The sequence below is a fragment of the Mesorhizobium sp. M1365 genome, assembly GCF_040317865.1.
In the GTDB taxonomy this organism is placed as follows: domain Bacteria; phylum Pseudomonadota; class Alphaproteobacteria; order Rhizobiales; family Rhizobiaceae; genus Mesorhizobium.
Window position 1 is genome coordinate 283,965 of record NZ_JAMYLG010000001.1, and the last position, 185,055, is coordinate 469,019.

Annotated in this window: 153 protein-coding genes, 1 tRNA gene and 1 pseudogene (1 of these 155 cut by a window edge); 76 read left to right on the forward strand and 79 right to left on the reverse strand. The window is 63.2% G+C overall.

The window, feature by feature from the left end:
• On the reverse strand, nucleotides 1-1,625 hold the 5' portion of the coding sequence (locus NKH04_RS01305) for a GcvT family protein (RefSeq protein WP_353012108.1). The gene continues 829 nt to the left of window position 1, outside the view; only the first 1,625 of its 2,454 coding nucleotides appear in the window; its start codon is at nucleotides 1,623-1,625; its stop codon lies off the left edge, out of view.
• The gene (locus tag NKH04_RS01310; RefSeq protein ID WP_352995569.1) at nucleotides 1,622-2,506 is read right to left on the reverse strand and encodes a phosphotransferase; all 885 of its coding nucleotides are present in this window, start codon (nucleotides 2,504-2,506) and stop codon (nucleotides 1,622-1,624) included. The genes NKH04_RS01305 and NKH04_RS01310 overlap by 4 nt, the downstream gene beginning before the upstream one ends.
• Before the next feature lie 434 nt (nucleotides 2,507-2,940).
• On the opposite strand from NKH04_RS01310, the gene NKH04_RS01315 reads away from it, so the two are divergent.
• From NKH04_RS01315 to NKH04_RS01345, 7 genes are all read left to right on the forward strand, one after another.
• On the forward strand, nucleotides 2,941-3,717 hold the full coding sequence (locus NKH04_RS01315; protein WP_352767217.1) for a DeoR/GlpR family DNA-binding transcription regulator: 777 nt from the start codon (nucleotides 2,941-2,943) through the stop codon (nucleotides 3,715-3,717).
• A gap of 78 nt (nucleotides 3,718-3,795) precedes the next feature.
• On the forward strand, nucleotides 3,796-4,722 hold the full coding sequence (locus NKH04_RS01320; RefSeq protein WP_023676350.1) for a LysR family transcriptional regulator: 927 nt from the start codon (nucleotides 3,796-3,798) through the stop codon (nucleotides 4,720-4,722).
• Nucleotides 4,723-5,029: 307 nt separating this feature from the next.
• Nucleotides 5,030-6,184: an ABC transporter substrate-binding protein gene (locus NKH04_RS01325; protein WP_352506953.1), complete on the forward strand. Its 1,155-nt coding sequence runs from the start codon at nucleotides 5,030-5,032 to the stop codon at nucleotides 6,182-6,184.
• Between the two features lie 190 nt (nucleotides 6,185-6,374).
• Entirely contained in the window at nucleotides 6,375-7,370 is a 996-nt protein-coding gene (locus NKH04_RS01330; RefSeq protein ID WP_353043959.1) for an ABC transporter ATP-binding protein, read from the forward strand.
• Nucleotides 7,371-7,384: 14 nt separating this feature from the next.
• Nucleotides 7,385-8,335 (forward strand): ABC transporter permease, encoded by a 951-nt coding sequence (locus NKH04_RS01335; protein ID WP_352540499.1) that lies wholly within the window; start codon nucleotides 7,385-7,387, stop codon nucleotides 8,333-8,335.
• Nucleotides 8,325-9,140: an ABC transporter permease gene (locus tag NKH04_RS01340; RefSeq protein ID WP_352469946.1), complete on the forward strand. Its 816-nt coding sequence runs from the start codon at nucleotides 8,325-8,327 to the stop codon at nucleotides 9,138-9,140. The genes NKH04_RS01335 and NKH04_RS01340 overlap by 11 nt, the downstream gene beginning before the upstream one ends.
• Before the next feature lie 25 nt (nucleotides 9,141-9,165).
• The gene (locus tag NKH04_RS01345; protein WP_353043960.1) at nucleotides 9,166-10,593 is read left to right on the forward strand and encodes a gamma-aminobutyraldehyde dehydrogenase; all 1,428 of its coding nucleotides are present in this window, start codon (nucleotides 9,166-9,168) and stop codon (nucleotides 10,591-10,593) included.
• 40 nt (nucleotides 10,594-10,633) lie between these two features.
• On the opposite strand, the gene nhaA is transcribed toward NKH04_RS01345, so the two are convergent.
• The 5 genes from nhaA to NKH04_RS01370 form a co-directional block, all read right to left on the reverse strand.
• Complete coding sequence (nhaA, locus tag NKH04_RS01350) at nucleotides 10,634-11,827, reverse strand: Na+/H+ antiporter NhaA (RefSeq protein WP_353043961.1); 1,194 nt, start codon at nucleotides 11,825-11,827, stop codon at nucleotides 10,634-10,636.
• A 91-nt stretch (nucleotides 11,828-11,918) separates the two neighbouring features.
• A complete protein-coding gene (locus NKH04_RS01355) occupies nucleotides 11,919-12,482 on the reverse strand; it encodes an ActR/PrrA/RegA family redox response regulator transcription factor (RefSeq protein ID WP_023676342.1) in 564 nt (187 codons plus the stop codon).
• A 63-nt stretch (nucleotides 12,483-12,545) separates the two neighbouring features.
• Entirely contained in the window at nucleotides 12,546-13,871 is a 1,326-nt protein-coding gene (locus tag NKH04_RS01360) for an ActS/PrrB/RegB family redox-sensitive histidine kinase (RefSeq protein ID WP_353043962.1), read from the reverse strand.
• 89 nt (nucleotides 13,872-13,960) lie between these two features.
• Entirely contained in the window at nucleotides 13,961-16,579 is a 2,619-nt protein-coding gene (hrpB, locus tag NKH04_RS01365) for an ATP-dependent helicase HrpB (protein ID WP_353043963.1), read from the reverse strand.
• Between the two features lie 75 nt (nucleotides 16,580-16,654).
• Nucleotides 16,655-17,545: a DMT family transporter gene (locus tag NKH04_RS01370; protein ID WP_352448474.1), complete on the reverse strand. Its 891-nt coding sequence runs from the start codon at nucleotides 17,543-17,545 to the stop codon at nucleotides 16,655-16,657.
• 27 nt (nucleotides 17,546-17,572) lie between these two features.
• Between NKH04_RS01370 and NKH04_RS01375 the strand changes: the two genes are divergently transcribed.
• From NKH04_RS01375 to dhaK, 14 genes are all read left to right on the forward strand, one after another.
• The gene (locus tag NKH04_RS01375; RefSeq protein WP_352919293.1) at nucleotides 17,573-18,262 is read left to right on the forward strand and encodes a PIG-L deacetylase family protein; all 690 of its coding nucleotides are present in this window, start codon (nucleotides 17,573-17,575) and stop codon (nucleotides 18,260-18,262) included.
• Nucleotides 18,263-18,474: 212 nt separating this feature from the next.
• Nucleotides 18,475-19,806: an ABC transporter substrate-binding protein gene (locus NKH04_RS01380; protein ID WP_352454682.1), complete on the forward strand. Its 1,332-nt coding sequence runs from the start codon at nucleotides 18,475-18,477 to the stop codon at nucleotides 19,804-19,806.
• Nucleotides 19,807-19,932: 126 nt separating this feature from the next.
• Nucleotides 19,933-20,880, forward strand: coding sequence for a carbohydrate ABC transporter permease (locus NKH04_RS01385; protein WP_031211681.1), 948 nt, complete (start codon nucleotides 19,933-19,935; stop codon nucleotides 20,878-20,880).
• Complete coding sequence (locus NKH04_RS01390; RefSeq protein WP_352448471.1) at nucleotides 20,877-21,827, forward strand: carbohydrate ABC transporter permease; 951 nt, start codon at nucleotides 20,877-20,879, stop codon at nucleotides 21,825-21,827. Before NKH04_RS01385 ends, NKH04_RS01390 begins: the two co-directional genes overlap by 4 nt.
• Nucleotides 21,824-22,024 (forward strand): hypothetical protein, encoded by a 201-nt coding sequence (locus NKH04_RS01395; protein ID WP_023676334.1) that lies wholly within the window; start codon nucleotides 21,824-21,826, stop codon nucleotides 22,022-22,024. Before NKH04_RS01390 ends, NKH04_RS01395 begins: the two co-directional genes overlap by 4 nt.
• 3 nt (nucleotides 22,025-22,027) lie before the next feature.
• Nucleotides 22,028-23,140, forward strand: a complete 1,113-nt coding sequence (locus NKH04_RS01400; protein ID WP_023676333.1) for an ABC transporter ATP-binding protein — start codon at nucleotides 22,028-22,030, stop codon at nucleotides 23,138-23,140.
• Entirely contained in the window at nucleotides 23,133-24,146 is a 1,014-nt protein-coding gene (locus tag NKH04_RS01405) for an ABC transporter ATP-binding protein (RefSeq protein WP_352925174.1), read from the forward strand. Before NKH04_RS01400 ends, NKH04_RS01405 begins: the two co-directional genes overlap by 8 nt.
• A gap of 67 nt (nucleotides 24,147-24,213) precedes the next feature.
• Entirely contained in the window at nucleotides 24,214-25,857 is a 1,644-nt protein-coding gene (locus NKH04_RS01410; RefSeq protein ID WP_352469939.1) for a dihydroxyacetone kinase subunit DhaK, read from the forward strand.
• Between the two features lie 81 nt (nucleotides 25,858-25,938).
• Entirely contained in the window at nucleotides 25,939-26,541 is a 603-nt protein-coding gene (dhaL, locus tag NKH04_RS01415; RefSeq protein ID WP_352469938.1) for a dihydroxyacetone kinase subunit DhaL, read from the forward strand.
• A complete protein-coding gene (gene dhaM / locus NKH04_RS01420; protein ID WP_352469937.1) occupies nucleotides 26,538-26,927 on the forward strand; it encodes a dihydroxyacetone kinase phosphoryl donor subunit DhaM in 390 nt (129 codons plus the stop codon). Before dhaL ends, dhaM begins: the two co-directional genes overlap by 4 nt.
• Before the next feature lie 22 nt (nucleotides 26,928-26,949).
• Nucleotides 26,950-27,252: an HPr family phosphocarrier protein gene (locus NKH04_RS01425; RefSeq protein WP_023676329.1), complete on the forward strand. Its 303-nt coding sequence runs from the start codon at nucleotides 26,950-26,952 to the stop codon at nucleotides 27,250-27,252.
• Entirely contained in the window at nucleotides 27,236-28,852 is a 1,617-nt protein-coding gene (gene ptsP, locus NKH04_RS01430; RefSeq protein ID WP_353043964.1) for a phosphoenolpyruvate--protein phosphotransferase, read from the forward strand. Before NKH04_RS01425 ends, ptsP begins: the two co-directional genes overlap by 17 nt.
• Before the next feature lie 8 nt (nucleotides 28,853-28,860).
• Nucleotides 28,861-29,283 carry a hypothetical protein gene (locus NKH04_RS01435; RefSeq protein ID WP_023676327.1) on the forward strand — a complete coding sequence of 141 codons (423 nt, stop codon included), beginning with the start codon at nucleotides 28,861-28,863 and terminating at the stop codon, nucleotides 29,281-29,283.
• Between the two features lie 26 nt (nucleotides 29,284-29,309).
• Nucleotides 29,310-30,296 carry a dihydroxyacetone kinase subunit DhaK gene (gene dhaK / locus NKH04_RS01440; protein ID WP_352454687.1) on the forward strand — a complete coding sequence of 329 codons (987 nt, stop codon included), beginning with the start codon at nucleotides 29,310-29,312 and terminating at the stop codon, nucleotides 30,294-30,296.
• Nucleotides 30,297-30,581: 285 nt separating this feature from the next.
• Here dhaK and NKH04_RS01445 read toward each other — a convergent pair whose 3' ends face one another.
• Nucleotides 30,582-31,373 carry a DUF2259 domain-containing protein gene (locus tag NKH04_RS01445; RefSeq protein ID WP_352454688.1) on the reverse strand — a complete coding sequence of 264 codons (792 nt, stop codon included), beginning with the start codon at nucleotides 31,371-31,373 and terminating at the stop codon, nucleotides 30,582-30,584.
• Between the two features lie 170 nt (nucleotides 31,374-31,543).
• Here NKH04_RS01445 and NKH04_RS01450 point away from each other — a divergent pair, with 170 nt between their 5' ends.
• Nucleotides 31,544-33,451 (forward strand): propionyl-CoA synthetase, encoded by a 1,908-nt coding sequence (locus NKH04_RS01450; RefSeq protein WP_352681427.1) that lies wholly within the window; start codon nucleotides 31,544-31,546, stop codon nucleotides 33,449-33,451.
• A gap of 193 nt (nucleotides 33,452-33,644) precedes the next feature.
• Entirely contained in the window at nucleotides 33,645-34,346 is a 702-nt protein-coding gene (locus NKH04_RS01455; protein ID WP_353043965.1) for a metallophosphoesterase family protein, read from the forward strand.
• A 15-nt stretch (nucleotides 34,347-34,361) separates the two neighbouring features.
• Here NKH04_RS01455 and NKH04_RS01460 read toward each other — a convergent pair whose 3' ends face one another.
• The 6 genes from NKH04_RS01460 to NKH04_RS01485 form a co-directional block, all read right to left on the reverse strand.
• Nucleotides 34,362-36,782 carry a polysaccharide biosynthesis tyrosine autokinase gene (locus NKH04_RS01460; protein ID WP_352469932.1) on the reverse strand — a complete coding sequence of 807 codons (2,421 nt, stop codon included), beginning with the start codon at nucleotides 36,780-36,782 and terminating at the stop codon, nucleotides 34,362-34,364.
• A 151-nt stretch (nucleotides 36,783-36,933) separates the two neighbouring features.
• Nucleotides 36,934-37,830, reverse strand: a complete 897-nt coding sequence (locus tag NKH04_RS01465; RefSeq protein ID WP_352681429.1) for a UTP--glucose-1-phosphate uridylyltransferase — start codon at nucleotides 37,828-37,830, stop codon at nucleotides 36,934-36,936.
• A 75-nt stretch (nucleotides 37,831-37,905) separates the two neighbouring features.
• On the reverse strand, nucleotides 37,906-38,856 hold the full coding sequence (locus tag NKH04_RS01470; RefSeq protein WP_352681431.1) for a glycosyltransferase family 2 protein: 951 nt from the start codon (nucleotides 38,854-38,856) through the stop codon (nucleotides 37,906-37,908).
• Entirely contained in the window at nucleotides 38,846-39,796 is a 951-nt protein-coding gene (locus NKH04_RS01475; protein WP_353043966.1) for a glycosyltransferase family 2 protein, read from the reverse strand. The genes NKH04_RS01470 and NKH04_RS01475 overlap by 11 nt, the downstream gene beginning before the upstream one ends.
• Entirely contained in the window at nucleotides 39,796-40,788 is a 993-nt protein-coding gene (locus NKH04_RS01480; RefSeq protein ID WP_353043967.1) for a glycosyltransferase family 2 protein, read from the reverse strand. Before NKH04_RS01480 ends, NKH04_RS01475 begins: the two co-directional genes overlap by 1 nt.
• Nucleotides 40,789-40,799: 11 nt before the next feature.
• Nucleotides 40,800-41,972: a glycosyltransferase family protein gene (locus NKH04_RS01485; RefSeq protein ID WP_352540408.1), complete on the reverse strand. Its 1,173-nt coding sequence runs from the start codon at nucleotides 41,970-41,972 to the stop codon at nucleotides 40,800-40,802.
• A gap of 302 nt (nucleotides 41,973-42,274) precedes the next feature.
• On the opposite strand from NKH04_RS01485, the pseudogene NKH04_RS01490 reads away from it, so the two are divergent.
• Nucleotides 42,275-43,327: pseudogene (locus NKH04_RS01490) on the forward strand (polysaccharide pyruvyl transferase family protein); the annotation flags it as partial.
• A 222-nt stretch (nucleotides 43,328-43,549) separates the two neighbouring features.
• Here the strand turns inward: NKH04_RS01490 and NKH04_RS01495 are convergent.
• From NKH04_RS01495 to NKH04_RS01530, 8 genes are all read right to left on the reverse strand, one after another.
• The gene (locus NKH04_RS01495; protein WP_352469926.1) at nucleotides 43,550-45,013 is read right to left on the reverse strand and encodes a lipopolysaccharide biosynthesis protein; all 1,464 of its coding nucleotides are present in this window, start codon (nucleotides 45,011-45,013) and stop codon (nucleotides 43,550-43,552) included.
• On the reverse strand, nucleotides 45,010-46,179 hold the full coding sequence (locus NKH04_RS01500; protein ID WP_353043968.1) for a glycosyltransferase: 1,170 nt from the start codon (nucleotides 46,177-46,179) through the stop codon (nucleotides 45,010-45,012). The genes NKH04_RS01495 and NKH04_RS01500 overlap by 4 nt, the downstream gene beginning before the upstream one ends.
• A gap of 187 nt (nucleotides 46,180-46,366) precedes the next feature.
• Nucleotides 46,367-47,446: a glycosyltransferase gene (locus NKH04_RS01505; RefSeq protein ID WP_353012141.1), complete on the reverse strand. Its 1,080-nt coding sequence runs from the start codon at nucleotides 47,444-47,446 to the stop codon at nucleotides 46,367-46,369.
• Nucleotides 47,447-47,477: 31 nt separating this feature from the next.
• Nucleotides 47,478-48,809, reverse strand: coding sequence for a UDP-glucose dehydrogenase family protein (locus NKH04_RS01510; protein ID WP_352469923.1), 1,332 nt, complete (start codon nucleotides 48,807-48,809; stop codon nucleotides 47,478-47,480).
• An 85-nt stretch (nucleotides 48,810-48,894) separates the two neighbouring features.
• Nucleotides 48,895-49,761: an endo-1,3-1,4-beta-glycanase ExoK gene (gene exoK, locus NKH04_RS01515; protein WP_352767249.1), complete on the reverse strand. Its 867-nt coding sequence runs from the start codon at nucleotides 49,759-49,761 to the stop codon at nucleotides 48,895-48,897.
• 131 nt (nucleotides 49,762-49,892) lie between these two features.
• Nucleotides 49,893-50,294 carry a hypothetical protein gene (locus NKH04_RS01520; protein WP_352469921.1) on the reverse strand — a complete coding sequence of 134 codons (402 nt, stop codon included), beginning with the start codon at nucleotides 50,292-50,294 and terminating at the stop codon, nucleotides 49,893-49,895.
• 268 nt (nucleotides 50,295-50,562) lie between these two features.
• Nucleotides 50,563-51,585 carry a glycosyltransferase family 2 protein gene (locus NKH04_RS01525; protein ID WP_352469920.1) on the reverse strand — a complete coding sequence of 341 codons (1,023 nt, stop codon included), beginning with the start codon at nucleotides 51,583-51,585 and terminating at the stop codon, nucleotides 50,563-50,565.
• A gap of 456 nt (nucleotides 51,586-52,041) precedes the next feature.
• Nucleotides 52,042-52,362 (reverse strand): exopolysaccharide production repressor protein, encoded by a 321-nt coding sequence (locus tag NKH04_RS01530; protein WP_352469919.1) that lies wholly within the window; start codon nucleotides 52,360-52,362, stop codon nucleotides 52,042-52,044.
• A gap of 558 nt (nucleotides 52,363-52,920) precedes the next feature.
• On the opposite strand from NKH04_RS01530, the gene NKH04_RS01535 reads away from it, so the two are divergent.
• Both NKH04_RS01535 and NKH04_RS01540 read left to right on the forward strand, forming a co-directional pair.
• On the forward strand, nucleotides 52,921-53,598 hold the full coding sequence (locus NKH04_RS01535) for a sugar transferase (RefSeq protein ID WP_023676307.1): 678 nt from the start codon (nucleotides 52,921-52,923) through the stop codon (nucleotides 53,596-53,598).
• 207 nt (nucleotides 53,599-53,805) lie between these two features.
• Nucleotides 53,806-55,017: a polysaccharide biosynthesis/export family protein gene (locus NKH04_RS01540; protein ID WP_352540403.1), complete on the forward strand. Its 1,212-nt coding sequence runs from the start codon at nucleotides 53,806-53,808 to the stop codon at nucleotides 55,015-55,017.
• Nucleotides 55,018-55,142: 125 nt separating this feature from the next.
• Here NKH04_RS01540 and NKH04_RS01545 read toward each other — a convergent pair whose 3' ends face one another.
• Nucleotides 55,143-56,414 (reverse strand): O-antigen ligase family protein, encoded by a 1,272-nt coding sequence (locus tag NKH04_RS01545; protein WP_353043969.1) that lies wholly within the window; start codon nucleotides 56,412-56,414, stop codon nucleotides 55,143-55,145.
• Between the two features lie 328 nt (nucleotides 56,415-56,742).
• Between NKH04_RS01545 and NKH04_RS01550 the strand changes: the two genes are divergently transcribed.
• Nucleotides 56,743-57,495, forward strand: a complete 753-nt coding sequence (locus tag NKH04_RS01550) for an SDR family NAD(P)-dependent oxidoreductase (RefSeq protein WP_352448445.1) — start codon at nucleotides 56,743-56,745, stop codon at nucleotides 57,493-57,495.
• 40 nt (nucleotides 57,496-57,535) lie between these two features.
• Here NKH04_RS01550 and NKH04_RS01555 read toward each other — a convergent pair whose 3' ends face one another.
• Nucleotides 57,536-58,117, reverse strand: a complete 582-nt coding sequence (locus NKH04_RS01555; protein WP_352540401.1) for a DUF1349 domain-containing protein — start codon at nucleotides 58,115-58,117, stop codon at nucleotides 57,536-57,538.
• A 37-nt stretch (nucleotides 58,118-58,154) separates the two neighbouring features.
• Nucleotides 58,155-59,591, reverse strand: a complete 1,437-nt coding sequence (locus tag NKH04_RS01560; protein ID WP_353044003.1) for an aldehyde dehydrogenase family protein — start codon at nucleotides 59,589-59,591, stop codon at nucleotides 58,155-58,157.
• 175 nt (nucleotides 59,592-59,766) lie between these two features.
• Between NKH04_RS01560 and NKH04_RS01565 the strand changes: the two genes are divergently transcribed.
• On the forward strand, nucleotides 59,767-60,798 hold the full coding sequence (locus NKH04_RS01565) for a hydroxyacid dehydrogenase (RefSeq protein WP_353043970.1): 1,032 nt from the start codon (nucleotides 59,767-59,769) through the stop codon (nucleotides 60,796-60,798).
• A gap of 27 nt (nucleotides 60,799-60,825) precedes the next feature.
• Here NKH04_RS01565 and NKH04_RS01570 read toward each other — a convergent pair whose 3' ends face one another.
• The 17 genes from NKH04_RS01570 to NKH04_RS01650 all read right to left on the reverse strand — a co-directional run bounded on the left by NKH04_RS01570 (nucleotide 60,826) and on the right by NKH04_RS01650 (nucleotide 89,089).
• Nucleotides 60,826-61,311: a hypothetical protein gene (locus NKH04_RS01570; protein ID WP_353043971.1), complete on the reverse strand. Its 486-nt coding sequence runs from the start codon at nucleotides 61,309-61,311 to the stop codon at nucleotides 60,826-60,828.
• A 104-nt stretch (nucleotides 61,312-61,415) separates the two neighbouring features.
• Nucleotides 61,416-64,247 (reverse strand): nitrate reductase, encoded by a 2,832-nt coding sequence (locus NKH04_RS01575; RefSeq protein ID WP_352813842.1) that lies wholly within the window; start codon nucleotides 64,245-64,247, stop codon nucleotides 61,416-61,418.
• A 3-nt stretch (nucleotides 64,248-64,250) separates the two neighbouring features.
• Entirely contained in the window at nucleotides 64,251-64,580 is a 330-nt protein-coding gene (gene nirD / locus NKH04_RS01580) for a nitrite reductase small subunit NirD (RefSeq protein ID WP_023676297.1), read from the reverse strand.
• 66 nt (nucleotides 64,581-64,646) lie between these two features.
• The gene (nirB, locus tag NKH04_RS01585; RefSeq protein ID WP_023676296.1) at nucleotides 64,647-67,097 is read right to left on the reverse strand and encodes a nitrite reductase large subunit NirB; all 2,451 of its coding nucleotides are present in this window, start codon (nucleotides 67,095-67,097) and stop codon (nucleotides 64,647-64,649) included.
• Between the two features lie 19 nt (nucleotides 67,098-67,116).
• Entirely contained in the window at nucleotides 67,117-68,418 is a 1,302-nt protein-coding gene (locus NKH04_RS01590) for an MFS transporter (protein WP_352448438.1), read from the reverse strand.
• A gap of 58 nt (nucleotides 68,419-68,476) precedes the next feature.
• Nucleotides 68,477-68,674 (reverse strand): twin-arginine translocation signal domain-containing protein, encoded by a 198-nt coding sequence (locus NKH04_RS01595; protein WP_353043972.1) that lies wholly within the window; start codon nucleotides 68,672-68,674, stop codon nucleotides 68,477-68,479.
• Nucleotides 68,675-69,065: 391 nt separating this feature from the next.
• Nucleotides 69,066-69,863, reverse strand: coding sequence for an ABC transporter ATP-binding protein (locus tag NKH04_RS01600; protein WP_352469908.1), 798 nt, complete (start codon nucleotides 69,861-69,863; stop codon nucleotides 69,066-69,068).
• An 11-nt stretch (nucleotides 69,864-69,874) separates the two neighbouring features.
• A complete protein-coding gene (gene ntrB, locus NKH04_RS01605) occupies nucleotides 69,875-70,771 on the reverse strand; it encodes a nitrate ABC transporter permease (protein WP_352919265.1) in 897 nt (298 codons plus the stop codon).
• A gap of 74 nt (nucleotides 70,772-70,845) precedes the next feature.
• A complete protein-coding gene (locus NKH04_RS01610; protein ID WP_352919262.1) occupies nucleotides 70,846-72,162 on the reverse strand; it encodes a CmpA/NrtA family ABC transporter substrate-binding protein in 1,317 nt (438 codons plus the stop codon).
• Nucleotides 72,163-72,521: 359 nt separating this feature from the next.
• Complete coding sequence (locus NKH04_RS01615) at nucleotides 72,522-73,760, reverse strand: CmpA/NrtA family ABC transporter substrate-binding protein (protein WP_353043973.1); 1,239 nt, start codon at nucleotides 73,758-73,760, stop codon at nucleotides 72,522-72,524.
• 2 nt (nucleotides 73,761-73,762) lie between these two features.
• A complete protein-coding gene (locus tag NKH04_RS01620; protein WP_023676288.1) occupies nucleotides 73,763-74,362 on the reverse strand; it encodes an ANTAR domain-containing response regulator in 600 nt (199 codons plus the stop codon).
• Nucleotides 74,359-74,562 carry a hypothetical protein gene (locus tag NKH04_RS01625; protein ID WP_352540392.1) on the reverse strand — a complete coding sequence of 68 codons (204 nt, stop codon included), beginning with the start codon at nucleotides 74,560-74,562 and terminating at the stop codon, nucleotides 74,359-74,361. The genes NKH04_RS01620 and NKH04_RS01625 overlap by 4 nt, the downstream gene beginning before the upstream one ends.
• A gap of 244 nt (nucleotides 74,563-74,806) precedes the next feature.
• The gene (locus NKH04_RS01630; protein ID WP_353043974.1) at nucleotides 74,807-78,010 is read right to left on the reverse strand and encodes an efflux RND transporter permease subunit; all 3,204 of its coding nucleotides are present in this window, start codon (nucleotides 78,008-78,010) and stop codon (nucleotides 74,807-74,809) included.
• Complete coding sequence (locus NKH04_RS01635; protein ID WP_352470181.1) at nucleotides 78,007-79,113, reverse strand: efflux RND transporter periplasmic adaptor subunit; 1,107 nt, start codon at nucleotides 79,111-79,113, stop codon at nucleotides 78,007-78,009. Before NKH04_RS01635 ends, NKH04_RS01630 begins: the two co-directional genes overlap by 4 nt.
• Nucleotides 79,114-79,608: 495 nt before the next feature.
• The gene (locus tag NKH04_RS01640) at nucleotides 79,609-81,108 is read right to left on the reverse strand and encodes a helicase HerA domain-containing protein (RefSeq protein WP_352813848.1); all 1,500 of its coding nucleotides are present in this window, start codon (nucleotides 81,106-81,108) and stop codon (nucleotides 79,609-79,611) included.
• A 150-nt stretch (nucleotides 81,109-81,258) separates the two neighbouring features.
• Nucleotides 81,259-83,325 (reverse strand): PAS domain-containing hybrid sensor histidine kinase/response regulator, encoded by a 2,067-nt coding sequence (locus NKH04_RS01645; RefSeq protein ID WP_352813849.1) that lies wholly within the window; start codon nucleotides 83,323-83,325, stop codon nucleotides 81,259-81,261.
• 52 nt (nucleotides 83,326-83,377) lie between these two features.
• Nucleotides 83,378-89,089: a HAMP domain-containing protein gene (locus NKH04_RS01650; RefSeq protein ID WP_353044004.1), complete on the reverse strand. Its 5,712-nt coding sequence runs from the start codon at nucleotides 89,087-89,089 to the stop codon at nucleotides 83,378-83,380.
• A 44-nt stretch (nucleotides 89,090-89,133) separates the two neighbouring features.
• Between NKH04_RS01650 and NKH04_RS01655 the strand changes: the two genes are divergently transcribed.
• Nucleotides 89,134-89,682: a hypothetical protein gene (locus NKH04_RS01655; RefSeq protein WP_352469899.1), complete on the forward strand. Its 549-nt coding sequence runs from the start codon at nucleotides 89,134-89,136 to the stop codon at nucleotides 89,680-89,682.
• A gap of 228 nt (nucleotides 89,683-89,910) precedes the next feature.
• Here NKH04_RS01655 and NKH04_RS01660 read toward each other — a convergent pair.
• A tRNA-Ala gene (locus tag NKH04_RS01660) sits at nucleotides 89,911-89,986 on the reverse strand.
• 163 nt (nucleotides 89,987-90,149) lie between these two features.
• Nucleotides 90,150-90,539 (reverse strand): TIGR02300 family protein, encoded by a 390-nt coding sequence (locus NKH04_RS01665; protein ID WP_023676282.1) that lies wholly within the window; start codon nucleotides 90,537-90,539, stop codon nucleotides 90,150-90,152.
• Nucleotides 90,540-90,733: 194 nt separating this feature from the next.
• Here NKH04_RS01665 and aroA point away from each other — a divergent pair, with 194 nt between their 5' ends.
• From aroA to rpsA, 3 genes are all read left to right on the forward strand, one after another.
• A complete protein-coding gene (aroA, locus tag NKH04_RS01670) occupies nucleotides 90,734-92,092 on the forward strand; it encodes a 3-phosphoshikimate 1-carboxyvinyltransferase (protein ID WP_353043975.1) in 1,359 nt (452 codons plus the stop codon).
• Between the two features lie 273 nt (nucleotides 92,093-92,365).
• Complete coding sequence (gene cmk / locus NKH04_RS01675) at nucleotides 92,366-93,016, forward strand: (d)CMP kinase (RefSeq protein WP_353043976.1); 651 nt, start codon at nucleotides 92,366-92,368, stop codon at nucleotides 93,014-93,016.
• Between the two features lie 204 nt (nucleotides 93,017-93,220).
• Nucleotides 93,221-94,918 carry a 30S ribosomal protein S1 gene (gene rpsA / locus NKH04_RS01680; RefSeq protein ID WP_023676278.1) on the forward strand — a complete coding sequence of 566 codons (1,698 nt, stop codon included), beginning with the start codon at nucleotides 93,221-93,223 and terminating at the stop codon, nucleotides 94,916-94,918.
• 107 nt (nucleotides 94,919-95,025) lie between these two features.
• Here rpsA and NKH04_RS01685 read toward each other — a convergent pair whose 3' ends face one another.
• From NKH04_RS01685 to NKH04_RS01695, 3 genes are read right to left on the reverse strand one after another with little or no spacing between them, the layout of a single operon-like run.
• The gene (locus NKH04_RS01685) at nucleotides 95,026-95,733 is read right to left on the reverse strand and encodes an SDR family NAD(P)-dependent oxidoreductase (RefSeq protein ID WP_023676277.1); all 708 of its coding nucleotides are present in this window, start codon (nucleotides 95,731-95,733) and stop codon (nucleotides 95,026-95,028) included.
• 57 nt (nucleotides 95,734-95,790) lie between these two features.
• Nucleotides 95,791-97,371: a 5-guanidino-2-oxopentanoate decarboxylase gene (locus NKH04_RS01690; RefSeq protein WP_353043977.1), complete on the reverse strand. Its 1,581-nt coding sequence runs from the start codon at nucleotides 97,369-97,371 to the stop codon at nucleotides 95,791-95,793.
• The gene (locus NKH04_RS01695; protein ID WP_353044005.1) at nucleotides 97,368-98,216 is read right to left on the reverse strand and encodes a dimethylarginine dimethylaminohydrolase family protein; all 849 of its coding nucleotides are present in this window, start codon (nucleotides 98,214-98,216) and stop codon (nucleotides 97,368-97,370) included. Before NKH04_RS01695 ends, NKH04_RS01690 begins: the two co-directional genes overlap by 4 nt.
• A gap of 217 nt (nucleotides 98,217-98,433) precedes the next feature.
• Between NKH04_RS01695 and NKH04_RS01700 the strand changes: the two genes are divergently transcribed.
• The 5 genes from NKH04_RS01700 to NKH04_RS01720 all read left to right on the forward strand — a co-directional run bounded on the left by NKH04_RS01700 (nucleotide 98,434) and on the right by NKH04_RS01720 (nucleotide 102,881).
• Nucleotides 98,434-99,243 (forward strand): ABC transporter ATP-binding protein, encoded by an 810-nt coding sequence (locus NKH04_RS01700; RefSeq protein ID WP_023676274.1) that lies wholly within the window; start codon nucleotides 98,434-98,436, stop codon nucleotides 99,241-99,243.
• Between the two features lie 50 nt (nucleotides 99,244-99,293).
• Nucleotides 99,294-100,088 carry a transporter substrate-binding domain-containing protein gene (locus NKH04_RS01705; protein WP_352540383.1) on the forward strand — a complete coding sequence of 265 codons (795 nt, stop codon included), beginning with the start codon at nucleotides 99,294-99,296 and terminating at the stop codon, nucleotides 100,086-100,088.
• A 212-nt stretch (nucleotides 100,089-100,300) separates the two neighbouring features.
• Nucleotides 100,301-100,966 carry an ABC transporter permease gene (locus NKH04_RS01710; protein ID WP_352470177.1) on the forward strand — a complete coding sequence of 222 codons (666 nt, stop codon included), beginning with the start codon at nucleotides 100,301-100,303 and terminating at the stop codon, nucleotides 100,964-100,966.
• Between the two features lie 14 nt (nucleotides 100,967-100,980).
• Nucleotides 100,981-101,787, forward strand: coding sequence for an ABC transporter permease (locus NKH04_RS01715; RefSeq protein ID WP_352470176.1), 807 nt, complete (start codon nucleotides 100,981-100,983; stop codon nucleotides 101,785-101,787).
• Between the two features lie 92 nt (nucleotides 101,788-101,879).
• Nucleotides 101,880-102,881 carry an Ldh family oxidoreductase gene (locus tag NKH04_RS01720; RefSeq protein ID WP_352540382.1) on the forward strand — a complete coding sequence of 334 codons (1,002 nt, stop codon included), beginning with the start codon at nucleotides 101,880-101,882 and terminating at the stop codon, nucleotides 102,879-102,881.
• Nucleotides 102,882-102,938: 57 nt separating this feature from the next.
• On the opposite strand, the gene NKH04_RS01725 is transcribed toward NKH04_RS01720, so the two are convergent.
• Entirely contained in the window at nucleotides 102,939-103,211 is a 273-nt protein-coding gene (locus NKH04_RS01725) for a hypothetical protein (RefSeq protein WP_352540381.1), read from the reverse strand.
• 242 nt (nucleotides 103,212-103,453) lie between these two features.
• Between NKH04_RS01725 and NKH04_RS01730 the strand changes: the two genes are divergently transcribed.
• Nucleotides 103,454-104,428: a complex I NDUFA9 subunit family protein gene (locus NKH04_RS01730; RefSeq protein WP_352501121.1), complete on the forward strand. Its 975-nt coding sequence runs from the start codon at nucleotides 103,454-103,456 to the stop codon at nucleotides 104,426-104,428.
• Here the strand turns inward: NKH04_RS01730 and NKH04_RS01735 are convergent.
• Nucleotides 104,386-105,822, reverse strand: a complete 1,437-nt coding sequence (locus tag NKH04_RS01735; RefSeq protein WP_353043978.1) for a cytochrome P450 — start codon at nucleotides 105,820-105,822, stop codon at nucleotides 104,386-104,388. The genes NKH04_RS01730 and NKH04_RS01735 overlap by 43 nt on opposite strands.
• A 184-nt stretch (nucleotides 105,823-106,006) precedes the next feature.
• Here NKH04_RS01735 and NKH04_RS01740 point away from each other — a divergent pair, with 184 nt between their 5' ends.
• The 4 genes from NKH04_RS01740 (at nucleotide 106,007) to NKH04_RS01755 (ending at nucleotide 113,082) form a co-directional block, all read left to right on the forward strand.
• Nucleotides 106,007-106,576 (forward strand): NADPH-dependent FMN reductase, encoded by a 570-nt coding sequence (locus NKH04_RS01740; protein WP_352469892.1) that lies wholly within the window; start codon nucleotides 106,007-106,009, stop codon nucleotides 106,574-106,576.
• Nucleotides 106,577-106,634: 58 nt separating this feature from the next.
• Entirely contained in the window at nucleotides 106,635-109,301 is a 2,667-nt protein-coding gene (locus NKH04_RS01745; protein WP_353043979.1) for a caspase family protein, read from the forward strand.
• 146 nt (nucleotides 109,302-109,447) lie between these two features.
• Nucleotides 109,448-111,919 (forward strand): DNA topoisomerase (ATP-hydrolyzing) subunit B, encoded by a 2,472-nt coding sequence (gyrB, locus tag NKH04_RS01750; protein WP_352453677.1) that lies wholly within the window; start codon nucleotides 109,448-109,450, stop codon nucleotides 111,917-111,919.
• A 245-nt stretch (nucleotides 111,920-112,164) separates the two neighbouring features.
• Nucleotides 112,165-113,082, forward strand: a complete 918-nt coding sequence (locus NKH04_RS01755) for a hypothetical protein (protein ID WP_352454725.1) — start codon at nucleotides 112,165-112,167, stop codon at nucleotides 113,080-113,082.
• Between the two features lie 88 nt (nucleotides 113,083-113,170).
• Here NKH04_RS01755 and NKH04_RS01760 read toward each other — a convergent pair whose 3' ends face one another.
• The 11 genes from NKH04_RS01760 to NKH04_RS01810 form a co-directional block, all read right to left on the reverse strand.
• Nucleotides 113,171-114,691, reverse strand: coding sequence for a hypothetical protein (locus tag NKH04_RS01760; RefSeq protein WP_353043980.1), 1,521 nt, complete (start codon nucleotides 114,689-114,691; stop codon nucleotides 113,171-113,173).
• Between the two features lie 92 nt (nucleotides 114,692-114,783).
• On the reverse strand, nucleotides 114,784-116,181 hold the full coding sequence (locus NKH04_RS01765) for an NAD(P)(+) transhydrogenase (Re/Si-specific) subunit beta (RefSeq protein ID WP_352919238.1): 1,398 nt from the start codon (nucleotides 116,179-116,181) through the stop codon (nucleotides 114,784-114,786).
• A gap of 6 nt (nucleotides 116,182-116,187) precedes the next feature.
• Nucleotides 116,188-116,610 carry an NAD(P) transhydrogenase subunit alpha part 2 gene (locus NKH04_RS01770; RefSeq protein ID WP_502893749.1) on the reverse strand — a complete coding sequence of 141 codons (423 nt, stop codon included), beginning with the start codon at nucleotides 116,608-116,610 and terminating at the stop codon, nucleotides 116,188-116,190.
• Complete coding sequence (locus NKH04_RS01775; protein WP_353043981.1) at nucleotides 116,610-117,884, reverse strand: Re/Si-specific NAD(P)(+) transhydrogenase subunit alpha; 1,275 nt, start codon at nucleotides 117,882-117,884, stop codon at nucleotides 116,610-116,612. The genes NKH04_RS01770 and NKH04_RS01775 overlap by 1 nt, the downstream gene beginning before the upstream one ends.
• A gap of 81 nt (nucleotides 117,885-117,965) precedes the next feature.
• A complete protein-coding gene (locus tag NKH04_RS01780; protein ID WP_023676259.1) occupies nucleotides 117,966-118,190 on the reverse strand; it encodes an aa3-type cytochrome c oxidase subunit IV in 225 nt (74 codons plus the stop codon).
• A gap of 173 nt (nucleotides 118,191-118,363) precedes the next feature.
• Nucleotides 118,364-118,513, reverse strand: a complete 150-nt coding sequence (locus NKH04_RS01785) for a DUF3096 domain-containing protein (protein ID WP_013528205.1) — start codon at nucleotides 118,511-118,513, stop codon at nucleotides 118,364-118,366.
• Between the two features lie 119 nt (nucleotides 118,514-118,632).
• The gene (locus tag NKH04_RS01790; RefSeq protein WP_352469883.1) at nucleotides 118,633-119,415 is read right to left on the reverse strand and encodes an N-acyl amino acid synthase FeeM domain-containing protein; all 783 of its coding nucleotides are present in this window, start codon (nucleotides 119,413-119,415) and stop codon (nucleotides 118,633-118,635) included.
• 150 nt (nucleotides 119,416-119,565) lie between these two features.
• Nucleotides 119,566-121,887 (reverse strand): putative bifunctional diguanylate cyclase/phosphodiesterase, encoded by a 2,322-nt coding sequence (locus tag NKH04_RS01795; RefSeq protein ID WP_353043982.1) that lies wholly within the window; start codon nucleotides 121,885-121,887, stop codon nucleotides 119,566-119,568.
• 152 nt (nucleotides 121,888-122,039) lie between these two features.
• Entirely contained in the window at nucleotides 122,040-125,519 is a 3,480-nt protein-coding gene (locus NKH04_RS01800; protein ID WP_353043983.1) for an indolepyruvate ferredoxin oxidoreductase family protein, read from the reverse strand.
• 227 nt (nucleotides 125,520-125,746) lie between these two features.
• On the reverse strand, nucleotides 125,747-126,277 hold the full coding sequence (locus tag NKH04_RS01805) for a hypothetical protein (protein WP_352452209.1): 531 nt from the start codon (nucleotides 126,275-126,277) through the stop codon (nucleotides 125,747-125,749).
• Nucleotides 126,270-126,878 (reverse strand): CGNR zinc finger domain-containing protein, encoded by a 609-nt coding sequence (locus NKH04_RS01810; RefSeq protein ID WP_352469881.1) that lies wholly within the window; start codon nucleotides 126,876-126,878, stop codon nucleotides 126,270-126,272. Before NKH04_RS01810 ends, NKH04_RS01805 begins: the two co-directional genes overlap by 8 nt.
• Nucleotides 126,879-127,018: 140 nt before the next feature.
• Between NKH04_RS01810 and NKH04_RS01815 the strand changes: the two genes are divergently transcribed.
• The 4 genes from NKH04_RS01815 to NKH04_RS01830 all read left to right on the forward strand — a co-directional run bounded on the left by NKH04_RS01815 (nucleotide 127,019) and on the right by NKH04_RS01830 (nucleotide 131,530).
• Nucleotides 127,019-127,924, forward strand: a complete 906-nt coding sequence (locus NKH04_RS01815) for a branched-chain amino acid ABC transporter permease (RefSeq protein WP_353043984.1) — start codon at nucleotides 127,019-127,021, stop codon at nucleotides 127,922-127,924.
• A gap of 204 nt (nucleotides 127,925-128,128) precedes the next feature.
• Nucleotides 128,129-128,713: a TRAP transporter small permease subunit gene (locus NKH04_RS01820; protein ID WP_023676252.1), complete on the forward strand. Its 585-nt coding sequence runs from the start codon at nucleotides 128,129-128,131 to the stop codon at nucleotides 128,711-128,713.
• On the forward strand, nucleotides 128,713-130,491 hold the full coding sequence (locus NKH04_RS01825; protein WP_353044006.1) for a TRAP transporter large permease: 1,779 nt from the start codon (nucleotides 128,713-128,715) through the stop codon (nucleotides 130,489-130,491). Before NKH04_RS01820 ends, NKH04_RS01825 begins: the two co-directional genes overlap by 1 nt.
• Nucleotides 130,492-130,507: 16 nt before the next feature.
• A complete protein-coding gene (locus NKH04_RS01830) occupies nucleotides 130,508-131,530 on the forward strand; it encodes a zinc-dependent alcohol dehydrogenase family protein (protein ID WP_352540377.1) in 1,023 nt (340 codons plus the stop codon).
• A gap of 65 nt (nucleotides 131,531-131,595) precedes the next feature.
• Here NKH04_RS01830 and NKH04_RS01835 read toward each other — a convergent pair whose 3' ends face one another.
• A complete protein-coding gene (locus NKH04_RS01835) occupies nucleotides 131,596-132,705 on the reverse strand; it encodes a TRAP transporter substrate-binding protein (protein ID WP_352540376.1) in 1,110 nt (369 codons plus the stop codon).
• Between the two features lie 284 nt (nucleotides 132,706-132,989).
• Between NKH04_RS01835 and NKH04_RS01840 the strand changes: the two genes are divergently transcribed.
• Nucleotides 132,990-133,763 (forward strand): gamma-glutamyl-gamma-aminobutyrate hydrolase family protein, encoded by a 774-nt coding sequence (locus NKH04_RS01840; RefSeq protein WP_352540375.1) that lies wholly within the window; start codon nucleotides 132,990-132,992, stop codon nucleotides 133,761-133,763.
• Between the two features lie 14 nt (nucleotides 133,764-133,777).
• Here the strand turns inward: NKH04_RS01840 and NKH04_RS01845 are convergent, their stop codons facing one another.
• The 5 genes from NKH04_RS01845 to NKH04_RS01865 all read right to left on the reverse strand — a co-directional run bounded on the left by NKH04_RS01845 (nucleotide 133,778) and on the right by NKH04_RS01865 (nucleotide 137,885).
• Nucleotides 133,778-134,173 carry a hypothetical protein gene (locus tag NKH04_RS01845; protein ID WP_352469876.1) on the reverse strand — a complete coding sequence of 132 codons (396 nt, stop codon included), beginning with the start codon at nucleotides 134,171-134,173 and terminating at the stop codon, nucleotides 133,778-133,780.
• Nucleotides 134,174-134,327: 154 nt separating this feature from the next.
• Nucleotides 134,328-135,308 (reverse strand): 2-hydroxyacid dehydrogenase, encoded by a 981-nt coding sequence (locus NKH04_RS01850; RefSeq protein WP_352540374.1) that lies wholly within the window; start codon nucleotides 135,306-135,308, stop codon nucleotides 134,328-134,330.
• Nucleotides 135,305-136,327 (reverse strand): LacI family DNA-binding transcriptional regulator, encoded by a 1,023-nt coding sequence (locus NKH04_RS01855; RefSeq protein WP_352540495.1) that lies wholly within the window; start codon nucleotides 136,325-136,327, stop codon nucleotides 135,305-135,307. Before NKH04_RS01855 ends, NKH04_RS01850 begins: the two co-directional genes overlap by 4 nt.
• A gap of 68 nt (nucleotides 136,328-136,395) precedes the next feature.
• On the reverse strand, nucleotides 136,396-137,280 hold the full coding sequence (locus NKH04_RS01860) for a DMT family transporter (protein WP_352540373.1): 885 nt from the start codon (nucleotides 137,278-137,280) through the stop codon (nucleotides 136,396-136,398).
• A 197-nt stretch (nucleotides 137,281-137,477) separates the two neighbouring features.
• On the reverse strand, nucleotides 137,478-137,885 hold the full coding sequence (locus NKH04_RS01865) for a DUF2000 family protein (RefSeq protein WP_352540372.1): 408 nt from the start codon (nucleotides 137,883-137,885) through the stop codon (nucleotides 137,478-137,480).
• Between the two features lie 52 nt (nucleotides 137,886-137,937).
• Here NKH04_RS01865 and NKH04_RS01870 point away from each other — a divergent pair, with 52 nt between their 5' ends.
• Nucleotides 137,938-138,810: an AraC family transcriptional regulator gene (locus NKH04_RS01870; RefSeq protein WP_352540371.1), complete on the forward strand. Its 873-nt coding sequence runs from the start codon at nucleotides 137,938-137,940 to the stop codon at nucleotides 138,808-138,810.
• Between the two features lies 1 nt (nucleotide 138,811).
• Here the strand turns inward: NKH04_RS01870 and NKH04_RS01875 are convergent, their stop codons facing one another.
• Entirely contained in the window at nucleotides 138,812-139,294 is a 483-nt protein-coding gene (locus NKH04_RS01875) for a MarR family winged helix-turn-helix transcriptional regulator (RefSeq protein WP_254816029.1), read from the reverse strand.
• Nucleotides 139,295-139,497: 203 nt separating this feature from the next.
• Nucleotides 139,498-140,220 carry an intradiol ring-cleavage dioxygenase gene (locus NKH04_RS01880; RefSeq protein ID WP_353043985.1) on the reverse strand — a complete coding sequence of 241 codons (723 nt, stop codon included), beginning with the start codon at nucleotides 140,218-140,220 and terminating at the stop codon, nucleotides 139,498-139,500.
• 198 nt (nucleotides 140,221-140,418) lie between these two features.
• Here NKH04_RS01880 and NKH04_RS01885 point away from each other — a divergent pair, with 198 nt between their 5' ends.
• The gene (locus tag NKH04_RS01885; protein WP_352767327.1) at nucleotides 140,419-141,486 is read left to right on the forward strand and encodes a CobW family GTP-binding protein; all 1,068 of its coding nucleotides are present in this window, start codon (nucleotides 140,419-140,421) and stop codon (nucleotides 141,484-141,486) included.
• A 250-nt stretch (nucleotides 141,487-141,736) separates the two neighbouring features.
• A complete protein-coding gene (locus NKH04_RS01890) occupies nucleotides 141,737-142,711 on the forward strand; it encodes a WD40 repeat domain-containing protein (RefSeq protein WP_353043986.1) in 975 nt (324 codons plus the stop codon).
• A gap of 8 nt (nucleotides 142,712-142,719) precedes the next feature.
• Here NKH04_RS01890 and NKH04_RS01895 read toward each other — a convergent pair whose 3' ends face one another.
• The gene (locus tag NKH04_RS01895; RefSeq protein WP_352818675.1) at nucleotides 142,720-143,175 is read right to left on the reverse strand and encodes a hypothetical protein; all 456 of its coding nucleotides are present in this window, start codon (nucleotides 143,173-143,175) and stop codon (nucleotides 142,720-142,722) included.
• 157 nt (nucleotides 143,176-143,332) lie between these two features.
• On the opposite strand from NKH04_RS01895, the gene NKH04_RS01900 reads away from it, so the two are divergent.
• The 3 genes from NKH04_RS01900 to NKH04_RS01910 all read left to right on the forward strand — a co-directional run bounded on the left by NKH04_RS01900 (nucleotide 143,333) and on the right by NKH04_RS01910 (nucleotide 146,960).
• Nucleotides 143,333-144,715: an aspartate aminotransferase family protein gene (locus tag NKH04_RS01900; RefSeq protein ID WP_353043987.1), complete on the forward strand. Its 1,383-nt coding sequence runs from the start codon at nucleotides 143,333-143,335 to the stop codon at nucleotides 144,713-144,715.
• Nucleotides 144,716-144,729: 14 nt separating this feature from the next.
• Complete coding sequence (locus tag NKH04_RS01905; protein WP_352540365.1) at nucleotides 144,730-146,151, forward strand: glutamine synthetase family protein; 1,422 nt, start codon at nucleotides 144,730-144,732, stop codon at nucleotides 146,149-146,151.
• A gap of 86 nt (nucleotides 146,152-146,237) precedes the next feature.
• Entirely contained in the window at nucleotides 146,238-146,960 is a 723-nt protein-coding gene (locus NKH04_RS01910) for a UdgX family uracil-DNA binding protein (protein WP_352470171.1), read from the forward strand.
• 1 nt (nucleotide 146,961) lies between these two features.
• Here the strand turns inward: NKH04_RS01910 and NKH04_RS01915 are convergent, their stop codons facing one another.
• The 4 genes from NKH04_RS01915 to NKH04_RS01930 form a co-directional block, all read right to left on the reverse strand.
• Entirely contained in the window at nucleotides 146,962-148,227 is a 1,266-nt protein-coding gene (locus NKH04_RS01915; RefSeq protein WP_352469865.1) for a glycerate kinase type-2 family protein, read from the reverse strand.
• Between the two features lie 175 nt (nucleotides 148,228-148,402).
• A complete protein-coding gene (locus NKH04_RS01920; RefSeq protein ID WP_352697149.1) occupies nucleotides 148,403-148,909 on the reverse strand; it encodes a heme-degrading domain-containing protein in 507 nt (168 codons plus the stop codon).
• Between the two features lie 74 nt (nucleotides 148,910-148,983).
• Entirely contained in the window at nucleotides 148,984-150,297 is a 1,314-nt protein-coding gene (gene guaD / locus NKH04_RS01925; protein WP_353043988.1) for a guanine deaminase, read from the reverse strand.
• A 1-nt stretch (nucleotide 150,298) separates the two neighbouring features.
• The gene (locus NKH04_RS01930) at nucleotides 150,299-151,516 is read right to left on the reverse strand and encodes a urate hydroxylase PuuD (RefSeq protein WP_352469862.1); all 1,218 of its coding nucleotides are present in this window, start codon (nucleotides 151,514-151,516) and stop codon (nucleotides 150,299-150,301) included.
• A 140-nt stretch (nucleotides 151,517-151,656) separates the two neighbouring features.
• On the opposite strand from NKH04_RS01930, the gene NKH04_RS01935 reads away from it, so the two are divergent.
• The 4 genes from NKH04_RS01935 to dps all read left to right on the forward strand — a co-directional run bounded on the left by NKH04_RS01935 (nucleotide 151,657) and on the right by dps (nucleotide 155,544).
• Nucleotides 151,657-152,577 (forward strand): LysR family transcriptional regulator, encoded by a 921-nt coding sequence (locus NKH04_RS01935; RefSeq protein WP_352452229.1) that lies wholly within the window; start codon nucleotides 151,657-151,659, stop codon nucleotides 152,575-152,577.
• A 75-nt stretch (nucleotides 152,578-152,652) separates the two neighbouring features.
• Entirely contained in the window at nucleotides 152,653-153,681 is a 1,029-nt protein-coding gene (locus tag NKH04_RS01940) for an LLM class flavin-dependent oxidoreductase (RefSeq protein WP_353043989.1), read from the forward strand.
• Complete coding sequence (locus NKH04_RS01945; RefSeq protein ID WP_353043990.1) at nucleotides 153,657-154,910, forward strand: LLM class flavin-dependent oxidoreductase; 1,254 nt, start codon at nucleotides 153,657-153,659, stop codon at nucleotides 154,908-154,910. The genes NKH04_RS01940 and NKH04_RS01945 overlap by 25 nt, the downstream gene beginning before the upstream one ends.
• A 145-nt stretch (nucleotides 154,911-155,055) precedes the next feature.
• Nucleotides 155,056-155,544 carry a DNA starvation/stationary phase protection protein Dps gene (gene dps, locus NKH04_RS01950; protein ID WP_353043991.1) on the forward strand — a complete coding sequence of 163 codons (489 nt, stop codon included), beginning with the start codon at nucleotides 155,056-155,058 and terminating at the stop codon, nucleotides 155,542-155,544.
• An 8-nt stretch (nucleotides 155,545-155,552) separates the two neighbouring features.
• Here the strand turns inward: dps and xdhC are convergent, their stop codons facing one another.
• The 4 genes from xdhC to uraH all read right to left on the reverse strand — a co-directional run bounded on the left by xdhC (nucleotide 155,553) and on the right by uraH (nucleotide 160,813).
• The gene (gene xdhC, locus NKH04_RS01955; protein ID WP_353044007.1) at nucleotides 155,553-156,542 is read right to left on the reverse strand and encodes a xanthine dehydrogenase accessory protein XdhC; all 990 of its coding nucleotides are present in this window, start codon (nucleotides 156,540-156,542) and stop codon (nucleotides 155,553-155,555) included.
• Between the two features lie 62 nt (nucleotides 156,543-156,604).
• Nucleotides 156,605-158,956 carry a xanthine dehydrogenase molybdopterin binding subunit gene (gene xdhB / locus NKH04_RS01960; RefSeq protein ID WP_352540493.1) on the reverse strand — a complete coding sequence of 784 codons (2,352 nt, stop codon included), beginning with the start codon at nucleotides 158,954-158,956 and terminating at the stop codon, nucleotides 156,605-156,607.
• Nucleotides 158,956-160,437, reverse strand: a complete 1,482-nt coding sequence (gene xdhA / locus NKH04_RS01965; protein WP_352469858.1) for a xanthine dehydrogenase small subunit — start codon at nucleotides 160,435-160,437, stop codon at nucleotides 158,956-158,958. The genes xdhB and xdhA overlap by 1 nt, the downstream gene beginning before the upstream one ends.
• A 1-nt stretch (nucleotide 160,438) precedes the next feature.
• Nucleotides 160,439-160,813 carry a hydroxyisourate hydrolase gene (gene uraH, locus NKH04_RS01970; RefSeq protein ID WP_352469857.1) on the reverse strand — a complete coding sequence of 125 codons (375 nt, stop codon included), beginning with the start codon at nucleotides 160,811-160,813 and terminating at the stop codon, nucleotides 160,439-160,441.
• A 173-nt stretch (nucleotides 160,814-160,986) separates the two neighbouring features.
• On the opposite strand from uraH, the gene puuE reads away from it, so the two are divergent.
• From puuE to NKH04_RS02035, 13 genes are all read left to right on the forward strand, one after another.
• Nucleotides 160,987-162,420, forward strand: coding sequence for an allantoinase PuuE (gene puuE, locus NKH04_RS01975; protein ID WP_353043992.1), 1,434 nt, complete (start codon nucleotides 160,987-160,989; stop codon nucleotides 162,418-162,420).
• A gap of 63 nt (nucleotides 162,421-162,483) precedes the next feature.
• Entirely contained in the window at nucleotides 162,484-163,332 is an 849-nt protein-coding gene (locus NKH04_RS01980) for a bifunctional allantoicase/(S)-ureidoglycine aminohydrolase (RefSeq protein WP_502898520.1), read from the forward strand.
• Nucleotides 163,329-163,832, forward strand: a complete 504-nt coding sequence (locus NKH04_RS01985; protein ID WP_352767343.1) for an ureidoglycolate lyase — start codon at nucleotides 163,329-163,331, stop codon at nucleotides 163,830-163,832. The genes NKH04_RS01980 and NKH04_RS01985 overlap by 4 nt, the downstream gene beginning before the upstream one ends.
• The gene (locus NKH04_RS01990; RefSeq protein ID WP_352540356.1) at nucleotides 163,832-164,425 is read left to right on the forward strand and encodes a nucleoside deaminase; all 594 of its coding nucleotides are present in this window, start codon (nucleotides 163,832-163,834) and stop codon (nucleotides 164,423-164,425) included. The genes NKH04_RS01985 and NKH04_RS01990 overlap by 1 nt, the downstream gene beginning before the upstream one ends.
• An 85-nt stretch (nucleotides 164,426-164,510) precedes the next feature.
• Complete coding sequence (locus NKH04_RS01995; RefSeq protein ID WP_353043993.1) at nucleotides 164,511-166,493, forward strand: CocE/NonD family hydrolase; 1,983 nt, start codon at nucleotides 164,511-164,513, stop codon at nucleotides 166,491-166,493.
• 154 nt (nucleotides 166,494-166,647) lie between these two features.
• A complete protein-coding gene (locus NKH04_RS02000; protein ID WP_353043994.1) occupies nucleotides 166,648-168,234 on the forward strand; it encodes an ABC transporter substrate-binding protein in 1,587 nt (528 codons plus the stop codon).
• Nucleotides 168,235-168,250: 16 nt separating this feature from the next.
• Nucleotides 168,251-169,210, forward strand: a complete 960-nt coding sequence (locus NKH04_RS02005; protein ID WP_352469849.1) for an ABC transporter permease — start codon at nucleotides 168,251-168,253, stop codon at nucleotides 169,208-169,210.
• Between the two features lie 11 nt (nucleotides 169,211-169,221).
• Complete coding sequence (locus NKH04_RS02010) at nucleotides 169,222-170,049, forward strand: ABC transporter permease (RefSeq protein ID WP_352469848.1); 828 nt, start codon at nucleotides 169,222-169,224, stop codon at nucleotides 170,047-170,049.
• On the forward strand, nucleotides 170,049-171,734 hold the full coding sequence (locus NKH04_RS02015; protein WP_353043995.1) for an ABC transporter ATP-binding protein: 1,686 nt from the start codon (nucleotides 170,049-170,051) through the stop codon (nucleotides 171,732-171,734). Before NKH04_RS02010 ends, NKH04_RS02015 begins: the two co-directional genes overlap by 1 nt.
• A 93-nt stretch (nucleotides 171,735-171,827) precedes the next feature.
• A complete protein-coding gene (locus tag NKH04_RS02020; RefSeq protein WP_352818712.1) occupies nucleotides 171,828-172,667 on the forward strand; it encodes an alkaline phosphatase family protein in 840 nt (279 codons plus the stop codon).
• A 133-nt stretch (nucleotides 172,668-172,800) separates the two neighbouring features.
• Nucleotides 172,801-173,364 (forward strand): sigma-70 family RNA polymerase sigma factor, encoded by a 564-nt coding sequence (locus NKH04_RS02025; RefSeq protein WP_353043996.1) that lies wholly within the window; start codon nucleotides 172,801-172,803, stop codon nucleotides 173,362-173,364.
• Complete coding sequence (locus tag NKH04_RS02030; RefSeq protein ID WP_352469844.1) at nucleotides 173,361-174,029, forward strand: anti-sigma factor; 669 nt, start codon at nucleotides 173,361-173,363, stop codon at nucleotides 174,027-174,029. The genes NKH04_RS02025 and NKH04_RS02030 overlap by 4 nt, the downstream gene beginning before the upstream one ends.
• Entirely contained in the window at nucleotides 174,019-175,458 is a 1,440-nt protein-coding gene (locus NKH04_RS02035; RefSeq protein ID WP_353043997.1) for a S8 family serine peptidase, read from the forward strand. The genes NKH04_RS02030 and NKH04_RS02035 overlap by 11 nt, the downstream gene beginning before the upstream one ends.
• 5 nt (nucleotides 175,459-175,463) lie before the next feature.
• Here the strand turns inward: NKH04_RS02035 and NKH04_RS02040 are convergent, their stop codons facing one another.
• A complete protein-coding gene (locus tag NKH04_RS02040; RefSeq protein ID WP_352919373.1) occupies nucleotides 175,464-175,958 on the reverse strand; it encodes a DUF8737 domain-containing protein in 495 nt (164 codons plus the stop codon).
• An 81-nt stretch (nucleotides 175,959-176,039) separates the two neighbouring features.
• Between NKH04_RS02040 and NKH04_RS02045 the strand changes: the two genes are divergently transcribed.
• A complete protein-coding gene (locus NKH04_RS02045; RefSeq protein WP_353043998.1) occupies nucleotides 176,040-176,948 on the forward strand; it encodes a LysR family transcriptional regulator in 909 nt (302 codons plus the stop codon).
• Nucleotides 176,949-177,020: 72 nt separating this feature from the next.
• Here NKH04_RS02045 and NKH04_RS02050 read toward each other — a convergent pair whose 3' ends face one another.
• Nucleotides 177,021-178,043: a substrate-binding domain-containing protein gene (locus NKH04_RS02050; RefSeq protein WP_352681548.1), complete on the reverse strand. Its 1,023-nt coding sequence runs from the start codon at nucleotides 178,041-178,043 to the stop codon at nucleotides 177,021-177,023.
• A 360-nt stretch (nucleotides 178,044-178,403) separates the two neighbouring features.
• On the opposite strand from NKH04_RS02050, the gene NKH04_RS02055 reads away from it, so the two are divergent.
• The 5 genes from NKH04_RS02055 to NKH04_RS02075 all read left to right on the forward strand — a co-directional run bounded on the left by NKH04_RS02055 (nucleotide 178,404) and on the right by NKH04_RS02075 (nucleotide 184,963).
• The gene (locus NKH04_RS02055; protein WP_352522473.1) at nucleotides 178,404-179,759 is read left to right on the forward strand and encodes an ABC transporter substrate-binding protein; all 1,356 of its coding nucleotides are present in this window, start codon (nucleotides 178,404-178,406) and stop codon (nucleotides 179,757-179,759) included.
• Between the two features lie 227 nt (nucleotides 179,760-179,986).
• Nucleotides 179,987-181,000: a carbohydrate ABC transporter permease gene (locus NKH04_RS02060; protein WP_352540346.1), complete on the forward strand. Its 1,014-nt coding sequence runs from the start codon at nucleotides 179,987-179,989 to the stop codon at nucleotides 180,998-181,000.
• Nucleotide 181,001: 1 nt separating this feature from the next.
• Complete coding sequence (locus NKH04_RS02065; protein ID WP_353043999.1) at nucleotides 181,002-182,156, forward strand: carbohydrate ABC transporter permease; 1,155 nt, start codon at nucleotides 181,002-181,004, stop codon at nucleotides 182,154-182,156.
• A gap of 4 nt (nucleotides 182,157-182,160) precedes the next feature.
• Entirely contained in the window at nucleotides 182,161-183,825 is a 1,665-nt protein-coding gene (bglA, locus tag NKH04_RS02070) for a beta-galactosidase BglA (RefSeq protein ID WP_353044000.1), read from the forward strand.
• Nucleotides 183,826-183,850: 25 nt separating this feature from the next.
• Nucleotides 183,851-184,963: an ABC transporter ATP-binding protein gene (locus NKH04_RS02075; RefSeq protein WP_353044001.1), complete on the forward strand. Its 1,113-nt coding sequence runs from the start codon at nucleotides 183,851-183,853 to the stop codon at nucleotides 184,961-184,963.
• Nucleotides 184,964-185,055: the final 92 nt, after the last annotated feature.

The following is a 185,055-nucleotide window of genomic DNA, read 5'->3' on the forward strand; positions in this document are numbered from 1 at the left end:
AGCCTCGCCACGGTCAAATCGGCCTCGATGCCGCCGCGCGTGTTGAGAAGCTGCGTGTAGGTCAGCCGGCCGACCGGCTTGGCGACGTCGTTGGCGCAGATCCAGTCCAGCGCCTTCAGCGCGTCGGCTCCGGTCATTTCGTATTTGGCGAAAGACGACTGGTCGAAAATACCGATCTTTTCGCGCACGTGGCGGTGCTCGTCGCCAACCGCCGGGAACCAGTTCTGCCGGCCCATCGAATAGACGTCCTTCGGCTCGATGCCTTCCGGCGCGAACCAGTTCGGCCGCTCCCAGCCAAGTTTCGAGCCGAACACGGCGCGATGTTTTTGCAGCCGCTCGTACAAAGGCGAGACGATGCGCGGTCGGCCGCTGACATATTCCTCATGCGGGAAGCCGATCGTGTAGTGCTTGCCATAGGCTTCCAGCGTGCGGTCGCGGACCCATTGCCGGTCGCGGTGGAGATCGGAGAAGCGGCGGATGTCGACCACCCACAGATCGAGCGGCGCCTCGCCGTCGACGACCCATTGCGCCAGCACCCAGCCGGCGCCGCCGCCGGACGCGATGCCAAAGGCATTGAAGCCGGCGCCGACGAACATATTGGCGCATTCCGGCGCCACACCGAGGATGAAATTGCCATCCGGCGTAAAGCTCTCCGGCCCGTTGATCATCTGCTTGACGCCGGCATTGGCGAGCGCCGGGACACGCTCGATCGCCTGGCTCATATGCTGCTCGAAATGATCGTAATCATCGTCGAACAGCCGGAACTCCCAATCGTCCGGCACATCGCCGCCCGGCAGACCGGTCGTCCACGCCTGCGGGTTCGGCTCGTAGCCGCCCATCACCAACCCGCCGACCTCCTCCTTGAAATAGGTGCGGCGATCGGGGTCGCGAATTGTCGGCGCGTCGGTCGGCAGGCCATCAATCTTTTCGGTGATGATGTACTGGTGCTTCACCGGCTGCAGCGGCACGTTTATCCCGGCCAGCGCACCCACCTGCCGCGCCCATTGCCCGGCGCAGTTCACCACCTTGTCGCAGGCGATATCGCCTTTGCTGGTCTTTACCGCGGTGATGCGGCCGTCTCTCATTTCGAAGCCGGTGACTCGCACCTCCTCGAACAATTTTGCGCCATGCATGCGCGCACCCTTGGCCAGCGACTGGGTGATGTCGGAAGGGCTTGCCTGACCGTCGGTCGGCAGCCAGGACGCGCCGACGAGGTCGCCGGTTTCCAGCAGCGGCCACATTTCCTTGACCTCGGCCGGCGACAGCAGATGCATGTCCATGCCGAAGCTCTTAGCCGTCGTTGCCAGCCGCTTATACTCGACCCAGCGGTCGCCATTGGTGGCGAGGCGCAGGCAGCCAGTCATCTTCCAACCGGTGGCGAGGCCGGTTTCGGCTTCCAGCCCCTTGTAGAGATCGACCGAATATTTGAGCACGCGCGTGATCGACGCCGACGAGCGTAGCTGGCCGACCAGCCCGGCAGCATGCCAGGTCGAACCCGAGGTCAGTTTGCCCTGTTCGAGCAGCACGATTTCGGCCTTGTGGTCGCGCGCCAGATGATAGGCCGTCGAACAGCCGATGATGCCACCGCCGATGACGACGATCCCGGCCTGGGCGGGCAAGGTCATGTCCGCGTCCCGTATTTTGTCCTGTAGTTTTCCAGGGCGGCTTCGAGCCGCGCCAGGTTTTCGTCGGCGTAGGCGGCGTAGTCGACACCGGGCGCGTCGAGGTAAAGCTCGGAAACCATGCCCCACATCGCCTCACGCAGCAGCGACGCGCATTGCATGGCGGCGTGCGAGCGCCGTATCGCCGGGTCCGGCTCCTTCATGAAATAGGCGGTCAGGAAGGCGAAGGACTCCTCGTCGCTCATGCCTGCATTCGACGCTGCGCCGGCAAGGTCGAACATCGCGGTGTTGAAGCCTGCATATTCGAAATCGATGAGCCACAGCCTGTGACCGTCGTCGATTATGTTAGCCGGCAAGAGGTCATTATGGCCGAATACGATCGGCAGCAGCTTTTGCGCGCGCTCGAGCTCGTTCGCCAGCGTCAGCAGGCGCGGCAGGTCGCCCAGCTTGCGGCTGCGGCCTTCCTCCAGCGTGCGCGCATAGTCGCGAATGACATGGAATACCCAGAACATGAAGCCGGCGCCGGAGACATGACCGGGCATCTCCCGGTGGAAACCGCGCAGCAATGCGGCAACGCGGCCGAGATCGGCGCGCACGTCCTGCGCGACATAGGCCTTGGCGCCGAGATACTCCGTCACCATGACGCCGGGTCCAGTGTAGTGGACGGCCGGAGCGAAGCCTGCCGCGTGCGCTGCCCGCGCCGTCATCATCTCGCGCTCGCGAAAGACATGGTGGAACGGATAGTCCTGGCCGAGCCGCACGACGTGCCGCCCGGCCGCGTCCTTGACCAGATAATTGGCATTGCTCAGCCCGCCCGGCAGCGGCGCGATGTCGATGCTGCCGGTCCAGCAAGGCAGCGCACGGATGCGGTCTTCGACAGTCACGATCTCGTCCAACATTGGGTCAATTTTCCACGCATGTCACGGCTGGCCAGCGATGACAATCGGACGGAGGAATGGAGGCAACGCGAAGATCTCGTCGGTGCAGATCTCGGGATCGGTATCCCGCACCGCACCGACGAGCCCCTTTGTGCCGGGTTCTTCGACGCCGGCATCCGCCCCCGCGGATCCTGAATTTCGGCACCCTTGCACCCGACGATCTCCCGGGCGTTCGGGCAGCGATTTTTCGTGCGGCTCAGCCGTCGTCCTCCGTTCCGAGCCTGTCACAGCGATAATGTCGCGCCACGCTGGAGGCGTTGTCAACGCGAAATTGTGGTATTTTCTGGTTTTTTGCCCGAATTTTGCTAAATTCCTTGGAGTTAGTGGCATTTATGCCGTAGAAGCGGTCAGCGGTGCAACAATCCGACCGGATGGAACCGATGGTCCACTCGAAGCGGCATGGCGAAATCCTGCGCCTCCTCAAGGAGGAAGGCACGGTGACCATTGCGAGCCTGGCCGACCGGCTGGGCGTCTCGCTGGAGACAGTACGCCGCGACGTCAAGCCACTGACCAGCGACGGTTCCATCCTCAAGATGCACGGCGCCGTCGGCCTGCCGTCGATTGCCGGCGAAGCGCCGTTCGAGCGGCGCATGCGCGAGAACGCCGATGCCAAGCGGGCAATAGCGCGCATGGTCGCCGCCACCATCCGCGACGGCGAATCGATCATGCTCGACACCGGCACCACCACCTCTTTCCTGGCCCGGGAACTGCTCGGCCACCGGCGGCTGACGGTCGTCACCAACTCCTCCGACATCGCCCGCACACTGGCCACCGTCAACGGCAATAAGGTCTACATGGCCGGCGGCGAGCTGCGCAGCGATTCCGGTGCTGCCTTCGGCGTCTCGGCCATCGAATTCGTCAGCCGCTTTTCCGTCAGCCATGCAGTGATATCGACCGGTGCGGTCGATGCCATAACCGGCGTCATGGACTATGATCTGGAAGAGGCCGAATTCGCCCGCATGGTACTGTCGCGCGGCCAGCGTTCGCTTGTCGTCACCGACCATAGCAAATTCGGCCGCCAGGGCCTTGTTCAGGTCTGCGGCTTCGGCGGCTTTTCCGAACTCGCGACCGACCGTCCGCCGCCGCACGACATCGGCGCCGCCCTCGCCCAGGCCGGCGCACGGCTCAGCATTGCCGATGGCGGAAGCGAGGGCTGAGCTCTATCGTGAGCTCTGTCGGGAGATCTGCTCCAGCACCCACTTCCCAGCGCCGCGTCTGCCGTGTTTAGTCCGGCCATGGCTTTCACCATCCGCCAATTGCAGTTCTTCATCGCCGTCGCCGAGCAGGGCACGGTGTCGGGCGCCGCCCAGAACCTGTCGATCTCGCAATCGTCGGTCACCGAGGCGATCAAGGAGCTGGAGCACGATCTCGGCGTCGAGCTGTTCGAGCGCCACCCGCGCGGCTTGAACATCACCCACAAAGGCCACCAGTTCCTGCGCCATGCGAGAAAGATCCTGGCCGACGTTTCCGATGCGCGCCGCGCCTTCTTCGGCGAACAGGCCGCGGCAAGCGGGCGGCTGCAACTTGGCGTCACCTCGCTGGTCGCCGGCTATGTGCTTTCCGATCTTCTTGCCCGCTACCGCCGCGCCTATCCGGGTGTCGAGGTCTCGGCGATCGAGGACAATGGCGACTATCTCGAGCACCTGTTAATTGGCGGCAAGCTCGACATTGCCGTCATGGTCACCTCGAACCTGCGCGACCGCACGGCACTGCAGTCCGAAATCCTCGAAGTCTCGGCCTACCGGCTGTGGCTGCCGCTCGGCCACCCCTTGGCCGGTGCCGACATCATCGGCATCGGCGACATCGCCTCGGAACCGCTGATCATGCTGACCGTCGACGAGATCGAGGAGAATACCGGAAAGCTGCTGACGGCAATCGGCGCCAAGCCGCATGTCGCCTTCCGCACCCGCTCGGTCGAAGCGGTGCGCAGCCTCGTCGCTACCGGCGCCGGCGTGGCGCTGCTGCCCGACCTCGTCTACCGGCCATGGTCGCTGGAAGGCGACCGCATCGAATCGCGCGATATTTCGGGATCGTTGCCGGTCGTCCAGGTCGGCATGGTCTGGCGGCGCGGCTCCGGTCTGCCGCAGGCGGCGCGCGACTTCATCGGACTTGCCCAGTCGCAGCGCATGGTGCGCCAACGGCCCGAGAAGATTGGCCGCTGACGTATCGGAAAAATCGATATCGGCTTTCTGATAAATGAATTTGCGAAACCGGAAATTTCGCAGCACTTTTCGGTCAGGGAACAAAGCTGCCGTTAGAGCGCGACGTGCGTCCAATTGGACGCACATAGTACGCTCTAAGACTTTTAGTTTTCGCATCGGGCCTTCCGAAAATCGATTTCCGATTTTCGGGCCGATGCGAGGAGCACGGCCCTTCAGGGCCGCGCATCCAACGTTTTTGAACGGGCGCATGACCTTCTTCCGAAACCCGAAACCGGTTTCGAGGTCATGCAAAAATGGGAGATCGACGATGAATTCATTGCTGAAATCATGCACTGCCTTGACAGTCGCGCTGAGCTTCTCCGGCCAGGCCATCGCCCAGGTGAAGGAGCTCGGCAAAGGCGAAGGCGAGGTCAATATCGTCGCCTGGCCGGGCTATATCGAGCGCGGCGAAACCGACAAGGCCTATGATTGGGTCACTTCGTTCGAGAAGGAAACCGGCTGCAAGGTCAACGTCAAGACCGCCAACACCTCCGATGAGATGGTCTCGCTGATGAACGAGGGCGGCTTCGATCTCGTCACCGCCTCGGGCGACGCTTCGCTGCGCCTTGTCGCCGGCAAGCGCGTCCAGCCGATCAACACCGACCTCATACCGAGCTGGAAGACGGTCGACGACCGGCTGAAGGATGCGCCCTGGTTCACCGTCGGCGGAGTCCATTACGGCGTCCCCTATCAGTGGGGGCCTAACGTGCTGATGTACAACACCGAAGTGTTCAAGGAGGCGCCGAAGAGCTGGAACGTGGTCTTCGAGGAAATGAAGCTTCCCGACGGCAAGTCGAACAAGGGCCGCGTCCAGGCCTATGACGGGCCGATCCACATCGCCGACGCTGCCAATTACCTGATGGCTCACAAGCCGGAGCTCGGCATCAAGGATCCGTACGAACTGACCGAGGATCAGTACAAGGCGGCGCTCGACCTGCTGCGGGTCCAGCGTACGCTGGTCGGACGCTATTGGCACGACGCCGCCATCCAGGTCGACGATTTCCAGAACGAAGGCGTCGTCGCCTCCGGTTCTTGGCCCTACCAGGTAAACACGCTGATCGCGGCCAAGAAGCCGGTCGCCTCGACTATCCCCGAGGAGGGCGTCACCGGCTGGGCCGATACCACGATGATGGAGGCCGATGCTGCCCACCCAAACTGCGCCTACATGTGGATGGAGCATTCGCTGTCGCCAAAAGTGCAGGGCGACGTCTCCGCCTGGTTCGGCTCGCTGCCGGTGGTGCCCGCCGCCTGCAAGGGCAACGAACTGCTCGGCGAGGAAGGCTGCAAGACCAACGGTTACGACAATTTCGACAAGATCAAGTTCTGGAAGACGCCGGTCTCGAAATGCGCCACCCAGAACGACCAGTGCGTGCCCTATTACCGCTGGGTGTCGGACTATATCGGCGTCATCGGCGGGCGGTGAGTTCGCCTCACCTACGAAGCTCGGCGCTGCCCCTCACCCTTACCCTCTCCCGGTGAAGAACCGGGGGGTCGCCAGCGTTGGAGCGCCTCCCTTCTCCCCGTCCACTATACGAGGAGAAGGTGCCGGCAGGCGGATAAGAGGCAGCGCTACCGCCTGAAATTTGATGAGCCTGACAGATCAGGACAGCCCCATGACCTCCGCCGTTTCCTTCCAAAACGTCTCTCGCCATTTCGGCAGCGTGCGTGCCGTTGACGCGGTCGATCTCGACATCGTGCCGGGCGAGTTCTTTGCCATGCTCGGGCCTTCCGGCTCGGGCAAGACGACGTGCCTGCGCCTCATCGCCGGTTTCGAGCAGCCGACGGCGGGCTCGATCTCGATCTTCGGCGAACGCGCCGAGGGCGTGCCGCCCTATCGCCGCAACGTCAACACCGTGTTCCAGGATTATGCGCTGTTCCCGCATTTCAACGTGCTCGACAACGTCGCCTATGGGCTGATGGTCAAGGGCGTCGGCAGACCGGAGCGGCAACAGGCGGCGGAAGAAGCGCTGGCGCTGGTGCGGCTTCCCGGCTACGGCGCCCGTCGCCCTGGCCAGCTTTCCGGCGGCCAGCGCCAGCGCGTCGCGCTCGCCCGTGCGCTGGTCAACCAGCCCAAGGTGCTGTTGCTCGACGAGCCGCTCGGCGCCCTCGACCTCAAGCTTCGCGAAAACATGCAGGAGGAGTTGAAATCGCTGCAGAAGGCGCTCGGCATCACCTTCGTGTTCGTCACCCACGACCAGGGCGAAGCGCTGTCGATGGCCGACCGCGTGGCCGTCTTCAATGACGGCAAGATCATGCAGATCGGCACGCCGGAAGACATCTACCAGCGCCCCAAGACCCGCTTCGTCGCCGATTTCGTCGGCTCGTCCAACGTGCTGCCGCCGGATTTCGTCCAGCGCTATGCCGGCCAGTATCGCTGGGGCAGCCTGCGGCCCGAATCCATCCGTATTGGCCGGGCCAACGGCGAAGGGGTTGCCGCCCGCCTGGTCTCGACCAACTATCTCGGCGCCACGACAAGACTGGCGCTCGATGCAGAGGGCTTGCGACTGCATGCCATCGTGCCGGCGGGTGCTGTGCTGCCGGGGGAAGGCGAGGCGGTGGTGCTCACCTTCAAGCGCGAGCATTTGCATTTGATGGACGAGTTCGGATGAGCCTCGACACCGTCATGCCGCGCGCCACGCCGCCCGCCATCCTGCCGCGAAGCGGCGGCCTGCGTGGCGCGGTGTCGGATATTTTTTGGCGACAGCCGAAGCTGCTGTTGCTCCTCATGCTGCTGCCGCCGGTTTTGTGGCTCGGCATCGTCTATATCGGCTCGCTCTTCGCATTGCTTTTGCAGAGCTTCTTTTCGATCGACGAGTTCTCCGGCCTGATCAACCGGCAATTCACGCTGAAGACCTATGGCGACCTGCTGCAGGCCGCCAATCTCGACATTATCCTGCGCACGGTGACAATGGCGGCGCTGGTGACGCTGGCGGCGGCGGTCATCGCCTTTCCCATCGCCTATTATGCGGCGCGCTATGCGCGCGGCCGTTGGAAGGCGCTGTTTTATCTCGGCGTCATGCTGCCGCTGTGGTCGAGCTACCTGGTCAAGATCTATGCCTGGAAGCTGATTCTCGCCAAGGAAGGCATCCTGACCTGGCTGCTGGCCAAATTGCATCTTCTGTGGCTGCTTGATGCCTGGCTGTCGCTGCCGGTCGTCGGCGGCAACTCGCTGTCGGTCTCCTCAACCGGTACCTTCATCGTCTTCGTCTATGTCTGGCTGCCGTTCATGATCCTGCCGGTGCAGGCCGCACTCGAGCGCGTGCCGGGCAATTTGGTCGAGGCTTCGTCCGATCTCGGCGCCTCGCCGGGGCAGACCTTCGGCAACGTGCTGTTCCCGCTGGCGCTGCCCGGCATCGTCGCCGGCTCGATCTTCACCTTCTCGCTGACGCTCGGCGACTACATCATCCCACAGATCATCGGCACCTCGCGGCTGTTCATCGGCCAGGCCGTCTATTCGCAGCAAGGCACCGCCGGCAATATCCCGCTCGCCGCCGCCTTCACCGTGGTGCCCATCGTCATCATGGGCTTCTACCTCTGGGGCGCCAAGCGCATGGGGGCTTTCGATGCGCTCTGACCGTGGCCCATCCGCGCCGATCGGCCTGAAGCTCGCTGCCACCGGCGGCCTGCTTTTCCTGCATTTGCCGATCCTGCTGATCTTCGTCTATGCCTTCACCACCGAGGAGAAGAGCTTCGTCTGGCCGCCGCCGGGCCTGACCACGCAATGGTTCGCCGTCACCTGGAACCGCCCCGACGTCTGGCAGGCGCTGTCATTGTCTGTGCGGGTCGCGGCGATCTCGACTACCATCGCGCTGGTCCTGGGCACGCTGTGCGCCGCTGCCGTGTCCCGCACAAAATTCTTCGGCCGCGAAACCATCTCGCTGCTGGTCATCCTGCCGATCGCGCTGCCCGGCATCATCACCGGCATCGCGCTGCGCTCGGCCTTCGCGCTGGCCGAAATCCCGTTCTCGTTCTGGACGATCGTGCTCGGCCACGCCACTTTCTGCGTGGTCGTCGTCTACAACAATGCGGTCGCCCGCTTCCGCCGCACGTCCGGCTCGATGATCGAGGCGTCGATGGATCTCGGCGCCGATGGTTTCCAGACCTTTCGGCATGTCGTGCTGCCCAACATCGCAACCGCGCTGCTGGCCGGCGGCATGCTTGCCTTTGCGCTGTCCTTCGACGAGGTCATCGTCACCACCTTCACCGCCGGCCAGCAGCAGACGGTGCCGATCTGGATGCTCGAAGAATTGATCCGTCCGCGCCAGCGTCCGGTCACCAATGTCGTGGCGATGGTGGTAGTGCTGGTGACGCTGCTCCCCATCCTCGCTGCCTATTACCTGACCCGCGACGGCGACCAGATCGCCGGTTCGGGCAAATGATCTCGTTCACAAGGGAGAGACTTCCATGGACACGCAGATGCTGATCGGCTCTAAATTCGAAAAAGGCACCGAGACCGAGGAGCCGATCCTCAACCCGAAGACCGGGGCGACCATCCTCAATCTGCCCGAGGCCAGCCCAGCGCAGATCGAGGCGGCCGTGCTTACTGCCGAAAAAGCCTTCGTCACCTGGTCCCGCACAACACCGGCGCAGCGCGCCGGCTATCTCCTGAAGATCGCCGATCGCATCGAGGCTGCTGCACAGGATTTCGCGGCGCTCGAGGCGCTGAACTGTGGCAAGCCGATCAATGCCGTGCTCAATGACGAGATCCCGGCGATCGTCGACTGCTACCGCTTCTTTGCCGGCGCGGTCCGCTCGATGCCCGGCCAGGTCGCCGGCGAATACATTCCCGGCCACACCTCGATGGTCCGCCGCGACGCCATCGGCGTTGTCGCGTCGATCGCGCCGTGGAACTATCCGCTGATGATGATGGCCTGGAAGCTGGCGCCGGCGATTGCCGGCGGCAACACCGTCGTCTTCAAGCCGTCGGAACAGACGCCACTGACCGCGCTGAAGCTGGCGAAAATCCTTGCCGAGATCCTGCCGGAAGGCGTCGTCAACGTCGTGCTCGGTCGCGGCGACAGCGTCGGCAACACGCTGATCAACCACCCGAAAGTCAACATGATCTCGATCACCGGCGACGTCGCCACCGGCAAGAAGGTGCTGCAGGCTGCCGCCAAATCGGTCAAGCGCACGCATCTCGAACTCGGCGGCAAGGCGCCGGTCATCGTCTTCGACGACGCCGATCTCGGCGCGGTGGTCAACGGCCTGCGCGCCTTCGGCTATTACAATGCCGGCCAGGACTGCACCGCCGCCTGCCGCATCTACGCCGGCAAGAAGATCTACGACAAGCTCGTCGCCGACCTCTCCGCTGCCGTCTCGACCATCAAGTATGATCGTCCTGACGATACCGAAAACGAGATCGGCCCGCTGATCTCGCGTCGCCAGCGCGACCGCGTCTCGAGCTTCGTCGAGCGCGCCTCTGAGCTCAAGCACATCGAGATCACCACGGGCGGCAAGCCGGGCGAGGGCTCCGGCTTCTTCTATCAGCCGACAGTCGTCGCCGGCGCGCTGCAGGAGGACGAGATCGTGCGCCGCGAAGTGTTCGGTCCGGTGGTCTCGGTCACCCGCTTTTCCGAAGTCGACGAAGCGGTGAACTGGGCCAATGATTCTGACTACGGCCTAGCGTCGTCGGTGTGGACCAAGGACGTTTCGCGGGCCATGGCGACAGCGGCCCGGCTGCAATATGGCTGCACCTGGATCAACACCCATTTCATGCTGACCAATGAGATGCCGCATGGCGGGTTGAAACAATCCGGCTACGGCAAGGACATGTCGCTCTACGCGCTGGAGGACTATACCGCCGTCCGCCACGTCATGGTCGCGCACGGGTAGCGCGACACGGTGGCCTGAAAGGCCGAAAGAGACGGCGCGACTATTCTTCCGCCTCCTGCGCCCCGTCCGCAGCCGGCGCCACCAGCAGCACGGCGGCGCCGAGGAGCGCGGCAATGAAGGAGCCAGCGAGGATGCCGACCTTGACCGCGTCCTGCAGGGCGCCGTCGCCGGCGAAGGCGAGCAGGCCGATGAACAGGCTCATGGTGAAGCCGATGCCGCAGAGCAGCGAAATGCCGACCATGTGCAGCCAGCCGGCATTGACCGGCAGATCGGCGAAGCCAAGCCGGATGGCAAGCGCGGAAGACCCGAACACCCCGACCAGCTTGCCGGCGACGAGGCCGGCGGCGACGCCGAGCGTCAGCGGCTCGGCCAGGGCGGCAGCGCTGAGACCGGCGAGCGAGACGCCGGCGTTGGCAAAGCCGAAAATCGGGATGACAAAAAAGGCGACGACTTTGTGCAGGCCGTGTTCGAGCCGGTGCAGCGGCGAATGGTCGAGATCATGGCCGCTGCCCGGCGATATCTTCAGCGGTATGGTGAGGGCCAGCGCGACGCCGGCGAGCGTCGCATGGACGCCCGATTTGAGCACCAAAACCCACAGAATGATGCCGAGCAAGATGTACGGCAGCAGCGTCAGCACCCGCATGCGGTTGAGCACCACCAACAGCGCGATCACGGCGAAGGCGGCGCCGAGATAGGCGAGCGAGAGGCCGCTGGTATAGAACACCGCGATGATGAGCACCGCGCCGAGATCGTCGATGATGGCAAGCGCCGTGAGGAATATCTTCAGCGAACCCGGGACGCGGCTGCCGAGCAGCGACAGCACGCCGAGCGCAAAGGCGATATCGGTGGCGGTTGGGATCGCCCAGCCGGACAGAGCGGCTGGATTGTTGCGGTTGATGGCGACGTAGACCAGTGCCGGCGCTGCCATGCCGCCGGCGGCGGCGATGCCGGGCAGCACGCGGCGCGGCCAGGTCGACAGCTGGCCGTCAAGCATTTCGCGCTTGATCTCGAGACCGACCAGCAGGAAGAACACCGCCATCAGGCCGTCATTGATCCAGTGCGAGACGCTGAGCGGTCCGAGATAGGCATGGAGGGCGGAGAAATAAGCCTCGCCCAGCGGCGAATTGGCGACGATCAGGGCCAAGGCCGCCGCAGCCATCAGGATGAGGCCGCCGGCCGCCTCACTGTCGAGGAATTCGCGCAGCATGGAGACCAGCCGCTTTTCGTCCTGCATGTCGCCTCCGTCGTATCAGCGGCAAGGTCCGACACCGCCAAGCGATGATGCGCAAACAGCGCTGGCCGGGCAAGCCTGTAATGAGAGCCCTTTAGCGCGGCGCGCGCTTGGCGAGGATGCGTTGCAGCGTGCGGCGATGCATGTTCAGGCGGCGTGCGGTTTCCGAGACGTTGCGGTCGCACATTTCGTAGACGCGCTGGATGTGTTCCCAGCGCACGCGATCGGCCGACATTGGATTTTCTGGCGGCGCTGCGCGTTCGCCCGCGGTGCGGGTCAGGGCGGCAAAAATATCGTCGGCATCGGCCGGCTTCGACAGATAGTCGATGGCGCCGAGCTTTACCGCTGTCACCGCAGTGGCGATGTTGCCGTAGCCGGTGAGGATGATGGCGCGGGCGTCGTCGCGCTTCTCGCGAATCGCGGCGACGACGTCGAGGCCGTTGCCGTCGGCCAGCCGCATGTCGACCACCGCATAGGCCGGCGGATTGGCGCGCGCCTTGGCAACCGCCTCCTCGACGCTCTCCGCCGTCTCGACCACGAAACCCCTGGTTTCCATGGCGCGGGCAAGCCGCGTCAGGAACGGCTTGTCGTCGTCCACGATCAGCAGCGAGGTGTCCTCGCCTTCGACCATTGCGCCAATCGTTTCGTCAGTACTCATCGTGCTGAAAATCCTGCTGCCTGATTTTTACGCAAATATAGTTTCGCAACGCTATTGTCCAATTTAGGCCGTGTCGAACATGGTGGCCGAAGCCTGCTCGGGATTGAGGAAGACGCTGCGCGGCCACGATATCTGCACGATGGCGCCCTCGCCGGGCTCGCTTGAATTGCGGAAATCGAGCGTCGCGCCGGAGCGTTCGAGCAAGGTTTTGGCGATGAATAGGCCGAGGCCGAGGCCGCCGCCAGCTTCGGTGCCTTGTCGCGTCGACATATAGGGTTCGCCGATTCGGTCGATGATCTCCGGTGGAAAGCCCGGCCCGTCGTCGATGATCGAGAAGCTGACGGCGGCCTCATTCCAGTTCCAGCGCACTGTCACGCTGTTGCGGGCGAAGTCGACCGCGTTCTCGACCAGATTGCCGAGGCCATAAATGACGCCGGGATTGCGCCGGCCCACCGGTTCCGGGCCGATGCGCTCGCCCGGCCGAAGCTTGATCGAAATGCCGAAATCGCGGTGCGGCGCCGTCACCTCCTCGACCAGCGAGGTCAGCGGCAGGCGCGAGAGGTGCACCTCGCTCTCGGAGGACAGGCTGGTCAGGCGCTTCAGGATTTCGCGGCAGCGCTCGCTCTGCGAACGCAGCAGCTTCACGTCCTCGCCGTATTTCGGATCTTCGCCAAGCGCCTTCTCCATTTCCTTGGCGACAAGTGTGATGGTGGCGAGCGGCGTGCCGAGTTCGTGCGCGGCGGCCGCGGCGAGGCCGTCGAGGGCAGAGAGATGCTGCTCTCGCTGCAACACCAATTCCGTGGCGGCAAGCGCGTTGGCAAGCAGCCGCGCCTCCTCGGCCACCCGGAAGGCATAGATCGCGGTAAAGGCGATGGAGCAGAACACCGCCATCCACATGCCGGCGACATAGATGAACGGCATCGCCAATGGCGCCCTCTCATGCCAGGGCAGCGGCAGGTGGTAAAAGACCAGCAGCGTCGCCGCCACGATCACCAGCGCGCCGAGCATGGCGGTCAGCCGCAGCGGCAGCGACGTCGCCGAGACGACGACGGGTACCGTCATCAGCAGCGAAAACGGATTGGTAAGGCCGCCGGTCATGTAGAGCAGGCCGGCAAGCTGCAGGCTGTCGAAGGTAAGGATGGCGAAGGCCGAGAACGGGGTAAGCCGATGCGCCGCCGGATAGCGGAAAGTCAGCAAAAGGTTCATCCAGGCCGAACAGGCGATCAGCGCAAAACACATGCCGACCGGTAGCGGAAATTTCAGCCCGTAAGCGACCACAAGCACGGTCAGGCTCTGGCCGACGATGGCAAGCCAGCGCAACCTGATCAGCGTGTTGAGGCGCAGCCGCTGGCTTTGCTGGAAGTCGGGTGCGTGCAGGATGTTTATCATGGCCAGTGATTATAGAGGGGAAACAGCCGGAGGTCTTTTCCGAAAACCGTCGAAGCTGGGCCTCGGTTCGGGATGACAGTCTGGAAGCATCAGGTACCGCGCGGCTTGGCGCGGCTGGTGGCGGCGGCGAGAAGCGGGTTCTCCGGCCAGACATGCCTGGGATAGCGGCCGCGCATCTCTGCCCGCACATCGGCCCAGGAGCCGCGCCAGAAGCCGGGCAGGTCGCGCGTCGTCTGGATCGGCCGGTGCGCCGGCGACAGCAATTCGAGCGTCAGCGGCACAGTGCCGTTGGCGATCGCCGGATGCCGGTCGAGGCCGAACAGTTCCTGCACGCGGATCGCCAGCACCGGCCATTCGCCGTCATAGCGGATCGGCAGCCGGCTGCCCGACGGCGCGTCGAAATGGGTCGGCGCCAATGTGTCGATCTTGCGCTGCAATTCGTGCGGCACCAGCGTCATCAGGCCTTGCGAAAGCACGCTGGGATCGATTGCCGCAAAGGATGCCGCGCCGGAAAGGAACGGCAGCAGCCAGTCGTCGAGGCGCTCGAGGAGCGCGGCATCGGAGACATCGGGCCATGGCACGCCGAGGCCGCGATGCAGCCAGCCGAGCCGCTGCCGCAACGTCTCCGCCTCCCTGTTCCACGGCAACAGGGACAGGCCGTGTTCGCGCAAGGCGTCGAGGATGGCGCGATCCGCGTCGGCACCGGTCGGCGCCGGCAGCATGCGTTCGGACAGCGTGATGGCGCCGAGGCGAACCGTTTCGCGCACCCGCACCGCGCGCCTGTCGCGGTCGAAGCTCACCTCGCGGCGGGTCTCGATCTTTTCCGCCAGCGCAGTGCGGATGTCGGCCTCATCGATGGCTGCCGCTGCGGTGATGCGGGCGTTCTGCGCCTTGCCCTGCAGGTCGGCGACGACGAGCCAGGTCTCGCCGGCCAGCGGATCGGAGGCGTCGAGCATGGCGCCCGAGCCGTTGGCAAGCACGAAGCGGCCACGCTCGCCGCGCGCTTTGGCGACCCGATCCGCCCAGGCGTGGATGAGGAGAGCGCCGGCTGTGCTGCCCTCCCCCTTGAGGCGGTCGGAAGGACGGGCGAGACCCGTGGCTCGCCCCGGCGCGTCGATCCGCGTAGCGGATAGGGGTGGGGCCGCTTCGGGCACGCCATCGACGACCCCGCCCCGTCTCGCTCGTCTCGCTGCGCTCGGCTCGCTCGCCGACCCTCCCCTGGAGGGGAAGGGTGAAGCCTGCTTTGCCAGCCTCTCAGCCAGCTGCCGGGCGGCGGTGGCGCGCGGCGATCTTTCGGCGCGAAAGCGCAGCAGCCGCCTTTCGAGATCGGCACCATCGCCGCCAAGGCCACGCTCGGTCAATAATACGGCGAGCATCGCCGCCTCGAGCGCCTCTCCGGTCCTTGCCGCCTCGGCGACCATATGGGCGAGCCGCACCGGTAGCGCCAGCCTACGCATCGCGGCACCGGCATCCGTCAGGCGTCCTGCCGCATCGACAGCATCGAGCGCACGTAGCAGTACCCTCGCCTCGGTGAGCGCCGGAGCCGGCAGGGGGTCGAGGAAGGATAGACTGGTCGGATCGGCGACGCCGAACGCTGCGCTATCGAGCAACAGGCCGGAAAGATCGGCCTCGAGGATTTCCGGCGGCGTGAAGGCCGGCAGGGCCGCTGTCTGCTCGGCCCGCCACAACCGGATGGCGACGCCCGGCTGCGTGCGTCCGGCACGGCCGGCGCGCTGGTCGGCGGAAGCGCGGGAAGCACGCACCGTCTCCAGCCGCGTCAGGCCGCTCGCCGGTTCATAGCGCGGCAGCCGCGACAGGCCGGAATCGATGACGACGCGGACGCCGTCGATGGTGATGGAGGTTTCGGCGATCGACGTCGCCAGCACGACCTTGCGGCGGCCGAGCGGCGCCGGCTTGATCGCCGCGTCCTGCGCCTTGTTGTCGAGCATACCATAGAGCGGCACGATGTCGGTATCGGCGCCGACCTTGCCCGCCAGCCGCTCGGCGGTGCGCTCGATCTCGCGCTGGCCGGGCAGGAAAGCGAGCACGCTGCCCTCCTCCCCGGCAAGCGCCGAGCGGATCGCCTTGGCCATGGCGTCCTCGATCGTGACGCCGGCCGGCCGCTCGTCATAGCGGATGTCGACCGGGAAGGCGCGGCCCGCGCTCTCGATCACCGGCGCGCCGGACAGCAATTTTGCGACACGCGCGCCGTCGAGCGTTGCCGACATCACCAGCAATCTGAGTTCGGGCCTCAGCGCACCCTGCACGTCAAGCGCCAGCGCCAGCCCGAAATCGCCGTCGAGCGAGCGTTCGTGGAACTCGTCGAATAGCACCGCCGCGACACCAGGCAGTTCCGGGTCGTCGAGGATCATGCGGGACAGCACACCTTCGGTGACGACGAGAACCCTGGTCTTTGCGGAACTGCGGTTTTCCATGCGCATGGCATAGCCGACGGTTTCGCCGGGCTCTTGGCCGAGCAATTCGGCCATGCGGCGGGCGGCAGCGCGGGCGGCGAGGCGGCGCGGCTCGAGCAGGATGATCTTTCCGGCGCCGAGCCATTCAGCGTCGAGCAGCGCCAGTGGAACCAGTGTCGTCTTGCCGGCACCGGGCGGCGCCACCAGCACGGCGCTGTTACCATGGCTCAGCGTTTCATTGAGCGCCGGCAAGACAACGGAGACCGGCAGGTCCGGCAAGGGTTTTGTCGTCATTGTGCTATGCTGTGCAGCCAGTTGGCAGCAACCGCATATCAGCGGTGGCGGTCGCGGCGCAACCTCGGCGCCGACTCAAAGCCTGGTCCGCGAAAACGGGTTCCAGCGCACCGTGCCGAGCCGCACCTCCTCGCGCACCATGGTCAGCAGGCCGGAACCGCCGACCACGGCCAATCCGACTAGCGACAGAAAATCCGGATATTCCCTGAAAAACAGCGCACCCAGAACCACCGCCCAGACGATCTGCGAGTAATGCGTCGGCGCGATGCGGTTGGCCGGTGCGTATTTGACCGCCAGCAGATGCAACAGCTGGCCGCCGGCGGTAAAGGCGCCGGCCAGCACCAGCCAGGCCCATTGCCTGCCATCCGGCAGCGAGAACGAGGTAGCCGCCGCACCGGCGCCGTTGAAGAGCAGGCCGTAGCCGATCAGCACGCCGAGCATCGTCGTGCGCTTTTCCTGCGCGGCGAGCGAACGCATCAGGATCACATTGGTGGCGGCCAGGAAGGCGATGATGAACGCCGCCAGATGACCAAGATGCAATTCGCGAAACCCCGGCCTGACGACCAGCATGACCCCGGCAAAGCCGGCGACCACCGCCAGCCACCGCCACGGGCCGACCTTCTCCTTGAGGACCAGCGTGGCCAGGATGGTGACGAACAGCGGCGCCAGAAAGATGAGCGCATAGACTTCCGCCAGCGGGATGGTGGTGAAGGCATAGACGCTGAGCACGCCCGAGGCGATGCCGGCCCAGGCCCGGGCCTGTACCGCCCAGGGCCGGTTGGTGCGCCAGAAATCGAGCCAGCGCTCGCCTGCCGGCCTGGCAAAGAGCAGAAAGCAGCCGGCAAACAATGTCGAGAAGAAGCCGATCTCGAAGACGTTGAACTGCCCGCCCAGGCTTTTGACAACGGCGTCGCTGCACGAATAGCTTGCATAGGCGATGAGTGCGAGCAGAATTCCGTTGGGCACGTTTTTCCATTTCCGGGAGAGATGAGAGTGAAGATATTGGCGCTTGGCGCGCATTCGGACGACATCGAAATCTTCATGTTCGGTACGATGGCGGCCTATGCCGCGCAAGGCGCAGAACTCTTTTTTGCCATAGCCACGGATGGCACCAGGGGCGGCTACGGCGATCCGTCAGCGCTGGCCCGCACGCGCCGCAAGGAGGCGACGGCGGCGGCCGGCCTGCTTGGCGTGACGCCGCGCTTCCTCGACTTTCCCGATGGCGGGCTGGTCGCGGATGCCACGCTGATCGGGGCGCTCAAAGCACTGATCGGCGAGATAGGGCCGGATCTGGTGATAACGCATGCGCCGAACGACTATCATGGCGACCACCGCGCGCTGTCGGATGGCGTGCGCATCGCAGCGTCATTCTCGGTGCCGGTGCTACATGCCGACACGTTCGGCGGCACCGGGTTTGCGCCAACGCACTACGTCGACACCTCCAGGCATTTCGATCTCAAGGCGGAGGCGATCCGGGCGCACCAGTCGCAGGATCCCGAGCGTTTCGTCGACGCGGCGCGCACGCAGAACGCCTTTCGCGCCGGCCAGTGCAACGGCCCGGCCGGATCGTTTGCCGAGGCGTTCCGCTTCGAGCCAGTCTTCCCCTTCGCCGATATCCGCGCGCTTTTGCCGCCGGCCCCAGTGATCCGTCCGGTGGCCGTCAGCAACAAGACGGTGACCTAGACAGGTCGCCGCAACTTCTCACGTTGCTTTCCTGTCCAGTATGCTGCGGTGCAGCAACGAATTCGCTTGCCTTGTTTAGTAAAAATTGCATCACTAAACAAATTACTAAACATCCGGTGCGCCGCCGCGTCGTTGTGTTTGGGCCCCCGAGGAGGGGTTTAGCGGGCTCTTGAAACCGTCATCCGGACGCGTTTCGCAAATGGGAGGAAGGCATGAAATCGACCTTGAAATTGGCGTTGGGACTGGCATCGACACTCTTTGCGTCGACAGCCGTTTCGAATGTCGCGCAGGCAGAAGATCTGACGCTTTGCTGGGCAGCCTGGGACCCGGCCAACGCGCTTGTGGAATTGTCCAAGGACTTCACCAAGGAAACCGGCATCGGCATGAAATTCGAATTCGTGCCGTGGACCAACTATGCCGATCGCTTTCTCAACGAGCTGAATTCGCACGGCAAGCTGTGCGACCTCATCATCGGCGACAGCCAGTGGATCGGCGGTGCCGCCGAGAACGGCCATTACGTCAAGCTGAACGACTTCTTCGACAAGGAGAAGATCAGCATGGACGATTTCGTGCCGGCGACCGTCGTCGGCTATTCGGAATGGCCGAAGAACTCGCCGAATTACTGGGCGCTGCCGGCCATGGGTGACGTGGTCGGTTGGACTTACCGCAAGGACTGGTTCTCCAAGCCGGAGCTGCAGAAGGAATTCAAGGAAAAGTACGGCTGGGATCTCGGCCCGCCGACGACCTTCGACCAATTGAAGCAGATCGCCGAATTCTTCCAGAAGCGCGACATCGACGGCAAGACCGTCTATGGCGCGTCGATCTACACCGAGCGCGGCTCGGAAGGCATCACCATGGGCGCCATGGACGTGCTTTACAGCTTCGGCTTCCAGTACGAAAACCCGAAAAAGCCCTACGAGATGGAAGGCTTCGTCAACTCCGATAAATCGGTGAAGGGCCTGGAGTTCTACAAAGCCCTCTACGATTGCTGCACCCCTCCCGGCGCCTCGAACAGCTACATGGGCGAAGGCGTCGATGCCTTCAAATCCGGCCAGGTGGCGATGCACATGAACTTCGCCTTCACCTGGCCAGGCCTGCAGAAGGACGAGAATGTCGGCGGCGACAAGATCGGCTATTTCGTCAATCCCAAAGGTCCGGACGGGGACCAGTTCGCCCAACTCGGCGGCCAGGGCATCTCGGTGGTCTCCTATTCCGACAAGCAGGAAGCCGCGCTCAAATACATCAAATGGTTCGCCAATAAGGACGTGCAGTCCAAATGGTGGTCGCTCGGCGGCTATTCCTGCCTCAACGCGGTCGTCAAGGACCCGGCCTTCCCGGCCAGCCAGCCCTATGCGCAGACCTTCCTCGACTCGATGGCCATCGTGAAGGACTTCTGGGCCGAGCCGAGCTATGCCCCGCTGTTGCAGGCATCGCAGAAGCGCTTCCACGACTATGTCGTTGCCGGGCAAGGCTCCGCCAAGGATGCGCTTGACGGCCTCGTCAAGGACTGGACCGAGGTCTTCCAGGACGATGGCAAGATGTAGCCGGGGCAAGATGTAAACGGCTCCTCCCGAGCCCGTGACCGAACCGTCCCGTGCCACTTGGCACGGGACACAGTTCAGATAAATTCCATTGTCGAGACGAGCCAAGTGACCGAAGCAGGACTGACCATGCTCAATCGGACGGCGGACAGCGTTGCCCGGGCTACGCCCGAGCCGTTGGCCCGCAAGGTCCGGGGCATCAGCGACAAGGGCCTCGCCTGGCTGTTCATCTCGCCGACGATCCTGTTGCTGTTAGCTATCAACATCTTTCCGCTGTTCTGGGCAATCTATCTGTCCTTCACCAATTTTCGCGCCAATCGGCCCAACGAGGTTGTGAAGAACCTCGGGCTGGCCAACTACAAGCGCATCCTCGCCGACCAGGACATCTGGATCGCCATGCAGACGACGGCGCATTTCGTCTTCTGGACCATCCTGCTGCAGACGCTGATCGGCTTCACTCTGGCCTGGCTGATCGACCGCAAGTTCCGCGGCCACGCCTTCTGGACGACCATCATCCTGGTGCCGATGATGCTATCGCCGGCGGTGGTCGGCAATTTCTGGCGCTTTCTCTACGAGCCGCAGATCGGGCTGTTCGCCTACGCCGTTTCGTTCGTCACCGGCATTCCGGCAACCGAGATCAGCATGCTCTCCAACGTGTCACTGGCGCCATGGTCGATCATCATCGTCGACACCTGGATGTGGACGCCTTACGTGATGCTGATCTGCCTCGCCGGCCTGCGCTCGATCCCCGAATACATCTACGAAGCGGCCGAGGTCGACCGCGCCTCCAACTGGCGGCAGTTCTGGTCGATCACGCTGCCGATGGCGCTGCCCTTCATCATGCTGGCGGTGCTGTTTCGCGGCATCGAGAACTTCAAGATGTTCGACATGGTCAATCTGCTCACCGGCGGCGGGCCGGGATCGACCACCGAAGTGGCCTCGATCACGCTGAAGCGGCAGGCCTTCGAAAGCTGGCGGACGGGCTATTCCTCGGCTTTCGCCATCATCCTGTTCGTCGCAGTGTTTGGCCTCGCAAACATCTACGTCAAGGCGCTCAACAAGGTGAAGCAGAGATGAGCCTGACGTCAGCCCATTCCGTTGTCGCGCCGTCGGCCACGTCGAAGCGCGTCGCCGGCGCCATCATCGTCGCCTACGCGCTGATCTCGATCGTGCCGCTGCTGTGGATCTTCGCCACCAGCTTCAAGACGCCGCCGGATTCGATCGCCTATCCGCCGAAGATCCTGTTCCAGCCCAGCCTCGAGGGCTACTGCAATTTGTTCTCGACCCGGACTCGGCAAACACCGGAATACATCAACTCGCTGGGACCGGCGACGGGCCTGTGCGACGAGACGGTGCGCAAGCGCAATATGGTGATCGCCGGCCCGTCCAACTTCATGCCGCGCTTCGTCAATTCGCTGATTATCGCGTTCGGCTCGACGTTTTGCGCGGTTTTCCTCGGCACGCTGTCGGCCTATGGTTTTTCGCGCTTCAAGGTGCCGCTGGCCGACGACCTTCTGTTCTTCATCCTGTCGACGCGGATGATGCCGCCGATCGCGGTCGCCATCCCGATCTACCTGATGTACCGGGAGCTTGGCCTGTCGGACACGGCTCTCGGCATGATCCTGCTTTATACGGCGGTCAACGTGTCCTTGGCGGTGTGGCTGCTGAAAGGCTTCATCGACGAGATCCCGCGCGAATATGAAGAAGCGGCGATGATCGACGGCTACACCAGGCTGCAGGCGTTCTGGCGCACGGTGCTGCCGCAGGCGACCACCGGTATTGCCGCAACCGCCATCTTCTGCCTGATCTTTGCCTGGAACGAATATGCCTTCGCTGCGCTGCTGACCTCGGGCACGGCGCAGACCGCGCCGCCCTTCATTCCGACCATCATCGGCGAAGGCGGTCAGGACTGGCCGGCGGTCGCGGCCGGCACGACGATCTTTCTGGTGCCGATCCTGGTCTTCACCATCCTGCTTCGCAAGCAATTGCTGCGCGGCATCACCTTTGGCGCGGTGCGTAAATGAGCATGACCGCAAAACGCAAATCGCGCTGGCCCGTCTGGGCCAGGCGCGGGCTGATGGAAAACGTCGCCACCGCGATCATCGCCATCGGCTTCCTGATGCTGTTCCAGCCCTTCGCACTGGTGCTCTACACCTATTCCTTCATCACCATGCTTGCGGGCACGGCGATGTTCATCATCGTCTCGAAATTTCCGGAGTAGACGATGGCCGAGATCAGGGTCGAACATCTGAGGAAGGCATTCGGCGATTTCGTCGCCGTGCAGGATTCCAACTTCGTCGTCGAGGACGGCGAATTCTTCGTCATGCTGGGGCCGTCCGGCTGCGGCAAGACGACGACGTTGCGCATGATCGCTGGGCTCGAACTGCCGACCGGCGGCAAGATCCTGCTTGGCGGCGAGGACGTCACCATGCGACGTGCCCGCGAGCGCGACATCGCCTTCGTCTTCCAGCTGTTCGCGCTCTATCCGCACATGAATGTGCGGAAGAACATCGGCTTTCCACTGCTGGCGCAAGGCATGCCAGGCGCTGAAATCCGGAGCCGAGTGGAGGAGACGGCGAAGCTTTTGCGGATCGACCATCTGCTCAACAAATCGGTCTCCGGGCTTGCCGGCGGCGATCGCCAGCGCGTGGCGCTCGGCCGCGCCATCGTACGGCGGCCAAAATGTTTCCTGATGGATGAGCCGCTCGGCACGCTCGACACCGAATTCCGCGACCTGATGGTCCATGAATTGCGAGAACTGCACAACCGCATCCACGCCACCACCGTCTATGTCACGCATGACCAGATGGAAGCGATGTCGATGGCCGACAAGATCGCGGTGATGAACCACGGCGTCATCGAGCAGTTCGGCACGCCGCGCGAGATCTACGACCGGCCGGCGACGATGTTCGTCGCCGACTTCATCGGCTCGCCGCCGATGAATTTCCTCGGCTTCGGCGGCGGGCTTTCAAAGGGCGCCAGGGAAATTGTTGTGCAAGGCGCGAAGGTGGCCGTGCCGGAGATCCGCGAGGACGTCGCGCCGGCCGAGATGGCGCTTGGCATCCGACCGGAGCACATCCGCTTCGACGACGCTTCGAAGCTGCGCGGTGCTATTTACGGCACGGAATATCTCGGCACCACTCAGATCGTCGCGGTGGAGACAGCGGACGGCATCATCAAGGCCAGGGTGCCGGCCGAAATCCGGCTCAATCCGGGCGATCATGTGGGCCTGGCGCTGAGCAGCGCGCGGCTGTCGCTGTTCGCAAAAGGATCCGGCCGTGCGGTGCGCACCGAAATCCATGACTCGGCCTCCCAGGGGAGAGCACATCATGGCTGACGTTCACATCAAAAGCGTGACCAAGGCTTTTGGCGAGCATGTCGCCGTCGACAATCTCGACCTGCATATCGCCGACGGGGAATTCGTCGTGCTGCTCGGGCCGACCGGCGCCGGCAAGACGACGACGCTCAGGCTGATCGCCGGGCTGGAGCGTCCGGAAGCGGGCTCGATCCATATTGCCGGCCACGACACGACGACGCTGTCGCCGGCCGAGCGCGACACCGCTTTCGTATTCCAGCAATATTCGCTCTATCCGCATCTGTCGGTTTACGACAACCTCGCCTTTCCGCTGCGCTCGCCAGCACGGAAAATGCCGGAGGATCAGATCCGCCGCCGCGTCGAGGACGTGGCCAAGATGGTGCGCATCCACCACAAGCTGAATAATCGCTCGACCAAACTCTCTGGCGGCGAGATGCAGCGCGTCGCCATCGGCCGCGCCTTGGTGCGCAAGCCGTCGATCTACCTGATGGACGAGCCGCTGTCGTCGCTCGACGCCAAGCTGCGCGCCGATCTCAGGCTAGAGCTGAAGCGCATCCAGGCGGAACTCGGCGCCACAATGCTCTACGTCACGCACGACCAGATCGAAGCGATGACCATGGCCGACCGCATCGGCATTCTCGCCGACGGCGTGCTGGTGCAGATCGGTTCCCCGCGCATGATCTATTCTGAGCCGGCAAACCTTCACGTCGCCGCAAGGCTCGGCCAACCGGCAATCAATTTGTTGCCGGTCGGACTGCTGCCGGATGGCGGCGCGCCGGCGGGAACAAAGACGATCGGTGCTCGTACCGAACATCTTTCGATCGAGAAGGTGGCGAACGGCCATGCCGACGGCGTCGTCGATTGGGTCGAGCATCTCGGCGACCAGAACCATCTGCATGTGACGGTGGGGGCCAGGAAGCTGGTGACGCTAACCGACCCCGACACCGACCTGGCGCAGGGCGACAGGATCATGATCCGCTATCGCTCGCCGCTGTATTTCGGCGCCGATGGGCGACGGCTGATGTGAGCGCTGCGCGAGTGTTTTCCTGGCACCTTTCAACCGGCAATTTCGGGCACCGGACTGGACCAATTCGATGAAGCATTTTTTCAATCGCAGGGATACGATCGTAACTGAGGCCCTGGACGGCTTCCTCGATACTACCGGCGCCGGCGATCTCGCTCGCCTCGACGGCTATCCCGAGATCAAGGTCATTCTCCGCGCGGACTGGGATAAGACCAAGGTTGCGGTCATTTCCGGCGGCGGGGCCGGGCACGAACCTGCCCATGCCGGCTTTGTTGGCATTGGCATGCTGACGGCGGCGGTTTCGGGCGAGATCTTTGCTTCGCCGAGCGTGGAAGCGGTATTGGCCGCCATCCGCGCGGTGACCGGTCCCGCCGGGTGTCTGCTGATCGTCAAGAACTATACCGGCGATCGCCTCAACTTCGGCCTGGCAGCCGAGAAGGCGCGCGCCGAAGGCTTCCGGGTCGAGATGGTGATTGTCGCCGACGATATCGCCCTGCCGGACATTGCCCAGCCGCGTGGCCTGGCCGGCACCTTGTTCGTGCACAAGATCGCCGGCCACCAGTCGGAAGCCGGCATTGACCTGGCGGCGATTGCCGGGGCGGCGCGGGCAGTGGCGGCGGATATCGTTTCGCTCGGCATATCGCTGTCATCCTGCTCGATCCCCGGCCAGAGCCATGAAGAAAGATTCGGGGCGGACGATGCCGAACTCGGCCTCGGCATCCATGGCGAACCGGGCGTTGAGCGGATTGCGGTGCAAAGTGCCGAAAGGCTGGTTGCGATCATGTCGGAGCGCCTTGCCGCGCGGCTTGATCCGGTCAGCCACTACGCCTTGCTGATCAATAATCTCGGTTCGGTGCCACCGCTGGAAATGTTGCTTGTCGCCAATGCGGTACTGGCTTCACCGCTGGCGCAAAAGGTGACGCTGACAATCGGGCCCGGGCAGCTTATGACCGCGCTCAACATGAACGGCTTTTCCCTGTCGCTGATCCGGCTCGATGCGTCGCGCGAAGCGGCGTTGCGGGCGCCGGTAGGCCCCCACGCCTGGCTGCCGGCAAGAGCCGTTCGCCAAGCCAGCGTCGTGCCGATGGCCAAAGCCGCCGGCCCGAACAACGCGTCGAAAGCCAGCCAGGACGCACGCACCGACCGGTTGGTTGTCGCGGTCTGCGAACGGCTGATCTCGCTTGAAGGCTCGTTGAACGGACTGGATGCCAAGGCGGGAGACGGTGACACCGGATCGACAGTGGCGGCCGGTGCGCGCAGTGTGCTTGGCCGCATTGCAACACTGCCGCTCGCTGACCCTGCCGCAACGCTCGCCGTCGTCGGCGACATCCTGAGCGCCAGCATGGGCGGCTCTAGCGGCGTGCTGTTGTCGATCTTCTTCACCGCCGCCGCGCAGGCGCTGGAGTCTGGCGAAACGCTTCCCAAGGCGCTTCTCGCCGGCCTCGATCGGATGTCCTTCTATGGTGGAGCGAGGGTCGGCGATCGCACGATGATCGATGCCCTGGAACCCGCCTTGAGGGCGCTGGATAGGGGGAGTCTGGAAGATGCGGCGGTCGCGGCGCAACGCGGCGCCGAGGCCACCGCTGCCATGCGCAAGGCCAAGGCCGGGCGGTCCGCTTATATTGGCAGCCAGCTCGACGGCGTGGTCGACCCCGGCGCCTTTGCCGTCGCCGAGGTCTTCACTGCCCTCGCTGCGTTGCTCGAACCCGCTTGACTGGGGAAAAGAATGCTTCAATTGCCGGATATGCAATTTTCTCGTACTGCCGGCAGCGCAGGGGCCAGGAGCATGGGTGATATGGCGGCAGCGGATATTTCCAGGCTGATCGAGGCGGCGGCAAACACGATCGCCGCACATGCCGACGAGCTGACCAGTCTCGACCAGGCCATCGGCGACGGCGACCATGGGCTCAACATGAGACGCGGCTTCGAGGCAGTGCGGGCCGAGGCCGGCGCGTTTGCGACAAAGCCGTTGCCCGAGGCGCTGAAGGCGATCGGCACCAAACTGGTGATGACCGTCGGCGGAGCCTCCGGTCCGTTGTTCGGCACGCTGTTCATGGCGCTCGGCAAGGAGATTTCCGCCGCGCCGGGTCGCGCCGACCTGGCGGCGGCCTTCGGCAAGGCGATCGAAGCGGTTGCCGCCAGAGGCAAGTCGCAGGCCGGGCAAAAAACCATGTTAGATGTGCTGCAGCCGGTGCATGAGGCCCTGCTGCAGGGAAAGACGGCAGCGGACATCGTCGAGATCGCCGACAACGCGGCCGACGCGACCGTGCCGATGAAGGCGCTGCGTGGGCGCGCCTCGTTCCTTGGCGACCGTTCGATCGGTCATATGGATGCCGGCGCACGCTCGACTGCGCTTCTGGTGCGGGCCGTAGCCGAGGCAATCGAGAGGCGCGCATGAGCAATGTCGGCATCGTCATCGTATCGCATTCGCCGCTGGTCGCCGAAGGCACCGCCGACATGGTGCGGCAGATGGTCGGCAACGAAGTGCCGCTTGCATGGTGCGGGGGAAACGGCCATGGCGGGCTGGGAACCAATGTCGAGGCGATCATGGACGCCATCGACAAGGCCTGGTCGGAGGCGGGGGTCGCGATCCTCGTCGATCTCGGCGGTGCCGAGACCAATAGCGAGATGGCGGTCGAGATGATCGGCGAACCACGCGCCCAGAAGATCATTGTCTGCAATGCGCCGATCGTCGAAGGCGCGGTGATGGCGGCGACCGAGGCTTCCGGCGGCGCCTCGCTCAGGGAAGTGGTGGCGACGGCGCACGAATTGTCGCCGTCGTGAACGAACGGGAATTTTGACAAGCATGTCCGCAGCAGCCGAAGCCAGCGTCCTGATCACCCATGAGGTGGGACTGCATGCGCGTCCTTCGGTGAAGTTCACCAAGCTTGCCAAGACGTTTTCGGCCGACGTCGAGATTGCGCTCGCCGCCAACGGGCCATGGTTCGACGCCAAGAGCATCGTCAAGGTGATGGCGGCGAAAGCGCCGAAAGGCACTGTCCTGCATATCAGAGCCAAAGGGGACGGCGCCGGCGAGGCGGTCGGCGCACTGGTCGAGCTGGTGCGGCGCGATTTCGACGAAGGCAAGGACCATGCCCGAACCGCTTAGGCTGCAGGGCATTTCGGCATCGGCCGGCTATGCCGAGGGGCCGCTGTTCAATCTGGACCAGGCTGCTGTGCGTTATGTCCGCAAGGCGACTGCCGGGGACGAGAAGGCGGCGCTTGAGGCCGCCATTTCCATTGCCGCAGGCCGGCTCGCGACATTGATCGAAACCAGCGACAGCGAGGCGGCCGGGATCCTCGAATTCCAGCTCGCCATGCTGGAGGACGACGCGCTGACCGGCCCGGCCTTTGCGCGAATTGCCGAGGGCATGGCTGCTGATGTGGCCTGGCGAAAAGCGCTCGACGCCGAGATAGCCGGCTATGAAACATCCGAGCAGGACTATTTCCGGGCGCGCGCGGCCGACATGCGCGACATACGCGACCAGGTGCTACGCGCGCTTGCCGGGGGCGGCGACATTGCCGCGCCGGCAGGTGCGATCTTCTACGGCGAGGATATCGCACCGACGCGCTTCCTCGAAACCGACTGGAGTGCCGGCGGCGGCATAGCACTTACGGCCGGAAGTGCCGCAAGTCATGTCGCAATGCTGGCACGCTCACGCGGTGTGCCAATGGTGGTGGGGTTGGGGCTCGTAGCGCGTGGGGTAGCCGGGCCCGGTGCTTCGCCGGCTCACCTTGCCGGAATCGCACTGCTCGATGCCGAACATGGCGGCATCGTGTTGGCGCCTTCGAAAGCGGAGATCGATGCATTCCGGCGATCGTCATCGTCTTTCGCGGCGCATCGCGACAAAGCGGCAGCCTATTTGACAAGGCCGGCAGCAACGAAGACCGGCATATCGGTCCACGTGCAGGTGAATATTGCCGATCCGTCCGATGTCGACCGCATCGATGCTGCGGCGTGCGACGGTGTCGGGCTGATGCGGACCGAATTCCTGTTCGGCAAGACGCTGCCGGACGAGGAGACGCAATATCGCGCCTACCGTAGAGTGCTGGAATGGGCAGGCGACAGGCCGGTGACGATCCGTACTGTCGATGCGGGCGGCGATAAACCTGTGCCGGGCCTGACCGTCGAGGAAGGTAACCCATTCCTTGGCCTGCGCGGGATCAGGCTGTCGCTGATGCGTCCGGAGGTCTTTCGCGTGCAGATCCGCGCCTTGCTACGTGCCGCCATGCGCGGCAATCTGAAGGTAATGTTCCCGATGATCGCCGTTCCGGAAGAGTATGAACGCGCCACCGCGCTGTTCGCTGAGGAGCAGGCTGACCTTTTGGCGCGCGGCATCGCGCACAAAATGCCGCCGCTTGGCATCATGGTCGAGGTGCCGTCGGTGGCCATCGCACCGGAGGCATTCGCCAAGGCCGCCTTCTTCTCGATCGGTTCGAATGATTTGACCCAATACGTGATGGCCGCCGCGCGCGACAATGCGTCGGTCGCACATCTGAATTCCGTCAGGCACCCGGCCGTGCTCCGGCTGATCGCCTCGGTTGCCGCCTTCGGCCGCGAGCATAATATCCCGGTCAGCCTGTGTGGCGATGCCGGCGGCGACCCCGCCTCGATCCCGGCGCTGCTCGAAACCGGCCTGCGTGACCTCTCCGTCGCTCCCGCCCAACTCGCGATGGCCAAGGCGGCCATCGCGGACGTTTCGATCTAGGCCCCGGTATGGCAGACAAGGCGTCGCAATCCGGCCCCGAAGAGGCGATCCGCGCCTACAAGACGATCCTGTCGCAGGTGATCGACCAGCGCCCGTCCGGCATGCGCCAGCGCCTCGCTGATGCGCTGGGCAAGCATCGCAGCTTCGTCACGCAGATTTCCAGCCCGGCCTATTCGACGCCGATCCCGTCGAAGCATTTGCCGGCTATCTTCTCCGTCTGCCATTTCAGCCCGGCCGAACGCGATCATTTCCTTGAGGCCTACCATCGGGCGCATCCGGGAAAGATGTCGCTGGCCGCAGGCTTGCGCAAGACACGCCATGTCTCGCTGATCGTTCCCGATTTCGGCGACGACAAGCAGAACGCGGCGCTCGACCGGGCGGTCAACGATTTCATCCAGAAGATCACCAGCATCGCCGGCAAGGGCAGCTGACGCTGGGCTATTTCGGGAGGACGGCCATGAAGAAATTTTTGAATTCGGTCGATACGGTGCTGACCGAGAGCCTCGACGGCTTCGTTGCCGCGCATGCCGATATCCTGGCGCTTGGCGAGGAACACAAATTTGTCCGCCGCAAGCTGCTCACACCGGGCAAGGTGGCGCTGATCTCCGGCGGTGGCTCGGGTCACGAGCCGCTACATGGCGGGTTCGTCGGGCACGGCATGCTGGATGCGGCCTGCCCCGGCCAGGTATTCACCTCGCCAACGCCTGACCAGATGATGGCGGCGGCCGAAGTCGTCAATACGGGCGCCGGCTGCCTGTTCATCGTCAAGAACTACGAGGGCGACGTGATGAATTTCGACATGGCCGCTGAAATGTCGGAAGGCGTGATGCAAATCGTGACCAATGACGACGTTGCGGTCGAAAACTCGTCCTACACCACCGGCCGGCGCGGCGTCGCCGGCACGCTGGTGGTCGAGAAAATCGTCGGCGCGGCGGCCGAACAAGGCATGGCACTGGAGCCGTTGAAGGCGCTCGGCGAGCGCGTCAACGGCGCGACGCGCTCGATGGGCGTGGCGCTGACCAGTTGCACCGTGCCGGCGGCGGGCAAGCCGACCTTCGATATCGGCGACGGCGAGATGGAGTTCGGGGTCGGCATCCACGGCGAGCCTGGGAGGCGGCGCGACACATTGAAAAGCGCCGATGCTATCGCCGAGGAGATCTGTACCGCAATCCTGGGTGACCTGGGCGACGGTGCCAGAGGCCAGGCGCTGCTCTTCGTCAACGGCTTTGGCGGCACGCCGTTGATGGAGCTTTATCTGATGTACAACAGCGCCCGCAAAATCTTCGAGAAGCACGGCGTGACGGTGATCCGGTCGCTGGTCGGGTCCTATGTGACCTCGCTCGATATGGCCGGCTGTTCGATCACGCTGAGCATGCTCGACGACGAGGCGGCTGTTTGGTGGGATGCACCGGTACATACGGCCGCGCTGCGCTGGGGCATGTAGCGGCGGAGAATGCCCCAGAAATAGTCGGTGACAAGACCGGTATCGGCAACGCCGCGCATCGCCAGACAGGTTGCCCTCCTCACCCTGCGTAAGATAAAGAATCTGCGGGTTTGGGGAGTTCGAGCATGCGTTACAATTGGGATCGGGCGCCGACGGGTTTCGAGCGCCATGGAAAGGTGCTGGCAGCCGCCTTGCTGATCGTCGGCGGGGTCGGACTTATGCTCGCTGCCCTCCCGCTTTAGGGACAACAAACTCGGGTAGCGGACTACGTCTCAGCGCGTTGCCTCAGTGCGCCTGGCCAGTCACGGCGATGAAACGGCGGTCGCGCCCTTCAAATCCCTGGCTGAAGCGCTGCACGAGCACCGCAAGCACGCCCGGTTTTCCATCCGGGGTGAATGCGTAAGATTCCGACAGGCTGTAGGAAGTCGGGCAATTCCTCGAACCGGGCACCGCCTTGTCCTCATGCAGCAGCTTGATCGGCTTGCCGTCCTGACCCTGCAGCGTCAGGCGAAAGCCGAGCGCCTTGCCGGTCGTTTCGCCTTGCAGCGTCGCGTCGAAACTCGCTGAACAATCCGCCGTGCTGTCGGCACGGATCTGCTCGAGCTGGATGGTGCCAAGCTCGTCATAGGCCGGCGAAAGCCATTTTTGCGAAACCTGCTCGAGGCGCGCAATGTCATTGTAGGCGACCATGTCGTCGGGAAAGGTGAACCTGTCCAAGGCAGTCCGCTCGCCGCGCGGCGCGATGGCATATTTGGCCAGCAAGGGCGCCGCCAGTTCGGCGGCCTGTGCCCTCGCCTGCGCAAGCGTCAATGTCGAATCCTCCGTCTCGTCGGCGATGACGATCGGCTTGCCGCCGACGAACTCATCGGTCCGCGTGTCGATGATGTCGATCTCCGACCAGCCCGAATCCGAAGCACCGGCATCGAGCGTGCCGTACTGTTCGAAGGCGAAGTAGTTGCCGTCTGGCGAAAAGCCGATGACGCGCCGAGCCGCCGCGTCGCCTGCCTGAGCAGCTGAAGCGAGCACCACCGCCAGCGTCGCAACCGCGGCAAACCCAAGCTCATATCGCAATTTCATCGCGCCCTGCCCCTAATGCCGAAAATTCGAACGATACCGGCCCCCAGACCACCATGACCCGCACTTGCGGCCAAGTTAGAACGACGGCAAACGAAACGCACAAATATATGGTTACACAAACCAGCATACGCTATTTCAAGGACAGCAAACATTCCTGGGGAGGAAGCTGGATGGCGTCACGCTACCACGAGGTCTATGACGACTGGAAACGCGACTCGGAAAAATTCTGGGCCGATGCCGCGGGCGAAATCGACTGGTTCTCGCCCTTTGAGACGGTGTTCGACGCCAATGCCGGCGTCTATGGCAGGTGGTTCATTGGCGCCTCGTGCAACACCTGCTTCAATGCCGTCGATCGTCATGTGGCGGGCGGCCGTGCCGACCAGATCGCGTTGATCCATGACAGCGCGATTTCCGGCACAATCAGGAAGTTCACCTATACCGAGTTGAAGCGCGAGGTGATCGCGCTGACCTCGGTGCTCAAGAATCGTGGCATCCAAAAAGGCGATCGCGTCATCATCTACATGCCGATGGTGCCGGAAGCAGCCTTCGCCATGCTTGCCTGTGCGCGGATCGGCGCCGTGCATTCGGTGGTCTTCGGCGGCTTTGCCTCGCATGAGCTCGCCACCCGCATCGACGACGCCAAGCCGAAGCTGATCATCTCCGCTTCCTGCGGCCTGGAGCCAGGGCGCGTGGTTGCCTATAAGCCGCTGCTCGACAAGGCGATCGAGATGTCGCGGCACAAGCCGGAAAGCTGCCTTATCCTGCAGCGCGACCAACTGCGCTGCGAACTCAGGGAAAACCACGATATCGACTATGCCGACGCCGTGGCGCGGGAGCGGGCCGCGGGTGCCAATGTCGACTGTGTTCCGGTGCTTGCCACCGATCCGCTCTACATCATCTACACGTCGGGCACGACCGGCCAGCCGAAGGGAATCGTGCGTGACAATGGCGGCCATATGGTCGCGCTGAAATGGTCGATGGAAAACGAGTTCGGCGTCAAACCGGGCGAAGTGTTCTGGGCGGCTTCCGATGTCGGCTGGGTGGTCGGCCATTCCTATATCGTCTACGGCCCGCTGCTGCATGGCTGCACAACGATCCTGTTCGAGGGCAAGCCGGTCGGCACGCCCGATGCCGGCACCTATTGGCGTGTGATCGCCGAGCATGGCGTCGTCGCGCTGTTCACCGCGCCAACCGCCTTTCGCGCCATCAAAGGACAGGACCCGAAGGGCGAATTCGTCCCGAAATACGACCTGTCCAAATTCCGGACGCTGTTCCTCGCCGGCGAGCGCGCCGATCCCGAAACCATCAAATGGGCGGAGCAGAAATTGACCTTGCCGGTGATCGACCATTGGTGGCAGACCGAGACCGGCTCGCCGATGACCATCAACCCCGCCGGACTGGGCCTGCTGCCGGTCAAATACGGCTCGCCCGGCGTGCCGATGCCCGGTTATGACATCCGCGTGCTCGACGATGCCGGGCATGAGGTCAAGCGTGGTACGCTTGGCAATGTCGTGGTGAGATTGCCGTTGCCCCCCGGCTGCCTGCCGACGCTGTGGAATGCCGACGAGCGGTTTCGCCAAGCCTATCTCGACGAGTTCCCCGGCTTCTACAAAACCGCGGATGCCGGCATGATGGACGAGGACGGCTATCTCTATGTCATGGCTCGCACCGACGACATCATCAATGTCGCCGGCCACCGGCTATCGACCGGCGCCATGGAGGAGATTCTGGCCGCGCATCCCGACGTCGCCGAATGCGCCGTCGTCGGTATTGCCGATGCTATGAAAGGCCAGGTTCCACTCGGCTTCGTCGTGCTGAATGCCGGCGTCGACCGCGACGCCGGCATCATCGAAAACGAGGTTGTCACCCTAGTGCGCGAACGGATCGGCCCGGTCGCTGCCTTCAAGACGGTGGTGACGATCAAGCGCCTGCCGAAGACGCGCTCCGGCAAGATCCTGCGCGGCACCATGCAGAAGATCGCCGACAAGGAGGAATGGGCCATGCCGGCAACGATCGACGACCCGGCCATCCTCGACGAGATCACCGCCGCGCTGAACCGCCGCGGCATCGGCCTGTAATGGGCGCCGAAGCCGAGTTGCGTCCGAAGCTCCGGTATGGAACGACCGGCGCCGGACGTGGTATCCACGCGCGGTGTCGTCATGTTGTTTCGGAATCGAGACGCACCCACAGCCATGCGAGACGCCATACGTGACCCTGTTCCAGCGATCGAGAAAGCCCCAGGCCGCGGCACGCCAGCGGCTGGAGATCGATATGCGGGGCGCAGTCGTCTATGCGATCGGCGACGTGCATGGCTGCTACAAGGAACTCCGCGCCCTGGAGCAGAAGATCGTGCTCGATTCGGCGCCCTTCGAAGGGCGCAAGCTCATAATCATGCTTGGCGACTTTGTCGATCGTGGACCCCAGTCGGCGCGTGTGCTCGATCATCTGCTGGCGCCACCGCTCCGTGATTTCCAGCGCATCTGCCTTGCCGGCAACCACGAAGTCGTGATGCTGAACTACGTCGACGGGATCATTTCGAGAGAGTCGTGGCTGGCGATAGGCGGCCTGCAAACGCTGTTTTCCTACGGCGTCGACCCGTCGCGCATGGCCGATCTCTATGGGTCAAGCGAGGAGGTCGACAAGCGCATTCGGGAAGTCATTCCAGCCGACCACATTAGCTTCATGCGCGCGCTGCCGGTCATGGTCTGTTCGGCGAAATTCGTGTTCGTCCATGCCGGCATCAGGCCCGGCATCGACCTCGCCGCGCAGGACGAGGACGACCTGCTGAATATCCGTTCGGACTTCTTCGACGCTGCGCATCTTCTCGACCGCTATGTCGTGCACGGACATACGCCGGTCGACACTCCGAAGCTCGAGGGACGCCGGCTTGGCATAGACACCGGCGCCTTCCAAACCGGCCAGCTGACCGCCCTCAGGATCGTCGACAACCGCGCCAGGTTGATATTTTCCTGAGCGCGATGTCGTCGCTCAGGCGGCTGCCTTGGTGCGCGCTTCCGATTTTTCCAGATAGTAGCTCGAATATTTGTCGAAGAATTTTTCCGAGCCGCCGATCGCGCCATATTTGGCCAGCTTCTTCAGTTCGACCTTGTTCAGCACCGCGCCAATGATCTTCTTGGCGATGTAGGGCTCCGAGCTGAGCATGGATTGCACCATCGCACGCGGCGTGCGTCCCCATTCGGTGACCAGCACGAAGCCGTCGACAAGCGGAGCGAAGGCCTTGGCGTCGACGACAGGCCCGAGCGGCGGCAGATCGACGATGATGTATTCGAAGGTTTCCTTGGCGTTATCGATGAAACGCCGCATGCCGGCTGAAGACAGAAGCTCGCTGGTATGCGAAAACTGGCCACGCAGGACGGCCGGGATGATAGCCAGCTTGGTCTGCCGGTCGATCTTGCCGACCGACTGCCATGTCTGCCCGCTCACCACAGCTTCCATCAGGCCCTGCTCGGCCTCCATACCGAGGCTGCGGCTGAGGCCGGGATTGCGCAGGTCGCCGTCGATCAGCAGCGTTTTCGATCCGTTGACGGCAAGCAGCCCGGCAAGATTGGCCGCCACCGTCGACTTGCCCTCGCCGGGAAGCACCGAGACCACGCCGATGACCCGGCTGCCCTGGCCTTCCATGACGACATCGAAGGCGATCTTGGCGTTGCGCAGCGTCTCGGAGAACATCGATGCCGGGGCATCAACGGTTACCCGCATCCGCGCACGTTTTTCGGCTGCCGACAATGTTTTGGAGGGCTGGGACTTGGAGGACTTGGCGGTCTTGGATTCAACGACTTTGACGTCAGGCTGACCGCCATTGCGCTGGTCATCCTTGCCAGCCTTGCCGATGACCGGCAGGTAGCCGAGGAATTTGAGGCCGACCCGGTCGCGCACATCCTCGCCGGTCCTGAAGAAGCGTTCCCTGAATTCATTCAGGCCACCAACCCCTGCCCCCAGCATCATGCCAAGCGCCAGCGAAAGCCCCAGCACGATGGCTGTGCGGGGGGTTGCGGCCGACTGCGGCATCGTCGCGTCCGAGATGACCCGGATCTTGCCGACCGGGAAGGATTGCTGCTGGGCGGCCTCCTCATAGCGGTTCAGGAACGTCTGGTAGAGCGTCGACAGCGCCGTCGCCTTTTGGTCCAGCTCACGCAGCTTGACCTGCGACTGGTTGTCGATGGAGCTCTTGCCAGCCGCCAAGGCGACATTTGCGCGGAGCGCGGTTTCGCGCGCCAGAGCGACCTCGTATTCGTTGCGGTAGCTTTCGGTCAGTTGCTTCAGCTCGCCGAAAATCTGCGCCGATATGTCGGCCTTCTCCTTGGCGAGCGCGACGGCCTGCGGATGTTGCGGGCCGAAATTGGCTTCGACATCCTGCTGTCGCTTGGATACGGTGAGATAGCGGTTCTTCAGCGTCGTGATGACCGAGCTGCTCGGCTGGTCGTTCGATATCGCAGCGTCCTTGAACGCGTTGTCCGAGCCGCTTTCGACGATCGACTTGTACTGCTGATAGCGGGCGCCGGCACGTGCTGTATCGGCCTGCGCGACGATCAACTGGGTGTTGAGATCGGACAATTGCTTGTCGCTGATCAGCTGGCCGTCATTGACGGCCAATCCGTGTTCGGCCCTGAACTTTTCGACCGCCAGTGCAGCCGCCTGGGAGCTCTCACGAAGCTCGGTCAGCCTGCCTTGCAGCCAGACCGCCGCCCGCTCGGTCGCGTCGAAGCTGGCATCGAGTTGATCGGCTAGATAGGCATCGGCATAGGCCTTGGTGATGGCGGTCGCAAGCGCCGGATCCGTCGCCTGGAAGGAGATGCTGATGACAAAGCTCCGGCCGATCCGCTCGGCATCGAGTTGGGTCTGCAGTTTGAAGATTGCGTAGTCACGGGGCGATGAGGATGCGGTGATCGCGTCACGCGTCGCAGCATCAAGCTGAGTGACATCGGTTGTGCTAGCGGCGCGCTTGGGGCGGACAGACTGGACGATACCGCGCACAAAGCCAGCAACCTTCGACAGGGCCGACGTCGGAGGGTTCATGAAAGCGTCGTTCTGATCGAGCTTCAGCTTGTCGACGACCACCCCAGCCAGCCTGGCCGACTGTAGTATTTCGATCTGGCTCAGAACGGCGGAGTCGGTCTGCATGCTGACCGACGCCGCCGAAATGTCGTCGACGACCTTGTTCAATCCTTCGTCGATCAGCACGCTGCTCGTCGCCACATAGGTAGGAGGCGTCGTCTGCAAATAGAGCACGCCGAGAAAGAGACCGATGACGGCGCAGGCGGCAACCACTTTCGCCTGCCGCGCGGCCATGCCAAGCAGGCGCTCGATGTCGATGAAGTCTTCGGCGTTTGCCGCATTAGAAGCCGGCAATGGCGTCCTCTTGTCGACAGGAAAATTGGCATAGTTCATCTTCGGTCCAATTCTAGTTTGCAGGCGCTACCGCCTCGAAGGTCGGGACATAGGGTGCAAACCTTGCGCCGGACACAGTGCGCGTTACGCGCGGCGCAACGGCCTGTCCTGCGTCATCAGCCGCACCCACAATGCCTCGAAAAAATGGACATTATGCGGCTTCTTCCCGACGCTGATGCGACCGGACGAATTCCTGCAGCATCTCGAAGATCGGGCCCTTCATGTCCTCCCGCGCCAGCGCGAAAGCGATATTGGCCTGGATGAAACCCTCCTTCGAACCGCAGTCGAACATGCGGCCGTCGAAAGGCTGGGCGAAGAAGGCCTGGGTCTGTGCGAGACGCACCATTGCGTCGGTCAGCTGGATCTCGTTTCCGGCGCCGCGTTGCTGGCTGGCAAGCAACGAGAATATCTCGGGCTGCAGGATGTAGCGGCCGTTGATGTAGAAGTTCGACGGCGCGTTGGCAGGAGCCGGCTTTTCGACCATGGCCGTCACCTCGAAGCCCGTGCCGACATCCGCGCCGCGCCCGACAATGCCGTATTTGCTGGTCTCGGTCGGATCGCAACGCTCGACGGCAATAACGTTTGCGCCAGTCTGCGCATAAAGATCGGCGACTTCGGCGAGACAGCCGCGCCCGCCAAAGGATACCATGTCCGGCAACAGCAACGCGAAGGGCTCGTCACCGATGACTTCGCGCGCGCACCAGACGGCATGGCCGAGGCCTTGCGGCGACTGCTGGCGGATGAAGCTCGTCGCGCCGGCGACGGGAAGCAGGCTTTCAAGCGATTCGAGTTGCGCCTTCTTGCCGCTCTGCTCCAGGGTTCCGATCAGTTCAGGATGCAGGTCGAAATAGTCCTCGATCACCGCCTTGTTGCGGCCGGTGACGAAGACGATGTGCTCGATGCCGGCCTCGAACGCCTCGTCAACCGCATATTGCACGACAGGCCTGTCGACCACCGGCAGCATTTCCTTCGGCATGGACTTGGTCGCCGGCAGGAACCGCGTTCCGAGCCCCGCCACCGGTATGACTGCCTTCCTGACTTTTTTCATTGCATGTTCCTTCTGAGGAGATCGATTTCAACCCTGTCGCAGGCGGCGAAACTGTCTTCATTCACCTGCAGCCCTTCACCTCCCCGCCACCACGGCAAACTGTGCCGCTACCCTTCGCAGCCGGACGGCGATCGGCATGCTCATATGCCGAACCGCCGCCGGATCGCTGAGCGCCGTCCATATCGCCTTGAGCGGGGACCGCGCCTTGATGTGCTGGACCAGCGACAGGAATGATGCCGCCCGGCGCAGGCTGCGAGCGCGCCTGGCGAACGCCGCCTCGGCCGCAGCATCCATGGAATGGGTCGCGGCGAAGGTGGCATCGGCCCTGCGCATCGCCTCGACGTGATGAAGTTCGAGCACCCGGGAGATGGAACCGGTGCGAATGTGGTAGATATAGCCCGTCGTCGGCTCGACGACGCATTTGCCGCCTTTAGCCAGAGCACTGGCCAGGAGGATATAGTCTTCGCCAATGATCAGGCTTTCATCGTAACGAAGCCCGTTCTCGTTCAGGAACCGGCGCTGGAAGATCGGCTTGAGGTAGCCGAGATTGAACCTCGATTCGAAGAGGACGTTACCGCCGATGAAATCCGCCAGCGAGATTGAACCGAGGCCTTCCAGATAGTCGGCCGGGAACATCGTCTCTTCGGCAACGCCATCCTCGCGAACGACCTGCAGATTATCGACCGCGATCTCGGCGCCCGCTTTCTCCGCGCGCTCGATCATGGTGCAGATTCGCCCGGGATAGACCGCGTCGTCCGAATCTAGGACCGCGACCCACCTGCCGCGGGCAAGCTCAAGGCCGGCATTCCTGGCGCCGCCGGGGCCACGGTTTTGCTCAAGCGCGACAACGCGTACGATGTCTTCGGGGTAGGATCTCGCCAGGTCGAGCGTCCGGTCGCGCGACTTGTCGTCGACGACGATGACCTCGACGCTGATATTGCGCTGGGCGACGGCGCTGGCAATCGCCCGATCGATGGTCGCCTCGGCATTGTAGGCGGCAATCACGAAGCTCACGTCAGGCTGCACGCTTGCCCCCTTGCTGCGGCGAAGACAGGCCGTATTGGCGGATTTCACGAACCCCGACGAGGCCGCTGACGACGCCGACATGCATAATGCCGCGAAGCACGCTGCGGTTCCGACGTACGGGGTCGATGGCGACCGGAATTGCCGACAGGAAACTGTAGGCGGCCTTTGCCGCGGCAATGCCGACCTGCTTGAGCCGGGCAAGGCCGTGTGCGTTGCGCCCCAGAAGATGACCATGCGTCTGCCCAACGCGGAACCGGCGGCGGCCGAGCCAGTCGAATGCCGCCCTGGCAGGTGGCACCGCTTCGTCGACCCAAGCCTCCGGCGAAAAGGCGATGCGGCCGCCGGCCTTGACCATCTGGTCGAAGAATTCCGTATCTTCGCCGCCGGTCTGGCCACGTGCCAGGCTGAAGCGCCGGCCGCGCAGGCTCTCAGCGCCAATCCTGAGCAGGACGTTGCAGGTGTAGCCGGTGCGGATTTCGCCGCTCACCCAGACCGGCAAGGTCGAGTGGAAATCGCCTTTGCGCATCCAGGCGGGCGCATCCGGCAGGTAACGGGCTTGCACCGGCCCAAGCACCGTCGCAGCACCTGTTGCTTCCGCCGTCGCCACCAGTTCGGCAAGCCAGCCAGCGGTGGCCGTCTCGTCATCGTCGATAAAGGCGACGAAATCCGCCGCACTGGCATCGAGGCAAGCGTTGCGCGCTATCGAGATGTTGCGGGCCGGGGCGTGCCGGTAGGTCATTGGCAGCTTCAACTCCGCAGCCAGCGTCGTCACCATCTGTTCGGCCATCGGCGTATCGTCGTTGTCCGCGATGATAACACCGACGTCGAATCCCGCGGGCATATCCATGGCCGCTATGGAGCGAAGCGTGTCGGCAAGCTCCGGCCGGCGAAATGTGCAGACGCAGATATCGATGCTTCGATTTTTCCTGACCGGGTCCATCACGCTACCCCGCGCTGCGGTCGCGGTGCGAGCAGTTGCAGCCAGAAACCGACCGACCAGCCGAAATGCATGACCATTGCCGAGACGCCGGCAAGGGCAATGTCGGCTTTGCGCTGGCTGAGAGCGGTCCAAAAGCCGTAGCCGAGGCAGACCGACGCCCATAGCAAAAGCGGCACGGCCGCCAGCCAGTGGACGAAGGAAAAGGCGGCGAGAAGAACCACGGGGAACACTAGAAGCGGCACCATCTGCCGGATCTTCGGGATCATGCGGTGCTTGAGAACGTTCTTCGCCCGGCCACGGCCATAGCCGAGATATTGAAAATAGAGGCCCTTCAGCGAGGAGCGCGGGTAGTAGACCATTTGCGTCTTGCCGGTCATCCAGATGCGGTAGCCGGCCTGGCGGAGCCGATAGTCGAGTTCGGCATCCTCATTGTGGCTGAAGGTTTCGTCATAGCCGCCGACCGCGGTGAACGCCGATATCCGTATCAGTGCGTGGTGGCCATGATCGACCCATTCCCCCGCCGAAAGATGCCGGTGCTTGGAACCGCCGGTGCCGAGCCTGGAGTTCTGCGCCGCTGCCGCTGCTTTCTGAACCATGCCGCTGCCACTGGTCAGCATCGAGACGACGACCGAATCCGCACCGGTGACCTGCGCTTCTTCGACCAGCCGGTCGCAATAATCCGCGGGATAGCCGCCATGCGCGTCGATGCGAATGAGATAGTCGACGCCTTCCCCGAACCTGGCGACGGCGAGATTGATTGCCGCGCTCTGCAAGCGCTTTTCATTGTGCAGCAGGATCACCCGCTGATCTTTTGCGGCGATGTCCGCGACGATCGTCCTGGTGCCGTCCGTGCTGCCGCCATCGGCAACGATGATCACGGCGCCCAGCCTCTCGGCCGCAGGGCGGAGCTCTCGAAGCAACGCGCCGATATGGGCCGCCTCGTTCAGGCACGGAACCACGATCGTGCAGGATGGAATTTCGGTTTGCGTCATCGGCAGTCCTTCTATGCCAATGCTTCGGCAGCATATGGACCGGGAGCCGCAGTCAGCCCGCGGAGCTTTTCGACGAGCGCCCGACAATCGGCGCGGTCGTAGCTCCAGGTGCGCGGATTGCGGGCGAGAACACGCGCCCTCAATGTCCCGAACCGATGCTGCTCCATCGTGCCGACGGCGACTTCGAGCGCCTCGGGCGTGGCTTCTGGCAAAAGAACCCCTATGCCTTGCCGGTCGAGGAACCGGCCGGTTTCGGTGGCTCCCATCGAAATCGGCACGGCTCCGAAGCGGCAGCCCTCATAGAGCCGGTTGGGCAGCAGCCATTCGGAGTTCAGGCCCTGCTCAAAAAAGTCGATGGCCCAGGAAAAGTGGACCTCGCGGTAGATCGCCGCCATATCCTCGGGATTGCGGTAGGGCCCGCCAAACGAGAGCCAGGGTTCCGATTCGACGAAACCGTGGAAATCGGGAAATTCGGACAGCGCCGGGCGGCCCCTGAGGACGATTTCAAAGCGGCCGTCGAGGCGGCGCGAAAATTCGGCCAGAAGCTCCAGGGAACGGCGGCAGCGGAGCGCCCCGAACCAGCCGATCCGCCAAGGCGGCGCTACGGGGTTCTCCGGCGCCGCGCGGTCATCCAGCGAGGCCGCGGCTGGCTCGAAATACTTGTTTTCGAGCAGTTCGACTGGGGCGGCAATCTGCCCGAACGGCTTGAAATAGTTGGCGATGAAGGCCGGAGAGCTGGTCACCAGAAGCTTCACATCCCTAGCCAGGAAGCGTTCTGCGCCGCGCATCGCCCATCCCAGCGGATCGTCGCGAAGCAGCAGGCGATGGATATCCAGGCACTCGTAGACGATCGGCACCGTTGCCTGGAAAGCCGATCTGGCGCGGCGGGCAAGCGCCAGCATTTCCAGATTGCGCGCGACAATGAGGTCGGGCCGTGGCATTGAGCCCAGCTTCGAGCCGGTCGAGACAACTGCCTTCATGATCGCGGCCAGACGTTGGGCGAATCGGCCATCACGAGTCGGGCCGAGATCGATCGGCTGCAAGCCCTCGACATCAGCAACTGCGCTTGCCGTACGACGAAAGCCCGCCAGCGTAACCTGGGCGCCGCCTGCCTTGAGCATTATGATCCGCCGGCGCACTGCCGGGTCGGAGACGTCGTGTACCAAGTACAAGACATGCAGCATGAAAACTCGACCGCTGTTGGCCCGCCCGCGACAATGCTAGTACAGCTCTTGCTGCATCGCAACATTTTTGGTTGCAGCGTAGCAAAGATCCCCGTTTTTTGTTGCACTGCAAAATCGATGGGTTAATCTCGCTCTGCTTGGGCCACATGGACCGCGCGTTGGCCTGCCATCGGGCTGCGCGCCAATAATCACGACGCGAGGACCATCCTTGGCGTGCAGCATTTTCGGCCAACCCGCCTGCAATCCGCCCCTTCGCACCCGTCGATGGAAGCACGGGACTACTCACGAAATGAGGTCATTCCATGAAGATCGCGGTTGAAAACACCGTCTGCCTGAATACCGGGGATGCAGCGATTCTCCTGGCGATCCGCCATGTTTTCAAGACGATCGTGCAAGACGATATCCAGTTCTATGTCTTCGACAGCCAGCCGGAGGTGGCGGCGAGGCTCTACACGAAGAAAGAGTATCCTGATCTCGAATTCCACAAGCTGCTGTCGGAATCGCTGTTCCGCTACAAATACGGCAGCGGGCTGAAGAACCTGTTCAAGCCGATCTACAATCGGCTCATCCTCAATGCCCTGCGGCGGTTCGGCATCCGCGGCGTTCTCGGGCGTTTGTTCAACTCAAGCAATCGCCGTGGTCTCGAGATCTACAAAGACGCCGACCTCGTGGTCACGACAGGCGGAACCTATCTTGTCGAGACTTACAATCTGGAACGGCGACTCAATCAATTCCGGATCGACGCGATTCTGGGGAAGGACCCCGTCTTCTTCACGCAATCGCTCGGCCCGTTCAACAAAAGTTACAATCGCCAGGAGTTGAGCCCAATCTTCGATCGGAGCCCGCTCATCCTGCTGCGCGACGAACGTTCGCGAGGTCACATTGTGGACATGGTGAAAGACCCCGGCAAATGCCACGTCGTGGCCGACGCCGTCTTTGCCTTGGCCGACACCGACAGGATCGGAAAAATTCTGGCCTCCGGCCAGTCGGCGACCGTCACCGGCCGCGTCGCCATTTCCGTCCGTCACTGGAACTATGTCAGCGACGGCGAGGGCGGCATGCGCCGCTACATCGACTCGATCCGCGCGATCGCGACCATCCTGGTCAGGGACCACGCCAAGGAGGTCACCTTCGTCTCCACCTGCCAGGGCGTGCCGGAATACGCCCATGACGATTCCAAGACGGCGCGGGCTATCGTTGCCGAACTCGATCCGGAGATCGCCAAGCATGTCAGCGTGGACGCTTCGTTCCACACGCCGGAGCAACTGATGGCACTGGTGAAAGGCTTCGACTTCGTTGTCGCAACGCGCATGCACATGATGATCATGTCGCTCTGCGTCGGCACGCCGGTGCTGCCGATCGCGTATGAATTCAAGACCAAGGAACTTGCCAAGCGGATCGGCGTCGCCGACCTGCTGCTCGACATCGACACGGTGACGCCCGAGGAAGCGAGCGAGAAGCTCGGCAGACTTACCGCCAATCTCGACCTCTATCGCAGGACGAGCCTTCAGGCAGTGCTTGAGGAGCATGCGTCGGCGATGTCGGCAGGTGAGCTTTTGAGGCCGGTGATTGCCGGCCTAGCGGGCGTTGCGCATGGCGCTGGAAAGCGTGGTGAACAGGGCGCTGCGCGACTGGCGAAGGGCGAGCATGAGGACCAGGCCGATCGAATAATTGAGGGCACCCGCCAGGACCACCGCGAGCAGGTCTGACTGGCTGGTCAGCGATGCCGGCAACTCCCGGTACACGGACCAGGCAAGCAGCGATGACGCGATGAAAAGCCCCTGCATGACCAGGAAGTCGGCTGCGGTCACCGGGCCGACCCGGTGGACAAGAACGGCAAGCACCGGGACGCGCAGCACATAGCCGCTGATCGCGTAGGCCGCCGCGACACCGACGGCGCCCCAGTGCAGGCCGATGATGAAGGCGGCGACCGTCGTCAGCGACGAGTAGATGCCCCAGTGGAACATGGTCTTGGTCTTGCCCTGGCAGATGAAGATCCAGCCGGTGGTGCTCGAGACGGACTGGATCAGGCTGGCGATGCCCAGCCAGGCGAAGATCGGCGCCACCGCTGTCCAGCGCTCGCCGAAGAGAAGCCCGACGACCTGGTCCGACGTCAGCGTCAGCGCCGCGATGCCGGGCATAGTGATGGCCGCCAGCATCCAATTGGTTCGCACATAGATGTCGCGAAACCGCGCCTTGTCCTCATGGATGCGGCTCAGCAGCGGCACCATCACGCGTGTCAGCGGCTGGTTGATGTTCTGCAGCGGAAACAGCAGGAGCTTGTAGGCGCGGTCATAATAGCCGAGCTCGATCGCGCCCGAATATTTTCCGATCAGGATGTTGTCGAGATTGCGCGAGAAGAAGTTGGCCAGATTGAAGCCGGTCAGATTGGCGCCGAAAGACAATATGTCGGTATCGACCTTCAGGTCCGGCCGCGACGGCGTCCAGCGCGCCACCTGCCATGCCGCGGCCAGCGCGACAACAGCCGATACCGCAGGGCCGATGACCAGCGACCAGTAGCCCAGCCCCGCATAGGCGGCGATTGCGGTAGTCGCAAGTCCGGCAGCAGCGGTTATCACGTCGTTCAGCGCGAGTTGGCCAAAGCGCAAGTGACGGTTCATCAGCGCCAGCGGCACCGCGGCGAGGCTGCCAAGCAGCAGCGGCAAGGCAGAGCCGATGGTGATCCCGACCATGCGTTGATCGCCATAGAAGGCAGCGATGGCGGGCGCCAGGCATGCAACCACCACGGCACTGCCCATCCCCACCAGCGCGCTGATCCAGAATACCTGGTTGAGCTGCTCGGTGCTGATATCCTTGCGCTGGACCACGGCCTGCTGCAGGCCAAGGTTTTGAAGCAGCCCGACAAAGGCCACGATCGGCCCGACGGAAGCCACCAGGCCGAAATCCTCGGGCACGAGCAGACGGGCAAGCACGATGACCGAGAGAAACTGGATCGCCATCTTGAAGCCTTGCGCGCCGATCGTCACCATGCCGCCGCGCAGGGCGACGCGACCGAACTGGGGGGGCGGGTTGGCGTTCATGCCGGCTGCCTGGCTTCGGCCAGTTGAGCAACGATCTGCGCAAAACGTTCGTTGAGTACGTCCGCGTTGAAATCCTGCTCGATCTTGCGGCGCGCCGCATATGCGATGCGCTCGCATTTGTCCGGGTTCTCTGCCACCCAGACAAGCTTGCGGGCCAACGCCGCAACGTCTCGCTCCGGTGCGAGGAAGCCTGTCTCCTGATCCTCGATCAGTTCGGGGATGCCCGAGTGATAGGTGCTGACGACGATCAGCCCGGCGGCCATAGCTTCCATCAGCGCCACCGGAATACCCTCGAGATCGCCGTCTCGCGCGGCTACGCTAGGCAGCAGGAATACGTGGGCATTGCGCAGGCGCTGCTTGACCTCGGCATGCGGACGCGGCCCGAGGAAAGTCACCCGGTCGGCAATGCCGAGATTTGCGGCGAGCTTCTTCAACTCTTCCAGCAATTCGCCGCCGCCAATCACCGAATAGACCCAGTCGCGCCGCGGCAGGCTGGCGAGCGCCCGAAGGGCGAATTCGATGCCCTTCTTTTCGGTCAGCCGGCAGACCGAGATGAAGGACAGCGTGTCCCGGTCCCAGGAACGCCAATGGTAGCCGATCTCACCGGGCCGCACGCCCATATGGTGAACCATGACTTGCGCCGGGGGTGCGCCGACGCCGATCAGGGCGTCCCGGAAAAACGCGTTCACCGGGAGCTGGAGAACGCCCTTGTCGAAGACAACCTTGTAGCGCGTGAGCGTGTTGTCATGCAGCGGTTCGCCGACATCGCGGCCGTGGAATATGGTCACCAGCGGAGCGGAAATCCGGCCTCGTTTCATGGCGCGGGCGACGCGCATGCCGTTATTGCCGAAATGCGCGACGATCACATCGGCGTTCTGCAACTTGCGCGCAAAAGCGATGTCGACAGCGGTCGAGAGCTTATCCCAGAACCTGCCCGACCATCTCCTGAGCGTCGGGCGAAAGCGCCCCAGCCCGCCCCACCAGCAGACGACCTTGCCAGGAAGACCCTGCCAGCGGCGATCGTCGATGTTGCTGTCCTTGCCGAAGGACGTCTCGTTGCAGACGACGCCGACTTGCATGCCGCGCTCGAGGCACCCTTCTATCTGGTCGAGGACGAAGGTCTCCGACAAAGAGGGGAACTTATCAACTACGAAGCAAATCTTCATCGAATGGACGATCTTTCGAGGCCGGTCGGCGATCTGCTCGCGCGGATGAGGGATGACGCCCGTCGCCGCCGTGCAAGGCGCCTCAAGCGTCTGGGGTTGTGCGTGTCGTTGTCCCAAAGCAGCTCCCACCCTGGTCAGGCGCGAGAGCCGGCTTTTAGGCGACATGCATGGCGTTGGACGAAATACATCAGGCGGCACGCTCCAGCGCGCCTTGCCTGGCGCGGTCGAGAACGCCGAGAAAAGTCGCGAACTGGCTGTCGGGGTTCATTTGCGGCCGCTCCGAAAACAGCTGCGCCGCCGCCGACAGACGGTCGTACTCGGCCTTGTCGCTCCATAGTCGCCTGACCGCGGCGACCCAGTCGTCGAGCGGTGCGTCATAGTCGAGCACCACGCCGCCGGCGCCAATCGCTTCCGGCAGGCCGCCGCGACGGGACCCGACGACTGGAATGCCGCTGCAATGGGCCTCGGATGCCACCCGCCCCCAGGCCTCTTCCCATTTGCTGGGCGCCAGCAGGATCTTGGTGCGGCCATAGACGGTCTTCATGTCGCTGGTGCGGCTTTCCAGCCTGACGTTGCGCAGCGGGGCGATGATCTGTTCGATCTGCGCCCGATGGTCGTCGTCGAGCTTCCAGCTTTCGACGAACAGGAACGGAATTTCGGGGCATTGGCCGGCGATGCGCACGGCGAGTTCGAACCCTTTTTCGTTGTAAGGATTGATCAGCGTGACGAATTCACCGGTGGTCGGCGTGCTGTAGAGCCCGGGATTGATGGTCGGCGGGATCACGGTCGAGTCGATGCCGAACCTTTCCTTATAGGTGCGCGCGGTGAATTCGGAATTGGCGATATAAAGCGCCGAATGCAATTCGCGCAGGTCGCCGGCCAGTTCGTGGAATTCGACGTTCCGCAGATAGACCACCAGCGGTAGTCCGAGCGCCTGCAGCGCCTTTCCGATCGGCACCGATTTGTGGCACTGCACGACGGCGACATCGGGATCGAGCCGTTCGACCGCGAAGCGCGCCGCCTCCCAGGGAAACCATGCCCGCACGACCGGATAGCCGGGATAGCTGTCGATGACCGCTCGCTGGCGAAGCAGCTTCATCTTGGCGCGCGCCTTGAAGCCGAACATGCCGTCACCGAACAGCGCCGCCAAAACCGAGGCGTCATGACCGTGCTCGCGCAGCTGCTCGACCAGATGATGCGTGCTCGACTGAACGCCACCGCTGAACTGCGGCGTGTAGCCGTTACCGCCCGCAAACAGAACTTTCATGGACCTGGCTCCTTGCTGGACCGCCCTAGCGTCACGCCGCCATTCTGCCGATGCTGTGGTATTCGATGCCGTGGCGGGCGATGACCTTGGGGTCGTAGAGATTGCGTCCGTCGAAGATAACGGGCGTGGTCAGCGCGTTCTTCAGCGCATCGAAAGACGGCGCGCTGAAGCTTTTCCACTCGGTCACGATCAAGAGCGCATCGGCGCCTCGCAGCGCGGCCTCCTTGGTGCCGCACAGTTGCAGGTCATCGCGGAGCCCGTAGATCGCCTGGCATTCCTGCATCGCCTCGGGATCGTAGGCCTGGACATTGGCACCGGCGGCCCAGAGCGCTTCCATCAGCGTGCGGGCCGGGGCCTCGCGCATGTCGTCGGTATTGGGTTTGAAGGCCAAGCCCCACAGCGCAAATGTCTTGCCTTTGAGATTGCCCTTGAAATAGCGGTCCACCTTCTCGAACAGGACCGACTTCTGCTGGTTGTTGCGCTCCTCGACGGCACGCAGCAGCTTGGCGTCGAACTTGACGGCCTCGGCGGTCTTGATCAGGGCACGCACATCCTTCGGGAAACACGAGCCGCCATAGCCGAGGCCCGGATAGATGAAGTGGTAGCCGATCCGCGGGTCGCTGCCGATGCCCTTGCGGACTTCCTCGATGTCGGCGCCCAGTTGCTCGGCCAGGTTGGCCATTTCATTCATGAAGCTGATCTTGGTCGCCAGCATGCAATTGGCCGCGTATTTGGTGAACTCGGCACTGCGCACATCCATGACGATCATCTTTTCGTGGTTGCGGTTGAACGGCGCGTAGAGTTCGCGCATCACCGCCTCGGTGTCCTCGTTGCTGGTGCCGACGATGATGCGGTCGGGCTTCATACAGTCGCTCACAGCGGACCCTTCCTTGAGGAATTCCGGATTGGAGGCGACGTCGAAAGCCAGATCCTCGCGCCCGCGCGCCTTCAGCGTTGCGGCGATCCTGGCCTTTATCCTTTCGCAGGTGCCGACGGGCACGGTCGACTTGCCGACGACGATCTTGGGCTCGTCCATCTCACGACCGATGGCCTCGGCGACGGCCAGCACATATTTGAGGTCGGCCGAACCATCCTCGCCCGGCGGCGTGCCGACGGCGATCATCTGGATCTGGCCATGCTTGATCGCCGCGGCGGCGTCGGTGGTGAACTTGATGCGGCCGGCGGCATGGTTCTCCTTGACGATGTTTTCGAGCCCAGGCTCGAAGATCGGGACATGACCCTGGTTGAGCCGCTCGACCTTTTTTGCATCGATGTCGACGCAGACCACCTGATGGCCGACTTCGGCAAGCACCGCCGCCTGTACAAGACCGACATAGCCGATTCCAAAGACAGTCAAATTCATTCGGTTTCATCCCTGTTCAAGGCTTCGGGCCTGTTCGAGCTTCGGTTTTCCGACCACCTTCGGCCCGGCCGGTTCAGATGCGCTTCTAGTTTGTGTTGCATGCCAGCGATTCGGGGAATTGGCAGGGCTGGCCAAGTGCGGTGAATGCAACACGATCCACCTGCATGGTGAGCTTGCGGCCCGGATCCGAGAACGGCCCCATCCAGCCCTTCATCGTATCGCTGCCCCACAGGCTGAAATAGATCCTTTGCGAATGGGTGGGCAGCTTCGCCGGATCGGTGATCTCGTGGACAAGCTTGCCGTTGACGTACCAGCGCAGCCGGTCCTTTTCCCAGACGAAGGCGTAGTCGTTGAAGGCCTTGTCGGTGCCGCCGGCGACGTCGACCAGTTTCTCGTTCTTGCCTTTGCCGGCTATGTAGGCATTGACCTGGACCTTGGACGTGTCCTTGGTCAGCACCTCGAAGTCGATTTCATCATGCGGCTGCTTGTCGGCATCGCCGACGAAGCTGAAGAATGCCGCGTTGACGCCAGAGCCCGTGTCGGTCTTCATCCGCGCCTCGTAGGTGCCGTAGCCGAAGCGCTGCTTGGTCTGGATCTCGGCGCAGGCGAATTCGCGATCCTTCAGCTTGCGCTTCTCGAAACCGAGCGTCAGCATGCCGTCGGAAAGCCCGATCAGGCTTTTGGACCAGGTGCAGTTCTGATGCTTGCCGTTCGTCCAGCCGTCGGAAATGTACCAGCGCGCGCGACTGAGGCTGGTGAAATCATCGACAAAGGACGGCGCGGTTGGGAGATCCTGCGCGCCGGCGGGCACCAGGCCCGCAACCAGACTGCCGAGAACGACCAGCAGAAACGCGCCGTCTGAACGGAGCCGCCGCAGCTTGCCTGGGATCGGGCGCGTGAACGGGGTGCCTCGGGTTGCCGGGGCGGGCGTGCTTTTAAGATCTGCGTTCATATCAAACTCACCTTGTGCTGTGCGCCCCCAAAGCGATCGTTCGAACCGTGACGAAACAACCTGATCTTGACCTCTGTCGCTCCCAAGCTCCGTGTTGTGCCTAAAACCATTGCGCCGACCCGGGTGTTCGCTCAGCCTGTGCCGGAATCGGCGGGCTTCACAAAATCGGTCCTTATGTCGGGACCGTTCTGCCGCTTCTCTTCGAAGATTTCATCCAGCGAATGACGGAGATCCTTCATCTTCTGCATCTGGCGCGACAGCGCTGCGATGCGCCGCTCGCAATTCAGGATCGACCTGGTCAGTTCGCCGACTTCGGAAGACCTGCGAGAGGAGACCGTTCCGTTCTCCATCGCCTCAACCAGAAAGGCGGCATTGGTAGCCGTTGTCCTGTAGCGGTTCTCAAGGCCGCTCTTCTCCGCCTCGACTTCGGCCGAGATCTGGTCCAGCAGCTTTGCCAACCGATCAAGGCGCGAGGTGTCGGTCTGCGTGTCGCGCGCCGGATCTCTCGACCGGAAGCGAAAGATCGAGGCCATGCAGTCAGCGCCCCATCATCGTCGAGCTGGTGAACGGCCTTAGTGCCCGTCCACATTCAAAAGACATTTCTTGCATCGTCCAGCTCCTCCGACAGGGTATGTCTCGGGCCAGTTCGGTTGGCCGTCCAAAATTGCTGCACCGCAACATAGATTGCCATTCCCTGCGCGCATAGGCAACCACCTAGATCGTAACTCATGAATCTCGTTGAAATGGTGCGAGCCGACCGAAGGGTAAGGGAGTGGCTACCGCCATCGCACGTTGACGTGCCTAGCTTTCGTTGGCCGTGCTGGTTCCGGCCATGAGGAAGCGCAGCGGCGGCACATGCTGACGCTTCGCAGCGAGACCAGCGCGGCGAAACAGCGCATCCAGCTTGTCGGAGGCAACGCCGCGGACGACGGCTGTGAGGTTGGACGAGCCGGCCAAGGCGTAGGCCGCGGCCGGTGCCAACCCGCGCTCAGCCTTCACGTCTAAAAACTTCCGCAACCGGTATTTGTCGCGGATGTGCCGCTCGTGCCTTCTCAGCGCAGCCTTCGATGCCTCCGGCAAACTGTCGATCGCAAGCAGTGCCAGGTCGGCATCGGCCAGATGCTTCAGGTCCTGGGTCTTGTGCCGTCCGCTCAGCGAATCGGCGCGCACGATCGCGCCGTAGCCACAGGATTTGATGACCTTGAAGCGCGCGCCAAGGGCAACCGCGCGCGCATAGAGTTCATAGTCTTCACCCAGGCGCAGCTTCTCGTCGTAGCGCAGCCCATGCCGATCGAGGAAGGCGCGGCTGATCACGGGTTTGAGGAACCCCAGTTCCCCTCGTTGCACACGGCGCCTGGAGATGTTGGCGTCGATGAAACCCTCGAAATCGAGGAATTCCGGCTCGGGCGAGAACGGTGGAGCCACGATTTTCGAAACGTCGGTTGCCGCGTCATCCCTGACAAGCATGATGTTGTCTGCGGCGAAATCCCAATCGGTGCTGGCGAACAGTCTGTGAAACCTGCCTTCGAAAAAGAAATCATCAGCGTCCAGAATGCTGATGAACGGCGACCTGGAACCGGCAATCGCGGCGTTGCGTGCAAAGGATGGGCCGCGATTGGCGTCGAAGCGGATGACGGAAAGACGGCCCGTGCCGTCGCCGGCCGCGTGGGCGACTTTCGCGGTATCGTCGGTGGACGCGTCGTCGACGACGACAACCTCCGCAACCTCAGGCTCGCGTAATGCCGATGCAATGGCAGCCGGGATTGTCCGCGCCGCATTGCGGGCGGCGATGATCACGCAGACCTGGAATGATGTCATAGACATGCCTCTCGGTTGCAGAAGCCGTTGCGGATTTCCTCGCCCCGTCCGCTCAATGCCCCACCGCCCATCCTGAAATGCATCGGCCCAAACGCCTATGCTGCAAATGCGAAGCAAGCATCGCCAAAATCATCGGCGCCGTCCAGTTTTTCATTTTGCTGGGTGTCATTGGCCCGGTTGGGTAGGCGGCGAGCCTCAATCGGGATGGCTCCAGAAATGCGCCGCTTGGCAGAGCCGTTCCTACACGCTCCATCAGAGCGCTCAACTGGCAGAAACCAGTTGCTGATCCTCGCCGACCGGACGGCGGCGGGGCGGAGCGAGCGCGTCGAGGCCCGCAGTGTCAAGGAATTGAAAGAACAGGAATGCCGACTGCCCGTGTCGTTGAGGTGAGCAATTCGTCAGGGGACCGGCGAGCTTAACCACAGGTCACATGGACATCGCAGACCGCGGCCAGGCCCGAAATCAGTGAAGGCCTCTCCTGGCGCTGAGTTTCTCGGCTTCGGCCGCTTCGTTCGAACTCAGCTTTCGTTCAGCGTCGCGGATTTTGTCGGCCGGGGTCGGGGCATTTCTGGCAACCATGGCAAAGACCAGCAGAAAATAACCCAGTTGGATGACTATAGCGCAGCCGATGACACGAAACAGCGTCGTACCGAGCGAGGCGCCGCCTAAATAGGACCAGACGATCACGATCGCCAGCGCAAAACACATTCCGATAATGAACTTTGGCAGTGACATACCCGATAGCCCATCAACCGGCTCGGGAAAAAATGTCGACAAGCCCACCCCGAGCACCTCCCTTAAACTCTGCGAGCTTATTTAGGTTGCCCGCTTCTGGCCGGTTGCTTCCGGCCTAGCCCAATCTGTCCATAGTCCGACAGAAACAATTTGCAACTCTATTGAGCCGCGCAATAGGCGGCAAGGGCAGCTGCGCAATAAATTTTAAACGAATCCTCGGGATCGACTCTGCCATGGTGCAACGCACACGTCGGCATCACCACTGATTGCCGGATATCGACTCACTCCAGTAAGATTTATAATATTGAATAGTATTTTAGCATAACATCAGTCATTATCTTGAAATTCTAAATGACGGCAAAGCTCCACAGGAGGGTATAAAGAGCGATTCGCCTAAAATCAGCCCCAAAATAGGACTAGTTTTTCCAAAATTGCCCATAATCTGTCTCTTTTGCGACATAAAGGCGAAATTTTGTGCAGGACGAGTTTATTATTTAGTCAGTTCATGACGCGACTATTACAGCCGTCTGGGAAATTGTGTGTTGCGCTGCAACATTTTTTTGGTATCGTGCGGTAAACCATCCGTTCAACGTATGGAGTTTACGCATGAGGGACGTAGCCAAGCCGGCCGATGCGGATTTTTCGCAGGCCGGCGTCGATTTTCCGCCACCGATTGGCGGCCTGCTCAAACGCAGCTTCGATATTGTCGGTTCGCTGATCGGCCTGGTCGCTCTCAGCCCGCTGTTCGTGATGATAGCGCTGCTTGTCAGGTTTTCCGATGGCGGGCCGATTTTCTATGGTCACAGCCGGATCGGCCGCGGAGGACGGATTTTTCCGTGCCTCAAGTTCCGCACCATGGTTCCAGACGGCGAGCGGGTGCTTGCTGCCTATCTCGCCGCGAATCCGGAGGCCAACGCCGAATGGATAGCGACCCGCAAGTTGAAGAACGACCCGCGGATCACGCGCGTCGGAGCGGTGCTGAGGAAGCTCAGCCTCGATGAGTTGCCGCAGATCATCAACATCCTGCAGGGGGATATGAGCCTGGTCGGGCCTCGTCCCGTGGTGCGCGATGAGCTGGAGATTTATGGCAATTCGGCCGTCTATTATCTTAAATCGCGCCCCGGCCTGACAGGGCTGTGGCAGGTCAGCGGACGCAACGATGTTTCGTATGACAGCCGCGTCGCATTCGACAGGCACTATGTCGAGAACTGGTCGATGTTCGAAGACATCCGCATCATCATCAAGACCGTACCCGCGGTCTGGATGTCGCGAGGCTGCTACTGACGGCCGCTTGCTGGCCGTGCATCGAGGAGCGACTGTCCAGAATTCGGGCCTGGAACTCAGGCCCCTAACTCAGGCATCGGCAGCTCATCGGGCGGGGCAAACCAGATCGGAAACGCTCAGTTGAAAGCAGATACAATCGATATTTTTTGCACCGGTATTCTCTCCAGACGCATGCGGCGAGTACGGCTTTTGACGACTTGCCTTACAATGGCGACCGGCCTGACGCTGTCGCTCGCCTTGCCACAGTTTGCCTTCGCCGACGACTATCGCCTAGGAGCACAGGACAAGCTGACCATTCGCGTGGCGGAATGGCAGACCGTCGAAGGCACGTTCCGTGACTGGTCGGCCATCAATGGAGAATACACGGTCGGGCCCGCTGGAACCTTGTCGGTTCCCTTCGTCGGCGAGATGCCCGCATCCGGCAAGACGACTTCGGAGATCGCCGCATCGCTCGGCGAGGCGCTGCAGCGCAAGCTCGCTCTGGCCGACAAGCCGGAGGCTTCCGTCGAAATGGCACAGTACCGGCCATTCTACATCTCCGGCGAGGTGCAATCGCCCGGCCAGTATCCTTGTGTGCCTGGGTTGTCCGTGCTGAAAGCGATGAGCATTGCCGGCGGAGCCCGGCGGAACCCGGAGAGCGGGCAGCGCTACGACCGCGACCTGATCAATGCGAAGGGCAATTTCGACGTATTACAAGACCAATTGGTCAGGCTGACCGTCAAGCGCGCCCGCATCGAAGCGGAACTGGCGGACAAGCCGGCATTCGCGGTGCCGAAAGAGGTGGCCGACGATCCGAAGCTGCCCAGCATCGTTGCCGATGAGACGGCGATCCTGGCGGCCGACCAGAAGAAACTCAAGCTGCGCTTGCAGGCGCTCGACGATTTGAAGGCGCTGCTGCAGAGCGAGATCGATTCGCTGCAGAAAAAGATCGTCAACCAGCAGAAGCAGGTTGATCTGGCGAAGGAGCAGCTCAACGGCATCGGCTCGCTGGCGCAAAAGGGCCTGGTCGTCAACACGCGGGTTTTGAACTCGCAGCAAACCATCGCCGATCTCGAGGGCCAGATCCTGGATTACGAAACGGCGATTCTCACGGCCAAGCAGTCGATCAGCAAGGCCACCCAGGACGCCATCGATCTCGAGAATACCCAGAACTCCAGCCTCGCGACCGACCGGCAACAGACGGAAGCCGATCTCAACGAGGTGACGCTGAAGCTGAATATGGAAAAGGCCTTGATGTCCGAAGCCTTGTCGGGCAGCCCCATGCCGCAATTCTACGGCAACAACGAACCAGCGGCCTTATCATTTTCCCTGGTGCGGGTGGTCGACGGCAAGACCAGCGAAATCACCGCCGATGAAGACACGCCGGTGCTGCCAGGGGACGTGATCAAGGTCAAACCGGCGCCCCTGGCCATCCAGTAGCTTCTTTCCACCGGAGCAAAGCACCAACCCCGCAGGCAGCGGTCTGCGGGGTTTTTGCGTTTGGGATCTTATGGGTCAGAAAACAAGGCGGCCTTCGGGCAACGAACCGCCTGGATCCGCCCGCTCTAGCCTCGCACGGCGTCCGGTTCCTCAAGATGGTTCACGGCGCTCCACCGGGAAGGAGCGACGGCCGGCACCCTCACCAGCTTGAAGTAGCTGTAGTACAGCAGGAACGATCCCATGATGTAGGGATTGAGGGTCTCGACCTCGACGAAGGATCGGATGAACAGAAGCACCATGACGCCGGCAAGAATCACGGAGTCGGCTTGCCATGTCCTGAATATCAGCGCCGAGACGTGACCCCAGAGCGTGCGCAGGATGATCAGCGAAAGCAGTGTCGCGCCGACGAAGCCGAGTTCCACCAAGGTCTCGATGTAGGTGTTGTGGAAGTGGAAGCCGCTTCGCGCGGCGATATAGAATTCGTTCCACAGCCGCTCGGCCTCGGAGAAGCCCTGCACCCAATAAGCCGCGTAGCCGACGCCGAGGATGGGCGATTGCTGCGCGGCATTCCAGCCCTGTTGCCAGAGGTAGGTTCGTCCGGTGAGCGTCGAATCCTTGCCGAAAAGGCCAAGGACAAAGTCCATCAGCCCGAGATTCAGCGCAATCACGGTGCAGGAGACCAGCCCGCCCGCACCGATTATGAAAATTACCCGGCGATGGCGGAGCGAAAGCAGCTTGCCGATGGAAAGCAGGGCGACCAGAGCGAGAACCGCGGGGGTAGATGCCATCGAAGTGGCGGAATGCGACACCACCAGCAGATAGGCCGATAGAAGGACAATCGGTACGATCAACAAACAGCTTATCCGGCCGCGCCTGAGAAAGGCCAGGTAGACAACGCAGAAATAGATGCCAAGCGATGCGACAAAGCCGATCTGGTTCTTGGAGCTGAACGCGCCGACGAAATTATACGTCCCATCGAGAACATCGTAGGAATAGCTCGCGACCTTGAGCGAGTAGAGCAGGACGACGAAAATCCCGATCAGGGCGCCTATGGTCAAGGTCCGGACGCTGACGGTGCGCGCGGCAATGTAGGCGCAGGCGATATGGGAGCAATATTGGACGGCCGTTCTTGCCGTGGTGCCGGGAGCCGCCGACCAGAACACCGAGAAGCAGACATAGGTTGCAAAGGCCAGCGGAAGCCAGGCGCTGGAGCCGTGCCTTAATATCTTGCGGTAGTCGACCAGGATGAGCGGTAGCCAGACTGCATAGTAGGCCAGGATCATGGCCTGGCCGAAAATGGTCGAGTAGGAAAACGCCCAGATCGAGACGGCAACGGCAAAGCTGCCATAGACCGTGTTCTTGTCCGGATCGATCAACAGAGATTTTGGAATCTTCATCTCGATAGCGGTTTTCCGTCCTTGCAGCTCAATGCCGATTTCATGGGCCGCTCGTGGGCCGATTCGTCGGATCGATGGGAGCCTCGCCGGCAGGCGCTCGCATTGTGCAGTGCAATATAACCCATCCGGCGCCGCCTGTCACCCGGATGCCAACCGGGCGCGTCGTTCCAGCCGTTCTCTCCATACCGGGCGAGACGATTTGGCCAGAAGGCAGTGCCGTACAATTGACCGGTGCTGGCCCATCATAAGCTGTTCTGAGGTTGCAAGTCCGCGCTTGAACTTGTCCGCCGTTGACTTCACATTCGCCGCCAATTGGGAGGAAGACCACATGCCGATGAGTTTCGCGGGACGATTTGCCGGACGATCTGCTGTTATCACCGGCGGCGCCTCAGGCATCGGCCTGGCCGTCGCGCAAAGGATCACTGGCGAAGGCGGGCGTGTTTCGGTCTGGGATCGCGATGCCGCCCAGATCGAGCAGGCCAAGGCCATTGTTCCAGGCCTGCACAGCGTCACCTTAGACGTCGCCGACCCCATAGCGGTCGAAGCCGCCGCCGGAGAGACGATCGAAGCGCTTGGCGCGGTCGATGTCCTTGTCACCAGTGCTGCCATCACCGGGCCGAACATGACGACCTGGGAGTATTCGGTGGAGGATTGGCGCCGGGTCACCGACATCAACATCAACGGCGTCTTCTTCTGCAACAAGGCGCTGGTCCCGCATATGCTCGAACGCAATTACGGCAGGATCATCAACATCGCCTCGATTGCCGGCAAGGAAGGTAACCCGAACGCCTCGGCCTACAGCACCTCCAAGGCGGCGGTGATCGGCATGACCAAATCGCTCGGCAAGGAACTGGCCAAGACCAAAGTAACGGTGAACTGCGTCACGCCGGCGGCCGTGCGCACCGCGATCTTCCAGCAGATGAGCCAGCAACACATCGACTTTATGCTGTCCAAAATACCAATGGCGCGGTTCGGCGAGGTCGAGGAGGTGGCGGCGCTGATTTGCTGGATCGCGTCCGAGGAATGCTCGTTCACAACGGCGGCCGTCTTCGACGTCTCCGGCGGCCGGGCGACCTACTGAGGCAGGCCGGACGCAAACCGCGCGACCGGATCGCGGCGCCTTAGTCGTGAAGTTCTCGCGAGATCGGCGGGCCGATCGAAAAATCGCTGAATGTCACCTCGAAGCCCTCGCGCTGCGGCGAACAGCACATCATGCCGACATCGACCGTTTTCGACGGGGGGAAATAGGCAAGCCGCACCGGTTTCCAGTGCTTGTCGAATGCGTCGCGATACTGGACGCGGACCGTCTCGGCATGGCGGGTCAGGCGGATCCTGACCCCGTCCGGATCGGCCGGTATGCTGGCCAGCGACCAGTCGGAGGCATCGTTGGTGACGACGACGGAAAAATACATCAGCCCGTCAGTGTATTCGATGCCGGCCTTGATCCAGTGCGTCTCGCTCAGGCGGACCATAAGCCCGGCCTGATCGTAAAGCACCTCATAGTGCCCCTTGACCGTGACTTCGGCGCTGAAATCGCCCTCGACCTCACGATAGAGGAAATGGCCATTGTCGCGCCAGAAGCCGTAGAACGTCTCGCGCCAGAAGTCGGTCTCCTCGCCGGTCCGTACATGCACCGTATTGTTGCCGAAGGCGTGGTGCGGCGGCGGATTGAGCCAGGTCAGGTCCGTATTCTCAGATGCCATCGACTTGCTCGCTGCCTGGCTGGTCTGCCGCCTTTTCTTAGCCGGAAAACGTGTAAGCGGTCTTCACCGTGGTGTAGAACTCTGCGGCATAGCGGCCCTGCTCGCGCGGGCCGTAGCTCGATCCCTTGCGCCCGCCGAAAGGCACGTGGAAGTCGACGCCCGCCGTCGGCAGATTGACCATGACCATGCCGGCTTCCGAATTGCGCTTGAAGTGCGTGGCATGCTTGAGGCTCGAGGTGCAGATGCCGGAGGTCAGGCCGAACGGCGTGTCGTTGGCCACCGCCAGCGCCTCGTCATAATCCTTGACGCGGATGACGTTGGCGACCGGTCCGAAAATCTCCTCGCGCGAGATGCGCATGGCGTTGGTGGTTTCGGTGAACAGCGCCGGCTGCAAATAGAAGCCGCGGGTTTCACGATCGAGCCGCTCGCCGCCGAAGGCGAGATCGGCACCTTCCTGACGTCCGATGGCGATATAGTCCTCGTCCTGTTTCAACTGGCTCTGGTCGACAACCGGCCCGATCTGGGTCTTGGCATCGAGAGCGTCGCCGACGACCAACTTGGCCATGCGGTCCTTGAGCGCCTCGACGAAGCGGTCGTGAATGCCGTCCGTCACCACCAGCCGTGACGACGCCGTGCAGCGCTGGCCGGTCGAGAAGTAGGCACCGTTGATGGCGCAGTCGACAGCGACGGCAAGGTCGGCATCGTCGAGCACGACAAGCGGGTTCTTGCCGCCCATTTCGAGCTGGAACTTGCGCATGTGCTCGACGCTGGCGGCGGCGACGCGCTTGCCGGTGCCGACCGATCCGGTGAAGGTGATCGCGTTGAGGTCAGGACTGTCGAGCATGGCCTGGCCGACCACCGAACCTTTGCCCATCACCAGGTTGAGCACACCCTTGGGCAGCCCGGCGCGGTGTAGGATGTCGACAATAGCCCAGGCGCTCTCCGGAACGAGTTCCGCCGGCTTGAAGACGATGGTGTTGCCGTAGGCCAGCGCCGGAGCGATTTTCCAAGCCGGAATGGCGATCGGAAAATTCCACGGCGTGATGATGCCGACGACGCCGACCGCTTCACGGGTGATCTCGACGCCGACGCCGGGCCGCACGCTCGGCACCAGCTCGCCCGACAGGCGCAGCGTCTCGCCGGCGAAGAAGTCGAATATCTGGGCGGCGCGGACAGTCTCGCCGATGCCCTCGACCAGCGTCTTGCCTTCCTCGCGCGCCAACGCCCGGCCGATTTCATCTTTCCGCGCGGTGATCTCGTCCGACGCCTTCCTCAGCACCGCATGGCGGGCCAGCAGGCCCGATCGGGACCACGCGGGAAATGCCGCCTTCGCCGCCGCGATGGCCTGCCGGGCGTGCTCGGCGCCTCCCGATGCATATTCGCCGACCACGTCGTCGAGATTGGACGGGTTGATGTTACGGGAGCCGGCATCGCCTACCCACTCTCCATCGATGAGGTTCTTTCGAAACGGGATCATGTCGCTGTCTTCCTTGTCGTCCTTCGATCGCCGTCTATCTGGACCACCGACCGCTGCACCGCAAGGCCGAAGCCAGGCAAACTTCTCCTCCTCGACAGGCATGTGATAGGTGTCGGGGCGGGGAAGACGATTCTAGTGTGGTGCGACGCGGATCGCACGGGAGGAAATCATCATGTCCGACAGCGCCTTGCCACTGGTGATCAGCGCACCCGAACCGCGCACGCTCGACCTGATCTTCACGCCGGCTGCGCTGGCGAAATTTCGATCGAAATACCGCATCATCGAAATATCGCCCGAAGCGGTGGCGGCGCTGCCGGCCGATATCCTTGCCGAGGCGCGCTACATCGTCGGCCAGCCACCTATCGCGCCGGAGACGCTGGAAAGAATGAAGGCGCTGCGCTGCATCTTCAATGTCGAGAGCAACCTCATCAACAACATGCCCTACGAGACGCTGTTTTCGCGCGGCATCCATGTCGTCACCACCGGGCTGGTGTTTGCCGAACCGGTGGCCGAGCTCGGCCTTGCCATGGCGCTCAACCTCGCCCGCGGCATCGTCGACGCCGATCTCGCCTTTCGTCAGGGCAAGGAGCTGTGGGGCGGCGACGGCAACCGGACGGCACGGCTTCTTTCCGGCGCGGATGTCGGCATTATCGGCTTCGGCGATCTTGGCCGTGCGCTCAACCGGCTGCTGTCAGGCTTTCGCACGCGGACAAAAGTCTTCGACCCGTGGCTGCCGCCGTCGATCCTGATCGAAAACGGCGTCGAGCCCGCCTCTCTCGACGACGTTCTGTCGAACAGCGATTTCGTCTTCGTCGTCGCTTCCGTGACTAGCGAAAACCAGGGCTTCCTCGGCGCCGAGGCGTTTGCCAGGATGCGCAAGGGAGCCGCTTTCATCCTGCTCAGCCGAGCCGGCGTGGTCGATTTCCCGGCGCTGATGGACATCGTCCGCAGCGGCCATATCGTCGCCGCCAGCGATGTTTTTCCTGAGGAGCCGCTTGGCCAGGATCACCCGGTCCGCACATTGCCGGGGTTCCTGCGCTCCGCCCACCGGGCCGGTGCGCTCGACATCGCTTTCAAGCGGATGGGCGACATGGTGCTGGAAGACATGGACCTGGTCGACCGCGGCCTGCCGCCGATGCGTTCGAAGCGGGCCGAGCGTGAGACCGTTTCGCGAATGCGTTCGAAGCCGGTCGACAAGAATTAGGCCGTCTGCCCGACGGGTCGCACATGCTCAGATGGTGAAGGACCAAAACAGGCAGGCCAGTGTCGCTGCGGCGAAGACGACGAAGAACAGGCTTCGCAACAGGATGTTCCGGCGCAGCTCGTTGATGAAGAGATGGCATCCGACGACGGCTGCGACAAACAGGAACCGCCAGTTCAGCAGTGCCGGGAGCACATCGCGCTGACCGAAAGCAAATCTCGCGGCGAGACATCCAACGATGACCGCAAACAACAAGATGACCGTCCAGAAGATCGCATCGGCGGCATGTGTCAGGACGATGCCAGCGAGCCTGATCGGCAGAACCATCATCAGCAGTGCGCTGAAAAAATAGATCGCCGCGAGCGGAATGAACGTCCCCGCATCGGCGATGTCGCTCAAGCGCTTGGCACCGATCGCGCCATAGGGATAGCCATGCCTGGCCACGATCAGGCAGAGCGCCATCAGCAAGGCCGCCAGCGCGGCGGCAAGCGCGAATGAGGTCAGGGCTTTGCTCATGAGGCTCCCGTTCCGAGCGAATCGAAGTCAGAACGTTGGTAGCCCATGGTTTGTAAATTGCTAGTAAGCATCATGCAGCGGCACGGCAGAGTTTCTCGGCGCATTCACTCCGCAGCTTGCAGACGCCGCCCGTCGATAATGGTCTTGATCTCGGCGCGGCAAGAGCCGCAATTGGTGCCGGCGTGAAGGACGGCGCCGATTGCCGCGACGCTGGTACAGCCGCCGCGTACCGCTTCCGCGATCTGGTTGGCACCAACCCCGAAACAGGCGCAGACGATGGCACCGCGGTCGACGCTGTTGCCGCCCGGCCGCCCGGCGACAATCGCCAGCCGCGCCTGCCGATTGGCATGGTCAGCGCCAAGTTGTTCGACTGCCCAGCCGCGCGACACCGCCACCGGGGTTGGCGCAAGATAGAGCGCGCCGACCAGCCTATTGCCTGCGAAACGGGCGAAGCGATGGTGCCCGCCGGCGATGTCGTGATAGGCGAGCGTCTCGCCTTCCATGCCCAATAGCGCGGCGGCAAACCCGGTCCAGTCGCGGCTGTCCTGCAGCGCAATTTCAAGCCGCCAGCCGGCGGGGCCGCGGGCGAGGCTCCAGTAATCGGCGTCGATCGATGCGGGCCGTTCGGCAAGCACGGCGAAGCCGAAGGCTGTGGCGGCGAACCGCTCGATGCGGGCGGCAACATTCTTCGAGGCCGGTTGGCCTGAAATCGCATCGGTCGTCGGCGCGACCAGTGCATCGACGCGCGCGCGGCCGGAGAACTGATCGGTCCAGTGCATCGGAACGAATACAGAGCCTTGGCGTTGGCGCACCGTCACCAGGGCGCGGACCAGCACCTCGCCATGGGCAGTCGAGACGCGGACGATCTCGGCATCGCCGATGCCGAAGTGCTGCGCATCCGACGGGTGGATTTCGACGAACGGTTCGGCCATGTGCTGCGACAAGCGCGGGCTCTTGCCGGTCCGCGTCATGGTGTGCCAATGGTCGCGCACGCGCCCGGTGTTGAGCACCAGCGGGAAGTCCGGGCTGGTGCGGGTTTGTGCGGCTGGGCGGATGGCAATGAAGCGTGCCTTGCCGTCGGGTGTGTAGAAATTGCCGTTGGCGAAGAAGCGGGTGCTTTTGTCCTCCAGCTGGCGCCGCGCGCGCCCCTCTGGCCTGCCGGCCACCTCCCCCTCAAGGGGGGAGATTGACAGTTTTGCCGGCACCGCCTTTTCAGCAATGGCAACGATTGGCGAAACCGGTGGCGACATCCAATCTCCCCCCTTGAGAGGGAGATGGCCGCCAGGCCAGAGGGGGGTTCCCTGGCTCGGCGCTGGCCATTGGAATGGCGCCAACTCCTCATACGTCCCTGCATCGATCCCGGCGTAGGCGCCGATGTCGAAATCGCGTGCCCCGTCATTCTCGAATGTCGACAACGCGGCATGCTCGGCGAAGATGTCGGCCGGCGACACATGCGAAAAAGCCTCGCCGAAGCCCATCCGCTTGGCGACTTCAGCGATGATCCACCAATCTGGCCTTGCCTCACCAGGCGTGGCCAAAAAGGCTCGCTGGCGCGAGATGCGGCGCTCCGAATTGGTGACGGTGCCATCCTTTTCGCCCCATGCGGTGGCCGGCAGCCGGACATGGGCGTGGCGGACCGTGTCGGTCTTGGCCAGCACGTCCGACACCACGACAAACGGGCAGGCCTTGATCGCCGCCTCGACGGCATCGGCGTCCGGCATCGAATCGACGGGGTTGGTGGCCATGATCCACAGCGCCTTGATGCGTCCGTCGGCCACCGCTTGGAACATCTCGACCGCTTTCAGGCCGGGTTTTTCGGCGGCGGTTGGGGCATTCCAGAAGCGCTGCACGCGTTCGCGGTGCTCGGGGTTTTCGATCTCCATGTGGGCGGCCAGCATGTTGGCCATGCCGCCGACCTCACGGCCGCCCATGGCGTTGGGCTGGCCGGTCACCGAGAACGGCCCGGCGCCGGGCTGGCCTATGCGGCCGGTGGCCAGATGGCAGTTGATGATGGCGTTGACCTTGTCGGTGCCCGAAGACGACTGGTTCACGCCTTGGCTGTAGACGGTCACCGTCTTCGCCGTCGCGGCGAACAGGCTGTAGAAGCGGGCCAGTTCGTCCTCACTGAGACCCGTGGCAGCCGCGATGCCGGCAAGATCGAGCGCCGAGGCGGCGAAAAGCGCTTGCCCGAAGCCGGTCGTGTGCGCCGTGATATAGGTGCGGTCCAGCGCGTTGTGCTGGCCGAGATAGGCGAGCAGGCCGGTGAACAAAGCGACGTCACCATCGGGCGCGATCGCCAGATGCATGTCGGCGATGTCTGAGGTCATGGTGCGGCGAGGATCGATCAGCACCACCTTCATCTCGGGCCGCTTTTCCCGGGCGGCGGCAATGCGCTGGTAGAGTACAGGATGGCACCAGGCGAGATTGGAGCCGACCAGCACGATCAGGTCGGCAAGTTCCAGATCCTCGTAATTTCCCGGAACGGTGTCCGAGCCAAAGGCGCGGCGGTGGCCGGCGACCGACGAGGCCATGCACAGGCGCGAATTGGTGTCGATATTGGCCGAGCCGATAAAGCCTTTCATCAGCTTGTTGGCGACGTAATAGTCCTCGGTCAGCAACTGGCCGGAAACATAAAAGGCGACCGAACCAGGGCCGTGTTCGGCAATGGTTTGCGAGAAGGTCGAAGCGACAAGGTCGAGCGCTTCGTCCCAGTCGGTGCGGCGACCGTGGATCTCCGGGTATAGCAACCTGCCGTCGAGATCGATGGTCTCAGCCAGCGCCGAGCCTTTGGAGCAGAGCCGGCCGAAATTCGCCGGGTGGTCCGGGTCGCCGCGAACGGTTATTTCACCGTCCGCGGCGACCTTCGCCAGCACGCCGCAACCCACCCCGCAATAGGGGCAGGTGGTCCTCACCTCGCGCGCTTCATCAATCTGCATGGTTCACGCCGCGCGGCTGGCCAGCGCTTCCAGCGCAATGAACAGCCGCTCGCCGTCGATCCGCACCGCAATGGTGCGCACCGCGCCCTCGTCCGCGCCGAGCGCCTTGCCTGTCTCCAGCGAGATCACCCAATTGTGCAAGGGACAGGTCACCGCCGTGCCATGGACGATGCCCTGGCTGAGCGGCCCACCTTTGTGCGGGCAATGGTCGTCGATGGCAAAGACCTGATCGTCGGCCGTGCGAAAGACGGCGATCTTTCCTTCCGGCGTGGCGACGCAGCGCGCGCCGCGACGCGGAATGTCCGAGAGCGTGCCGATCGATACCCAATTCATGTGGCCATTCCTCTTTTGCGCGTGTTCTTGTCCGAAAACCGCATTCCACTTTTCGGGAACACGCGCCTACTCCGCCGCCTGGGCAAAGCCGACCGAAGCCATCGGCCGGAATTCATGCTTGTCCTTGCCGGAAGCACGTTCCGACCATGGGTCGACCTGGGCGAATTTCTGCGAAAAGACGAAGCGGTCGAAATAGGCTTTGCGCTTCTCGCCATCGTCCATGATCTGACGCTTGATCTCAGCTATGCCGACGCGCTTGGCCCATTTGTAGATACGCTCAAGATAGCGACCCTGCTCGCGATACATCTGCGTCAACGCCACGATATGCTCCAGCGCCTCGTCCTCGGTCTTGACCAGGCCGAGCACTTCGGTGCCCTTGATGTCGAGACCGGCGGCGCCGGCGAAATGGATCTCGTAGCCGCTATCGACGCAGATCACGCCGACATCCTTGCAGGTCGCCTCGGCACAGTTTCGCGGACAGCCCGACACCGCCATCTTGACCTTGGCCGGGGTCCACGAGCCCCACATGAATTTTTCGATACGGATGCCCAAGCCGGTCGAATCCTGCGTGCCGAAGCGGCACCAGTCCGAGCCGACACAGGTCTTCACCGTGCGCAGTCCTTTGGCATAGGCGTGGCCCGAGACGAAGCCGGCCTGACCGAGATCGGCCCATACCGCCGGCAGGTCTTCCTTGCGGATGCCGAGCATGTCAATGCGCTGGCCGCCGGTGACCTTGACCATCGGGATCTCGAACTTGTCGACGACGTCGGCGATGGCGCGCAATTCGGCGGCGTTGGTGACGCCGCCCCACATGCGCGGCACTACCGAATAGGTGCCGTCCTTTTGGATGTTGGCGTGGACGCGCTCGTTGATGAAGCGCGACTGGTAATCGTCGGCGTATTCGTCGGGCCAGTCGCAGACGAGATAATAGTTGAGCGCCGGCCGGCATTTGGCGCAGCCGCAGGAGGTCTTCCACTCCAGTTCCTGCATGACGGCGGGAATGGTCTTCAGGCCCTTGGCCTTGATCAGCCGGCGGACCTCGTCATGGCCAAGCGCGGTGCAGCTGCACATCGGCTGGACCGCCGCGGGGTTGTATTTGTCGCCGATGGTCAGCACCATCAGCTTTTCGACCAGCCCGGTGCAGGAGCCGCAGGAGGCCGACGCCTTGGTGTGGGCGCGCACATCGTCGAGCGAGGTCAAGCCCCTGGCCGTGATCGCGCCGGTGATCTTTCCCTTGCATACGCCGTTGCAACCGCAGATTTCCGCATCATCCGGCAAGGCTGCAACGGCCGCCATAGGGTCCAGGGGGGCGCCTCCCTGGTAGGACTGGCCGAAGATGAGCGTATCGCGCATCTCGGATATGTCGGTCTGCTTCTTCTTGAGGTCGTTGAACCAGGCGCCGTCCGCCGTCTCGCCATAGAGCACAGTGCCGATGATGCGGTCGTCCTTGAGTACGAGGCGCTTGTAGACGCCGGCCGCGGCATCGCGCAGCACGATCTCCTGACGGTCATCGCCCTCGGCGAAGTCGCCGAGAGAGAACAGCTCGATGCCGGTGACCTTGAGCTTAGTCGGCGTGTCCATGTGGACGAAAGCCGCCGCCTCATTGCCGGCCAGATGGCTGGCGGCGACGCGCGCCATCTCGTAGAGCGGCGCGACCAGCCCGTAGACCTGGCCGTTGACCTCGGCGCATTCGCCGATTGCGTAGATATCGGGATCGTTGCTGCGCATGCCGGCGTCGACGACGATGCCGCGATTGACCGCAATGCCGGCTTCCTTCGCCAGCGCCGCATTCGGCCTGATGCCCACCGCCATGACGACGAGCGTTGCGGGAATGACTGTGCCGTCGGCAAGCTCCACCCGCTCGACCTTGCCGTTGCCGGTGATCGCCTGGGTGTTGGCTTTGGTGATGACCTTGATGCCGCGCTGCTCGACGGCGCGCTGCAGGAGATATCCGGCGGCCGGATCGAGCTGACGCTCCATCAGCGTCGGCATGACGTGCAGCACGGTGACGTCCATGCCCTGCGCGTTCAGACCCGCAGCCGCTTCCAGACCGAGCAGGCCGCCGCCGATGACGACAGCCTTGGCCCGCGACTGGGCGGCAAGCATCATCGCCCGGACGTCGTCGAGATCGCGATAGGTGAGCACGCCCGGCAGGTCATGGCCTGGCACCGGAATGATAAACGGCACCGAGCCGGTGGCGATGACGAGCTTGTCGTAGGGCTCGGTCACGCCATGATCGGAGGTGACGGTCTTTGCCTGCCGGTCGATGGCGACGATCTTGTGGCCCTTGTAGAGGGTGATGCCGTGCTTGATGTACCAGCCGTCGCCATGGATGATGATCTCCTCATAGGCCTTTTCGCCCGACAGAACCGGCGACAGCATGATGCGGTCGTAGTTCACGCGCGGCTCGGCGTTGAAGATGGTGACCTGGTAGCGCCCAGGCGCCTTTTCCAGGAGATGCTCCAGCATGCGCCCGGGGGCCATGCCGTTGCCGATGATGACGAGTTTCTCGGTCATGTCCTGATCCACTCCGCTCTCACTCAGCCGCGTAGGAAAGGCCTGAAGCTTCGTCAGACGCCGTGCGCTCCATCCGCCGGATGGAAAAATGCATCCAGGCAAAGCAGGTGGCGACAATGACGAAGAGCAGCATGAAGCAGCTCGACCAGACGCCGGTGAGGTCGTTGAGCACGCCGAAGGCGATTGGCAGGATAAAGCCGCCGAGCCCGCCAATCATGCCGACAACGCCGCCGACCGCGCCGACACTCTGCGGATAGTAAGCCGGGATGTGCTTGTAGACGGCGGCCTTGCCAAGGCTCATGAAGAAGCCGAGCACACAGGCAACGGCTATGAAGGCAAGCGGGCCGATCTCGAAATGGAAGGCGATCGGCCCGCTGATACCGCGCACGACGTAGTCTGCCGAGGGGAGAGACAGAACGAGAGTCGCGACGGCACTGACAGCGAAGGTGCAGTAGAGCACGGTGCGGGCGCCGATCCGGTCGGAAAGCACGCCGCCATAGGCGCGGAAAATACTTGCCGGAATTGAATAGGCCGCGCCAATCATGCCGGCGGTCGCAAGCCCGAAGCCGTAGACGCCGATCAGGTAGCGGGGCAGCCACAGCGAGAGCGCCACGAATGCACCGAAGGCGAAGAAATAATAGAAGGCGAAGCGCCAGACCTGCAGGTTCTTGAGCGGCGCGAATTCCTGCAAGAAGCTTCTCTTGGGCGCTGCCTTGCCGGCGCGGCGCTCGCGGATGACCGGATCGTCGCCAGTCGTGAACCAGAAGACGGCGGCCATGACGACTAGTGCTGCCGCCCAGATCAGCGCGACCGACTGCCAGCCCCAGGAAAGAAGCACGAACGGTGCCAGGAACTTGGTGACCGCGGCGCCGACATTGCCGACACCGAAAATGCCAAGCGCCGTACCCTGCTTGCCGGCCGGGAAGAAGCGCGAGACATAGGCGACACCGACGGCGAAGGAACCGCCGGCGAGCCCAACGCCTAATGCGGCGACCAGCATCTGCCCGTAGGTGTGCGCAAAAGCGAGCAGAAAGGTCGCGACCGCCGCCGCAAGCATGGTCGCGGTGTATACCAGCCGTCCGCCAAAACGGTCGGTCCAGACACCGAGCACCATACGCACGAGCGAGCCGGTGAGGATCGGCGTGCCGACGAGCAGGCCGAACTCCGTCTCGTTCAGCCCCAGCTCTTGCTTTATGCGCACGCCGATGATTGAAAAGATCGTCCACACCGCGAAGCAGACGGTGAAGGCGATGGTGGACATGGCAAGCGCCTGCCGGGGAGCGCTGTCCTGGCTGGGCGCGGCTGGGAGATTTGCGGTCATTTTCTGGCTCCGGTTTGCGGCGTGGGAGGCACCGCCCTTGTCTGTTCGTTCGCGACTGTCAGCGGCGCAGCATCGGCGAACTGGTTGAAACCGACCTTTGCGCGGTCACTTCGAGACCCTTGCAGTCAGTCTTGGCGCCGGCGGGAAAGACGAGGAGCGCGGCGGTGAACAGCGCCGCCGTCAGCGCGCTGGCGGCCAGAAAATCGCGGCGCGTGAAGTCCGCGAGGGACGCGCCAGTTCCGATCCGTTTCGTCATCGTCGTCTCCGGTTGGCGCCGCTTGGGACCAGCGCGTCGATTGCGTCAAAACAAAAAAGCCGCCGGCCAGGTCTTCGCGTCCGGGATTTCGGGAGCGCGTGTGGACCTGAGCGGCAGCTTTGCCTGTGGCGCCCGCCATTGGACGCCGTGTCACTTGGCCCTTGCGGACCCTACATTTTGGAAAGCAGGAAGCGTGCCAATTCGATAGCGCTCTTAATTATAGAATGAAATCAACATGAACCGCAGCCGCGCGACTTTTGACCAAGCTCGGCAGCGGATCAAAGATTAGTCAAAATGCCTTGCACAGCAGCATAATATTTGTGCAATGCGGTAGATTGCCCATTGCCGATGCAGATTTGCCAATGATGATGACGAGTTTCCAATTATGGCCTTACTCCGCCGCTTCGACGAAGCGGTGGCGTTCGTAGAGGAATTTCAGCACCGCCTCGCGGCAGCGCAGGAAGGTGCGGTCGGAGGAAAGCTCAATGCGCCGACGCGGCCGGGCCAGCGGCACGGGAAGAACCTCGCCGATGGTGGCCGCCGGCCCGTTGGTCATCATCACGATGCGGTCGGACAGCAGCACCGCCTCGTCGACATCGTGAGTTATCATGATCGTCGTCGAGCCGAGCCTCGAATGGATATCCATCACCGCGTCCTGAAGATGCGCGCGGGTCAGCGCGTCGAGCGCGCCGAAGGGCTCGTCGAGCAGCAGGATCTTCGGCTCCATGGCCAGCGCCCGGGCGATGCCGACGCGCTGCTTCATGCCGCCCGAAATCTCGGCCGGACGTTTGTCCTTGGCATGCGCCATCTGCACGAGATCGAGATTGCGCATGATCCATTCATGCCGCTCGGCCCGGCTCTTTTTGCCGCCGAAGACCTTGGATACCGCGAGGCTGATGTTTTCGTAGACGGTGAGCCATGGCAGCAGGCTGTGGTTCTGGAACACCACGGCGCGTTCCGGGCCGGGGCTGTCGACCTCCTTGTCTTCGAGCAGGACGGCGCCGGCCGAGACCTTGGTCAGGCCGGCGATCAGGTTGAGCAAGGTCGACTTGCCGCAGCCGGAATGGCCGATGATCGAGACGAATTCGCCCTTGTCGATGGTCAGCCGGATGTCCTTCAGCACGTCGCTGACCTGGCTGCCGCGGGCGAAGGATTTGTCGATGTGGTCGAGTTTCAGATAGGCCGTCATCGTCCCTCTCCTCACTTTGCTGTTGTGCCGCGGGTGACGAAGACGCCGACCGCCGCGACCAGGCGGTCGAGGCAAAAGCCGGTGACGCCGATATAGGCGAGCGCGACAATGATGTCGGGCAGGCGCGACGAGTTCCACGCGTCCCAGATGAAGAAGCCGATGCCGACGCCGCCGGTCAGCATTTCGGCGGCGACGATGGCGAGCCAGGACAGGCCGATGCCGATCCGCAAGCCGGTGAAGATATAGGGCGCGGCCGCCGGCACCATGATCTTCACAAAGAACTCGAACTGGTTGAGCCGGAGGATACGGGCGACGTTGCGGTAGTCCTCGGGGATGTTGCGGACACCGACCGCGGTGTTGATGATTATGGGCCAGATCGAGGTGATGAAGATGACGAAGATCGCCGACGGGCTGGAATCGCGGAACGCCGCCAGCGACAGCGGCAGCCACGCGAGCGGCGGCACCGTGCGCAGGATCTGGAAGACCGGATCGAGACCGCGCATCGCCCAGATCGACTGGCCGACGAGCGCGCCGAGCGCGACGCCGACGATTGCTGCCAGGCCGAAGCCCATGGCGACGCGCTGCAGCGACATCAGCACCCGCCAGGCGAGTCCGATGTCCTGCGGGCCATTGTCGAAGAACGGGTGGGCGATCAGGTCATAGGCCTCGTTCCACACCTGGCTCGGCGGTGGCAGGCTGGCCGTCGGCGACGAACAGGCGACCTGCCAAACGACGAGCATAATGGTGATGACGATGACCGGCGGCACCAGCGTGCTGGCCAGTTTGGCGGCGATCGCGGCCGGGTCGAAGCGGCGCGGCGCCCTGGCGGTCAAGGCGATGATTTCGGCGGGCTTGGCCGGTGCGGGGAACGGCTTCACCTTGCGGTCCTCGATGGCTTGGATAGACATTTCTCGAAAAACTCCTTGGCGGCAGGTGCAAGGCAGGCGGCGGTGCCACCGCCTGCCTTGCACCTATGTCAGGCTCAGGCCGACACCTTGATTCTCAGGCTGTCGAGATAGGCCGACGGGTTCTCCGGATCGAAGATCTTGCCGTCGAAGAAGGTTTCGGCGCCGCGCGACGTAGACGCCGGAATATCGGCCGCGGCGACACCAAGATCCTTGGCCGCCTCGCGCCACAGATCCTCACGGTTTACTTGGCCGACCAGTGCTTTGATGTCGGTGGTCGGCGCGAACTTGCCCCAGCGGATATTTTCGGCGAGGAACCAGCTGTCGTGGCTCTTGAAGGGATAGGACACGCCGCCCTTCCAGAACTTCATATAGAGGTCGGTGCCGTTGGCGACGCGGCCATTGCCGTAGTTGATGTCGCCCTTGAGGCGGCCGATGATGTCGGCAGTCGGCACGTTCATCCACTGCCGCTTGCCGATGATGGCGGCCATCTCGTCCTTGTTTTCTTTTGCCTCGCACCATTGCTGGGCTTCCATGACGGCCATCAGGATCGCCTTGGTGGCGTTCGGGTACTTGTCGATAAAGGCGGCGCGCAGGCCGAGCGCCTTTTCCGGATGGCCCTTCCACAGTTCGCCGGTGGTGGCGGCGGTGAAGCCGACGCCCTGGTGGACGAGTTGCTCGTTCCACGGCTCGCCGACACAGAACACGTCCATGTTGCCGACCTTCATGTTGGCGACCATCTGCGGCGGCGGCACGACGATGGTCGAGACGTCCTTGTCGGGATCGATGCCGCCGGCAGCCAGCCAGTAGCGCAGCCAAAGATCGTGCGTGCCGCCCGGGAAGGTCATGGCGGCCTTCACCTCCTTGCCTGCGGCCTTTTTCGCAGCGAAGGCGTCCTTCAGCTTGGAGGCGTCGAGGCCGACGCCGGTGCCGGCATATTCCTGGGCGACGGAAATGCCCTGGCAGTCGTAGTTGAGCCGCGCCACGATCGCCATCGGCAGTGGCTGCTTGTTTTGCGTCACCTTGCCGGTGTGCATCAGATAAGGCATCGGCGTCAGGATATGGGCGCCGTCAATGCCGTTGGCTTCGCCGCCGAGCACCAGATTATCGCGCGTCGCCCCCCAGGAGGCCTGCTTGAGCACCTCGACATCGGGCATGCCGAATTTCTCGAACAGGCCTTTCTCCTTGGCGATCATCAACGGTGCTGCATCAGTCAATGCGATGAAGCCGAGCTTGGCGCCGGTGACTTCCGGCGCGGCGGGCGCCGCATAGGCGCCGGAGGGCAGCAGCGCACGCGCCGCCGCCAGCGTTGCCGCGGTGGCCGCGCTGATCCTCAGGAAATCCCGGCGGCTGATCGCCGTTTGGGCGGAATGGCTATTGGTGCTTTTCGTCATCGTCATCTCCGGTTGGGCGCGGCTTGGGATCGGCGCCGTCGATTGCGTGTTCGACCAAAACAAAAAAAGCCGCCGGCCAGGCCGCGCGCGTCCGTCCATCCGGGATCGCGTGTCGACCTGAGCGGCAGCTTTGCCTGTAGCGCCCGCCATTGGACGCCTATTCCGTGACCCGAGAAGAGTCTGCCTATTGCAAAGCAGGAACCGTGCCAGTTTCGGAATGGATGACAAACATCAATGAGATCAACGGCATGCCACAATCTTCGGCGCGCCGGCCCGCTGGGCGAGCAAGCCAAGGATTGTTCATTAGCGCAGTCGCACGCACATTTTTTGTGCAGCGCACAAGAATGCCGGGGAAATGATCAGGCTTCAGCGCGCGCCAATTTCTGGCCGGCAATGTAGGCGTCGATCTCGTCGGGATCGAATATCTGGCCATCGAAGAAGCCATCGGGACCGAGCACCAGGCTTGCCCCCGCCGAACCGACCGGAGTCGCGGCCTTCAGCGCGCCCTCGACCTTGGCATTGGCACCGGGAAGCGCCACGCCAAGCGGCTTCAACGCCGAGCGGTAGAGATCGGGGCGGTAGCAGTCGCGGGCAATAGCGAGGTTTTCCGGCGTGTGCGCGACATGCCCCCAGCGCACCATCTGCGTGTAGAACCACAGCGCATGGCTCTTCCACGGGAAGTTCGCCGCCTTGTTGAAGGGCAGAAAGAAGTCGCCGACGGTGAGTTCGGCGCCGCCGCCGAGCGCCAGATGCCCGCTGAGAATCGGCATCTGCAGCGCCGGCGCAAGCCCGAGGAAGGCCGGCTGCGCCATCAGGGCCGCGAGTTCGTCACGGTTTGCCGGATCCTGGCACCAGCGCGCCGCGTGATGAAGCGCACGCAGCAGGGCTGAAAGCGCGTCCGGCTCTCTTTCCGCCCATGCCTTGCGCACGCCAACGACTTTCTCCGGGCTGGTCTTCCAGATGGCCGCCTTGACCGTGGCGATGCGGCCGGTGCCGGCGACGACCGCGGCACTGTTCCAGGGTTCGCCGACGCAGTAGCCGTCGATCCTGCCGGCGGCGAGCGCGTCGGCCATGAAGGGGGGCGGCACGATGACGATCTCGATTTCACGCGACGGGTCGATGCCACAGGCGGCGAGCCAGTAGCGCAATTCGTAATTGTGCCCGGAATGCGGATGGACGACGGCGAAGCGCAGCGGATCGCCGCCGCCATTCGCCCGTTCGCGAATCAGCGCTCGCAATGCCTTGCCGGCCCGCGCCGGATCGAGATCGGGTTGGGCGCCGTGCGCGGCCATGCCGGCCCAGACCGCGTTCGAAACCGTCACGCAATTGCCGCCGAGGCCGAGCGAGAACGGCACGACGGTATCGGAGGCGAGCGGCGTCAGCCCCAGATTGCAGGCGATCGGCATCGGCCCCAGCATGTGCGCCAGATCGAAGTGGCCGATGGCGATGCGGTCGCGGATGTTGGCCCAGGACGTTTCCCGGTTGAGGGTGAGGTCGATGCCTTCGCGCAAAGCAAAGCCGATTTCCTTCGCCGCGACAAGGATGGCGCTGTCGAAGAGCGGCATGAAGCCAGCATTGATCCGGTGCTCGGCCGCCATTCTCAACTCTCCTCGGGATCCAGAAGCCCTGCCGCCGTCACCAGGCTCTGCGCGATTTCGGCGATCTTGCGGTTCTGGTTCATGGCTGTCTTGCGCAGCAGCGTGTAGGCCGCGTCCTCCGACAGGCCGCGCGATTTCATCAGGATGCCCTTGGCGCGATCGATCACCTTGCGGCTCTCCAACTCGCTGCGGGCTTCTTCCAGTTCGCGCGCCATGCGCGAGAAGGCGTTGAAGCGGCTGATCGCCATGTCGAGGATCGGCTTGACCCGCTCCTGGCGCAGGCCGTCGACGACATAGGCCGATACCCCCGCTTCCACCGCAGCTTCGATCGAAGCCTGATCCGAGCGGTCGACGAACATGGCGATCGGCCGCTTCACCACGCGCGAAAGCTGGAACATGTTTTCGAGCATGTCGCGGTTGGGATTTTCGAGATCGATGACGATCACGTCGGGTTCGATCTCGGCGATCCGCCGCGCGATGCCGGCGACGTCGTGGATGACCGTGACCTGCTGATGCCCGGCCTCCCGCAATCCCGCTTCGATTATCGAAGCGCGGATGTGGTTTTCATCGATCACCAGAACAGTGAGGGATTTGCGGATCATGCCGCATTTTGCGCAGGCGAGACGATTGTGCAATGCGGCATGGCGAGATTCACGGAAACAAAGCCGGCGTCCAGGCGCCGCCTGAGGAATTGGACGACGGCCGGCGCGACGAACTTGACGCCGCGGGCGCCGGCACCCGCCTGATCAGTTGCCTGCAGGTCTGTCGGCGCACGGTGATCGCGTCGGGCGGAAGCGGACATCGCAAGCGAGGACTCCGGAGGTCGCGGTTGCGCCCTCAAGCCCCGCCTGGTCGACCAGATAGAAGATCGCATTGGCCTCTCCGCCCGGCATCGTCTCGCTGAACTGGATGCGGCTGTCAGGCTGGATCAGACCGAGCAGGGTCTCCGCGGCACCTCGACGCCGAGGTTGCGCAGATCGTAGCCGTTGCCGCGCCGCGCCGATTTTCTGGAGTGATAACCGCGCTCGCGCGGCGAATTCGTAACCCTACTCGGCGGCCGTCTCCGATGGCGCCTCTGCCGGCCCCGAAGGTTCGGCCTCGGCACGGGGCTTGCGCCGTGAAAACAGCGACCTGAGCGTGACGTAGAACACCGGCGTCAGGAACAGGCCGACGAAGGTGACGCCGAGCATGCCGGAGAATACCGCGGTGCCGAGCGACTGGCGCATTTCTGCGCCCGGTCCCGTTGCGATCATCAGCGGCACGACGCCGAGGATGAACGAGAAGGCGGTCATCAGGATCGGCCGCAGCCTGAGCCGGCAGGCTTCGACGGCAGCCTCGGCGGCCGACAGCTCGCGTTCCTGCGCCTGCCGCGCGAATTCGACGATCAGGATCGCGTTCTTCGCGGCAAGCCCGATCAGCACGATGAGGCCGATCTGCACGAGGATGTTGTTGTCCAGCCCTCGGAAAGACACGCCGAGCAACGCCGCGAGCACGCCGAGCGGCACCACCAGCACAATGGCGAACGGCAGCACCCAGCTTTCATATTGCGCCGCCAGCGCCAGGAACACGAACAGCACCGACAGTCCGAAGATATAGACAGCGGCATTGCCGGTGTTGCGCTCCTGATAGGCGAGCTCGGTCCATTCATAGGAGGTACCGGCCGGCAGCGTCTTTGCCGTGATCCCTTCCATCAATGCCAGCGCGTCGCCCGTGGAAACGCCGGGCGCGGCGTTGCCCTGCAGCGGCACTGAGACGTACATGTTGTAGCGCTGGACCAGCGCCGGGCCGGTGACGTCGCGGATCTCGATCAACGTGCCGAGCGGAACCAGCGCGCCGGTCGCCGAGCGCACCTTCAGTTTCAAGATGTCGGCGCGATCGAGGCGGAACGCCTGGTCGGCCTGCGCCCGCACCTGGTAGACGCGCCCGAACGCGTTGAAGTCGTTGACGTAGGCGGTGCCCAAATTGATCGACAGCGTCTCGAAGATGTTGGGGATCGGCACGTTCAGGATGCGCGCCTTGTCGCGATCGATCGCCAGGAAGAATTGCGGGCTCGACGCGGAGAAGGTGGTGAACACGCCCGTCAGCCCCGGCGTCTTGTTGGCCTTGCCGGCGATTTCGTAGGCAAGCGCCAGGATCTGCCGCATGTCGGCGCTGTTGCGCTCCTGGATCTGCAGCTTGAAGCCGCCGGCATTGCCGACGCCGCGGATCGGCGGCGGTGGCAGTGCGATAATGAAGGCTTCCTTGATGCTTTGCAGGCTGCCGAACAGATTGCCGATGACCTGGGTCGCCGACTGGCCGGCTTTCAGTCGCTCGTCAAACGGCTTGAACCTGGCGAAGATCACGCCCGCGTTGCTGGCGTTGGTGAAGGTCGCGCCGGAGAAGCCGGCGAAGGCGACAGCGTAATCGACGCCTGGCGTTTTCTGGATGATCTGCGACGCCTGCTGGATGACCGAATCGGTCCTCGACAGCGAAGCGCCGTCCGGCAACTGGACGACGACGATCGCATAGCCCTGGTCAAGCGACGGAATGAAACCGCGCGGCACCGCCTGCACCATGTAGACCGTGGCGTAGATGAGGGCCGCGAAAACGGCCAGCATGGCGGCCATCGTTATCCACGAGCCGACCAGCACACGGATAATGCTCGAATACCAATGGGCGACCCTGTCGAAGCCACGATTGAAGCCGTCGGCGAGCGCCCGTCCGAACCGCGCCAGGAAAAAGCGCGGCGGCGCCGCCGCGGCGTGATGCGGCTTGAACAGCAGTGCGGCCAGCGCCGGCGAAAGCGTCAGCGAATTGAATGCCGAGATCGCCGTCGACACCGCGATGGTGATAGCAAACTGCAGATAGAACTGCCCAGAAATGCCGGGGATGAAGGCTGTCGGCACGAACACGGCTATCAGCACCAGCGAGATCGCGATGACGGCCGTTCCGACTTCGTCCATGGTCAGGTGCGACGCCGGACTGGGCGCCAGCCCTCTGGCGATATTGCGCTCGACGTTTTCGACCACGACGATCGCATCGTCGACGACGATGCCGATCGCCAGAACGAGGCCGAACAGCGTCAGCATGTTGAGCGAGAAGCCGGCGGCGTAAAGTACCGCCAGCGTGCCGATCAGCGACACGGGAATCGCCACGATCGGCACGATCGCCATGCGCCACGATTGCAGGAAGACGATGATGACGATGATGACCAGCAGCATCGCCTCGAGGATCGTCTTGTAGACCTCCTGGATCGACTCGGCGACGAACTCGGTCGGATTGTAGACGATGTCGTAGCTCAACCCCTTCGGGAAGTCGCGGGAAAGCTCCTTCATCTTGTCCTGGATCTCCGCGGCTGCGGCGAGCGCATTGGTGCCCGGCCGCTGGAAGATGGCGAGCGCCACCGCCGGTTTGCCGTTGAGATAGGAGTTGGTGACGTAATCCTTGGCGCCGAGCTCGATGCGCGCCACGTCCTGGAGCGAGATCAGGCGGCCGTCGTCGGTCGATTTGACGATCACGTATCGGAAGTCGCGTGCGTCGTTGAAGCGGCCTTGCGTTGTGACCGTGTACTGGAACGCCGTGCCGGTGCTGGTCGGCGGCGCGCCGATCGAGCCGCCCGACACCTGGACATTCTGGTCGCGCAGCGCCTGCACCACATCGCCCGAGGTCATCCCCAGGGCGGACAGTTTTTCCGGATCGAGCCAGATGCGCAGCGAATATTCGCGTTCGCCGAAGATGATGAGGTCGCCGACGCCGTCTAGTCTGAGCAGTATGTCGCGCACCCGCGAGCGGGCGTAGTTCGAGACGTAGAGTTGGTCGTAGGTATTGTCGGGCGACAGCATGTGCACGACCATCATCAGGTCGGGCGAGGTCTTGGTGGTGGTGATGCCGAGGCGGCGGACTTCTTCGGGCAGGCGCGGCTCGGCGACCGACACGCGGTTCTGCACCAGCACCTGCGCCTGGTCGAGATCGGTGCCCAGCTTGAAGGTGATGGTCAGCGCCATCGCCCCGTCGCCCGACGAATAGGACGACATGTAGAGCATGCCCTCGACGCCGTTGATCTCCTGCTCGATCGGCGTTGCCACCGTCGCTGCGACCGTCTCGGCGTCTGCGCCCGGATACTGGGCGCGAACGACGATGGTCGGCGGCGCGATCTCGGGATATTGCGCGACCGGCAGCTGGGTATAAGCAATCCCGCCGAGGATCAGCAGGACGATCGAAACGACCGATGCGAAGATCGGACGGTCGACGAAGAAATGTGCGAACCTCATTGCTGCAACTCGGCGGTCTCGGCCCTGGGCGGCAACGTCACCATCTCGACCTTGACCTTGGTGCCGGGCCTGGCGTGCATCAGCCCGTTGACGATGATCGTCTCATCGCCGGTCAGGCCCTGGCGGATCACCCGGTAGCCGTCGAGAAGCGGGCCGGTGCGCACGGGCTTCGCCGACACCATCCCGGCCTCATCCACCAGGAACACGATGCGGCGATCCTGATCGGCGCCGATCGCCTCGTCGGGCACCAGCACGCCGCTATGCGGCAGCGACCCCGGCACGTTGATGCGTCCGAACATGCCTGGCTGGAGAATGCCGTCGGCGTTGGGAAACCTTGCACGCACCCGCATGGTGCCGGTCGCGTTGTCGATCCGGTTCTCGGCAAAATCGAGCTTGCCTTTGAATACTGCCTCCGCGCGGTCGGCGACGCGAACCACCACCTCGAGCCCGCCGGCGCCTTCCTGCATGCTGCCGCCGCGCTCCTTCGCGTCGCGGGCGTAGCTGAAATACAGGCGCTCATCGACGTCGAAATAGAAGTCGATCGGATCGCGCGTAACGATGGTCGTCAGCAAGGTGGAATCCGGCTGCACGAGGTTGCCGACCGACACCAGCCGGCGGTCGATGCGGCCGGACAAGGGTGCCTTGATCTCGGTGAATTCCATGTTCAGTCTGGCCGTCGTCAGCGCAGCCGTCGCGCCCTGCATCTGCGCCTGCGCCGAAAGGTATTCCCGCCGGCGGTCGTCGACCGTCGCGGTTGAGATATTGCCGGTCTTGGCGAGTTCGTCGGCGCGATCCAGCTGCATCTTGGAGAATTCGAGCAGACTCTTGGCGACGTCCACTTGCGACTTGGCAGCATCATAAGCCGCCTGGTACGGACGCTGATCGATGGTGAAGAGCAGGTCGCCCTTGTTGACCAGTGCGCCGTCCTGGAAGCTGACCTTGTCCAGATAGCCGCTGACGCGCGAACGGATGGCGACCTGGTCGAGGGCTTCGAAGCGCCCGACGAACTCGTCGTCTTCGACGATTTCACGGACCACCGGCTTGGCCGCCGTCACCACGGGTAACTGTTGGTCCTGCGCAAACGCAGTGCTGCTGAAAGCCATGCCGAGCAGGAATGCCGCCAACACGGCGGCGCGGGTAAGCCAGCCGGCCGATCGACAGGGTCGCCCGCCCGCGTCGCGATGCAATTGCCCATTCTCTTGGGTGTCCATTTGCGTCCTCGCTCGCTGGACCCGGAGGTCGGTTGATCCGCTTCTACGCTCAGGCTTTTCGTCGAAATCAGAGCACTACAGTGTGTGCATGGCAACATGATCATTTTCGATGTGGGCTGAAATGTCCACCCTGTGGCTGCCCCGCCACCCGCCACTTGCGATGCAGATCCACCGGGCGGTCCGGGGATGCCATTGAGAGGGGGCGGCTAGACCTGGGAACAGACCTTGGTCCCGTCGGGCTGAACGTCCGCAATCCTTCTTCAAACGTTAAAGCCGCCATTTCGCTATCGGCCCCAAACGCGACGTCTGAGTACTGGTTCGGCGATGAACACTCTGGCGCTTGCTGATGTTGAGCGACGTCAGCTTTCGCCCAAACCGCGTCAGCCCTTACACCACCAACCTCCCCTGCTCCGCGTCCTCTGCATTGGGATCGCCCGGCGCGGTCGCCCAGGCGAGCTCCACCAGCGTCACCGTCCGCCTTCCAACCCCGTCGAGCTGGCAGACGATCAGCCCCTGCTCCTCGATATATATCAGCAGGCGCCGGGCGCGGCGTAGCGAGTGCGAGCCGTAGGCGCGGGCGATCGCCGCGTCGCTCGGGCAGGGCCAGCCCTCCTTGGCGGCGCGGGCGATCATCATGAACACGCCTTGCATGTCCTCGGGGAGCAGCGAGGCGCGCGCCGAGACGTCCTGCCAAGCGTCATCGCCTGCCATGTCGGAGCCGAGGCCGGCGCGGGCGCGGGTCAGCATGCGGCGGAACTCCGGCAGGTCCGGCACGACCGAGGCGAGGCCCTCGATGCGGCAGCGGACAACGAACTCCTGATAAAGCACGCCGATGACCCGGAAGCCGGCATCGGGTTGCGCCAGCACGGCGCGCAGCACCCGGTCGACGCGCTCGCGGCGCTCCGCCAAATCCTCGGCGCTGATCGGCGGCTCCACCGCTTCGGGGCGGATTTCCAGCGCCGCCGATTTCGCCGCCATCAGCTGGTCGAGCAGGTCCGGCGACGACCGGCGCTGCGGCCGGACGGTTTCGGGCGGCGGGGCCGCCAGGATGATCGCGCGCGCGTCCTCCAACGCCGATTCCGGCAGCGGCATCAGGCGCGGGGTCGCGTTGCGCGGACTTGTATCGGTCGGGCCGATCCGCAAGCCCAGCGGACGGCGCGACAGCGCCGGGCCGAGCGCCATGAATTGCCCGCGCTCGAGGTCGCGAAAAGCCTCCGCCTGGCGCCGCTCCATGCCGAGCAGGTCGGCGGCGCGCGCCATGTCGATATCGAGAAAGGTCCGGCCCATGAGGAAATTGGAAGCCTCGGCCGCGACGTTCTTGGCAAGCTTGGCCAGCCGCTGGGTGGCGATGATGCCGGCCAGCCCGCGTTTGCGGCCGCGGCACATCAAATTGGTCATGGCGCCGAGCGAGAGCTTGCGCGCCTCGTCGGAAACCTCGCCGGCGACAGCCGGCGCGAACAGCTGCGCTTCGTCAACCACCACCAGCATCGGGTACCAGTGGTCGCGGGCGACCTCGAAAAGCCCGCCGAGAAAGGCGGCGGCGCGCCGCATCTGGTTCTCGGCGTCGAGCCCCTCGAGATTGAGCACCGTGGAGACGCGGTGGATGCGCGCCCGCTCGCCGGCGCTCTGCAGGCCGCGCTCGGTATGCTCCTCGGCGTCGATCACCAGGTGGCCGAAACGGTCGCCCAGCGTCACGAAGTCGCCTTCGGGGTCGATGATGGTCTGCTGCACCCAGGGCGCGCTCTGCTCCAAGAGCCGGCGCAGCAGGTGGGACTTGCCGGAGCCCGAATTGCCCTGCACCAAAAGGCGGGTCGCCAGCAGCTCCTCGAGATCCAGCGCCGCCGGGGCGCCTGCGCTCGTCTGGCCCATCTCGATCGCAACGGTCATGTCTCGACTCTCCTTGCGGAGAGGGCTTATCAATCGCATCACAGCCCGTCGAGCGCGGCATGGCCGGCGCTCCGTGTTGCGCACAGGCTGGATGTCGCGGACGATCGAGGATACGGAACGTACCGTTTCGATTCGATGAGGCTTGTCTCCTCAGGTCGAAAACCGGTACCCGCCTTTCACCGGCTGGGCCTGCCTGGCTTTCTGCGAGCCGGCGCGCGCGGCCGCTGCAAGAATGCTCTCCACCAGATCCTTATCGCGCAGCGGTTTGCCGAGCAGCGGCACGTCGGGGGGCCGGCCGGCGATCGCGTCGGCATCGGCATATCCGGTTATCATCACCGCCGGCCAATCGGCCCGCAGATTGCGGGCGAACCGAATGACCTCCAGGCCCGAGACGAGCGGCATGGCAAAATCGGTGACGATGACATCGAAATCGTACGGCGCGCGCTCGATCATCGCCAGCGCTTCGGCACCGCCCGCGGCACAGGTAACCGCAAAGCCGTGTTGGCGAAGCGATTGCGCCGTCAGTTCCCGCAGTACGTTGCTGTCGTCGATCAGCAGGACCGATGGATAGTCCTCGCCGGCATTCACGACGCTGTCGTCGGCATCGGATTTCTCGGGGATTTCGACCGGACGCTCGATTGAACGCGGCAGCCAGAGCTGGACGGATGTTCCACTGCCGACGGTGCTTTCAATGCGAAGCGTGCCGCCCGATTGCTTGACGAAACCATGCACCGTGCTCAGACCGAGGCCAGTGCCCTTGCCGACCGGTTTTGTGGTGAAGAACGGTTCGACGACCTTGGCGAGAATGTCAGCCGGTATGCCCGACCCGGTGTCCTTGACGGTGACCACGACATAGTCGCCCGCCGAAATATCCTCGGCTGCACGGCCTAGCGTTCGATTTTGCGCCTCCACGATTATCGTGCCGCCGGACGGCATGGCATCGCGCGCGTTGAAGACCAGGTTCATCAGCGCGAGCTCCAGCTGGCTGGCATCGACATGCGCCGGCCACACAGTGTCGTCGACAAGCCAATCGAAACGGATCAGGCCGCCCAGGACCGGGGCCACCAACCCGTTCATTGTATCGCCGAGCGCGGCGAGGCGCACGGCCTGCGGCCTCAGCGTCTGGCGGCGCGAGAACGCAAGCATGCGGTTGACGAGCTCGGCGCCTTGTTTTGCCGACCGGCGTGTCAGTTCCAGAACCTGCCTGGTCTGTCCATCGAACTCGGCGTGGCGCTCGAGCAATCCCAATCCGCTGAGAATTGCGGCAAGCAGATTGTTGAAATCATGCGCCAGCCCGCCGGTAAGCTTGCCGATCGCGTCGAGGCGCTGCGATTGCAGCAGCTGGTTCTCAAGCTCGCGCCGCTCGGTAACGTCCAGCAACGTGCCGAGGATCTCAGGCTCTTTGCCGTCGGAGCCATTCGACAGGACGCCCTGGTCGAGAAAAATCCGGTAATTGCCGTCGGCGCATTGCCAGCGGAATTCGCAGGTGTAGGAGCCGGCGGCCTTGGCTGCGAGCAGGACCTCCCTCACTCTCGGCAGATCGTCGGGATGAACCCGGCTCAGGCCGAAGCCTGGATCGGATGTCAGGCGTTCGGGAGGAAAGCCGGTCAGGCGTTCGACCCCTTCGGTGACAAAGCTGGCGCCGAACGGCGGCTCCGCCGCCCTTGCGTGGAAGCAGACCGGAAGAGAGCTCAAAATGGCATGCTGCCGCTCCTGGGCGCTGCGCAGGGCTCGCTCGGCCTCGAGCTTTTCCTTCTGCGCCTGCAGTGCCTGGGCCAGCAGCCGTTGCTCGGCAGCCGCCTTTTGCTGGATTTCCAGCGTCTTCTCATGAAGTTCGACGAACACGGCGACCTTGGAACGCAGCATGGCCGGGTCGAAAGGCTTGAACACGTAATCGACCGCGCCGGCGTCGTAGCCGCGCAGCATGTGCGCGTCTTCCTTGTTGATGGCGGTGAGAAAAATTATCGGCGTTCGCCTGGATTGCTCGCGCTGGCGGATCAATCCCGCGGTCTCGTAGCCATCCAGCCGGGGCATCAGCACATCCAGCAGGATGACTGCGAAATCCTCCTTCAGCAGTGCGCGCAACGCCTCTTCGCCCGACTGCACGCAGACGACTTCACCGATAGGGGCCAGAACCTCGCCGATCGCCAGCAGATTGCGCTCGTCGTCATCCACGGCCAGGATGCGCGCCTTTGCCGGCCCTGCTGCCGGCGCCATAACCTCCAGCTTCCTTGCTCCGTTTCTCGACAGTTTCTGCATCGAGCGGCCGTCAGTTCACTGCCATGAGCGTCTTTTCCGGACCATGAACACGGGATCGCGAACGGCCGATCCAGACACGCAGCAATGCCAGCAGCAGATCAAGGTCGACAGGCTTGGCGATGTAGTCGGAGGCGCCGGCGTCGAGGCACTTCTGCCGGTCGCCCTTCATTGCCTTGGCTGTGACCGAGATCAACGGGATATGGGCGATCGCCGGCATGCTGCGGATCTGCCGCATCGTCTCGTAGCCATCCATTTCCGGCATCATGATATCGATCAGTGCCGCATCGATGTCCGGGCTCTGCTCCAGAAGCGCGATACCTTCCCGGCCACGCTCCGCATGCAGCACCTGGATGTCATAGGTCTCGAGAACGCTGGTGAGTGAATAGATGTTGCGGATGTCGTCGTCGACGATGAGGACCTTTGCGCCGGCGAGGTCGAACTTGTCCGGCTGTTCGGCTGCCGCACTATTGTTGTCGTGGCCTCGCCCCGGGAGCGTCGCGGATATCAGGAGAGCCAGCTGCGCGAAATTCTCCGCCCGCGGAACGTCCGCCAATGCCGGATGCAAGGCGAGCGACTGTTGCAGCGCTTCCGGATGAGGCGCAAAGAACAGCAGCCGCGACACCGACTGTCCGAACAGGACGGCAATCTCATCCAGCATCTGGGCGTTGTCCTTGGCCGAGCGGCCAAAGCCGAGCACAACGGCATCATAGTTGGCGATGCCGATATCGTCCGCATTCGCGGCGACGCGGCCGATCGCGGTGACCGAGGTGACGCCGTCGCGGATCGCCTCGATCAGCGAAAGGCGGCGCTCGGGATCGGGATCGGCAATCAGGATGCGGCTCTGGACGCGGAGCTTTCTGGAATGAATATCCTGGAAGACCTTCATCAGTTCGTCCGACGATACGGGCTTGGTTGAAATGCTGGATGCACCCTTGCGGGCAAGCACCTCGATGTCTTCGGCGCCCGAGATGACATGAACGGGAATGTCCTTGGTTTTCGGGTCATGGCGAAGCAGATCGAACAGCACCCAGCCGTCGATATCCGACAGTCCGAGATCGAGCGTAATCGCGTCGGGAACCAGCTTGCGTGCCAAAGCCAGCGTGCCGGAGCCCGCGGTCGACAGGACGCCTTTCAGCCCGGCCGAACGTGCAAGGCCGAGCAGCAAACCGCCGAAGGTCGGGTCGTCCTCGACGATCAGCACGACCCGATCTTCCGACGAGATCGTGTCGCGGTCATCGAGCAATTCGGAGGACGGCGGGCTCGGCTGCGCCGTCGTCGCGGCCACCTCCATCGCCGGCAGCAACGCCGCTTGCGGGGCCAAGGCCATCCGGGGTCCGTCGAATGGAATGACCAGAGTGAACGTCGAACCCTTGCCCGGCGTGCTCTCGACCCGCAATTCGCCGCCGAGCAGCCGGGCAATCTCCCGGCTGATCGAGAGCCCAAGCCCAGTGCCGCCATATTTGCGGCTTGTTGTGCCGTCGGCCTGCTGGAAGGCTTCGAAGATCAGTTTCTGCTTGTCCTGCGGAATACCGATGCCGGTATCGCTGACGACGATCGCGAGCGCCTCCATCGGTTGCGCCGAACCGTTGTGACGGCCCGCCTTTTCGGCCCGGAAATTCAAGCGGACCTCGCCTTGCGAGGTGAACTTGAACGCGTTCGACAAAAGGTTGAGCACGATTTGCTGCAATCGCTTCTCGTCGGTGCGGACGGTCTCCGGAAGCTCGGGATCGACGTTGATGGTGAAGCCAAGTCCCTTGTCGGTCGCCAGTTGCCGGAAGGTTCGCTCCATGTGCTGGCGAAGATGCACCACCGGCATGTCGTTGATGTCGATCGAGACGGTGCCCGATTCGATCTTCGACAGGTCGAGGATGTCGTTGATCAGGCTCAAAAGGTCGGTGCCGGCCGAATTGATGGTGCGCGCGAACTCGACCTGCTTGTCGTTGAGATTGCCCTGCTGGTTGGTTGCGAGCAGGTTTGAAAGGATGAGCAGCGAGTTCAGCGGCGTGCGCAGTTCGTGGCTCATATTGGCGAGGAATTCCGACTTGTATTTCGAGGTAAGCGCCAGCTGCTCGGCCTTCTCCTCCAGCGCCCGCCGCGCCATCTCGATTTCCAGGTTCTTGTTCTCCACCTGCTTCTTTTCGTTCTCGAGCAGCTGCGCCTTTTCCTGCAGCTCCTCGTTGGTGGCGTGCAGCTCCTCCTGCTTCTTGGTCAGTTCGGTCTGACGCGCCTGCAATTCCGAGGTCAGCAGCTGCGACTGCTTGAGCAGGCCTTCGGTGCGCATGGTGGCGGCGATGGTGTTGAGAACGATGCCGACGGATTCCATCAGCTGGTTGAGGAACGACTGGTGCGTGTCGCGGAATTCGCTGAACGAGGCGAGTTCGATGACGGCCTTCACCTCGTCCTCGAACAGAGCCGGAAGAATGATCACGTTCGCCGGCGCGGCATTGCCAAGGCCGGAGGTAACGCGCAGGAAATTCGGCGGCACATTGTCCAGCATGATGGCGCGCTTGTCGGCGGCACTCTGCCCGACAAGCCCTTCACGCAGATCGAGGCGTTGCTTGATTTCCGCCTTGCTTTCGGCGCCATAGGAGGCGGCGAGCTCCAGATAGAATTCATCCTCGTCGCGGTTGGTCACATAGAACACGCCATATTGCGCATTCACCAGCGGGGCGAGTTCGGACATGATGAGGCGCGAGACCGTGGCCAGGTCACGCTCGCCCTGCAGCATGCGCGAGAAGCGGGCGAGATTGGTCTTCAGCCAGTCCTGCTCGGCATTCTTCAGCGTCTGGTCCTTCAGATTGCGGATCATCTCGTTGATGTTGTCTTTCAGCGCCGCCACCTCGCCGGAGGCCTGGACGCTGATCGAGCGGGTCAGATCGCCCTTGGTCACCGCCGTCGACACCTCGGCGATGGCGCGCACCTGGGTGGTCAGGTTGGCCGCGAGCTGATTGACGTTGTCGGTCAGGTCGCGCCAAAGGCCGGCAGCGCCGGGCACCCGGGCCTGGCCGCCGAGCTTGCCTTCGATGCCCACCTCGCGGGCGACGTTGGTCACCTGGTCGGCGAAGGTCGCCAGCGTCTCGATCATGCCGTTGATGGTGTCGGCGAGCGAGGCGATCTCGCCCTTGGCATCGACCGTCAGCTTGCGCTTGAGATTGCCTTGCGCGACCGCCGTCACGACATCGGCGATGCCGCGCACCTGGTTGGTCAGGTTCGTCGCCATCAGATTGACGTTGTCGGTCAGGTCCTTCCAGGTGCCGGCGACGCCCTCGACCCGCGCCTGGCCGCCGAGCTTGCCCTCGGTGCCGACCTCGCGGGCGACACGCGTCACTTCGCCGGCAAAGGAGTTCAGCTGGTCGACCATGGTGTTGATCGTCGATTTCAGCTCCAGGATCTCGCCCTTGACGTCGACGGTGATCTTCTTCGACAGGTCGCCGCGCGCCACAGCGGTGGTCACCTCGGCGATGTTGCGGACCTGGCCGGTCAGGTTCTCGGCCATCGAATTCACATTGTCGGTCAGATCCTTCCAGGTGCCGGCAACGCCGCGCACCTGCGCCTGGCCGCCGAGCTTGCCTTCGGTGCCGACCTCGCGCGCCACGCGCGTCACCTCCGAGGCAAAGGAATTCAGCTGGTCGACCATCGTATTGATGGTGTCCTTCAGCTCGAGGATCTCGCCGCGCACATCGACGGTGATCTTCTTCGACAGGTCGCCCAGCGCCACTGCCGTCGTCACCTCGGCGATGTTGCGCACCTGGCCGGTCAGATTGGCGGCCATCGCATTGACGTTGTCGGTCAGGTCTTTCCAGGTACCGGCAACACCGCGCACCTGCGCCTGGCCGCCGAGCTTGCCGTCCGAACCGACTTCGCGCGCCACGCGCGTCACCTCGGAGGCGAAGGAATTCAGCTGGTCGACCATCGTATTGATGACGTCCTTGATCTGCAGGATCTCGCCCAATGCATCGACGGTGATCTTCTGGGTCAGGTCGCCGGTCGCAATCGCGGTTGCTACCTTGGAGACGTCGCGTAATTGCACGGTCAGATTGCCGGCCATGGCATTGACGTTGTCGGTCAAATCTTTCCAGGTGCCGCCGACGCCCTCGACATGCGCCTGACCGCCGAGCTTGCCCTCCGACCCCACTTCGCGCGCCACACGCGTCACTTCCGAGGCGAAGGAATTGAGCTGATCGACCATCGTGTTGACGGTGTCCTTGAGCTCGAGGATTTCGCCCTTGACGTCGACGGTGATCTTCTTCGACAGGTCGCCGCGGGCAACGGCGGTCGTCACCTCGGCGATGTTGCGGACCTGGCCGGTCAGGTTGGCGGCCATCAGGTTGACGTTATCGGTCAGGTCCTTCCAGGTGCCGCCGACGCCCTTCACCTCGGCCTGGCCGCCGAGCTTGCCTTCGGTTCCGACCTCGCGCGCCACACGCGTCACTTCCGAGGCGAAGGAATTGAGCTGGTCGACCATCGTGTTGATGGTGTCCTTGAGCTCGAGGATTTCGCCCTGCACGGCGACGGTGATCTTCTTCGACAAGTCGCCCGAAGCGACCGCAGTCGTCACCTCGGCGATGTTGCGGACCTGGCCGGTCAGGTTCTCGGCCATCGAATTGACGTTGTCGGTCAAGTCCTTCCAGGTGCCGGCGACGCCGCGCACCTGAGCCTGGCCGCCGAGCTTGCCCTCGGTGCCGACCTCGCGGGCGACACGCGTCACTTCGCCGGCAAATGAGTTCAGCTGGTCGACCATGGTGTTGATGGTCGATTTCAGTTCGAGGATCTCGCCCTTGACGTCGACCGTGATTTTCTTCGACAGGTCGCCAAGCGCCACGGCCGTGGTCACCTCGGCGATATTGCGCACCTGGCCTGTCAGATTTTCGGCCATCAGGTTCACGTTGTCGGTCAGGTCCTTCCAGGTGCCGCCGACACCTTCGACGCGCGCCTGACCGCCGAGCTTGCCTTCTGTACCGACTTCGCGCGCGACGCGCGTCACTTCCGAGGCGAAGGAATTGAGCTGGTCGACCATCGTGTTGATGGTGTTCTTGAGTTCGAGGATTTCGCCTTTCACGTCGACGGTAATCTTCTTCGACAGGTCGCCGGAAGCGACGGCGGTCGTCACCTCGGCGATGTTGCGCACCTGCCCGGTCAGGTTCGTCGCCATGGCGTTGACGTTGTCGGTCAGGTCCTTCCAGGTTCCGGCCACACCTTTCACGCGAGCCTGGCCGCCCAGCTTGCCTTCGGTGCCGACCTCGCGCGCCACGCGCGTCACTTCCGAGGCGAAGGAGGCCAGTTGCCCGACCATGGTGTTGACGATCTTGCCGATGCGCAGAAACTCGCCGCGCAGCTGCCGGCCGTCGATTTCGACCATCATCGTCTGCGACAGGTCACCCTTGGCCACCGCGCCGATGACGCGCGCCACTTCGGCCGTCGGCTGAACCATGTCCTCGATCAGATCGTTGACGGAACGGACGCTCGATTCCCAACTGCCGGTGGCGTTGCGGACACGGCCGCGTTCGCCGATCCGGCCATCCTTGCCGACGACCTTGCTGAGGCGTTCGAACTCGCGCGTGACCTGATCGTTGAGTTCTACGATTTCGTTGAAGGTGTCGGCGATCTCGGAATCAAGGCCGGCGTAGACATTGTCGATACGAACGGAGAAATCACCGCTCCGAAAAGCCTTCAGCGCGTTCAGTATTTGACGACGGTCCAATTGCCTTGTGGATGCAAGCACGCTCACAGCGCCCCTCCCAGCTCACGGATTTCTTGAATGTCCTGGTGAAACTGTCCCCTGCGGCCGACACAACTCCCCGCAAGCGCAAGAACGCGGCATGCTCGATTTGGTTCCAGACGAAATTGCCGCTATGCGGCAGGAATTTCGCAGCCGCATTCACGAAACGACGAGCAACAAAGATCCATAATGATTGTATCGATCAATATTTCTGCCCAACGGAACATCTCGAAAAAACTCTCGTTGGTATAGATCGCGATCCAGCGATGCAACTCGATGGAGACACTAAGATGATGAAAATTCTCTCTGCATCCCTACTTGCTATCGGCCTGGCCACATCTGCCATGGCACAATCCATGGGCTCCGGGACCGGTAGCGCCGATGGCAATACCGGCGTCAACACAGGCACTTCCGGCGGCAACACCGGGACCGGCAGCGCAACTACCCCGAACACAATCGATCCGAACGCAACGAACGCTACCACGCCGCAGACAAACGGTATGGAGGATCGCTGCAAGGATACGGCGGGCAGCGATACCGACAACAACACACCCAGCGGCGCTATGACGTCGGATATGCAGAACTGCAACAAGTAACGGAGTTTTGCGCAGCGGTCATTCAGCCCGCGGCCTGGTCCAGACCGGTGCTCGCGGTTCAAACCACAGCCAGAAATATGCAGAGACCGGGCACGGGCTCATTACTTCTGAATGGATCGGCGAGCCCAAGCCGGGCGGCCGATTAACTAGTCTCAGCTAGGTTCTGCGATAGGCGGCGGCCAGCCCGGCGGGCGGGGCGGCCGTTCTGCTGATTTTCGCGGAGAGAACTGGTGGAGCCAATCGGAATCGAACCGACGACCTCTTGAATGCCATTCAAGCGCTCTCCCAACTGAGCTATGGCCCCACTCCGGCAGTTCACCGGCGCCGTTTCCGGCGAAGAGATCCGGCGCGGGTTCTAGACCGCGCCCTTAGTGAAGGCGGCTTCTAACCCCGCCTTCAGTCAATATCAAGCCTTCAAGAACCGCTTTTTCTAAGCAGCGCCGCGAAAGCCGGCGAATGCGGTTCGCTCAGACTTCGTCGTCGTCTTCGCCGACGCCGATCATGTCGGCAACGTCGTCGTCTTCTTCCTCCTCGTCGGCGAGGAACGTGTCATCCTCGTCATCGCCAAGGTCAACGTCGTCTTCGTCATCGCCGAGATCGGGAAGCTCGTCGGCCTTCGCGTCCTCGTCCGCCTCTTCGAGCGAGACGACCTCGACGCCCTCTTCCTCCTCGGCGTCCACTTCCTTCTCGGCAACTTCCTCTTCCTCCTCGAGGGCGGCGATCTTGCCTTCTTCGAAATAGGAGCGCGGATAGCTCTTGCCCGTGTAAGGCGAGACGATCGGGTCCTTGTTCAAGTCATAGAATTTTCGACCTGTCTCCGGGTCGATGCGTTTGGTGCCAAGTTCGGGTTTTGCCACAGCAAGCCTCGTCGATGAAAGTTTGGTCCCCTTAACCAGAGTTTACGGCGCTGTCAAAGCGAAAAGCCGGCGTCCCAAAAAGCTTGAATTCGAAGGCCTTCATACCAAGGGGATGACCATTTCGGCACGCCATGATAGGAGACCCCGCAAACCAGCAGAAAATGGCCGGCCGCCGGCGTTTCCAGGAAAGAACCATGTCGCACACTGCCGCCCCGAAGCAGGCCACCGCCCGCAAATCATCTGGCCTTTCAGGCGCGGCACGGGTGCCGGGCGACAAGTCGATCTCGCACCGCTCGTTCATGTTCGGTGGCCTGGCCTCCGGCGAAACCCGCATCACCGGGCTGCTGGAAGGCGAGGATGTGATGCGTACTGGCGCTGCCATGAAGGCCATGGGCGCCCATATCGAGAAGCATGGCGCTGAGTGGGTGATCCGCGGTACCGGCAACGGCGCGCTGCTGCAGCCGGAAGGCCCGCTCGATTTCGGCAATGCCGGCACCGGCTCACGCCTCACCATGGGCCTGGTCGGCACCTATGACATGGAAACCACCTTCATCGGCGACGCCTCGCTGTCCGGCCGGCCGATGGGCCGGGTGCTCGAGCCGCTCCGCCAGATGGGCGTGCAGGTGCTGAAGGCGACGCCCGGCGACCGCATGCCGATCACGCTGCACGGGCCCAAGCACGCCGCTCCGATCACCTACCGCGTGCCGATGGCATCGGCACAGGTCAAGTCGGCGGTGCTGCTGGCTGGGCTGAACACGCCGGGCATCACCACCGTCATCGAGCCGGTTATGACGCGCGACCACACCGAAAAGATGCTCAAGGGGTTCGGCGCCAATCTGTCGGTCGAGACCGACGAGCGCGGCGTGCGCCACATTTTCATCGAAGGCCAGGCCAAGCTCACGGGGCAGACGATCGCAGTGCCTGGCGACCCCTCCTCGGCCGGCTTCCCGCTGGTGGCGGCGCTGATCGTGCCCGGCTCGGACATTACAATCGAAAACGTGCTGATGAACCCGACCCGCACCGGACTTCTGTTGACGCTGCAGGAAATGGGCGCGCGCATCGACATAATCGATCCGCGCAACGAAGGCGGCGAGGATGTCGCCGATCTGCGCGTGCGCTATTCCGAGCTGAAGGGCGTCACCGTGCCGCCCGAACGGGCGCCGACCATGATCGACGAGTATCCGGTGCTTGCCGTGGCGGCGAGCTTCGCCGAGGGCGAAACGCTGATGCTCGGGCTGGAAGAGCTGCGCGTGAAGGAATCCGACCGGCTGTCGGCGGTCGCCAACGGGCTGAAGCTCAACGGCGTCGACTGCACCGAGGGCGAGGCCTCGCTTGTCGTGCGCGGAAAACCCGGCGGCAAGGGCCTCGGCCAGCATCCCAACGGACAGGGCACCATCGTCCAGACCCATCTCGACCACCGCATCGCCATGAGCTTTCTGGTGATGGGGCTGGCGACGGAAAAACCGGTGACCATCGACGATCAGGCGATGATCGCAACGAGTTTTCCGGAGTTTATGGGGCTGATGACGGGGCTGGGGGCAGAGATCGAGTAGCTTGATGGCAATCAATAGCCTTGGGGGTTGGGGCCAAACTGGAACGTCGGCGGGACAGCGCCCCCCTCTGTCCTGCCGGACATCTCCCCCACAAGGAGGGAGCTTGGCAGCTTCGGCGCTCCGCTCAATCCTGCGACGTAGACAATTGGCGAAAGCCGCGATGGCCGCCGATCTCCCCCCAAGTGGGGGAGATGTCCGGCAGGACAGAGGGGGGCGCGAAGGATCGCAACGCCTATCTGGATCATTGCGCTTTTCGATTCCGGTGGGCGGCCAATGACCCCGACCTTCACCATAGCCATCGACGGCCCTGCCGGCGCCGGCAAAGGCACCCTCGCCCGGCGGCTGGCTGATCACTACCGGCTGAACCTGCTCGACACCGGTCTTACCTATCGCGCGGTGGCGCATGCGCTGCTCCGGCTCGGCCTGCCACTGGACAATGTCTCGGCGGCTGAAACGGCGGCCCGGCAGGTCGATCTGGCAAAGCTCGACCGGGCGGTCCTGTCGGCGCATGCGGTCGGCGAGGCCGCCTCGAAAGTTGCCGTCATCCCGGCGGTGCGGCGCATCCTGGTCGAGAAACAGCGCGAGTTTGCAAAAACACCGCCTGGCGCGGTGCTCGACGGCCGCGACATCGGCACTGTCGTCTGTCCCGATGCCGACGTAAAACTCTATGTCACGGCCAGCGCCGAGGTGCGGGCAAAGCGGCGGCTGGATGAAATCGAGAGCATCGGCGGCACTGCCAATTTCGATGAAATCCTTGCCGATATCGTGCGCCGCGACGAGCGCGACATGGGCCGCATGGACTCGCCCTTGAAGCCGGCCGCCGATGCGCACTTGCTCGACACGTCGGAAATGGCTATAGAGGCCGCGTTTCTGGCAGCTCAGGCGATCATCGACGACGTCCTGGCTAAGAGAAACGAAGCCTGAGCCGGGTTTTCCTGCCGCCGCCGATTGCCGGCGACAAAAGAATTCCCATATTGGGCGTGAACCAGCCTGCCAGCATTCTTCATGCGCCGGAATTGCCGCTCAAGGGCGGCCAAGGGCTTTTTGCCCGGAACGCCGGCAGGCCAACGCAACGCTAACCCACGGCGCCCGCCCCGCGACAGATTGCGGGGCATTCCAGGAGAAACTATGTCAGTTGCAAATCCCACTCGCGATGATTTCGCGAGCCTGCTCGAAGAATCATTTTCCGCCGGCCATTCCGGCGAAGGCCAGGTCGTCAAGGGCATCATCACCGCCATTGAGAAGGACATGGCCATCATCGACGTCGGCCTCAAGGTCGAAGGCCGCGTGCCGCTGAAGGAATTCGGCGTCAAGGGCAAGGACACGACGCTCAAGGTCGGCGACACGGTCGAGGTCTATGTCGAGCGTATCGAGAACGCGCTTGGCGAAGCCATGCTGTCGCGCGAAAAGGCCCGCCGCGAAGAGAGCTGGGTCCGTCTCGAAGAGAAGTTCACCAAGGGCGAACGCGTCGAAGGCGTCATCTTCAACCAGGTCAAGGGCGGCTTCACCGTCGACCTCGACGGTGCCGTGGCCTTCCTGCCGCGCAGCCAGGTCGATATCCGCCCGATCCGCGACGTCTCGCCGCTGATGCACAACCCGCAGCCCTTCGAGATCCTCAAGATGGATCGCCGCCGCGGCAACATCGTGGTGTCGCGCCGCACCGTGCTCGAGGAGAGCCGCGCCGAACAGCGTTCGGAAATCGTGCAGAATCTCGAAGAAGGCCAGGTGGTCGAAGGCGTCGTCAAGAACATCACCGACTATGGTGCGTTCGTCGACCTCGGCGGCATCGACGGCCTGCTGCACGTCACCGACATGGCCTGGCGCCGCGTCAATCATCCGACCGAAATCCTCAATATCGGCCAGACGGTCAAGGTGCAGATCATCCGCATCAACCAGGAAACCCACCGCATCTCGCTCGGCATGAAGCAGCTCGAGAGCGATCCGTGGTCCGAGATCGGCACCAAGTTCCCGATCGGCAAGAAGATCAAGGGTACCGTCACCAACATCACCGACTACGGCGCGTTCGTCGAGCTGGAGCCGGGCATCGAAGGCCTCATCCACGTTTCGGAAATGTCGTGGACCAAGAAGAACGTGCATCCCGGCAAGATCCTGTCGACGACGCAAGAAGTCGACGTGGTGGTGCTCGAAGTCGATCCGGCCAAGCGCCGCATCTCGCTTGGCCTCAAGCAGACTCTGGAAAACCCGTGGGAGGCCTTCGCGCGCAGCCATCCGGTCGGCAGCCAGGTGGAGGGCGAGGTCAAGAACAAGACCGAGTTCGGCCTGTTCATCGGCCTCGAAGGCGACGTCGACGGCATGGTCCACCTTTCCGACCTCGACTGGACCCGTCCGGGCGAGCAGGTGATCGAGGAGTACAATCGCGGTGACATGGTCAAGGCGCAGGTGCTCGACGTCGACATAGACAAGGAGCGCATCTCGCTCGGCATCAAGCAACTGGCCAAGGACACGGTCGGCGAAGCAGCGACGTCAGGCGAACTGCGCAAGAACGCAGTCGTCACCTGCGAGGTTATCGGCGTGAAGGATGGCGGTCTGGAAGTGCGGCTGGTCGACAGCGGCATCGAGACCTTCATCAAGCGCTCCGACCTCAGCCGTGACCGCGACGAGCAGCGCCCCGAGCGCTTCACCGTCGGCCAGAAAGTCGACGCCCGCGTCATCGCCTTCGACAAGAAGACCCGCAAGCTGCAGGTCTCGATCAAGGCGCTGGAAATCGCCGAAGAGAAGGAAGCGGTCGCTCAGTACGGCTCAACCGATTCCGGCGCTTCGCTGGGCGATATTTTGGGTGCCGCGCTGAAGAAGCAGGGCAGCTAAGCCAACACCGCGCCTCGCGCGGGTTATAAAACGAAACAAAAAGCCCCGCCGGAACGATCCGGCGGGGCTTTTGCTTGTGACCCTTTGCTTGCGAACGGACCGCAGGCTCAGGCCCGGCCGTAGAGTGGCACCAGCGTGCCGCTGATCGCCATGTTGGCCGGCGAGGCAAGGTAGGCAATGGCCTCGGCCGCCGCTTCAAGGCTGACCCATCTGCTGAAATCTGCGTTCGGCATGTCAGCCCGGTTGGCCGGCGTGTCGAGCGTCGAAGGCGCCACGGCGTTGACCAGGATGCCGTTGCCCTTCAGCTCTTCGGCTATCGCCACGGTCATCGCGGCGACTGCCGCCTTGGCGGCGGCGTAGGCCACCTTGCCGGAGCCGCGCCGCGGATCGAGCCCGGCTCGCGCGGTGACATTGACGATGCGGCCCGGCACGGAAGATCCCAGCATCGAGCGTATCGCCGCGCGGCAGCACAGAAAGGTGGTGCGGGCATTGGTGTCCATCATCTCGGCGAAGGAGGCGGGTTCGATCTTCTCGACCGGCGCCGCGGTGAAGCCGCCGGCAAGATGCACCGATGCCCATAAATCTGGAACGCTGGCATAGAAGGCGTCGACCTTGGCAGGGTCGGCAAGGTCGACATTGTGCGCCAGCCTGACGCGGTCATGCGCCGGAAAGGGAAAATGCGCAGGCGCGGCAGCGTGGGCATTGGGCACATGGCAGATCGCGCCCTGCTCCAGCAGTTTTCCTACGACCGCGCCGCCAAGGGCACCGGTGCCGCCGGTCACCACGATATGTCTGCCGTCCAGTGTTTCCGTCATATTCGACCGCTCCGTCATTGCGCGCCGCCGATGCGGAAGGTCGCGCCTTTCGCGCGATCACTCAACCGAAATCTCGATGACGTAAGGTCGTCCAGTCGCCCGCGCGCGCCCAAGCGCGTCCGCCAAGCCGCCGGTGCCGGAAATCCGCTCGGCGGCAATGCCGTACGCTTCGGCCAATTTGCAGAAATCCGGCGGTGCCGGGGAGACGCCGACCGGCTCGACGCCGACGTCGAGCATCGAGGTTTCGATCTCGCGGTAGCCACGATTGTTCCAGACGGCGAAGATCACCGGCGCCGCCGCGTCGAGCGCGGCGCCCAGTTCCGGCAGGGTGAACTGGAAGCCGCCGTCGCCGGTGAGGCAAACGACCGGCGCCTCAGGCCTGGCAAGGACGGCTCCGATCGCCGCCGGCGGGCCATAGCCGAGCGCGCCGAAGCCGGTGGCGGCGTTGAACCAGCCGCCCGGCCGGTCATGATCGTAATAGAGGTTGGCGGCATAGACCGGCTGGGTCGAATCGCCGACGATGATCGCGCCAGGCAGCGCATCGCGGATCGTCTCGACGGCGCGCAGTTGCGCCTGCATAGCCGGGCCGATCTCGGCAAAGGCCGCTTGTCGCGTCGCGGCGGCGCGGGCTGAACCATCATCCAATGGCGTCTCGTGCGTGCCGATTTCGGCAAGCAGCGCCTTGAGCGCCGCTCCGCAATCGGCCTGGATCGAAATCCGCGCAGGCCGGCGGGCAAGCTGGTCGGCGCCGATGTCGATGCGGATCAGGTTGGCGGGCAGGACAAAACCGCCGTCGCCATAGCCATCATAGTCGGTCGGACCGAATTCGGTACCGGCCGCAATGACCAGATCGGCGCCGGCCATCAGCCCACGCACCGCCTTCAGGCTGGGGCTGGCCGGCACGCCAAGCGGATGGCGATAGAGCAGGCCGCGCGCGTTGGCGGTCTGCACGACCGGCGCTCCCAGCCTCTCGGCCAGGTGCTGCAACGGCGCTTCGGCGGCTTTGGCGCCGCCACCGGCGAGGATAAGCGGCCGGCTGGCAGACGCGCACAGCTTTGCCGCCTCTGCAATCGCCGCCACATCCGGCCCGGGCGGCGCTGAATTCCGCAGCAGCGGCACGATGCCGTCGGCCGGCACGGTCATCACATCGGTCGGGATCTCAATATGCACCGGACCCGGACGCGAGGATGAGAACAGTGCAAAGGCGCGGGCGAGCACGCCGGGCAGTTCGCCGGCCTCGGTGACACGGTGCGAAAACAGCGCCACCTTCTCCATCATGCCGCGCTGGTCCGGCAGTTCATGCAGATGGCCAAGGCCTTTGCCCAGCGTCGGCGTGGCGTTGACGCCCGAGATCACCAGCATCGGCACCGAATCGGCGCGCGCCTGACCCATGGCGGTGATGGTGTTGGTCAGCCCCGGCCCGGTGATGACGAAGGCGATGCCCGGCCTGCCGCTGGCGCGCGCATAGCCGTCAGCCATGAAGCCGGCGCCCTGCTCGTGGCGCGGCGTGACGTGACGGATCTTCGATCGCGCAAGCCCGCGATAGAGCTCGACCGTGTGCACGCCGGGGATGCCGAAGACGATGTCGACGCCGTGCGCTTCGAGCAAGGTGATGAGCGCTTCGCCGATGGTCGTCATTGTCTTAGCACCGGGCGTGTGAGGCAGGTCGGGCCGCCCTCGCAGGCAATGCACAGCGCATCGGCCTCGAATGTCGAGACCGTACAGCCAGCGGCCTGCATGGCAGCCGCCGTCTTCGGAAAACCGGCAACGGCGATAACGTGGCGCGGCGCGGTCGGCAGGACATTGAGGCTGAGCCCATTCGAGGCGAAGAATTCGTCGGCATCGCCGTCGACCAGCCGAATGCCACGTTCGCGCAGCATCTGATGGAAGGCGACCGGCAGGAGGGGCGCATAGACCAGCGCCAGATCGTCGGCGAGCGGGCTGATCACCGACATCAGGTGCAGGCAGGCCTCCTCGCCTTGCCAGAGCGGCAGGTCGAAGCCATAGACCTGGATGCCCTTGGGCGAAAGCAGGTTGGAGAGCTGCTGGATGCCGTGCTGATTGGTGCGCACGCCGCGGCCGATGGCCAGCGTGTTTGCATCCACCCACACGCAGTCGCCGCCCTCGACCTGGCCGGGAGCCTCGATTCGGCCGAGGACGGGGATGCCCATGCGCCCATAGGCTGCCTCGTGGAGGCTGGGCTCGGGCCGGCGCAGCGCCTTGCCCATGGCAAGGATGACCGCGCCATGATCGGTCATCAGCGAGGGATCGTGGGTAAAAACCGAATCGGCAAGCCCGTCGTCGGCGTCACTCAGCCATTCGATCTCAGCGCCTGAGGCCGAAATCAGCCTGGCCAGCGCATCATGCTGGACCGCCGCTTTTTGCGAATTGAAGCCGGGGCCATAGTGCCACTCCAGCGCTTCGGCCCGACGCATGGCGCCGGCAGCGGAGCGCATCAGCACGCGCTGCAGCGTCCCGGCCATCGACTGCGACCCGTATGCTTTGCCCACTAAATTCTCCTGAAACGCGCCCCTCCTGCCAATAGCCACTCGGCAGGCGGTGATCAATGGTCCAAAAACTGCGGTTGACGGAGACAAGCGGAACGGTCCATCTTGAGAATCGGAACGCTGTCCAGTGACGGGTAATGGGTAAAAAATTCCAGCAAGGACTGCCTCGGCTGCTCCGCGGGGCACCGCGACGATGACAGCGCCGGCCACCGCCCTGAAGCATACGGCGCAGAACGGCGCTGCCGAAGCCATCCACGTCGAGAACCTGCACAAGAATTTCGGCAAGCTGCATGTATTGAAGGGCGTTTCGCTGTCGGCGCGCGATGGCGAGGTGATCGCCATCATTGGCGGCAGCGGCTCGGGCAAATCGACGCTGCTGCGCTGCATCAACTGCCTGGAGAACCCGACCAGCGGCATTATCCGGGTCAATGGCGAAGAGATAAAGCTGAAGGCCGACAGCTACGGCCACACCGTGCCCGCAGACCGCAAGCAGATCGAACGCATCCGCTCCAAGCTTGGCATGGTCTTCCAGAACTTCAATCTGTGGAGCCACATGACGTTGATCGAGAACGTCATCGAGGTTCCCGTGCATGTGCTCGGCGTCAAGCGCGATGTGGCGATCGGCGAGGCGGAAAAATTGCTCGCCCGCGTTGGCCTGGCCGAAAAACGCGACGTCTATCCTGCCTATCTGTCGGGCGGCCAACAGCAGCGCGCCGCGATCGCCAGGGCGCTGGCCATCAATCCGCGCGTCATGCTGTTCGATGAGCCGACTTCGGCGCTCGACCCGGAACTCGTCGGCGAGGTGCTGAAGGTGATCGGCGACCTGGCGCGCGAAGGCCGCACCATGGTGCTGGTCACCCATGAGATGAAGTTTGCCCGCGAGGTCGCGACGCATGTCGTCTACCTCCACAATGGGCTGGTCGAGGAAGAAGGGCCGCCGGAACAGATCTTCGGCGCACCAAAATCCGAAAGGCTGAAGCAGTTCATCCGCAACATCAGTTAAACCGTGGGCGGACGAAAACCGGGAACAACAACAAACTGGGAGTCATGACGATGAAGATTATTCTCAAGACCTTTGCGGCAGCGCTGCTGCTTGGCGTTGCCGCCGTGGGCGTGGCCAAGGCCGATCCGGTCAAGATCGGTGTCGCTGCCGAGCCCTATCCGCCGTTCACCTCGCCGGATGCTTCCGGCAAATGGGTCGGTTGGGAAATCGAATTTATCGACGCTGTCTGCACCGAAGAGAAGCTCGACTGCGTCATCACGCCGGTCGCCTGGGACGGCATCATCCCGGCGTTGACGACCAAGAAGATCGACGTCATCGCCAGCTCGATGTCGATCACCGACGAACGCAAGAAGACGATCGACTTCTCCGACAAATATTACAACACCCCGACTGCGATCATCGGGCCGAAGGACCAGAAGTTCGGCTCGACACCGGAGGACCTCAAGGGCAAGATCATCGGCGTCCAGGTCTCGACCGTACACGCCGACTACGCCAAGAAGCACTTCGCTGACGCGGCGGAAATCAAGGAATACCAGACCCAGGACGAGGCCAACCAGGATCTTGCCGCCGGCCGGGTCGACGCGGTGCAGGCCGATTCCATCGCCCTCGACGCCTTCCTGAAATCGGACCAGGGCAAGCAATGCTGCGATCTGAAAGGCATGGTCGCGCCGGATCTGGCCATTCTCGGACCCGGCGTCGGCGCCGGCGTCCGCAAGGAAGACACCGAGTTGAAGGAAAAGATCAACGCCGGTATCAAGGCCATCCGCGCCAACGGCAAATATGACGAGATTTCGAAGAAGTACTTCGACTTTGATATTTACGGCTCCGACACGCAGTCGAACTGACGGCCTCATCCATGAGCGATTAACCACGCGGCCCCGATAGAGCCGCGTGGTTGGTCGAAATCCATCGACGCGAGCTTCCGCGGGCGGAAATCGCCGGCGGTTTTAGCGCCAGCAATTCGAGGGCGACGCTGATCGACGCATTTGTTCCGGCTTGGGCCGCCTCTGCCATCGCGCTTCTCTCGCCCGTGCCGCCGGGCTGGGGTGGAACGCTCATCGTCGGGCTGCTCCATACGATCGAGATTGCGGTCGGCGCCACCTGTCTCGGCCTTTTGATCGGCATCGGCGGCGCCTCCGGCAAGCTGTATGGTGGTCCGGTGGTGCGCGATCTCCTGGCAGTCTATACAACCGTCGTGCGCGCCGTGCCGGAGCTGGTGCTGATCCTTCTGCTCTATTACGCCGGCACCGACCTGATCAATCAGATGCTGACGGCAACGGGCTATCAGCGTATGGACATTAGCGGGCTGGCGGCCGGCATTGCCGTGCTCGGCTTCGTCCAGGGCGCCTATTCGACCGAGGTGATCCGCGGCGCGATCCTCGCCATTCCGCAGGGCCAGATCGAAGCCGCGCGCGCCTATGGCATGTCTCCCGGCCTGCTGCTGCGGCGCATCACGCTGCCGGCGATGCTGCCGTTCGCCATACCCGGCCTTGCCAATCTCTGGCTGATCGCCACCAAGGACACAGCCCTGCTGGCGGTCGTCGGCTTTTTCGAGCTGACATTGGCGACACGGCAGGCGGCCGGCGTGACCAAAGCCTATCTGACATTCTTTATCGCCGCCGGCGCGATCTACCTTCTGTTGACGCTGGTTTCGAACCTGATCATCGGCCGCATCGAGACATGGGCCCGCCGCGGCATGCCGTCGCTCAAGGAGGCCCGGTGATGGCTGGCCCGGCGATGACTGGCGAAGCGGCCGTCGAGATAGCCGCACGCGCTTCGCTGTGGCTGAAGCCGCATCGTATCGCGCTGATCCTGATCGCGCTGGGGCTGGTTTTGGCGGCGGCCGTCTTCATGCGCTGGGACTGGCTGCCGAAATATTACGGGATGGGATTGCTCGGCATCTGGCGCGCGCTGTGGATTCTTGCCGTCACCTGCACGCTGGGCTTCCTGCTCGCCATGCCGCTCGGACTGGCACAAGCCGCAGGCTCTTTCTGGTTCGCGGCGCCCGCCAAGGCCTTCTGCACGGTCATCAGGGGAACGCCGCTGCTGCTGCAGCTCTGGTTGCTCTATTACGGGCTGGGCTCGCTGTTTCCACAATATCCATGGATTCGCGAGTCCTGGATGTGGCCCTATCTGAGGCAGGCATGGCCCTATGGCGTGCTCGGGCTGACGCTGTCCTTCGCCGGCTATGAGGGCGAGGTGATGCGAGGCGCTTTTGCCGGCGTACCGAAAGGCCAATTGGAAGCCGCCCGCGCCTTCGGCATGAGCCGCTGGAGGATTTTCCGGCGAATCTGGCTGCCGCAGGCCTTCTACCGCGCGCTGCCGACACTGACGGGCGAAATCGTGCTGCAGCTGAAATCGACGCCGCTGGTGGCGACCATCAGCGTGATCGACATATTCGCCGTCTCTTCAAAGGTGCGTCAGGATACCTACCTCACCTATGAACCCTTGCTGCTCCTGGCGTTGATCTATATGGCCATCACCGGCATCCTCGTCTTCACCCTGGGCAAGATCGAGGCGCGGATTCCGAACAAGATCGGTTAGCGAATAGGGAGTAGTGAATAGCGAATAGTTTTGCTGATTTCCCTACTCGCTACTCCCTATTCGCTACTCGCTGAAATTTCAGGGCAGCTACGATGCAACTCAGTCTCGACCAGGCGACAGGGCTGTGCCGGATGGCCGCACTTGGCGCTGGCGCCAACGAAGAGGCGGCGCAGTCGCTGGCTGCCTCGATCGTCGCGGCCGAGGCGGAAGGACTGTCGACCGTTGGGCTGTCGCACTTCATCGATTATCTCGAAGCGCTGGAAGCCGGCCGCATCGACGGCAACGCCGATCCGGTGATCACCAGGCCGGCGCTCGCGGTCTATCTCTCCGATGCGCGCGGCGGACTGGCGCATACCGGTTTCGACCGCACGATCGATGAACTCGCCAAGGCGGCGCGGCTGTTCGGCGTCGCGATTTTTTCGCAGAAGAATGCCTATACGTGCGGCGCGCTCGGCTATTTCACCGGACGGCTGGCCGCGCAGGGATTGGTGTCGTTCGCCGCCACCAACGGCCCGGCCGTGCTTGCCGGCTCGGGCTCGGTCAAGCCGGTCTACTGCACCAACCCGATGTCCTTTGCGGCACCCGCCGCGGACGGGGCGGCGCTGGTCATCGACCAGTCGTCGAGCGCCACCGCCTTCGTCAACATCCGCAAGGCGGCCGAGGACGGCAAGAAGATCCCCGAAGGCTGGGCACTGGATGCGAGCGGCAATCCGACCACGGACCCGGCAGCTGCAATGAAGGGCGCCATGCTTGCCTTCGGCGGCCAGCGCGGCGCCAACATCGCGCTGATGGTCGAGGTGCTGGCTGCGGGCCTGTCGGGCGCCAACTGGTCGCTCGATGCGCCATGGTTCAGCGGCGGGCCGGACAGTCCGGGGACCGGCCTGTTCGTGCTTGCCGTCGAGCCCAAGCTGCTCGATCCGGACTTCGAAAAGCGGATGAAGGATCAACTCGACCGGCTGCGGCGGCGCTATGGCGTGCATGTGCCGGGGCGTGCCCGGGCCGAGGCCGCGGAGAAGGCGGCGGCGCGCGGCATAAGCGCGCCGAAAGCCGTGGTGCAGCGCATTTCCGAATTCGCCGCCCGCTATTCGTCCTGAAGAAATTCGTTTGTCCGATGAGCGGCTGAGAACGCCGGCCGATCCGGCAGCGCGAGCCTACTTCCCGCAATAATGATCGTTGATGACGTTCGCCGCATTCGCGTCCGGCCCTACCCTGTTGTAGGAGCAGGGTTCGGCGGCCGTCGTGAACAGGTGGTTGTCATAGTAGCGCGGGCCACCGAACAGAATGTCGATGATGTTGCCGTTGGCCGGAACGTAGCGTTCGGGTTGAGCTTGGTGGTGATGCCGGTTTGCCCCGAATGCCGAGGCACCAATGCTGCAGCCTGTTGCGAAAGCCAGAGCGAAGATCGCAACGCGTTTTGTCGTCATCGGCAATATCCTCCATTCGGAATCAAACCATACATCCTAAAATCGCCGGCCGGAACAAAGGTTCCTGTCCCGAATGGAGTTACCTAAAGCCCGGCGTCGGCGGGTTTTCTGCCGTTTCCAACGGATACTGGAAATCATGCTTCAACAATGCCGGGCGACCGATGGTCACCCTTTGCCTTTGGCGCGAAACCGACTATGAAACGGCTTCAACCAAGCCATCTGGATAGCCGCCGGAGCCAGCCATGACCGAAATCCTGCAGACCCCAAAGCTCGTGGTCGTGTTCGGCGGCTCCGGGTTTGTCGGTCGTCATGTCGTGCGGGCGCTGGCCAAGCGCGGCTACCGCATCCGGGTTGCCTGCCGTCGGCCCGATCTCGCCGGCCACCTGCAGCCGCTCGGCAATGTCGGGCAGATCCAGCCGGTGCAGGCCAATGTCCGGGTGCGCTGGTCGGTCGACCGCGCCGTGCAAGGCGCGGACCATGTCGTCAATCTGGTTGCGATCGCGCATGAGGCCGGCCGGCAGAAATTCACTGCCGTCCACGAATTCGGCGCGCGCGCTGTCGCTGAAGCGGCGCGCGCCGTCGGCGCCGGCCTCACCCACATCTCGGCGCTGGGAGCGGATCTCCACGCGCAATCGGACTACGCGCGTACCAAGGCGCTCGGCGAAAAGGCCGTTCTGGAGACGGTCCAAGACGCCGTGATCTTGCGGCCATCGATCAATTTCGGGCCAGAGGACGGTTTCTTCAACCGCTTTGCCAACATGGCCCGCTTTTCCCCGGTGCTGCCGCTGATCGGCGGCGGGCAGACGAAATTCCAGCCGGTCTATGTCGGCGACGTCGCCGAAGCGGTGGCGCATTCGGTCGACGGCAAGGTCCAGGGCGGCCGGATATATGAACTCGGCGGGCCGCAAGTGCTTACCTTCAAGGAATGCATGCAACAGCTGCTTATCATCATCGAACGCAAGCGGTTTTTGCTGCCCGTGCCATGGTGGCTGGCGAACCTCCAGGCATCAATTCTCGGGCTGTTGCCCAATCCGTTGTTGACCAAGGACCAGGTCCTGCTGTTGCGCCAGCACAATGTCGTGTCGGAAGCCGCCGTCAAGGACAACCGGACGCTCGCCGGCCTCGGGATCCAGCCACGGTCGATCGGAACCATCCTGCCCAGCTATCTCTGGCGCTACCGCGCCGCCGGCCAGTTCCAACGCAAGTCCGCCGCATAATACGAACGGACGTCCGGTTGCCTACGAGGCGCGCCGGTGACCTGCATCGGCAGGCCGCCTTGCGGCTGCGTCGTCAGCTTCTGCACCGGCCAGGGGCGGGTTTCCGCGGTGGCGTCGAAACGGTAGCGCGACAGCATGATCGCCAACGCGATGATTGCCTCCTGCATGGCGAAGCTGGCGCCGATGCAGACGCGGGGGCCGGCGCCGAACGGCAAATACTGGAAACGATCGATCTTTTCGCGGTTTCCCGGATGGAAGCGTTCCGGCATGAAAGCGTCCGGCCGGTCCCACAATTTCCGATGGCGGTGGACGACCCACGGCATCACCAGCACCGCAGCACGTCGCGGTATGTAGAGGCCGTTCCAGGTTTCGGGCTCGATCGGTTCGCGGTTGATCGACGGCGCCGGCGGATAGAGCCTGAGCGCCTCGTCGAAGGCGGCGCGGGTGAGCGGCATGGCGTCGAGCCATTTCGTCGGGTCGGGCTCACGCGCCAACACCGCATCGATCTCGTGCTCGATCTTTTCGCGCTCCCACGGCGCTTCGGCAAGGCAGTAGAGCGTCCAGCCGAGCGCCCTGGCCGTAGTCTCGTGGCCGGCACCGATGAAGGTGATGATGTTGTCCTCGACCTCGGCCCGGGTCAGCCCGCCCGGTCCCTCAGCCTTCAACAGCAGCGTGAGAAAATCCTGCGGCACGGTGTCCGGAGCGCGCCTCAGCCGCGCCTCGCGCATCTGCACCGTGTCGGTGACGATCTTGCGGAAGTAGGCCATGGTCTTGCGGCCGCGGATGCGGGTCAGGCGCGGCAGCCAGTCGGGCGCACGCAAAAGGTCGAGCGGATCGACCCGGCCCATCGTCTCGAACAGGCGATCGATCTCCTTGGCGAAGCTACCGGGCTCGCCCGATATCTCGCCCGAAAACAGCGTCTCGGCCAGGATATCGAAGGTGAGCAGCGTCATGTCGTGGGCGATATCCGACGTGCCACCTTGCTCGTAACGGGTGACGAATTCGAGCGTGCGTTTCAGCATCGGCTCGGCGAAGCCGAAGATGTGGCGCGGCGTGAACACCGGCGCCATCGCCTTGCGCGAACGCCGCCACACTTCGCCCTCGGCGGTCAGCAGCCCGTCGCGCAAGATCGGCCGCAGGATCAACTGGCGCACCGTGGCCATCTTGTAGTTCTTGGCGTTGTCGACAAGCACATGGCGGATGAGGCCGGGATCGTTGGCGATGACCAGCGGTCCCCCGACGCCGTTCACCGAAATCCAGGGCTCGTTGTAGGTCGCCTCACCCCACAGTTCGAGCGGATTGCGGTAGACGATGCGGATCATCTCCAGCGTTGAAGGCGGCGCGGTGCGCGGCTTCGGCGCCGGCGGGACGAAGGGGACGGGCTGACTGTCCATGGCTTGCTCCGCTGACACCTCAATGTAGTGGCGGGCAAGGCAGGCGTCCATGTGACTGGACGACAAGGCGAAGCATCCGCTCTCTGGAATGTGACCGGGGCACCGGAAAGTGCCTGCTTGCTGTGTCGGGCTGCGTGTCTTAGGTGGCAGCACCACAGATGCCACTAACCGGCGGGAGCCTGCCTTGAAGCACCAGTTGAACGTCATCATCGGCAGCACGCGGCCGGGCCGCGCCGGGCCGGTTTTCGCAAATTGGCTGGAGAGCTTTGCGCGCGAGCACGGGAAATTCGAGCCGGTGCTCACCGACATCGCCGCCTTCAATTTGCCGGTGCTGGACGAGCCGCATCATCCGAGGCTCGCCAAATACGAAAACAGCCACACGAAAGCGTGGTCGAAGGCAATCGACGCCGCCGACGCATTCGTCTTCGTGGCGCCGGAGTACAATTATTTCACCGCTCCCGCGATCGTCAACGCGGTCGACTACCTGCTCAGGGAATGGCGATACAAGCCGGCCGCCATCCTCAGCTACGGCGGTGTCTCCGGCGGTTTGCGAGCGGCGCAGGCGGTCAAACCGTTGCTGACCGCCGTCGGTGTCATGCCGATTCCGGAAGGCGTGGCGCTGCCGATGTACCAGAAGCTGCTCGACGAGACCGGCGCCTTCCTGCCCAGCGAGCAGGTGCTCGGCGGGGCCAGGACCATGCTGGACGAGCTGTTCCGCTGGAGCGAAGCGCTGAGGCCGATGCGCGCCAGCTAACAACGCGAACGGCCGAACTGGCCGATGCCATAACTTGCTCATGCCATAAAGAGATGGAATGCTCCGGCAAATGACCGGGCCGGGGCGGTTCGATTTGCGTTTTCTGTTTGCCTTGCTGCTGATCCTCTCGACGGCCTCCGCTGCAATGGCGGAGCGGCGCGCTGCGCTGGTCATCGCCGAGAACGACTACCGGCTGATCCGGCCGCTCGCCAATCCCGTCAATGACGGCGAGATCATGGAAACTGTGCTGAGGAAGCTCGGTTTCGAGGTCTTCCTCGAAACCAACCGCGACCTGCGGCGCATGCGCCGGGCGCTTGACGATTTCCGCGAGGATGCCAAAGGCGCCGACGTGGCACTGGTGTTCTTCTCCGGCCACGGCGTCGAGATAGCCGGCGAGAATCGGCTCCTGCCGGTCGATGCAGACGCGTCGTCGCTCGCTACGCTGGAAAGGACCAGCCTGCCGCTGGAGGAGATCCGCGCGACCGTCGCCGCCACCAGCAAGGTCGGACTGATCGTGCTCGATGCCTGCCGCAGCGATCCGTTTGCGGCTACGGGCGGCGAAGGCCGCGGCGCAACGGCGCTGGTAAAAGAGGTCAGCGACAAGGTCCGGCCGGGTCTTGGCCGCATCGGGCGGGCAGAAAACATCCTGTTTGCCTTCTCGGCGGCGCCCGGCGAGACCGCCGCGGATGGGACGGACCAGAATTCGCCGTTTACCGCGGCGCTGACGAAATACCTCGGCACCGAAGGTCTCGAGATCCGCTCCGTGCTGACGCTCGTGCAGCAGGAGGTTTACGACCTCTCGCGCGGCAAGCAATTGCCCTATGTCGAGAGCGGCCTGCCGCAGCTGTTCTTTGCCGCCTCGGCCAAGGAGAAATTGCCGGAACGCGAACGCCTGTTGCTGGCCATGGCCGAGGTGACGCCTCAGATGCGCGGCGAAGTGGAGAAGATCGCCAGCGACGCCGACATGCCGCTGGCACCGCTCTATGGCGCGTTGATCAGTTCCGATGCCGGCCACCTCTCCGCGGACAGTCTGAACGCCAGGCTGCGTGAGGCAGCCGACGCCTTCGTCAAGGTGCGGAGCGAAATGCAGACGCTTGGATCCGACGATCTCAGAGTGTCGGCGTTGCGCCGGCAGGCCGAAGAGCAGCTTTCGCTGGGAGCGTTCGATGCGGCGCGGAAAAAGCTCGCCGAGGCAGCCGAGATCGACAGTGTCTCGCGCAACGCGCTGAAGGCCAATTTCGTCAGCCGCACGCTCTCCGAGGCTGCAACGCGCTATCTGTCCGGCGGGGCCGCGCGCGCCGACCTCGATTACGCCACAGCCATCAGGGACTATGAGTCCGTGCTCGCGCTTTATGACGAAGCCGGACAGGTGGTGCTGTCGCTCGACGACGCCGACCGCTTGATCCGCACGCTGGACGAGCTCGGCAAGCTGTATACCACGGTCGGCAATATCGATGCGGCTGGCCGTGCCTTCGAGGCGCTGCAAGCCGATCTCGAGCGGCGGTCGCATCATGAAACCGATCTCAACGTGAAACGCGACTTCGCCGTCAGCCACGTCAAGCTCGGCAACGTGCGGATGGCGCAAGGCAATCTGCCGTCAGCGCTGCAGAATTATGAGACCGCCAAGACCATTCTGCAGGGCCTGACCGAGGCAGAACCGGACAATCTGGAGTGGTTCGGCGACCTCGCCATGGCCGACGACAAGATCGGCAACGTATTGGCGACGCAAGGCGATCTGGCCGGCGCCGCAGAGGTCTACCAGGAAAGCCTGTCGATCAAGAAACAGCTCGCCGCCGGAGAGCCGGACCGTGCCGAACTGCAGCGCGACCTGACCATCACCTACGATGAGATCGGTCACCTTGCCCATATCGCAGGCCAACTGGACAACGCACAGGCGGCCTATGAAGAGAGCCTGAAGGTGCGGCTGGCGCTGGCGGCGGACAAACCGGGAGACGCCGACCGGCAGCGTGACGTCTCGGTCAGCCACGATACGATAGGCGACCTGCTGCGCGAACGCGGCGACGCCGCCGGGGCGCTGGCGGCCTACAAGGAAGGTCTGGCGATCGTCAAGCAACTGGCGAAACGCGATCCGGACGACACCGAGTTGAAGCGCGACCTGTCGGTCGGCAACGCCAAGATCGGCAATGCGCTGAGCGACCGGCAGAATTGGCCGGCGGCACTTTCGGCTTATCGTGAGGCACTTTCGCAGGCCAGCGTGCTCGCCGCCGGCGACCCGAACAACACCGAATGGCAGCGCGACCTGTCCGTGTGCATCGAGAAAGTCGCCGGCATCCTGGCGATACAGGGCGACCACAAAGGCGCGCTGAAAGCCTATCTGGACAGCTACGCGATTGCGCAGAGGCTGGCCAAGCTCGATCCCGCCAATTCCGACTGGCAGCGGGACTTGTCGATAACGCTGTCCGAAGTCGCCACGCTGCGCCTCAGGCAGCGCGACGTCAGGGGCGCCCGGCAAGCCCTTCAGGACAGCCTGGCCATTCGCGAGAAACTTGCCCGGTCCGATCCGGACAACGCCACCTGGCAGCGCGACCTGGTGGTCGCCTATATCGACTACGCCCAAGTCGCAAAGGACCCGAAGGCTGTGCTTTCCAAGGCGCTCGACATGACGCTCGAGCTCGACCGGAGCGGGCGGTTGGCACCGCGCCACAAGTTCATGATCAAGTTTTTACGTGAGCGGCTGGCCAGGATCGAAGCCAGGCGCCGATAGCCTGCTCACGCGATGGTCATTCCGTTCCGAAATGCCTGCAAACCTTGGAAAAACCGCCTTTTGCGCCTATATCTACGACATTAGAAATGCGCGATTCGAAGCCGATTTTTCGCGCTCTGCACACGGCATCAATCAGACAGGTTTTCATGAGCGACCAGACCGACATCGCCAACGGCGTTGAAGCCGAATATGGCGCCGATTCCATCAAGGTTTTGAAGGGCTTGGATGCCGTTCGCAAGCGGCCGGGCATGTATATCGGCGATACCGACGACGGCTCGGGCCTGCACCACATGGTCTATGAGGTGGTCGACAACGCCATCGACGAAGCACTGGCCGGCCATGCCGACCTGGTGACGGTGACGCTCAATCCGGACGGATCGGTGACGGTCATCGACAATGGCCGCGGCATTCCGACCGATATCCACACCGGCGAAGGCATTTCAGCGGCCGAAGTGATCATGACGCAGCTGCATGCCGGCGGCAAGTTCGACCAGAACTCCTACAAGGTCTCAGGCGGCCTGCACGGCGTCGGCGTGTCGGTCGTCAACGCCCTGTCGGCCTGGCTGAAACTGAAGATCCGCCGCAACGGCCAGATCTACGAGATGAGTTTCACGCATGGCAATGCCGACGCGCCGCTGCGCATCACCGGCAGTTATGAACAAGACAAGGTCCCCGGCACCTATGAAGGGCGCAGCGGCAGCGAAATCACGTTTTTGCCGTCGTCCGAGACTTTCACCATGGTCGAATTCGACTACGGTACGCTGGAGCATCGGCTGCGCGAGCTCGCCTTCCTGAACTCCGGCGTGCGCATCGTTTTGACCGATGCCCGCCATGCCGACATCGTGCGCCATGAACTGCACTACGATGGCGGGCTGGAAGAGTTCGTCCGATATCTCGACCGGACGAAGAAGCCGTTGCTCGACAAGCCGATCTCGATCCGCGCCGAGCGCGACGGCATCACGGTTGAAGTCGCCATGTGGTGGAATGACAGCTACCACGAGAACGTGCTGGCCTTCACCAACAACATCCCGCAACGCGACGGCGGCACGCATCTGGCGGGCTTCCGCGGTGCGCTGACGCGCCAGATAACCGGCTATGGCGACTCCTCGGGCCTGACCAAGAAGGAAAAAGTGGCGCTGATCGGCGATGATTGCCGCGAAGGGCTGACCGCGGTGCTGTCGGTCAAGGTTCCCGACCCGAAATTCTCCTCGCAGACCAAGGACAAGCTGGTGTCGTCCGAGGTCCGCCCGGTGGTCGAAGGGCTTGTCAACGAAGCGCTCGGCACCTGGCTCGAGGAGCACCCGACCGAGGGCAAGGCGGTCATCGAGAAGGTCATCCAGGCCGCTGCCGCGCGCGAAGCCGCGCGCAAGGCACGCGACATCACCCGCAAGAGTTCGCTCGGCGTCACCTCGCTGCCCGGCAAGCTGGCCGATTGCCAGGAGCGCGATCCGGCGAAATCCGAGATCTTTATCGTCGAGGGCGACAGCGCCGGCGGCTCGGCCAAGGGCGGCCGTTCGCGCCAGAACCAGGCCATTCTTCCGCTGCGCGGCAAGATCCTCAATGTCGAGCGCGCCCGCTTCGACCGCATGCTCGGCTCCGACATGATCGGCACGCTGATCACCGCGCTCGGCACCTCGATCGGCAAGGACGAGTTCAACGCCGACAAGCTGCGCTACCACAAGATCATCCTGATGACCGACGCCGATGTCGACGGCGCCCACATCCGCACCTTGCTGCTGACCTTCTTCTTCCGGCAGATGCCGGAACTGATCGAACGCGGGCATCTCTACATCGCGCAGCCGCCGCTCTACAAGGTGACGCGCGGGAAGAGCTCGCAATACATCAAGGACGAAGCCGCCTTCGAGGAATTCCTGATCGGCTCCGGGCTGGAAGAAGCGTCGCTTGCGCTCAGCACAGGCGAGGTGCGGGCTGGACAGGACCTGCGCAGCGCCATCGACGACGCCTTGGCTGTCCGCCAGCTCATCAACGGATTGCACACGCGCTATAACAGAGGCGTGGTCGAGCAGGCAGCGATTGCCGGCGCGCTCAACCCGGAGATCTTCACCGACCTCCGCCGCGCCAACGAAACGGCCGAGCGTGTTGCCCGTCGTCTCGACATTATCGCCGAGGACACCGAGCGCGGCTGGATCGGCCGCATGTCGACCTCGAACGAGGGCATTGGCGGCTATGTCTTCGAGCGAACGGTGCGCAGCGTCAAGGAGTTCGCGCATCTCGACCTGGCATTGATCAATTCCGCCGACGCACGCCAGCTCGACCGCTATGCGCCGCGCCTGGCGGAAATCTACGGCGAGCCGCCGGTGCTGCGCCGCAAGGATGTCTCGGAAACCATTTCGGGGCCGCTGGCACTGCTCAATGCCGTGTTTGCCACCGGCCGCAAGGGCCTGACCATGCAGCGCTACAAGGGCCTTGGCGAAATGAACGCCGAGCAGCTCTGGGAAACGACGCTCGACCCGAATGTGCGCTCGCTGTTACAGGTCAAGGTCAATGACGCGACTGATGCGGACAGCTTGTTTTCACGGCTGATGGGCGACGAGGTCGAGCCAAGGCGCGAATTCATCCAGGAAAACGCGCTGTCGGTTGCCAATCTGGACATCTGAGCCGCCATCCAGATACCCAGCCAGCAGGCATGAAGTGTATTGGTGCGCCTTGGCGCACCAATACGACTGCTGCAACGCAACAAAGATCACCAGGACCGCCGGAACGGAAAGGCTTTCAAGGCATTGTAGTTGATCACAATCGCCGCAGGAGGCATCCATGGGACGTGGCATTTTGCTCTGGCTTCTCGGAGTCCCAATTCCGATCATTATTCTGATCATGCTGTTCGCACGGTAGGGAGGCTTCGATGCAGTCCACCGTAACAGCTGTCGACGTTTCCGCCCCGACGGAATCCGCTTCCACTGCTGTCAGCTGGGGGCCAATCGTCGCCGGCGCCTTTGCTGCGTCAACGCTTACCTTCATCTTGATGCTGCTCGGCTCCGGGCTTGGGCTGAGCATGGTGTCGCCATGGTCCGGCTCGGGTGCGTCAGTCACCACTTTCGCCGTTTCCACCGCCGTCTGGCTGATCGTCGTGCAGTGGCTGTCGTCGGCCCTGGGCGGCTACCTCGCCGGACGCCTGCGCACCAAATGGGTCGGCATCCACACCGATGAAGTCTTCTTCCGCGATACCGCTCACGGCTTCCTGGCCTGGGCGCTGGCGACGCTGCTCGTCGCCGGCGTGCTCGGCACGGCGCTTTCGGCCGCGATAGGTACCGGTGTCCAGGCTGCTTCGACTGTGGCATCGGGCGCGGCAATGGGCGCTTCGGCAGGTGCTGCTGCAAACGCGGGTAGCGCCTCGACCGACAACGCCACATGGTATTTCGTCGATACGCTGTTCCGCCCGGCCGATCCGGCAAGGCTCGCTGCCGCCAACCCGGAGAGCGACGCCGCGGCAACGGCGCAGGCATCGCGCATTCTAGTCGCGAGTGCCGCAGCAGGCGAAATATCGGCCGACGACAAGACCTATCTGTCGCGGCTGGTGGCCGCCCGCACAGGCCTGTCCGAAGCGGATGCCACCGCTCGCGTCGATACGGTAATCGCCAGAGCGCAGGACGCCAAGGTCAAGGCCCAGCAGGCGGCCGACACCGCCAGAAAGGCAGGCGCCACCTTCTCGCTGATTGGCGCGCTGTCGCTGGTCGTCGGGGCCTTCATTGCCAGCGCGGCTGCAGCACTTGGCGGCAGGCAGCGCGACGACGAGGAAGCGATTTTCCTGACCAATCGTTGATCGGTGACTAAGCGAACTCGGTCCGCTTCGGGAAGATTACGCCCGAAGGGGACCTTGCTTTGAACTGCCGCCGCGCATTGCTTGCCGCCTACAGCTCAGCTTCCAGTTTGCGGCCGAGATCGACCGCATCGCGCAGCACGGCAAGGTGCGAGCGCGGCTGTACGCCGGCCAGCGCGTCGACCTCGACGCCGCTCGCCGTCAGCGACCAGTAGAGCCTGTGCGTGAAGACGCGGCCGCCCGAGCCGCGCAGCTCGACCTGGATGTTTTCCACGCCGGGACCAAAATTTTCCGTCATCCGCCCTGAAATCGGGTCGCCGGTCAGCCAGCCATTGCCCCTGTCGAAAATATTGGTCCAGCGTGTCGCGGCAAACACCGCGCCATGATGCACTGCCCGCTGCGGCTTGCCGGAATGGCTGCGCCCTTCCTGGTAGAGCATGGTCCCGCCCGCCGCTCTGTCGGCGATCGGCGGGCATGCTGAAAACAGGCGCTCGGCGATGCCGCGCCTGAATTCGGCGAGGTTGTAGGTCACCAGAAACTCGCTGTGGGTCAGCGGACTGCCGAGCGTGACGAAATCGCTGATCTTCCACGGCAGCGGATGATCGGCGTCGCCGACGCGAAGCTGCCGGTAGAGCTCCCATTGGCTGCGCCGGAATGCGGGGAGGTCATCGAGGCTGTCGGGCCAAGCGGAGGCATCGGCGGCGAGCGTCGCCTTGTCGACGGCGTGGATCGCCTTCAGCCTCGCTTTGTCGCGAATGGCTTCCAACTTTCTAGGCCTGAAATCGGCCCACAATATCTGCAAGAGATCATAGGCGATGATCGACCCGAGGCTGTGCGAGACCAGCACGATGCGGTCATAGGCATCGTCCATCATGAGACGCTTCAGCAGCTTGAGGCCACGCTCGCGGACCAGCGCCCGCTTCTCGACCGTTGCCGCTTCGGCGCGTACATAGGCGGCGACGTCGCCGAAATAAGGCAAGCCAAACTGGTCCACCGACCAGATGACGAACGACGCCAGAACCGTGACAAGCACACCGGTCGTCCAGGAGATGTAGCCTTGCCAGGTCGACGTTGCGAGCGCCAGCGCCGCGCCGAGGACGACGATGGTGGCCAAAAGCGTGACGACATAGAGTTTGAGCACATCGCGCGGAATATCGGCCGGCTTGCGCCAGAGCAGGGTCGTCACCCAGGCAGCAAGGCGGCTTCGGGTCGTGCCCTGGGTGATGTCGGCCCAGTAAAGCTCGTAGAAATCGGTGCGGCGGCCATCGACATCATAGGGCGTGGTGATCCGGCGGAGTTCGTGCGAATTGGTCCGGCTGTCGGGCGTGATCCAGCTCTGGTTGATCTTCGCACCCATCGGGTCGGCCGGATCGGGGACATGGGCATAGAACGGTGCACGGGCCGGATCGTGGCTCCATACGGCCTGGACAAACTCCCTCAATGTGTCCATGGGCCGCTGCTCGCCCATGCCGTGCACGACCACTATCGCCTGGCTGCGCTTGCGTGGCGCCTTCTCTGCTGCGGTCAGATCGGCGGCCGGCGATGCAGCAGAACCAGGGTCGGGCACCAGCACCTCCACGATGACGCCGTTAGCAAGACGACGGGTCGGCATCGTAGCTTCAGAACCGGTAGCAGCCAAGAAAAAGCCCGGTGCGGAGCCGGGCTGTATTCGACGATCGGCAGTGAGTTGGCAGCGACGCCGTTTCAGTGATCCATCGCTTTGACGATCTCCTCGGTCATCTTCTTGGCGTCGCCGAGCAGCATCATGGTGCCGTCCTTGTAGAACAGCGTGTTGTCGATGCCGGCATAGCCGGAGCCGAGCGAGCGCTTGACAAACAGGCAGGTGCGGGCCTTGTCCACATCGAGGATCGGCATGCCGTAGATCGGTGACGACTTGTCGTCACGGGCCGAGGGATTGGTGACGTCGTTGGCGCCGATGACATAGGCGACGTCGGCCTGCGCGAACTCAGAGTTGACGTCCTCCAGTTCGAACACTTCGTCATAAGGCACGTTGGCTTCGGCCAAGAGCACGTTCATGTGGCCGGGCATGCGGCCGGCAACCGGGTGGATGGCGTATTTGACGTCGACGCCGTTGGCCTTGAGCTTGTCGGCCATCTCGCGCAGCGCGTGCTGCGCCTGGGCGACGGCCATGCCGTAGCCCGGCACGATGATGACCTTTTGCGCATTCATCATCAGATAGGCGGCATCCTCGGCCGAGCCCTGCTTGACCGTGCGCTCGATGCCGTCGTTGGCAATGGCTGATGTCTCGCCGCCGAAGCCGCCGAGGATGACCGATATGAAGCTCCGGTTCATGCCTTTGCACATGATGTAAGACAGGATGGCGCCCGACGAGCCGACCAGCGCGCCGGTGATGATCAGCGCCAGATTGCCGAGCGTGAAGCCCAGGGCGGCCGCGGCCCAACCCGAATAGGAATTCAGCATCGACACGACCACCGGCATATCGGCGCCACCGATCGGGATGATGAGAAGCACACCCAGCACCAGCGAGGCGGCAACGATCAGCCAGAACACCACCTTGGACTCGGCGGTGACGAGCAGCACGATCAGCACGATCAGCGCAATGCCTAGGGCCGCGTTGATGAAGTGGCGGCCACCGATCATGATCGGCTTGCCCGACATGCGGCCGTCAAGCTTCAAAAAGGCGATGACCGAGCCGGTGAAGGTGATGGCACCTATGGCAACGCCGAGGCTCATCTCGATCAGTGCCTGGGCATGAATATCGGCGACGGTGCCGATGCCGAAGCTTTCCGGTGCATAGATGGCGGCGGCCGCCACCATGACCGCGGCAAGACCGACCAGCGAGTGGAAGGCGGCGACCAGCTGCGGCATCGAGGTCATGGCAATGCGCCGTGCCGTGACCGCACCGGCCGAGCCGCCTATCAGCAGCCCGAGCACTATGAGGCCGAAGCGCCCGGCCGAAGGGGTCGCCAGCGCCAGCGTCGTGGCGATGGCGATACCCATGCCGATCATGCCGTACATGTTGCCCTGGCGGCTGGTGGTCGGATGCGACAGGCCGCGCAATGCGAGGATGAACAGGATGCCGGAGACCAGATAGAGAAAGGAGGCGAAGTTGGCGTTCATAGCGGCCTACTTTTCCTTCTTCTTGTACATGGCCAGCATGCGCTGGGTGACGAGGAAGCCGCCGAAGATGTTGACCGATACCAGCATCAGCGCAACGAAGCCGAAGCCGGTGGCAAGCCCTGAGGCCGAGATGCCGACGGCCAGCAGCGCGCCGACGACGATGACGGAGGAAATGGCGTTGGTGACCGCCATCAGCGGCGTGTGCAGTGCCGGCGTGACGGACCACACGACGTAGTAGCCGACGAAGATCGCCAGGACAAAGATGGCGAAGCGAAAGACGAAAGGATCGATGGCACCGCCGGACAGCGCGTGAGCGGCGTCACCCACCGCCTCGGTGCCGGGCGCGGCCGCCAGGTTCTGCACCGCGAGCCGCACGGCAGCTGTCGCCTGGTCGAGCTGGTCGAGGGCTTTCTGCAGCGTCTGATCCATCACGCGATCCCTCCGGTGGTCTTAGGCTTCCTCGCAGCGGCCGTTTTCTTCGCAGCCGGCTTCGCCGAAGCCTCGGCAACCATCGTCCTGGCCGGAATGGCCGGTGGTTCGAGATATTGGCCCTTTGGCGGCTCCTGCGCAGCCTTTGCGAAAGCCGGATGCACGATCTTGCCGGCATCGGTCAGCATGGTTGCCTTGACCAGCTCGTCGTTGCGGTTGATGGCCAGCGTCTTCGCCGCCTTGTCGACCAGCGTCTCGAGGAAGGCATAGAGGTTCCTGGCATAGAGAAGCGAGGCCGAGGCGGCGACGCGACCGGGAACGTTGAGATGGCCGACGATCTTTACCCCGTTGGCGGTGGTCACCACCTTGCCGGCTTCGGCGCCCTCGACATTGCCGCCGCGCTCGACCGCGAGGTCGACGATCACAGAGCCGGGTTTCATCGAGGCGACCATTGCTGCCGAGACCAGCTTCGGCGCCGGACGACCGGGGATCAGCGCCGTGGTGATGACGATGTCCTGCTTGGCGATGTGCTCGGCGGTCAGCGCCGCCTGCTTGGCCCGGTACCCCTTCGACATTTCCTTGGCGTAACCGCCGGCCGTCTCGGCGGCCTTGAACTCCTCGTCCTCGATGGCCAGGAATTTTGCGCCGAGCGAGGCGACCTGCTCCTTGGCGGCCGGGCGCACGTCGGTGGCGGTGACCACGGCGCCGAGGCGGCGCGCGGTGGCGATGGCCTGCAGACCGGCGACCCCGACGCCCATGACGAACGCCTTCGCAGCCGGCACCGTGCCCGCCGCCGTCATCATCATCGGCAACGCCCGGTCATATTCGGCAGCCGCATCAATCACCGCCTGGTAGCCGGCGAGGTTGGCCTGGCTGGATAGAACGTCCATCGATTGCGCCCGGGTGATGCGCGGCATGAACTCCATGGAGAAGGCAGTAACACCGGCCCTGGCAAGGGCTGCGACGGCAGCGTCGTTGCCGTAAGGATCCATGATCGCAACGATAGCGGCGCCGGCCTTGTAGCCCTTCAGCTCGGCGTCCGTGGGGCGACGCACCTTCAGCACCACATCAGCCCTGGCTGCATCGCCGGCCTTGCCGATCGCGGCGCCCGCCTTGGCAAACTCCTCGTCGGGAACGCGCGACGCCGTGCCGGCGCCGGTTTCCACGATTACGTCGAAACCCAGTGCTGCCAGCCGCTTCACCGTATCGGGCGAGGCCGCGACGCGAGGCTCGTTTGCGTCGAGCTCACGAGGGATGAAAACCGTCTGTCCCACCGCACGATCCTTTCGGCCGGAACCCTGTTACCGCAAGACATCGACCGACCCCGGCGGCGCCTTCGACAAAGGTTGGAGGAGTTATCGGAGAATAAAGGCGCCGATGGCCAGGATCAGCACGAATAGGATAGTCCCCGAGAAGAAGCCGCCCACAAAGAAGCCGAACGCCATGGCAAGAAGCACGGCGGCGCAAAATAGCGACCCATATTTGGCCAGCATCACAAAGCCGGCATAGGTGCGGTCGTGCTCGGCATAGTCCATCTTCGCGCCTAGTTCGACAGGACCGGTCGGCGTGTGTTCAGCCATTGGAATACCCCTTCGAAGACATCTTTCAGGCACATAGCGAAAAGCCGCGTTAAGGGCAATGGCGCTATTGCCGCATCGCCGCAGCCAACAATCTCAAGCAAAACTTGAAATCGCTGCGCGAAGCGCGGCGATACCAATCACAATGGATGGCAGGTCCGCTATTGCCTATGTCGTTAGCCGGCGAGATGCGGGAACAGACCGAGCAGGCCGACAACGATCAGATAAAGGGCGACGATATAATTGAGCAGCCGCGGCATCACCAGGATCAGCACGCCTGCAATCAGCGAGATAAGCGGGGTAAGGGCGAGCGTGGAAATGGTCATATCGGTTCCTTTGATCGGATCGCTATCGAAGCGATGCTTGGCGGATGCCGGCCATGCCGACCTACCACCAGCACCCTTGCCCAGAACGCCGAAGCGACCGGAAGGCTCCATGGGCTCGTTCAGGCGGCTTCGCGAAAATACTTGGCGGTGGGCAGGATGGTCAGCGGCGCGAGTTCGCCGGCACCGGGCGTATCGAACAACATGCGCTGCTCCATTGGCGTCGAACGGAAGAACGGAAAGCGAGCGTAGGTTTCATTCTTGATCGCCAGGACATCGGCTTGATAAAGCAGCGCGAAACAGTTGATCACGCCGGCATAGGGCCGCGCATCGCCAATCGGTCGCGCCCGATAGATGCGCTTGTAGAAAGCCGCATGGTCCTCGCGGATCATGGATATGCAATAAGGCGCGCCGAAATGGAAGCAAGCCATGCCCGCAAGGCGCAGCGTCACATACGGGATCTGCGGGTAAAGCCGTGACCATTCGGCGTCCACGGCAAAACGGCTCGGGTCGATAAAGACTTCGCCGGCCGCCAGACGCGGCATCAACAAGTCCTTGTAGACGCTGAGCGCTGGTGATGTGGCGTTATCAGCAGACACGTTATGCAGGCGCATTGTGCTGACCAGCCGCCCCTCGATATAGATTCCGAACGTATGGCAATTGGGCAGTTCGTCAAACTCGTCATGGACCTGACGGGACGCATTCTCGGGCACCAGATCGTTCATCCGATAGGAATTGTAGCGCAGCCTGTAAATGTTTTCGAAGTCCTCGCCGCTTTCACAGCGTCGGTACTCCGTCCGGTCAAGCAGCGCATAAACATGTTGCGCGAAGCTGGACATGGTCTCGGACGCATCTTTCCCACCAGCGCCCGCCGCATGGCCGAGCGAACTCAACTGGGCACACATGAACTCTATTCCCCGCGATTACCGCCACCAGCCGACACTACGGACGGGTCATGAGATGTAAAGATGAAAATAAATAGGAGCTCGTTTACCGCCCGTTAAGGTTAACAATTAATAAAATTATACTAAAATACACGGGTTTTCAGCGCGAGGTCAGCGCCGCGGCGCCTTCCTTGCCGTCTGGATGTCCTTGGCAAAGGGCCAGACGGTGCTCGACATCGTCTCGATGCCGGACGCGCTGAGTGCCGACCCGAACAGAAAGCCCTGGACCAGGTCCGGCTTGACCTGCAATGCCAGGATCTTGAGCTGTTCGAAGGTCTCGACACCTTCGACGGTAACCGAAAGTCCCAGCGGCCGTGACAGGTTGACGATGCCCTTGAGCAATTCGAGCGACCGGCTGTTCTGAGTGACATCCATCAGGAACGAGCGGTCGATCTTGATTTTGTCGAGCGGCAGTTTGTGGAGATAGCTGAGGCTCGAATACCCGGTACCGAAATCGTCGAGCGCAATGCGCACGCCGAGCCGCTTCAACTCCTCGATATATTGGCGTGTCAGCGACTTGTCGTCGAGCAGCGCCGTCTCGGTGACCTCAATCTCTAGACGTCCGGCGGAGAGACCGGATTCAGCCAGCGCGTCGCGAACCTTCTGGATGACATCACGGTTGCGGAAATCCTTGGCCGAGAGATTGACCGACACGCTGGTCTGGGCCGGCCATTTGGCGCATTCCGTGCAGGCCGCATGCAGGACGAAGGTGCTGATGTCGGAAATAATCCCCATTTCCTCCGCCAGCGGAATAAAGATACCGGGGGAAATCGGCCCGAGATCGGGATGATCCCAGCGGCACAGCGCTTCGCAACTGGCGATACGCATCGTGCTCATCGCGACGATCGGCTGATAGACCACCCGCAATTCGTTGTTTTCCACGGCGCTGCGCAGGTCCGCCTTCATCAGCTGGCGGCTGCGGAAGGCAGCATCCATGGAGGCCTCGAACAACCGCCAACCGTTCTTGCCAAGCTCCTTGGCCTTGTAGAGTGCAAGGTCGGCTTTGACGATCATGGCGTCAACGTCGGTATCCTTGACCCCCGACAGCACCGCGCCGCCGGAGGCCTGGATGCGTAATCCGTGGCCGGCGACATCGACCTCGCCCTGTAGATTGACAAAGATCTCGTCAACCTGGCCGGTCAGGTGGCTTTCATCCTCAATGCGCTCGAAGAAGATCATGAACTCGTCGCCGCCGAAGCGGCTGACGGTGATGCCTGGCCCAGCGACTGCCGCCAGCCGCTCGGCAACGGCGTAGATCAATCCGTCGCCGACCGGATGGCCGAGCGTGTCGTTGACGCTCTTGAAATCATCGAGATCGAGCACCAACAGCCCACAGAGACGCTCGGGATCCGCTGAGGCCATGGCTTCCACCACCAACTCGTGGAAGTAGGCGCGGTTGGGCAGGCCGGTGAGACTGTCGTAGCGCGCCATGAAGCGGATCTTGTCTTCCGCCTCGACCCGGGCGGTCACATCCTCGAAAGTGACGACGCCCAGTTCCTGGCTGCCTTCGCGCGCCGAAAATTCATAGTGCTGGCCGTTGGTGAGCGAGACCAGGACCTTGCGGTCGCGGCCCTCGCGCAACGCACGCGTCAGCTGGGCTTCGATGTAACGGCAATCTTTCGGCGCCAGCATGCCGCCTGCAGCGCCGCGCATCAGCAGACCGTGGATCGAGCGGCCTAGCAGCGCATCGGCCGATTTGAGCGACATCAGGTGCGCGGCTTCGGCATTGGCCACCGCCACCCGGCCGTCGGGACCAAGCATGACAAGGCCATGCGACATGGTGTTGAGCGCGCGATTGAAACGCTGCGCGATGCGGTTCGCCTTCTTTTCCTCCGACAGGGCGGTAAACAGGACTTCGCGGACGATGTCGGCGAACCGCTTGATCGCAAACAGAAAAGGGGCCGACATCAGACCGAGGATGATGTGGTAGATATCGCCGCGCAGGATAAAGCCAAGCGATATGGGCCATGTGGTGGTTATGATAAAAATCATGACCATGCGCGGCGACCCATAATTGCGGCCGGCAATTGACGTGACCGATGCCAGAGTGACGCAGACAGAGGCTATTTCGGCATAGTTGTCGTGGCTGTCATTTGCCAGATAGATACTGACGAAACAGAACGCGCCAAGCATGAAACCATGCATCGAACCGAAAATTATGTAATCGTTTTCGCGATCATGGGCTTCTTCCCACGTCGTCGGGGAAGGAAGTCTCCCGTATTTTCGGATGTTGCGAAGGCGCAGAGTACCGACAATGATGAGCCCAGCGGCAACTAGAAGATACGCCAAGTCCATGGTCTTCCAATAGACCAGAATGACGAGGAGTGTCTGCGCAACAAGGCCGATCGACAGCGTGAACCCGTCGCGAAACAGCGTTTCCACGAACGGAATGTAAACGTCGACCGGAATCTCGTTTTTTCGTCTCAGATTCACGCCTGGATCCCAACCCTGGGGAACCCAGCAGTGTCACATTGGCCTTAAGAAAGGTTTAGAGCGGCGTTTCGAGCCCTGCCGGCATCCATTGGTGACGCCGCGGAAGCAGGGAAACTACAGTTCAGGTAAACAAGGCGTATCACAGCGCTGAATTATTCGGCGGCTTGAAGTTGCGGCCGCAGCGGCGCCGTCGAGAGGCGGTCGAGCAGACGCTGGCGTTCGCCGGCGGCTTTTTCGGCACTGGCCTGCTTGACGTGGCCAAAGCCGCGGATGAGCGCCGGTACCGAAACAAGCGCGGCAGCAACCTCGATCTTGCCCGGCGCCAGCGCGCCGGCGACAAGTTCCAGGTCGGCTTCATAGAGGGCAAGAAGCTGCCGCTCCATACGCCTCTCGGCGCTGTAGCCGAACAGGTCGAAAGCGGTGCCGCGCAGGCCCTTCATCGCCGCCAGCAGGCGGAACCCGTTCATCATCCACGGGCCAAAGCTCGATTTCTTCGGCTTCCCGTCACTGCCGCGCCTGCCCATGATCGGCGGTGCGAGATGGAATTCAAGCTTGCCGTAGCTCTGGAACTGCTTTGCGAGCTCTGCGGCAAAGGAGCCGTCCGTATAAAGCCGCGCCACCTCGTATTCGTCCTTGATCGCCATCAGCTTGAACAGGTTCTTTGCGGCAGCCTCGGTCACCACGGTCGACCCGGGCACAGCATTGGTTTCGGCCTTGCGCAGCGCCGCCAGTCTGTCGGCATAGCGCTTGCCATAGGCGGCGTTCTGGTAGGCGGTCAGGAAGCCGACGCGGCGAGCAATGATATCGTCCAGCGTCTCGGCAATGGCGGCATGCTGCGTGGCCTTGCCCGGCTGGGCGAGAAGGCTGCGGACGAAATCCGGCTGGTGGGCGGCGCGGCGGCCCCAGCGAAATGCCGCGACATTCATCGCTACCGCCTCGCCGTTGAGCTCGATCGCCTTCTCGACCGCCTCCGCCGACAGCGGCAAGCCGCCATGCTGGAAGGCGAATCCGAGCATGAACATGTTGGCACCAAGCGAGCTGCCGAACAGGGCAGTGGCGGTGCGGGTAGCGTCGAAGAAATGCGTCCTGTCGTCGCCCGCGGCCGTTCTTATCGCCTTCTTCAGCCGCTCGACGGGCAGCGAGAAATCGGCCGAACGGGCGAACTCGCCCGGCATGATCTCGGCAGTGTTGGCGAGGAAGATGGTATGGCCTTCGCGCACCGCGGCCAACACCTTCTTGGCACCTGAAACGACGAGATCGCAGCCGAGCACGAGATCGGCCTTGCCGGCCGATACCCGAATGGCGTGGATGTCGTCCGGCGTGCGGGCGATGCGGACATGGGTGAACACCGAGCCGCCCTTCTGGGCGAGGCCGGCCATGTCGATCATGCCGCAGCCCTTGCCTTCCAGGTGCGCGGCCATGCCCAGCACCGCGCCTATTGTGACGACGCCGGTGCCGCCGACACCGTCGATAATCGCCGCCCAGCCTTGTTCACCGAGCGTAAATTGCGCCGGCGCCGGCACGCCCGCGAGCGGGTCGGCCGCGCCGGCTATACCTTCGGCTTTCCTGATTTTGGCGCCGTGAACGGTGACGAAGGAGGGGCAGAAACCGTTGACGCAAGAGAAGTCCTTGTTGCAACTCGACTGGTCGATCTTGCGCTTGCGGCCGAATTCGGTCTCGACCGGCTGGATCGAGACGCAATTCGACTGCACGCCGCAATCGCCGCAGCCTTCGCAGACCAGCTCGTTGATGAAGATACGCTTGTCGGGATCGGGGAAGGTGCCGCGCTTGCGGCGGCGACGCTTCTCGGCGGCGCAGGTCTGGTCGTAGAGCAGCACCGAGACGCCTTTGACCGAACGCAACTCGCGCTGGACGAGATCGAGGTCGTCGCGGTGATGGATGGTGGCGCCGGCGGGAAATTCCACCTTGCCGGTATATTTGTCCGGCTCGTCGGTGACGATGGCGATGCGCTCCACGCCCTCGGCGCGCACCTGCCTTGCGATCATGTCTACCGTCAGGCCGCCCTCGTGCGGCTGCCCACCGGTCATCGCGACGGCGTCATTGTAGAGGATCTTGTAGGTGATGTTGGCGTCGGTCGACAGCGCGAAACGGATCGCCAGCACACCCGAGTGGTTGTAAGTGCCATCGCCCAGATTCTGGAAGATGTGCTCGCGCTTCGAGAACGGCGCCTGGCCGACCCACTGCGCGCCCTCGCCGCCCATGGCGGTGAAGCCGACGGTGTTGCGGTCCATCCACAGCGCCATGAAATGACAGCCGATTCCGGCGGCGGCGAGCGAGCCGTCCGGAACCTTGGTCGAGGAATTGTGTGGGCAGCCGGAGCAGAAGAACGGCGTGCGCGAGGCGATGTCTGACGTGTCGGCCAGCATCGCCTGGAACTGGCGCAACTTCGCCACCCGCGCGGCGATTTCTTCCGACGGGCCGATCGTTCGCAAAATCCTCTCGCCGAGCTCGATGGCAATATCGTTGGGGTCGAGCGCGCCCTTGGCCGGGAACAGCCAGTCGCCGCGCTCGTCCTTCTTGCCGACGATGACCGGCTGCGTCGCGGTGCCGTAAAGGTTCTCGCGCAGTTGTACCTCGATCAGCGAGCGTTTCTCCTCGACGACGACGATAGTATCGAGGCCGCGAGCAAAGTCGGCGATGTGTTGCAGGTCGAGCGGCCACGGGCAGCCGACCTTGAACAGCCTGATACCGATACGACTGGCGGCCGCTTCGTCGACGCCGATATCCTCCAGCGCCTGGCGAACATCGAGATAACTCTTGCCGATGGTGACGATGCCAAGCTTGGCGCTGGTGCCGCCCGAATAGACGATCCGATTCAGCCCATTGGCGTGGATGAACGCTGAAGCGGCGGCGCGCTTGTATTCATGCAACCGCTCCTCCTGGCCGAGCATGTCGATCTCATTACGGATGTTGAGGCCGCCGGGCGGCATGTCGAAGTCCGGGATGACGATATCTAGCCGGTCGAGCGCGGCATCGACCGAGGCTGTCGATTCGATGTTGTCCTTGACGCATTTGATCGCCGCCCAGGTGCCGGCAAAACGCGACATGGCAAAGCCGTAAAGGCCGTAGTCGATGATCTCCTGGACGCCGGCCGGATTAAGGATCGGCACCATGGTGTCGACGAACAGGAACTCGGTGGCATGCGCGTTGGTCGAGGATTCGGCCATGTGGTCGTCACCCATCAGAGCCAGCACGCCGCCATGTTTCGACGACCCGGCGAGATTGGCGTGGCGGAACACGTCGCCGGAGCGGTCGACGCCCGGACCCTTGCCGTACCAGACCGAAAAAACGCCGTCATGGGTACCCTCGCCCAGCAATTCGGCCTGCTGCGAGCCCCAGCAGGCGGTGGCGGCGAGCTCCTCGTTGAGACCGGGCTGGAAGACGATGTCCGACTGCGCGAGCTGGTTCCTGGCCTTCCACAGCTGCATGTCGAGGCCGCCGAGCGGCGAGCCGCGATAGCCGGAGACGAAACCGGCGGTGTTCAGGCCAGCCCGGCGGTCGCGCTCGCGCTGCATCAGAAGCATGCGGATGACTGCCTGGGCACCCGACAGGAAGATGCGCTCCTTTGCCAGGTCGAACTTGTCGTCGAGCGCGACATTGTGCAGCGTCATCAGGCATTTCCTGTGCGGAGGCCGCGCGCCTGGAGGTGCGCGGCCAACGTCGGAGTCGAGTGCCCACAGTCTTTCTTCCCTTGCCGGGGAGGTCAAACAAAATCGAAGGTGCCAGGCGGTCCGCAACAAACGATCCGTGCGCGGCCGTGTGGCGCCACGAAACGCCTGTCGGGGAGGATGGCCGAGCATGAAAAATTCCGGCGGCGGTCAGTGCCGCTGGTGATGCATCATGCAGCCTTTGGGCAACTGGGCTTCGGTTCACCGGGCAGCTTGCCGTCGACATGGCCGGCCAGGTCCTTGTTGAGCTCGTAGACTGGCCCGACCACCAGAGGCCGGTCGGGCAGGACCGACTGGTCGAGTGAGGACGTCAGAGTGGTCGCGAAACTCTGCAGCAACTTGCCGCTGGAATCCTCGATGCGGATCGACACCGCATAGGGCTTGTCCTTGACAACGCAGGTAAGCGGCGGGCTGGTGAGCGTCACATGCGGCAGCTTCGGCCATATTTTCTGGGTGACGATGATCGGATCACCGCCGGCCGGGTTCTGGAAGGAGACCACAGCGACCTGCCCCTCACCCACCGGCCGCAGCGGATTGAGAGTGATGACATAGGTGGCGATACCCAGCCGGTAGTTGAACTCGAACAGCTTCCCGGAAATGGCGAACAACTGGTCCTTGCCGGAATCACGGCAGGCGCCGAGCGCGGCCGCCGCGAACAACGCCGCGACGACAATCATCGCGCGTGAGAATCTTCTAGACATTGGTGACCTCCCTGGCCGCGGTCCGGCGGCGATAGTGTCGGTTTGCCTTCTGGCGGTTGCCGCACACCGCCATGTCGCACCAGAGGCGGCTGGAATTCCGGCTTTTGTCGACAAACAGCCAGCTGCAGTTCGGACATATCCTCAGCCTGGCAATGGTGTCGCTACGCAGCAGCGACAACGCCGAGACCGCAAGCGCGGCCTCGAAGGCAATCGGCGTCGCCGGATCACCGAACGGTTTTCCAGGCGTGCCGATTTCGGTGCGGCTATGAGCGAGGCCATCGGCGCAGGCTTCCAAGAATTTCGGCATATCGCCAGTCGCGATCGCACCTTTCGATACCGCGCCGCGAAACAGCCGATCGGTCGTCTCCCGGATCGACAGCACCACCGGTGCGATCTTTTCAGGCGCCGGCGCTACGAGCCGCCTGCCACCGAGCTCGGCGGCGCGAAAGGCACTCGCGGCTTCGGCAAAGCGGGCGATCTCGGCCGGATCGTCGAAACGGTCGAAAGTTTTCTCCGGATCGTTCCGCAAAACGACGGTGTTCGCCGTATCGAGCGCCAGCATGCCACCGGTAAAGCGGTGCGGAGTCCAGGATACTGTCATATGGCGAATCTAACTGATAACTCGCGTTTGACAAGTTAGATTCCGGGTGCAACGCTTGTCACTGAGGCGATCGCCGTACTGAGAATATCGTTCGTCCCAAACCTCTGCCCCGATTGCGGGGCATGCATAGAGGGTCTTGCATGCTCTATTTCTTCCAGCAGGTTCTGAACGGGCTGCATTCGGGCGCGCTCTACGCATTGCTTGCATTCGGCTACGTGCTGACCAACGGCATCCTGCACCGTACCAATCTTGCCTATGGCGCGCTGTTCGCCTTTTGCGGGCATACGATGATCCTCACTGCGGCGTTCGGCTATCAGGCGCTGTGGTTAACGCTGTTTGCATCGGGCGCGCTCGGCGTAGCTGCGGCATTCCTTTATGCGGCGCTGCTCAGCCATGTCCTGTCGCGAAGTATCTTCGAACCGCTGGCCGACCGCTCGCCCAACGCCATCGTGGTGACGACGCTCGGCATATTGCTGGTCTTGTCGGAAGCCAGCCGCATCGCCGCCGATACCCATGACCTATGGTTGCCGCCAATGCTGGCCCAGACCATCGTCTTCGCGCAGAATGCCAGCTTCAAGGCGACGTTGACGCTGATCCAATTGCTCGATTGCGCCGCCGTACTGGCGGCCATAGCGCTGGCTGCCTGGGGCTTCGCATATTCGAGCTTCGGCCGGAGCTGGCGCGCCGTATCCGACGATCCCAAGGCGGCTGCGATGTGCGGCGTCGATGTTCGTGCGGTGTTTCGGCACGCGGTGCTTTTCGGCGGCCTTTGCGCGGCACTGGCCGGCGTGCTCGCCGCCTTCTACTACGGTAACATCAGCTTCGGCACAGGGTTGGTCTACGGGTTGAAGATCCTGTTCGTGACCGCAGTGGGCGGCTATCTCTCGCCTTTGCGGGCGGCACTGGGTGCCGCCGCTTTCGGCATGGCCGAATCGCTATGGGCCGGCTATTTCCCGCTCGAATGGCGGGACGGCTGGATGTACCTGTTCCTCGTCGCCATGCTTGTGCTGATCGGCGCCGGCCGCGACCAACAGAAGATCGCCTGAGCCGCACCCGACTTTGCTTGGATGAAAGCGCCGCATGTCCTTGGACATGCAAAGGACGCGGCAGCATTTTGCCGCCCGTCATCTCACAACTGTGTTTATGCGGGCTATCCCGTGTTGACCAGCCGGACCACGCACTGCATACCGTTGGTCCACAGCGACACGACGGACAGGGAACCGCCGCGCTCTGACACAAGGGAGGAATGCATGGCAGGGCTTCTCGCTCTTTCCAGAACCATTGACCGTTTGAACGAATTCATCGGCAAATGGGTTTCGTGGCTGATCCTGCTGGCGATCCTGGTAAGCGCCGCCAACGCCGTCATCCGCAAGGTGTTCGACATGTCCTCGAACGCCTGGCTGGAATTGCAATGGTATCTGTTCGGCGCCGCCTTCATGCTGGCCGCCGCCTACACGCTGAAGCAGAACGACCATATCCGCATCGATATCGTCTACGGCATGTTCTCGCGCCGCGTGCAGCACTGGATCGACCTTTTCGGTCACGTCTTCTTCCTGATGCCGTTCGTGACGTTGATGGTGGTCTATTTCGTTCCCTATGTGTCGCTGTCGTATCGCAGCGGGGAGATGTCGAACAATTCCGGCGGGCTGATCATCTGGCCGGCGAAGGCGATTTTGCTGGTCGGCTTTTTTCTGCTCGCGCTGCAGGGCATTTCCGAAATCATCAAGAAAATCGCCATCATGCGCGGTCAGATGGACGATCCCACTCCGTTCATATCGGTGCATGAGCAGGCCGAGCTCGAAGCCAAGGCGCTCGTCGAAGAGGTGCGCTCGTGATCGAGTTCATCGCCCAGAACATGGCGCCGATCATGTTCGCCTCGCTGGTCGTCTTCCTGCTGATCGGCTATCCCGTCGCCTTCTCGCTCGCCGCCAACGGCCTGATGTTCTTCTTCATCGGCGTGCTTCTGTCGCCCTATTCGGGCGGCTCGATCAATCTCGCCTGGCCGTTGCTGCACGCGTTGCCGGATAATTTCTACGGCAGCCGGGTGATGTCGAACGATACGCTGCTGGCGATCCCGTTCTTCACCTTCATGGGCATCGTGCTCGAACGATCCGGCATGGCCGAAGACCTGCTCGACACGATCGGCCAGTTGTTCGGACCGGTCCGTGGTGGCCTCGCCTATGCCGTGATTTTCGTCGGCGCGCTGCTCGCCGCGACGACCGGCGTGGTGGCGGCCTCCGTCATTGCCATGGGTCTGATTTCGCTGCCGATCATGCTGCGCTACGGCTACGACCGGCGGCTGGCATCCGGCGTCATTGCCGCGTCCGGGACGCTCGCCCAGATCATCCCGCCGTCACTGGTGCTGATCGTCCTGGCCGACCAGCTCGGCCGCTCGGTCGGCGATATGTACAAGGGGGCGCTGATCCCCGGGCTCATTTTGACCGGCATCTACATGCTCTACATCCTGCTCATGTCGATCTTTCGGCCGAAGTCGATGCCGGCACTGCCGCTGGAGGCCCGCACGCTCGGCCACGGTGTGCTGTCGCTGCTGGCGGCGCTGCTGGCGGCGGTGGTTGTTTCCTATGCGGCGTATCGCTACCTCGCACCGAACCATGGCGGCAACGCCGATATCCTCGGCGCCGCTACTGGCGTCATCTTCATCTATGTCGTGGCGATCGTCGACCAGCGCCTGAAGATCAACCTAATGTCCAGACTGGCACAGCAGGTGATCATCGTGCTGATCCCGCCGCTGGCGCTGATCTTCCTGGTGCTGGGCACCATCTTCCTTGGCATCGCCACGCCGACGGAAGGCGGCGCCATGGGCGCCGTCGGCGCGCTGGCAATGGCGGCGATGAAGGGGCGGCTGTCGCTCGAGGTGGTCAAGCAGGCGCTGGCCTCGACGACCAGGCTGTCGTCCTTCGTTCTGTTTATCCTGATCGGCGCGCGGGTGTTCTCGCTGACCTTCTACGGCGTCAATGGCCACATCTGGGTCGAGCACCTGTTGACATCGCTGCCGGGCGGTGAAGTCGGTTTCCTGATTGGCGTCAACATCCTCGTCTTCGTGCTCGCCTTCTTCCTCGACTTTTTCGAGCTTGCCTTCATCATCGTGCCGCTTTTGGCGCCAGCGGCTGACAAACTCGGCATCGACCTGATCTGGTTTGGCGTGCTTTTGGGCGTCAACATGCAGACCTCCTTCATGCATCCGCCCTTCGGCTTCGCGCTGTTTTATCTGCGCTCGGTCGCCGCGCGCGTGCCCTATCTCGACCGACTCACCGGCAAGCAGATCGCGCCCGTCACCACAGGGCAGATCTATTGGGGCGCAGTGCCCTTCGTCTGCATCCAGGTGATCATGATCGGCCTGACCATCGCCTTCCCGCAGATGGTGATGCACTACAAAGGCACTGTCGTCGATCCTGGCACCATCAACTACCAGGTGCCGGAAACGCCTGGCATCGGCTTGTCGCCGCTTGGCACGCCGCCGGCCAACGGCGGCACTGCCCCGGCCTCACCTTCCCCACCGGATTTGTCGCAGCCGCCGAGCTTCGACGAAAAGCCGCCCGCGAAACCGGCGGCGCCGGCAATCGATCTGTCGCAACCACCGAGTTTCAACTGAGGAAGGCCCGGCAGCCATGAAGGCGGTTCGGTTGGAGCGAGTGGGCAGCCTCGCCGTGTGCGAGGTCGAGAAACCGACCGCCGGGCCGAACGATCTGCTGGTGCGCATCGAGGCGTGCGGCGTCTGCGGCACCGACAGGCATCTTTTCCATGGTGAATTCCCGTGCACGCCGCCGGTGACGCTCGGGCATGAATTCTCCGGCATCGTCGAGGCGGTCGGACCTGCCGTATCCGGCTTTTCCGTCGGCGACCGCGTCACCGGCGATCCCAACATTGCCTGTGGCCGATGCGAGCATTGTCAGGCCGGCCGGGTCAATCTCTGCGGCAATCTACGCGCCATCGGCATCCATCGCGATGGCGGCTTTGCCGAATATCTTGTCCTGCCCCAGAAACAGGCCTTCGTCTTGCCAGGCGATCTGAAGCCTACGCATGGTGCTTTCTGCGAGCCGCTCGGCTGCTGCCTGCATGGCGTGGACCTTGCCGCGATCAAACCAGGCTCGTCGGTCGCGGTGCTCGGCGGCGGCGTGATCGGCCTGCTCACCGTTCAACTGGCAAAGCTCGCCGGTGCGACGACCATTATCTTGTCGACCCGTCAGGCCTCGCGGCGGGCTCTTGCCGAGCAATTTGGCGCAACGGCGACGCTCGATCCCAGCGCCTTCGATGTCATCGATGCGATCGTCGGCCGGTCGGGTTTGATGCCGGGCGGCGTCGACGTGGTGTTCGAATGCGCCGGCGTGAAAGACACTGTTGAGCAGGCGATGCGGCTGGCCAAAGCGGGCGGCACCGTCGTCGTCGTCGGCGTGATGCCGCAAGGCATGAAAGTGGCGTTCGAACCGTTCGATCTGCTGTTCCGTGAGTTGAAGGTCCTGGGTTCCTTCCTCAACCCCTTTACCCATCGCCGGGCCGCCAATCTTATCGCCTCGGGGACGATCGAAGTAGATCGGCTGATATCACGACAGGTCAGCCTCGACGAGGCGGTGGCGATCATTGCCAACCCGCCGGCGCCAGGCGAGGTCAAGGTCGTGGTGGTGCCCGACTGATCGCAAATGAATGCGCTACGGCGCCAGTGTTCCGAAAGGAACACTGGCGCCGCGAAGCAACAGGATCAGAGCTTGGCATTGCGCTGCTGGACCATCATGAAGGTGTCATAGTTGTACTCGGCCACCTGCGCCCAGAGATAATGCTCCTTGCGGAACGCCTTGATCGAATCCCAGATCTTCTTGAACGGCGCATTCGAGGCTTCCATCTCGGCATAGACTTCGTTGGCCTTTTCGAAACAGGCGGCCATGATCTCCTGGCTGAACGGGCTCAACTTGGCACCGCCGGCAACCAGCCGCTTAACCGCCGCCGGATTGAGATAGTCGTATTTCTGCAGCATGTTGGCGTCGGCCGCTTGAGCGGCAGTATGCACCAGCGACTTGTAAGCCGGCGAAAGTTCGTCGTATTTCGCCTTGTTGAACATCAGATGGACGGTCGGTCCACCTTCCCACCAGCCGGGATAGTAGTAATAGGGCGCAACCTTATAGAAGCCGAGCTTCTCGTCGTCGTAAGGGCCGACCCATTCGGCGGCGTCGATCGTGCCTTTTTCCAACGCCGGATAAATGTCGCCACCGGCGATCTGCTGCGGAACCACCCCGAGCCTTTGCACCACTTTGCCGGCAAAACCACCGATACGCATCTTGAGGCCGGAAAGGTCGGCGACCGTTTTGATCTCCTTGCGGAACCAGCCACCCATCTGCACGCCGGTATTGCCGCCCGGCAGCCCGAACAGACCTTGCGTCGCCAGGAACTCGTTGAACAGATCGATGCCGCCGCCATGATAGTGCCAGGCGTTGATGCCGCGCGCGTTGAGCGAAAACGGAACCGCCGCTCCCAGCGCCCACGTCGGGTCCTTGCCCCAGTAATAGTATGCCACGGTATGGCAGGCCTCGACCGTGCCGGCTGTGGTGGCATCGGCGGCCTGCAGGCCGGGAACGAGTTCGCCGGAGGCGAAGACCTGGACCTGGAAGTTGCCGTCGGTCGCCTCCGACAGCATCTTGGAAAACACTTCGGCGCCGCCATAGATCGTATCGAGCGACTTCGGGAAGGACGACGCCAGTCGCCAGGTCACTTTCGGATTGGACTGGGCGATGGCCGGCGCAGCAAGTGTCGCGGCAGCGGCCGCAGCGCCGAAACCGGTGGTGCCGGCCTTGCGGATGAACGAACGACGATCCATGAAGTTCCTCCCTTTTGGATCCACTGACCGACATTCGGGACACTTCGGCGCCCGGATCGGCTTCGAGCCGACAATACACAGGCAAGGAGTCGAGTCCAGCACGGCAGCCCGGTTTGAGTGGCGCATTTCCGGGAAATTCACGGCGTTGGGGCAGATCTTGCAACTATAGTCTAAGGTCGATTAACTGGCCTACGCGACACGCCGAAACTTGCCATGGAAATGCGCCTTCGGATCGCCTATTTTGCAGGCAGATAATTCGTTGCACCCGATGGGATCCGGACCAAATGCACCAGCCGCTCGTCGCCGTATCGACCGATGTCCGCCAGTTCGACAATTACACCTGGCATGCCGCGCCACAGCAATATCTCGAAGCGGCGCTTTCGGGTGCAGGCGTGTTCCCGCTGCTGGTACCGTCCTTCGGCGACCGGCTCGACTTCGACGAACTGCTTTCCGCCGTCGACGGGGTCATGGTCACCGGCTCCAAATCGAACGTTCATCCCTCGCTCTATGGCGGTGACGCCAGCGAAGCCAATGGTCCTTACGACTCCGCCCGCGACGCGACGACGTTGCCGCTGATCCGCCGGGCGGTGGAGCGCGGGGTGCCATTGCTCGCCATCTGCCGCGGCATCCAGGAGATGAATGTGGCGCTGGGTGGCACGTTGGCCACCGAAATCCAGGAACGCGCCGGTTCGCTCGATCATCGTGCGCCGGCAAGCGACAATCAGGACGAACGCTTCGCCATCCGCCAGAGCGTGGCGATAAAACCCGGCAGCTGCCTGGCCGGGGTCTTCGGCGCCGGCGATATCATGGTCAATTCGGTGCATCGCCAGGCCATCGACCGGCTTGGCCCAAAGCTGCAGGTCGAAGCGGTCGCCGCCGACGGCACTGTCGAGGCGGTTTCGGTGCGCGATGCACGGGCTTTCGCTGTCGGCGTCCAGTGGCATCCCGAATACTGGGTCAAATCGGACAGTATCTCGGTAAAGATATTTCGCGCATTCGGCGATGCGGTGCGCCTGCATCAGGCGGCGAAATCGGGTGTGCGCGCAGCCGCGGAATAGTCCTGCCGCGCTCGCTAGTTGCCGGCTGACGCCAGCGTCAGCAGCGGCAGCGCCGGCGCGTAGGATTCGTAACCATCACCGTCGGCGACTGAGAACATGACGATCGGATCGGTGCCGTTGGCGCTGAAGGTGACCGTGCCGTCATCCTGCTCTCGCCAGAACTTCGCCTGCTCGACGCCGGGCAACACCCGGCGGCAATTTGCTGCGACCGTCAACAGCGACAGGCCTTGCGAAATCTCGGCGCCGCGGCTGACCGCACAAGACCCCTCGTTGCCATGGGCTACCAGCCTGTAGTTGCCGGATGAAAGCGGTGACTCACTGGCCGCACGGCTTTCACCGCTACCGGCGTAAAACAGCTGGGCGCTGCCGAACAGCACAGCGACTGCCATCAATGCAGGAAGCGTCTTCATCCTGGTTCTCCGCGCATTTCAAGCGCGCCGGTTCGAAGAGATCAGGGAGGCGCGCTTCATCTTGCTGTCATGTCCTGTCAGGCGGACATACACTGCGAGGGGACCAGAATGATTCCGAAGGGTTAAGCTGAAGTTAATAGATATGGCAGCCCGCTTACGGCCTTGCCTTGACATTTGCCGTCTCCGGCACCGGCGTCAGCGCCTTGCGCTGCGAAAACCACGAGACCAGATTGTCGACGCAAAGGTCGGCCATGGCGCGGCGCGTATGCTCGGACGCCGAGCCGACATGCGGCAAAAGCGAGGTGTTGGGCGCGGCAAGCAACGCCGCTGGCACATTCGGCTCGTCGGCAAAGACGTCTAGCCCGGCAGCGGCGATGCTGCCGCTGGCAAGTGCGGCGGCAAGGGCTGGTTCGTCGACCGTGCTGCCCCGGCCGATATTGACGAAGACGCCGTTCGGCCCAAGAGCCGAGAGAATTTCGGCATTGACGGCCTTTTCCGTCGAGGCCCCGCCGGGCGCCACCGAGATCAGCGTGTCGACCGCCTCGGCGAGACCTTTCAGCGTCGGGTGATAGTCATAGGACAGGCCTTCGACGCGGCGCCGGTTGTGATAGGCGATGGGCAGTCCGAAAGCATCGAGCCGCCGGGCAATGGCGAGGCCGATGCGGCCCATGCCGAAGATGCCGACATGGCGACCGCGCAAAGTCAGCCGGCTCAGCGGATAGTTGCCGTTGCTCAGCCAGCTTCCGTCGCGCAGCCAGGCCTCGGCGCGCGGCAGTTCGCGGACGGCATTGATCAACAGGCCGAGCGCCGTATCGGCGACCTCTTCGGTCAGCACATCCGGTGTGTTGGTGACCATGATGCCGCGCCGTGCGGCGTGGCGGATGTCGACCGAATCATAGCCGACGCCGAAATTGGCGATAATCTCGAGCTTTGGCAGCGCGTCCATCAACGCGGCGCTTATGCCGCCAAAGGCGGCTATGCCGCGCACCGTATGACGCATCTCGTCGGTGACCAGCGACGGATCGGCGCGTTCGATCCGGACGCGGCTGAACGCCCCGTCGATGCGGCCGACCGCATGGTCGTTGAACTGGCCCGGCACCAGAATGGTAACAGCTTGCTGTTCGGTTTTTGTCATGCACGTTCCACCGGTTTGCCGGTCGACTGGCGCACATGCAGTTCCGGCTTGATCAGTTCCTGCGACGGCCGCACCGTCTGTCCGTTGAGTTTGTCGAGCAGCGCGCTGGCGGCGCGGCGGCCAACCTCGCGCTGGCCGTTCCACACGGTAGTCAGCGCCGGCGTGGCGATCGCCGCTTCCTCGAGGTCGTCGTAGCCGGTAACCGAGATGTCGATGCCCGGCACCAGCCCGGCGCGGGCAATGCCATTCATCAGGCCGATGGCGACGAGGTCGTTCCAGCAGCAGGCCGCGGTCGGCCTGTCCTTCAGCGCCAGGAACTGCCCGGCCGCCTCGAAGCCGGCCTGCTTGGTGCGCGGGCCGGGGATGCGCCAGGACGGCCTGACCTCAAGCCCTGCCGCCTCCATGGCGTTGACATATCCCTGATAGCGGTCGCGGCCGGTCGACGTCTGGTCGGTACCGCCGATCATGGCGATGCGCTTGTGGCCAAGCGAGATCAGATGGTTGGTGGCAAGCCCGGTGCCATAGGCGTCGTCGCCGCGAAACACCGGCACGTCGGCACCTTCGACGGTGCGTGCAATCAGCACTGCCGGGAGACCGTTCTCCTCGGCCAAGATTATGTCTTCGGGCGGCGTGCCGATGGCCGGCGACATGATGACCCCGTCAGCGCCAAGCTGCAGAAGCGTGTCTATGAAAGTGCGTTGTTTCTCGAGCTGGTCGTAGTGGTTCGACAGGATGAAGGTTTGCCGGCTGCGGTCGAGCTCGCTCTCTATCGAACGCAATATCTCGGCAAAGAACGGGTTCATGATGTCGTGGACGACGACGCCGACTATGCCCGAGCGCGAGGTGCGCAGGCTGGCGGCGCGGCGGTTGTAGATATAGCCGATGGCGCGTGCATGTTCCTTGATGCGATCGCGGGTGCCGCCGGCGACCAGCGGGCTGTCGCGCAAGGCCAGCGAGACCGTGGCCGTGGACACGCCGAGCGCATCCGCGATGGTCGAAAGCTTGATCTTCTGTGCCAGCGCCCTGCGCTCCCGAAGCAATTTAAACTGTTTAAAGGCCGGCTCTTATGCCATCGATTCCGAGCAAATCAAAGTTTTTTTGCCAGCGCTTCCGCCTCCGCGCCCAGCGTTGCGCGGTTGCGCAAGCGGAGCCGGTGCTCGCGGTGAACGATGTAGAGGCCGCTGGCGACGATGACTGTGGCACCGGCCAGCGTCCAGCGATCGGGAAACTGGTTGAAGACGATCAGGCCGGAGATGATCATCCAGATCATCTGCGAATAGGGATAGGGAGCCAGGGCCGTGGTGGTGGCAAGGCGATAGGCCTGCACAAGAAGCCAATGACCGATGGCGCCGAAGACGCCAAGCATCAGCAATATGAACCAGTGCCAGCCATCCTGCGGCAGCGAAGGCGAAAACGGCAGTGTCGGCAGCAGCAGCACGGCCGGCGCCAGCGCCGAAAACAGGATCAGGCTTTCCGAGGTTTCCGTAGCCGACATGCGGCGCGTCATGATGACGTAGAAACTGTTCGATAGCATCGAGCCGAGCGCAAAGAGATGGCCGACGCCAAAAACGCCGACGCCCGGCCGGGTGATGATGAGGACGCCGACAAAGCCGCTCATGATGGCCAGCCAGCGCCGCCAGCCAGCCCATTCGCCGAGCAACGGACCGGCAAGCGCGGTGATCACCATCGGGCCGAAGAAGTAGATCGAGGTGGTTTCCGCCAGTTGCAGCGTCCGCAGCGCCAGAATGTTGAACATCGTCGATCCGAACAGGAGCAGACCGCGCGTGATGTGCGCCGGCAGGTTGGCGGGACGAAAGCGCAGCGGCTCGCGCCATCCGCGCAGAAAGACGCCGACGATCAGCACATGGACCGCGAAGCGGGTCCAGGCGACGATCAGCGCCGAGACGCCGGCCAGCACAAGGTACTTGCTGCTGGTGTCGAGGAAGGTGAAAAACACATAGACGGAAAGCATGCACACGATCGCCGCTGGCGATGTCGCGCTTTCGTCATGTCTTGGGGGAGCATTCAATTTCAGGCCGGACGGGAAGCAAGGCGGTCCCTCACCAATGCGGTAATTGTCGCCTGCGGGCAAGCCAAAACAGGCTGACACAACGACAGCCGCCGACAGGCTCAGTTTGTTTCCCAGTGGCCGACCTAGTGGCCGACGACTCAGGCGTGCATGCGGGCGCCCTTGGTGATCTTGTCGACGAGCTTCTTTTCGGCGCGAAGCGCGATGCCGACCACCTTGGCATCCTCCGGCGCAAATTCGGCAAAGACGGCGCGGTTGGCCAGATCATACCCGGTCGAAAACATTTCCTCGACATAGAGCGAAACCGTCACACCACGCTCCAGCGCCCGCCTCTGGATCGCGACGAGCGTCTGGCCGTCCGCCGAAAGCACGATGACCGGCTGGATCGACAGCGGGTTGTAGATATTGCCGGCGCGATCACGGTAGGGGTCGCCGATAATGTCGGGAAATTGCGCGACGATGCCGCTGGTCAGAAAGGCGGTGACATTGAGCTTTTGCCAGACGGGAAGATCATCCTTGAGGACGATTGCAAATTTCGTATCGAACATGCGACAGTTTCCAATCCGAAAAGGGGGCCAATCCGAGGCTGCGAGTGAAGTTATGGCGCACGATCTAGACCGGGAAGCCTTTCAGGGTCTTGGACGTTTGTGCGTGGATGCAGCCGAGAACTGCATCGTACCGGCACCCGGTGCTGCCGGGATGGAACGCATCGAGGCCCGGTTCCACGGCAATGCCTTCGATCTCCATCGCCACGACACCTATGCGATCGGGGTGACGCTTTATGGCGTGCAGCGCTTCCGCTATCGCGGCCAAATGCACAAGAGCTTGCCCGGCCAGATAATTATCCTTCATCCCGACGAACTGCACGATGGCGGTGCCGGCACCGAAGACGGCTTGCGATACAGAATGCTCTATTTGGAGCCGTCCCTGATGCTCGATTGTCTCGGCGGCGGATCACTGCCATTCGTCGGGAATGCCGTGGTGACAGACCGCGATCTCCGCGCGACGCTGCTTTCGGCGCTCGGGCCGCTGGATCAGGAACTGGACGAGCTGTTTGTCGTCGATTTTATGACGCAGCTTATGCAAAGCCTGGCCCGGCACGCCGGTCAGCCGGCGAAACCGGTAGCGAAAACGGCGTGGCGCGCCGCCAGCCTGGCGCGCGACTATCTGGAGGAAAATGTCGCGCGGATTGTACGTTCAGACGAATTGGAGGCGATAACCGGATTGGACCGTTATGCCCTTTCGCGGCATTTCCGCGCTACCTTCTCCACCAGCCCGCACCGGTTCCTGGTGATGCGCCGGCTTCAGCGGGCCCGTCGGATGATCGAAGCCGACGAGCCGCTGGCGCAAATCGCCATCGCAGCCGGCTTCAGTGATCAAAGCCATTTCAATCGGCATTTCAAGAAGGCGTTCGGCGTCACACCGGGACGTTGGTCGGCACTGACGCGGCGGCCGTCAGCGGCGAACGCGTGAGCTATTCAAGCATCTTGTCTTCGATGTCCAGTTCGTCATCCGGGAGCACCATTTCGCCGTTCGACAGGTTCGCCTCGACGCGGGCAAGCAGCTTGAACAGCGCTTTCTGGTCCTTCTTGTCAAGACCCTTCAATGCCTGCTTTTCGGTCTTCTTCACCGACTTCTCGATGGCGTGGATGATTTCGCGGCCGGTGTCGGTGAGGAAAATATGCGCCTGGCGGGCATCGGCGGACGAGGCCCGCTTCTCCAGAAAACCCTGCGCCTGCAGCCGGTTGATGGTCTTGGTGATGGTTGGCGGACGCACGCCGAGGCGGCCGGCAAGGTTGCCGGGCGTCTGCCCGTCCTCGCGGTCGAGCGCCAGCATGATCTGGTCCTGGCCGGCATAGAAACCATGCGCCAGAAGCCGGGCGGCGAGCGCCGTGCGCGCCAGCCGCGCCGCCGAATGCAGCCGGCTCATTGTTGCAGTCTTGTCCGCCTTGGCCATGCTCATCCCTCCTCGGCCGAACCGGAGCGGACAGCATAGAAGCAGGCCGCCGATTGGCAATGACGATCGAAAACATTCCGGCCCGGAAAATAGCTTTGCCGGCAAGCTTCGCGGTGTTCGCCGTGGCTAATGCCAGATGTTTATTTCAGTTAGATGACAAACGACTTTCCGCAATGGCTGGATGGGGACGTGACGAGGTGTTCTCAACCGGCTTTCACCGCGACCACCATCAACGCCTGATAGGCGTCCGCCATTTCCCGCAGCGCTGCCTGCGACAGCGGCCCGGCCTGCCGCGCAATGCCGTCCCGCGCGTTCGATGTATCGCGTTTGCCCGGGCGATCTTTATAGGGCGCGACGGTGGCGAATATCTGCTCGCTGAGGCTGTCGGGGAAGAACATCTGGCCGGTCATCACCGAGCGGTCGTCGGGGAAGATCTTGAAATGGATGTGGGTGGTGCGGCCGCGATACCAGCCGGGATAGATGGTGGCGAAAGAAGCGATGCCGCTTTCATCGGTTCTCTGCCAGCCGCGGAGAAAGCTCTGGCCGGACGTGTCGATATCCTGCCCGTCGCCCTGTCCGGGATATCCGGAATAGGTGCCCTGGGCATCGCAATGCCAGATATCGACGCGTGCGCCGGGAAGCGGCCGGCAGGCGGCGTCGACGATTTGCAGCCGCACATTGAGGGCGATGCCCTTCTTGCCCTCGGTGATGTCGGCGCGTTCGAGCTTCGGGTCGAAATAGAACGGCCCTTCTGTGACCTCGGGCGTGATGGTGCAGACACCGGCACCGGCTTCAAACAAAGCAAGCCCGGCATAGGGCGAAACCTGCCCGGCCCTTGCACCGGCGGGCAGGAATATGCCGCCAGCGGTAACCGCAACGAGACCGAGCGCCTGCCGACGGCTCAGTGGCAAGGACTTGTCGGACATCTGGCGCCTCTTCAACGCGAACAGCTCCGTAAATGACCCCGCCTGTCTAGGGCCCGCTGTCAGGCGGCGCCAATGAAAGTTCGGTAATGTGAGGAAAGTTCGGCAATACCAGCCCCTCTTTGGCCCACCGGTTTGCCTCGTGCAAAAGCCGAGCACACATCCTATATGGAGCCGACAATCCCTAATTCGAGGCACAATATGAGCGACGCACAGACGCAGATCCCCGTAACCGTCCTCACCGGCTATCTCGGCGCCGGCAAGACGACACTGCTCAACCGCATCCTTTCGGAAAACCACGGCAAGCGCTACGCCGTCATCGTCAATGAATTCGGCGAGATTGGCATCGACAACGAGCTGATTGTGGAATCCGACGAGGAAATATACGAGATGAACAATGGCTGCGTCTGCTGCACCGTGCGCGGCGACCTGATCCGCGTCGTCGAAGGCCTGATGCGCAGGCCTGGCCGCTTCGACGCCATCGTCGTCGAGACCACAGGCCTCGCCGATCCCGTGCCGGTGGCGCAAACCTTCTTCATGGACGACGACGTGCGTTCCAAGACCAGGCTCGATGCGGTGGTGGCGCTGGTCGACGCCAAGCACTTGCCGCTGCGCCTCAAGGATTCCCGCGAGGCCGAGGACCAGATCGCCTTTGCCGATGTCGTCGTGCTCAACAAGACCGATCTGGTCACCCCCGAAGAGCTGAGCAAGGTGGAGGCGACGATCCGCGCCATCAACCCGGCGGCACGAATCCACCGCACCACACGCGCCAGCGTGGCGCTGTCCGAGGTGCTCGATCGCGGTGCGTTCGACCTGTCCCGGGCGCTGGAGAACGATCCGCACTTCCTCGAGGCGCATGACGATCACGACCATCATGATCATGATCATGACCACCATCACCATGATCGCGACGGCCATGATCACCACGATCATGACGGGCATCATCATGCGCACCCTTCCGACATCCATGACGTGACTGTGCAGTCGGTGTCGCTGCGCGGCGGCGAGATGGACCCGAAAAAGTTCTTCCCGTGGATCGAGAAGGTCACCCAAATGGAAGGCCCGAACATCTTGCGGCTGAAAGGGATCATTGCGCTGAAAGGCGATGACGAGCGCTATGTCATCCAGGGTGTGCACATGATCATCGAGGGCGACCACCAGCGCGCCTGGAAGGACGACGAGAAGCACGAGAGCCGGCTGGTGTTCATCGGCCGCGAACTCGACGCCGAGCGACTGAAGACAAGCTTCGAGGCCTGCCAGGCCGCTTGATTTCCGGACTTTATAGCGCTAGCGCTGCCCCTTCTCTCCTTCTCCCCTTGTGGGAGAAGGTGGCCGAGCGAAAGCTCGGTCGGATGAGGGGTGTTCCAGCTTGGCAAGGACGGCACTCCGTCCAGCACCCCTCATCCGTCTTGGCGCTGCGCGCCAATCCACCTTCTCCCACAAGGGGAGAAGGCGGAGCCTCGCCGACAGCCCGGCGGGGTTAGATGACAAGCAGAAATCTCGAACGGAATGATCTCTCATGCCGACAGTCGCCCCGCTCGATCTCGAAGGCCACTGCCTCTCCGCCGTGTTTCTCGGCGACGTGCCGCATTTTGCGCTGGCCGACGGCACAATCCATCGGCTCGACCACGGCCACAAGACGGTGCAGGCCAATGACGGAATGCTCGCCGCCTTCCATGATGCGGCAAACGACCGACTGATCACCGGTGGTGAGGACGGCAGTATCTTTGCCGTGACCCCAGGCGGCAATACAATGGAATTGGCGACCGCAGGCAAAAAATGGATAACCAGCGTCGCCGCCGGGCCGCAAGGCGCTGTTGCCTATGCTTCGGGCAAGATTGCCTATGTGCGCTTTGCCGACGGTAAAACCAGGGAATTCTCGCATCCGCGCTCAGTCGAGGGGCTTGCCTTCTCGCCCAAGGGCATGCGCTTCGGCGTTGCCCGCTACAATGGCGCGACGCTGCACTTCCCGGCTGCCGACGGCAGGCCGGTCGAGCTCGAATGGGCCGGCGCCCACACCGGCATCACCTTCTCGCCGGACGGCGGCTTCCTCGTCACCACCATGCAGGAAAACGCGCTACATGGCTGGAAGCTCGCCGACGGCAAGCACATGCGCATGTCCGGCTACCCCGGCAAGGTCAAAAGCCTGTCGTGGAGCGCCAAGGGCAAATGGCTGGCGAGTTCCGGCGCGCCGGCGGCGATCGTCTGGCCGTTTTCGGGCAAGGACGGGCCGATGGGCAAGGCGCCGCTGGAACTCGGCACGCGCGGCAATGCGATGGTCACCTCCGTCGCCTGTCACCCGAGCCAGGACGTCGTTGCTATCGGCTATGATGACGGGATGGTGATGGCGGTGCGCTTCGCCGACGCCAAGGAAGTGCTGTTGCGCCGGCCCGGCAAGGGCGCCGTCACTTCGATGATGTGGGACAAGGAAGAGCGCCGCGTCGCCTTTGGCAGCGCTGCTGGCGACTGCGGCGTCATCGATATTTCGGCGTAGCCTGTTACTTACTCGGCTCCGCAAGATACTTTGCCGGTCAATTCAGCCTGCTTGCCGTCCTTTTCGGCCTCGGCCGTTCCATCATAGATTGAGAGCAAATAGCGGCCGTCATAGACGCCTTCGTCGCTGACCTTGGTCAGGATCGCCAGTTCGACGTAGCCGTAGGCGTTTTCGACCTGCCGTTCGTGGTAGACGAGCAGCCGCAATTCCTTGTTGTCGAGCCAATATTGCGTGAGGTTCTGATCCTCGAACACCGTCTTGCGCAGACTGTCGGCAGCCGGCCTGCCCAGAATCTCGAGCTCGCCGCTAAAATTGAAGGTCGGCCCGCCCATGCCTCTGGTGACCCCGGCACCGATCTGAAATTTGACGGCTGCATCCTCGGCGGAACACCAGATGCCGCCGGACGCCAGAGCCGCACCAACCGACGACAGCAGCGTTGTTGCGCAGACGGTCGCCCGCACCATCTTATGCCCTCCAGCCGAAGTACCATTGGCGCCCGAAGGCGGCTCGCGGTCAAGCGCCTGTTTTCATTCAAATGACCGCTGACCCAACACAGGGCAGCCGCCCGGCCAATTGCGGTAGCGGCCGCCGATTGTCTAATGTGCGACTGAGAGGGCCGCCATGAACGTCATGAACCATGCAAAGACTTCCATCGGCGGCATCGGCCCGGCCCGGATCGCCGAGTTGCGCGCGACCGAGGCAGAAGTCTTCTGCCGGGCGCGGCCGAAATCGATGGCGAAAATCGGCAATGGCCTGCCCGGCTTCTTCGGCGGCGTGCCGATGCATTGGATGAACGACTGGCCGACGCCGTTCCCGATCCTTGTCGATAGTGCCAGGGGCGCCATCATCAGAGATATCGACGGCAACCGGCTCGACGATTTCTGCCTTGGCGACACCGGTTCGATGTTCAGTCATTCGCCGCCGCCGGTCGCACGCGCCATCCGCAGGCAGGCCGGACGCGGCCTGACCTACATGCTGCCTGCCGAGAACGCCCTCGCCATCGGGCCGCTGCTGCAGCAGCGTTTCGGCTTGCCATTCTGGCAGATCGCGACGACGGCGACCGATGCCAACCGCTTCGCGCTGCGGGTTGCCCGCGCCGTTACCGGCCGGGAGAAGATACTGGTCTTCAACGGCTGCTATCATGGCTCGGTCGACGAGACGATGGTGCGGCTGGTCGCCGGGAAAGCGGTGAATCGACCGGGACTGGCCGGCGAGTTCCGCGACCTGACGCGGGCGACTGATGTCGTCGAATTCAACGATCTGCCGGCGCTCGACGCGGCACTCCGGGGCAACGATGTCGCCTGCGTCATCGCCGAGCCGGTGCTGACCAATTCCTGCATGGTGCTGCCCGAAGCCGGCTTTCATGATGGCTTGCGGCGTCTCACCCGTGCGACCGGCACGCTGCTTCTAATCGACGAGACGCATACAATCTCGACCGGTCCCGGCGGCTATACAAGCAAATACGGGCTGGAGCCGGACCTGTTCGTGCTAGGCAAGCCGATTGCCGGCGGCGTACCGGCGAGCGTCTGGGGCATGAGCGAAGACGTTGCGGCCCGCTATGCCGCTTATATCAGCCGGAAAGAGCCCGGCTACTCCGGCATGGGGACAACGCTGTCGGCCAATCCGCTGCAGTTCGCAGCGATGCGCGCCACGCTCGAATATGTCATGACCGACGAGAACTACAGCCATATGGACAATCTGGCGCGGCGGCTCGACGCCGGGCTGACCGCCGTCATCGATCGCTATCGTCTGCCCTGGCATGTTGCTCGCGTCGGTGCCCGTGTCGAGTTCATCTGCGCGCCGGGCCCGCTGAGGAACGGCGGCGAAGCGGAGGCTGCGCACGTGCCGGAGCTCGAGGCGGCAATCCATGTCGCGCTGGTCAATCGCGGCGTGCTGATCGCACCCTTCCACAACATGATGCTGATCTCTCCTGCGACCAGCGCCGCCCAGGTGAACCGGCTGATCACTGCCTTCGGCGCGGTTGCGGCAAAGCTTACGGCGTGAGACAAGCTTGCGGCATGAAACAAGCGCCCAAGCAAAGTTTGAACCTGGTCACGGCATCCCCTTCGGGCTCGACGCCCGCCGAGGCGCTGGCCTTTCTCGACGCTCATCCCGAGATCGAAGCGTTCGACATCGTGCTGACCGACGCCAATGGCGTCGGGCGCGGCAAGATCGTGCGCCGGCATGAGTTGATGAGCATCTTCGAGGGGGGCCGGCACATGCCGATCTCGATCCTCGGCCTCGACATCACCGGCGAGGATGTTCACGAGACCGGGCTGATCTGGACGACGGGCGACGGCGACCTGCGGGCGTGGCCGATCCCCGGCACACTGGTGCCGCTGTTCGGCACCCAGCCGCCGCGCGGTCAGGTGCTGATGGCGATGTACCATCTCGATGGCCAGCCGATGTCGTCCGACCCGCGGCTGGCACTCGCCCGCCAGGTAGACATCCTCGCGGCCCAGGGCCTGCATCCGGCCGGCGCCTTCGAGCTCGAATTCTTCCTGCTCGCCAACGAGCGCGACGCCGAAGGCAAGGTGCAGCCGGCGCACGCGGTGCTTGACGGACGCCGCTCGGCCAAGACTGAGGTCTATTCGGTCGACCATCTGCACGGCATGGAGCCGCTGTTTTCCGACATCTACGCCGCAGCCAAGGTGCAAGGCATCCCGGCCGAGACGGTCATCTCGGAATATGCGCCCGGCCAGTACGAGCTGACGCTCAACTACCGCAAGGATGTGATGCGGGCGGCCGACGATCTCGTCATGCTCAAGCGACTGGTGCGGGCGCAGGCGCGCCGTCATGGTGTCACCGCTTGCTTCATGGCCAAGCCGATCGAGAAATATGCCGGCTCGGGCATGCATTTTCACGTCTCGCTGCTGGACGATGCCGGCAAGAATGTCTTTGCCGAAACCGGCGGCGAAAGCTGGTCGCTGCCGCTGCTGCGCGGCCTCGGCGGACTGATCCAGACGATGGCGGAATCGATGCTGGTCTTCGCGCCGCACGCCAATTCATGGCGGCGCTTCGTCTCGCAATCCTATGCGCCGGTGGCGCCGACCTGGGGCGTCAACAACCGTTCGGTGGCACTGCGTGTGCCGGCCGGCGATGCCAGGAACCGCCGCATCGAGCACCGGCCATCGGGCGTCGACGCGAATCCTTACCTGGTGGCGGCAACGGTGCTGGCCGGTGTCGTCAAAGGCCTCGACGAAGGCCTCGATCCCGGTCCCGAAACCACCGGCAATGGCTACGAATCAGCCGTCACGCGCACGACGATGCCGGTCGACTGGCGTGCCGCGATCGAGGCGGCAAGGGCGTCGACCTTCCTCAAGGGCGCATTGGGCGAAGACCTGCACCGGACGTTCGTGGCGATCAAGCAGTCGGAATATCTGCGCGTGGCGCGCACGGTCAGCGAACTGGATTATCACCTCTATCTGCACGAGGTGTAGGGCATCACATCGTCGGCCATCCGCCGGTGAAGGCCCATGCGGAATAATTTCAGCGGAACCTTCGGCGGGCTTTGCTCATTGCGTGTCTGATTGCAGGAGCGAGCAAGGCCGCCTTAGTCATGATCGCCAGGATGCAGACAACCCCGACGCCGCACCATGCCAAAGTGCAGGCAAGACGCTTGCCTGCAAGCAAGTCTCCGGAAACGACAGAAATCGACGCCAGGACGATTCCTGAACTGCGTGAAACGGCCAAGATCTGCCGCCGCTGTCCGCTATGGCACGACGCCACGCAGACCGTGTTCGGTGAAGGCCCTGATAAAGCCAAGGTGATCTTCGTCGGCGAACAGCCGGGCGACCAGGAGGACCTGGCGGGCAAGCCCTTCGTCGGTCCGGCGGGCAAGGTGTTCGACGCGATCCTGGACGATGCCGGCGTCGATCGGCTGAAAGTCTACGTCACCAACGCAGTCAAGCATTTCAAGTTCGAGCCGCGCGGCAAGCGGCGCATCCACTCCAAGCCGAACGCCGGCGAGGTGCAGGCTTGTCGCTGGTGGCTCGACAAGGAAATCGATCTGATCAAGCCCAATCTGGCGGTGGCGCTCGGCGCAACGGCGGCGCAGGCGCTGCTCGGCAAGGTGGTGCCGATCATGAAGATGCGCGGGGCCGTCGTGGAGCGTGACGATGGCTTGCGTGTCTTCGTCACCATCCACCCGTCCTTCATCCTGCGCATTCGCGAGCCGGCGGACAGGCAGGCAGAACGCGACCGGTTCCTGCAGGATATGAGAGCGGTGAAAAAGCTGATGGCCGCCTGAGCTATTTGATCAATATCGCCCTGAGATCGTTGACGTTTGTGCCGGTCGGACCGGGTACGAAAAGGTCATCTACGGCATTGAATGCCGTCCAGGCGTTGTTGCCGGCAAGCATGGCCTTGGCATCGATGCCCGCCTTATGCATCCGCGACACTGTCGAGCCGTCGGCGAAGGCGCCGGCATTGTCTTCCGAACCGTCTATGCCGTCGGTGTCGGCGGCCAGTGCGTGGACGCCCGCCAGGCCGCTGATCCCAATGGCGAAGGCGAGCAGGAATTCCGAGTTGCGGCCGCCTTTGCCTTTCGCGCGCAAGGTCACGGTCGTCTCGCCGCCCGACAGGATCAGCACCGGTTTTGCGAATGGCCGGTTGCGCGTCGCCACTTCGCGCGCGATTGCAGCGTGGACGCCGCCGACCTCACGCGCCTCGCCCTCGATGGAATCGGAGAGAATGACCGCTTCGATACCTTGGTACCTGGCTTCGGCCGCAGCCGCTTCCAGCGATACGCCGGCCGAGGCGATCAGATGTACCTCGTTGCGCGAAAAACGCGGATCATCGACGCGCGGTGCATCGGCGGCCGGCGAATTGATGTGCGCCATCACTGAAGCCGGTAGTTTCATGTCATAGGCGGCGATCGACGCTAATGCATCTTCGCGGCTGCCGGAATCGGGAACAGTCGGGCCGGAAGCGACCAGCGCCGGATTATCGCCCGGAATGTCGGAGACCACCAGCGACACCACCTTGGCTGGATAGGCAGCGGCTGCCAGCCTGCCGCCCTTGATCGTGGAAAGGTGTTTGCGGATGGTGTTCATCGCGGCGATCGGCGCGCTGGAGGCGAGCAGCGCCTCGTTGACGGCGATCTCATCGGCCAGCGTCAGACCTTCGGCAGGTGACGGCAGCAGCGCCGAGCCGCCGCCCGAAATGAGCGCCACGACGAGGTCGTCCGCAGTCAGTCCCTGGATCTTTTCGAGCAGCCGCCGGGAAGCTTCGAGCCCCGCGCCATCCGGCACCGGATGCGCCGCCTCGATGATCTCGATGCGCCGGCAGGCCGCGCCATAGCCGTAGCGGGTGACGACCAGCCCTTCGATCGGCCGGTCCCACACTTTCTCGAAAGCCGCCGCCATCTGCGCCGAGCCTTTTCCTGCACCGATGACGATGGTCCGGCCCTTCGGCCTTGCCGGCAAATGATCCTTGATCGTCCTCTGGGGATCCGCGGCGGCAACGGCGGCGTTGAAGATCGAAATGAGAAAGGACTTGGGATCGAGCGCGGTCATACTGAGGTACCACGGACGCTGTGCGAGCTTCTGCGGCGTTTGCGCTGCCCCTCACCGTTACCCTCTCCCCGCAGAGAGACGGCAAGAGGGGATCGCCAGCGTTGGAGCGTTTCCCTTGTCCCCGTCACTACGCGGGGAGAAGGTGCCGGCAGGCGGATGAGGGGCAGCGCCAACGTCACGATGTTGCTTCCGGCGGCAGGACCAACTCCTGGCTATCGACGCCCAAGTAGCTACACAGCGTATCGACGACCACTCCGTGGTCCTCGCGCTCCGGTAGACCGGAGACGGCGATCACGCCGATGACGCCAGCGCCCTTGACAGTGATGGGAAAGCCGCCACCGGCCAGCACATAGTCGGCAACGTCCAGCCCTTCGCCGGGCTTGAAGCTGCGGTCGGGGCGCTGCTGCTCCAGTACAATGCGGTAGGTGCTTTTCAGGAACCGCCGCACGACGTTGATCTTGCGCCGCGCCCAGTCCGGATTGGAGGCGTTCGAGCCGGGCATTGCCGCATAGAACAGCGGCCGGTCGAAAGTTCTGATATCGACGATGATTGGCAGGTTTTCCTTGAGAGCCCGGTCGCGGATCGCCGAGCCGATCTCGAAAGCGACGGCTTCGTCGAAGGCCGAAAAGACAAGCGTGGCTTCCTGTTTCTTGATCAGAGCGATGTCGTCCGCAACGGCCATGTCGTTCCCCTGTCGATCTCGCCTGTTGCTTTGGCGGATGGCTGCCGCCCGGTCAAGCCGGCCGCATACGACGGCTAAACCGCTATATCCGCCTTGGCCGCCCGGCCGGCGATATAGACCTCGCGCACGGCGCGGTCGTCGCCGAGCGTCTGCAGCAGAAATAATTCCTCGGCGAGCGTGTCCGCCGTCTCCACCCGCAGCCGCATCGCCGGCGTGGCGCGGGCGTCGAGCACGATGATATCGGCGTCGCTGCCTTCCTCCAGGGTGCCGATCTTTTCCGCAAGCGACAGCGCCTCGGCATTGCCGCGGGTCAGCTGCCAGAAGGACTGGAACGGATTGAGCTTCTCGCCGTTCAGCGCGATCACCTTGTAGCCCTCGTCCATGGTGCGCAGCATCGAATAGTTGGTGCCACCGCCGACATCGGTGGCTGCGGCGATGCGAAGCGGCTTCTCGCGGCGGCTATAGCGCTGATAATCGAACAGGCCCGAGCCGAGAAACAGGTTGGAGGTTGGGCAGAACACCGCCACCGAGCCGCTATCCGAAAGCGCATCCGCCTCGCGTTCCGACAGGTGGATGCAATGGCCGAACAGGCTTCTGCGCCCGAGCAGCCCATAGTGTTCGTAGATGTCGGTGTAGTCCCGCGTCTGCGGGTATAATTGCTGCGTGAAGGCGATCTCGGCGTGGTTTTCCGACAGATGTGTCTGCATGTGCAGATCAGGATATTCGCGGCAGAGCGCGCCCGCCATCTCCAATTGCTCGGGCGACGAGGTGATGGCGAAGCGCGGCGTGATGGCATAGTGCTGGCGCCCCTTGCCGTGCCACTCATCGATCAACGCCTTGCTGTCGTCATAGCCCGATTGCGGCGTGTCGAGCACGCCGTCCGGCGCGTTGCGGTCCATCATCACCTTGCCGGCGATGTTGAGCATGTTGCGGTCGTGCGACTCGGCAAAGAACGCTTCGGCAGATTCCTTGTGTACCGAGCAATAGGCCGCCACTGTCGTGGTGCCGTGGCGCAACACTTCATCCAGGAACAGCCTGGCGATACGGCGGCCATGCTGGGCGTTCTGGAATTTGGTCTCTTCCGGAAAAGTGTAGGTGTTCAGCCAGTCGAGCAGTTCGGCGCCGAAGGAAGCGATGACCTGCATCTGCGGAAAATGTGCATGCGCATCGATGAACCCGGGCAGCAGCAGATGTGGCCTGTGGTCGACCTTTTTTGTTCCCTCGCCCGCCTTTTTCTCGACCTCGGCATAGGCGCCAGCGGCAACGATCCTTCCGTCGCGCATCAGCAGGCCGCCATCTTGCTCGTAGCGCCAGGCGGAATGGTCGTCGATGGTTTCTGGCCAGCGCAAAAACGACAGCGTGCGGCCGCGCAGCAGCGTGCTGGTCATGCTATTTCCCCGCGCCTTCGAACCAGGCTACCAGCAGTGCCCGTTCCTTGTCGGTGATCTGCGTGACGTTGGCGGGCGGCATGGCGTGGCTGCGTCCGGCCTGCAGGTAGATCTCGCCGGCGTGCTCGGCGATGCCGGCATCGGTATCGAGCATCACGCCCTTAGGCGCGTGGTAAATGCCCGCGTAGGACGGCTCCGCCGCATGGCACATCGAACAGCGGCCAAGCACCGTATCACGCACGGCGGGAAAGTGCGCCGAGGCGACGTAGACCTGTGCCGCCGAGGACGTTTTGACCTCGCCGGTCAGCAGCTTCGGTGCCGTCGACAGCCAGATGATGACGACGAACAGGACGGCGGCGGCCAGCCAGGTCCAGGTCGGATTGCCTTTGCGCGCGTGCCTGGTATTGAAATAGTGCCGGATCAGCACGCCGATGATGAACACCAGCGAGGCAATGACCCAGTTGAACTCTGTGCCGAACGCCAGCGGATAATGGTTCGACAGCATCAGGAACAAAACCGGCAGCGTCAGGTAATTGTTGTGCAGCGAGCGCTGTTTGGCGATCTTGCCGTATTTCGGATTGGGCTTACGGCCAGCGATCAGGTCGGCGACGACGATCTTCTGGTTGGGGATGATGACCATGAAAACGTTGGCCGACATGATCGTCGCGGTGATGGCGCCGAGATGCAGGAAGGCGGCGCGGCCGGTGAACAGGTGGGTCAGTCCCCAGGCCATGAATACCAGCACCCCATACAGCACCAGCATCAGGCCGGTGTCGCTGTTGCCGAGCGGCGAACGGCACAAGAGATCGTAGACCACCCAGCCGACGCCGATCGTCGCCAGCGACAGCAAGATGCCTGTAGGCACCGACATGGCAAGGACATTCGGATCGATCAGGAACAGGTCCGCCCCGGCATAGTAGACGACGCACAGCATGGCGAAGCCCGACAGCCAGGTGGCGTAGGATTCCCACTTGAACCAGGTCAGATGCTCGGGCATCTCAGCCGGCGCCACCAGATATTTCTGCACATGGTAGAAGCCGCCGCCATGCACCTGCCATTCCTCGCCGAAGGCTCCGGCAGGCATGCCCGGACGCTGGCGCAGCCCGAGATCGAGCGCGACGAAATAAAAGGACGATCCAATCCAGGCGATACCGGTGACGACGTGCAGCCAGCGCACGGCGAAACTCAGCCAATCCCAGAATATCGCGAAATCCATCATGAAAAAATCGTCCCTGCCGATCCACTGACTTTACGGACTGGAGCGCAAACGGAAAGGGCCGAGCTGCACGATGACTTTCAAAAAAAATTGGAAAATACTAGGCTGATCATACGCAGCCACATGAGAGCCACGGAAGCCGCATGGCCTATCTCGACAACATCGCCGTTTTCGTCCGCGTCGTCGAGCTCGGCAATTTGTCGGCGGCTGGGCGCGACATGCGCATTTCGCCCGCGGTCGCCTCTAACCGGATCAAGGAGCTCGAGAAGCACCTGGGCGTCAGGCTGTTCAACCGCACGACGCGACAATTGATGCCGACCGAGCACGGCACCGTGTTCTACTCTGGCGCCAAGCAGGTGCTGGAGGCGGTCACCGAGGCGGAAGCGGCGGTCAGCGCGCTATCCGGCCAGCCGCGCGGCACCATAAAGGTGACAGCGCCGCTCGGCCTCGGGCGGCGGCTGGTAGCATCCGGAATCCCGGATTTCCACGACAGGTACCCAGATATCGAGGTGCGGCTCCGGCTTTCCGATCACAATGTCGATATCATGAAGGAAGGCATCGACGTTGCGTTCCGGCTGGGCATCATCGAGGATTCCAGCCTCAGGATGCGCGGCATCATGGACTGCGAGCGCGTGCTGGTAGCGGCTCCGCAATATCTGGACGTGCGCGGCGAGCCGACCGAGCCGCAGGAGTTGATCGGCAAGAAACACGATTGCCTGATGCTGCGCTATTCCGGCGCGCGCGAATATGTCTGGACGCTGCAGACGCCGAATGGGCCGCAAAAGTTCGAGGTGCACGGCCCCTACGATACCGATGATGGCGACGTGCTGACCGGCTGGGCGCTGTCCGGCCGCGGTATCATCAACAAGCCGCGCTTCGAGGTCGAGCCGTTTATCCGCGACCAGCGGCTGAAGGTGATCCTGAGCAACACGCCGCCGACGCCGGTGCAGTTCGCCGCCGTCTACCCGCACAAGAAGCTGCAGGATCCGAAGGTGCGGCTGCTGCTCGATTTCATGGCCGAGCGCTGCCAGCGGCTGATCAGGGATATTCTGGCCGGCAAATGATCGCTGGCTGGCCGATTGCTTTCCGTCCAGCCGGCGAGATAATTCTCAAGGAATCTCGCTCAACAGGGAAAAGCGATGGCCAACGGCGCCACAATGTGTCTCGCCGTTTCACTGTCTCCGGAAGCCGCTCCTTCCCATCCGCCCGACGCCGGCCCGGACTTCAGTCTGCTGACGCGGTTCGTGCAAGAAGCCGAAGCGGCCGGTCTGGACATGGTGTTGCTGGGCGATTCCGCACCGGTTGCAGGCGGGCCGAACCGGCAAATGCGCTTCGAAGCAACGACCTTGCTGGCAGCGCTGGCGACGGTGACAAGCAGGATCGGTCTCGTCGCGGCAGCGTCGACGGTCGCCCACCAGCCCTATAATCTCGCGCGCCGTTTCGCTTCGCTCGATATTATCAGCCATGGCCGCGCCGGCTGGAACGCGAGCATGATGCCCGACCCGCGCGAGGCCGCCAATTTCAGCCGACAGGAAGGGTTTTCCGGCGATGATTTCCGCCTGCGCGCCGAGGAATTCATCGGCATCGTGCAAGGCTTGTGGAAAGGCTGGGACGCAGACGCGCTGCTGTTCGACAAAGTTGGCGGCCGCTTCTTCGATCCCGAGAAGATGCACCTTCTCGACCACAAGGGCGAATATTTTTCCGTGCGCGGGCCGCTCAACGTGGCGCGGTCGCCGCAGGACACGCCGGTGCTGGTCATGTCCGGCCTGTCCGAGCCCGACATGGATATTGCCGCCCGCACCGCCGATGTTGTCCTGCGGGACCAGCGATCGATCGACTGGGCTGACGATCTGAAGCGCCGTGCGCTTGCGTTCGGGCGCAGGCCGGAGGCGCTGAAAGTGCTGATGAACGTTGTCGCGGTTGCCGAAATAGCCGCCGCCCCGGACATGTTTGCGGATCGGCTCGAAGAGTGCTTTCGCTCCACAGCTTGTGACGGTTTTAACATTCTCATGCCGCGGATGGTAGCGCTCGACAATTTCGTTGATTGCGTGCTGCCGGGCCTTCGCCGCCGCGGCCTCGTTAGGCCTGGTTACCGCGGGGCGACACTTCGCTCCCATCTCGGACTTGCCGGGGAGGATCGGCAATGGGTACCGGTCTACGGCAGATGAAGCTCGGCGCCTTCCTGTGGGCGACAGGCCACCACATCGCCGCCTGGCGCCATCGGCAGGCGCATGTCACGGCCGGCATCGACATCGATCACTACATCCAGCTGGCGCGGACGGCGGAAGCGGCGAAGTGCGACATGATCTTCTGCGAGGACGCCGCCGGCGTGCGTGAGGCCAATGTCGATATCGCCAGCCAGACCTCACGCTCGATCGGCTTCGAGCCGATCAGCCTGCTTGCCGCGCTCGCGGTGCAGACGGAGCGCATCGGCCTCGTCTCAACGGCGTCGACGAGCTATAACGAGCCTTACGGGCTGGCGCGAACCTTCCTGTCGCTCGACCACCTGAGCGGCGGCCGTGCCGGCTGGAACCTTGTCACTTCCGCCAGCCAGATCGAGGCCGCCAATTTCGGCTCGACCGGTCTGCGCCCGCATGCCGACCGCTACGAACGGGCGCGCGAATTCGCTGCCGTGGTTGCTGGCCTTTGGCAAGGCCAGGGCGGACACGAAGGCAGAAGCTTTTCGGTGCGCGACCCGCTCGATCTGCCGCGCTCGCCACAAGGTGCGCCGGTCATGGTTCAGGCGGGAGCGTCGGACGAAGGCCGCGATCTCGCCGTCCGGACCGCCGATGTGGTGTTCACTGCGGCGCAAACATTCGAGGAGGGGAAGGCCTTCTACGACGACCTCAAGGGACGGCTGGCGGCCTATGGGCGCCAGCCGGACGACCTCAAGATCATGCCCGGCGTCGCGCCGGTCGTCGCCGCAAGCGAAGCGGAAGCCCGGGCAAAACATGATGAACTGCAGGAGCTGATACCGGACGATGTCGGTGTCGCGCTGCTTTCCAGCTACCTCAGCATATCCGATCTCGCGCGCTATCCCATCGACGGACCGCTGCCCGAGCTGCCGGCCAGCGAAGGCATGCAGAGCCGGCAGGCGCTCGTCATCGAGCAATCACGCCGCGACAAGCTGTCCATTCGCCAGCTTGCCCGTCATTTCGCCGGCGCGCGCGGCCATTGGCGCGTCGTCGGAACGCCCGCCCAGATCGCCGACGAGCTCGAGGCACGCTTCGAGGGCGGCGCCGCAGACGGTTTCAACGTCATGCCATCCTATTTTCCCGGCCAACTCGATGCCTTTGCCACACTAGTCGTGCCGGAGCTACAGCGGCGCGGGCTGTTCCGTACGGACTATGAAGGCAGCACGCTGCGCGATCATCTGGGCTTGAAAAGGCCGGCGTAAACGACGCGCGGAACGAAAGTCGGAGATCGCCGTTTGGGATGCTGTGCCGCGCGGCGATGAGGGCGTCTGCGCGCATGTTCGATTGACCTTCCACAAACTTCGCCCTCTTCAAACCAAGCGGACGCAACCGCCACAGGAGCCGATCATGGATGCCATCGCCACCCGCAACGACCTGCAATCCAATGCCAAAAAAGAGTGTGTCGATCTTCTCAATGCCCGCCTCGCCGACGCCATCGATCTGGCCTTGATCACCAAGCAGGCGCACTGGAACGTCAAGGGACCGCAATTCATCGCCATCCACGAGATGCTCGACACGTTCCGCGAGGAGCTCGACGGCCATGTCGACACCATTGCCGAGCGCGCCGTACAGCTCGGCGGGACGGCGCTCGGCACATCGCAAGAGGTGTCGAAGGCGACTATGCTCGAGGCCTATCCGACCGACATCCACAAGACCCGGGATCATCTGGCGGCGCTGATCGACCGCTATGCCGCAACCGCCAAGCGGGCACGCGCGGCGATCGACGAGGCGGCCGGCGCGGGCGATGCCGACACCGCCGACATCTTCACAGCCTATTCACGCTCGCTCGACAAATTGCTGTGGTTCCTTGAGGCGCACACGCAGGAGAACGAATAGCCAAAACGTCAGCCGGCCATCGCCTTGCGGTGAGGGGCTTTGGACTGAGCGGACGGTGCCGCCGCATGGCCGGCCAACGCCGTCATAATCTCGGCCGCGGCGAGCGCTGCAATGACTTGCGGGCGCTTGTCTTTCACCGCATCGCCGCCGATCGGCGAGACGAGGCGGGCAAATTCCGCCTCGCTTCCGTCCGCCGACTTAAGGAACCAGTTCCGGAAGGTCGCCTTCTTGGTCCTGGAGCCGATCATGCCGGCGTAGGCGACATCCCGGCGTTTCAGCGCCTCGGCGACGATCAGGAAGTCCAGCGCATGGTCATGTGTAAGGACGACGAAGGCGGATCCAGCCGGGGCTTCGCGCACCATCGCCTCAGGCATCGGCGTCAGCTTGGTTTCGACCGCTTCCGGCATGCCTTTGAGCGCCTCGGCTCGCGTCTCGACAACGACGACATGCACCGGCAGCAAGGCCATCGCGGAGGCCAGCGCCTGGCCGACATGGCCGCCGCCGAGGATGTAGACATGCGGTCGCTGCGCTTCCTCGGTTTCCGCCGCCGCAACCAGCTTGGCTTCAAGCGTGGGGTCGACTAGCTGGATCAGCAGCTCGACCCTGCCGCCGCAGCACTGCCCGATGTCCGGGCCGAGCGCGATGTCGAGGGTGGCGCGGATATCCCTCCCCCTTGAGGGGAGGGTGGCGGCGAAGCCGCCGGGTGGGGTCGCCGCGGCAGTGCTCGACGCGCTGGCGGTACCTTCTGAGACGACCCCCTCTGGCCGCTCCGCGGCCATCTCCCCCTCAAGGGGGGAGAAAAGCATCTGTCGCGCTTTGTCGATCGCCATGTATTCGAGCTGGCCGCCGCCGATCGTACCGAAAGTGGCCGATCCTGAGACGAGCATGAAGGCACCCGTCTCGCGCGGCGTCGAACCTTTTGTCCGGGCCACCTCAACGAAGGCGACCCGGCCGGCGCCGGCAAGAAAGGCTTTCAGGCTCTGCACTTTCGCGTTCATCATTTGCGTTCCCTATCGGGAAATATAGAGTTTTTCGGCCTGAATTGCACGTTTTCCGGGATTCAAGTGCCGGTTTTGGCTTCCCGCTTCAGCCGTTCGATCGCCATCAGCACACGCTCCGGCGTGGCCGGCGGGTCGAGGCGCGGGCAGATCTTGTGGCTGGCAACGCTCGCCACTGCGTCCGACAGCGCATGCAGCACCGACATTGCGAGCGGAAAGGGCGGCTCGCCGACCGCCTTGGAGCGGTACACCGTCGGCTCGCCTGCTTGCGCCCAGTCGGCCAACGTCACATTAAAAATCTTCGGCCGGTCCGACGCGAGCGGGATCTTGTAGGTCGATGGCGCATGGGTGCGCAGCCGCCCCTTGTCGTCCCACCACAGTTCCTCCGTTGTCAGCCAGCCCATGCCCTGGATGAAGCCGCCCTCGATCTGGCCGAGGTCGATGGCGCGGTTCAGCGAGCGGCCGGTTTCGTGCAGGATGTCGGTGCGCTCGACGATATATTCGCCGGTCAGCGTGTCGACAGACACTTCCGAGCACGCGGCGCCGTAAGCGAAATAGTAGAAGGGATGGCCCTCGCCCTTGTCGCGGTCCCAATGGATTTTCGGCGTCTTGTAGAAACCCGCCGCCGAAAGCTGGATGCGCGCCATATAAGCCTGCCTGACGAGATCGGCGAAGGCGATCTCCTGGTTGCCGATGCGCACGCGGTTGGGCAGGAACAGCACCTGGTCGCGCGGCACCTGGTATCTCTCGACGGCAAAATTGGTCAACCGGTCCTTGATCTGGCGGGCGGCATTCTGCGCCGCCATGCCGTTGAGATCGGAGCCGGAAGACGCGGCGGTGGCCGAGGTATTCGGCACCTTGCCGGTCGTCGTCGCGGTGATCTTGACCTGATCGAGGTCGATCTGGAACTCTTCCGCCACAACCTGCGCCACCTTGACATAGAGGCCCTGCCCCATCTCGGTGCCGCCGTGGTTCAGATGCACCGAACCATCGGTATAGACATGCACCAGCGCGCCGGCCTGGTTGTAATGGGTGGCGGTGAACGAGATGCCGAACTTGACCGGCGTCAGCGCCAGTCCGCGCTTGATGAAGCGGCTGTTGGCATTGAAAGCATCGATGGTGCGGCGGCGCCTCGCATAGTCGGAACTCGCCTCCAGCTCGGCGACGATGCGGTGGATGATGTTGTCCTCGACCGTCTGGTGGTAGGGAGTGATGTTGCGGTCGCTGGTGCCGTAGAAATTCTTCTTGCGGATTTCGAGCGGGTCCTTGCCGACGGCAAACGCGACTTCGTCGATGACGCGCTCGGCGCCGACCATGCCTTGCGGGCCGCCGAAGCCGCGAAAGGCGGTGTTCGATACCGTATTGGTGTAGAGCGGCGCCGATTGCGCGTGCACCGCCGGCCAGAAATAGGTGTTGTCGCAATGGAACAGCGCGCGGTCAGTGACCGGGCCGGAGAGGTCGGCCGAGAAGCCGCAGCGCGCCGCGAACATGAAATCTACGCCCAGAATATTGCCTTCGTCGTCGAAGCCGACCTCGTAGTCGACGAGGAAATCGTGGCGTTTGCCGGTGGCGATCATGTCGTCGTCGCGGTCAGGCCGGATTTTCACGGCCCGATGATGTTTCTTCGCGGCGATAGCGGCCAATGCCGCAAACTGATTGCCTTGCGTTTCCTTACCGCCGAAAGCGCCGCCCATCCGGCGGATTTCCACCGTCACCGCATGGCTCGGCACACCCAGCGCATGGCTGACCATGTGCTGGATTTCGCTCGGGTGCTGGGTCGAGGAATAGATGGTGACGTCGTGGTCCTCGCCGGGGATGGCCAAGGCGATATGACCTTCGAGATAGAAATGCTCCTGGCCGCCTATGCGCATTTTTCCCTTCAGCCGGCGCGGCGCCGCATTGATCGCAGCCGCTGCATCACCGCGCTTCAGCGTCAGCGGGGGCGTGACCAGCTTATCTTTCCGGGGATCGAGCTCACCGACATCGGCGACGAACGGCAATTCCTTGTATTCGACCTTGGCCAGCCTCGTTGCACGGCGCGCCTGCTCGCGGGTTTCGGCAATGACGCAGAAGATCGGTTGGCCAAAGAATTGCACCTTGCCGTCGGCCAGCACCGGCTCGTCGTGACGGCCGGTCGGCGAAATGTCGTTCTCGCCTGGCACGTCGCTCGCCGTCAGCACGTCGATGACGCCGGGTGCCGCGCGCACCGCCGATAGGTCCATGCTGGTGATGGTGGCATGCGTCGCCGTCGAAAGCCCAAGGCAGCCGTGCAGCGTGCCGGCCGGTTCCGGCATGTCGTCGATATAGACGGCCGTGCCACTGACATGCTTGTGCGCGGAATCATGGCGCTGGTCGGTGGCGACGCCGCCGGCGATTTTTTGCGCCTTCAGGTTTGGCGTGGCGTGCTTGTTCATCATGCCGCCTCATGCCGTGATACCTGGATCGGCGCCCGGGTGCCGGTGGTTTCGGCAAAGAAGCGCAGCAGCAGGTTGCGCGCCGCCAGCGCCCGGTATTCGGCGCTTGCCCGCATGTCGGTTAGCGGCGTGAAATCGCCGGCATACGCGGCCATCGCCGCCTCGACCGTCGCTTCCGTCCAGGGCTTGCCAAGCAATGCCTTTTCGACGCCAAAGGCTCGCTTCGGCGTTGCCGCCATGCCGCCATAGGCGATGCGCACATCCGCCACCGTGCCATGCTCGGCGAGCTTCAGGAAAAACGCGCCTAGCGCTGCTGTGATATCTTCGTCGCGGCGCTTGGTGATCTTGTAGACGGCAAATTTCGTCTCGCTGCCCGGCACCGGAACATGCACGGCCTCGACGAATTCGCCGGGCTGCCGGTCCTGCTTGCCATAGGCGATGAAAAACTCCTCGAGCGGGATCGTTCGACGCTTGTCGCCGCGGCGCAGCGTCAGGCGGGCACCGAGTGCGATCAGCGGCGGCGGCGTGTCGCCGATCGGCGAACCGTTGGCGATATTGCCGCCGATGGTGCCCATGTTGCGCACCTGATCGCCGCCGATGCGGTCGAACAGCGGGCCGAGCGCCGGGATGCGTTTCGCCAGCGTCGAGAAGGCTTCGCTATAGGTGACACCGGCGCCGATCGAGATGACGCCCTTGTCCTCGGAAATCCCGCACAGACCATCGAGATTGCCGATGAAAACCGCCGGCGCAATATCGCGCATGTGCTTGGTCACCCAAAGGCCGACATCGGTCGAACCCGCGACGATAGTGGCGCCCGGCTCCTTGACGAGTACGCTGGCCAGATCGTCGGCATTGGCCGGCACGATCAGCCGCTTGTTGCCGGAGCCGATCTCGATGCGCGAACCGTCCTTCATCGCTTCGAGCTTGGCCGTGACTGCCTTGCGCTCCGCCGCCAACGGATCCTTTGCCGCCGTGCCGTAGCTGGAGATGGCACGTGCGGCGCGCATGATCGCCTCGTAGCCGGTGCAGCGGCAGAGATTGCCTTGCAGCGCCTTTTCGATGGCGGCGTCCGACGGCTCCGGCGCCCGCATCCACAGAGCATAAAGCGACATGACGAAACCCGGTGTACAGAAGCCGCATTGCGAGCCGTGGAAATCGACCATGGCCTGCTGCACGGGATGCAGTTTTCCTGCGTCGCCGCGCAGATGCTCGACGGTCACGATATGCGTGCCGTCTAGCGAGCCAAGGAAGCGGATGCAGGCATTGACGCTTTCATAGACCAGTGTTCCACCGGAGAGCCTGCCGACCAGCACCGTGCAGGCGCCACAGTCGCCCTCGGCGCAACCTTCCTTGGTGCCGCGCAGCGAGCGGTCGAGCCGCAGCCAGTCGAGCAGGGTCTGGTCCGGTGCAACCGTGCCGAGCGCGACGTCCTCGCCATTGAGGATGAAGCGGATTTCGTTGCGTGTCTTGATCCCTGCCATCTCAGCTTCCCCGGTAGGTCGAATAGCCGTACGGCGACAGAAGCAGCGGCACATGATAGTGCATCGGCTCGGCCATACCGAAGCGGATCGGCACATGGTCGAGGAAGGCCGGTTCCGCCAGTTTTGTCCCTTGCCCGCGCAGATAATCGCCGGCCGCAAAGACCAGCTCGTATTCGCCGGTGCGGAATTCAGCGCCGGCAAGCAGCGGAGCATCGCAACGGCCGTCGTGATTGGTGACGACCGTTTTCAGATGCGTCCGGGCCTGACCGTCAAGATGATAGAGCTCGATCGACAGACCGGCCGCCGGTTTGCCGGCCGCAGTGTCGAGGACGTGGGTCGTCAGGCGCCCGCCTTCGGCTTTCGACGTTTCCGCCACTGGCTGCTCCATTCCCTGAACGGTCGAACACTATTCATGAATTGTGCGCCAATTAAAGGCGATGCATAAGTCCCGGTCGAGCGGAGCGCGACAAAAACACTTTCAAAAATTTCGGGGGAATGCGCAGGCACTCCTTTCGACTATCCTGATTACAATTTCCGGCAGGAGCGAGAATGCGTTACGAACGAGACATGCGCGGCTACGGAGCCAATCCGCCGGATCCGAAATGGCCCGGCGGGGCGCATGTCGCGGTGCAGTTCGTCGTCAATTACGAAGAGGGCGGCGAGAATTGCGTCCTGCACGGTGACAAGGCTTCGGAGGCTTTCCTGTCGGAGATCGTCGGCGCCGCGCCCTGGCTCGGCCAGCGCCACTGGAACATGGAATCGATCTACGAATACGGCGCCCGAGCCGGCTTCTGGCGATTGCTGCGCCTGTTCAGCGAGGCACAGGTGCCGATCACCTGCTATGGCGTCGCCACGGCCCTGGCGCGTTCGCCCGACCAGGTTGCGGCGATGCAGGAGGCGGGCTGGGAGATCGCTTCGCACGGGCTGAAATGGATCGACTACCGCGACCATCCCCCGGAAGACGAGCGCCACGACATGGAGGCGGCGATCCGGCTGCATTATGAGGTGACAGGAGCGCGGCCGACCGGCTGGTACACCGGCCGCACCTCGATCAACACGGTGCGGCTGGCGGCGGAAGAGGGCGGCTTCGACTATGTGTCGGACACCTATGACGACGAACTGCCCTACTGGTTCGAGCATGCGGCACCGGACGGGTCGGCGAAGCCGCAGCTGGTCATCCCCTACACGCTCGACGCCAACGATATGCGCTTTGCCACGCCGCAGGGCTTCAACTCGGGCGACCAGTTCTTTGCCTATCTCAGGGATAGTTTCGATATGCTCTATGCCGAGGGCAAGGCAGGGCGGCCGCGCATGATGAATATCGGCCTGCACTGCCGCCTGGTTGGGCGGCCGGGCCGGGTCGCGGCACTGAAGCGCTTCATCGACTACGTCAAATCGCATGACAAGGTCTGGCTGGCACGACGCATCGACATTGCAAAACACTGGCAGGAGACGCATCCGTTCCGGTTGCCGGCGCTGCGCCCGTCGAAAATGGAATTCGAGGCCTTCGTCCACACATTCGGCGGCGTCTTCGAGCATTCGCCGTGGGTTGCCGAGCGCGCTTATGAGCTGGAGCTCGGCCCGGCCCATGACAGTGCCGGCGGCCTGCACAACGCGCTCTGCCGCGTGTTTCGCGCGGCCAGCGAGGCCGAGCGGTTTGCTGTGCTCAATGCCCACCCCGATCTTGCCGGAAAACTGGCACAGGCCAAGCGGCTGACGGCGGAATCGTCGAGGGAACAGGCTTCGGCAGGGCTCGACGCGCTGACCGAGAAGGAGCGCGAGCTGTTCGCAAAACTCAATGCCGCCTACGTCACTAGTTTCGGTTTCCCCTTCATTATTGCGGTGAAAGGAAAGACCAAGGCGGAGATCCTGGCCGAGTTCGAGGCGCGTATCGGCAACAGCCACGACGTCGAATTCGAAACCGCCTGCAGACAGGTCGAGTGCATCGCGCTGCTTCGTCTCAAGGACATGCTTCCGCAATAGGCTTTGGCTGCCGCCATATGCCCTGGCTTCCGCAACAGGCTTGAATTTATGGATATGATGAAAATGGCCGAGCGAACCTATTATGCGCCGCAGGGCGGACATCCCGGCCAGAGTGAATTGCTGACCGGCCGCGCTGTGTTCACACAGGCCTATGCCGTGATCCCCAAAGGCGTGATGCAGGACATTGTCACCAGTGCTTTGCCGTTCTGGGATGGGACACGCGTCTGGGTGCTGTCGCGGCCGCTGTCGGGTTTTGCCGAGACGTTTTCGCAATATATCGTCGAGCTCGCGCCCGGCGGCGGCAGCGACCGCCCCGAGCTTGACGCCGCCGCCGAAGGTGCCCTGTTCGTAGTCGAAGGCGAGCTATGCGTTTCGCTTGCCGACAAGAAACATAGCTTAAGGCCGGGCGGCTTTGCCTACCTGCCGCCGGCGAGCGGGTGGACGGTGCGCAATGAAAGCGGTGCCGCCGTCCGCTTTCACTGGATCCGCAAGACTTATGACGCAGTCGACGGCATCGACCAGCCGCAAGCGTTCTTCGCCAACGAACAGGAAATCGCGCCGACGCCAATGCCGGGTACCGAAGGCCGATGGACGACGACGCGCTTCGTCGATCCGGCCGACATGCGCCACGACATGCATGTCACCATCGTCACGCTCGAGCCTGGCGCAGTCATTCCCTTCGCCGAGACGCACGTCATGGAACACGGGCTCTATGTGCTGGAGGGCAAGGCGGTCTACCGTCTCAACCAGGATTGGGTCGAAGTCGAAGCCGGCGACTATATGTGGCTGCGCGCCTTCTGCCCGCAGGCTTGTTATGCCGGCGGGCCGGGCAAATTCCGCTATCTCCTCTATAAGGACGTCAACCGCCACGCCAAGCTTGGCAGCGCCGGCGTCGTGAGACCCACACCATGACCCGCATCGTCGCGCGGCCGCTGACCCGCGAGAATTTCGCCGAATTCGGCGACGTCATCGATATGGGCGGCGACAACCATTATCCGATCAATGGCGGCAAGGCTGAGCGCTACCATGACCTCGCCACGGCGGAAGCACGAGGGCCGAATGCGCGCGTGCTGATCTCGATGGTGCGTGGCACGCCCTATGAGCTGCCGTTGAAGCTTACCATGGTGGAGCGCCATCCGTTTGGCAGCCAGGCCTTCATCCCGCTGTCACCACGGCCGTTCCTGGTCGTCGTCTGCCATGACGGCGAAGAGGGCCCGGGCGAGCCGCATGCCTTCATCACCGCGCCCGGGCAAGGCATCAACTATCCGCGCAATCTGTGGCACGGAGTGCTGACGCCGATCGGCGATGTCCAGGATTTTGTGGTCGTCGACCGCGGCGGCGACGGCTCCAATCTCGAAGAGTGCCATTTCTCGCACGCCTACGAGATCGATCTTCCCGACGGGATTAGATGATGACCGACATTTCGCTGATCGACCGACTGCTCGACGTCATCGAGCACGACATCGTGCCGAAGACCGTCGAAGGCGTCGCGCACGGCAATAAGCTGTTCGGCGCGGCCATTCTGCGCAAGGACGACCGCTCGCTGGTGCTTGCCGAAACCAACAACGAGACCGAAAACCCGCTCTGGCACGGCGAGGTGCATTGCCTGAAGCGCTTCTACGAAATGCCTAAAGCCGAACGCGTCGACACCAAGGACGCGATCTTTCTTGCCACGCACGAACCCTGCTCGCTCTGCCTGTCGGCGATCACCTGGACCGGCTTCGACAATTTCTTCTATCTGTTCAGCCACGAAGACTCGCGCGACAGCTTCGACATCCCGCACGATTTGAAGATCCTGAAAGAGGTCTTCACCCTCGATCCCGGCGGCTACAATGCCGAGAATGCCTATTGGAAGAGCTTTTCGATCCGCAAATTGGTGCGCTCGCTGCCCGATGCCGAGCGCGAGCGGCTGGAAGCGCGTATCGGCGCAATATCAGCGCGCTATGACGAATTGTCCGCCGCCTATCAAGCAAGCAAGGCCGAAAACGACATACCGCTGAATTGACGCGGATTGACCAGCCGAATTCGTTGACTGGCCCATGACGCGCTCTCACGGGCTCCATCATCTGGCGCTCCTGGAGTTCGCCCGCATGAAAATCGTCACTGAATTCCCACGAAAGATCGTCGAATTTCCGGATATGGGGATCATCATGCCGGACGGCTGCCGGCTGTCGGCGCGGGTGTGGATGCCGGCCGATGCTGCCGACGATCCAGTGCCGGCAATCCTCGAACACCTGCCCTATCGCAAGCGCGACGGCACGATCTATCGTGATCAGCTGACGCATCCCTATTTTGCCGGCCACGGCTACGCCTCGATCCGCGTCGACATGCGCGGCAATGGCGATTCCGAAGGGCTGATGGACGACGAATATTCCGAGCAGGAATTGCAGGACGCTTGCGACGTCATCGCCTGGGCGGCGGACCAGCCCTGGTGCAACGGCAATGTCGGCATGATGGGCATTTCGTGGGGCGGCTTCAACTGCCTGCAGGTAGCAGCCAAGCAGCCGCCGGCGCTGAAGGCGGTCATCAGTCTCTGTTCGACGGTCGACCGCTATGCCGACGACATCCACTACAAGGGCGGCTGCCTGCTGATCGAGAATTTCGGCTGGGCCTCGACCATGCTGTCCTATTCGTCAAGGCCGCCGGATCCGTTGCTGGCCGGCGACAACAGATGGCGCGACCTGTGGCTGACCAGGCTGGAGAACCAGCCCTTCCTGGCACCGCTGTGGCTGAAGCACCAGCATCGCGATGCCTATTGGAAGCGCGGCTCGATCTGCGAGGACTATTCCGCCATCCATGCCGCGGTGCTGTCGATCGGCGGCTGGCATGATGGCTATCGCAATACGATTTCCCATCTCGCCGTCAATATCGAGGCGCCGGTCAAGGGCATTGTCGGCCCGTGGATCCACAAATACCCGCATTACGCCGCGCCCGAACCGCGCATCGGCTTCCTGCAGGAGGCCTTGCGCTGGTGGGACCGCTGGCTGAAGGATATCGACACCGGCGTCGAGGCCGACCCCGCCTACCGCGCCTATGTCATGGACAGCGTGCGTCCGGCGCGCTGGCATCCCGAGCGCCCGGGCCGCTGGGTCGCTGAATCGGAATGGCCGTCACCCAACATCAAGACCCAAGAGGTTGAGCTTATCGCTGAAGGTAACCACGCCATCGTCGCTTCGCCGCAAAGCTGCGGCCTCGCCGGCGGCGAATATTTCCCCTTCACCTTCGGCCCGGAACTGCCGGGTGACCAGCGCCCCGACGATGCGCTGTCGGTGTGCTTCGACCAGCCGGTGCTGACCGAAACGGTCGACATTGTCGGTGCTCCCGAAGTTGTGGTCAGCGTCTCGTCGGACCGGCGCCAGGCGAACATCGCGGTTCGGCTGTGCGACGTCCATCCGGACGGGGCATCGGAGCTGATCTCGTACGGCGTGCTCAACCTGACGCATCGCAACTCGCACGAATTTCCCGAAGCGCTGGTGCCCGGCGAAACCGTCAGCGCCCGGGTCGTGCTCGACCAATGCGCCTATCGCGTGCCGGCCGGCCATCGCTTGCGCGTTGCCGTTTCGAACGCCTACTGGCCGATGATCTGGCCGTCGCCGGAGCCGGTCCGGCTGGAATTGTCGGCCGCGACATTGATGCTGCCGGTGCGCCCGCCAGCGACAGGCGACGAGGTCACCTTCCCCGCTCCCGAAGGTGCTGCGCCCTGGGCAACGGAGACGCTTCGGCCCGCCAATTCCGAGCGTCATGTCGATCGCGACGAAAAGACCGGAATGATTACGCTTTTCATCGTCGACGATTTCGGTGAGGTGCGCGACCTGGGGCATGGCCTCGCCAATGGCAGCATCGCCAGAGAGACATGGGCGATCCATCCCGACAATCCGCTGTCAGCCTCGGGCAAGACGCATTGGACCCAGACGCTGTCGCGAAATGGATGGTCGGTGCGCACAGAAACCTTCGCCGAAATGCGGTCCGACGCGCAAAGCTTCGTGGTTAGCGCCAGAATCGAAGCCTACGAAGGCGAGAAACTCGTCTTCGAGCGCAACTTCGAGGAGAAAATCCCGCGCGCACTGCTTTGAGCGCTTATAGCGATTGGTCCAATTGCGACGCACGATTTACGCCACGGCATGTCGCATTCGGTCTTGCTTACCGCTTTCCCTTACGGTCATTATTCTCCCGATTGAAATGAGAAAAACGACCATAAGGTCGGACCAACAGAGTGAGGAACTCAACATGTCGAACGAACTGGAATATCTGAGCCGGCGCGTTGCGTCCGGCAAGCTGAGCCGTCGCGATTTTCTCGGCCGGGCAGCAGCGCTCGGCGTCACCGTAACCTTCGCCAATTCGCTGCTTTCCGGTGCAGCACGCGCGGCGGGTCCGGTCAAGGGCGGGACGCTCAAGGCTGGCCTGGTCGGTGGCGAGTCCACCAACAGTCTCGATCCGGCGCTGTTCATGACGCAGGTGCCGTTCGCCTTCGGCAAGATGTGGGGCGAACTGATCGTCGAACTGTCTCCCGAAGGCAAGCTCGAGAACCGCATTGCCGAGGAGATCGGCTCGTCGGACGACGCCAAGACCTGGACGCTGAAGATCCGCGATGGCGTCGAGTTTCACAACGGCAAGAAGGTGACCGCAGAGGACGTGGCCGCCACCCTCGAACGCCATTCGGACGAGAAGTCGAAGTCCGGCGCGCTTGGTTACATGAAAGGCATCGAGAGCATAAAGGCCAGCGGCAAGGAAGTGGTGCTGACGCTGAAGGAGCCGAATGCCGACCTGCCCTACCTGCTTAGCGACTATCACCTGATCATCCAGCCGAACGGCGGCAAGGACAAGGCCGATGCCGGTATCTCGGCGGGTCCTTACAAGGTCACCACCAACGAGCCCGGCGTACGCCATGGCGGCGAGCGCTTCGCCAATTACTGGCAGGGCGACAAGATGGGCCATGCCGACCAGATAGAGATCATCGTCATCAACGACGCCACGGCCCGCACGGCGGCGCTGCAGGGCGGCCAGGTCAACATGATCAACCGGGTCGAGCCGAAGATCGTCGATCTGATCAAGCGCGTGCCCGGCGTCACCATCCGCAACCATTCGGGACCCGGCCACTACGTCTTCATCATGCACTGCGACACCGCGCCGTTCGACAACAACGACTTGCGGATGGCGTTGAAGCTGGCGATCGACCGCGAGGAGATGCTGAACAAGGTGCTGCGTGGCTATGGCTCGCTCGGCAACGACTTCCCGATCAATGCATCGTACCCGCTATTCACCGAGATCGAGCAGCGCAAATACGATCCCGATAAGGCCAAGTTCCACTACAAGAAATCGGGCCATGACGGTGCCGTCCTGCTCCGGACGTCGGACGTCGCCTTCCCCGGTGCCGTCGATGCCGCACAGCTGTTCCAGCAAAGCGCGGCCAAGGCCGGCATCAAGCTGGAGATCAAACGCGAACCGGGCGACGGCTACTGGTCGGAAGTCTGGAACAAGCAGCCCTTCTGCGCCTCCTACTGGGGCGGCCGGTCGACGCAGGACCAGATGTACTCTACCGCCTATCTGTCGACGGCCGACTGGAACGACACACGTTTCAAGCGTCCGGATTTCGACAAGATGGTGCTGGCGGCTCGCGCCGAGCTCGACGAGGCCAAGCGCAAGGCAATGTACCACGACATGGCTGTGATGGTGCGCGACGAGGGCGGCTTGATCCTGCCGATGTTCAATCAGTTCATCGACGCGACGGGCGCCAAGGTCGCCGGCTGGGTGGATGATCCGCATCAGGAGTTGATGAACGGATATGCTCTGGCGAAGTGCTGGCTCGAAGCCTGAGCCCGGCCTTGCGGATATGTCCTCACCCATCGTGAAACTGGTGGCCCAGCGCATTGCGCTGGGCATTCTGCTGCTCTTGGCCGTTTCGGTCCTGATCTTCGCCGGCACCCAAATCCTGCCCGGCGACGTCGCGCAAGCCATTCTCGGGCAGTCGGCGACACCGGAGTCGCTCGCCAATCTGCGCGAGCAGCTCGGCCTCAATGATCCCGCTTACATCCGTTATTTTCGCTGGCTCGGCGGCATCCTGACCGGTGATCTCGGCACGGCTATGTCGAGCGGTCAGGATATCGCAACCTCTATCAAGGGAAGGCTGTGGAACACGCTGTTCCTCGCCTTCTGGGCGGCGATCGTCGCGGTGCCGCTGGCGATCATCCTCGGCCTGATCGCGGTGCGCTACCGCAATGGCTGGGTCGACAAGCTGATCTCCGGGTTAGCGCTCGCCTCGACCTCGTTTCCGGAATTCTTCATCGGCTATGTGCTCGTCTTTTTCTTCGCGGTGCAACATCAATGGTTTCCCGCCATTTCCACGGTCTATGACGGGATGCCTTTCGGCGAACGCATTCAGGCCATAGCACTGCCGGCGGCAGCGCTGACCCTGGTGGTGCTCGCGCATATGATGCGCATGACGCGCGCTGCGATCCTCAATGTGATGCAGTCCGCCTATGTCGAGACCGCCGAACTGAAGGGGCTTTCGGCCTTCGCGGTCATCCGCAGGCATGCCTTCCCCAATGCCATCGCGCCGATCATCAACGTCGTGATGCTCAATCTCGCTTACCTGATCGTCGGCGTCGTCGTGGTCGAAGTTATCTTTGTCTATCCAGGCATGGGCCAATACCTCGTCGACCACGTCACCAAGCGTGACGTGCCGGTGGTGCAGGCGGTCGGGCTGATCTTCGCCGCTGTCTACATCAGCCTGAACATCATCGCGGACATAGCGGCGATCGTCGCCAATCCGCGCCTCAGACATCCGAAATGAGGGGGGCGGGTATGCTCGTCATCAAACGCATCCCCATCCCGGCATTGGTCGGCATCGTGCTGACGGCGCTGTTCGTGCTGGCAGCGATCTTTGCGCCGTGGATCGCGCCGCATGGCAATGCCGAGATCGTCAGCGACGTCCCTTGGGAACCGATGTCGGCGGCGCATTGGCTGGGCACCGACAATCTCGGCCGCGATCTGTTGTCGCGCATGATCTATGGCGCCCGCATCACCCTGTTCATCGCGGTGCTGGCGACCGCGCTGTCGTTCTCGCTCGGCGCCATCCTCGGCTTCTCGGCGGCGGTTTTCGGCGGCTGGTTCGACACGCTTCTGTCGCGTCTCGTCGATCTCCTGATGTCGATCCCGACGCTGATCATGGCGCTTGTGGTGCTGTCGGTGCTGCCATCCAATCTGGTGACGCTGATCCTGGTCATGGGCGTTCTCGACTCGACCCGCGTCTACCGCCTGTCGAGGGCGGTCGCCGTCGATATCAACGTCATGGACTATGTCGAGGCGGCCAAATTGCGCGGCGAAGGCAGCGGCTGGATCATCTTCCGGGAAATCCTGCCCAATGCGCTGTCGCCGCTGGTTTCGGAACTCGGCCTGCGCTTCATCTATGCCGTACTGTTCCTGTCGACGCTGTCCTTCCTCGGGCTTGGCGTGCAGCCGCCGGACGCCGATTGGGGCGGCATGGTCAAGGAAAACAAGGATGGCATCGTCTTCGGCATAGGCGCCGCCCTCATTCCGGCGGCGGCGATCGCAGCGCTGGCGATTTCCGTCAATCTCGTCGCTGACTGGGTGCTCAACCGCACGACAAGCCTGAAGGGAGGACGCGGGTAATGGCTGACAAGCAACCAAAGCCCGGCCAACCGAAGCCCGGGCAACCAAAGTCCGGCGTGCTGCTCGACATCCGCAATCTTCGCATCGAGGCCACGGTATATCCGCCGGGTGAGGCGCCGAAGAACATCGTGCTGGTGCACGATGTCTCGCTGATTCTCGAAAAGGGCAAGGTGCTCGGATTGATCGGCGAGTCCGGCGCCGGCAAATCGACCATCGGCCTGTCGTCGATGGGCTACGGCCGCGGCGGCGTGCGCATCACCGGCGGCGAGGTCATCCTCAATGGCCGCGACATCCTGAAGGGCGGCAACGAAGGCTTCCGCAAATTGCGCGGCCGCGAGGTCTGCTATGTCGCGCAATCGGCGGCAGCCGCCTTCAATCCGGCGCACAGGCTGATGGACCAGGTGGTCGAGGCAGCACTCCTGCACGGCACGGCGACGCGGGCCGAAGCCGAAAAGCGCGCCGTGGCGCTGTTCAAGAAGCTCAGCCTGCCGAACCCCGAAAGCATCGGCGAGCGCTTTCCCCACCAGGTGTCGGGCGGTCAGCTGCAGCGCGTCATGACGGCAATGGCGCTGTGCTCGGAACCCGACCTGATCGTCTTCGACGAGCCGACCACGGCGCTCGACGTGACCACGCAGATCGATGTCCTGGCGGCGATCAAGGATGCCATCCGCGACACGCATGTCGCGGCGCTCTACATCACTCACGATCTTGCCGTCGTCGCCCAGGTCTCGGACGAGATCATGGTGTTGCGCCACGGCCGGCTGGTCGAATGGGGCGGCACCCGCCAGATCATCAAGGAGCCGCGCCAAGAATACACCAACGCGCTGGTTTCGGTGCATGAGATCGAACACCAGGAGCAGAAGCCCGGCACGAGCCCGTTCCTGTCGGTCAAGAACATCACCGCCGCCTATGGCCGCAGTCACATCAAGGTGCTGAAGAACGTCTCGGTCGATATTTTCCCCGGCCAGACGCTGGCGGTGGTCGGCGAGTCCGGCTCCGGCAAATCGACACTGGCGCGCGCCATCACCGGCCTCTTGCCGCCCGAACAAGGCACCGTCACCTTCGACGGACGGCCGCTCGCCAACCGGCTTGCCGACCGGCCGAAGGAGGACCTGCGCCAGCTGCAGATGATCTACCAGATGGCCGACGTGGCGATGAACCCGCGCCAGACGGTCGGCACCATCATCGGTCGGCCGCTGGAATTCTATTTTGGGATGCGCGGGCGCGAGCGCGACAAACGCGTCGCCGAACTCCTCGATAAGATCGAAATGGGTAAAGGCTATGTCGACCGCTATCCGGCCGAGCTTTCGGGCGGCCAGAAGCAGCGCGTCTGCATCGCCCGTTCGCTCGCCGCCAAGCCGAAGCTGATCATCTGCGACGAGGTGACCTCGGCGCTCGATCCGCTGGTCGCCCACGGCATACTGGAGCTGCTCCTCGGGCTGCAGAAAGAGGAAAACGTCGCCTATCTGTTCATCACCCACGACCTGGCCACGGTCAAGTCGATCGCCGATTCAATCGCCGTGATGTATCGCGGCGAAGTGGTGCGCTACGGCGCCAAGAGCACCGTGCTGACGCCACCATTCGATGCCTACACCGATCTTTTGCTATCGTCGGTGCCAGAAATGGAGATCGGCTGGCTAGAGAAAGCGATCAAGGGACGGCGCATGGCCAGCGCGGGGAACTAGCGGGCCGCACTTTGCGCCCGACGATCCTGTCCGGGCGTGGACTGAACGGCAGGCCGGCCCTGACTTTTCCGATTAAGCCGCATGGAGGCGCCCTTGGCGCTCAACACAAAACTATTGCTCATCATCCTCGACGGCGTGCCTTACCGGAACTGGCGTCGGCTGATGGGCAATCTCGAAGGCTGGGTGCAATCAGGCGAAGCCCGCGTATGGAAAATGCGCTCCGTGCTGCCGTCGACCTCGGCATCCTGCTATGCCTCGATCCACACCGGCGTGCCGCCCCAAATGCACGGTATCCTGTCGAACGAGAACCGGTTTCGCGTCGAACAGCCGGACATCTTTTCCGAAGTCAGCAGGGCCGGCGGCAAGACCGGTGCGGTCACTCACTCCTACTGGTCCGAATTCTTCCGGGCCTATCCGTTCGATCTGGTCGAGGACATGGAGTTCGACCAGCCGGGCAGGCCGATCAGCCATGGCCGGTTTCACACCATGACCGGCTACAATGCCAGGAACCAGATGACACCGAGCGACGTCGACCTGTTCGCGACGTTGACCATGCTGACCAGGCGCTACGGCATCGATTACGGCATCCTGCACAGCTGTACTCTGGACTCGATGGGCCACCGCTTCGGCCATGACTGCCACGAGATGGATCATGCCGTCTATGCAATGGACGCCATGCTCGCCGGCTTCCTGCCGCGCTGGCGGGAAGCCGGCTACGAGGTGATCGTCACCGCCGATCATGGCCAGACCGATCGCGGCCATCATGGCGGCCACGACGAGGAGATGCAGAATTTCGCACTTTACTACTTCGGATCCGGCGAGGGTCCGGAAGCCAATACGCTGCTCGATCAGTTGCAGCTCGCGCCGACGGTGCTTGCGCGCCTCGGCGTGCCGGTGCCGGCGACGATGAAGGCAAAGCCGTTCCTGAGTTGAGCGCGCGCCCTCTTCTCCCTCTGGCAACGCTCCCGCTCTTCAGTTAGCCTCCGCAGATATACGGGCGGATGCGGTGAACCTTTTTGGGCCGATCAGCGACAGAGCAGGCAGGAGCCAGGCGGCTCGACCGGCGATGACGGCCGCGGAGACCGATCGCGCGCTTGTCGAGCGGGTCGCGAAAGGCGACCGTGCCGCCGTGCGGCTCCTGTTCATGCGCCACCGCGCGCGGGTCTACCGCTTCGTGGCACGCCAGACGGGATCGGAACAGATGGCCGACGATATCGCGAACGAGGTGTTCCTCGAACTCTGGCGGCAGGCACCGGCCTTCGAGGGGCGCTCGGAGGTCTCGACATGGCTGCTCGGCATTGCCCGCTTCAAGGCGCTGTCCCTGCTGCGCAAGAGGAAGGAAGACTGGATCGACGACCATGACGCGGCCCAGGTCGCCGACGGCGCCGACACGCCGGAAGTCGTGACGATGAAGGAAGACAAGGCCGCCGCCTTGCAACGCTTTATCGGTGCCATGCCGGAAGAGCACCGCACGGTGATCGACCTTGCCTATTATCACGGGCAATCGGTGAGCGAGATCGGCGAGGTACTCGGCATCCCGGTCGCAACGGTCAAGACCAGGATGTTCTACGCCCGCAAGAAACTCGGCGAAGCCCTCAAGGCCGCCGGTTACGACAGGGGGTGGCCATGAGCGCCGCTGAAAAGATGTCACGCCGCGACGAAATGGAAATGCTGCTGCCGTTTTATCTGAACGGCTCGCTGGAGGGCACCGAGCTCGAAGCCATCGAGGAATGGCTGACGAGCGATCCGGCGGCGATGGCCGCACTAGGCGAGGCCGAGGCCGAATTCTCCGGCACCGCTGCCGCAAACGAGGCAATCCGCCCGCCGGCCGATGCGCTCAGCCGCTTTGCCAAGGCGCTCGACGCCGAGGCCGGCCCGTCCCGCGCGCCGGCGGCATCGTCCTGGCTGGCGCAAGCCTGGAGCCGCTTCATGGCGGTGCCCGCCGGCGTCGCCTGGGCCGCGGCCGCGGTGCTGCTGGCCCTGGTCGTCGCGCAATCCTTTGTGCAGACCGGCAACAGAGGTGGCGATTTCGAGATTGCCGGATCGGAGGACGATCTGGCCAAAATGCCGTTTGCACTGGTGAAGTTCAAACCGGATGCGAAGCTGTCCGATATCGTCGCTTTTCTCGACCAGAACCAGTTGAAGATCGCTGGCGGGCCGACCGCCGACGGCGTCTTCCGCGTCGGCGTCCCGGCCGAGACCGCCGCCGACTATCAGAAGCTGCTTGGCCTTATCGCCGCCCAGCCTTTCACCGAAGCTGCCCTGGAGGGAAGGAAACCGGCTGATGGCGGCTGAGGCGGTCATTCGATTGACGGCGGCGATGACAATCTTCGCCGCGTCTGCCGTTGCACAAACCAACGATCCTAACCTCACCCAGGCTGAGATCGACTGCCTGAACCGGGGAAATGCTGCCAACGCCGACTGCGCCAAGGATGGCGGCGGCGTGAAGGATGGCGGCAAAGCGCCGGCTCATGGAACGACGGGCGCGGTGTTTCTTCCGGGCTTGATTGTCGACCCGTTCCCCAATCCTGCCGTAGTCACCGAGGCGCCGATACCTCCTGGCAATACTGCAACCCCACCCGCCGTCGCGCCGGCAATACAGGCTGCGGTGCCGGGCGGTGCGGTGGTTGCGCCGACCGATCTTGTGGCAACCGAGCCGCCGCGCGCCGTGACCGGCGATTTCGTGCCCGACGAGGTGCTGGTCACCGTCAATGGCGATGCCGGCGCGGTCCAGCAGATCGCGGCCTCGTTCGGCCTCGAGATACGCTCGCAGCGGCAGTCGCGGCTGCTCGGCAACACGCTGGTGCGCTTCGGCATTCCCGATGGCCGCCCGGTCGGCGTCGTGCTGGCGCAGCTCGCCGCCGACGGCCGCACTTTGCGGCGTGAGGCCAACCATGTCTACTCGCTGCAGCAGGCGGCCAGCATCGCCAATTATGCGTTCGAGCGCATCGCGCTCGATGCCGACAAAGCCAGCGGCGAGAATGTGCGCGTCGGCGTCATCGACACCGGCATCGACGACGGCAATCCGGCGCTCTCCGGCGTCATCGCCGGGCAGTTCGATGCCATGCCCGACGTGCCGATCGAGGCGCGCGACCACGGCACTTCGGTCGATGGACTGATCGCCGGCACCGGCGCGTTCAAAGGCATGGCGCCGGGCGCCAGGATCTATCATGCCCGCGCCTTCGAGGGCGGCAAGTCGACCATGGACGTCATCCTTTCGGCGCTTGACTGGGCGGCGGAGCAGGATGTCCGCATCATCAATATGAGCTTCGTCGGCCCGAAGAACGACCTGCTCGGCATCGCCTGCCGCAATGCGCGTGCGCTTGGCATCGTGCTGGTTGCGGCCGCCGGCAATAACGGACCGAAGGCGCCCTATGGTTATCCGGCCGCCTTCGACGGCGTGATCGCGGTGACGGCCACCGATGCCAAGGACGGGCTGATGCCGCAGGCCAATCGCGGCGCCTATGTCTTCATCTCCGCTCCCGGCGTTGAGATGGTGGCGCCGAGCGGCGCCGGCTCGGACGTGGTGACCGGGACGTCCTTCGCCGCGGCGATCGTGACCGGCGCCGTCGCCAATCTGTTGCATGCCGCGCCCGACCGCTCCGCCGACTGGGTCGAGAAAGCACTTGCCGCCACGGCAAAGGATCTCGGCGCGAAGGGGCGCGACAATGATTTCGGCTTTGGGCTTCTGAACACCAAGGCGGCCGAGGCGGCGAAGGAATAGCCCGCTCAGGTCGCGTTTTGCTGAGGACGTAGGAGAAAATAGAATGCGGCGATATGCGTTATCATCAGCAGCGGTACGTAGATGATCGGGATCGCGTAGGTGGCGCCCAGTTCGCCTGCGCGTGCAGGAAGGCCGATCTGAACGGCGTGGTAATAGTCGACGATGAGGTCGACCGTCCCTGCGACGTTGAAGGCGACGACCAACGGCCAGAAGAGCGGGCGTATCCTCACCGTGAGCAGCGCCAGCATGGCCAGCACGCCAGTCGCGAAATCGCCGTAGGCGGCGAACACGGCGAAATCAGCGGGCAGATTGGGGCTTACGACGCCCGGAACCAGGAAGACGAGCCCGAAGAAGCGGAAGCTGTGCAGCATAGCGATAGCGCGTTGCGCCGCGACCCGGTCCATCGACCTGAGCAACGGCAAACCGTACGCGCCGAAGCAAAGCAGCCACGCGACATAGCCGAGAACAAGATGGGTTTGGAACACCATTTCCGTGGACATATGGCCTACTCTCAACAGTTGGTTCACGCGGCTTTAAGCCCGCTACCGCAATTCGACTATCCGGTGTAATCACAACAACCTATGAAGCAGAACTACACAGTCCGACATGGTGCGCTGGAGGGCGTCGAGGCGTTCCTGGCCGTCGCCAGGCGGCGTAACTTCCGCCGTGCCGCCGCCGATCTCGGCGTGACGCCATCGGCCGTGAGCCAAGCGGTGCGCGCGCTGGAAGCTCGCCTGGGCTCGGCGCTGTTCGTCCGCACGACGCGGAGCGTTGGTTTAACCGAACCTGGCCAGCGGTTCCTCGACCGTGCCGGCCCGGCATTCGAAGAGCTCGTTGCGGCCGGCGAGGCTGCCCGCGATATCGGCCAGCGGCCGACCGGTCTGCTGCGCCTGTCTGTGCCTCGCGCTATCGTGCCGCTGATGTTGGAGCCGGTGCTCGCGTCGTTCTGCCAAGCCTATCCTGAGATCGAACTGGAGATCGCCGTGAGCGACCAGATGGTCGATCTCGCGACCGGCGGGTTCGACGCCGGCATCCGCCTCGGGCAACTCATCGCCGCCGACATGGTCGCGGTGCGGCTGACCCCGCCGTTCTCGTTCGTAGTCGTCGGCAGCCCTGACTATTTTGAGCGCTACGGCCGTCCCGAGCGTGTCGACGACTTGCGCCACCACGCCTGCTTACGCTTGCGCCGCTCGAATGGCGCCATCGCACCCTGGTCGTTCATCGATGGTAACGGTGCAATCGAAGCGATCGTCTCAGGCCCGCTGATTGCGCACGACTATTCGACATTGGTCGGGGCCGCGATGCGGGGCGTCGGGTTGGCGCAGACGCCGCGACCACTCGCCGAAGGTCCAATAGCCGAAGGAAAACTCCAGTCGGTGCTGGACAGCGTCGCCACGACGACGCCGGGTGTCTTCCTTTATCATCCCGGCAAGCGCCAAGTCCTGCCGAAGCTGCGCGCCTTCATCGATCACCTCAAATCCGCGGCCTGAGACCAGGACGCACCCGCTGGTGCTGGCCAACAGCCGCCAAGAGTCGACCTCGGTCGTTCAGAGTGATTGCCTCTAGGCCGGCGCGCCGGCGACCGATCCCCTGACCACCAGGTCGACCGGCCAGACTTCGCCGCGAGCGCCCTCCTCCAGGCCGGAAATCCGCGCCGCCAGCCGTTCGGCGATGCGCGCGCCGGCGAGGCGGATCGACGAACGCGTCGTCGACAATGGCACCGAAAAATTTTCCGGCTTCAGCCAGGGAAAGACGTCGTCATGGGCGATCAGCGACAGGTCGCCCGGAATGGTCAGGCCGAGATCGCGCACCGCGCGCACCACGCCGAGCGCCATAATCAGGCTGGAGCAGGCGATCGCCGTCGGCGCGTCGCTTTGTTCCAGCAGACGCCTGGCGGCGCGGTAGCCGTTCTCCTCGGTCATGGTGAGGGAACAGACATGCTGATCTCGAAGCACCAGGCCGTTCGCCGCAAGCGCGCGGCGCACGCCGCGCTCGCGATGGATGGCGAAGGTCTCGCGGTCGTCGCCGTTGATCAGCGCCAGACGCCTATGACCGAGCTGAACGAGTAGCCGCGCCGCCTCGTGGAAGGCGCCCTCATTGTCGATGTCGGTGAACGGATAGTCGAAATCGAAGCCTTCGCTGCGGCCATGGACGATGAAGGGAATGCCGAGCGTATTGACCAGCGCCACCCGCCGGTCGGCCGGCCTCGGCGACGAGATATAGACCGCGTCGACCTGCCGGTTGGCGACAATGCGGCGGTAGGTCGTCTCCTGGTCGTCGGCATCGGCCGGTGACAGCACCAGGTCGAGCTCGTGCGAACGCGCATAGTCGCCGAGGCCGGACAGGAACTCGACGAAATGCGGGTCGATGTCGACGGTCGTTCCCGTCGGCAGCACATAGCCGATCATGCCGGTCTTGCCGGTCGCCAGCCGGCGGGCGCTCGGATTGGGGCGATAGCCGTGACGCTTGGCGGCATCGACCACCCGCCGGCGCGTTTCCTCGTTGACTTCCGGGTAGCCGTTCAATGCGCGGCTCACCGTAGTCTGCGAAAGCGCCAGCATGTGGGAGAGCTGCTTGAGGTTCACCGGAGGCCTCCAACCTCAAAGCGCTTTTAATCTGAATCGAGCTAGCCGCTACGAACCGCGTTGCCGAGCGCACTGACCATACGCACGGTTCGGACCGGTTTGAAGCCGAATTTGCTGCTGCACCGCCAGAAACTGTGCTGCAGCGCACTTTCGCCGGCACCCGGCCGCAGAAATTAAATCGATTAGTCTGGCTTTCTCTTGACTCCGGATCAATTCAGTGGCGAGATCAAAATCACCAAAGCGCTTTGGAAGACTCTACGAAAGGTTGCAGTTCCTTTCCGACTGAGTCACAGTCCTGCAGCGCCGGCGGACGGAATGGAGGTTTCGTTCGGTGTTTGTCACCACTGGGAGGGAATACCGATGAAGAAAATGCTTCTGCTGGGTGCTGCGTTCGCCACGCTTGCGCTCGCCATGCCGGCGCAAGCCGAACTGAAGTTCAAGCCGGGCGAAGATCCCCGTTTCAACTGGGCCAACTACGAAGAGCTCAAGAAAGTCGACCTCAAGGGCGAGACGCTGACGATCTTCGGGCCGTGGCGCGGCGAGGACGAAGGGCTTATCCGCACCGTCCTCGATTACTTCTCCGAAGCCACCGGCGCCGAGATCAAGTACTCCTCGTCGGAGAATTACGAGCAGCAGATCGTCATCGACACGCAGGCCGGCAGCCCGCCCAACATCGCCGTGCTGCCGCAGCCGGGCCTGATCCAGGATCTGGCATCGAAGGGTCTTTTGACGCCGCTCGGCGACGACACCGCCAACTGGGTCAAGGACAATTACGGCGCCGGCCAATCCTGGGTCGATCTCGGCACGTTCAAGGACAAGGACGGCAAGCCCGGCTTCTTCGCCTTTCCGTATAAGGCCGACGTGAAGTCGCTGGTCTGGTACTCGCCGGACAATTTCGAGGAAGCCGGCTACAAGGTGCCGAAGACGCAGGAAGAGCTTGCCGAGCTCGAAAAGAAGATCATCGCCGACGGCGGCACGCCATGGTGCATCGGGCTTGGTTCGGGCGGCGCCACCGGCTGGCCGGCGACCGACTGGGTCGAAGACATCATGCTGCGCACCCAGACGCCCGAGACCTACGACAAATGGGTGAAGAACGAAATTCCGTTCAACGATCCGGCAGTGGTCAACGCCATCGACATTTTCGGCAAGATCGCCACCGACGACAAGATGGTCGAGGGCGGCGCCAAGGCGGTTGCGGCGACCGATTTCCGTGATAGCCCGAAGGGCCTCTTCTCGGTGCCGCCAAAATGTTATCTGCACCATCAGGCATCGTTCATCCCGACCTTCTTCCCGCAAGGCACCAAGATCGGCGAGGATGCCGACTTCTTCTACTTCCCGCCTTACGCTTCCAAGCCCGAGCTCGGCACTCCGGTGCTCGGCGCCGGCACGCTCGCGATGATCACCAAAGACAGCAAGAGTGCCCGCGCGTTCATCGAATTCCTGAAGCTGCCGCTCGCTCATGAGATCTGGATGGCACAGGGCGGCTTCGTGACGCCGTTCAAGTCGGTCAACAAGGACGCCTATGCCAGCGACGCGCTGAAGAAGCAGGGCGAGATCCTGGCCAACGCCTCGACCTTCCGCTTCGACGGGTCCGACCTGATGCCGGGCAAGATCGGCGCCGGTGCGTTCTGGACCGGCATGATCGACCTGGTCGGCGGCAAGTCCGCCCAGGACGTCGCCACCGACATCCAGAAAAGCTGGGACGCGATCAAGTAAGCGGCCGGCTTGAGTTCCCAATGTGATGTGGTCCGGGCCACAAACGGCCCGCACCCTACCCGGTGCTTGGCGTCGCGTCGATTGTCGTGAGTACAACGCATTCCGGCATGACGCGCGCCCAGTGACCTGCTTTCCGGCTGGTCGCGCTCCAGACAACTGAATCGGCGCATGATCCCGTCGCCAAAGCCATTCTCGACTGGCGGATCCGTGCGCAGGGGGAGGGACCCATGGCGGCTCAGATTTTTTCGGCGATATTCGTCATCATCATCGGCGTGGGCGGCTGCGTCGCCTATTTCTGGGGCGCCAACAAGGCACTCGACACGATCTTTCCGGCACGCGGCGTTTCCGGCAAGGCGGCGATCAACAATCTGCGCCGGCAGGGGGTGATCCGACCCTGGCTGTTCGTCGGCCCGGCGATGATCATCCTCACGATCTACCTGATCTACCCGGTAGTGGAGACGCTGAGGCTGTCGTTCCTCGATCGCGGCGGCGCCCATTTCGTCGGCTTGGCCAACTATCAATGGGCGTTCGGCGACCGCGAGTTCCGCAACTCGATCCTCAACAACATCATCTGGCTGGCGGTGGTGCCGGCCGCCTGCACCTTCCTCGGGCTGATCATCGCCGTGCTCACCGACAAGATCTGGTGGGGCACCATCGCAAAAAGCCTGATCTTCCTGCCGCTCGCCATCTCGTTCGTCGGCGCCAGCGTCATCTGGAAATTCATCTACGAATATCGCGGCGAGGGCCAGACGCAGATCGGCCTGCTCAATGCCATCATCCAGTATTTCGGCGGCCAGCCGCAGGTCTGGATCTCGCTGCCGTTCTGGAACAACTTCTTCCTGATGGTCATCCTGATCTGGATCCAGACCGGCTTTGCCATGGTCATCCTGTCGTCGGCCTTGCGCGGCATTCCGGAAGAGACGCTGGAAGCCGCCGTCATCGACGGCGCCAACCCTTTCCAGATCTTCTGGAAGATCATGGTGCCGCAGATCTGGGGCACCATCGCCGTGGTCTGGACCACCATTACCATCCTGGTGCTGAAGGTTTTCGACATCGTGCTGACCATGACCAACGGCCAGTGGAACAGCCAGGTGCTGGCCAATCTGATGTTCGACTGGATGTTCCGCGGCGGCGGCGATTTCGGCCGCGGCGCCACCATCGCCATCATCATCATGATAGCGGTCATTCCGATCATGGTCTGGAACATCCGCCAGGCGAACAAAGAGACGGAAGGGCATTGAGATGGCCGTGTCGACGGGAAAGTCCTTTGTCAGCCGTTTCGGCGTCCATATCGCCGTCTTCATCTTCGTTGCGATCTGGACGATCCCGACGCTCGGCATTCTGGTCTCGTCGCTGCGCGACAAGGACCAGATCATCGCTTCGGGCTGGTGGAACTCGTTCACCAGTTCCAGGCAGACGGAAGCCGGACGGCTGCCGCCCGCCTCGGCGCAAGTCGAGAAGGACGGCAAGTTCGTTCTGCAAGGCAATATTTTCGGCGACGGTCCGGCCCGCAACATCAGCGCCTTCGGCGTCAAGTCGGCAGCGCCGACGCAATATCCCGCCGGCACGACAGCCGATCTCGGCGACGGCGTGACCCTGCAGCTCAATGCCGACGGCAGTTTCGTCATGACCTCGCCGAAGGCTTTCGAAGGCGAACGCGGCCAGCGCGTCTATTACGCCTCGTCGGCGCCGCCGAAATTCACCACCGACAATTACGACACGGTGCTGTTTTCGGAAGGCATCGGCCGCTCCTTCATGAACTCGCTGACCGTCACCATTCCGGCGACCGTCATCCCGATCCTGATCGCCGCGTTCGCCGCTTACGCGCTGGCCTGGATGCGCTTTCCCGGCCGGGCCCTGCTCATCGCCGTCATCATCGGCCTCCTGGTGGTGCCGCTGCAGATGTCGCTGATCCCGCTATTGAAGCTCTATAACGGCGTCGGCAGCTTCTTCGGCGTGCCGTCGAAGACCTATCTCGGCATCTGGCTGGCGCATACCGGCTTCGGTCTGCCTTTCGCCATCTATCTGTTGAGGAGCTATATCGCCGGCCTGCCACGCGAGATCATGGAGTCGGCACGCATCGACGGGGCCAGCGATTTCGAAATCTTCGTCAAGATCGTGCTGCCCCTGTCGTTCCCGGTGCTGGCCTCGTTCGCCATCTTCCAGTTTCTCTGGGTGTGGAACGATCTGCTGGTGGCGATGGTTTTCCTCGGTACCGAGGGCGACCAGATCGTACTGACCGCCAAGCTCAATGCATTGCTCGGCTCGCGCGGCGGCGACTGGGAGATCCTGACGACATCGGCCTTCGTCACCATCATCGTGCCGCTGATCGTGTTCTTCTCGCTGCAGCGCTATTTCGTCCGCGGGCTGCTTGCCGGCTCGGTGAAAGGAGGTTGAGATCATGCAATCCGCTTTGAAGGCCACCACGAAGCCAGATCTCGCTATAGATCGCGACTGGTGGCGAGGTGCCGTGATCTACCAGATCTACCCGCGCAGCTATCAGGATTCGAACGGCGACGGCATCGGCGATCTCAGGGGCATGATCAGCCGGCTGGCCTACATCGCCTCGCTCGGTGTCGACGCCATCTGGATCTCGCCATTCTTCAAATCGCCGATGAAGGATTTTGGCTACGACGTGTCGGATTATTGCGATGTCGATCCGATGTTCGGCACGCTGGCCGACTTCGACGCGCTGACCGCAGAGGCGCACCGGCTTGGCCTCAAGGTGATGATCGACGAGGTGCTCTCGCACACCGCCGACATCCATCCCTGGTTCAAGGAAAGCCGGTCGAGCCGAAGCAATCCAAAAGCCGACTGGTATGTCTGGGCGGATGCCAAGCCGGACGGCACGCCGCCCAACAACTGGCTGTCGATCTTCGGCGGCTCGGCCTGGCAGTGGGACACCAGCCGCCAGCAATATTATCTGCATAATTTCCTGGCCGAGCAGCCTGACCTCAACTTCCACAGCCGCGCGGTCCAGGACGCGCTGCTCGACGTCACCCGCTTCTGGCTGGAGCGCGGCGTCGACGGCTTCCGCCTCGATACCATCAATTTCTATTTCCACAGCCAAGGCCTGGAAGACAATCCGCCGCTGCCGCCCGAGCAGCGCAACGACCAGACGGCGCCGGCCGTCAACCCCTACAACTACCAGGACCATCTCTACGACAAGAGCCGGCCTGAAAACCTCGGCTTCCTCGAACGCTTCCGCGCCTTGCTCGACGAATACCCGGCGACGGCCGCGGTTGGCGAGGTCGGCGATTCGCAGCGTGGGCTGGAAGTGGTGGCGGCCTATACCGCCGGCGGCAAGCGCGTGCATATGTGTTACTCCTTCGACTTCCTGGCGCCGGAGAAGATCAGCGCGGCAAAGGTGCGCTCGGTGCTGGAAACCTTCGGCAAGGTGGCCAGCGATGGCTGGTCGTGCTGGGCCTTCTCCAACCATGACGTGATGCGCCCTGCCTCGCGCTGGGCAGCCGGCGAGCCCGACCCGACCGCCTACCTCAAGGTCATCTCGGCGCTGCTGATGTCGTTGCGCGGCTCGGTCTGCATCTATCAGGGCGAGGAGCTCGGGCTCAGCGAGGCCGAGCTCAGCTTCGAGGATCTGCAGGACCCATACGGCATCCGCTTCTGGCCGGAATTCAAGGGCCGCGACGGCTGTCGCACACCGATGGTTTGGGACGGCGCTGCCCGCAATGGCGGCTTCTCGACGGCAAAGCCCTGGCTTCCGGTGCCCAGCGAGCACCTTGCGCAAGCCGTCAATGTGCAGCAAGGCGACGACGGCTCGCTGCTCGAGCACTACCGGCGCTTCCTGGCTTTCCGCCGCGCCCATCCGGCACTGGCCAAGGGTGATATCGAGTTCATTGAAAGCGAGAGCGACACCGTCGCCTTCACCCGCCGTGAAGGCAACGAGCAGATCGTCTGCGCCTTCAATCTCGGAGCAAAGCCGGCCGAAGTCGATCTTGGCGGCCGCTCATTGCAGCCCTTGCCGGGGCACGGGTTTTCGGGACAGACTGGCGCCGGCACTATCCGCCTCGGCGGCTACGGCGCCTGGTTCGGGCGTATCGACTGAATTCAAGGAAGAACTGGAGGGTACCATGGCCGATGTCACGCTAAGGCAAGTGAGGAAATCATATGGCAATCTCAACATTCTGCACGGCGTCGACCTCGACATAAAGTCGGGCGAATTCATCGTCTTCGTCGGTCCCTCTGGTTGCGGCAAGTCGACCTTGCTGCGCTGCATCGCCGGGCTGGAGGAGATCACCTCGGGCGACCTCAAGATCGACGGCGAGATCGTCAACGACGTGCCGCCGTCAAAGCGCGGCATCGCCATGGTGTTCCAGTCCTATGCGCTTTATCCGCACATGACCGTCTACGACAACATGGCGTTCTCGATGAAGATCGGCAAGGAAAGCAAGGCCGAGATCGACAAGCGGGTGCGCCAGGCGGCCGAGATCCTGCAGCTGACCAAATATCTCGACCGTCTGCCCAAGGCGATGTCGGGCGGCCAGCGCCAGCGCGTCGCCATCGGCCGCGCCATCGTGCGCAATCCCAAGGTTTTTCTGTTCGACGAACCGCTATCCAACCTCGACGCGGCGCTGCGCGTCGCCACCCGCATCGAGATCGCCAAGCTCAAGGAGTCGATGCCGGCCACAACGATGATCTACGTCACCCACGACCAGGTCGAGGCGATGACGCTGGCCGACCGCATCGTGGTGCTGAAGGAAGGCCATATCGAACAGGTTGGCACGCCGATGGAGCTCTACAAGCGGCCCGGCAATCTGTTCGTCGCCCAGTTCATCGGCTCGCCGGCGATGAACATCCTGCCGGCGACGATCGACAAGACCGGCAACCCGACGGTCGTCAGCCATGTCGGCGGCCGCAAGGCAACGGTGCCGATCGCAACGCCTGCGTCGGCGAAAGGCGCAGCGGTGAGCTTCGGGGTGCGGCCGGAGGATCTGATGATTGCCACCGGCGCCGACTATTTGTTCGAAGGGACGGTCGATTACGTCGAGCAGCTCGGCGAGGTCCAGCTCGTCTATGTCGACATCGGCCGCGCCGACCTGCCGCTGGTGACCAAGCTGCCGGGCAATGTCGAGATCAAACGCGGAGCGACACTGCGGCTGACGGCGGACGCCGGAGACCTGCATATTTTCGACGCGGACGGGCGCTCTTTCGCGCTCCATGAAGCAGAAGCAAAGGCGGCTTGAAGCAGGCGTTCTTCCGCCATGCAAGAGACAAGAGCGGGGGGGGGGGGCCCCGCGGGGGGTGGGGGGTTTCCGGTGTGGCCGAAAGGAGGGTG

What these genes read in the sequence shown, in the direction of transcription:
- NKH04_RS01890 (WP_353043986.1), top strand. Translation starts at nt 141,737, where the DNA reads ATGCCGACAGTCGCCCCGCTCGATCTCGAAGGCCACTGCCTCTCCGCC.
- exoK (WP_352767249.1), bottom strand. Translation starts at nt 49,761, where the DNA reads ATGAACGCAGATCTTAAAAGCACGCCCGCCCCGGCAACCCGAGGCACC.
- NKH04_RS01690 (WP_353043977.1), bottom strand. Translation starts at nt 97,371, where the DNA reads ATGACGACCATCGGCGAAGCGCTCATCACCTTGCTCGAAGCGCACGGC.
- NKH04_RS01575 (WP_352813842.1), bottom strand. Translation starts at nt 64,247, where the DNA reads ATGCAGATTGATGAAGCGCGCGAGGTGAGGACCACCTGCCCCTATTGC.
- NKH04_RS02055 (WP_352522473.1), top strand. Translation starts at nt 178,404, where the DNA reads ATGAAGAAAATGCTTCTGCTGGGTGCTGCGTTCGCCACGCTTGCGCTC.
- NKH04_RS01860 (WP_352540373.1), bottom strand. Translation starts at nt 137,280, where the DNA reads ATGCTTTCCGTCTATGTGTTTTTCACCTTCCTCGACACCAGCAGCAAG.
- xdhB (WP_352540493.1), bottom strand. Translation starts at nt 158,956, where the DNA reads ATGAACAAGCACGCCACGCCAAACCTGAAGGCGCAAAAAATCGCCGGC.
- NKH04_RS01715 (WP_352470176.1), top strand. Translation starts at nt 100,981, where the DNA reads ATGACTGGCGAAGCGGCCGTCGAGATAGCCGCACGCGCTTCGCTGTGG.
- dhaK (WP_352454687.1), top strand. Translation starts at nt 29,310, where the DNA reads ATGAAGAAATTTTTGAATTCGGTCGATACGGTGCTGACCGAGAGCCTC.
- bglA (WP_353044000.1), top strand. Translation starts at nt 182,161, where the DNA reads ATGCAATCCGCTTTGAAGGCCACCACGAAGCCAGATCTCGCTATAGAT.
- NKH04_RS01915 (WP_352469865.1), bottom strand. Translation starts at nt 148,227, where the DNA reads ATGACCGCGCTCGATCCCAAGTCCTTTCTCATTTCGATCTTCAACGCC.
- NKH04_RS01620 (WP_023676288.1), bottom strand. Translation starts at nt 74,362, where the DNA reads ATGATCCGCAAATCCCTCACTGTTCTGGTGATCGATGAAAACCACATC.
- NKH04_RS02045 (WP_353043998.1), top strand. Translation starts at nt 176,040, where the DNA reads ATGAAGCAGAACTACACAGTCCGACATGGTGCGCTGGAGGGCGTCGAG.
- NKH04_RS02000 (WP_353043994.1), top strand. Translation starts at nt 166,648, where the DNA reads ATGTCGAACGAACTGGAATATCTGAGCCGGCGCGTTGCGTCCGGCAAG.
- nhaA (WP_353043961.1), bottom strand. Translation starts at nt 11,827, where the DNA reads ATGCAGGACGAAAAGCGGCTGGTCTCCATGCTGCGCGAATTCCTCGAC.
- NKH04_RS01550 (WP_352448445.1), top strand. Translation starts at nt 56,743, where the DNA reads ATGCCGATGAGTTTCGCGGGACGATTTGCCGGACGATCTGCTGTTATC.
- NKH04_RS02075 (WP_353044001.1), top strand. Translation starts at nt 183,851, where the DNA reads ATGGCCGATGTCACGCTAAGGCAAGTGAGGAAATCATATGGCAATCTC.
- NKH04_RS01520 (WP_352469921.1), bottom strand. Translation starts at nt 50,294, where the DNA reads ATGGCCTCGATCTTTCGCTTCCGGTCGAGAGATCCGGCGCGCGACACG.
- NKH04_RS01335 (WP_352540499.1), top strand. Translation starts at nt 7,385, where the DNA reads ATGCCGCGCGCCACGCCGCCCGCCATCCTGCCGCGAAGCGGCGGCCTG.
- NKH04_RS01790 (WP_352469883.1), bottom strand. Translation starts at nt 119,415, where the DNA reads ATGTGTGCCCAGTTGAGTTCGCTCGGCCATGCGGCGGGCGCTGGTGGG.
- NKH04_RS01895 (WP_352818675.1), bottom strand. Translation starts at nt 143,175, where the DNA reads ATGGTGCGGGCGACCGTCTGCGCAACAACGCTGCTGTCGTCGGTTGGT.
- NKH04_RS02005 (WP_352469849.1), top strand. Translation starts at nt 168,251, where the DNA reads ATGTCCTCACCCATCGTGAAACTGGTGGCCCAGCGCATTGCGCTGGGC.
- NKH04_RS01595 (WP_353043972.1), bottom strand. Translation starts at nt 68,674, where the DNA reads ATGACGAAACGGATCGGAACTGGCGCGTCCCTCGCGGACTTCACGCGC.
- NKH04_RS01760 (WP_353043980.1), bottom strand. Translation starts at nt 114,691, where the DNA reads ATGCCGACCCGTCGTCTTGCTAACGGCGTCATCGTGGAGGTGCTGGTG.
- NKH04_RS01885 (WP_352767327.1), top strand. Translation starts at nt 140,419, where the DNA reads ATGAGCGACGCACAGACGCAGATCCCCGTAACCGTCCTCACCGGCTAT.
- NKH04_RS01780 (WP_023676259.1), bottom strand. Translation starts at nt 118,190, where the DNA reads ATGGCTGAACACACGCCGACCGGTCCTGTCGAACTAGGCGCGAAGATG.
- NKH04_RS01630 (WP_353043974.1), bottom strand. Translation starts at nt 78,010, where the DNA reads ATGAGGTTCGCACATTTCTTCGTCGACCGTCCGATCTTCGCATCGGTC.
- ptsP (WP_353043964.1), top strand. Translation starts at nt 27,236, where the DNA reads ATGCCCGAACCGCTTAGGCTGCAGGGCATTTCGGCATCGGCCGGCTAT.
- NKH04_RS01845 (WP_352469876.1), bottom strand. Translation starts at nt 134,173, where the DNA reads ATGAAGACGCTTCCTGCATTGATGGCAGTCGCTGTGCTGTTCGGCAGC.
- NKH04_RS01615 (WP_353043973.1), bottom strand. Translation starts at nt 73,760, where the DNA reads ATGGCGGCCGAGCACCGGATCAATGCTGGCTTCATGCCGCTCTTCGAC.
- NKH04_RS01495 (WP_352469926.1), bottom strand. Translation starts at nt 45,013, where the DNA reads ATGAACGCCAACCCGCCCCCCCAGTTCGGTCGCGTCGCCCTGCGCGGC.
- NKH04_RS01355 (WP_023676342.1), bottom strand. Translation starts at nt 12,482, where the DNA reads ATGAGTACTGACGAAACGATTGGCGCAATGGTCGAAGGCGAGGACACC.
- NKH04_RS01635 (WP_352470181.1), bottom strand. Translation starts at nt 79,113, where the DNA reads ATGGCTTTCAGCAGCACTGCGTTTGCGCAGGACCAACAGTTACCCGTG.
- NKH04_RS01865 (WP_352540372.1), bottom strand. Translation starts at nt 137,885, where the DNA reads ATGTTCGATACGAAATTTGCAATCGTCCTCAAGGATGATCTTCCCGTC.
- NKH04_RS01345 (WP_353043960.1), top strand. Translation starts at nt 9,166, where the DNA reads ATGGACACGCAGATGCTGATCGGCTCTAAATTCGAAAAAGGCACCGAG.
- NKH04_RS01640 (WP_352813848.1), bottom strand. Translation starts at nt 81,108, where the DNA reads ATGACCGTTGCGATCGAGATGGGCCAGACGAGCGCAGGCGCCCCGGCG.
- NKH04_RS01320 (WP_023676350.1), top strand. Translation starts at nt 3,796, where the DNA reads ATGGCTTTCACCATCCGCCAATTGCAGTTCTTCATCGCCGTCGCCGAG.
- NKH04_RS01805 (WP_352452209.1), bottom strand. Translation starts at nt 126,277, where the DNA reads ATGTCTAGAAGATTCTCACGCGCGATGATTGTCGTCGCGGCGTTGTTC.
- NKH04_RS01610 (WP_352919262.1), bottom strand. Translation starts at nt 72,162, where the DNA reads ATGACGAAAAGCACCAATAGCCATTCCGCCCAAACGGCGATCAGCCGC.
- NKH04_RS01325 (WP_352506953.1), top strand. Translation starts at nt 5,030, where the DNA reads ATGAATTCATTGCTGAAATCATGCACTGCCTTGACAGTCGCGCTGAGC.
- NKH04_RS01695 (WP_353044005.1), bottom strand. Translation starts at nt 98,216, where the DNA reads ATGGCCGGGACGCTGCAGCGCGTGCTGATGCGCTCCGCTGCCGGCGCC.
- NKH04_RS01445 (WP_352454688.1), bottom strand. Translation starts at nt 31,373, where the DNA reads ATGAAATTGCGATATGAGCTTGGGTTTGCCGCGGTTGCGACGCTGGCG.
- NKH04_RS01810 (WP_352469881.1), bottom strand. Translation starts at nt 126,878, where the DNA reads ATGACAGTATCCTGGACTCCGCACCGCTTTACCGGTGGCATGCTGGCG.
- NKH04_RS01765 (WP_352919238.1), bottom strand. Translation starts at nt 116,181, where the DNA reads ATGAACGCCAACTTCGCCTCCTTTCTCTATCTGGTCTCCGGCATCCTG.
- NKH04_RS01475 (WP_353043966.1), bottom strand. Translation starts at nt 39,796, where the DNA reads ATGGACCCGGTCAGGAAAAATCGAAGCATCGATATCTGCGTCTGCACA.
- NKH04_RS01835 (WP_352540376.1), bottom strand. Translation starts at nt 132,705, where the DNA reads ATGGATCGTCGTTCGTTCATCCGCAAGGCCGGCACCACCGGTTTCGGC.
- NKH04_RS01920 (WP_352697149.1), bottom strand. Translation starts at nt 148,909, where the DNA reads ATGGCCGTTGCGGACGACATCGCTCTGATCAAGAAACAGGAAGCCACG.
- NKH04_RS01390 (WP_352448471.1), top strand. Translation starts at nt 20,877, where the DNA reads ATGAGCCTGACGTCAGCCCATTCCGTTGTCGCGCCGTCGGCCACGTCG.
- NKH04_RS01555 (WP_352540401.1), bottom strand. Translation starts at nt 58,117, where the DNA reads ATGGCATCTGAGAATACGGACCTGACCTGGCTCAATCCGCCGCCGCAC.
- NKH04_RS01770 (WP_502893749.1), bottom strand. Translation starts at nt 116,610, where the DNA reads ATGGATCAGACGCTGCAGAAAGCCCTCGACCAGCTCGACCAGGCGACA.
- NKH04_RS01985 (WP_352767343.1), top strand. Translation starts at nt 163,329, where the DNA reads ATGACCCGCATCGTCGCGCGGCCGCTGACCCGCGAGAATTTCGCCGAA.
- dhaM (WP_352469937.1), top strand. Translation starts at nt 26,538, where the DNA reads ATGAGCAATGTCGGCATCGTCATCGTATCGCATTCGCCGCTGGTCGCC.
- NKH04_RS02040 (WP_352919373.1), bottom strand. Translation starts at nt 175,958, where the DNA reads ATGTCCACGGAAATGGTGTTCCAAACCCATCTTGTTCTCGGCTATGTC.
- NKH04_RS01505 (WP_353012141.1), bottom strand. Translation starts at nt 47,446, where the DNA reads ATGAAAGTTCTGTTTGCGGGCGGTAACGGCTACACGCCGCAGTTCAGC.
- NKH04_RS01785 (WP_013528205.1), bottom strand. Translation starts at nt 118,513, where the DNA reads ATGACCATTTCCACGCTCGCCCTTACCCCGCTTATCTCGCTGATTGCA.
- NKH04_RS01930 (WP_352469862.1), bottom strand. Translation starts at nt 151,516, where the DNA reads ATGATGGATTTCGCGATATTCTGGGATTGGCTGAGTTTCGCCGTGCGC.
- NKH04_RS01945 (WP_353043990.1), top strand. Translation starts at nt 153,657, where the DNA reads ATGGGTACCGGTCTACGGCAGATGAAGCTCGGCGCCTTCCTGTGGGCG.
- NKH04_RS01425 (WP_023676329.1), top strand. Translation starts at nt 26,950, where the DNA reads ATGTCCGCAGCAGCCGAAGCCAGCGTCCTGATCACCCATGAGGTGGGA.
- NKH04_RS01800 (WP_353043983.1), bottom strand. Translation starts at nt 125,519, where the DNA reads ATGACGCTGCACAATGTCGCGCTCGACGACAAGTTCGACCTGGCAAAG.
- NKH04_RS01590 (WP_352448438.1), bottom strand. Translation starts at nt 68,418, where the DNA reads ATGACCGCAAATCTCCCAGCCGCGCCCAGCCAGGACAGCGCTCCCCGG.
- NKH04_RS02035 (WP_353043997.1), top strand. Translation starts at nt 174,019, where the DNA reads ATGGCGGCTGAGGCGGTCATTCGATTGACGGCGGCGATGACAATCTTC.
- NKH04_RS01905 (WP_352540365.1), top strand. Translation starts at nt 144,730, where the DNA reads ATGAAACAAGCGCCCAAGCAAAGTTTGAACCTGGTCACGGCATCCCCT.
- NKH04_RS02030 (WP_352469844.1), top strand. Translation starts at nt 173,361, where the DNA reads ATGAGCGCCGCTGAAAAGATGTCACGCCGCGACGAAATGGAAATGCTG.
- NKH04_RS01510 (WP_352469923.1), bottom strand. Translation starts at nt 48,809, where the DNA reads ATGAATTTGACTGTCTTTGGAATCGGCTATGTCGGTCTTGTACAGGCG.
- dps (WP_353043991.1), top strand. Translation starts at nt 155,056, where the DNA reads ATGGATGCCATCGCCACCCGCAACGACCTGCAATCCAATGCCAAAAAA.
- puuE (WP_353043992.1), top strand. Translation starts at nt 160,987, where the DNA reads ATGCGTTACGAACGAGACATGCGCGGCTACGGAGCCAATCCGCCGGAT.
- NKH04_RS01600 (WP_352469908.1), bottom strand. Translation starts at nt 69,863, where the DNA reads ATGACGGCCTATCTGAAACTCGACCACATCGACAAATCCTTCGCCCGC.
- NKH04_RS01500 (WP_353043968.1), bottom strand. Translation starts at nt 46,179, where the DNA reads ATGAAGATTTGCTTCGTAGTTGATAAGTTCCCCTCTTTGTCGGAGACC.
- NKH04_RS01935 (WP_352452229.1), top strand. Translation starts at nt 151,657, where the DNA reads ATGGCCTATCTCGACAACATCGCCGTTTTCGTCCGCGTCGTCGAGCTC.
- xdhA (WP_352469858.1), bottom strand. Translation starts at nt 160,437, where the DNA reads ATGGCAGGGATCAAGACACGCAACGAAATCCGCTTCATCCTCAATGGC.
- cmk (WP_353043976.1), top strand. Translation starts at nt 92,366, where the DNA reads ATGACCCCGACCTTCACCATAGCCATCGACGGCCCTGCCGGCGCCGGC.
- NKH04_RS01395 (WP_023676334.1), top strand. Translation starts at nt 21,824, where the DNA reads ATGAGCATGACCGCAAAACGCAAATCGCGCTGGCCCGTCTGGGCCAGG.
- NKH04_RS01900 (WP_353043987.1), top strand. Translation starts at nt 143,333, where the DNA reads ATGAACGTCATGAACCATGCAAAGACTTCCATCGGCGGCATCGGCCCG.
- NKH04_RS01720 (WP_352540382.1), top strand. Translation starts at nt 101,880, where the DNA reads ATGCAACTCAGTCTCGACCAGGCGACAGGGCTGTGCCGGATGGCCGCA.
- NKH04_RS01735 (WP_353043978.1), bottom strand. Translation starts at nt 105,822, where the DNA reads ATGGACAGTCAGCCCGTCCCCTTCGTCCCGCCGGCGCCGAAGCCGCGC.
- NKH04_RS01830 (WP_352540377.1), top strand. Translation starts at nt 130,508, where the DNA reads ATGAAGGCGGTTCGGTTGGAGCGAGTGGGCAGCCTCGCCGTGTGCGAG.
- NKH04_RS01455 (WP_353043965.1), top strand. Translation starts at nt 33,645, where the DNA reads ATGCGGGGCGCAGTCGTCTATGCGATCGGCGACGTGCATGGCTGCTAC.
- NKH04_RS01995 (WP_353043993.1), top strand. Translation starts at nt 164,511, where the DNA reads ATGAAAATCGTCACTGAATTCCCACGAAAGATCGTCGAATTTCCGGAT.
- NKH04_RS01755 (WP_352454725.1), top strand. Translation starts at nt 112,165, where the DNA reads ATGCAGTCCACCGTAACAGCTGTCGACGTTTCCGCCCCGACGGAATCC.
- guaD (WP_353043988.1), bottom strand. Translation starts at nt 150,297, where the DNA reads ATGACCAGCACGCTGCTGCGCGGCCGCACGCTGTCGTTTTTGCGCTGG.
- NKH04_RS01435 (WP_023676327.1), top strand. Translation starts at nt 28,861, where the DNA reads ATGGCAGACAAGGCGTCGCAATCCGGCCCCGAAGAGGCGATCCGCGCC.
- NKH04_RS01990 (WP_352540356.1), top strand. Translation starts at nt 163,832, where the DNA reads ATGACCGACATTTCGCTGATCGACCGACTGCTCGACGTCATCGAGCAC.
- NKH04_RS01745 (WP_353043979.1), top strand. Translation starts at nt 106,635, where the DNA reads ATGCTCCGGCAAATGACCGGGCCGGGGCGGTTCGATTTGCGTTTTCTG.
- NKH04_RS01870 (WP_352540371.1), top strand. Translation starts at nt 137,938, where the DNA reads ATGGCGCACGATCTAGACCGGGAAGCCTTTCAGGGTCTTGGACGTTTG.
- NKH04_RS01685 (WP_023676277.1), bottom strand. Translation starts at nt 95,733, where the DNA reads ATGACGGAAACACTGGACGGCAGACATATCGTGGTGACCGGCGGCACC.
- NKH04_RS01405 (WP_352925174.1), top strand. Translation starts at nt 23,133, where the DNA reads ATGGCTGACGTTCACATCAAAAGCGTGACCAAGGCTTTTGGCGAGCAT.
- NKH04_RS01815 (WP_353043984.1), top strand. Translation starts at nt 127,019, where the DNA reads ATGCTCTATTTCTTCCAGCAGGTTCTGAACGGGCTGCATTCGGGCGCG.
- NKH04_RS02015 (WP_353043995.1), top strand. Translation starts at nt 170,049, where the DNA reads ATGGCTGACAAGCAACCAAAGCCCGGCCAACCGAAGCCCGGGCAACCA.
- NKH04_RS01460 (WP_352469932.1), bottom strand. Translation starts at nt 36,782, where the DNA reads ATGAACTATGCCAATTTTCCTGTCGACAAGAGGACGCCATTGCCGGCT.
- NKH04_RS01380 (WP_352454682.1), top strand. Translation starts at nt 18,475, where the DNA reads ATGAAATCGACCTTGAAATTGGCGTTGGGACTGGCATCGACACTCTTT.
- NKH04_RS01545 (WP_353043969.1), bottom strand. Translation starts at nt 56,414, where the DNA reads ATGAAGATTCCAAAATCTCTGTTGATCGATCCGGACAAGAACACGGTC.
- NKH04_RS01730 (WP_352501121.1), top strand. Translation starts at nt 103,454, where the DNA reads ATGACCGAAATCCTGCAGACCCCAAAGCTCGTGGTCGTGTTCGGCGGC.
- NKH04_RS01480 (WP_353043967.1), bottom strand. Translation starts at nt 40,788, where the DNA reads ATGACGCAAACCGAAATTCCATCCTGCACGATCGTGGTTCCGTGCCTG.
- NKH04_RS01465 (WP_352681429.1), bottom strand. Translation starts at nt 37,830, where the DNA reads ATGAAAAAAGTCAGGAAGGCAGTCATACCGGTGGCGGGGCTCGGAACG.
- NKH04_RS01410 (WP_352469939.1), top strand. Translation starts at nt 24,214, where the DNA reads ATGAAGCATTTTTTCAATCGCAGGGATACGATCGTAACTGAGGCCCTG.
- NKH04_RS01880 (WP_353043985.1), bottom strand. Translation starts at nt 140,220, where the DNA reads ATGTCCGACAAGTCCTTGCCACTGAGCCGTCGGCAGGCGCTCGGTCTC.
- NKH04_RS01570 (WP_353043971.1), bottom strand. Translation starts at nt 61,311, where the DNA reads ATGAGCAAAGCCCTGACCTCATTCGCGCTTGCCGCCGCGCTGGCGGCC.
- nirD (WP_023676297.1), bottom strand. Translation starts at nt 64,580, where the DNA reads ATGAATTGGGTATCGATCGGCACGCTCTCGGACATTCCGCGTCGCGGC.
- hrpB (WP_353043963.1), bottom strand. Translation starts at nt 16,579, where the DNA reads ATGACGACAAAACCCTTGCCGGACCTGCCGGTCTCCGTTGTCTTGCCG.
- NKH04_RS01700 (WP_023676274.1), top strand. Translation starts at nt 98,434, where the DNA reads ATGACAGCGCCGGCCACCGCCCTGAAGCATACGGCGCAGAACGGCGCT.
- NKH04_RS01525 (WP_352469920.1), bottom strand. Translation starts at nt 51,585, where the DNA reads ATGTCTATGACATCATTCCAGGTCTGCGTGATCATCGCCGCCCGCAAT.
- NKH04_RS01980 (WP_502898520.1), top strand. Translation starts at nt 162,484, where the DNA reads ATGGCCGAGCGAACCTATTATGCGCCGCAGGGCGGACATCCCGGCCAG.
- NKH04_RS02025 (WP_353043996.1), top strand. Translation starts at nt 172,801, where the DNA reads ATGACGGCCGCGGAGACCGATCGCGCGCTTGTCGAGCGGGTCGCGAAA.
- ntrB (WP_352919265.1), bottom strand. Translation starts at nt 70,771, where the DNA reads ATGTCTATCCAAGCCATCGAGGACCGCAAGGTGAAGCCGTTCCCCGCA.
- NKH04_RS02010 (WP_352469848.1), top strand. Translation starts at nt 169,222, where the DNA reads ATGCTCGTCATCAAACGCATCCCCATCCCGGCATTGGTCGGCATCGTG.
- NKH04_RS01385 (WP_031211681.1), top strand. Translation starts at nt 19,933, where the DNA reads ATGCTCAATCGGACGGCGGACAGCGTTGCCCGGGCTACGCCCGAGCCG.
- NKH04_RS01940 (WP_353043989.1), top strand. Translation starts at nt 152,653, where the DNA reads ATGGCCAACGGCGCCACAATGTGTCTCGCCGTTTCACTGTCTCCGGAA.
- NKH04_RS01725 (WP_352540381.1), bottom strand. Translation starts at nt 103,211, where the DNA reads ATGACGACAAAACGCGTTGCGATCTTCGCTCTGGCTTTCGCAACAGGC.
- NKH04_RS01850 (WP_352540374.1), bottom strand. Translation starts at nt 135,308, where the DNA reads ATGACAAAAACCGAACAGCAAGCTGTTACCATTCTGGTGCCGGGCCAG.
- aroA (WP_353043975.1), top strand. Translation starts at nt 90,734, where the DNA reads ATGTCGCACACTGCCGCCCCGAAGCAGGCCACCGCCCGCAAATCATCT.
- NKH04_RS01565 (WP_353043970.1), top strand. Translation starts at nt 59,767, where the DNA reads ATGTCCGACAGCGCCTTGCCACTGGTGATCAGCGCACCCGAACCGCGC.
- NKH04_RS01625 (WP_352540392.1), bottom strand. Translation starts at nt 74,562, where the DNA reads ATGTCCGCTTCCGCCCGACGCGATCACCGTGCGCCGACAGACCTGCAG.
- NKH04_RS01450 (WP_352681427.1), top strand. Translation starts at nt 31,544, where the DNA reads ATGGCGTCACGCTACCACGAGGTCTATGACGACTGGAAACGCGACTCG.
- NKH04_RS02065 (WP_353043999.1), top strand. Translation starts at nt 181,002, where the DNA reads ATGGCCGTGTCGACGGGAAAGTCCTTTGTCAGCCGTTTCGGCGTCCAT.
- NKH04_RS01315 (WP_352767217.1), top strand. Translation starts at nt 2,941, where the DNA reads ATGGTCCACTCGAAGCGGCATGGCGAAATCCTGCGCCTCCTCAAGGAG.
- NKH04_RS01540 (WP_352540403.1), top strand. Translation starts at nt 53,806, where the DNA reads ATGGCGACCGGCCTGACGCTGTCGCTCGCCTTGCCACAGTTTGCCTTC.
- gyrB (WP_352453677.1), top strand. Translation starts at nt 109,448, where the DNA reads ATGAGCGACCAGACCGACATCGCCAACGGCGTTGAAGCCGAATATGGC.
- NKH04_RS01340 (WP_352469946.1), top strand. Translation starts at nt 8,325, where the DNA reads ATGCGCTCTGACCGTGGCCCATCCGCGCCGATCGGCCTGAAGCTCGCT.
- NKH04_RS01645 (WP_352813849.1), bottom strand. Translation starts at nt 83,325, where the DNA reads ATGGCGCCGGCAGCAGGGCCGGCAAAGGCGCGCATCCTGGCCGTGGAT.
- NKH04_RS01485 (WP_352540408.1), bottom strand. Translation starts at nt 41,972, where the DNA reads ATGCTGCATGTCTTGTACTTGGTACACGACGTCTCCGACCCGGCAGTG.
- dhaL (WP_352469938.1), top strand. Translation starts at nt 25,939, where the DNA reads ATGGCGGCAGCGGATATTTCCAGGCTGATCGAGGCGGCGGCAAACACG.
- NKH04_RS01840 (WP_352540375.1), top strand. Translation starts at nt 132,990, where the DNA reads ATGCACCAGCCGCTCGTCGCCGTATCGACCGATGTCCGCCAGTTCGAC.
- xdhC (WP_353044007.1), bottom strand. Translation starts at nt 156,542, where the DNA reads ATGAACGCGAAAGTGCAGAGCCTGAAAGCCTTTCTTGCCGGCGCCGGC.
- nirB (WP_023676296.1), bottom strand. Translation starts at nt 67,097, where the DNA reads ATGACCGAGAAACTCGTCATCATCGGCAACGGCATGGCCCCCGGGCGC.
- NKH04_RS01705 (WP_352540383.1), top strand. Translation starts at nt 99,294, where the DNA reads ATGAAGATTATTCTCAAGACCTTTGCGGCAGCGCTGCTGCTTGGCGTT.
- NKH04_RS02060 (WP_352540346.1), top strand. Translation starts at nt 179,987, where the DNA reads ATGGCGGCTCAGATTTTTTCGGCGATATTCGTCATCATCATCGGCGTG.
- NKH04_RS01400 (WP_023676333.1), top strand. Translation starts at nt 22,028, where the DNA reads ATGGCCGAGATCAGGGTCGAACATCTGAGGAAGGCATTCGGCGATTTC.
- NKH04_RS01535 (WP_023676307.1), top strand. Translation starts at nt 52,921, where the DNA reads ATGAGGGACGTAGCCAAGCCGGCCGATGCGGATTTTTCGCAGGCCGGC.
- rpsA (WP_023676278.1), top strand. Translation starts at nt 93,221, where the DNA reads ATGTCAGTTGCAAATCCCACTCGCGATGATTTCGCGAGCCTGCTCGAA.
- NKH04_RS01875 (WP_254816029.1), bottom strand. Translation starts at nt 139,294, where the DNA reads ATGGCCAAGGCGGACAAGACTGCAACAATGAGCCGGCTGCATTCGGCG.
- NKH04_RS01820 (WP_023676252.1), top strand. Translation starts at nt 128,129, where the DNA reads ATGGCAGGGCTTCTCGCTCTTTCCAGAACCATTGACCGTTTGAACGAA.
- NKH04_RS01360 (WP_353043962.1), bottom strand. Translation starts at nt 13,871, where the DNA reads ATGATAAACATCCTGCACGCACCCGACTTCCAGCAAAGCCAGCGGCTG.
- NKH04_RS01330 (WP_353043959.1), top strand. Translation starts at nt 6,375, where the DNA reads ATGACCTCCGCCGTTTCCTTCCAAAACGTCTCTCGCCATTTCGGCAGC.